210 protein-coding genes, 1 tRNA gene, 2 pseudogenes and 1 riboswitch (1 of these 214 cut by a window edge) are annotated in these 226,767 nt (G+C 64.1%); of the genes and pseudogenes, 117 read left to right on the forward strand and 96 right to left on the reverse strand.

From position 1 onward, the window contains the following. The first annotated feature begins 160 nt into the window (after positions 1-160). Positions 161-1,210, forward strand: coding sequence for a GntR family transcriptional regulator (locus DRF71_RS13215; RefSeq protein ID WP_112310962.1), 1,050 nt, complete (start codon positions 161-163; stop codon positions 1,208-1,210). Next, complete coding sequence (locus DRF71_RS13220) at positions 1,210-2,394, forward strand: ABC transporter substrate-binding protein (RefSeq protein WP_112310963.1); 1,185 nt, start codon at positions 1,210-1,212, stop codon at positions 2,392-2,394. Before DRF71_RS13215 ends, DRF71_RS13220 begins: the two co-directional genes overlap by 1 nt. 25 nt (positions 2,395-2,419) lie before the next feature. On the opposite strand, the gene DRF71_RS13225 is transcribed toward DRF71_RS13220, so the two are convergent. Further along, a complete protein-coding gene (locus tag DRF71_RS13225; RefSeq protein WP_112310964.1) occupies positions 2,420-3,181 on the reverse strand; it encodes a DeoR/GlpR family DNA-binding transcription regulator in 762 nt (253 codons plus the stop codon). Between the two features lie 162 nt (positions 3,182-3,343). On the opposite strand from DRF71_RS13225, the gene DRF71_RS13230 reads away from it, so the two are divergent. From DRF71_RS13230 to eutH, 3 genes are all read left to right on the forward strand, one after another. Beyond that, positions 3,344-4,252: a phosphotransferase gene (locus DRF71_RS13230; RefSeq protein WP_112310965.1), complete on the forward strand. Its 909-nt coding sequence runs from the start codon at positions 3,344-3,346 to the stop codon at positions 4,250-4,252. Beyond that, the gene (locus DRF71_RS13235) at positions 4,252-6,708 is read left to right on the forward strand and encodes a GcvT family protein (protein ID WP_112310966.1); all 2,457 of its coding nucleotides are present in this window, start codon (positions 4,252-4,254) and stop codon (positions 6,706-6,708) included. Before DRF71_RS13230 ends, DRF71_RS13235 begins: the two co-directional genes overlap by 1 nt. A 71-nt stretch (positions 6,709-6,779) precedes the next feature. Next, positions 6,780-7,976 carry an ethanolamine utilization protein EutH gene (gene eutH, locus DRF71_RS13240; protein ID WP_112310967.1) on the forward strand — a complete coding sequence of 399 codons (1,197 nt, stop codon included), beginning with the start codon at positions 6,780-6,782 and terminating at the stop codon, positions 7,974-7,976. 31 nt (positions 7,977-8,007) lie between these two features. Here the strand turns inward: eutH and DRF71_RS13245 are convergent, their stop codons facing one another. After that, the gene (locus tag DRF71_RS13245; RefSeq protein WP_112310968.1) at positions 8,008-9,315 is read right to left on the reverse strand and encodes an NtaA/DmoA family FMN-dependent monooxygenase; all 1,308 of its coding nucleotides are present in this window, start codon (positions 9,313-9,315) and stop codon (positions 8,008-8,010) included. Between the two features lie 68 nt (positions 9,316-9,383). Continuing rightward, entirely contained in the window at positions 9,384-11,465 is a 2,082-nt protein-coding gene (locus DRF71_RS13250) for a TonB-dependent receptor (protein WP_112310969.1), read from the reverse strand. Positions 11,466-11,681: 216 nt separating this feature from the next. On the opposite strand from DRF71_RS13250, the gene DRF71_RS13255 reads away from it, so the two are divergent. Then, positions 11,682-12,482, forward strand: a complete 801-nt coding sequence (locus DRF71_RS13255; RefSeq protein WP_232831491.1) for an IclR family transcriptional regulator — start codon at positions 11,682-11,684, stop codon at positions 12,480-12,482. Here the strand turns inward: DRF71_RS13255 and DRF71_RS13260 are convergent. After that, entirely contained in the window at positions 12,473-13,267 is a 795-nt protein-coding gene (locus DRF71_RS13260; protein ID WP_112311315.1) for an ABC transporter ATP-binding protein, read from the reverse strand. The genes DRF71_RS13255 and DRF71_RS13260 overlap by 10 nt on opposite strands. 194 nt (positions 13,268-13,461) lie before the next feature. On the opposite strand from DRF71_RS13260, the gene DRF71_RS13265 reads away from it, so the two are divergent. The 5 genes and pseudogenes from DRF71_RS13265 to DRF71_RS13285 all read left to right on the forward strand — a co-directional run bounded on the left by DRF71_RS13265 (position 13,462) and on the right by DRF71_RS13285 (position 18,154). Next, on the forward strand, positions 13,462-14,325 hold the full coding sequence (locus tag DRF71_RS13265; RefSeq protein ID WP_198672196.1) for a siderophore-interacting protein: 864 nt from the start codon (positions 13,462-13,464) through the stop codon (positions 14,323-14,325). A 9-nt stretch (positions 14,326-14,334) separates the two neighbouring features. Further along, the gene (fepB, locus tag DRF71_RS13270) at positions 14,335-15,282 is read left to right on the forward strand and encodes a Fe2+-enterobactin ABC transporter substrate-binding protein (RefSeq protein WP_112310971.1); all 948 of its coding nucleotides are present in this window, start codon (positions 14,335-14,337) and stop codon (positions 15,280-15,282) included. Between the two features lie 26 nt (positions 15,283-15,308). Beyond that, the gene (locus tag DRF71_RS13275) at positions 15,309-16,298 is read left to right on the forward strand and encodes a FecCD family ABC transporter permease (protein ID WP_232831492.1); all 990 of its coding nucleotides are present in this window, start codon (positions 15,309-15,311) and stop codon (positions 16,296-16,298) included. Positions 16,299-16,312: 14 nt separating this feature from the next. Continuing rightward, positions 16,313-17,335 carry a FecCD family ABC transporter permease gene (locus tag DRF71_RS13280; RefSeq protein ID WP_232831493.1) on the forward strand — a complete coding sequence of 341 codons (1,023 nt, stop codon included), beginning with the start codon at positions 16,313-16,315 and terminating at the stop codon, positions 17,333-17,335. A 62-nt stretch (positions 17,336-17,397) separates the two neighbouring features. Next, positions 17,398-18,154 (forward strand): annotated as a pseudogene (locus tag DRF71_RS13285) (IS5 family transposase). A gap of 19 nt (positions 18,155-18,173) precedes the next feature. Here the strand turns inward: DRF71_RS13285 and DRF71_RS13290 are convergent. Beyond that, positions 18,174-20,132, reverse strand: coding sequence for an oxidoreductase (locus tag DRF71_RS13290; protein ID WP_112310974.1), 1,959 nt, complete (start codon positions 20,130-20,132; stop codon positions 18,174-18,176). Positions 20,133-20,230: 98 nt separating this feature from the next. Here DRF71_RS13290 and DRF71_RS13295 point away from each other — a divergent pair, with 98 nt between their 5' ends. The 4 genes from DRF71_RS13295 (at position 20,231) to DRF71_RS13310 (ending at position 23,452) form a co-directional block, all read left to right on the forward strand. Further along, the gene (locus tag DRF71_RS13295; RefSeq protein ID WP_198672197.1) at positions 20,231-20,854 is read left to right on the forward strand and encodes a helix-turn-helix domain-containing protein; all 624 of its coding nucleotides are present in this window, start codon (positions 20,231-20,233) and stop codon (positions 20,852-20,854) included. Between the two features lie 277 nt (positions 20,855-21,131). Further along, complete coding sequence (locus DRF71_RS13300) at positions 21,132-22,169, forward strand: LacI family DNA-binding transcriptional regulator (RefSeq protein WP_269814366.1); 1,038 nt, start codon at positions 21,132-21,134, stop codon at positions 22,167-22,169. 328 nt (positions 22,170-22,497) lie between these two features. Further along, entirely contained in the window at positions 22,498-22,683 is a 186-nt protein-coding gene (locus tag DRF71_RS13305; RefSeq protein ID WP_112310976.1) for a hypothetical protein, read from the forward strand. A 244-nt stretch (positions 22,684-22,927) separates the two neighbouring features. Next, positions 22,928-23,452, forward strand: a complete 525-nt coding sequence (locus tag DRF71_RS13310; RefSeq protein WP_112310977.1) for a hypothetical protein — start codon at positions 22,928-22,930, stop codon at positions 23,450-23,452. A gap of 113 nt (positions 23,453-23,565) precedes the next feature. On the opposite strand, the gene DRF71_RS13315 is transcribed toward DRF71_RS13310, so the two are convergent. The 3 genes from DRF71_RS13315 to dapF form a co-directional block, all read right to left on the reverse strand. Beyond that, on the reverse strand, positions 23,566-24,663 hold the full coding sequence (locus DRF71_RS13315; RefSeq protein WP_112310978.1) for a hypothetical protein: 1,098 nt from the start codon (positions 24,661-24,663) through the stop codon (positions 23,566-23,568). Positions 24,664-24,794: 131 nt separating this feature from the next. Then, on the reverse strand, positions 24,795-26,057 hold the full coding sequence (mtaB, locus tag DRF71_RS13320; protein WP_112310979.1) for a tRNA (N(6)-L-threonylcarbamoyladenosine(37)-C(2))-methylthiotransferase MtaB: 1,263 nt from the start codon (positions 26,055-26,057) through the stop codon (positions 24,795-24,797). Then, on the reverse strand, positions 26,054-26,908 hold the full coding sequence (gene dapF, locus DRF71_RS13325; protein WP_112311318.1) for a diaminopimelate epimerase: 855 nt from the start codon (positions 26,906-26,908) through the stop codon (positions 26,054-26,056). The genes mtaB and dapF overlap by 4 nt, the downstream gene beginning before the upstream one ends. A 137-nt stretch (positions 26,909-27,045) precedes the next feature. On the opposite strand from dapF, the gene DRF71_RS13330 reads away from it, so the two are divergent. Continuing rightward, positions 27,046-28,464 carry an amidase gene (locus tag DRF71_RS13330; protein ID WP_112310980.1) on the forward strand — a complete coding sequence of 473 codons (1,419 nt, stop codon included), beginning with the start codon at positions 27,046-27,048 and terminating at the stop codon, positions 28,462-28,464. 183 nt (positions 28,465-28,647) lie between these two features. On the opposite strand, the gene exaC is transcribed toward DRF71_RS13330, so the two are convergent. After that, complete coding sequence (gene exaC / locus DRF71_RS13335) at positions 28,648-30,165, reverse strand: acetaldehyde dehydrogenase ExaC (protein WP_112310981.1); 1,518 nt, start codon at positions 30,163-30,165, stop codon at positions 28,648-28,650. Positions 30,166-30,420: 255 nt separating this feature from the next. After that, complete coding sequence (locus DRF71_RS13340; protein WP_112310982.1) at positions 30,421-31,383, reverse strand: helix-turn-helix domain-containing protein; 963 nt, start codon at positions 31,381-31,383, stop codon at positions 30,421-30,423. Positions 31,384-31,714: 331 nt separating this feature from the next. Between DRF71_RS13340 and DRF71_RS13345 the strand changes: the two genes are divergently transcribed. The 5 genes from DRF71_RS13345 to modC all read left to right on the forward strand — a co-directional run bounded on the left by DRF71_RS13345 (position 31,715) and on the right by modC (position 35,625). Further along, positions 31,715-32,599: a bestrophin family protein gene (locus DRF71_RS13345; RefSeq protein WP_112310983.1), complete on the forward strand. Its 885-nt coding sequence runs from the start codon at positions 31,715-31,717 to the stop codon at positions 32,597-32,599. Between the two features lie 39 nt (positions 32,600-32,638). Next, positions 32,639-33,004 (forward strand): winged helix-turn-helix domain-containing protein, encoded by a 366-nt coding sequence (locus DRF71_RS13350; protein WP_232831494.1) that lies wholly within the window; start codon positions 32,639-32,641, stop codon positions 33,002-33,004. A gap of 66 nt (positions 33,005-33,070) precedes the next feature. After that, positions 33,071-33,838 carry a molybdate ABC transporter substrate-binding protein gene (gene modA, locus DRF71_RS13355; protein ID WP_112310984.1) on the forward strand — a complete coding sequence of 256 codons (768 nt, stop codon included), beginning with the start codon at positions 33,071-33,073 and terminating at the stop codon, positions 33,836-33,838. A gap of 24 nt (positions 33,839-33,862) precedes the next feature. Beyond that, a complete protein-coding gene (gene modB / locus DRF71_RS13360; RefSeq protein WP_112310985.1) occupies positions 33,863-34,561 on the forward strand; it encodes a molybdate ABC transporter permease subunit in 699 nt (232 codons plus the stop codon). Beyond that, a complete protein-coding gene (gene modC, locus DRF71_RS13365) occupies positions 34,558-35,625 on the forward strand; it encodes a molybdenum ABC transporter ATP-binding protein (protein WP_112310986.1) in 1,068 nt (355 codons plus the stop codon). The genes modB and modC overlap by 4 nt, the downstream gene beginning before the upstream one ends. Before the next feature lie 160 nt (positions 35,626-35,785). Here modC and DRF71_RS13370 read toward each other — a convergent pair whose 3' ends face one another. Then, positions 35,786-36,874 carry a helix-turn-helix transcriptional regulator gene (locus DRF71_RS13370; RefSeq protein ID WP_157971073.1) on the reverse strand — a complete coding sequence of 363 codons (1,089 nt, stop codon included), beginning with the start codon at positions 36,872-36,874 and terminating at the stop codon, positions 35,786-35,788. An 84-nt stretch (positions 36,875-36,958) separates the two neighbouring features. Continuing rightward, positions 36,959-37,981: a polyprenyl synthetase family protein gene (locus DRF71_RS13375; protein ID WP_112311320.1), complete on the reverse strand. Its 1,023-nt coding sequence runs from the start codon at positions 37,979-37,981 to the stop codon at positions 36,959-36,961. 107 nt (positions 37,982-38,088) lie between these two features. Between DRF71_RS13375 and DRF71_RS13380 the strand changes: the two genes are divergently transcribed. From DRF71_RS13380 to DRF71_RS13390, 3 genes are all read left to right on the forward strand, one after another. Further along, positions 38,089-38,304 (forward strand): putative signal transducing protein, encoded by a 216-nt coding sequence (locus DRF71_RS13380; RefSeq protein WP_112310988.1) that lies wholly within the window; start codon positions 38,089-38,091, stop codon positions 38,302-38,304. 2 nt (positions 38,305-38,306) lie between these two features. Beyond that, positions 38,307-39,071 carry a tRNA1(Val) (adenine(37)-N6)-methyltransferase gene (locus tag DRF71_RS13385; RefSeq protein ID WP_112310989.1) on the forward strand — a complete coding sequence of 255 codons (765 nt, stop codon included), beginning with the start codon at positions 38,307-38,309 and terminating at the stop codon, positions 39,069-39,071. Positions 39,072-39,180: 109 nt separating this feature from the next. Then, positions 39,181-39,351, forward strand: coding sequence for a YdcH family protein (locus DRF71_RS13390; RefSeq protein WP_112311321.1), 171 nt, complete (start codon positions 39,181-39,183; stop codon positions 39,349-39,351). 36 nt (positions 39,352-39,387) lie between these two features. Here the strand turns inward: DRF71_RS13390 and yddG are convergent, their stop codons facing one another. The 4 genes from yddG to DRF71_RS13410 all read right to left on the reverse strand — a co-directional run bounded on the left by yddG (position 39,388) and on the right by DRF71_RS13410 (position 43,477). Further along, positions 39,388-40,239, reverse strand: a complete 852-nt coding sequence (gene yddG / locus DRF71_RS13395; RefSeq protein WP_112310990.1) for an aromatic amino acid exporter YddG — start codon at positions 40,237-40,239, stop codon at positions 39,388-39,390. 137 nt (positions 40,240-40,376) lie between these two features. Continuing rightward, entirely contained in the window at positions 40,377-41,102 is a 726-nt protein-coding gene (gene phbB, locus DRF71_RS13400; RefSeq protein ID WP_112310991.1) for a beta-ketoacyl-ACP reductase, read from the reverse strand. 207 nt (positions 41,103-41,309) lie between these two features. Beyond that, the gene (locus DRF71_RS13405; protein WP_112311322.1) at positions 41,310-42,485 is read right to left on the reverse strand and encodes an acetyl-CoA C-acetyltransferase; all 1,176 of its coding nucleotides are present in this window, start codon (positions 42,483-42,485) and stop codon (positions 41,310-41,312) included. A gap of 134 nt (positions 42,486-42,619) precedes the next feature. Further along, on the reverse strand, positions 42,620-43,477 hold the full coding sequence (locus DRF71_RS13410; RefSeq protein WP_112310992.1) for an EAL domain-containing protein: 858 nt from the start codon (positions 43,475-43,477) through the stop codon (positions 42,620-42,622). Between the two features lie 102 nt (positions 43,478-43,579). Between DRF71_RS13410 and DRF71_RS13415 the strand changes: the two genes are divergently transcribed. The 4 genes from DRF71_RS13415 to DRF71_RS13430 all read left to right on the forward strand — a co-directional run bounded on the left by DRF71_RS13415 (position 43,580) and on the right by DRF71_RS13430 (position 46,002). Then, a complete protein-coding gene (locus tag DRF71_RS13415) occupies positions 43,580-44,176 on the forward strand; it encodes a DNA-3-methyladenine glycosylase I (RefSeq protein ID WP_112310993.1) in 597 nt (198 codons plus the stop codon). Between the two features lie 65 nt (positions 44,177-44,241). Further along, the gene (locus DRF71_RS13420; protein WP_112310994.1) at positions 44,242-45,159 is read left to right on the forward strand and encodes a thioredoxin family protein; all 918 of its coding nucleotides are present in this window, start codon (positions 44,242-44,244) and stop codon (positions 45,157-45,159) included. A gap of 1 nt (position 45,160) precedes the next feature. Then, on the forward strand, positions 45,161-45,802 hold the full coding sequence (locus DRF71_RS13425) for an LON peptidase substrate-binding domain-containing protein (RefSeq protein WP_112310995.1): 642 nt from the start codon (positions 45,161-45,163) through the stop codon (positions 45,800-45,802). After that, positions 45,799-46,002: a Trm112 family protein gene (locus DRF71_RS13430; protein WP_112310996.1), complete on the forward strand. Its 204-nt coding sequence runs from the start codon at positions 45,799-45,801 to the stop codon at positions 46,000-46,002. Before DRF71_RS13425 ends, DRF71_RS13430 begins: the two co-directional genes overlap by 4 nt. 95 nt (positions 46,003-46,097) lie before the next feature. On the opposite strand, the gene DRF71_RS13435 is transcribed toward DRF71_RS13430, so the two are convergent. Continuing rightward, positions 46,098-47,330, reverse strand: coding sequence for an RsmB/NOP family class I SAM-dependent RNA methyltransferase (locus DRF71_RS13435; protein WP_112311323.1), 1,233 nt, complete (start codon positions 47,328-47,330; stop codon positions 46,098-46,100). Positions 47,331-47,398: 68 nt separating this feature from the next. On the opposite strand from DRF71_RS13435, the gene DRF71_RS13440 reads away from it, so the two are divergent. Further along, complete coding sequence (locus DRF71_RS13440) at positions 47,399-47,587, forward strand: DUF1674 domain-containing protein (protein ID WP_112310997.1); 189 nt, start codon at positions 47,399-47,401, stop codon at positions 47,585-47,587. Between the two features lie 99 nt (positions 47,588-47,686). Here DRF71_RS13440 and dapB read toward each other — a convergent pair whose 3' ends face one another. Continuing rightward, entirely contained in the window at positions 47,687-48,496 is an 810-nt protein-coding gene (gene dapB / locus DRF71_RS13445; protein WP_112311324.1) for a 4-hydroxy-tetrahydrodipicolinate reductase, read from the reverse strand. A 99-nt stretch (positions 48,497-48,595) separates the two neighbouring features. Between dapB and rbfA the strand changes: the two genes are divergently transcribed. The 3 genes from rbfA to truB are packed head-to-tail and all read left to right on the forward strand — an operon-like array spanning position 48,596 to position 50,688. Further along, a complete protein-coding gene (gene rbfA, locus DRF71_RS13450; protein ID WP_232831496.1) occupies positions 48,596-49,024 on the forward strand; it encodes a 30S ribosome-binding factor RbfA in 429 nt (142 codons plus the stop codon). A gap of 32 nt (positions 49,025-49,056) precedes the next feature. Further along, positions 49,057-49,782, forward strand: coding sequence for a phosphodiester glycosidase family protein (locus DRF71_RS13455; protein WP_112311325.1), 726 nt, complete (start codon positions 49,057-49,059; stop codon positions 49,780-49,782). A 3-nt stretch (positions 49,783-49,785) separates the two neighbouring features. Continuing rightward, positions 49,786-50,688 carry a tRNA pseudouridine(55) synthase TruB gene (gene truB / locus DRF71_RS13460; RefSeq protein ID WP_112310999.1) on the forward strand — a complete coding sequence of 301 codons (903 nt, stop codon included), beginning with the start codon at positions 49,786-49,788 and terminating at the stop codon, positions 50,686-50,688. Between the two features lie 113 nt (positions 50,689-50,801). On the opposite strand, the gene DRF71_RS13465 is transcribed toward truB, so the two are convergent. Continuing rightward, entirely contained in the window at positions 50,802-52,061 is a 1,260-nt protein-coding gene (locus DRF71_RS13465) for a calcium-binding protein (RefSeq protein WP_112311000.1), read from the reverse strand. A gap of 367 nt (positions 52,062-52,428) precedes the next feature. On the opposite strand from DRF71_RS13465, the gene rpsO reads away from it, so the two are divergent. The 9 genes from rpsO (at position 52,429) to DRF71_RS13510 (ending at position 59,169) form a co-directional block, all read left to right on the forward strand. Then, on the forward strand, positions 52,429-52,698 hold the full coding sequence (gene rpsO / locus DRF71_RS13470) for a 30S ribosomal protein S15 (RefSeq protein ID WP_112311001.1): 270 nt from the start codon (positions 52,429-52,431) through the stop codon (positions 52,696-52,698). A gap of 240 nt (positions 52,699-52,938) precedes the next feature. Beyond that, complete coding sequence (mbhE, locus tag DRF71_RS13475; RefSeq protein WP_232831498.1) at positions 52,939-55,185, forward strand: hydrogen gas-evolving membrane-bound hydrogenase subunit E; 2,247 nt, start codon at positions 52,939-52,941, stop codon at positions 55,183-55,185. Then, positions 55,182-55,589 (forward strand): MnhB domain-containing protein, encoded by a 408-nt coding sequence (locus DRF71_RS13480; RefSeq protein WP_112311002.1) that lies wholly within the window; start codon positions 55,182-55,184, stop codon positions 55,587-55,589. The genes mbhE and DRF71_RS13480 overlap by 4 nt, the downstream gene beginning before the upstream one ends. Then, positions 55,589-55,999, forward strand: coding sequence for an NADH-quinone oxidoreductase subunit K (locus DRF71_RS13485; protein WP_112311003.1), 411 nt, complete (start codon positions 55,589-55,591; stop codon positions 55,997-55,999). Before DRF71_RS13480 ends, DRF71_RS13485 begins: the two co-directional genes overlap by 1 nt. Beyond that, the gene (locus DRF71_RS13490) at positions 55,996-57,495 is read left to right on the forward strand and encodes a Na+/H+ antiporter subunit D (RefSeq protein WP_112311004.1); all 1,500 of its coding nucleotides are present in this window, start codon (positions 55,996-55,998) and stop codon (positions 57,493-57,495) included. Before DRF71_RS13485 ends, DRF71_RS13490 begins: the two co-directional genes overlap by 4 nt. Continuing rightward, complete coding sequence (locus DRF71_RS13495) at positions 57,492-57,830, forward strand: Na+/H+ antiporter subunit E (protein WP_112311005.1); 339 nt, start codon at positions 57,492-57,494, stop codon at positions 57,828-57,830. The genes DRF71_RS13490 and DRF71_RS13495 overlap by 4 nt, the downstream gene beginning before the upstream one ends. Next, a complete protein-coding gene (locus DRF71_RS13500) occupies positions 57,827-58,123 on the forward strand; it encodes a monovalent cation/H+ antiporter complex subunit F (protein WP_112311006.1) in 297 nt (98 codons plus the stop codon). The genes DRF71_RS13495 and DRF71_RS13500 overlap by 4 nt, the downstream gene beginning before the upstream one ends. Further along, positions 58,116-58,415: a monovalent cation/H(+) antiporter subunit G gene (mnhG, locus tag DRF71_RS13505; RefSeq protein ID WP_112311007.1), complete on the forward strand. Its 300-nt coding sequence runs from the start codon at positions 58,116-58,118 to the stop codon at positions 58,413-58,415. Before DRF71_RS13500 ends, mnhG begins: the two co-directional genes overlap by 8 nt. A gap of 97 nt (positions 58,416-58,512) precedes the next feature. Continuing rightward, positions 58,513-59,169, forward strand: coding sequence for a hypothetical protein (locus DRF71_RS13510; protein ID WP_157971074.1), 657 nt, complete (start codon positions 58,513-58,515; stop codon positions 59,167-59,169). A 48-nt stretch (positions 59,170-59,217) separates the two neighbouring features. On the opposite strand, the gene pnp is transcribed toward DRF71_RS13510, so the two are convergent. After that, positions 59,218-61,356, reverse strand: coding sequence for a polyribonucleotide nucleotidyltransferase (gene pnp, locus DRF71_RS13515; protein WP_112311009.1), 2,139 nt, complete (start codon positions 61,354-61,356; stop codon positions 59,218-59,220). 179 nt (positions 61,357-61,535) lie between these two features. Next, positions 61,536-62,540, reverse strand: coding sequence for a CgeB family protein (locus tag DRF71_RS13520; protein WP_112311010.1), 1,005 nt, complete (start codon positions 62,538-62,540; stop codon positions 61,536-61,538). Positions 62,541-62,824: 284 nt separating this feature from the next. Here DRF71_RS13520 and DRF71_RS13530 point away from each other — a divergent pair. The 7 genes from DRF71_RS13530 (at position 62,825) to DRF71_RS13570 (ending at position 67,610) form a co-directional block, all read left to right on the forward strand. Then, positions 62,825-63,605, forward strand: a protein-coding gene (locus DRF71_RS13530) for an IS5 family transposase (RefSeq protein WP_232831499.1) whose coding sequence is annotated in 2 segments (ribosomal slippage) — positions 62,825-63,162 and positions 63,161-63,605 — 783 coding nt in all. Because the reading frame shifts where the segments join, the coding sequence is not laid out codon by codon here. A gap of 254 nt (positions 63,606-63,859) precedes the next feature. Then, entirely contained in the window at positions 63,860-64,135 is a 276-nt protein-coding gene (locus tag DRF71_RS13540) for a hypothetical protein (RefSeq protein WP_112311013.1), read from the forward strand. After that, the gene (locus DRF71_RS13545) at positions 64,071-64,370 is read left to right on the forward strand and encodes a phage head completion protein (protein ID WP_112311014.1); all 300 of its coding nucleotides are present in this window, start codon (positions 64,071-64,073) and stop codon (positions 64,368-64,370) included. Before DRF71_RS13540 ends, DRF71_RS13545 begins: the two co-directional genes overlap by 65 nt. Next, complete coding sequence (locus DRF71_RS13550) at positions 64,367-64,759, forward strand: phage terminase small subunit P27 family (RefSeq protein WP_112311015.1); 393 nt, start codon at positions 64,367-64,369, stop codon at positions 64,757-64,759. The genes DRF71_RS13545 and DRF71_RS13550 overlap by 4 nt, the downstream gene beginning before the upstream one ends. Positions 64,760-64,915: 156 nt before the next feature. Next, positions 64,916-65,440 carry a tyrosine-type recombinase/integrase gene (locus DRF71_RS13555; protein WP_232831500.1) on the forward strand — a complete coding sequence of 175 codons (525 nt, stop codon included), beginning with the start codon at positions 64,916-64,918 and terminating at the stop codon, positions 65,438-65,440. A gap of 171 nt (positions 65,441-65,611) precedes the next feature. Further along, entirely contained in the window at positions 65,612-65,887 is a 276-nt protein-coding gene (locus DRF71_RS13565) for a hypothetical protein (RefSeq protein WP_112311017.1), read from the forward strand. A 121-nt stretch (positions 65,888-66,008) separates the two neighbouring features. Beyond that, a complete protein-coding gene (locus DRF71_RS13570; protein WP_112311018.1) occupies positions 66,009-67,610 on the forward strand; it encodes a hypothetical protein in 1,602 nt (533 codons plus the stop codon). A gap of 64 nt (positions 67,611-67,674) precedes the next feature. Here the strand turns inward: DRF71_RS13570 and DRF71_RS13575 are convergent, their stop codons facing one another. Continuing rightward, positions 67,675-69,084: a KAP family P-loop NTPase fold protein gene (locus tag DRF71_RS13575; RefSeq protein ID WP_157971075.1), complete on the reverse strand. Its 1,410-nt coding sequence runs from the start codon at positions 69,082-69,084 to the stop codon at positions 67,675-67,677. Positions 69,085-69,296: 212 nt separating this feature from the next. After that, positions 69,297-69,371, reverse strand: a tRNA-Gln gene (locus DRF71_RS13580). A gap of 75 nt (positions 69,372-69,446) precedes the next feature. Here DRF71_RS13580 and DRF71_RS13585 point away from each other — a divergent pair. After that, a complete protein-coding gene (locus tag DRF71_RS13585) occupies positions 69,447-70,634 on the forward strand; it encodes a BaiN/RdsA family NAD(P)/FAD-dependent oxidoreductase (RefSeq protein ID WP_157971076.1) in 1,188 nt (395 codons plus the stop codon). A 75-nt stretch (positions 70,635-70,709) separates the two neighbouring features. Here the strand turns inward: DRF71_RS13585 and DRF71_RS13590 are convergent, their stop codons facing one another. The 3 genes from DRF71_RS13590 to DRF71_RS13600 all read right to left on the reverse strand — a co-directional run bounded on the left by DRF71_RS13590 (position 70,710) and on the right by DRF71_RS13600 (position 74,611). Continuing rightward, complete coding sequence (locus DRF71_RS13590) at positions 70,710-72,488, reverse strand: capsule biosynthesis protein (RefSeq protein WP_112311021.1); 1,779 nt, start codon at positions 72,486-72,488, stop codon at positions 70,710-70,712. Further along, positions 72,475-73,125 carry an ABC transporter ATP-binding protein gene (locus DRF71_RS13595; RefSeq protein WP_112311022.1) on the reverse strand — a complete coding sequence of 217 codons (651 nt, stop codon included), beginning with the start codon at positions 73,123-73,125 and terminating at the stop codon, positions 72,475-72,477. Before DRF71_RS13595 ends, DRF71_RS13590 begins: the two co-directional genes overlap by 14 nt. 256 nt (positions 73,126-73,381) lie before the next feature. Next, positions 73,382-74,611, reverse strand: coding sequence for a Na+/H+ antiporter NhaA (locus DRF71_RS13600; protein ID WP_157971077.1), 1,230 nt, complete (start codon positions 74,609-74,611; stop codon positions 73,382-73,384). Positions 74,612-74,911: 300 nt separating this feature from the next. On the opposite strand from DRF71_RS13600, the gene DRF71_RS13605 reads away from it, so the two are divergent. The 4 genes from DRF71_RS13605 (at position 74,912) to rpsI (ending at position 77,447) form a co-directional block, all read left to right on the forward strand. Next, the gene (locus DRF71_RS13605) at positions 74,912-75,514 is read left to right on the forward strand and encodes a uracil-DNA glycosylase family protein (RefSeq protein WP_112311024.1); all 603 of its coding nucleotides are present in this window, start codon (positions 74,912-74,914) and stop codon (positions 75,512-75,514) included. Beyond that, the gene (locus DRF71_RS13610; RefSeq protein ID WP_112311025.1) at positions 75,511-76,320 is read left to right on the forward strand and encodes an SseB family protein; all 810 of its coding nucleotides are present in this window, start codon (positions 75,511-75,513) and stop codon (positions 76,318-76,320) included. Before DRF71_RS13605 ends, DRF71_RS13610 begins: the two co-directional genes overlap by 4 nt. A gap of 153 nt (positions 76,321-76,473) precedes the next feature. Then, positions 76,474-76,938, forward strand: a complete 465-nt coding sequence (rplM, locus tag DRF71_RS13615; protein WP_112311026.1) for a 50S ribosomal protein L13 — start codon at positions 76,474-76,476, stop codon at positions 76,936-76,938. A 5-nt stretch (positions 76,939-76,943) separates the two neighbouring features. Next, positions 76,944-77,447 carry a 30S ribosomal protein S9 gene (rpsI, locus tag DRF71_RS13620; RefSeq protein WP_112311027.1) on the forward strand — a complete coding sequence of 168 codons (504 nt, stop codon included), beginning with the start codon at positions 76,944-76,946 and terminating at the stop codon, positions 77,445-77,447. Between the two features lie 1,289 nt (positions 77,448-78,736). Here the strand turns inward: rpsI and DRF71_RS13625 are convergent. The 6 genes from DRF71_RS13625 to DRF71_RS13645 all read right to left on the reverse strand — a co-directional run bounded on the left by DRF71_RS13625 (position 78,737) and on the right by DRF71_RS13645 (position 84,991). Beyond that, on the reverse strand, positions 78,737-79,441 hold the full coding sequence (locus DRF71_RS13625; RefSeq protein ID WP_112311327.1) for a M48 family metallopeptidase: 705 nt from the start codon (positions 79,439-79,441) through the stop codon (positions 78,737-78,739). A gap of 41 nt (positions 79,442-79,482) precedes the next feature. Continuing rightward, positions 79,483-80,544, reverse strand: coding sequence for an aromatic ring-hydroxylating oxygenase subunit alpha (locus DRF71_RS13630; protein ID WP_112311028.1), 1,062 nt, complete (start codon positions 80,542-80,544; stop codon positions 79,483-79,485). Positions 80,545-80,610: 66 nt separating this feature from the next. Beyond that, the gene (locus DRF71_RS13635; RefSeq protein WP_112311029.1) at positions 80,611-81,792 is read right to left on the reverse strand and encodes a vWA domain-containing protein; all 1,182 of its coding nucleotides are present in this window, start codon (positions 81,790-81,792) and stop codon (positions 80,611-80,613) included. Positions 81,793-81,810: 18 nt separating this feature from the next. Next, positions 81,811-81,978 carry a hypothetical protein gene (locus DRF71_RS27440; RefSeq protein ID WP_157971078.1) on the reverse strand — a complete coding sequence of 56 codons (168 nt, stop codon included), beginning with the start codon at positions 81,976-81,978 and terminating at the stop codon, positions 81,811-81,813. A 57-nt stretch (positions 81,979-82,035) separates the two neighbouring features. Next, the gene (locus DRF71_RS13640) at positions 82,036-83,412 is read right to left on the reverse strand and encodes a DUF2927 domain-containing protein (protein WP_112311030.1); all 1,377 of its coding nucleotides are present in this window, start codon (positions 83,410-83,412) and stop codon (positions 82,036-82,038) included. Between the two features lie 739 nt (positions 83,413-84,151). Beyond that, complete coding sequence (locus DRF71_RS13645) at positions 84,152-84,991, reverse strand: AAA family ATPase (RefSeq protein ID WP_112311031.1); 840 nt, start codon at positions 84,989-84,991, stop codon at positions 84,152-84,154. A gap of 182 nt (positions 84,992-85,173) precedes the next feature. Between DRF71_RS13645 and dksA the strand changes: the two genes are divergently transcribed. After that, positions 85,174-85,596, forward strand: a complete 423-nt coding sequence (dksA, locus tag DRF71_RS13650; RefSeq protein WP_112311328.1) for an RNA polymerase-binding protein DksA — start codon at positions 85,174-85,176, stop codon at positions 85,594-85,596. Positions 85,597-85,750: 154 nt separating this feature from the next. Continuing rightward, positions 85,751-86,932 carry an FAD-dependent monooxygenase gene (locus DRF71_RS13655; RefSeq protein WP_112311032.1) on the forward strand — a complete coding sequence of 394 codons (1,182 nt, stop codon included), beginning with the start codon at positions 85,751-85,753 and terminating at the stop codon, positions 86,930-86,932. 14 nt (positions 86,933-86,946) lie between these two features. Here the strand turns inward: DRF71_RS13655 and xth are convergent, their stop codons facing one another. Further along, positions 86,947-87,726, reverse strand: a complete 780-nt coding sequence (gene xth, locus DRF71_RS13660; RefSeq protein ID WP_112311033.1) for an exodeoxyribonuclease III — start codon at positions 87,724-87,726, stop codon at positions 86,947-86,949. Between the two features lie 71 nt (positions 87,727-87,797). Beyond that, entirely contained in the window at positions 87,798-90,218 is a 2,421-nt protein-coding gene (pheT, locus tag DRF71_RS13665) for a phenylalanine--tRNA ligase subunit beta (protein ID WP_112311329.1), read from the reverse strand. Positions 90,219-90,510: 292 nt separating this feature from the next. On the opposite strand from pheT, the gene DRF71_RS13670 reads away from it, so the two are divergent. The 3 genes from DRF71_RS13670 (at position 90,511) to DRF71_RS13680 (ending at position 92,462) form a co-directional block, all read left to right on the forward strand. Further along, positions 90,511-91,158 (forward strand): hypothetical protein, encoded by a 648-nt coding sequence (locus DRF71_RS13670; protein WP_157971079.1) that lies wholly within the window; start codon positions 90,511-90,513, stop codon positions 91,156-91,158. Between the two features lie 127 nt (positions 91,159-91,285). Next, on the forward strand, positions 91,286-92,059 hold the full coding sequence (locus DRF71_RS13675) for a DUF6478 family protein (protein WP_112311035.1): 774 nt from the start codon (positions 91,286-91,288) through the stop codon (positions 92,057-92,059). A gap of 10 nt (positions 92,060-92,069) precedes the next feature. Beyond that, positions 92,070-92,462 carry a hypothetical protein gene (locus DRF71_RS13680; RefSeq protein WP_112311036.1) on the forward strand — a complete coding sequence of 131 codons (393 nt, stop codon included), beginning with the start codon at positions 92,070-92,072 and terminating at the stop codon, positions 92,460-92,462. A 153-nt stretch (positions 92,463-92,615) separates the two neighbouring features. Here the strand turns inward: DRF71_RS13680 and DRF71_RS13685 are convergent, their stop codons facing one another. The 3 genes from DRF71_RS13685 to map all read right to left on the reverse strand — a co-directional run bounded on the left by DRF71_RS13685 (position 92,616) and on the right by map (position 95,526). Further along, on the reverse strand, positions 92,616-94,100 hold the full coding sequence (locus DRF71_RS13685; RefSeq protein ID WP_112311037.1) for an acetyl-CoA hydrolase/transferase family protein: 1,485 nt from the start codon (positions 94,098-94,100) through the stop codon (positions 92,616-92,618). Positions 94,101-94,234: 134 nt separating this feature from the next. Then, complete coding sequence (locus tag DRF71_RS13690) at positions 94,235-94,705, reverse strand: aminoacyl-tRNA deacylase (protein ID WP_112311038.1); 471 nt, start codon at positions 94,703-94,705, stop codon at positions 94,235-94,237. Further along, the gene (map, locus tag DRF71_RS13695) at positions 94,705-95,526 is read right to left on the reverse strand and encodes a type I methionyl aminopeptidase (protein WP_112311039.1); all 822 of its coding nucleotides are present in this window, start codon (positions 95,524-95,526) and stop codon (positions 94,705-94,707) included. Before map ends, DRF71_RS13690 begins: the two co-directional genes overlap by 1 nt. A gap of 167 nt (positions 95,527-95,693) precedes the next feature. Between map and DRF71_RS13700 the strand changes: the two genes are divergently transcribed. The 3 genes from DRF71_RS13700 to DRF71_RS13710 all read left to right on the forward strand — a co-directional run bounded on the left by DRF71_RS13700 (position 95,694) and on the right by DRF71_RS13710 (position 98,171). Next, the gene (locus tag DRF71_RS13700; RefSeq protein WP_112311040.1) at positions 95,694-96,413 is read left to right on the forward strand and encodes a competence/damage-inducible protein A; all 720 of its coding nucleotides are present in this window, start codon (positions 95,694-95,696) and stop codon (positions 96,411-96,413) included. After that, the gene (locus tag DRF71_RS13705) at positions 96,410-97,117 is read left to right on the forward strand and encodes a GNAT family N-acetyltransferase (protein ID WP_112311041.1); all 708 of its coding nucleotides are present in this window, start codon (positions 96,410-96,412) and stop codon (positions 97,115-97,117) included. The genes DRF71_RS13700 and DRF71_RS13705 overlap by 4 nt, the downstream gene beginning before the upstream one ends. A 67-nt stretch (positions 97,118-97,184) precedes the next feature. Further along, on the forward strand, positions 97,185-98,171 hold the full coding sequence (locus DRF71_RS13710) for an OmpA family protein (RefSeq protein ID WP_157971080.1): 987 nt from the start codon (positions 97,185-97,187) through the stop codon (positions 98,169-98,171). A gap of 69 nt (positions 98,172-98,240) precedes the next feature. Here the strand turns inward: DRF71_RS13710 and DRF71_RS13715 are convergent, their stop codons facing one another. Beyond that, positions 98,241-99,146, reverse strand: coding sequence for a LysR family transcriptional regulator (locus DRF71_RS13715; protein WP_112311043.1), 906 nt, complete (start codon positions 99,144-99,146; stop codon positions 98,241-98,243). A 451-nt stretch (positions 99,147-99,597) separates the two neighbouring features. Here DRF71_RS13715 and DRF71_RS13720 point away from each other — a divergent pair, with 451 nt between their 5' ends. Beyond that, the gene (locus DRF71_RS13720) at positions 99,598-99,852 is read left to right on the forward strand and encodes a penta-EF hand family protein (protein WP_112311044.1); all 255 of its coding nucleotides are present in this window, start codon (positions 99,598-99,600) and stop codon (positions 99,850-99,852) included. A gap of 57 nt (positions 99,853-99,909) precedes the next feature. On the opposite strand, the gene DRF71_RS13725 is transcribed toward DRF71_RS13720, so the two are convergent. After that, positions 99,910-101,949, reverse strand: a complete 2,040-nt coding sequence (locus DRF71_RS13725; RefSeq protein ID WP_112311045.1) for an FAD-dependent oxidoreductase — start codon at positions 101,947-101,949, stop codon at positions 99,910-99,912. Between the two features lie 313 nt (positions 101,950-102,262). Between DRF71_RS13725 and DRF71_RS27445 the strand changes: the two genes are divergently transcribed. Beyond that, the gene (locus DRF71_RS27445) at positions 102,263-102,694 is read left to right on the forward strand and encodes a c-type cytochrome (RefSeq protein ID WP_157971081.1); all 432 of its coding nucleotides are present in this window, start codon (positions 102,263-102,265) and stop codon (positions 102,692-102,694) included. An 85-nt stretch (positions 102,695-102,779) separates the two neighbouring features. On the opposite strand, the gene DRF71_RS13735 is transcribed toward DRF71_RS27445, so the two are convergent. Genes DRF71_RS13735 through DRF71_RS13745 form a run of 3 tightly spaced genes read right to left on the reverse strand, consistent with a single transcriptional unit; the run spans position 102,780 to position 103,792 of the window. Then, entirely contained in the window at positions 102,780-103,103 is a 324-nt protein-coding gene (locus DRF71_RS13735) for an I78 family peptidase inhibitor (protein ID WP_112311047.1), read from the reverse strand. A 37-nt stretch (positions 103,104-103,140) separates the two neighbouring features. Then, positions 103,141-103,443, reverse strand: coding sequence for an I78 family peptidase inhibitor (locus tag DRF71_RS13740; protein ID WP_112311048.1), 303 nt, complete (start codon positions 103,441-103,443; stop codon positions 103,141-103,143). 28 nt (positions 103,444-103,471) lie between these two features. Further along, positions 103,472-103,792, reverse strand: coding sequence for an I78 family peptidase inhibitor (locus tag DRF71_RS13745; protein ID WP_157971082.1), 321 nt, complete (start codon positions 103,790-103,792; stop codon positions 103,472-103,474). A 73-nt stretch (positions 103,793-103,865) separates the two neighbouring features. On the opposite strand from DRF71_RS13745, the gene DRF71_RS13750 reads away from it, so the two are divergent. After that, complete coding sequence (locus DRF71_RS13750; protein ID WP_112311050.1) at positions 103,866-104,996, forward strand: S-(hydroxymethyl)glutathione dehydrogenase/class III alcohol dehydrogenase; 1,131 nt, start codon at positions 103,866-103,868, stop codon at positions 104,994-104,996. Between the two features lie 182 nt (positions 104,997-105,178). Here the strand turns inward: DRF71_RS13750 and trhO are convergent, their stop codons facing one another. After that, complete coding sequence (gene trhO, locus DRF71_RS13755) at positions 105,179-106,090, reverse strand: oxygen-dependent tRNA uridine(34) hydroxylase TrhO (RefSeq protein WP_112311051.1); 912 nt, start codon at positions 106,088-106,090, stop codon at positions 105,179-105,181. A 97-nt stretch (positions 106,091-106,187) separates the two neighbouring features. Between trhO and pncA the strand changes: the two genes are divergently transcribed. The 3 genes from pncA to DRF71_RS13770 all read left to right on the forward strand — a co-directional run bounded on the left by pncA (position 106,188) and on the right by DRF71_RS13770 (position 108,565). Then, the gene (pncA, locus tag DRF71_RS13760) at positions 106,188-106,802 is read left to right on the forward strand and encodes a bifunctional nicotinamidase/pyrazinamidase (protein WP_112311330.1); all 615 of its coding nucleotides are present in this window, start codon (positions 106,188-106,190) and stop codon (positions 106,800-106,802) included. 91 nt (positions 106,803-106,893) lie between these two features. Next, on the forward strand, positions 106,894-108,186 hold the full coding sequence (gene pncB, locus DRF71_RS13765; protein WP_112311052.1) for a nicotinate phosphoribosyltransferase: 1,293 nt from the start codon (positions 106,894-106,896) through the stop codon (positions 108,184-108,186). Positions 108,187-108,256: 70 nt separating this feature from the next. After that, the gene (locus DRF71_RS13770) at positions 108,257-108,565 is read left to right on the forward strand and encodes a DUF2834 domain-containing protein (RefSeq protein ID WP_232831501.1); all 309 of its coding nucleotides are present in this window, start codon (positions 108,257-108,259) and stop codon (positions 108,563-108,565) included. Between the two features lie 845 nt (positions 108,566-109,410). Here DRF71_RS13770 and DRF71_RS29625 read toward each other — a convergent pair. Beyond that, a pseudogene (locus tag DRF71_RS29625) lies at positions 109,411-109,829 on the reverse strand (transposase); the annotation flags it as partial. On the opposite strand from DRF71_RS29625, the gene DRF71_RS27450 reads away from it, so the two are divergent. After that, positions 109,713-110,090, forward strand: coding sequence for a hypothetical protein (locus DRF71_RS27450; protein WP_157971083.1), 378 nt, complete (start codon positions 109,713-109,715; stop codon positions 110,088-110,090). The pseudogene DRF71_RS29625 and the gene DRF71_RS27450 overlap by 117 nt on opposite strands. 1,495 nt (positions 110,091-111,585) lie before the next feature. Here the strand turns inward: DRF71_RS27450 and arfB are convergent. The 6 genes from arfB to DRF71_RS13825 all read right to left on the reverse strand — a co-directional run bounded on the left by arfB (position 111,586) and on the right by DRF71_RS13825 (position 117,995). Beyond that, positions 111,586-112,008 carry an alternative ribosome rescue aminoacyl-tRNA hydrolase ArfB gene (gene arfB, locus DRF71_RS13790; RefSeq protein WP_112311055.1) on the reverse strand — a complete coding sequence of 141 codons (423 nt, stop codon included), beginning with the start codon at positions 112,006-112,008 and terminating at the stop codon, positions 111,586-111,588. A 252-nt stretch (positions 112,009-112,260) separates the two neighbouring features. Further along, positions 112,261-112,881 (reverse strand): queuosine precursor transporter, encoded by a 621-nt coding sequence (locus DRF71_RS13795; protein WP_112311056.1) that lies wholly within the window; start codon positions 112,879-112,881, stop codon positions 112,261-112,263. 881 nt (positions 112,882-113,762) lie between these two features. After that, a complete protein-coding gene (locus DRF71_RS13805) occupies positions 113,763-114,065 on the reverse strand; it encodes a hypothetical protein (protein ID WP_232831502.1) in 303 nt (100 codons plus the stop codon). 875 nt (positions 114,066-114,940) lie between these two features. Then, positions 114,941-115,861, reverse strand: a complete 921-nt coding sequence (gene mepA, locus DRF71_RS13815) for a penicillin-insensitive murein endopeptidase (protein ID WP_112311060.1) — start codon at positions 115,859-115,861, stop codon at positions 114,941-114,943. Further along, positions 115,858-117,336, reverse strand: a complete 1,479-nt coding sequence (locus DRF71_RS13820; protein WP_112311061.1) for an MFS transporter — start codon at positions 117,334-117,336, stop codon at positions 115,858-115,860. The genes mepA and DRF71_RS13820 overlap by 4 nt, the downstream gene beginning before the upstream one ends. 113 nt (positions 117,337-117,449) lie before the next feature. After that, complete coding sequence (locus DRF71_RS13825) at positions 117,450-117,995, reverse strand: acyl-CoA thioesterase (RefSeq protein ID WP_112311062.1); 546 nt, start codon at positions 117,993-117,995, stop codon at positions 117,450-117,452. Positions 117,996-118,185: 190 nt separating this feature from the next. Here DRF71_RS13825 and DRF71_RS13830 point away from each other — a divergent pair, with 190 nt between their 5' ends. Together DRF71_RS13830 and recQ are read left to right on the forward strand one after the other, a co-directional pair. Then, positions 118,186-118,473 carry a YggT family protein gene (locus tag DRF71_RS13830; RefSeq protein WP_112311063.1) on the forward strand — a complete coding sequence of 96 codons (288 nt, stop codon included), beginning with the start codon at positions 118,186-118,188 and terminating at the stop codon, positions 118,471-118,473. Further along, on the forward strand, positions 118,473-120,533 hold the full coding sequence (gene recQ / locus DRF71_RS13835) for a DNA helicase RecQ (protein ID WP_112311064.1): 2,061 nt from the start codon (positions 118,473-118,475) through the stop codon (positions 120,531-120,533). Before DRF71_RS13830 ends, recQ begins: the two co-directional genes overlap by 1 nt. Positions 120,534-120,561: 28 nt before the next feature. Here recQ and DRF71_RS13840 read toward each other — a convergent pair whose 3' ends face one another. From DRF71_RS13840 to DRF71_RS13865, 5 genes are all read right to left on the reverse strand, one after another. Further along, on the reverse strand, positions 120,562-121,971 hold the full coding sequence (locus DRF71_RS13840; RefSeq protein WP_112311065.1) for a hypothetical protein: 1,410 nt from the start codon (positions 121,969-121,971) through the stop codon (positions 120,562-120,564). After that, a complete protein-coding gene (locus tag DRF71_RS13845) occupies positions 121,968-124,088 on the reverse strand; it encodes a dynamin family protein (protein WP_157971085.1) in 2,121 nt (706 codons plus the stop codon). The genes DRF71_RS13840 and DRF71_RS13845 overlap by 4 nt, the downstream gene beginning before the upstream one ends. A 429-nt stretch (positions 124,089-124,517) precedes the next feature. Continuing rightward, positions 124,518-124,874 carry a hypothetical protein gene (locus DRF71_RS13855; protein ID WP_112311068.1) on the reverse strand — a complete coding sequence of 119 codons (357 nt, stop codon included), beginning with the start codon at positions 124,872-124,874 and terminating at the stop codon, positions 124,518-124,520. Positions 124,875-125,440: 566 nt separating this feature from the next. Next, a complete protein-coding gene (locus tag DRF71_RS13860; RefSeq protein ID WP_112311069.1) occupies positions 125,441-126,070 on the reverse strand; it encodes an aminotransferase class IV in 630 nt (209 codons plus the stop codon). Further along, positions 126,028-127,203: an aminodeoxychorismate synthase component I gene (locus DRF71_RS13865; RefSeq protein WP_112311070.1), complete on the reverse strand. Its 1,176-nt coding sequence runs from the start codon at positions 127,201-127,203 to the stop codon at positions 126,028-126,030. The genes DRF71_RS13860 and DRF71_RS13865 overlap by 43 nt, the downstream gene beginning before the upstream one ends. A gap of 180 nt (positions 127,204-127,383) precedes the next feature. Between DRF71_RS13865 and carB the strand changes: the two genes are divergently transcribed. The 3 genes from carB to DRF71_RS13880 all read left to right on the forward strand — a co-directional run bounded on the left by carB (position 127,384) and on the right by DRF71_RS13880 (position 133,211). Then, entirely contained in the window at positions 127,384-130,713 is a 3,330-nt protein-coding gene (gene carB / locus DRF71_RS13870; RefSeq protein ID WP_112311071.1) for a carbamoyl-phosphate synthase large subunit, read from the forward strand. A 219-nt stretch (positions 130,714-130,932) separates the two neighbouring features. Further along, positions 130,933-131,526 (forward strand): PRC-barrel domain-containing protein, encoded by a 594-nt coding sequence (locus DRF71_RS13875; protein ID WP_157971086.1) that lies wholly within the window; start codon positions 130,933-130,935, stop codon positions 131,524-131,526. Positions 131,527-131,834: 308 nt separating this feature from the next. After that, a complete protein-coding gene (locus DRF71_RS13880; protein WP_112311331.1) occupies positions 131,835-133,211 on the forward strand; it encodes a DEAD/DEAH box helicase in 1,377 nt (458 codons plus the stop codon). Between the two features lie 21 nt (positions 133,212-133,232). Here DRF71_RS13880 and DRF71_RS13885 read toward each other — a convergent pair whose 3' ends face one another. Beyond that, positions 133,233-133,685 carry a hypothetical protein gene (locus DRF71_RS13885; RefSeq protein ID WP_112311073.1) on the reverse strand — a complete coding sequence of 151 codons (453 nt, stop codon included), beginning with the start codon at positions 133,683-133,685 and terminating at the stop codon, positions 133,233-133,235. Positions 133,686-134,150: 465 nt separating this feature from the next. Between DRF71_RS13885 and DRF71_RS13890 the strand changes: the two genes are divergently transcribed. Then, entirely contained in the window at positions 134,151-134,732 is a 582-nt protein-coding gene (locus DRF71_RS13890) for a thymidine kinase (RefSeq protein WP_112311074.1), read from the forward strand. 52 nt (positions 134,733-134,784) lie between these two features. Here the strand turns inward: DRF71_RS13890 and DRF71_RS13895 are convergent, their stop codons facing one another. After that, positions 134,785-135,726 (reverse strand): DMT family transporter, encoded by a 942-nt coding sequence (locus DRF71_RS13895; protein ID WP_112311075.1) that lies wholly within the window; start codon positions 135,724-135,726, stop codon positions 134,785-134,787. A gap of 163 nt (positions 135,727-135,889) precedes the next feature. On the opposite strand from DRF71_RS13895, the gene DRF71_RS13900 reads away from it, so the two are divergent. After that, a complete protein-coding gene (locus tag DRF71_RS13900) occupies positions 135,890-136,960 on the forward strand; it encodes a hypothetical protein (RefSeq protein ID WP_112311076.1) in 1,071 nt (356 codons plus the stop codon). 43 nt (positions 136,961-137,003) lie between these two features. On the opposite strand, the gene DRF71_RS13905 is transcribed toward DRF71_RS13900, so the two are convergent. The 6 genes from DRF71_RS13905 to DRF71_RS13925 all read right to left on the reverse strand — a co-directional run bounded on the left by DRF71_RS13905 (position 137,004) and on the right by DRF71_RS13925 (position 143,043). Next, a complete protein-coding gene (locus DRF71_RS13905; protein ID WP_112311077.1) occupies positions 137,004-138,269 on the reverse strand; it encodes an SPOR domain-containing protein in 1,266 nt (421 codons plus the stop codon). Positions 138,270-138,409: 140 nt separating this feature from the next. Beyond that, positions 138,410-139,042, reverse strand: a complete 633-nt coding sequence (gene upp / locus DRF71_RS28085) for a uracil phosphoribosyltransferase (RefSeq protein WP_198672198.1) — start codon at positions 139,040-139,042, stop codon at positions 138,410-138,412. 3 nt (positions 139,043-139,045) lie between these two features. Beyond that, positions 139,046-140,044 (reverse strand): adenosine deaminase, encoded by a 999-nt coding sequence (locus DRF71_RS28090; protein ID WP_198672199.1) that lies wholly within the window; start codon positions 140,042-140,044, stop codon positions 139,046-139,048. Positions 140,045-140,099: 55 nt separating this feature from the next. Next, a complete protein-coding gene (locus DRF71_RS13915) occupies positions 140,100-141,296 on the reverse strand; it encodes a phosphopentomutase (protein WP_112311078.1) in 1,197 nt (398 codons plus the stop codon). Next, on the reverse strand, positions 141,297-142,637 hold the full coding sequence (locus DRF71_RS13920; protein ID WP_112311079.1) for a thymidine phosphorylase: 1,341 nt from the start codon (positions 142,635-142,637) through the stop codon (positions 141,297-141,299). It lies immediately after the preceding gene. Position 142,638: 1 nt separating this feature from the next. Next, positions 142,639-143,043: a cytidine deaminase gene (locus DRF71_RS13925; RefSeq protein ID WP_112311080.1), complete on the reverse strand. Its 405-nt coding sequence runs from the start codon at positions 143,041-143,043 to the stop codon at positions 142,639-142,641. Positions 143,044-143,207: 164 nt separating this feature from the next. Between DRF71_RS13925 and DRF71_RS13930 the strand changes: the two genes are divergently transcribed. Further along, on the forward strand, positions 143,208-144,080 hold the full coding sequence (locus DRF71_RS13930; RefSeq protein WP_112311081.1) for a 50S ribosomal protein L11 methyltransferase: 873 nt from the start codon (positions 143,208-143,210) through the stop codon (positions 144,078-144,080). A 120-nt stretch (positions 144,081-144,200) separates the two neighbouring features. After that, positions 144,201-144,560: a hypothetical protein gene (locus DRF71_RS13935; RefSeq protein WP_112311082.1), complete on the forward strand. Its 360-nt coding sequence runs from the start codon at positions 144,201-144,203 to the stop codon at positions 144,558-144,560. 240 nt (positions 144,561-144,800) lie between these two features. Here DRF71_RS13935 and DRF71_RS13940 read toward each other — a convergent pair whose 3' ends face one another. Then, positions 144,801-145,004, reverse strand: a complete 204-nt coding sequence (locus DRF71_RS13940; RefSeq protein WP_112311083.1) for a DUF1127 domain-containing protein — start codon at positions 145,002-145,004, stop codon at positions 144,801-144,803. A gap of 324 nt (positions 145,005-145,328) precedes the next feature. On the opposite strand from DRF71_RS13940, the gene ruvC reads away from it, so the two are divergent. The 3 genes from ruvC to htpX all read left to right on the forward strand — a co-directional run bounded on the left by ruvC (position 145,329) and on the right by htpX (position 147,524). Then, a complete protein-coding gene (gene ruvC, locus DRF71_RS13945) occupies positions 145,329-145,841 on the forward strand; it encodes a crossover junction endodeoxyribonuclease RuvC (protein ID WP_112311084.1) in 513 nt (170 codons plus the stop codon). Positions 145,842-145,854: 13 nt separating this feature from the next. Beyond that, positions 145,855-146,532: a Holliday junction branch migration protein RuvA gene (gene ruvA, locus DRF71_RS13950; protein WP_112311085.1), complete on the forward strand. Its 678-nt coding sequence runs from the start codon at positions 145,855-145,857 to the stop codon at positions 146,530-146,532. An 80-nt stretch (positions 146,533-146,612) separates the two neighbouring features. Then, complete coding sequence (gene htpX, locus DRF71_RS13955) at positions 146,613-147,524, forward strand: zinc metalloprotease HtpX (protein ID WP_112311086.1); 912 nt, start codon at positions 146,613-146,615, stop codon at positions 147,522-147,524. Between the two features lie 138 nt (positions 147,525-147,662). On the opposite strand, the gene DRF71_RS29445 is transcribed toward htpX, so the two are convergent. Further along, positions 147,663-148,388 (reverse strand): transposase, encoded by a 726-nt coding sequence (locus tag DRF71_RS29445; protein ID WP_408634533.1) that lies wholly within the window; start codon positions 148,386-148,388, stop codon positions 147,663-147,665. A gap of 30 nt (positions 148,389-148,418) precedes the next feature. Here DRF71_RS29445 and ruvB point away from each other — a divergent pair, with 30 nt between their 5' ends. The 3 genes from ruvB to DRF71_RS13975 all read left to right on the forward strand — a co-directional run bounded on the left by ruvB (position 148,419) and on the right by DRF71_RS13975 (position 150,321). Continuing rightward, positions 148,419-149,450: a Holliday junction branch migration DNA helicase RuvB gene (ruvB, locus tag DRF71_RS13965; protein WP_112311088.1), complete on the forward strand. Its 1,032-nt coding sequence runs from the start codon at positions 148,419-148,421 to the stop codon at positions 149,448-149,450. A 132-nt stretch (positions 149,451-149,582) separates the two neighbouring features. Further along, on the forward strand, positions 149,583-149,768 hold the full coding sequence (locus tag DRF71_RS13970; RefSeq protein ID WP_112311089.1) for a zinc-finger domain-containing protein: 186 nt from the start codon (positions 149,583-149,585) through the stop codon (positions 149,766-149,768). A gap of 136 nt (positions 149,769-149,904) precedes the next feature. Beyond that, entirely contained in the window at positions 149,905-150,321 is a 417-nt protein-coding gene (locus DRF71_RS13975; protein WP_112311090.1) for a hypothetical protein, read from the forward strand. Positions 150,322-150,348: 27 nt separating this feature from the next. Here the strand turns inward: DRF71_RS13975 and polA are convergent, their stop codons facing one another. After that, the gene (polA, locus tag DRF71_RS13980; RefSeq protein ID WP_112311091.1) at positions 150,349-153,162 is read right to left on the reverse strand and encodes a DNA polymerase I; all 2,814 of its coding nucleotides are present in this window, start codon (positions 153,160-153,162) and stop codon (positions 150,349-150,351) included. A 254-nt stretch (positions 153,163-153,416) separates the two neighbouring features. Here polA and DRF71_RS13985 point away from each other — a divergent pair, with 254 nt between their 5' ends. From DRF71_RS13985 to DRF71_RS14045, 12 genes are all read left to right on the forward strand, one after another. After that, entirely contained in the window at positions 153,417-153,827 is a 411-nt protein-coding gene (locus tag DRF71_RS13985; RefSeq protein ID WP_112311092.1) for a metallopeptidase family protein, read from the forward strand. A gap of 174 nt (positions 153,828-154,001) precedes the next feature. Next, complete coding sequence (locus DRF71_RS13990; RefSeq protein WP_112311093.1) at positions 154,002-154,943, forward strand: MBL fold metallo-hydrolase; 942 nt, start codon at positions 154,002-154,004, stop codon at positions 154,941-154,943. 160 nt (positions 154,944-155,103) lie between these two features. Then, the gene (gene gltX, locus DRF71_RS13995; RefSeq protein WP_112311332.1) at positions 155,104-156,435 is read left to right on the forward strand and encodes a glutamate--tRNA ligase; all 1,332 of its coding nucleotides are present in this window, start codon (positions 155,104-155,106) and stop codon (positions 156,433-156,435) included. Between the two features lie 122 nt (positions 156,436-156,557). Then, positions 156,558-157,961, forward strand: coding sequence for an MATE family efflux transporter (locus DRF71_RS14000; protein ID WP_112311094.1), 1,404 nt, complete (start codon positions 156,558-156,560; stop codon positions 157,959-157,961). A gap of 112 nt (positions 157,962-158,073) precedes the next feature. Further along, a riboswitch (glycine riboswitch) is annotated at positions 158,074-158,178 on the forward strand. 158 nt (positions 158,179-158,336) lie between these two features. Then, positions 158,337-159,458 (forward strand): glycine cleavage system aminomethyltransferase GcvT, encoded by a 1,122-nt coding sequence (gene gcvT, locus DRF71_RS14005; RefSeq protein ID WP_112311095.1) that lies wholly within the window; start codon positions 158,337-158,339, stop codon positions 159,456-159,458. Positions 159,459-159,477: 19 nt separating this feature from the next. Further along, positions 159,478-159,837 carry a glycine cleavage system protein GcvH gene (gcvH, locus tag DRF71_RS14010; protein ID WP_112311096.1) on the forward strand — a complete coding sequence of 120 codons (360 nt, stop codon included), beginning with the start codon at positions 159,478-159,480 and terminating at the stop codon, positions 159,835-159,837. Positions 159,838-159,982: 145 nt separating this feature from the next. Continuing rightward, entirely contained in the window at positions 159,983-162,829 is a 2,847-nt protein-coding gene (gcvP, locus tag DRF71_RS14015) for an aminomethyl-transferring glycine dehydrogenase (protein ID WP_112311097.1), read from the forward strand. Positions 162,830-164,266: 1,437 nt separating this feature from the next. Beyond that, a complete protein-coding gene (locus tag DRF71_RS14025) occupies positions 164,267-164,548 on the forward strand; it encodes a hypothetical protein (protein ID WP_112311099.1) in 282 nt (93 codons plus the stop codon). Positions 164,549-164,897: 349 nt separating this feature from the next. After that, complete coding sequence (locus DRF71_RS14030) at positions 164,898-165,269, forward strand: hypothetical protein (RefSeq protein WP_157971088.1); 372 nt, start codon at positions 164,898-164,900, stop codon at positions 165,267-165,269. Between the two features lie 148 nt (positions 165,270-165,417). Then, positions 165,418-166,134, forward strand: coding sequence for an AzlC family ABC transporter permease (locus DRF71_RS14035; RefSeq protein WP_112311101.1), 717 nt, complete (start codon positions 165,418-165,420; stop codon positions 166,132-166,134). Beyond that, a complete protein-coding gene (locus DRF71_RS14040) occupies positions 166,131-166,469 on the forward strand; it encodes an AzlD domain-containing protein (RefSeq protein ID WP_112311102.1) in 339 nt (112 codons plus the stop codon). The genes DRF71_RS14035 and DRF71_RS14040 overlap by 4 nt, the downstream gene beginning before the upstream one ends. A 36-nt stretch (positions 166,470-166,505) precedes the next feature. After that, positions 166,506-166,823, forward strand: a complete 318-nt coding sequence (locus DRF71_RS14045) for a DUF3775 domain-containing protein (RefSeq protein WP_112311103.1) — start codon at positions 166,506-166,508, stop codon at positions 166,821-166,823. Positions 166,824-166,826: 3 nt separating this feature from the next. Here DRF71_RS14045 and xylB read toward each other — a convergent pair whose 3' ends face one another. The 8 genes from xylB to DRF71_RS14085 form a co-directional block, all read right to left on the reverse strand. After that, a complete protein-coding gene (gene xylB / locus DRF71_RS14050) occupies positions 166,827-168,272 on the reverse strand; it encodes a xylulokinase (RefSeq protein WP_112311104.1) in 1,446 nt (481 codons plus the stop codon). Positions 168,273-168,335: 63 nt separating this feature from the next. Beyond that, a complete protein-coding gene (locus DRF71_RS14055) occupies positions 168,336-169,277 on the reverse strand; it encodes an ABC transporter substrate-binding protein (RefSeq protein ID WP_112311105.1) in 942 nt (313 codons plus the stop codon). A gap of 35 nt (positions 169,278-169,312) precedes the next feature. After that, complete coding sequence (locus DRF71_RS14060) at positions 169,313-170,299, reverse strand: ABC transporter permease (RefSeq protein ID WP_112311106.1); 987 nt, start codon at positions 170,297-170,299, stop codon at positions 169,313-169,315. Continuing rightward, a complete protein-coding gene (locus DRF71_RS14065) occupies positions 170,296-171,825 on the reverse strand; it encodes a sugar ABC transporter ATP-binding protein (RefSeq protein WP_112311107.1) in 1,530 nt (509 codons plus the stop codon). Before DRF71_RS14065 ends, DRF71_RS14060 begins: the two co-directional genes overlap by 4 nt. Then, on the reverse strand, positions 171,810-172,943 hold the full coding sequence (locus tag DRF71_RS14070; RefSeq protein WP_198672200.1) for a Gfo/Idh/MocA family protein: 1,134 nt from the start codon (positions 172,941-172,943) through the stop codon (positions 171,810-171,812). Before DRF71_RS14070 ends, DRF71_RS14065 begins: the two co-directional genes overlap by 16 nt. Before the next feature lie 4 nt (positions 172,944-172,947). Then, positions 172,948-174,000: a sugar phosphate isomerase/epimerase family protein gene (locus DRF71_RS14075; RefSeq protein ID WP_112311108.1), complete on the reverse strand. Its 1,053-nt coding sequence runs from the start codon at positions 173,998-174,000 to the stop codon at positions 172,948-172,950. A 13-nt stretch (positions 174,001-174,013) separates the two neighbouring features. Next, complete coding sequence (xylA, locus tag DRF71_RS14080; protein WP_112311109.1) at positions 174,014-175,318, reverse strand: xylose isomerase; 1,305 nt, start codon at positions 175,316-175,318, stop codon at positions 174,014-174,016. Beyond that, positions 175,315-176,403 carry a LacI family DNA-binding transcriptional regulator gene (locus DRF71_RS14085; protein WP_112311110.1) on the reverse strand — a complete coding sequence of 363 codons (1,089 nt, stop codon included), beginning with the start codon at positions 176,401-176,403 and terminating at the stop codon, positions 175,315-175,317. The genes xylA and DRF71_RS14085 overlap by 4 nt, the downstream gene beginning before the upstream one ends. A 214-nt stretch (positions 176,404-176,617) precedes the next feature. On the opposite strand from DRF71_RS14085, the gene DRF71_RS14090 reads away from it, so the two are divergent. The 4 genes from DRF71_RS14090 to DRF71_RS14105 are packed head-to-tail and all read left to right on the forward strand — an operon-like array spanning position 176,618 to position 181,682. After that, on the forward strand, positions 176,618-177,871 hold the full coding sequence (locus DRF71_RS14090) for a sarcosine oxidase subunit beta family protein (protein WP_112311334.1): 1,254 nt from the start codon (positions 176,618-176,620) through the stop codon (positions 177,869-177,871). Positions 177,872-177,881: 10 nt separating this feature from the next. Continuing rightward, positions 177,882-178,169, forward strand: coding sequence for a sarcosine oxidase subunit delta (locus tag DRF71_RS14095; RefSeq protein WP_112311111.1), 288 nt, complete (start codon positions 177,882-177,884; stop codon positions 178,167-178,169). Continuing rightward, on the forward strand, positions 178,166-181,117 hold the full coding sequence (locus DRF71_RS14100; RefSeq protein WP_112311112.1) for a sarcosine oxidase subunit alpha family protein: 2,952 nt from the start codon (positions 178,166-178,168) through the stop codon (positions 181,115-181,117). Before DRF71_RS14095 ends, DRF71_RS14100 begins: the two co-directional genes overlap by 4 nt. Then, on the forward strand, positions 181,110-181,682 hold the full coding sequence (locus DRF71_RS14105) for a sarcosine oxidase subunit gamma (protein WP_112311113.1): 573 nt from the start codon (positions 181,110-181,112) through the stop codon (positions 181,680-181,682). Before DRF71_RS14100 ends, DRF71_RS14105 begins: the two co-directional genes overlap by 8 nt. Before the next feature lie 165 nt (positions 181,683-181,847). On the opposite strand, the gene DRF71_RS14110 is transcribed toward DRF71_RS14105, so the two are convergent. Then, positions 181,848-182,855: a GlxA family transcriptional regulator gene (locus DRF71_RS14110; protein WP_112311114.1), complete on the reverse strand. Its 1,008-nt coding sequence runs from the start codon at positions 182,853-182,855 to the stop codon at positions 181,848-181,850. Between the two features lie 145 nt (positions 182,856-183,000). Between DRF71_RS14110 and DRF71_RS14115 the strand changes: the two genes are divergently transcribed. From DRF71_RS14115 to acs, 5 genes are all read left to right on the forward strand, one after another. Further along, a complete protein-coding gene (locus DRF71_RS14115) occupies positions 183,001-183,663 on the forward strand; it encodes a helix-turn-helix domain-containing protein (protein WP_112311335.1) in 663 nt (220 codons plus the stop codon). 39 nt (positions 183,664-183,702) lie between these two features. Beyond that, entirely contained in the window at positions 183,703-184,683 is a 981-nt protein-coding gene (gene meaB / locus DRF71_RS14120) for a methylmalonyl Co-A mutase-associated GTPase MeaB (RefSeq protein ID WP_112311336.1), read from the forward strand. Positions 184,684-184,860: 177 nt separating this feature from the next. Next, positions 184,861-185,148, forward strand: a complete 288-nt coding sequence (rpmB, locus tag DRF71_RS14125) for a 50S ribosomal protein L28 (protein WP_112311115.1) — start codon at positions 184,861-184,863, stop codon at positions 185,146-185,148. A gap of 164 nt (positions 185,149-185,312) precedes the next feature. Continuing rightward, positions 185,313-185,972: a pyridoxamine 5'-phosphate oxidase family protein gene (locus tag DRF71_RS14130; RefSeq protein ID WP_157971089.1), complete on the forward strand. Its 660-nt coding sequence runs from the start codon at positions 185,313-185,315 to the stop codon at positions 185,970-185,972. A gap of 159 nt (positions 185,973-186,131) precedes the next feature. Further along, on the forward strand, positions 186,132-188,087 hold the full coding sequence (acs, locus tag DRF71_RS14135) for an acetate--CoA ligase (protein ID WP_112311117.1): 1,956 nt from the start codon (positions 186,132-186,134) through the stop codon (positions 188,085-188,087). Positions 188,088-188,132: 45 nt separating this feature from the next. Here acs and DRF71_RS28645 read toward each other — a convergent pair whose 3' ends face one another. Beyond that, entirely contained in the window at positions 188,133-188,348 is a 216-nt protein-coding gene (locus tag DRF71_RS28645) for a plastocyanin/azurin family copper-binding protein (protein WP_232831503.1), read from the reverse strand. 394 nt (positions 188,349-188,742) lie between these two features. Here DRF71_RS28645 and dcm point away from each other — a divergent pair, with 394 nt between their 5' ends. After that, positions 188,743-189,939 carry a DNA (cytosine-5-)-methyltransferase gene (gene dcm / locus DRF71_RS14145; RefSeq protein WP_112311337.1) on the forward strand — a complete coding sequence of 399 codons (1,197 nt, stop codon included), beginning with the start codon at positions 188,743-188,745 and terminating at the stop codon, positions 189,937-189,939. Positions 189,940-189,970: 31 nt separating this feature from the next. Beyond that, positions 189,971-190,444, forward strand: coding sequence for a very short patch repair endonuclease (locus tag DRF71_RS14150; RefSeq protein ID WP_232831504.1), 474 nt, complete (start codon positions 189,971-189,973; stop codon positions 190,442-190,444). Here DRF71_RS14150 and DRF71_RS14155 read toward each other — a convergent pair. Together DRF71_RS14155 and DRF71_RS27455 are read right to left on the reverse strand one after the other, a co-directional pair. Beyond that, complete coding sequence (locus DRF71_RS14155; RefSeq protein WP_112311119.1) at positions 190,378-191,442, reverse strand: 3-deoxy-7-phosphoheptulonate synthase; 1,065 nt, start codon at positions 191,440-191,442, stop codon at positions 190,378-190,380. The genes DRF71_RS14150 and DRF71_RS14155 overlap by 67 nt on opposite strands. A gap of 112 nt (positions 191,443-191,554) precedes the next feature. Continuing rightward, positions 191,555-191,692, reverse strand: a complete 138-nt coding sequence (locus tag DRF71_RS27455) for a hypothetical protein (protein ID WP_157971090.1) — start codon at positions 191,690-191,692, stop codon at positions 191,555-191,557. Positions 191,693-191,772: 80 nt separating this feature from the next. Here DRF71_RS27455 and DRF71_RS14160 point away from each other — a divergent pair, with 80 nt between their 5' ends. Next, positions 191,773-192,069 carry a hypothetical protein gene (locus DRF71_RS14160; protein ID WP_157971091.1) on the forward strand — a complete coding sequence of 99 codons (297 nt, stop codon included), beginning with the start codon at positions 191,773-191,775 and terminating at the stop codon, positions 192,067-192,069. Positions 192,070-192,097: 28 nt separating this feature from the next. Here DRF71_RS14160 and DRF71_RS14165 read toward each other — a convergent pair whose 3' ends face one another. Next, positions 192,098-192,301, reverse strand: coding sequence for a hypothetical protein (locus DRF71_RS14165; protein ID WP_112311121.1), 204 nt, complete (start codon positions 192,299-192,301; stop codon positions 192,098-192,100). Positions 192,302-192,531: 230 nt separating this feature from the next. Here DRF71_RS14165 and DRF71_RS14170 point away from each other — a divergent pair, with 230 nt between their 5' ends. Continuing rightward, positions 192,532-192,789, forward strand: a complete 258-nt coding sequence (locus DRF71_RS14170; protein WP_112311122.1) for a GlsB/YeaQ/YmgE family stress response membrane protein — start codon at positions 192,532-192,534, stop codon at positions 192,787-192,789. A 16-nt stretch (positions 192,790-192,805) separates the two neighbouring features. Here DRF71_RS14170 and DRF71_RS14175 read toward each other — a convergent pair whose 3' ends face one another. Together DRF71_RS14175 and uvrB are read right to left on the reverse strand one after the other, a co-directional pair. Beyond that, a complete protein-coding gene (locus tag DRF71_RS14175) occupies positions 192,806-193,045 on the reverse strand; it encodes a hypothetical protein (protein WP_112311123.1) in 240 nt (79 codons plus the stop codon). 77 nt (positions 193,046-193,122) lie between these two features. After that, entirely contained in the window at positions 193,123-195,312 is a 2,190-nt protein-coding gene (gene uvrB / locus DRF71_RS14180; RefSeq protein WP_112311338.1) for an excinuclease ABC subunit UvrB, read from the reverse strand. A gap of 191 nt (positions 195,313-195,503) precedes the next feature. Here uvrB and DRF71_RS14185 point away from each other — a divergent pair, with 191 nt between their 5' ends. Next, on the forward strand, positions 195,504-195,815 hold the full coding sequence (locus DRF71_RS14185) for an ETC complex I subunit (protein ID WP_112311124.1): 312 nt from the start codon (positions 195,504-195,506) through the stop codon (positions 195,813-195,815). A 984-nt stretch (positions 195,816-196,799) separates the two neighbouring features. Here the strand turns inward: DRF71_RS14185 and DRF71_RS14190 are convergent. Next, a complete protein-coding gene (locus DRF71_RS14190) occupies positions 196,800-197,978 on the reverse strand; it encodes a DegT/DnrJ/EryC1/StrS family aminotransferase (protein WP_112311125.1) in 1,179 nt (392 codons plus the stop codon). A 79-nt stretch (positions 197,979-198,057) separates the two neighbouring features. Between DRF71_RS14190 and DRF71_RS14195 the strand changes: the two genes are divergently transcribed. The 3 genes from DRF71_RS14195 (at position 198,058) to DRF71_RS14205 (ending at position 200,937) form a co-directional block, all read left to right on the forward strand. After that, positions 198,058-198,810: a cephalosporin hydroxylase family protein gene (locus DRF71_RS14195; protein WP_112311126.1), complete on the forward strand. Its 753-nt coding sequence runs from the start codon at positions 198,058-198,060 to the stop codon at positions 198,808-198,810. 138 nt (positions 198,811-198,948) lie between these two features. Continuing rightward, positions 198,949-199,581 (forward strand): DapH/DapD/GlmU-related protein, encoded by a 633-nt coding sequence (locus tag DRF71_RS14200; RefSeq protein ID WP_198672204.1) that lies wholly within the window; start codon positions 198,949-198,951, stop codon positions 199,579-199,581. A 93-nt stretch (positions 199,582-199,674) separates the two neighbouring features. Beyond that, on the forward strand, positions 199,675-200,937 hold the full coding sequence (locus DRF71_RS14205) for a glycosyltransferase family 2 protein (protein ID WP_112311128.1): 1,263 nt from the start codon (positions 199,675-199,677) through the stop codon (positions 200,935-200,937). Between the two features lie 9 nt (positions 200,938-200,946). Here the strand turns inward: DRF71_RS14205 and DRF71_RS27460 are convergent, their stop codons facing one another. Next, positions 200,947-201,852, reverse strand: a complete 906-nt coding sequence (locus tag DRF71_RS27460; protein ID WP_157971092.1) for a glycosyltransferase family 2 protein — start codon at positions 201,850-201,852, stop codon at positions 200,947-200,949. Between the two features lie 186 nt (positions 201,853-202,038). On the opposite strand from DRF71_RS27460, the gene DRF71_RS27465 reads away from it, so the two are divergent. After that, positions 202,039-202,803 carry a hypothetical protein gene (locus DRF71_RS27465; protein ID WP_232831505.1) on the forward strand — a complete coding sequence of 255 codons (765 nt, stop codon included), beginning with the start codon at positions 202,039-202,041 and terminating at the stop codon, positions 202,801-202,803. A 3-nt stretch (positions 202,804-202,806) separates the two neighbouring features. On the opposite strand, the gene DRF71_RS14220 is transcribed toward DRF71_RS27465, so the two are convergent. Genes DRF71_RS14220 through rfbF form a run of 5 tightly spaced genes read right to left on the reverse strand, consistent with a single transcriptional unit; the run spans position 202,807 to position 207,221 of the window. Further along, the gene (locus DRF71_RS14220) at positions 202,807-203,628 is read right to left on the reverse strand and encodes a glycosyltransferase family 25 protein (RefSeq protein WP_112311339.1); all 822 of its coding nucleotides are present in this window, start codon (positions 203,626-203,628) and stop codon (positions 202,807-202,809) included. 17 nt (positions 203,629-203,645) lie between these two features. After that, positions 203,646-204,179, reverse strand: a complete 534-nt coding sequence (locus DRF71_RS14225; protein ID WP_112311131.1) for a dTDP-4-dehydrorhamnose 3,5-epimerase family protein — start codon at positions 204,177-204,179, stop codon at positions 203,646-203,648. Further along, positions 204,176-205,408: a class I SAM-dependent methyltransferase gene (locus DRF71_RS14230; protein ID WP_112311132.1), complete on the reverse strand. Its 1,233-nt coding sequence runs from the start codon at positions 205,406-205,408 to the stop codon at positions 204,176-204,178. Before DRF71_RS14230 ends, DRF71_RS14225 begins: the two co-directional genes overlap by 4 nt. Continuing rightward, the gene (rfbG, locus tag DRF71_RS14235; RefSeq protein ID WP_198672206.1) at positions 205,405-206,454 is read right to left on the reverse strand and encodes a CDP-glucose 4,6-dehydratase; all 1,050 of its coding nucleotides are present in this window, start codon (positions 206,452-206,454) and stop codon (positions 205,405-205,407) included. Before rfbG ends, DRF71_RS14230 begins: the two co-directional genes overlap by 4 nt. Next, positions 206,451-207,221: a glucose-1-phosphate cytidylyltransferase gene (gene rfbF / locus DRF71_RS14240; RefSeq protein ID WP_112311134.1), complete on the reverse strand. Its 771-nt coding sequence runs from the start codon at positions 207,219-207,221 to the stop codon at positions 206,451-206,453. The genes rfbG and rfbF overlap by 4 nt, the downstream gene beginning before the upstream one ends. Positions 207,222-207,396: 175 nt before the next feature. Here rfbF and DRF71_RS14245 point away from each other — a divergent pair, with 175 nt between their 5' ends. Beyond that, positions 207,397-208,782, forward strand: a complete 1,386-nt coding sequence (locus tag DRF71_RS14245; protein ID WP_112311135.1) for an SLC13 family permease — start codon at positions 207,397-207,399, stop codon at positions 208,780-208,782. Between the two features lie 12 nt (positions 208,783-208,794). Next, positions 208,795-209,715, forward strand: coding sequence for a LysR family transcriptional regulator (locus tag DRF71_RS14250; protein WP_112311136.1), 921 nt, complete (start codon positions 208,795-208,797; stop codon positions 209,713-209,715). A gap of 76 nt (positions 209,716-209,791) precedes the next feature. Here DRF71_RS14250 and infB read toward each other — a convergent pair whose 3' ends face one another. From infB to rimP, 4 genes are read right to left on the reverse strand one after another with little or no spacing between them, the layout of a single operon-like run. Continuing rightward, positions 209,792-212,389, reverse strand: a complete 2,598-nt coding sequence (gene infB, locus DRF71_RS14255) for a translation initiation factor IF-2 (protein ID WP_112311137.1) — start codon at positions 212,387-212,389, stop codon at positions 209,792-209,794. A gap of 4 nt (positions 212,390-212,393) precedes the next feature. Then, a complete protein-coding gene (locus DRF71_RS14260) occupies positions 212,394-213,041 on the reverse strand; it encodes an RNA-binding protein (RefSeq protein WP_112311138.1) in 648 nt (215 codons plus the stop codon). Between the two features lie 24 nt (positions 213,042-213,065). Further along, positions 213,066-214,688 (reverse strand): transcription termination factor NusA, encoded by a 1,623-nt coding sequence (gene nusA / locus DRF71_RS14265; protein WP_112311139.1) that lies wholly within the window; start codon positions 214,686-214,688, stop codon positions 213,066-213,068. Between the two features lie 60 nt (positions 214,689-214,748). Further along, on the reverse strand, positions 214,749-215,381 hold the full coding sequence (gene rimP / locus DRF71_RS14270; RefSeq protein ID WP_112311140.1) for a ribosome maturation factor RimP: 633 nt from the start codon (positions 215,379-215,381) through the stop codon (positions 214,749-214,751). Between the two features lie 411 nt (positions 215,382-215,792). On the opposite strand from rimP, the gene DRF71_RS14275 reads away from it, so the two are divergent. Together DRF71_RS14275 and DRF71_RS14280 are read left to right on the forward strand one after the other, a co-directional pair. Further along, a complete protein-coding gene (locus DRF71_RS14275) occupies positions 215,793-217,613 on the forward strand; it encodes an autotransporter assembly complex protein TamA (RefSeq protein WP_232831506.1) in 1,821 nt (606 codons plus the stop codon). Next, a complete protein-coding gene (locus tag DRF71_RS14280) occupies positions 217,613-221,161 on the forward strand; it encodes a translocation/assembly module TamB domain-containing protein (protein WP_112311142.1) in 3,549 nt (1,182 codons plus the stop codon). Before DRF71_RS14275 ends, DRF71_RS14280 begins: the two co-directional genes overlap by 1 nt. A gap of 206 nt (positions 221,162-221,367) precedes the next feature. On the opposite strand, the gene DRF71_RS14285 is transcribed toward DRF71_RS14280, so the two are convergent. The 4 genes from DRF71_RS14285 to DRF71_RS14305 form a co-directional block, all read right to left on the reverse strand. Further along, the gene (locus DRF71_RS14285) at positions 221,368-221,565 is read right to left on the reverse strand and encodes a hypothetical protein (protein ID WP_112311143.1); all 198 of its coding nucleotides are present in this window, start codon (positions 221,563-221,565) and stop codon (positions 221,368-221,370) included. Positions 221,566-222,069: 504 nt separating this feature from the next. After that, a complete protein-coding gene (locus DRF71_RS14295) occupies positions 222,070-222,699 on the reverse strand; it encodes a YjbF family lipoprotein (protein ID WP_157971094.1) in 630 nt (209 codons plus the stop codon). Next, positions 222,690-224,762 (reverse strand): YjbH domain-containing protein, encoded by a 2,073-nt coding sequence (locus DRF71_RS14300; protein WP_112311146.1) that lies wholly within the window; start codon positions 224,760-224,762, stop codon positions 222,690-222,692. Before DRF71_RS14300 ends, DRF71_RS14295 begins: the two co-directional genes overlap by 10 nt. A 180-nt stretch (positions 224,763-224,942) precedes the next feature. Then, positions 224,943-226,767 carry the 3' portion of a polysaccharide biosynthesis protein gene (locus DRF71_RS14305; protein WP_112311147.1) on the reverse strand. Its footprint extends 98 nt past the window's final position, so the window shows 1,825 of its 1,923 coding nt (coding positions 99-1,923); its start codon lies beyond the right edge, outside the window — the gene reads right to left on this strand; its stop codon occupies positions 224,943-224,945.

Below are 226,767 nucleotides of genomic sequence, written 5' to 3' on the forward strand. Positions count from 1 at the left end.
AGGCTTAGGATGCAATGCACAATTTTGTTCTGGAAACAGAAGGCGCATGGTCGCATAATCGCGGATCTGTGCCGGATATGCCTGTTTTGCAGGCAAAATCCGGCGGGGTCTGTCCGGAACTGAGCGGCTATTGTATTCGTTAGACAAGAGGTCGGGGCAAATGCGCGGGACCGCCGCCGAATCCACCCTCATGCAGGCCAGCCCGGATATGCCGGCGCTGGCGGCAGGGTCGCGGCCGGCCTTTCTCTATGTCTCGATTCGTGATCTCCTGGCGCGCAAGATCGGGGCGGGCGAATTCCCGCCCGGCACCGTGCTGAAAGAGGCGCCGGTCGCCGGTCAGCTGGGGGTCAGCCGGGCACCGGTGCGGCGCGCGCTGGCGATGCTGGCCGAGGCGGGGCTGATCCGTGACACTGGCGGCCAGGGCTACAAAGTGGGCCAGGCCGAGCCGCTGCAGCTGCCCTTGCGCCGCCTGCATCAGATTCTGACCGGCGAGCCGGAGGAGATCGACCGCTCGCCGTCATGGGAGCGGATTTTCGAACAGGTACGCGAGGTGATCACCGCCGCCATGCCCTTCGGGTCCTGGCGGATCCAGGAAGAGGCGCTCGGGGGGCATTTCCATGTCAGCCGCACCGTTGCGCGCGAGGTGCTCTGGCGCCTGATGGACCGCCGCCTTGTCGTCAAGGACAGCAAATCGCACTGGATCGTCGGCCAGATGACCGCGCGCGACCTGCGCGAGACGCTGGAAATGCGCGCGCTGATGGAGCCGGCGGCGCTGGTCCTGGCCCTGCCGGCACTGGATCGCGCCTGGCTGGCCGGGCTCGAGGCGCAGGTCGCCGCGCTGATCCGGGCCTTTCCCGCCGTTGATCCGCAGGCGCTGGACGCGCTGGATCAGGCCATGTTCCAGGAAATGTTTCTGGGTCTGAGGAATTCCCGCCTGCTGGCCTCGATCCGCCGCAACCAGATCTCGCTGGTGGTGCCGCATCTCTTCCGGCAGCATTTTCCGCTGACCGATGACCTTGCCGCGTTGCAGGATTACGCGCGGATCCTGCATCATCTGGGCCGGGGCGAGGGCGAGGCCGCCCAGGTCCTGATGCGCAGCCATCTGTTGCGGATCGGGCGGCTGACACTGGCGCGGCTCCGGGTGCTGTCGCTTTTACCGCCACCGCATCAGGTGGCCTGGATGATCCCGGTGCATCAGGGGGGTGCCTGATGGCCGCTGTGCTGCGCGTGATCGGAACGCCTGCGACGCTGACACCCGAGCTTTGCGCCCGTGCGGAGGCCGATCTGCCGTTCCGCATTCAGTTCGAGGTGCTGGACGGGCTGGATTGTCAGCGCCGGGGCGTGATGGCTCCGGACAGTTTCGACGTCTATGATCAGTGGTTCCACTCGCTCGATCTGTTGTGGACAGCCGCCTCGATCCGACCGATCGACACAGCGCGGCTGATCCGCTGGCCAGAGGTGACCATCGCCGGAACGAGGCCGGGGGGCAGCCAGGGGCAGCCAGGCACCTGGCCCGGCAGCCAGCTTTATGTGCAGCCGGATCGCAGCCTTGCCGCGCAGCCACAACCCGGAGGCGCGCCGCAAATATCCATGTTGCCAACCACTTATAACGTAGACAGTTTCGTCTGGACGCCGGAACTCGCTGCTTTGCGCGTGGCGGGAGAGCCCGAAAGCTGGGCCTGGCTGCTGGACGGACGCTGGCATGGTCGCGCCGCTCTGGCTGCCGATCCTGCCGCGAGTGTGGTCGAACTTGCGCTGGCGGCGCGGGCGGCGGGCCTCGTCGATATCGCCGATCCCGGCGACCTGACCATCGAAGAGACCGACGCGCTTTTCGCGGTGTTGATGCCGCTGCGCCGCTCGGGCCATTTCGCGCGTTTCTGGGCGACGTCCGAGGATGCGGTGCGGCTGATGACGCCCTCGGGCAGCGGGGCAGGGCCGGTAATTGCCGCGCTGTGGTCGCCCGCCTTCTATGCGATGCGCGCCATGGGGCGCGACCTGCGCTATGCGGCGCCGTCCGAAGGGTATCGCGGCTGGCATTCCGGGCTTTGCCTTTCCGCCGCGCTGTCGGGCGAGCGGCTCGATATGGCCTATGCCTGGCTTAACTGGTGGCTGGACGGTGTTCCCGGCGCGATCATGGCGCGCCAGGGCTATTACATGTCGGTGGTCGAGCCGCTGCGCGAGACGCTGAGCCCCGCCGAATGGGCTTTCTGGTATGCCGGCGAGGCGGCGGGCGAAGACCTTCCCGGTGGCGGCGGGCAGATCGTGGTTCGCAAGGGCGAGCGCCGTGAGGGTGGCAGCTATCAGGAGCGCGTCGCCCGCATCGCGGTCTGGTCAACCATCATGCCCGAACACAATTACCTCATCCGTCGCTGGCGCGATTTTATTGGCGACTGAGCGGGCTGTCAGGCCCTGACATGGTTCAGTCACCGGCCCGGACGGTCACCTCCGCTGCCGCCAGCGCTGCTGCGAGATCCCCGGGCGGGGGCGTGTCACAGATCACCTCGTCAATCGAGCCGAAGCCACAGACCTGCACCAGCCCCTGGACTCCGAATTTCGTCGCATCCGTCACCACCACCCGCCGGCGCCCGCAGCGCAGCACCGCATGGGCGAATTCCGCCTCCTCCAGATCGTAATCCATCACCCCCGTCAGAGCATCAATCGCCCCGGCCGAGATCACCGCATGATCGACGCTGAACCGGCTGACAAAATCTATCGCCGAGACCCCGAAGGAGGCGCCACTATCGCTCCGCAACCTGCCACCCGCCATATAGACCTGGTTGCCGTTCACCGTCGCCAGTGTGCGGGCAATGTCTGAAGAATTCGTCACCACCGTCAGCTGATGATGCTGCAAAAGCGCGCGGGCCAGCAGGCTGGTCGTCGTGCCACAATCCAGCATCACCGAATCCCCGTCGCGGATCGTCGCGGCGGCGCGGCGCGCCACCACGTCCTTGGCGAGCCGGTTCTCGCGCATCCGCCGGTCATAGGGCGCCTCGCGCAGCGCCGAGGCGAGCCCGACCATGCCATGCATCCGCACGATCTCGCCCCGCGTGGCCAGCAGCTTCACATCGCGCCGGATCGTCTCTGCCGAGACGCAAAGAAGCGTCGCCAGATCGTTGATTCCGACCGTTCCCCGCTGGGAAAGCAGGGTCAGAATATGCGTGTGGCGGGGGGAATGATCCATAAAAGCCCTGACCCTGTGACCGATTGCACATCTTTGGCGGGTGTTTCTGCCCGCTTCCACAGTAATCAGTCAAATTCGGGCATAAATCCACATTTTTGTTGACGCAACCGATCCGACCCCGCCAGTCTTTCCCATCATGCGGCGCAAGACTGCAGGGGGCATATGACCGGAGAGACAAGAATTCCGCCGGAAAAGGCGGCGCTGATCGGGGCGCTGCCATTATGGCAGGGCGAGATCAGCATCGCGCCGCTGCTGGGCGGCATCAGCAATGAAAGCTGGCTGGTGCGGGATGCGGCGGGCGGCCATGTGGTGCGGTTCGGCAAGGATTACACGTTCCACCATGTGATCCGGGAGCGGGAGATTATGACCGCCCGCGCCGCCGAGGCTGCGGGCTTCGCGCCGGCGGTGGAATATGCCGGCCCGGGTGTGATGGTCAGCCGCCACCTGAGCGCGCATACGTTCAACGCCGCTGACGTGCGCGGTACTATCGAAGGCGTCGCGCGGCTGATCGGTGATTTCCACCGCGAGATGGGGCGCCATGTCACGGGGCCGGGTTTCATCTTCTGGCCCTTCCATGTGATCCGCGATTACGCCCGCACCCTGCGCGAAGGAGGCAGCCGCAAGACCGCAGACCTGCCGCGCTATCTGAGCCTTGCCGATGAACTGGAGGCGGCGCAGATCCCGCTGCCGATCATCTTCAGCCATAATGATCTGCTTCCGGCGAATTTCCTCGATGATGGCAGCCGGCTCTGGCTGATTGATTTTGAATATGCCGGGTTCTCGACCGCGATGTTCGATCTGGCCGGTGTCTCGTCGAATGCCGGTTTCAGCGAGGCCGAGACCCGCGTGCTGCTTCGGGCCTATTTCGGCGAAGATCCCTCGCCGGGCCTTTTGCGCGCCATGGCGGCGATGCAATGCGCCAGCCTCTTGCGGGAGGCGATGTGGAGCATGGCGTCAGAGCTGTATCTGAACGCCCCCGGCACCGATTACCCCGCCTATACCGAAGAAAACCTCGCGCGGCTTGAGACCGCGCTGGACCATTACCGCAGCCTTTACGGAAAGATATCCTGATGTCGCAGACCCTGCCCGCACATGCTCAGATCGTGGTGATCGGGGGCGGCATTATCGGCTGCTCGACCGCCTATCACCTGGCGCGCGACCATAAGGCGGATGTGATCCTGCTGGAACAGGGCAAGATCACATCGGGATCGACCTGGCATGCGGCGGGGCTGGTGGGGCAGCTGCGGTCTTCGGCCTCGATCACCAAAGTTCTGAAATATTCCGTTGATCTGTATAAGACCCTTGCCGCCGAGACCGGGCTTGAGACCGGCTGGAAGATGACCGGCTGTCTGCGGCTGGCGACCAATGAGGATCGCTGGACCGAATATCGCCGCCTTGCCACCACCGCGAAAAGCTTTGGTATGGAGATGCATCTCGTCTCGCCGGAAGAGGTGAAACGGATGTGGCCGCTGATGGATGTCTCGGATTTGGTTGGCGCCTCCTGGCTGCCGACCGACGGGCAGGCAAGCCCTTCGGATATCACGCAATCGCTGGCCAAAGGCGCCAGGATGCATGGCGCGAAGCTGGTGGAAAATGTCCGCGTTACCGGCTTTCAGATGGACGGCAACCGCATCACGGCGGTCGAGACTGACCAGGGCGTGATTGCCTGCGAGAAGGTTGTCAATTGCGGCGGCCAATGGGCGCGGCAGATCGGGGCGAAGGCGGGCGTCAACGTGCCGCTGCAACCGGTGAAACACCAATATATCGTGACGGAGAAGATCGAGGGCCTGGCCTCGGATGCGCCGACGCTGCGCGACCCGGACCGGCGCACCTATTTCAAGGAAGAAGTCGGTGGTCTGGTGATGGGCGGCTATGAGCCGAACCCGCAACCTTGGCATACGGGGCTGCCCGGCGGCGATGTGCCGGATCAGTTCGCCTTCCAGCTGTTTGATGATGATTTCGATCATTTTGAACAGCATATGACGCAAGCCATCGCCCGGGTACCGAAGCTTGCCGAAACCGGCCTCAAGCAGATGATCAACGGGCCGGAAAGCTTCACGCCGGACGGGAATTTCATCCTCGGCCTCGCCCCGGAATGCGCCAATATGTTCGTGGGCGCGGGGTTCAATGCCTTTGGCATCGCAAGCGGAGGCGGCGCCGGCTGGGCGCTGGCGGAATGGGTGATGCGGGGCGAGGCGCCGCTGGATCTCTGGTCGGTCGATATCCGCCGCTTCTCGGGGCTGCACCGCGACCGGGCCTGGGTCGAGGAACGCACGCTCGAGGCTTACGGCAAGCATTACACCATCGGCTTCCCGCATGAGGAATACACGAGCGGGCGGCCCCGCATCACCTCGCCGCTGTTTGCGCGGCTGAAAGATCATGGCGGGGTGTTCGGATCGAAACTCGGATGGGAGCGACCGAACTGGTTCGCAGGCCAGGGTGAGGAGCCGCGCGATATCTATTCGATGGGCCGTCAGAACTGGTTCGGGGCCGTGGGCCGCGAGCACCGGCTGGTACGCGAAGGGGTCGGTATTTTCGACCAGTCGTCCTTCGCGAAATATGAGGTGACGGGGGCAGGGGCGGCGGCGGCGCTGGAGCTGATCTGTGCGAATACCGTCGCGAAAGCGCCGGGGCGGCTGACCTATACCCAGATTCTGAATTCGCGCGGCGGTATCGAATGCGATCTGACCGTGGCGCGGCTGGCGGAGGACCGGTTCTATATCGTGACCGGAACGGGGTCCCGCACCCATGACCTCGCCTGGATTGCCGAACATCTGCCTCTGGGCGATGTGGCGATCCGCGATGTCACCGAGGATTATGGCACGCTGTCGCTGATGGGGCCGAAGGCACGCGATGTGCTGGCCTCGGTTACCGGCGCGGATGTGTCGAATGCCGGTTTCCCCTTTGGCGCGGTGCGGCTTTTGGACATTGCCGGCCACCAGGTCCGCGCGCTGCGGGTCACCTATGTGGGCGAGCTGGGATGGGAGCTGCATGTGCCCCTTGCCGGCACCGGCGATGTGTTCGACGCGCTGATGGCGGCGGGCGCGAAGCATGGCATCCGTCCGACCGGTTACCGCGCGATTGAGAGCCTGCGGCTGGAAAAAGGCTACCGTGCCTGGGGCTCGGATATCACCCCGAATGACAATCCGTTCGAGGCGGGTCTGGGCTGGGCGGTCAAGCTGAAATCCGGCACCGATTTCATCGGGCGTGCGGCCTGTGTGACGGCGGCGGCGGCGCCGCTGGTGAAACGGCTGGCGGGCTTCACCACCGACAACCCCGATGTGGTGCTGCTGGGCCGCGAGACCATCCTGAGGGATGGCGTTCCGGTCGGCTATCTGACGAGCGGAGGCTATGGTTACAGCCTGCAAACACCCATCGGCTTTGGCTATGTCCGCAATGATGAGGGCGTCAGCGACGCCTTCCTGCAAACGGGCCGCTATGAGCTGGTCGTCGCCAATGAGACCTGGCCCGCGAAACTGCATCTCGACCCGCTTTACGACCCGGGCTCGTTACGCGTCAAAGCATAAGACCCAAAGGCCGGGCCCGTCGTGGTCCGGCCTTTTATCAATGAAAACAATAATCAACAGGAGGGACAGCAATGGCTTCCATTGGAACATATATTATCTGGCTGATCATGGTCTGCGCCGTTCTCGGTGCGATTGCCGCGATCCACGACCCTGAAAAGGGGCTTGGAAAAGAGTTCACCGAAGGTCTGCATTCCATCGGCCCGATCTTTATTCCCGTGGCCGGCATCATGGCCGCGATCCCCTATCTTTCACATTTTATCGAATTCGCCGCCGGGCCTTTGTTCGCGCTGGTCGGAGCCGACCCGTCGATTGCCGCGACCACGGTGATCGCGGGCGATATGGGCGGCTATCAGCTGGCCGACAGCCTGGCGCAGACGCGTGAGGCCTGGACGATTGCGACCGTGGTGGGCTTCATGTCGGGGGCGACGATCATCTTCTCGATCCCGGTGGGCCTCGCCATGCTGAAAAAGGCGGACCACAAATATATGGCGCTGGGGATCATGTCGGGGATCCTGTCGGTGCCGATCGGGGTGCTGATCTCCTGCACGGTGATTGCGCTGTCGGGTCTGGATATCCGCCCGGATGTCTCGACCGCATCTGATGCCAGCTTCGCCCTGACGCTGGGCTTTGGCGAGATTTTCCGCAACCTGTTGCCGCTGATCATTTTCTGCGTGGCAATTGCCCTGGGGCTGCGCTTTGCGCCGGATGCGATGATCACCGGATTTCTCTGGTTCGGAAAGATCATGTATGCCGGGATCACCCTGGTGCTGGTGGCCTCGATTGTTGAATATTTCACCGGCTTCTTCACCAATGTCTTCGGGTATTGGGGCTTTGACCCGATCATCGCGGATGAGGCCGACCAGTTCCGCGCGCTGGAAGTGGCGGGCTATATCGGCATCATGCTCGCCGGCGCCTTCCCGATGGTCTACCTTTTGACCAAATACCTCGCGAAACCGATGGAGGTGCTGGGCGCGAAGATCGGCGTGGCGCCCGAGGGTGCGGCGGGGTTGCTGGCGGCCTGTGCCAATATCCTTGCGATGTTCCGCCTGGTCGAAAAGATGCGGCCGCGCGACAAGGTTGTGGCGATTGCCTTTGCCGTTTGCGCCGCCTTCACCTTCGGCGATCACCTTGCTTTCACGGCGAATTTCCAGCCGACGCTGATCGCGCCGCTGATCCTTGGCAAACTCCTTGGCGGTGTGGCCGGGTTCATCCTGGCGGTCTGGCTCTCGGTCCCGAAAGCCGAGGCGCTGGCGGCGGCAGAGCGCTGAAACCCGTCCCGTCCGGCCAGGCCGGGCGGGGTCATTCCTCGGTCAGATGCGAGAACAGCGTCTGACCCTGGTAATTCCGGCGGAAGCGGCCATCTTCCACCAGACGCGGCACAAGGTCTTCCAGCGTCAGGCGCAGCGATTCCGGCGCGCCGCCCGGCACGGCTATAAAGCCGTCAATTGCGCCGGCCTCATGCCAGGCGGCGATCTCGATGGCGGCATCTTCGGGCGTGCCGATGATCTGCCAATGCACCGAGGACAGGATCTCGGGCCGCGCCAGCAGCTGCGCAACGGTGGGGCTGTCGGCCTCGACGATATGCCTGAGCAGCGCGCAATGGCTGGGCGAGCGCTGTGAATTATGCGCTTTCGGCAGATCGGCCAGCGTCACCTTACGGTCATCGGGCCAGGTGGAGAGGTCAATGCCGGTCGCCTCCTGCACCCGCTGGATGCGCTGCGCGCGGGTGACGCGGCGGTGATTGGCCTGAAACAAAGCGCGGGCCTCATCGCGTGACTTTCCCAGATAGAGGCTGAGGCCCGGCAAGAGCCGCACATTCTGCGGTGCGCGCCGATGCGCCAGGGCGCGGGCGGAAAGCGCCTCGCGCATCCGGCTGGCCGAGGCCAGATCCGGCGTCATCCCGAACACCATATCGGCGACCTGACCGGCGAAATCGACACCGGTGGCCGAGCCGCCCGCCTGCATCAGCGGCAGGCCAGGGCCGGGAAAGGCGGGCAGGTTCAATGGCCCCTGAACCTCAAACCCCGGGCCGCGATGGTTGATCGGCAGGATCAGATCGGTATCGGCATAGCGCCCGGCGTCGCGGTCGATCAGCAGGGCATCCGCCGGAAAACTGGCCCAGAGCCGGCGCACCACTTCGGTGAATTCGGCCGCGCGGGCATAGCGGGCCTCTGACGAGGGCATCTCGGAGACGCCGAAATTCTCATTGCCCTGCAAGGCGGTAACCACATTCCAGCCGGCGCGGCCCTGGCTCAGCCAATGCAGCGACATCAGTTGACGGGCCGCCAGATAGGGATGGCCGAATGTCGTGGAAATCGTGGTGATCAGCCCGATTTTCGCCGTGTCGCGCGCGATCGAGGTCATCAGCAGCGTCGCGTCCAGGCTGGAAAAGCCGAAGGACTGCTCCATCACCGGCAGCGGCAGAAAGCTCGCATCCGGGCGGAAGACGAAATCGAGATGCGCCGCCTCGGCCGCCCGGGCGGTCGCCAGCGCGAAATCGCTGGAATAGAGCCCCTCGATACCGCTGCCGGGAAGGCGCCAGCCCTCACCCGAAAGCCATGTTGGCGCAAGGGAAATGCCGATGCAGAGTTTCGGTCGGAGCTTCATCGCCCTGCCTGTCTTTCATTGAATGACCGGCCCGGGTCCGGGCCGGTCATGGTGTCTGTGCGCGCGGCTCAGAACGTGCCGCGAATGCCGATGCCGAACATCCGGGGCGAGGTCATCGAGCCTTGCGTGAACAAGACCGTGCCGCGCGCCGGTTCCAGCAAAGTGGGCGTACGCTCGTCAAACAGGTTGTTCACAAAGCCATAGACTTCGAGATTGTCCCGGACCTTATAGCTGGCATGGATATCGACCAGGGTGTAATTGTCCACCTCATAGGCCGGGGTATTGGCGGTATTGGAATAATATCCATCGGTAAACCGCGCCTGGCCGCCCAGCGAGAAGCGGTCGGTCACATCCCATTGGGCCCCCAGCGAAATGGTTTTGCCGGGGGAGCGGGCAAAATCATTGCCCTCCCAGCCCGGGAAGGCCGACATTTCCCTGATCTCGGTTTTCAGCAGCCCGGCGCTTGCCCGCAGCGTCAGCGTGTCGATGGGGCGGTAATCCATCGAAACCTCAAGCCCGTAAGCATTGGCCTTTTCCGCATTCACCGTCTGTACGTGGGTCATGCCGCCAACCAGCTGCGAGATGCTGTGCTGTTGGTTCTTGTAATCCATGTAGAACAGGTTTCCGGTCAGGAAGAGCCGGTCTTCCATCAGGTTCGCGCGGCTGAACAGCTCGTAATTCCACACGGTTTCCGCATCGAATTTGGTCCAGGATTTTGTGCCCTGGAAATCCAGCGAGACGCCGCCCGGGTTATAGCCCTTGGAGATCACCGCGCCGAGCGTCCAGTCCGGAGTTGCCGCATAGGACAGGGCGAGCTTGGGCAGCACTTCCTCGAATGTATGCTCGTAATCGACATCGCTATTGGCAAAGAAGGGCGAAACATCGCCCTGGCGCCGCAGATGGTCGCGCTGATAGCGCAGCCCGCCGGTCAGGGTCCATTGCTGGTCGATGCGCCAGCTGAGTTCGCCGTAAACGCCCAGTTGGTTCTTCTTGTCGTTGAAGGTCGAGATGCCGCCCTGGTTCAGCCATTCATCCTGATCGGCATAGGCGATGTAAAGCCCGGCCACGCCGGAAAGCACATCCTCGGGGGTGCCGAAGGTCAGCTTGCTTTCATTCGAGTAATTGTCGCGCCACATATTCGCGTCGCCGGCGGTCGGCGTGCCGACACGGCGTTCGACCGTCGAGGAAGACATCTCGAATTTGTTGTTCAGCGAGATGCCGTTGCCGAGATCGTAGTCGATATCAATGATGCCGGTATCGGTGACCTGATCCCAGCCCGGCATCCAGATCGTGGTCGAACGCAGATCGCTGTATTCCGGATCCGGTGCGGCACCCTCGGCGCTTGGCCGGGTCACATCGGCACGGCTATAGGTGAGTTTCACCGAGAGCCCGTCGATATCGGCTGGCTCCCAGAGGAATTTCACCCGCCCGGTCAGATTGCTGAAATCCTGGCCGATCTCGTTCTGGGTAAAACGCGGGCTGACATAGTCGATAAAGGTGTCGCGGGCCGAATAGTCCAGCGCGACGCGCACCGCCAGCTGGTCATTGATCGGCCCCGACCAGGCGAATGACGCCCGGCGTTGTTTGTAATTGCCGAATTCCAGCCGGTAGGCGCCTTCGGGCGTCCAGCTCGGGTCTTTGGTGTTGACGATGATCGCGCCGCCAATGGCATTGGCGCCCTGGCTGGTGGTCTGGGGGCCGCGGAAGACCTCGACGCTTTCGACATCCCAGGTGGCGGCGCCGCCGAAATACAGCTCGGCCCAGCTGAGGTAATGGCCGTCGAGATTGATCGTGGCGCGCGGCAGGGCGCCGGCAAAGAAGGCGGTGGCGCCGGTATGCGGGCCCTCGGCATTCTGGCCACGGATCACCGGGGTCGAAACATTGTCGGCATAGGTGACGTTCGGCGTGCCGGCCAGCACGTCATGCACATCATCCTTGCCCGGCTTCTCGCGTGCAAGCTCTTCGGCGGTCAGCAGGGTGACCGAGGAGGCGGTGCCCTTGAGGTCGCGAAGCTGCTTTTCGCCGGTGAGGTAGATGGTGCCCAGCTCGGCGGGTTCTTCCTGCGCATGGGCGGGTGCGGCCGCAAGGGCTGCGATGATGGAAAGCAGGCTGGCCCCTCGCGCCAGCCGGCCGGGATATCTGTTCGGCATGGTGTTCCCCGATCTCTGGTGAAGCACATGCGGAGGCGGGCGAGGGAGCTGGCGGCATATGACTCGTTCCGCATTGCATAACGTGTCATGCAAGTCAATTCAGCTGCGCGGCCATAGCCCTTTACCGCAGGCCGGCTGACGCACTAAGGTCACGCCAGAGCGCGCGGCCCTGACAGCCGGCGGGATACCCGAGGCAGAGGACTCCCCAGGGCGATGATGGAATTCGAGCTGTTCCCCGATGAGGATGCCGGCGGAGGTGACGCAAAGCGCATCACCACGATCCAGTCGATCTCGGTCGCGATGCGCTTTCTGAACATCCTTGCCACGGCCGAGCGCGCCCTGCCGCTGGGGGAGCTGGCGCGGCTGTCGCGCACCGGTCGGTCAACCGCGCATCGCTACATGCAGAGCCTCGTGAAAGAGGGGCTGGCGGTGCAGGATCCGGTTTCCAGCCATTACGACCTGGGCGCAGCGGCTTTGTCGATTGGGATCGCGGCCTTGCGCCGGGTCGATGCGGTCGAGATGGCCGGGATCCAGATGAAGCAGCTTGCGGGCAATCATGCGATCAGCGGTGGCGTGGCGATCTGGACGGAACGCGGCCCCACCCTGGTGCGCTGGTATCGCAGCGCGCTTTTCGCGATCTCTCCGGTGCAGCTGGGCGACGTGTTGCCCATCGACAATTCCGCCTGCGGTCAGGTCTTTCAGGCCTTCCTGCCGCGCGCCACAATCGAGGCTGCGCGCCGCATCCAGCCCCCGGCTTTTGCCGGCGATCCGGTGCCGCGCCCGCAGATCGAGAAGATCCGCCGCGAGGGTTGGGCCGAGCTGAGCAACCACCTTTTGTCCGGCGTGACCGGCCAGGCCGCGCCGGTTCTCGACGCCCAGGGAGAGCTGAGCTGCGTGGTCACAACGGTGACCGATCTGGGCAAGCTGAATGCGCCGGGTGACCGGCTGGCGCTACAGGATGTGGCCCGGCTGATCAACCGCGCAACCGGTGGGCAAAGCGTGCTGGATCAGGTCTGATCCGTCTTGCGCGGATGCGGCACCACCATCGGGCGCCCGGTCAGCGGATCGGGCATCACCAGTGCCGGAAGGTCGAAGACATCGCGCATGAGGTCCGGCGTCACGATCTGATCCGGGGCGCCGGTCGCCACGATCTGCCCCTCGCGCATGGCGATCAGATGAGTGGCGTAGCGGAAGGCGAGGTTCAGCTCATGCAGCACCGCCACCACCGTGCGCCCCTCGCGGTTCAGCCGGGCCAGCAACTCCAGCAGATCGACCTGATGCACGATGTCCAGGAATGTCGTCGGCTCGTCCAGAAGCAGGATCGGCGTCTCTTGCGCCAGTGCCATTGCGATCCAGACCCTTTGCCGCTGCCCGCCCGAAAGCTCCGCCACTGGCCGGTCGGCAAGGTCTTCGGTGCCGGTATCGTGCAGCGCGCGGGCCAGCGCCGCCTCATCCGCCGGTGACCATTGCCTGAGAAAGCTCTGATGCGGGAAGCGCCCCCGTGCCACCAGGTCCGAGACCGTGATGCCATCCGGCGCGATGGGGGATTGCGGCAAGAGACCCAGTCGTCGCGCCACCTCGCGCGAGGGGAGCTCGTGGATCGCCTTGCCATCCAGCACCACCCGCCCGCGCTCTGGCTGCAACAGCCGCGACAGCGCCCTGAGAAGGGTCGATTTCCCGCAGGCATTCGGCCCGACCACCACGGTGAAAGACCGGTCCGGCACGCTGAGCGACAGGTCGCGTGAAATCACCCGCGCCTCGTAGCGCAGCGTGATCTCTTCGGCGCTCAGGCGGTCTGTCATCGCTTTCTCCTGTTCCCGGATCGGCGGCGCGGGGATTTTTGGCCGGCCATCCGTATTGCATTGCAGGACGTGCTCTGCAATATGGGAGGCAGCCATGCCATCCCGGCCAAGCGCCGGCGGCGAGCCATTTCCCGACATGCGATGCGTCCGAAAGGGGCGGCGAGACCCCGTCCGGGACGGCGAAGGAGAGCAGCATGACCGCAAGCAATAGCGAGTCCGTCGAAGACCGCAGCGGGATTCTCGAAGAAGACGACCATATGCGCGGAATGGAGCGCATCGCGATGGAGGTCGTCCGGGTCACTTACCCCTTCGCCTCGGTCGCGCGGGTGACCGGGCGGATCGCGCCGCTGGACCCCGCCCCCTGGATGCCGCCGAACCAGGCCGTGCGCATCGCGGTCGAGGAGCCTGCCGGTCAGCGCCCCGTAGTGCGGGTCTATACGATCCGCAGCTTTGATCCGGTGACGAGCCAGGTTGAAATCGACTTCGTGATCCATGAGGATGACAGCCCCGCCATGCGCTGGCTGCGCGCGGCAAAGCCGGGCACGGTGCTGCCGATGATCGGCCCGCGCCAGCATTTCATCCCGCTGCCCTCGGGCGACAAACGCGCAGCGATCTTTGCCGATGAAACCGCGATTCCGGCCGTTTATGCGATTCTGAAGGCCTGGCCCGCCGGTTTGCAGGGCGAGGCCTGGATCGAGACCCCCGACCACGCCGCGTTTGAGGAACTGCCGCGTCCCGAGGGGGTGAGGCTGCATCTTTTGCTGCGCCCCGCCGGGGTGGCGCCGGGCAGCGGCAAGTACCTGATCGGGGCCGCGAAGGCGCTGCCGGACCCCGCCGGCTGGACCGTCTGGGCCGCCGGCGAGCGGGTCGAGATGCGCGATCTGCGCAACCATCTGCGCGGCGCCGGGGTGGCGCGGGCGGATCTCCAGGTGCTGGGCTACTGGAAAAAGGGCATGAGCAGCTCGGATCTCGACCGGGCGCGGCTGGCGGAATATGAGGCGCTGCGCGCCGAAGGGCTGACGCTGGAAAATGTCGGCGATATCGACCTGCCGGTCTGAGGAGGCCAAATGCTGCGTACTCTGATCCTGGCCGCCTGTTTCCTGCCGTTTCCTGCTTTGGCCGAAGAGGGCTGGCCGCGAACCATCGCACAGCCCGGGAGTGCTTCGGGGGGAGATCTGGTGCTGGACGCGGTGCCGCAGAATATCGCCTCGACCGCGCCCAGCCTGACGGGGATCCTGCTGGCCATCGGCGCGCCGGTGAAAGCGACCTCGACCGCGATGATCGGGCCGCTGACCGATGAGAAGGGCTTTTTCCTGCAATGGGCGGCCGAAGCCGATGCTGCCGGTGTCAGCCTGCTTTACGGCAATCTGACCTTTGACATTGAATCGCTGATCCTCGCCGATCCGGATCTGGTGGTCGCCTCGGCCACTGGTGGCGATTCCATCCTGCCTTTCGTGCCGGAATTGCAGGCCCAGGGCATGAAGGTGCTGGTGATCGACTATTCTTCGGGCGGGTGGGAGGATCTGGCCCGCCAGATCGGTCGCGCCACCGGTCGTGAGGCGGGGGCCGAGGCGGTGATTGCCGATTTCGACCGCAAGGCCGCAGATGTCGCGGCGGGTCTGACCATCCCCGAAGGCAGCGTCAGCATCGTCTCATACAATTTCGGGGGCACCTTCGCGGTCTCGAAACCCACCAGCCCCCAGGCGAAACTGCTGGCGAGCCTTGGCTTCACCGTCACCGGCCTGCCGGAGGTGATGGCGGATCAGACCACCCGCTCGTCGGATTTCGATTTCATCTCGCATGAGAACCTTGCGGCTGCGATCACCGGCCAGGGGGTGTTCCTGCTGAATGGCACCGGGGAAAGCGTCGAGGCCTTTATGGCCGACCCGGTTCTGGCCAATCTGCCGGCGATCAAAACGGGCCAGGTCTGGCCGCTGGGGCCGACCTCGTTCCGGGTCGATTACTATTCCGGCCTCGATATCCTCGCGACGGTCGCGTCCTATTTCACCAAATGACCCGCCGCGGCAGAGGTCAGCGCGGGGTGGCGGGCATCCTGCTGCTTGGGGTGCCGGTCCTTTTGCTGCTGTCGGTGTTGAGCCTTGCCATCGGCTCGCGCGCAGTGCCACCGGTCGAGGCCTGGCGGGCCATTTTTGCCTATGATCCCGGCAATGACCTGCATCTGATCCTGCGCGAGCTGCGGGTGCCGCGCACCCTGCTGGCGCTAAGCGCGGGGGCGGCGCTTGGCCTGGCCGGTGGCGTCATGCAGGCGGTGACGCGCAACCCGCTGGCGGAGCCTGGCCTTCTGGGCGTCAATTCCGGCGCGGCGATGGCCGTGGTGCTGGGGGCATCGGCACTCGGGATGACGCAGATCACCCATTACGTCTGGTTCGGCTTTCTGGGCGCGGGGCTGGCTGGGGTGGCGGTGTTTTTCCTGGGTCGCGCGCATGGTTCGGGGACTGATCCGGTGCGTCTTGTGCTGGCCGGGGCGGGGCTTTCGGTGCTGCTTGGCGCCGCGACCGGCTTTGTCATCCTGAATGCGCGGCTTGAGGTGCTGGATATTTTCCGCAACTGGGGCGCCGGCATGCTGGAGGGGCGCGGGCCGCTGGTTGCGCTGGTGATGCTGATGGCGCTGCTGGCCGGGGGCGGGCTGGCGCTGTTGCTCGCGCGCGATCTGAACGCGCTGGCGATGGGGGTCGAGATGGGCGAGGCGCTCGGGGTGCGGCCGGCCAGGGTCTGGGCGCTGTCCTGCCTCGCGGTGATGATCCTGGCCGGGGCTGCTACCGCCTGCGCGGGGCCGATTGCCTTTATCGGCCTTGTCGCGCCGCATCTGGCGCGGGCGCTGACCGGGCCGGATAATCGCCTGCTTTTGCCGCTGGCCGCGATCTTCGGGGCGGCGATCCTGACCGGGGCGGATATTCTGGGCCGGGTGGTGGCGCCGCCGGCCGAGGTGGGCGCCGGGATCATCGCGGCGCTGCTGGGTGGGCCGTTCTTTATCCATGTCGTGCGCCGTTTCCGGCTGGCGCAGCTATGAGCGCGGCGGGGCCAATGGTCTTGCGGCTGGGTGGCTTCAGCCTGGTCTGGCGGCCGCGTTCGGTGCTTGTCTGCGCGCTTTTGCTGCTGGTCTGCGCCGTGCTTGGCCTTGTGCTTTTGGGCAGCGGCTCGGCCCGGCTGTCCCCGGCCGGGGTCTGGGCGGGGCTTACTGGCAGTGGCGATGAGACCACCAGCCGCCTTGTTGCCCGCATCCGGCTGCCGAGGCTGGTCACCGCCGCCCTGGTCGGCGCCTGTCTTGGCATGGCGGGGGCGGTGTTCCAGTCGCTGTCGCGGAATGCGCTCGGCTCGCCCGATGTGATCGGCTTCACCACCGGAGCCGCCAGCGGCGCCATCGTCCAGATCATCCTCTTCAACGCAGGCGCGCTGCAGACGGCGATTGCGTCGGTGGTATCCGGTGTGATCACGGCGCTGGTGGTGCTGACGCTTTCGCATAGCAGGGCGCAGGGACGCGGTGGCGGCTACCGGCTGATCCTCGTTGGGATCGGGATGGGGGCGCTGCTTTCCGGGCTGAACACGCTGTTGATGGTCAGCGGGGATCTGGAACGCGCGATGTCGGCGCAGATCTGGCTGGCAGGCACGCTGAATGCCAGGAACTGGAGCCATGTCTGGACGGCGCTGATCGGGCTGGCGGTATTCGCGCCGCTGGTCCTGTGGAATGCGCGGCGGCTGATGGTGATGGCGATGGGCGATGATATGGCGCGCCAGCTGGGGGTGAATGTGGGACGGGCGCGGCTGGTTCTGGTGCTGGCCTCGGTCGGGCTGACCTCGGTTGCCACCGCCTGCACCGGGCCGATTGCCTTCATCGCGCTGGCGGGGCCGCAGCTGGCGCGGGGGCTGACGCGGTCGCCGGATGTGCCGGTGGTGGCGGGGGCATTGGCTGGCGCGGTGTTGCTGGTTGGCGCGGATCTGGTCAGCCAGAATGCGCCCTTTGGCCTGGCAATGCCGATCGGGCTGACCACGGGCTTTCTGGGCGGGCTTTATCTGGTGGTGTTGATCCTGACATCCCGCAAGATATAGCCAGGGTCAGGCCCCATTGATTGTTTCTTTGGTGCATCGGAGGGGTTCAGAAGGCCCTGCTGATGCGCAATCTTTTCTGGCTGACGCAGGCGCAGAGGGCACGGCCTGAGCCGTTTTTCTCCAGGAGCCATAGCCGCCACCGCGTCGATGACCACCGCGTTCTCAGCAGAACAATATTAATCAATAACAATGGCTTGTGCTGGTGTGACACGCCCTGCGAATACGGCCCACCGAAGACATTTTGCAACCGATGGAAGCGCCGGAGCAGGATGGGGAGCTCATCCGAATGCTGCATGGCCTGGCGGCTGAGGCTGCCGACGGGCAGACGATCGTGACTGATGGACCTGTCTGTAAGCGCATCGCAGGGCCTCCAGCCTGCGGGTGAAAAAGGGGGAGCCGAAGAGAGGCGAGGCCACCTGATAGGGCGCATCAAGGGCGGTATGAACGCCAAACTCCACGCCGTTGCCGATGTACAGGGCCGCCCGATCCGCCTGTTTGCCACCGCAGGCCCGGTCAGCGATTACAGCGGGGCCGCCGCTTGGCTCGTGCCGCTTTCCTGAGGCGGAGTGGATGCGGGCGGATCAGGGCTACGATGCCGGCTGGCTCAGAGATGCGTTGAAAGACAAGGGGATAAGAGTCTGCATCCCAGGCCGGAAAACGCGCAAGAAAGCCATTCGATACAACAAACGCCGAAACCGCATCGGGATCATGTGCGGAAGGCTCAAGGCCAGGCGGCGTATCGCCACCCGTTACGGCAGATGCCCCATCGTCTTCCCGTCAGCCATCGCTCTCGCCGCAACCGTCCTGTTCTGGTTTTAATGGTGAATGAGCCTGGAGCCTAGAGGGCGCGACCGGCCAGCATTCCCTCATAAACCGCCTCTTCCGCAGTGCGTGGCGTCTCGCAATCGCCAATTGCGTGGCATTCGATCCCCAGGGCGGCTATCTCGCCGCGCAGCCCGTCAAAGGGCAGATGTCCGGTCGAGAGCACCAGCATATCCACGCCCTCAAACGCGATGGGCAGGTCCGAGGCTGTATGCTGCATGAAGACCGTATCGCCAAAGCAGCCGATCAGCCGCGCATAGGGCGTGACCCGCACGCCAAGCCGATGCAGCGAGGCCGCCGTCGCATCGCGGACATAAAACGGCAGCGCTTCGCCCATATAAAGCCCGTTCACGGCCAGATCGACGCCGGCGCCTTCGCGGGCCATCAGCTCCGCCACGCCCGGCCCGATCCAGTCGGACCGCCAGTCGGCAACGACCAGTTTCGAGCCGGGTTTCACCTCGCGCCGCAGGATCTGCCAGGCGGTGGCGATGCGGATTTCTCCATCCGTTTCAAAAGGCGGCAGGTAGGGCGTGGCGCCGGTCGCCAGCACCACCGCATCGGGGGCGATATCGCGCAGCATCGCCGCATCAACGCGGGTGTTTTTGCGGATGGTCACCCCGGCCAGCTCGCATTCGCGGGCAAGATTGGTTGCGATGCCGCCAAATTCGGTGCGATGCGGCAAGAGCTGCGCCAGCAGCGCCTGGCCGCCAAGGCGCGGCGCGGCCTCGAACAGCGTAACCTGATGGCCGCGCTCTGCCGCCACGGCAGCCGCTTTCAGCCCCGCCGGGCCGCCGCCGATCACCATCACCCTGCGCGCCCGCAGGGGTGCGGGATGCGCGCCGAAAACCGTCTCGCGCCCGGTCTCGGGATGCTGGATGCAAGAGATCGGCAGGCCCCGGTGGAAATGGTGGATACAGGCCTGATTGCAGCCGATACAGGCGCGGATATCGTCGAACCGGCCCTGATCGGCCTTGACCGGCATCTCGGGGTCGCAGATCAGCGCGCGGGTCATGCCGCAGCCATCGGCCTCGCCTTTGGCGATGACCTGTTCCGCCTCTTGCGGCTGGTTGATGCGGCCGACGATGAAAACCGGCACCTGCAACGCGGCTTTGAACGCCCGCGCCTCGGGCGCGGCATAGGCGGCCTGGAAATTCATCGGCGGGGCGATATGGACCGCGCCACCCAAAGTCGCCGAAGTACCGATGGTGACGGAAAGATAGTCGATCCGCGCGCCCAGCCCCTTTGCCGCCGCCAGCGTCTCGGCATTGGTCAGGCCGGCCTCGTCTTTCTCGCTGGCCGAGATCCTGAGGCCGATGATGAAATCCTCCGCCGTCGCGGCCCGCATCGCATCCAGAACATCCGCCATGAATTTCAGACGGTTGCCGTCCGAGCCGCCATAGTCATCCTGGCGCCGGTTGACGCGCGGGTTCAGAAACTGTGCCGGCAGATAGCCATGCGAGGCGACCAGCTCCACCCCATCCAGCCCCGCCTGATACATCCGCCGTGCCGCATCGGCATAGCCCCGGGTGATCCCGGCGATCATCGCAGCATCCATCTCACGCGGCATATTGCGGAATCGCTCATTCGGGGTGGCCGAGGCGGAATACGCCACGGCGAGCAGGCCATTCGCGCTTTCCATGATCTCGCGCCCGGGATGAAAGAGCTGCGAGACCACCCGCGCGCCATGGGCGTGGCAGCGGCGCGCCAGTTCCGCATAGCCCGGGATGCAGTCATCCGAAGTCGCCATGATCAGATGCGAGGTATAGCGCGCCGTCTCATGCACGCCGGCCACCTGGGTCACGATCAAGCCGGTGCCGCCTTTGGCGCGGGCCTCCTGATAGGCGATATAGGCCTCGTTTATGAGGCCATGCTCGGGCAGGCAGGTGTCATGCCCGGTCGAGATGATGCGGTTGCGGATTTCGCGTCCCCGGATTGTGAGCGGGCGGAAGAGGTTCGGAAACATCACATCTGTCATGGCTGCCCGGGCTCCTGGGTGGCGGTCGCGGCAGGTTTGACAGCGCGAGTAAAAAAATCAATAGTATTTTTTACCAGCCATAGCGGGGGATCTGCCAGATGAAGCCGGATGAGCCGCGCCTGCGCGCTGTCGCCCCAATGGAAGGCCGTATCGAAGGCCAGATTGCGGGACGGGTCCTGGGTGAGCGGCTGCGCGAATTGCGCAAACGGCGCAAACAGACGCTGGCACAGCTGGCAGCGGGGGCGGGGCTGTCGATCGGCTATCTCAGCCAGATCGAGCGCGATCTGGCCGAGCCCTCGATCAACGCACTGGTCGCCATCGCACAGCATCTGGGCGTGACGGTGCAATGGTTCTTTGCCGGCGACGAACATCCGGTGCCCGAGGCAGAACAGGGCTATGTCATCCGCCGCGCCAACCGCTTGCAGGTCGCCTATGCGGGCGGGGCGGTGGATGAATTGCTGACGCCCCGCATGTCGATGGCGGTCGAGATGATCCGCTCCTGCCTGCCGCCCGGCGCCGAGGCGCAGGATGCCTATAGCCATGACGGCGATGAGGTCGGGCTGGTGCTTTCGGGGCAGCTGGATCTCTGGGTCGGTACACGCCAGTTCCGGCTGGAGGCCGGAGACAGCTTTTCCTTCGCCTCACGCGAGCCGCATCGCTACCGCAATCCCGGCCCCTCGGATACCGAGGTGATCTGGGCGATCAGCCCGCCGGGATATTGACGCGCCGCCTGATCGGTTGCCGAGACGATGTTTCCGGGGAAGAAGATGTGAAGGGGGGTGAATTTGGCCCACCACCCCCCCTCAGGGGTCCGGATCCCTCCTGAGAGAGCTTGCTGGAAGCATCCGGATAACAGTTTTCACTGTTAGCGCTATCATTAGCAAAGGATTACTGCCTGTTCAAGCCCCTCCTGAGGCGCTAACAATCGGAAAAGCGCAGTTGCCAGAAAGCGGCGGGGGCAGGCCTCCAACCGCCAGAGCCCCGCCAGAGGATCATGCATTGACCAGACCGACGCCTCCCGAACCGCACCGCGCCCTGACCCTTCGCGACGTCTCCGAGGCTTCCGGGGTCAGCGAGATGACGGTCAGCCGGGTGCTGCGGAACCGTGGCGATGTGTCCGACGCGACGCGGGAAAAGGTGTTGGAGGCGGCGCGGCGCCTTGGCTATGTGCCCAATAAGATCGCCGGCGCCCTGGCCAGCCAGCGGGTGAACCTGGTTGGCGTGGTGATTCCCTCGCTGTCGAATATGGTCTTCCCCGAGGTGATGACGGGCATTTCAAAGACGCTGGAGGATACCGGGCTGCAACCGGTGGTCGGCGTCTCGAATTACCAGGCCGACCGGGAAGAGCAGGTCATCTACGAGATGCTGTCCTGGCGGCCTTCGGGGCTGATCGTGGCAGGGCTGGAGCACAGCGAGGCCGCGATGGCAATGCTGGCCCAGGCGGGGATCCCCATCGTCGAGATCATGGATATCGACGGCAAGCCGGTCGACAGCATGGTCGGAATCTCGCATCGCCGTGCGGGGCGCAAGATGGCCGAGGCGATTATCGCCGCGGGCTATCGTAAGATCGCCTTTCTCGGCACCCATATGCCCACCAATGACCACCGGGCGCGCAAGCGTCTGGAAGGGTTCGAAGAGGCGCTGGCGGCGGCGGGCCTGTCGCTGGTGGACCGCGAATTCTATTCCGGCGGCTCGGCGCTCGCCAAGGGGCGCGAGATGACCGAGACCCTGCTGAAACGCCGCCCGGATGTCGATTTCCTCTATTACTCCAATGACATGATCGGGGCGGGCGGGCTGCTCTGGTGCCTGGAAAAGGGGCTTGACGTGCCCGGGCAGATCGGGCTTGCCGGGTTCAACGGGGTCGAGCTGCTTGACGGTCTGCCGCGCCGGCTGGCGACGATGGATGCCTGTCGGCTGGAAACCGGCGTGGCGGCGGCCGAGATCATCGCCGGCAAACGCCATAGCGGGGTGATCGGCGGCGAGGTGATCGAGTTCGAGCCGAAGCTCCAGCCCGGCGATACGATCCGCAAGGCGTGAGCTGCGGAAAGCGGGCAGGGGGCGCTGCCCCTGTCTGTGGCAGGTTTCAACAGGGTTGATACTTCGGGAACCGCATGGGTATTCGCCGGCAATTGCGCCATGATGGTTCAATGAAATACTAAATTAAATCAATGAATTATTAGCAGCATTGGGCGTTGAGAGCGTATTTGAGGGACCTGTTCAGGTTCCCTTTTCCGTCAAACATGAGGTGCTGGCTTAACGGTAAGCGGATCCAGCGCCCCCTTCGGGCCTGCCTCCTGATCGCTTTATTGGGCATGGGGATTGTTGGTATAGGGGCTCTCCATGGAGAAGACAGTGGAGGTCCTCCATGTCTGTCTGTCTGCAATTTGCCAATCCTGAACCTGTCTCCGCTGCTCAGCACCTGGTCGTGTTGCGCTTTGCCGGACTCCAGCCGCATGATCTCGGGTATGACAATCGCCGGGGTGGTGATCTGTCCCATGTTGACCCGAATGCTTTTGATCAGAACGAGGTGCTGCTGGCCGGATCCGGCTGACGACAGAAACTGCGCGACGAGGTGACGGACGCGCGCTTCAGGAACCGCAAGAACAGGTCGCGGCGCTGCTGGCGAAGTCGCGGAAAAAGGCGGCGCAGGAGGTGCCTGGCCTCGGCCCGATAGACCCCTGGCAGAAATGCGATGCGTTGCGCGAGGGGGTTTTGACCGTGAACAAGGCCTGGTTCGGGGGCACGGGTCACGCCGGCCGGGATCAGAACAAGCTTGATCTCTTCAGGAAACGGCCGTGGCTTTTCTGGAGGAACATTTCCCGCACGGCCAGCAGCGCTATGCCGGCGGCCAGGGCGACGAGGAAGCCTGGGGCATCCATTTCGTGGTGGCGGTCTGGCGCGAAAGGGGCACGGCAAACCGGGGCAGTCAGATACTTCCGCAGGTCGTGATGAACCCGCTGCTCGCCAGTGACGAACATACCCGGACGCTGGCCGGCGATGCATTCGATGATCCTGGCCTGACGCGCGGAGAGCCCTGCGCGGAAGCACGGCATGCGGCCCGGCGGGCAAGGGTGGATCTGTCCGAGGTGAAGCAACTTGTCGCGCCCTTGAAATGGCGTACCCTGCAGATCGAAGCAGGTGTTCAGGCCAGGAAGGGGGCTGCTGCGTGGGCGGAAGAGGGGGATCGTCACGAAGGCGCAGGGCCAGGCGGGATCCGGAAATCGCGCAAGCGGGTCACCCGCGATTCAAAGGCCCTTAATCATCCCGATCCTAAGGCGGACAGCAATCTCGGGACGATTTTGTGTGACCTGCATATATGACGCAAAGCGGAAGCAATAATCTGCAAATAATTGATTTTAAATTAAAATAATTCACGACTATCGTGAAATATCCCCACCGGAGGCTTCCGCAGCTGCCACCGGCGGGGGGATGCTCATTTCCAGCTTACATGGTCATCTTTTGTGCAGCCGAAGGGGGCGTTCTGGTCTCCGAACCGCTCTTCCAGCTTGCCGCAGGCCCAGAGATTTATGGGCTCCGGCATCATGGCGTTGATTTCCATGCCGAGCGGATCATGCGAGTTCGAGCTGCCTGTCACATACCAGAGCCACCAGCCAAGTGCTGCCAGAACGAAGAAGAGCAGCACACCAAGCCCGGTCAGCAGATTACGCAAGAAACCGCCGCCGGTTTTTTTCGCCGCAGCCTCGCTGTGTTGCGACTGGCCAAATCTCGCGGCCTCCTCGCGGTCCAGCAGTGCCAGCGCGTCACGGCGTTCCTGATCTGTCAGGTCGATCCGCGTCAGGCTCCGGTCGAGCAGGGCCGGCAGCGGTGAGCCGGTGCCCCGCACGCCAAGACCATAGCCATTGCCCTGGTCATCCCAGACCATCAGCGGTTCCTCACCCTTGCGCAGGGTCGTCGTCAGCACCGGTTTCGGCTGGTCCCTGTCATGGTAGCTGATCTGCGTCGCGCCGCGCAGCTTTTGCATATTGGTGATCTGAAGCGGCAGCAGCGTCATGCGCGAAGGCTGTGCCAGCGCGCGTGAGGCCTTGCCTGCCCGCATGCGCTGCCAGAGGATCGCTGCCGCGCCGCCAAAAAACAGCAGCCCGAACGCGGCCAGCATCAGGATACGGTTCCAGATCTTTTCAACACCAAGGCTCAGCGTTGCCAGATGCGGTTTGTCGCCCGAGATCACCACATCGACCCAGTAATCTCCGCTGTGGAAATCGACGAACATCAGCTTGATGTCGGATTCGTAACGCTGGCCTTCGTAGTTATAGGCCACATTGGCCTCGCAATCGGTGAAGATGGCCTTGCGGGTGGTGCATTGGCCATTCTGGATCTCACTGTCCGCGACTGTCACGGGGTTCTGGCTGATCTGCCAGTCGCGCCAGATGTCGGGGGCCTGCCACCAGGTCAGAAAACCGCCGATCACCAGCATGACGAGAACCATGAACAGCGCGGCGCCCGGAGGGGAGATGCTGCCGGGTGTCAGTTTCAGCGGGCGGTCGGGAAGGGTCAGGTCTGTATAAGCCATTGGACTCGTAACTCTGCGTGATTTTTCGGCAAACTGTCACGCAATGGTGACCAGTCCCAGAGGGAAAGTGATTTCATCAGGAAAACCGGACCCTCCGCTGCTGTGCGAGCGGGGTGGTCAGGTCCGGATTGTCAGATCGGGAGGGCGATCAGCCGCGCGCCGTCCTGGTCGGTGATGCGGGCGGGGATAATGCGGCCTTCGGGCTGCGGGAGGGCAAAGGTGACTTCGGTGAACTGGCCGGTGCGGCCAAGATGCGGGCCCTCGGTCAACACCTGATGCACGGCGCCGAGCTGGCTGTTCAGATGGCGCGCCAGCGCGCGCGCGCCCTCGGCGCGCAGCCGCGCGGCGCGTTCGCGGATCAGCGGCCCCTTCACCTGCGGCATGCGGGCGGCCGGAGTGCCCTTGCGGGGGCTGTAGGGAAAGACATGCAGGAAGGTCAGGTCGCAATCGGAAACCAGCCTCAGGCTGTTCTCGAACATCTCTTCCGTCTCGGTCGGAAAGCCCGCGATAATATCGGCGCCGAAGATCAGATCCGGGCGCAGGCGGCGCGCCTCTTCGCAAAAGCGGATCGCATCATCGCGCAGATGGCGGCGCTTCATCCGTTTCAGGATCATGTCATCGCCGGCCTGAAGCGAGAGATGCAGATGCGGCATCAGCCGGCTCTCGGTGGCGATGGCCTGCATCAGGTTCTCATCGGCCTCGATGGAGTCGATCGAAGATATCCTGAGCCGCGCCAGATCCGGCACCAGCCGCAGGATCCGCATCACCAGATCGCCCAGACGCGGTGTCGCCGGCAGGTCGGCGCCCCAGGAGGTGAGGTCAACGCCGGTCAGCACCACCTCGTGAAACCCCTTATCCACCAGACGTTTGATCTGTTCGATCACCACCCCTGCCGGGACCGAGCGCGAATTGCCGCGCCCGTAAGGGATGATGCAAAAGGTGCAACGGTGATCGCAGCCATTCTGAACCTGGACATAGGCGCGGTGGCGGCCGAAGCCGTCGATCAGATGGCCGGCGGTCTCTTTCACCGACATGATGTCATTGACGAGGGTTTTCTCGGTCTCGCCGATCAGGTCGGGCGCGCGCAGCGTCTGCCAGGTCTCCGCCTGCATTTTCTCATGGTTGCCGATCACCTTCGTGACCTCGGGCATTGCCGCGAAAGTCTCGGGTTCGGTCTGGGCCGCGCATCCGGTCACGATCACCTTTGCGCCGGGATTTTCCCTCGCCAGCCGGCGGATTTCCTGCTTGGCCTTGCGGACGGCCTCGGCGGTGACCGCGCAGGTATTCACCACCACCGCGCCATCGACCCCCGCCGCTGCGGCGAGTTCCTTCATCGCTTCGGTCTCATAGGCGTTGAGCCGGCAGCCCAGCGTGGCGAAAACGGGCGCGTTCATGTCAGCGAGGCCAGGAATGCCTGGGGGATGCGCCCCTCGAAGACCAGCGCCACCGGCCCGGCCATCCAGACGCCATCCTCGCGCCAGTCGATCTCCAGCACGCCGCCATCCAGGTCCAGCGTCACATGGCGCCCGGTCAACCCGCGCAGATGTGCCGCCACCGCCGTGGCGCAGGCGCCGGAACCACAGGCGAGCGTGATGCCGGCCCCCCGCTCCCAGACCCGCATACGCAACCGGTCAGGGCTGGTAAGGCTGGCGAATTCGACATTGGTGCGTTCGGGGAAAAGCGGGTTGCGCTCCACCAGCGGGCCGCGCGCGGCGACATCCGTTGTTTCTGCATCGGGAACAAAGAACACGCAATGCGGGTTGCCCATGCCGACCGCCAGCGGATCGCCCTCCAGCGGAAGATGCAGGGTATCGACGGCATGGGAGAGCGGCAGCTCCTCCCAGTTCAGCTGGGGATGCCCCATATTCACAGTGACCCGGCCATCGGCCAGCCGTTCGGCGCGCAGGATCCCGCGTCGGGTGATCAGCGTCACCGTCTCTGTGCCCAGATCACGCATCACATAGTCGGAGACGCAGCGCGTGGCATTGCCGCAGGCCCCGGCGCGGCTGCCATCGGTGTTCCAGAAATCAAGGCTGAAATCGACGCCCGCTTCACTCTCGGGCGCCGGGCGGATCTCGGCCAGCTGGTCAAAGCCCACGCCCCGGTTGCGATCCCCCAAAGCGCGCGCCAGGGCAGCCGTGACCACCGCCTCGCCACGCCCGCGCGAGTCGATCACCACGAAATCATTGCCCGCCCCATGCATCTTGACGAAGGGCAGGCCGCTGAGGTCAGGGCCCTTTTCCATGCGCCCCATATACGCCCGCGCCGCCCCGCAATCCAGAGCGCAATGCAGATACCGGCTTGCCAGTTCTGTGCTGGCTCTTTCGCATCGGAGCGGAGCTCTGCTAGCCTCGTCCCGGCAACTGGCAATACGGACATATCATGGATCTCACCGCGCGCTCCGCCCTTGACCTTTCGCGCCTGATCACGACCCGCGAGGTCAAGCCCTCCGAGGTGATGGCGGCGCATCTGGACCGCATCGCTGCCGTCAATCCGGGCGTCAATGCGGTGGTGTCGCTGCGCGATCCCGACCGGATCATGGAGGAGGCGCTGGCTCTGGATCAGCGCCGGCCCGAGGGTGCGCTTTTCGGCCTGCCGCTGGCGGTCAAGGATCTGCTGAACACGCGTGGTATCCGCACGACCTATGGCTCGCCGCTTTATGCGGATCATGTGCCCGAGGCCGATGACCTGATCGTGGCGCGGATGCGGGCGGCCGGCGCGGTGCTGATCGGCAAGACCAATACGCCGGAATGGGGCCATGGCAGCCACAGCTTCAACCCGGTCCATGGCGTGACGCGGAACCCCTATGACCTCTCGCGTTCTGCGGGAGGGTCTTCGGGCGGTGCGGCGGCGGCACTGGCGGCGCATATGGTGCCGCTGGCCGATGGATCAGACATGATGGGCAGTCTGCGCAACCCGGCAGCCTTTTGTAATGTTTATGGTTTCCGCCCCAGCTGGGGGCTGGTTCCCACCGATGCCGGGGCAGAGACCTTCCTCGACACCATGGCGACCGAAGGCCCGATGGCGCGCGATGTTGCGGATATCGCGCTGCTGCTTGGCGTCCAGGCCGGGGCGAACCCGCTGACCCCCTTCGGCCAGCCGGCTGAGGATTATCTCGCCGCAGTCCAGGCCGCACCCGATGATCTCAGGGGCAAACGCTTCGCCTGGTTTGGCGATTTCGGCGGTCAGCTGCCGTTTGAGCCGGGCATCATCGCCACTTGCGAGGCCGGGCTGAAGACGCTTACCGATCTCGGGGCCGAGGTGGTGCCGGTGCAGCTTCCGGTCCCGGCCGAAGAGCTCTGGCAGGCCTGGATCACGCTGCGCAGCTTCCTCAATTTCGGCTCGAAAGGCCATGAGCGCCGCGATCCCTCCCGCTGGGAGCAGCTCAAACCCGAAACCCGCTGGGAGGTTGAGACCGGCGCTGCCGTCACGCCCGAAGCCCTCTACCGCGCGTCGAAAATCCGCTCGCTCTGGTATGCACGCGCCCATGAGATGCTGGCGGAATTCGACGCGCTGGTGATGCCGGTGGCCCAGGTCTGGCCCTTCCCGGCGGAATGGCGCTACCCCGATATCATCGCGGGCAGGCAGATGGATACCTATCACCGCTGGATGGAGGTGGTGGTGCCGGTCTCGCTGATCGGCCTTCCTGCGCTGGCTGTGCCGGTGGGATCTGGCGAGGATGGCCTGCCGACCGGCATCCAGATCGCGGGCCGTCACGGCGCAGACGCCGCGATTCTCGCCATGGGCGAGGCCTGGCACCGCGCCACCCGCTGGCCTGAAAAATACCCGCCCCGGATTTGAGGGCTGGCCCCAAAGGGCAGCCACCAGGCCAGAGCGGGCCCCGGCACGGGGCCGGTAAGGCCAGAAGACGAACCGGATCAGAACCCGATGCACCCTCCGACAGGGGAGACAAGAGGGGGTCCGGGGGAGAGTACTCTCCCCCGGCCTTGCCCGAAGGCGGTCAGATTTCAGAAGAATGGAACCTCAGAAGAAGCCGAGTTTCTTCGGATTGTAGGACACCAGCAGGTTCTTGGTTTCCTGATAATGGTCCAGCATCATCTTGTGGTTTTCACGCCCGATGCCCGACTGCTTATAGCCCCCGAAGGCCGCGCCGGCCGGGTAGAGGTGGTAGCAATTGGTCCAGACCCGGCCCGCCTCGATGGCACGGCCCGCGCGGTAGGCGGTGTTCGCATTGCGTGACCAGACGCCGGCACCAAGACCGAAGACGGTGTCATTGGCGATCTCGATGGCTTCGTCCTGGGTCTTGAAGGTGGTCACCGAAACGACCGGCCCGAAGATCTCTTCCTGGAAGATCCGCATCTTGTTCGAACCCTCGAACACGGTCGGCTGGATGTAGAAGCCGTTCGAGATATCGCCGTTGAAATGGTTCGCAGAGCCGCCGGTCAGCACTTTCGCGCCTTCCTTCGGGCCCAGCTCCAGGTAAGAGCTGATCTTGTCGAATTGCTGTTTCGAGGCCTGGGCACCGATCATGGTATTCGACTGGCGCGGGTCACCGGCCACGATGGCCTCGACGCGTTTCAGGGCGCGCTCCATGAAGCGGTCATAGATCGATTCCTGGATCAGCGCGCGCGATGGGCAGGTGCAGACCTCACCCTGGTTCAGCGCGAAAAGGGTGAAGCCTTCCAGCGCCTTGTCGAAATAGTCGTCATCCTCGTCCATCACGTCTTCGAAGAAGATGTTCGGCGATTTGCCGCCCAGCTCCAGCGTGATATTGGTCAGGTTGTCGGCAGCCGCGCGCATTATCGACTTGCCCACCGGGGTCGAGCCGGTGAAGGCGATCTTGGCGATCCGCGGGCTCGACGCCAGCGCGGCACCTGCTTCGGCACCGGTGCCATTGACGATGTTCAGCACACCCGGCGGCAGCAGATCTTCGATGAAGGACAGGAGGAACAGGATCGAGGCCGGGGTTTGTTCCGCCGGTTTCAGCACGATGCAATTGCCCGCTGCCAGCGCCGGCGCCAGTTTCCAGGCCGCCATCAGGATCGGGAAATTCCACGGGATGATCTGGCCGACAACGCCCAGCGGCTCGTGGAAGTGATAGGCGACGGTATCGTCGTCGATCTGCCCGATCGAACCTTCCTGAGCGCGGATCGCACCGGCAAAGTAGCGGAAATGGTCGATGGCCAGCGGGATATCGGCCGCCATGGTCTCGCGCAGCGGTTTGCCGTTATCCCAGGTCTCGGCAATCGCGATGGCCTGCAGGTTCTCTTCGATCCGGGCCGCGATTTGAAGCAGGATATTCGAGCGTGCGGTGGTCGAGGTCGCGGCCCAGCCACGGCGGGCAGCATGGGCGGCATCCAGCGCCGCTTCGATATCCGACGCGTCCGAGCGCGCCACTTCGCAGATCACCCCGCCGGTCACTGGCGAGATATTCTCCATATACCGGCCCGCTTTCGGCGCGACCCACTGGCCGCCGATGAAGTTGTCGTACCGGGTTTTGAACGGCGCTGCATTGAGGCCGAATTCTTCATGCTTGGTCATGGTAGCTCCTCCTTTGGCCGCCCTCCCCGGCGGCTGATGGGACCAAGCTGACGGGCTTCGGGGCACAGGTCACCCCCCTGGCAGCGCCGCAACTGCGAAAGCTGTCTCAGTTCTGAGACAGTCCGGCGCCCGAATGCCCTCCTGAATGTGACGCGGGAAGAGAGAGGAACGATGTCAGAGCCAGGGTGATTCCCCCAGGGGCCGCAGATCGCGCCGTGCGTGGTCTGGTCAAACCAGGATGGCTGCGTGACGGTCTTACTCGGGGCGGCCCATCTTGCGGTGCAGCGTGGCGCGGCTGATCCCGAGCGCGCGCGCAGCGGCAGAAATATTGCCGCCGGTTCGGGCGATGGCGCGGGCGATCACCGCGCGCTCGCCGTCTTCGGGGCGCAGATGGCTTGCAATGCCCAGGAGATCGGCAGCCGGAACCGGGTTCTTCGCAAGATCGCCCGACAGGCCCAGATGCTGGCGCGCCATGCGCGTCGCCCCGATCACCAGTTCATCGGCATCAACCGCCAGCAGCGCGCCGGTGCCGCGATCCGCGCCGGGAACCAGCACCATCCGCGCGGTCGCATAGCGGGCCTGGAACAGATCGGCCTCGATCCGCCGGGCGGCTTCATGGACGGAATGGCTCAGGAGGCCCGAGAAACTCTCGGCGATATCGGCGCGCACGGTCGAGACATCGAGCACCGCCACCAGATCACCCGAAGGATCCCAGATCGGTGCCGAGGCGCAGGTCAGCGCGGTATTGGCGGCAAGGTAATGCTGGTCGCGATGGATCACCACCGAACGCCCCTCGGCCAGACAGGTGCCGATCCCGTTGGTTCCCACCGCCGATTCGCTCCAGTCCGAGCCGGCGCTGAGGCCCGCATCCTGGAAATCGCGATCCTCAGAGGCTTTCACCAGCCGCTCGAACGGGATGCCTTCCTCGCTGGCAAGGATCACGCTGGCGCCGAAGCCGCCCACCACCTGGAACAGCCGCTCCAGCGTCGGGCGGGCGGCGCGGGTCACCGGCTCCATCCGTTCGCGCAGCCTGGTCAGGCCCGGACCGTCCAGGCGCTGATCGCGCGGCGCAATGGCCGAGGGCGCCAGCCCATGCCGGGCCGAGCGCGCCCAGGACGCTACAATCGAAGAGCGCGCGGCCTGGCCCTTTTCCAGCGCTGCGGAAACCTGGGCCTCATGGTCGCGGACAGTGCGGCCGGTGGTGATACTGCCTGGCATGGTTCGGCCCCCTCCCTCCACTGCCGAGGCAAGGGCGCCTGGCTGGAATTGCAACCTGATACTGCAGTTCGCTCACCCGGAGCCCCGTCTTCCTGCTAATCTTCCTGCTATGCTCTGACCCGGATCGCCGGCTCACCTCTGGGGTCACCACCATGCCGCTGCCAGCCAAATGGGCATTGCCCACAGAGATGCGTCACTCCGGATGCGACAGAGTAACGCATGTTCTGCTTTCAGGGGCAAGAAATCTTGTGACCTCGTCAGGAGCCTGCGCAACCAGTGCCGAAAACGCCGGGTCCAGAACCCCAATTCCAGTCAGAAGGTCCTGTCCAGGATGATTGTCCGTGACAAACCCACCCCGCTGCAACTCCTGACCGCCACCCGCGGCTCGATCATTTTCCAGGTCGCCCCGCCCGTGCTGTTCGTGGCCTGTTTCGCGCTTGTCGTCGTGCTGCTTGACCATCTGACACCCTGGGTGCCGCATCTGAATGCCGCCGCCTATACGGTGTTCGGGATCGGGCTGTCGCTGTTTCTGGGCTTTCGCAATGCCGCCGCCTATGACCGCTGGTGGGAGGCGCGCAAGCTCTGGGGCGGGCTGCTGGCCGATCTGCGCAGCTTTGCGCGGGAGGTCGAGACCTTCGTGCCTGACCCGGCCCGGCGCGAGCGGATCCTGCGTCTTGCGATCGAATTCATCCATGCCCACCGGATCAATCTGCGCAAACTGCCGCCGCCCGAGACCGGGCCGGGATCGGAGTTCCGCCTGGCCACCCATCCGCCCTGTGCGGCGATGGATGCGATCACCGACATCCTCAGCGACGGCTATCGCAAGGGCGAGATCGACGGCTTCGGGGCGCGGGCGCTGACCACCCGCATGGCAAATCTGGCACTGCAACAGGCCGGCGCCGAGCGGATCGCCAACAGCCCGCTGCCCTATGTCTATTCGCTGCTGATCTATCGCACGACCTGGCTTTACTGCCTGCTTCTGCCACTGGCTCTGGCCGAGACCACCGGCTGGCTCTCGCCGCTTTTCACCGCCATCGTGGCCTATATGTTCCTTGGCCTTGCCGAAGTGACCGAAGAGCTGAGCCATCCTTTCGGCACCAGCCCCAATGGCCTGCCGCTGGACGCGATCTGCCGCGCCTGCGAGATCAGCCTCGCGCCGCATCTGGGCGAGGCGCCGCCGAAACCGCTGGGTCCGGTGGACCATTATCTCAGCTGAGCGCTTGCAAGGGGCGCGCAGGGGAAGGACACTGAGCCGATGAAACGCTTTTTTCTGCGCCTTTACTTTGACAATGCCATGGTCGGCCCCGGCAAGGCTGAACTTCTGGAACATATCCGCGAGACCGGTTCGATCTCGGCCGCCGGTCGCGCCATGGGGATGAGCTATAAGCGCGCCTGGATGCTGGTCGAAGAGCTGAACGCCGCCTTTTCCGGCCCGCTGGTCGCCAGTGCGCGCGGCGGCCCGGGCGGCGGCGGCGCGCATCTGACACCCGAGGGTGATCAGGTGCTGGCGCTGTTTCGCGAGATCGAGCGCAAAGCGCGCGAGGCCGGGGCGGATGAAATTGCGGCGCTTGAGGCGATGCTGGCGCCCGCTGCCATCAGCGATATGGCCGTCAGGAAATAACCCTTGCGCCAGGCTCTCCGGACGGTCTTTATGTCCGCGTAGAAATATCGCACCGGAGGAAACCCGATGTCTCTCGCCCGCCGTTCCGCCATGCTCGCGACCGTCTTCAGCTTTGCGCTGCCCGCCCTGGTCCAGGCCGAAGAGGTGGTCGTCTTTGCCGCCGCCTCGATGAAAAACGCGCTGGATGAGGTTGCTGCGAAATTCGGGGAAGAAACCGGCAATACGGTGGTGATCTCCTATGCCGGCTCGAATGCGCTGGCCAGGCAGATCATCGAAGGCGCCCCGGCCGATATCTTCATCTCGGCCGCCGTGAACTGGATGGATGAGGTCGAAAGGGCCGGTCTGGTGGTCGATGGCGCGCGCGAGGATCTCCTGGGCAATACCCTGGTGCTGGTGGCGCATGGCAAGGATGCCGCGCCGGTCGAAATCGGCGCGGGCTTTGACCTCAGGGCGCTGCTGGGGGATGGAAAACTCGCCATGGCGCTGGTCGATTCAGTGCCCGCCGGCCAATATGGCAAGGCCGCGCTGGAGCATCTGGGCCAATGGTCCGCGGTCGAGGGCTCGGTCGCCCAGGCCGATAATGTCCGCGCCACACTGGCGCTGGTCGCCCAGGGCGAGGCGCCTTATGGCATCGTCTACGCCACCGATGCCGTGGCCGAGGATAATGTCACCGTTGCCGGCACCTTCCCCGCTGACAGCCATAAACCGATCGTCTACCCTGCCGCCCTGCTGAGCGGCGCGGCGGATGCGGCGGATCGCGCTTTCTACGAGGCCCTGTCGGGGGATGAGGCCGATAAGATCTTTGCCGCCGAAGGCTTTGCGATCCTGAACTGAGACGGAAGGAAGGGCCTGCAAGGCGTGGCGGACTGGCTTTCCCCTGACGAATGGAATGCGGTGCTCCTGTCGCTGCGGGTGTCGTTCTGGGCGGTGCTGATCTCGCTCCCGTTCGGGCTGCTGGTGGCCCATGCGCTTGCCCGGTGGGAGTTTCCGGGCAAGCAGGTGCTGAACGGCATCGTGCATCTGCCGCTGATCCTGCCGCCGGTGGTGACGGGCTATCTGCTTTTGATCACCTTCGGGCGCAAAGGTTCGGTGGGGCAATATCTCGACCAGTGGTTCGGGATCGTCTTTGCCTTTCGCTGGACAGGGGCGGTGCTGGCCGCTGCCGTCATGGCCTTTCCGCTGATGGTGCGCGCCATGCGGCTTGCCATCGAGGCGGTCGATCCAAAGCTGGAACAGGCGGGCGCCACGCTGGGCGCCTCGAAACCCTGGGTCTGGCTGACCGTGACGCTGCCGATGATCCTGCCCGGGGTGGTCGCCGGTGCCATTCTCGCCTTTGCCAAGGCGATGGGGGAATTCGGCGCCACCATCACCTTTGTCTCGAACATTCCGGGGCAGACCCGCACCCTGCCAACCGCCATCTATTCCTTCATGCAGGTGCCGGGAGGCGAGGCCCAGGCCGCCCGCCTGGTCTGGGTTGCGATTGCCATCGCGATGGCGGCGCTTTTGCTGTCGGAATGGGTTTCACGCCTGGTTGCGCGCAGGATATCCGGGAAATGACGCTGTCGGTTTCCCTGCGCCACAGCTTTCCCGGCATCACGCTGGATGTGGCTTTCGATGCGCCCCAGGGGGTGACGGCGCTTTTCGGGCGCTCGGGTTCGGGCAAGACCACGGTGGTCAATGCGGTTGCGGGGCTGTTGCGCCCCGATCATGGCCGGATCACCCTTGGTGACCGGGTTCTGCTGGATACGGCGCAGCGGGTCGTGTTGCCGCCGCATAAGCGCCGCATCGGCTATGTGTTTCAGGATGCGCGGCTTTTCCCGCATCTGACGGTGCGCCAGAACCTGCTTTACGGCCGCTGGTTCGCGCCGAAGGGCAAGGCCGGCGCCGAATTTGACCAGGTGGTGGATCTGCTGGGCATCGCGCCTCTGCTTGCGCGGCGTCCCGGCCATCTGTCGGGGGGCGAGAAGAGCCGGGTGGCGCTTGGCCGGGCGCTGTTGTCGGCGCCGGACCTCTTGCTGATGGACGAGCCGCTGGCCGCGCTGGACGAGGCAAGGAAGGCCGAGATCCTGCCCTGGCTTGAACGGCTGCGCGACACTGTCCGCGTCCCGATCCTCTATGTCAGCCATTCCCATGCCGAAGTGGCGCGGCTGGCGATCACGGTGGTGATGCTGGAGGCCGGGCGGGTGACCCGCACCGGCCCGGTGGCCGAGATGCTGGCCGATCCGGTTTCGGCGCGCCGTGAGGCGGGGGCGGTGATGACGGTGCAGGTGGGGCCGACCGAATCCGACGGGCTGACACGGCTGGACAGCGCCGGCGGGCCGCTCTGGCTGGCCTTGTCGGGGATGGCCGAGGGCGCGCGCATCCGCCTGCGCATCCCCGCGCGCGATGTGATGCTGGCACGGCAGCGGCCCGAGGGGATCTCGGCGCTGAATATCCTGGAATGCCGTGTGGGCGAGATCTCGGTCCTGTCGGGGGATGTGATGGTTCGCCTTGCGGTTGGCGACGAGGCGCTGCTGGCGCAGATCACGCCGCGCTCGGCCAGGGGGCTTGGGCTGGAGCCGGGGATGCCAGTTTTTGCGGTGGTCAGGACCATCGCGGTGGCGACCGGCGCGCCGGGTTGAGCGGGCGGAGTGTATCGGGAATGGACGCTTTGTCATTTTCACCCTGCAGGGTGATGAACTGCCCTGCTGCGGGCGGGTATGCTCTGCTCATAGCTCCAGAAATTTTTATTCCCCATTTACCGGGGGGGCATCGCCTTCAAAGGATGATGCGCCCCCGACATTACCTTTGGCCACCCAGCAGCCGCAACAGCGCCAGCTGATTCTCGGCCCCGGTCTTGTGCAAGAGGCTCTTGACCTGGCTGCGGATTGTCTCGGCCGAGCGGTTATGCGCCTCGGCCATCGCCCGGATCGAGAGGCCCTGGGAAATCCCGGTCAGCACCCGCATCTCGGCCGCAGTCAGCGCGTGGCGACGTTGCAAGCCTGCAATATCGGTCGCGCTTGCGCCATGGCATCCCGGCTCGATGATCAGCCCTGCCATCGGGCCGCTGAGCAATTCGGAAACCGGCTCGCGGCTGGCGCGGAACAGGGTCAGGCGGCAGCCATTCTGCTGCCAGATCTGCTCGGTCGGGCCGGTGTAGCCCCGGACCAGCATCTGGCTCAGCGTCTGGCGGGCGGTCTCTTCCGTCAGGCAAAGGCGGCCGGTTGGCGAGAGTGTGAAAAGGCCCGAGCGGCGCGCCTCCTCCTCGGCGGTGGTGGTGATCAGCTTCGGCTTCAGATCGTCGCCGATGATGCACAGCCCATGCCCCAGCACGCCAAGCGCCTCTGTCGCGAAATCGCCTGGCCTGATTTCCTGGCCAAGCCGGCTGTAATGTCTCATCACCCGTTTCAGATGCGGCCGGATCCCTTCGAGGCGCCGGCCCACCATCGAGGCGGTCTCGGGATCGGCATTCGAGAAAATCGTGGCCAGAAACATGGTCTCACCGCCCCGGCGGTTCAGAATCAGCCCTGTCGAACCATGATAGCCCGCCGGCCGCAGGTAATCATTGTAGAACTCGGTCTGATACAGCTTTTCGCGCGGGAGGATCTCGTGGTCGATGATCACGTCATCCTGGCGGCGCAGGATATGATCGGGCAGCCACGGATTCAGCTGGCTGAAATAGACCGTGTAATCGTCGATCTGCTTTTGCGCGACGCCGGTGCTCATCTCGATCCGGCCGGACTTGCCGTTCACGCTGTCGCTTTGCAGCATGAATTGGGCGCCGCCATTGCCCAGATCCGCCGCCAGCAGATGCAGGAATTTCGGCCAGTCCGCTTCACGCAGCAAAATTGCGTAAAGGGCGTCTGTCAGATCCGCCTGCAAATCTCCCACGATCAGCCTCCTGCGCCGAAAAGATCACAGTCAGAATGTGAAAGATAGCGGGCAGAGGTGGGGCCCGGTTTGGTTGACGTAAGGTCAGGCGATGCGCGAGACCACAAAATCCGCGAGATCGCCGAGAATGGTCTTCAGCGGATGATCGGGCAGCGGCGCCAGCGCCCCGCGCGCGGTCGCGGCCCAGGAGAGCGCATCCTCGCGCGCCGCCGCCAGGGCACCATGCCGGTTCATCAGCATCAGCGCCTGTTCCAGATCGCCCTCGCGCTGATCGCCCTTTTCGATGACCCGCGACCAGAAGGCGCGCTCGGTCGCATCGGCTTTGGCAACCGCCTTGATCAGCGGCAAAGTCAGCTTGCGCTCGCGGAAATCATCGCCGGTATTTTTGCCGATCGCCGCCGAGGTGCCACCGTAATCCAGCAGGTCATCGGCAATCTGGAAGGCGATGCCAAGCGCGTCACCATAGGTGAAAAGCGCCTGCACCTGGTCGGGTGCCGCCGCCGCGATCACCGCGCCGGATTCGGTTGCGGCGGAAAACAGCGCCGCGGTCTTGCCGCGCACCACCCGGATATAGGTGTCTTCGGTCGTGGCCAGATCCTGGGCGGCGGTCAGTTGCAACACCTCGCCCTCGGCAATGGTGGCTGAGGCATTGGCGAGGATGTCCAGCACGCGCAGGCTGCCGGGTTCCACCATCAACTGGAAGGCGCGGGCAAAAAGATAATCGCCAACCAGCACCGAGGATTTGTTGTCCCACAAGAGATTGGCGGTCGGCCGGCCCCGGCGTTGCGCGCTTTCATCGACCACATCGTCGTGCAAAAGCGTGGCGGTATGGATGAATTCTACCGTGGCGGCGAGCTTCTGGTGATCTTCGCCCTGCGGGTGGCGGGCCGGGTAGCCGCAGATATGTGCGGCGGCCAGCACCAGCATCGGGCGGATCCGCTTGCCGCCGGCTTCGATCAGATGGGCGGTCACTTCGGGGATGCGCGGCGCATGTTCGCTGGCCATCCGGGCGCGGATGATCGCGTTGACGGCAGCCATATCCGGGGCCAGAGCCTCCGCCAGACGGTCCTGCGGGCCGCGATGCGCGTTGTCAGACCTGCCGTCCATCTTCATCCCCAGTCTTGCGGGCCCAGTCCCACAGGCCAGCCGCAAAGACCAGCCCTGTCAGGCAGGCGCCTCTTGCCCTGGCGGGCCGGGGCGGCTACCCAAAACCTATGAAAGAGCTTTTACGCACGACCGACCCGACGGTGATCGCCTTTGCGACGGCCCTTCTTGAGGGCGAGGGAATAACAGCCTTCGATCTGGACGTCCACATGAGTGTACTTGATGGTTCACTGGGAATTTTGCCGCGCCGCCTGATGGTTGCGGATCGCGATCTCTTCATGGCGCGGGCGATCCTGAAGGATAACGGTGTCGGGGTCTCGCCATGAGCATGAAGCAGTTTGTCGTTGAGGAATTGTCGGATGACAAATTCCTGTGCGGCAGGCTGCAGCTGTGGCAGCCGGTCAAGGGCTATCGGGCGGCGACGGATGCGGTGCTGCTGGCGGCGGCCTGCGGCGCGAAACCGGGCCAAAGCGTGCTGGATCTTGGCTGCGGGGCAGGGGCCGCCTCCTTGTGCCTTGCCACGCGGGTGCCGGATCTCCGGCTGGCCGGGCTGGAATTGCAGCCGGGCTATGCCGGGCTGGCGCGCCGGAACGCGGAGCGCAACGGCATCGCGATGGAGGTGCATGAGGGCGATCTGACCCGGATGCCCGACCCTTTGCGCCGGGATTTCGATCATGTGATCGCCAATCCGCCCTGGTATCCGGCCGGCGGCACCGTCTCGCCGGTGGAGCGGCGTGCGATGGCGATGCAGGTGGTGCTGCCGGTCTCGGAATGGGTGGCGGCGGCGGCGCGGCGGCTGGCACCCGGCGGCTGGCTGACGCTGATCGCCGGGGCGGATTCGGTGCCGGAACTCCTGAGCGCGCTGGCGCCAAAGCTCGGCTCGGCTTCAATCCTGCCGCTGGCGGCACGCGAAGGTCGCGAGGCGCTGCGGGTGATCCTCAGGGCCAGAAAGGGCGGGAGGGCGGCGTTTCGCCTGCTGCCGCCGCTGGTGATCCATGAGGGAGCGGCCCATGACCGGGACCGCGAAAGCTATACAGTCGAGGCAAATGCAATTCTGCGCGATGGGGCAGGGCTCCCGGCACGTTTTGGCTGATTAAAAGAGAATTACTGGCATTATTTGTCGCACTCATATGAAAGAGAGATGACACGACTCGCGTTCCATGATGCAATCCTCCTTACGCGAAAACAAACAGGAGGACGAAATGACGATTTCTTCGCATCTGGCAGAACTTCGCAGGAAGCATGAGGTGCTTTCCGACAAGGTCGAGAAAGGACAGCGCAGTCCGGCGGCGGATGATATCCAGATCGCGGAATGGAAGCGGCAGAAACTCCGGCTTAAAGAGGAAATTACCCGGCTCAGCACCTCCCACTGAAGGCTCCTCCCGGTTATGACCGGGAAAGGTGGCATGTCAGCCGGGTTTGCGGGCCGCGATCAGCGCCCCCCCTGTGATCAGCGCAGCCGCCACCAGGATAAGCCAGCTGGCTTCTGCTTTGCCCGCAATGATCAGGGCCAGGGTTGACAGCAAAGGCGCAGCATAAGAGGCGACACCCAGCAGCTGGATGTCGCCTCTTTTCATGCCGATATCCCAGGTGAAGAACGCCGCACCAACCGGGCCAAGACCCAGCAGCAGAACCGAAATCCAGCCGGCGGTGCTTGCCGGCCAGACGGTCTCCTCCAGCGCCAGATGGGCGATCAGCGACAGCGCCGCCGAGGCAAGGCAGAAGACGGTGACGCTTTCGGTCGGCACATCGCCCAGGCGGCGCGAGATCACGGAATAGGCCGACCAGGTAAGCGCGCAGCCAAAGGCCAGGATCATGCCGATCGTGCTGAAGCCGCTCTCTTTGCCGCCGCCAAGGATGATCAGGGCCGCGCCGGCAAAGGCAATCGCTGCGCCGGTCAGCTGCGGCGCGCGCAGTTTTTCCCCGGGCAGCAGACCGGAAAACAGCACGATGAAAAGCGGCCATAGATAGGCGATCAGTCCGGTTTCCGCGGTTGGCGAGACACGGAAGGCGGTGAAATACAGGAAGTGGTAGCCAAAAAGTCCAATAGTGCCAAAGGCATATACTTTCCATGAGACGGATTTCAGCAGGTGGAACCCCTGACGGCCTGTCCAGACCAGGCCGATGGTTCCGCCAATCGCAAAGCAGATTGCGTTCAGCAGGAAAGGCGGCACAGGCGCGGAACCAATGGTCAACAGAGCCAGCAAGGCCCACATCAGCACCGCTGTGAATCCGACGGCCGTGGCCTTGTTGCGCGACATCTCAACTCTCCTGCCCCCCGTTTCCTGAACAGGAAACGGTCCGGAGTTTTTGAAAACTCCGGGGGGCCTTCTAGTCCGGCGGTGCGAAAAGAGAAAGGCCCGCCAGGGCGGGCCATTCCCGTCAGATGTCGGGCTGGTCAGACGACGAACTGGCCACCATTGGCGGAGATGGTCGAGCCTGTGATGAAGCCGGCATCGTCTGATGCGAGGAAGGCGACGCAGCGCGCGATTTCTTCCGGTTCACCAAGGCGACCAACCGGGATTTGCGGGATGATACGCTCGGCCAGCACTTTTTCGTCAATGGCGCGCACCATTTCGGTGCCGATATAGCCCGGGCAGATCGCATTCACCGTGATACCGGCGCGCGCACCCTCCTGGGCCAGAGCTTTGGTGAAGCCGAGATCTCCGGATTTTGCCGCCGAGTAATTCGCCTGGCCCGCCTGACCTTTTTGCCCGTTGATCGAAGAGATATTGATCACACGGCCAAATTTGCGATCCCGCATTCCCGACCAGAGCGGATGCGTCATATTGAAAAGACCGGTCAGATTGGTGTCGATCACTTCTTTCCACTGACCCGGAGTCATTTTGTGGAACATTGCGTCGCGGGTGATGCCGGCATTATTGACCAGCACATCGACCGGACCCAGATCGGCCTCGACCTTTTTGATGCCTTCGACACAGGCATCATAATCCGCGACCGACCATTTATAGGTCGCAATGCCGGTTTCGGCGGTAAATGCCCTGGCCGCTTCGTCATTTCCTGCGTAATTGGCGGCAACCTTATAGCCGGCCGCTTTCAGGGCGACCGAAATCGCGGCGCCGATGCCGCGTGAACCGCCGGTGACGAGTGCAACTCTGGACATGATTCCTCCTCAGAAAAGCTGTTGCCCTATAGCTAACCGCACTTCTCTATATGCGCAACAATATTGCGAAAATTATTTTGCAAACGCAGCAAAATTTCATTGCGCCTGTGGCTTTATCCTGCAAGCCGGGCAGGAAAAGGGCGCCGCATGGCAGCGGCGCCCCTGGATTTAATCTGCAATTACAACGCTATGATGTCAGGAGCGCAATCAGCCGCGCTCAAGGCACATGGCGACGCCCATACCGCCGCCGATGCAAAGTGTTGCGAGGCCCTTTTTCGCGCCCGAGCGGTTCATCTCAAAGACCAGCGTGTTGAGGATCCGCGCGCCCGAGGCGCCGATCGGGTGGCCGATCGCAATGGCGCCGCCATTGACGTTCACCTTTGAAGTATCCCAGCCCATATCCTTGTTGACCGCGCAGGCCTGGGCCGCGAAGGCTTCGTTTGCCTCGACCAGATCAAGATCGGCGGCTTTCCAGCCGGCCTTGTCCAGCGCCTTGCGCGAGGCATAGATGGGGCCAACGCCCATGATTGCGGGATCAAGCCCGGCGGTGGCGTAAGAGGCGATCCGCGCCAGCACTTTCAGACCGCGCTTCGCTGCTTCTTCCTCGGTCATCAGCAGCACGACGGCTGCGCCGTCATTGATGCCGCTCGCATTAGCGGCGGTGACGGTGCCGTCTTTGGTGAAAGCGGGTTTCAGTTTTTGCATCGCGTCAATCGTGGCGCCATGGCGGATATATTCATCGCTGTCCACGATAATATCGCCCTTGCGGGTCTTCACGGTGAAGGGCGTGATCTCATCCCTGAACTTGCCGGCTTTCTGCGCGGCCTCGGCCTTGTTCTGGCTGGCGACGGCGAATTCATCCTGCTGTTCGCGGCTGATTTGCCATTGCGCGGCGACATTCTCGGCGGTCTGGCCCATGTGATAGCCGTTGAAAGCGTCCCACAGCCCGTCCTTGATCATCGAGTCGATCATCTTCATGTCGCCCATCTTGGTGCCGGCGCGCAGATGCGCGACATGGGGCGAGAGGCTCATGCTTTCCTGGCCGCCTGCGATGACGATGCCCGCCGCGCCGGTCTGGATCTGCTGGGCGCCAAGGGCCACGGTCCGCAGGCCCGAGCCGCAGACCTGGTTGATCGACCAGGCCGAGCTTTCCTTCGGCAGGCCGGCCAGGATATGCGCCTGGCGGGCCGGGTTCTGGCCCTGGCCTCCGGTCAGCACCTGGCCAAGAATGGTCTCGTCGATATCGGCTTTGTCAATGCCGGCGCGGGCGACGACGGCCTCGATCACGGTCGCCCCCAGCTCATGGGCAGGCGTATTGGCAAAGGCCCCGTTGAACGAGCCCACGGCGGTCCGGGCCGCCGAAACGATTACGACATTGGTCATCTGAAGCCTCTCCTCAGGCAGAATAGTCGGGCAGACATCCGGCAGGGTGATCGGGCAGCCCGCCGGGGCACCTTCGGCGAAGAGGGACACAATCAGAAGAAATACGCAAGAATATTGCGCGACAATATGCCGGATCAACCCTGAGCGGTCGCCGGCTGCCTGGCGCGGAGATATTTTGAGAAATCCGGCGCCAGTTCGGGCTTGCCGAACAGATAGCCTTGCAGGCAGCCAACGCCCTGTTCGCGCAGCCAGTTCGCCTCATCATTGGTCTCCACCGCTTCGGCCACAAGAAACATGCCGAATTCCTGCGCCATGGCGATGGCCGCACGCACAATCGGCTGGTTTTCCGGATCCTTGTGACAGTTGCGGATGAAACGGCCATCAAGCTTGGCAATGTCAAAGCCGAATTCATACAGAAGGCCGAGCGAGGTGAAGCTGTCGCCGAAATCATCCAGCGTGAAGGTGATCCCGAATCCCTGCAGCTCATCCATGAAGGGGATCAGGACATCGGGCATCTGCATCGCCGAGGCCTCGTTGATCTCAAGGATCAGCCCTTTGCCGATGCCCGGATATTCGCCCAATACGCGGCGCAAAAGCTGGGTCCAGGGCTTATAGCCCACCGACCTCGCCGACATATTCACCGCGATTCGCACCCCGGGGTTGCGGCGCAGCGTCATCAGACCCAGCCTCAGCGCCGCGACGTCAATCTCGCGCCCGAGTTCGCGGGTTTCCGCTACCGACATGAAATCCCGCGCCGGAATCGTCATCTGCTTTTCGTCGAGCAGCCGGATATAGCCCTCATAAAAGCCGATGATATCGGGATCGGCGGCATAGACGGCCGGCTGGAAGGCAAGCCGCATCCGCTTATGCTCCAGCGCGTCGCGCACCATTTGCAGCACGGCGCGTTCGGCCGAGGATATCGCGATGGCGAAGGGTGAGGCCTCTCTGCCGTCGAGATCAATTTTCGAACGCCGCGCCTGATTGATGCTCATCCCCGTTGCCCTCATTGTGTTCGTGACACTCTGCGCGAAGATGGGTAAACCGGGCCTGAACGTTCTGCGTTTGTTTCAAATTTTTCCTATTCCGGGGGCCATATGTCCAGCGCTGCCATCATCACAGACCCAGCCGCCCGTTGCCCCTGGTGTGGCACTGATCCGCTTTATGTCGCCTATCACGACGAGGAATGGGGGCGTCCTGAACGCGATGCCCGCACCCTGTGGGAAATGCTGATCCTGGAAGGGTTCCAGGCCGGGCTGTCCTGGTACACGATATTGAAAAAGCGGGAAAACTTTCGCGCGGCTTTTCAGGGCTTCCGGCCTGAGATCATCACGACCTGGGGGGATGCCGAGGTGGAACGGCTGTTGCAGGACCCGGGAATCGTGCGCCATCGCGGCAAGATCGAAAGCACCATCCGCTCGGCCCGTGCCTTCCTTGAGATCGAGGCCGGCGAGGGGTTCTCGCACTGGCTCTGGTCTTTCACCGGCGGCGGCGTCTTGCAGACGCGGCTTGGGTCGATGGCGGCGGCCGTCGCCTCGACCCCGGAAAGCACCGCAATGTCGAAGGCGCTGAAAAAACGCGGTTTCAATTTTTGCGGCCCGGCAATCACCTATGCCTTCATGCAGGCCGCCGGGATGGTGAACGACCATCTGACCTCCTGCCCGCAACATGCGGAATGCGCAGGCCTGGCCTGACTCACCCCTTGGCGACTGCGACGTCAGCGCGCATATAGGGGCAAACCCGCGAAAGTGAGGACAGCATGTTCGGTCTTGATGAGACACAATCCCCCGCCGCCGGTCAGAGCGCCGATCTGATCAAAGACGGTTCCGACGCGACCTTCATGGAAGATGTCGTCGAGGCCTCGCGCCAGGTGCCGGTGATCGTCGATTTCTGGGCAACCTGGTGCGGCCCCTGCAAACAGCTTGGCCCGGCGCTTGAGGCGGCGGTGACGGCGGCAAAGGGCAAGGTGCGGCTGGTCAAGATTGATGTGGATCAGAATCAGATGGTTGCGGGGCAGCTGCGGGTGCAGTCGATCCCGACCGTTTACGCCTTCTGGCAGGGCCAGCCGGTCGATGGTTTCCAGGGCGCGCTGCCCGGATCCGAGGTGAAGAAATTCATCGAAAAGCTGGTGGCGCTTGGCGGTGATGATGGTGGTCTGGCCGATGCGCTGGCGGCGGCGGAAGAGATGCTGACCAATGGCGATCATGCCGATGCGGTCGAGACTTTCGCGGCGATCCTTGGCGAGGAACCTGAAAACGCGGCGGCCTTTGGCGGGCTGGCGCGCAGCCATATCGCGGCTGGCGATTTCGATGCGGCAGAGACACTTTTGCAGGCCGCTCCTCCGGCCATTTCCGGAGCGCAGGAGGTCGAGGCAGCGCGGGCTCAGCTTGAACTGGCGAAACAGGCGGCCAATGCCGGGCCGGAAGCAGAATTGCGCGCGGCTGTCGGGGCCGATCCCGTCAATCACCAGGCGCGGTTCGATCTCGCCGTGGCGCTGAATGCCAGCGGCAAGGTCGAGGAAGCAGTGGATCAGCTGCTGGAGCTGTTCCGGCGTGACCGCGAATGGAATGATGGCGCGGCGCGGGCGCAGCTTTTCACCATTTTCGACGCGCTGAAACCGCAGGATCCGATCGTGCTGAAGGGGCGGCGCAAACTCTCTTCGATGATCTTCGCCTGAGATGTTCCCGTTGCGGCCTTCGCTTGCGGATCTGCCGGGCACGATCCCGGTCTTCCCGCTGCCCGGTGCATTGCTTTTGCCCCGGGCGCGGCTGCCTTTGCATATTTTCGAGCCGCGCTACCTCGCGATGATCGACGATTGCCTGAAACACCCGCACCGGCTGATCGGCATGGTCTGCCCGCTGGGCGAGGACCGGCTTTCGTCCATCGGCTGCGCCGGTCGGCTGGTGCAGCTCGCCGAGACCGAGGATCGCCGCTATATGATCACGCTGTCCGGCCTCGTGCGGTTCCGGTTGGGGGGGGAGGTCGAGGGCTTTACCCCTTACCGCCGCTTCAATGTCGACTGGTCGTCCTTCGGGCGCGATCTGGGCGGCCAGGAAGAGGATCCGGGTCTCGACCGGCCCTCGCTTTTCTCGCTCGTCTCGCGCTATCTGGCGGGACGGGATCTGGCGGCCGACTGGAAGGGGCTGGAGGCGGCGCCGGATGAGGTGCTGATCAACGCGCTTTCGATGCTGGTGCCGCTTTCCCCCGAGGACCGCCAGGCCCTGCTGGAATCCCCCGATCTGGCGACCCGGCGCGAAACCCTGGTGACCCTTGTGGAATTCGCGCTCCGGGGTGGCAATGGCGATGAGGTGCTGCAATGAGCGAGACCGAAAATGACGGACCGAAACCGGCGTGCTTTGACCGGCGGATGCTGGAGGCGCTGGTCTGCCCCGTCACTCATGGGGCGCTGATCTGGGACAGCGAGAAGCAGGAGCTGATCTCGAAATCGGCGAAACTGGCTTTCCCGGTGCGGGGCGGTGTGCCGGTTATGCTGGTCTCCGAGGCCCGTGAACTCGGATAAAGGCGCCAGTACCGCCCCAGGGCGCAACCCCGGAATTTTCAAAATTCCGGGCAAATTTCTTTGAAGAAATTTGCGTCCCGCCGGGGGCGACCGTGTTACGGGCGACGCAGGCGCATGATGAAGAAGCCGTCCATGCCGCCCAGAGGTGCCAGATAATCCGGGCGCAGGCGCAGGCCTCCCTGCCCGGTCCACCAGCCGGGGCTGATACCGTCCAGATCGACCCGCTCGACCTTCAGATCCGGGTTGCGTTCGAGCGCCGCCTTCAGTTGCAATTCTCCCTCTCCGGGCAAAAGCGAGCAGGTCGCGAAGACCAGCCTGCCGCCAGGCCGTAGCCAGGTCAGCGCCCTGTCGATCATCTGCGATTGCAGCGCGGCAAGGCCGGCGATCTCGCTGCCATCCTTCACGAAGGGCAGATCGGGGTGACGGCGGATCGTGCCGCTGGCGGAGCAGGGCGCATCCAGCAGGATCGCATCGAACGCCCCCTCCGGTTGCCAGTGCAGCGCATCCGCGGTGATCAGCTGCGCCTCCAGCCCGGTACGGGCGAGGTTTTCTGCCACGCGCCGCATCCGGGCCGGGGAGATATCCAGCGCGGTGACGCTGGCGCCGGTGGCTGCCAGCTGCATTGTCTTGCCACCCGGCGCCGCGCAGAGGTCGAGCACCTTCTCACCCGGCTGGGCCTGCAGGAGTTTCGCCGGGATCGAGGCAGCCAGATCCTGCACCCACCAACTGCCGCTTTCATAGCCCGGCAGCGCGCTGATCCGTCCGGGATCGCGCAGGCGCAGGCTGCCGTCGGGCATCGGTTCCCCCGCCGGATGCCCGCCGCTGCCGCGCAGTGTCAGGTCAAGCGGCGGGCTTTCGGCAAAGACCGTCTCCATAAGCTGGACCGCCTCGCGACCGTAAGCATGGACCAGCGGCTGGCGCAGCCAGCGCGGCAGTTTCTGCACGGGCAGGGCGGCCAGCGCGGTCGGGTCGATGCCGCGCAGCACGGCATTCACGAGGCCCGACATATGCTGGGTCTTCCGGCCCTGACGGGCCAGCTGTACTGACGCGTTCACCACGCCGTAAGGCGCCGCCCCGAGCGCCATCTCCACCAGCCCCAGCCGCAGGATATTGCGCAGCGCCAGTGGCGGCGCCTTGCGCAGCCTCATATCCAGCAGCCGGTCGGCCGGTTCCACGCGCCGCAGCACATCCTCGGTCAGTCGTTTCGCCCGCGCGCGCTCGGAGGGTGGCAGGTCGGGCTCGGGCAGTTCGGCAAGCATCTGTCCCTCGCCGCAGACCGCATTCAGCGCTGCCAGTGCCGCCGCCCTTGCCGCAATGCCGTCTGCCATCATCCGCCCCTTTGCACCTGTTCGCCGGGGGCTGTATCACAGAGGAGGATGAAAGAGGAACCGCTGCCATGACGGATAATAACCCCGAGGAGAAGCGTGACCTGCCGCCGGCAGCGCTCAGGGCGCTGGCCGAAGCCGAGGCGCGCCGCAAGGCCGCCGGCGAGACGGAGGTGCCGAAGGAATATGGCGGGCGTGACGGGCTGGAGCCGGTGCGCTATGGCGACTGGGAGAAAAAGGGGCTTGCCGTAGATTTCTGAGGCGGTCGATATCCGGGCGCGGGCGTCTCCGGCTGATTGCGGGAGCGCTCCGCGCGGGAGTATTTAAGTCAAGAGGAAGCAGCCGGAACTGTTCCCGGATCAGAGGCCGAGCACATCCGCCATGTCATATTGGCCTGGCTTTCTGCCCTGACCCCAGAGCACGGCGCGCAGCGCGCCGCGTGCGAAGATCGAGCGGTCGGTGGCGAGGTGGCGCAGCACGATGCGTTCTCCGTCAGACGCGAAGATCACGTCATGTTCGCCGACGATATCGCCGCCCCGGATGGCGGAAAAGCCAATGGAGCCGCGGGTGCGGGCGCCGGTGATGCCTTCGCGGGCAGGGGTGCGCAGCTCTTTGAGGCTTTTGCCGCGCCCTTCGGCAGCGGCCTCGCCCAGCATCAGCGCGGTGCCCGAAGGGGCATCGACCTTGTGGCGGTGATGCGCCTCGACCACCTCGATATCCCAGTCCTCATCCAGCGCGGCGGCGACCTTGCGCGCGAGCCCGGTCAGCAGATTGACGCCGAGGCTCATATTGCCGGCGCGGATGATCACCGCATGACGGGCGGCGGTCTCCAGTTTGGCGAGGTCTTCGTCGCCGAGGCCGGTGGTGCCGATCACATGCACCGCCCGCGCCTGGGCTGCGAGGCCGGCAAAGGCCACGGTCGCGGCGGGTGACGTGAAGTCGATCACGCCCTGGGCTTTCGCGAAGGCCTCGACCGGGTCATCGGTCACGATGACACCATTCGCCTGACCGCCCATGCATTCGCCAAGATCGCGCCCGACCCAGGCGTTGCCCTCACGCTCGACCCCGGCCACCAGCCGCGCCTTGCCACTGGACTGGATGGTTTTCACCAGCATCTGCCCCATCCGGCCCGAGACACCCGTGACGACAATACCCGGCAGATCACCCATGACATCCTCCAGCGGTTTCATGCCGTGGTTTAGCGCCCTGTGCGGGCGGTTGAAACCCTGCCCGTTGCGGGGCGGGCGGAAAGAGCTTAGATGCGGGTTATGGCCGCAAAACGTACCCCCACCGGTCAGGGCCCGTCCCAGCGTCAGCTGCGTGTCGGCGAACTGATCCGACGCACCCTTTCCGATGTTCTCAACCGGGGCGAGATCCACGACCCGGAGCTGAATGCCATGCCGATCACCGTGGGCGAGGTTTCGTGCTCGCCCGATCTCAAGGTGGCGACGGTTTATGTCATGCCGCTTCTGGGCACGGCGCCCGTTGAAGAGGCGGTGAAGCTGCTGGCGAAACACCGGGGCGAGCTGCGCCACCGGGTCGCGGCCGGGCTGACGCTGAAATATGCGCCCGATCTGCGTTTTCGCCCCGATGAGACCTATGACCGCCTTGATGAGACGCGGCGGCTGTTTGCGGATCCGCAGGTGCAGCGCGATATTGAGGGCGAGAATGGGGGAGCCGGGGAGGAAGAGGAGTGATCCGCTTCTTTGCTGCCCGGACGCTGGCCGTTATGGCCCTGCTGCTGGCGAGTGGCGCCGGCGCGACGGCCTCGACCTGCCGCCAGGAGGTGTTTGAAGAGGTGCCCTACAGCCTCTGTGAGGTGACGGCTGCGGATGATCTGCGGCTGTTTCTGAACGGGCCGAACGGGAATTACGGCTCTTTCCGCGCGATTGAATCGGCGCTGGCGGCCGGGGGCAAGGCGCTTGGTTTCGCGATGAATGCCGGCATGTATCACCGCGACCGCTCGCCGGTCGGGCTTTATATCGAGGATGGCGAAGAGAAGCACGGCATCGTCACCGCCGAGGGGCCGGGGAATTTCGGCCTGCTGCCGAATGGTGTATTTTGCTGGGCCGATGGCAGTTTCTATATCACTGACAGCCGGAAATTCGAACCGCTGCGCGGCAATTGCCGCTATGCGACGCAGTCGGGCCCGATGCTGGTGATCAAGGGCAAGCTGCATCCGAGCTTTCTGAAAAGCAGCGAATCGGCCTATATCCGCAATGGCGTCGGCGTCGACAAAGCCGGCACGAAGGCGGTTTTCGTGATGAGCGACCGGGCGGTGAATTTCCATCAATTCGCGCGGTTTTTCCGCGACCATCTCGGCCTGAGCGACGCGCTATACTTCGATGGCAATATTTCGCGGCTTTACGCGCCCGAGCTGGGGCGCCATGACGGCGGCTTTGCGATGGGGCCGATTGTCGGCACCGTGATCGATTCTGGTCAGGCACAGGAATAAGCAATGGCGAAAACGCGCAAAGGCCGCCCGGTTTCTGGCTGGGTGATCGTCGACAAGCCTGCGGGCATAGGCTCGACCGATGTGGTCAATAAGGTGAAATGGGCGTTCCAGGCGCAAAAGGCGGGCCATGCCGGCACGCTGGATCCGGATGCGACCGGGGTGCTGGCGGTGGCGCTTGGCGAGGCCACCAAATGCGTGCCGGTGGTGGCGGATGCGCTGAAATGCTACCGGTTCCGGGTGACCTTTGGTGCGGCTACCGCGACGGATGACGCGAGTGGCGCGGTGATCGCGACCTCTGCGCTGCGCCCCGAGGATGCTGCGATCGAGGCGGCGCTGGTGCCGTTTCGCGGTGAGATCATGCAGGTGCCCCCCCAGGTCTCGGCGGTGAAGGTCGAGGGTGAGCGCGCCTATGACCTCGCCCGTGAAGGGGTCGGGATGGATCTGGCGGCGCGGCCCTTATGGGTTGAGAGCCTTGTCATGCTGGGCCGGCCCGATGCCGATCATGTCGATCTGGAAATGGTTTGCGGCAAGGGGGGCTATGTGCGCTCGATTGCGCGCGATCTGGGCCGGGCGCTTGGTTGTCTGGGGCATGTGGCATGGCTGCGGCGGGAATGGTCGGGACCGTTTGAGGCCTCTTCTGGGGTGAGCATGGCGCAGATCGAGGAGTTGGCGCGGCAGGAGGGTATCGACGCTTTGCTGGCGCCACTGGAGCTGGCTCTGGCCGATCTGCCAGAGCTGCAGGCGACACCAGAAGGGGCGGTGCGGCTGAGAAACGGAAATCCGGGCCAGGTTCTGGGACATATTGATTATGGTGACGAGGCCTGGGCGAGCTTTGGCGGCCGCGCGCTGGCGCTTGGCCGCTATATGGGCGGCGAACTGCACCCGTCCCGCGTGTTCAATCTGTAGAAACCCGGTTCCCTCATTCCGGGGGGGACCGGTCAGCCTCAAAAAGGCGGCCGATTGGCCGCCTTTTTGATGTCGGTATCGCGCCCCGTCTTATCGCGCCGGCCTGGACCGGCTCAGGCTGCGAGCAGCCTGATTTCCGAAAGATCGACCTGGCCATTCACCTCTGCCACAACGAAACCGTCGATGCTGATCAGGGAATTGCCGCCGGTCTCGCTTTGCGTCACCGACACTTCCGGCGAAACATGGGTGGCGGGGTCATAGACCAGCACGATTTCATCATCCTGCGGATTGTAATCGGTGATGGTCGCGAAACCGCCCTCTCCCAGCCACTGGGTCAGGACGAAACTGTCCGAACCCTCGCCGCCATTGCCGTAATCGCCGGCGCCAAGATGCAGGATGTCGTCGCCATCGCCACCATTGAGGAAGTCGATTTCCCCGTCATCTCCCTCGGGGAAGGCGCCCCAGAGCGTGTCATTGCCGGCGCCGCCATCCAGCGTGTCAGAGCCGGTGCCGCCGGTCATCTGGTCATCGCCCTCGCCGCCCCAGAGCCAGTCATCGCCTTCATCACCGTAAAGGCTGTCATCGCCCTGACCGGCCAGCAACGTGTCATTGCCGGCGCCGCCCTGGAGAAGGTCGTCGCCCTCATGGCCCATCAGCTGGTCATCGCCCTCACCGCCGTAGAGCGTGTCATCGCCCGCGTCACCATGCAGCTGATCATCGCCCTCGCCGCCATAGGCGAGGTCATTGCCGCCCCCGGCGCTGATGATGTCATTGCCATCACCGCCAAGCAGCGTGTCATCACCGGCGCGCGCATTGATCTGATCATCGCCATTGCCGGCTTCGACAAGATCGGCACCGTCGCTGCCATCCAGCAAATCGTCGCCGGTGGTGCCGGTGACCCGGGCCGGTTCCGGCTCGGGCAGGGTTCCGGAATCGTCCGGATTGCCGGTTGCGGCATCATCGTCGTCACCGGTATCCGGGATCACATCGGCGATGGGGCGCCCGCCATCGGGCCTCGGGCCATCCCCGGGCGTGCCGGTTCCCGTATCAATGCCCGTATCATCGCCGGGCCCAGGCCCGGTATCGAGACCGGTATCCATGCCCGTATCGGCTGCGCCGCCGCCGGTATCGGCGATAATACCCTCCCAGCCACCGCTATGGGTGCCGCCTGACCGGAATGGGTTCAGCCCGTGGAACGGGTCATCCGCAGGGGAATCGTCGGGATCATCCAGCAGATTGCCCTGATCGACCGGGCCATCGGCCTGATTGTCCTGGTTCTCGGACTCATCCTCTTCGTCCGTGCTGCGGCCGGCAACACCCTCAATCACGGCTCCGGCGAAAACCGCCCCCAGCAATCCCAACAGGCCCAGCATCGTCTCACCTCACATGGTCGATCCGGCCGGGGCCGTTAACCATTTTTCGCGTTAACCATTTGATGGATATGAAAACTTCGTGATCAATTCATACCACGTCAGGCTGTATCCTCATAGGAGATGTTTTGGTTAAGTTGTGAAAAATCTGATGAGATCCGTTTCCGGATCCGCTTCAGATCCGCGCCTTTCGCCCGGTGCCCGGTGGCATTGCCAGCCCGGTCGCCGAGGCGAAGAGGGCTTCCCTTTTGCCGCGATTCCCCTTATAGGCGCGCATCCCCTGTGACGGTTCTCCGCCCGGGGATACAAGGGCCCTGCTGGACGACATCCCGGCTTGTGCCGTCTCACGCAAACCCGAAAGGAGCATCCGATGTCGATCACTGTCGAAGAAAAAGCCCGCCTGATCAAGGAATACGCGACCAAGGCCGGCGATACCGGCTCGCCCGAAGTGCAGGTTGCGATCCTGTCCTCGCGCATCGCCACCCTGACCGAGCATTTCAAGTCGCATAAGAAAGACAACCACTCGCGTCGTGGTCTTCTCATGCTTGTCGCGCAGCGCCGCAAGCTGCTGGACTATCTGAAAGCCAAAGACGAAGCGCGCTACGGCTCGCTGATCTCGCGTCTCGGCCTGCGTCGCTAAGCCGGCGCGGCTGATCCGGCGCCTTGCGCCGGCCTGGCCGGGGACGAATCTGCTTTGGAAATGCCCACACCGAGAGGTGTGGGCATTTTTCTTTGGCATCACTGCCATTTAATAGTCTGTGACTATAAGTAGGGGCGGGCATTTCTATTTCTGAATCCGGTTTCTCCGCTGTATCGACAGCAGAAGAGACAGAGCGGCGCCTGTTCCCGATCCGGGCGGGTGCTGCATCAAGGGGTCAGCATGGCGCAGCAGGAAAGCGGGCAGGGGGGCGTTTCGCCGGCCAGGATGGCGGGCTATCTGGCCGCTGCCATCGCCTTCGCAGTCTTCGGGCTGGTGCTGGCGCAGCTGGAGCGGGTGAGCGGGAGTGCCATTCTCTTTGATCTGGACTGGGCGCCTTCGCTCGGGATCGGGTTCTCCTTCCTGCTGGATCCGCTGGCGCTGGTCTTCGCGGCGCTGATCAGCGGCATTGGCGGGCTGATCTTCATCTATGCCACCGGCTATATGGGCGGGCATCCGCAATTCGGGCGCTTTGTGCTGTTTCTGTTTCTCTTCATGCTTTCGATGCTGGGTCTGGTGCTGGCGCGCGATCTGATCACGCTTTTCGTGTTCTGGGAGCTGACCTCGCTGACCTCATATCTGCTGATCGGCTTTGCCCATGACGACCCGCGCGCGCGCCGCAATGCGCTGCAGGCGATGCTGGTTACGGCGAGTGGCGGGCTTGCCTTGCTGGCGGGGTTCATCCTGATCGGCACAGCAGCGGGGAGCTATGATCTGGCGGTGATCCTGCAGGGCGGCGGTCTGCAGCAAAGCCCGCTTTACGGCGCGATCCTCGTGCTGGTGCTCTTGGGCGCTTTCACAAAATCGGCGCAGATCCCGTTCCATTTCTGGCTGCCCAATGCGATGGCGGCACCGACCCCGGTTTCGGCCTATCTGCATTCGGCGACCATGGTGAAGGCCGGGGTCTATCTGCTGGCGCGGCTGCATCCGCTCTTGTCGGGGACGGACGGCTGGGAGGTCTCGCTGACCCTGGCCGGGGGAGTGACGGCGCTTTTCGCCTCGGTCATTGCGCTCAGGCAGCGGGATCTGAAACAAATGCTGGCCTGGACGACGCTGATGGCGCTTGGGGTGCTGGTGCTGATGCTGGCGCAGGACACGGCGGCAGCGCTGACGGCGGCCATCGCTTTCCTGATCATACATGCTTTGTATAAAGCGGCGCTGTTCATGGTGGTGGGGGCGGTCGATCACGCCACCGGCACGCGCGATGTGAGAGCCTTGCGCGGGCTGAGGCGGGGAATGCCGCTGACCGCGGTTCTGGCGCTTCTGGCTGCGGGGTCGATGGCGGGCCTGCCGCCCTTTTCTGGCTGGATCGGGAAAGAGCTGCTTTACACCGGCGCGATACCGCTGCTGGTGCCGCTGCTGCTGGTGTCGAATGCGCTGATCTTTGCGGTGGCGGGGGGGGTGGCGCTGCGGCCGTTCTTCGGGCCGCCGCCAGGAGATTTGCCGTCCGGAGCCTTGCCATCGGGGGCCTTGCCACATGAGCCTGGCTGGCAGCTTTTGCTGGGGCCGCTGCTGCTGGGGGGTGCGGGGCTTCTATTCGGGCTGATGCCCGGGCTGTTGCAGCCGCTGCTGGATGCGGTGCTGCGGGGCTTTGGCCTGGATCATGCGGCGGGGCTGCATCTCTGGGCCGGGGGCAGCCTGCCGCTGGTGCTGAGCCTTGCGACTTTCGCGCTTGGCAGTCTTTTGTTCCTTGCCGCGCCCCGGCTGCGGGCGCAGGGTGAGGGGCCTCGGCTTGCTGACCGCCTCTGGGACCGGCTGTTGGAGGTCTTTGCCGCAATCGCGGCCTGGCAAACCAGGGTGATCCAGAGCGGCAGGCTGAGCCGCTATCTCGTGATCAGCTTTACGACCCTGGCGCTGGTGCTGGGGGTGACGCTTGCGGCCAGGCGCCCGGCTCTGGCGATACAGCCGGACGCGCCACTCTCGCTCTGGCTGATCGCTGCCTTCACCATCGGCGGCGCCGGCCTCGCGCTGACCCCGCATTCGCGCATCGCGAATATTGCGGGCATCGGCACGGTCGGGATCGGCGTCGCGCTGATCTTCCTGATCTTCGGCGCCCCGGATGTGGCGATGACGCAACTGATGGTCGAAAGCCTTGCCGCCGTGCTGTTCGGCATCGCGCTTTTGCGCCTGCCGGGGCTGAGCGAGCGCCGCAGTCCGGGGCGCCGCGCGCTGCACTGGCTGATCTCCGGCGCGGCGGGGCTTGCTGTCACGCTTCTTTTGCTGGCGATCACCGCCCATCCGCCGGACCGTCAGCTCGCGACCTGGTTTGAGGAAAACGCCTTCACCCGCGCGCATGGGCTGAACATCGTGAATGTCATCCTGGTGGATTTCCGCGCCTTTGACACCTTTGGAGAGCTGACCGTGGTGCTGCTGGCCGCCATCGGCGCTTCGGCGCTGCTGAAGCGCCGTATCGGAGGAGCGCGCCGATGAGATCGCCGATCCTTGGCCTCGGCGCGCGGTTCTTGCTGCCGCTTTTCCTGATCTCTTCGCTCTATATCCTGCTCCGGGGCCATAATGCGCCCGGCGGCGGTTTCATCGGCGGGCTGATCGCGGCGCTTGGCTTTGCCATCCTGATCTTTGCCGAGGGCACTGCCGCCGCGCGCCGCGCGCTGAAGATCGAGCCGCGCAATCTGGGCGGCATTGGCCTTCTCTGCGCCCTGCTTGCGGGTTTCGGCGCTGCGCCGAGCGGCGGCGCGCCCTTCCAGGGCCTCTGGCTCGCTCTGCCGGTTCTGCCGCTGTCCACAGTGCTTTTATTCGATATCGGCGTTTATTTCGCGGTGCTGGGCGGCGTGCTGACGCTGATCTTCGCGCTGGAAGAAGGGGGAGACGCCTGATGGAAACCCTCATAGCCCTCCTTGCCGGAGCACTGACCACGGCGGGCATCTGGCTGATGCTGTCAGGCCATCTGCTGCGGTTCCTGTTCGGGCTGATGCTGATCTCGAACGCGGTCAATCTGGCGATTTTCACCGCTGGCCGCCTGAGCATGGGCCGCCCGCCGCTGCTGGAGCCGGGCGGCGCCCCGGCACCGGAGATGGCCAATGCGCTGCCCCAGGCGCTTTTGCTGACCGCAATCGTGATCGGCTTTGGCCTGTTCGCCTTTGCCCTGGCGCTGACCATCCGGGCCTTTCGCGCCTTTGGCCATCTGGAGGTCGACCGGATGCGCCTTGCGGAACCTGAACCGGCGGAACCTGAACTGGCCGGGCCTGAACTGGCGCGACCCGAAAAACCGGCAGGTGCGATGTGAGCTGGATCGTTGCGCTTCCCATTCTGACCCCGTTCATCGGTGCGGCGGCCTGCCTTTTCCTGCGAAACCGCAGGGGCTCTGGCTGGATCTCGGTTCTGACCGCGCTGGTCTCGCTGGGTCTGGCGCTGCGGCTGCTGGTCACCGTGATGGAAAACGGCGTGATTGCCGGTCAGGTCAGTGCCTGGCCCGCGCCGTTCGGCATCACACTGGTTGCGGATTACCTTTCTGCCGCGATGGTGCTGATCACCGCGATCATCGGGCTGGCGACTGCGCTCTGGGCCATGGCCGAGATCGGACCGACCTCGGCGCGGCTGGGCTGGTTCGTGCTGTTCCAGACGCTGCTTGGCGGCGTGACGGGGGCGTTCCTGACCGGAGACCTCTTCAACCTCTATGTCTGGTTCGAGGTGCTGCTGATCTCATCCTTTGGCCTCCTGGCAATCGGAGGCAGCCGCAAGGCGACGGATGGCGCGGTGAAATATGTGACGCTGAACCTGATCGCGACGGCGTTTTTCCTTTCTGCCGCTGGTCTGACCTATGGCGCCACCGGCACGCTGAACATGGCCGATCTGCACCGGGCGGTGGCTGAGCACCCGGATCAGGGGCTGATGACCGTGATCGCGATGCTGTTCATGCTGGCGTTCGGGATGAAGGCGGCGGTCTTTCCGCTGTTTTTCTGGCTGCCCGCCTCTTACCACACGCCGCATTACGCGGTTTCGGCGCTGTTTGCCGGGCTTTTGACCAAGGTGGGCGTCTATGCGCTGATCCGGGTCTTCACGCTGATCTTCACGCATGACCAGGGCTGGACGCATGAGATCCTCTTGTGGTGCGCCTGCCTGACCATGCTGACCGGCGTGCTGGGGGCTGCCGCGCAGAGCGATTTCCGCAAGATCCTCTCGTTCCACATTGTCAGCCAGATCGGCTATATGGTGCTGGGCCTTGCGCTGATGACGCCTTTGGCGCTGACGGGGGCGGTGTTCTACATCCTCCATCATATCATCGTGAAGGCGAATCTCTTCCTCGTCGCGGGTGTCTCGCGCCGCCTGACCGGCGGGTCAGAGCTGGCGCAGATCGGCGGGCTTTACCGCGCCGCGCCCTTCCTTGCGCTGCTGTTCCTGATCCCGGCCTTTTCGCTGGCGGGGTTCCCGCCGCTTTCAGGGTTCTGGGCGAAGTTCCTGCTGGTGAAGGCCTCGCTTGACGCGCAGGAATGGCTGGTCGCCGGCATCGCGCTGGTGGTGGGCCTTTTGACCATCTTCTCGATGACCAAGATCTGGGCGGCGGCGTTCTGGAAACCGCATCCCGGGGGCTATGAGCCGGTGCTGACACAGCTGAGCCTGCGCGCGCGGGCGCTGATGCTGGGGCCGATGGCGGCGCTGGCGCTGATGACACTGGTGATCGGGCTGATGCCGCAACCCTTCCTTAGCTTTGCCACCAGGGCGGCCGGGCAGCTGCTGGACCCCGCCGCCTATATCCATGCTGTGCTGGGGGATAAACAATGAGTCTTGCGCGCCGCATCGCTGCGGGGGCCATTCTCCTGCCCTGGTTCCTGAAAGAGCTGGTGAAATCCTGCCTCCAGGTCGCGCGCGACTGCATCCGCCCCCGCCTCGCTTTGTCGCCGGCGATCATCCGGCTGCCGCTGCGGCCCGGCATTTCGGATGCGGAGATCTTCCTGTTGTCGGGCCTGATCACCCTGACCCCGGGCACGCTGACGCTGGATGTCGCCGATGACCGCAGCTTTCTTCTGATCCATAGCCTGCATGGTGGCGAGCCGGAGTCTCTGGTGCTGGAGCTGGAACAGGGCATGGCGCATCGGGTCAGCGGGGTGTTCAGATGACTGCGGCCACTTTCCTCGAACTCTGTCTGCGCGCCGGCATGGCGCTGATGGTCCTTGCGGTGCTTTTGGGGCTGGTGCGGCTGTGGAAGGGGCCCTCGCTTGGGGACCGGGTGGTGGCGCTGGATATGATGTCGGTGGCGGTGATCGGCTTTTGCGCGCTTTTCGCGCTGCAATCGGGGGTTCAGGCCTATCTGGATATCGTGGTGGCGGTGGCGCTGGTGAGTTTCGTGCCGGTCGTCGCGCTGGCACGTTATGCCGAACGGCTGGCCCGCAGGGAGGGCGCCGATGACTGAGGTGATCACAGGGCTGCTGGCACTGGCCGCCGGTATTTTCGCGGTGATCGCGGCGATTGGTGTGCTGCGCTTCCCCGATGTGCTGACCCGGATGCATGCGGCGTCAAAGGTCGGCTCTTTCGCCGGGGGGCTTGCGCTGCTGGCGGCGGCGGTGGGATTTGCGACGACCGGCGCGGTGGTAAAGGCGGTTTTCGCGATCCTCTTTCTCTTTCTGACCGCGCCCATCGCCGCCCATCTGATCGGTCGCGCCTCGGCCTGGCGCAATGGCGCGATGCGGCGGGGGCGGCGCTGAGCTGACCGCTGGCCGGATTGTGAAGCGGCGGGCTTTTGCGCTTTCGCGCGCCGCATTATATGCTGACGGGCGAAAGCAGCCGCATAAGAGACAAGAAATGTCCCGTTTCCTTCCCGGCGCCGTGTTGGCCCTGATGCTTGCCGCCGGCGCGGTTCAGGCCAATGTCTGTGACTATCGCCTCAGCGAGATGATCGCGGTCCGGGCGCCGAAACTGGCCGCAGCGGCGGCGGATGCGGCGGTGATGGGGCGGTTCGATCCGCAGGCGCCTGACTTCCTGACGCTGGTGGATGGCAATACCGGCTTTTCCGCCGTTGGTGCCGTGGTGGCCGGCGCCCAGGCTGCAAAGGCGCTTGGCGGCGCCGAGGCGGCGCTTGGCGCGGGTGGCACGGTGCTGGCCAGCCCCGTGCTTGGCGTGGCGGCAGGGGCGGCGGTGCTGGGCATTGCCGGGCTGGAAGGTGTCTGCCATTTCAAAGCCGAGCGCATCACCGATTACTACGAGGTTCTCGCCGTGCTGGCCGCCGTGGCCGAGACCGCCGACCGCGATTTCTTTCAGCTGCAACTGGGCCCACCGCGCAAGAAGGGCGCCGTGGTCGAGATCTGGGACACAGCCAGCGGGGTGCGCAAGCAATACGCTGTGGCCGAACTCTACTTCGCCAATGGCGAGCTGAAATACCGTCGCTGGGGCTTCAACAAGAATCTCGGAATGCTGATGCAGTTCGAGGGGGGTATCCCCAAAGTCGAACAGAAGGAATAAGAAAGGCCCCGGATCGCTCCGGGGCCTTTTTCAGGGAGGCAGCGGGGCTCAGCCCTCGGCTTCTTCTTTCTTCTCGGTGATTTCCGCACCGGTTTCCTGGTCAACCATCTTCATGCCCAGACGGACCTTGCCGCGATCATCAAAGCCAAGGAGTTTCACCTTAACTTCCTGACCTTCTTTCAGGATCTCATTCGGGTGGTTCAGACGCTTGTTCGCGATCTGCGACACATGGACGAGGCCGTCCCGCTTGCCGAAGAAGTTCACAAACGCGCCGAAATCGACCAGCTTGACGACTTTGCCGGTATAAACCTGGCCCTCTTCCGGCTCTGCCACGATCGACCAGATCATGTCATAGGCCTTCTTGATGGCATTGGCGTCATTCGAAGCGATCTTGATCACGCCGTCATCATTGATGTCGACTTTCGCGCCCGAGACTTCGACGATCTCGCGGATCACCTTGCCGCCCGAACCGATCACTTCACGGATCTTATCGGTCGGGATCGACATGGTTTCGATTTTTGGTGCGTAAGCCGAGAAGCCCTGCGGCGCCGAAAGCGCGGCATTCATCTCGCCCAGGATATGCAGGCGACCGTCTTTGGCCTGAGCCAGCGCCTGTTCCATGATCTCCGGGGTGATGCCGGCCACCTTGATGTCCATCTGCATCGTGGTGATGCCGTTGGCGGTGCCCGCAACCTTGAAGTCCATATCGCCGAGGTGGTCTTCGTCGCCGAGGATGTCGGTCAGAACCGCCCAGCGGCCATCATCTTCCAGGATCAGACCCATCGCGACGCCAGCGACCGGCGATTTCAGCGGAACGCCCGCATCCATCATCGAAAGCGAGCCGCCGCAGACCGAAGCCATCGAGGACGACCCGTTCGATTCGGTGATCTCGGACACGACGCGGATCGTGTAGGGGAAGTCGGTCGCAGCCGGCAGAACCGCCTGCAGCGCGCGCCATGCCAGTTTCCCGTGACCGATCTCACGACGGCCGGGCGAACCCACGCGGCCAACTTCGCCAACCGAATAGGGCGGGAAGTTGTAATGCAAGAGGAAGTTCGAGCGGTAATTGCCGTTCAGCGCGTCGATGATCTGCTCATCCTCGCCGGTGCCCAGGGTGGTGACAACCAACCCCTGGGTTTCCCCACGGGTGAACAAAGCCGAGCCATGCGCGCGCGGCAGGATGCCGTTTTCGCAGAAGATCGGGCGGACGGTTTTGTTGTCGCGGCCGTCGATCCGGGCGCCACCATTGATGATGTCACCGCGCAGAATGCCCGATTCCAGCTTTTTGATCGCCGAGCCGAGATTCTTGTCGGCGAGGTCTTCTTCCGACAGCGCCTCTTTGATCGCCTTGACGGCGGCCGAAATCGCATTGGTGCGGTCTTGCTTGTCGCGGATCGCGAAGGCGGCGCGCATCTGGGTTTCGCCAGCGGCTGCAACACGGGTGTAGAGCCCGGAATAATCCGGCGCCTGGAAGTCGAAGGGCTCGTTGGCGGCTTCTTCTGCGAGGTCGATGATCAGGTCGATCACCGGCTGCATCGCGGCATGGCCGAACTTGACCGCGCCAAGCATTTCCTCTTCGGTCAGCTCGTAAGCCTCGGATTCCACCATCATAACGGCGTCTTTGGTGCCGGCGATGACAAGGTCCAGGCGTTGGTCCGGGTTGTTCTTCAGCTGAGTCATGTCGTCCATCGACGGATTCAGCACATATTCACCACCCGAGAAGCCAACGCGGGCGGCCCCGATCGGTCCCATGAACGGCACGCCCGAGATGGTCAGCGCGGCCGAAACGGCGATCATCGCAACCACATCGGGGTCATTCACGAGGTCGCAGGACAGCACGGTCGCCATCACGAGAACTTCGTTCCTGAAGCCTTCGACGAAAAGCGGGCGGCAGGGACGGTCGATCAGACGCGAGGTCAGCGTCTCTTTTTCCGACGGGCGCGCCTCACGCTTGAAGAAGCCGCCAGGCACTTTTCCGGCGGCGTAATATTTTTCCTGGTAGTGAACGGTCAGCGGGAAGAAATCCTGGCCTTCCTTGGCGGTTTTGGCGAAGGTCACATTGGCCATGACCTGGGTTTCGCCCAGCGTCGCGATGACAGAGCCATCGGCCTGGCGCGCAACTTTACCGGTCTCCAGCGTGAGCGTCTCATCGCCCCACTGAATCGATTTCTTAACAATTTTGAACATGCATTTTCCTCTTGGGAGCACTCCGGCCCCTGCCGGTCTCCCGTTATATGGCGACCCCATTGTCGCCGCCCCAATCCTCACGCATGTGCCCGGGGCCAGGGGCGTCACGTCTCAGATGGCGCGGGCCATACAGGAAAATCGGCGCTTTGGGAAGCCTGATCGGGTGATCCGGGGTGGTCTCAGCCTTTGACCGCCGCCCGGAGCCGTTGCATTTCGGCAGCCAGTGCCGGTGTGGACAGGCCAAGCCGGGTGGCAAGCGTCGCGATGCGGTTACGCCAGTCGAAGCGGGCCAGCGCCTCCTGGTGATTGCGGCGCGCGATCCCGGGCGTCCAGGCCGCGACGGCCTCGGCGATGCGGTCGAGATTGCGGTCGAGGTCGATCTCTTCCGTCTCCAGCAAGGAATCCGGCCAGCTGACCAGAGGCAGATCCCCTTCGGGCTGGCGACCGGCGATGCTGGCGCCCGCGGCCAGCGCATCGGTCCAGCGCGCGGTGATATAGGCGCGGGTCGGATGGGTATAGGGGGCGGGGGCGGCGATATTCGAATGGGCGATGACGAATTTCGCGCGGCCATACCAGTCGCGCATCAGCCCGGTCTGCTGGGTTTCGGGGCTGGTAGGGAAGGGGGGGCGGCCATGGAAGGTCAGGCCCCGGGCGGCACAGGCGGCGGCGGTCCGCACATCATCATCCCATGCGGCCGGCTGGCGCCCGACGCGCAGGATGTCGATCGGCCGGTCGGCCGCGTCGCTGCCCAGATCCAGCACATCCGCCCCCCAGCCAAGGAACATCGCCCGCCCCGGGGCCAGCGCCTCGTAATCTGCCGCATCGTCACGGCGGGTATAGGCCACGAGGTCGAAATGCGACAGCAGCCGGGCGGCGGGGCGCGGCCAGGTCTCCGTCCAGAAACTGTCGATCACCCAGAGCGCGCGGAAGGCGCGCCGCTCGCGCCAGAGCGGATGGGCCAGCGCCCGCGTCAGCTCGGACGGGGAGCGCAAGAGGAAGATATCCCCACCCGCGCCGCCTTTCGGAGGGGCGGTAAGGGTGGTGGCAATGCGGCGGGGCAGGGACAGCCGGCAGGGTGCCAGATCGCAAGGCCCGGCATCCAGAAGCCGCATCATCAGCCCCGCCAGATGGTTGACCGGCATCCAGCCCGCATCGGAATTTCCGAAATAAAACAGCCTTGTCATGGCACCGGCCTCCGGCAACTGATCAGGGGCCACTGGCCACGATAGCGGCAGCGATAGCAGAAAACCCCAGGGCGCGAAATAGCGGGACACCTGCCGAAAACGTTGTGGACACCCGGAAGTGGTTCGTGACCCAGTGCGAGCGAGCTGGTGTCCCGGAGCATTTCACCGCGTCCATTGTCGGGCATCAGTCGGCAAGGTCGGAGAATCGCATGACCTAGGTCGTGTTGACAAAAGGGATTCCGCTGGCATTCGTCCTATGATTCAAGCTCATCTCTACGTGGGAGATGAACTTGGCACGCAACCTGATATCCGACGACGAGTGGACCTTCTTCGAGGGCTTCATTCGTGCCGTCCGGCACCCTAACGGGCGGAAACCTGCGGACCATCGTCTTGTTCTCGATGGAGTTTTCTGGATCGCAAGGACTGGTGCGCCATGGCGTGATCTGCCCGAAGAGTTTGGCAAGTGGTCCTCGGTCTACCGTCAGTTCCGCCGGTGGACTTTGGCGGGACTGTGGGAGGATATCCTGGATGCGCTGAACCACGCTGGGATCGCGCCAGACAAGCTCCAGATGGTCGACAGCACTGTGATCCGCGCTCATCATCATGCTGCGGGCGCAAAAGGGGGACTCCGAAAGAGGCTCTTGGCGTTCGAGAGGTGGCTTCTCGACCAAGATCCATCTCCGCGTCAATGGCGCAGGCCTCCCGATGAGGACTGAGATCACGCCGGGGCAGGTTTCCGACTACACCGGCTATGATCTGGTGATGGCCGACAACCTGCCGCAGCCAGCAGTTCTGGTCGCCGACAGGGGCTATGACTCTGATAAAATTCGGGAAGACATCGAGAACCGCAACGCCCTGCCCATGATACCGATGCGAAAGAACCGAAGGGTGCGCAAGGCTGTCGACATGACCATCTACACCCTGCGCAACATGGTCGAGCGCTGCTTCAACAAGCTGAAAAACAGCCGTCGGTTGGCAACCCGCTACGACAAAACCGCAGACAGTTTCCTCGGCTTCGTAGACGTTGCCTGCATCAGGCTATGGCTTCGCCATTTGTCAACATGACCTACGGCATCTATTCCGCCGGGATCAGCGATGAGCAAAAGCGGGAGATCGTGGAGCGGGTGGGGCTTCCGCCATGCCATTGATTCCCGACATTGATGCTTTCGAGGAAAGGGCCGCTATCATGCAATATGATGGCGGTCTTTCTCGTTCTATGGCTGAGGATCACGCTGCGCAGGCACAGGGCTTCCGGGATGCGGCACATTTCCGGGAGGTTCTGGCCGAGTATGTCCTGAATCGCAGACTGGGGGGCGGGCATGACTGAACCCTATCCTCTGGTGCAGCGAGATGGGCGCTGGTGGTTGCCCTATGGCCTGGAGGTTGATGGCGAACAGTTGGCAGGCCTCTGGATGTCCGACGGCGACGTGGTGTTCCTTGGCCCGGAGGGCGGCAGCTTTGCCTATCGGGTGGATGAGAACGGGGCAGAGCAGGTCAGGCTCGACTACGGGGTCTGGCGGGCAATCCCTGATGATCTGGCAGACTGGCAACAGGAGGTTTTCCGGCTGGTCCGGGACGCGCTCGATAACATGTGATCAACCCTCGGCGGCTTCGGTCGGCGGCAAGGCTGAACTGCGCCAAGCCGGCGTGTCCGAGTTTCTGACCACCTTTGGCGAGGGCGTGAGCAACAATGCGGTGTTTCTGCTGCGGTGGGTGCCGGGCGTTGCCGTTGCCGACCGGATTATTCACGGCGGCAAGGTCTGGAACATTGTCGCTATTGCCGAGATCGGGCGCAGGAAGGGCATCGAATTGCGGGCGGTGGCGGCATGAGCAAGCACCTTCGCGGCGTGAAGCCGGGCCTTGCTGCGGATGCCGAGGCGCTGACCAGAGCACCAGCCGCGCCCGCTTGGCTGACCAGCCATGCCAAGGCCGAGTGGCGGCGCATCATGCCGCAACTGATCGCCCGGCAGGTTATCACAAAGGCCGATCTGGCGGGCATCGAGAACTATTGTGTGGCGGCGGGCGCAGTTCGCCAGATCGCGGATATTCTTGCGCTGAACCCGATCCCCGACCTGAAACTGGCGGGGCTTCAAATCCGCTATGCGCAGACCGCCCGCCAGCTTGCCGCCGAATACGGGCTGACCCCGACCAGCCGGGCGAGGATTGGTTCTGCGCCGGAACCCGAGGATGACACCGACAACCCGCTGGCGGTGGCGTGATGACTGGCAGCACCTTCCCGGCGTGGATTTATGACGGATCACCGATCCCTGACCCTCTCGGGCATGGGGAACGCGCTGTCACCTTCCTGCGCCGCTTGAAGCATCCGAACAGCACGGCACCACGCCGGGGCTTCCAGCTTCACGGCTGGCAGGGTCTTGCTGGCGCAGGATGATCCCCGCATTGGCGATGTCCTGACCTTCTGCCTGCTGACCGGGATGCGGGCCGGTGAGGCGGTGGGTCTGGTCCGGGGTGATCTGGTTTGGAAGGGCAATCTCGGCTGGTTCGCCTGGATACGTCCCAACGAGGTCCGGTCTCTGAAGACGGATGCGGCGGAACGGTTTATTCCGCTGCACTCGGCTCTTAGCCCTCTGCTCGCCCGACTGCCTGGACAGGGGCGGTTGTTCCCTGACCTGACCGTGTCGATAGTCACCAAGCGGTTTGCATCGCTGCGGGCCACTCTGGGGCTGTCCCGTCCCGGCGTCGTCTTCCATTCGACCCGGAAGTGGTTCGTGACCCAGTGTGAACGGGCGGGTGTCCCGGAGCATTTCACCGCATCGATTGTCGGCCACCAGTCAGCAAGGTCGGAGAATCGCATGACCTATGGCATCTATTCCGCCGGGATCAGCGACGAGCAGAAGCGGGAGATTGTGGAGCGGGTGGGGCTGCCACCATGCCATTGATTCCTGACATTGATGCTTTCGAGGAAAGGGCCGCTATCATGCAATATGATGGCGGTCTTTCTCGTTCAGTCGCTGAGGATCGGGCAGCACAGGCGCAGGGCTTCCAGGATGCGGCACATTTCCGGGAGGTTCTGGCGGAGTATGTCCTGAATCGCAGGTTGGGGGGCGGGCATGATTGAACCCTACCCTCTGGTTCAGCGAGACGGGCGCTGGTGGCTGCCCTATGGCCTGGAGGTCGATGCCGAACAACTGGCTGGCCTCTGGATGTGCGACAGCGACGTCGTGTTCCTTGGCCCGGAGGGCGGCAGCTTTGCCTACCGGGTGGACGAGGACGGGGCAGAGCAGGTCAGGCTCAACTATGGAGTCTGGAAGGCAGTCCCCGATGTTCTGGCGGACTGGCAGCAGGAGGTTTTCCGGCTGGTCCGGAAGGCGCTCGACAATATGTGATCAACCCTCGGCGGCTTCGGTCGCCGGGGAACCCCTTTTCTCTCTTTTTCTGCTTGGGGCGGGGGGAGGTAGTACCCATCTAAGGGGCCTCGGTAACAGCTACGGAGGTTAGGTATAGGTAATGATAGATAAGGGTGGATGGGACCACAGGATACCCAGCCCACACGACGATTGGGAACCCTCGTCCTCGGGGACACCCAGAGAAGACAGCCTGGAGGAGGTTGTCCAGGAGAAGAAAGAGAAGGCAATCGCCAACCCGTGGTTCTCAAGGCCGCTGGATGTGCATCGGTGGTCGGATCACGCGGAACTTGTCGCGGTGGTTGATCAGGTCTGGAACGAGCACTGCAGCGACTTTGATCGGTCACGCGGGGGTGGACCCAAGCCGAAATGTGCTTTCCGGGGCCAGTTGAGGATCCTGCTGTTGGACCTTTACGTTGCCTGGCTGGAAAACCCGAACCTGTCGATCGGCGTGGCAATGTCACAGAACAGCTGGGATGCCTGGTCCCGCTACAATAAGCTGGGCATCTCGAAGAAGATCGTCCAGTTGATCCACCGGCTGGTGGAGAGGGGACTGATTGACGAGGCCAAGGGTAGCTACAGCGGGCCTTATGCTCCGGGCAACAGAACAACGAGGATCAGGGCTGCGGAACCGTTACGGGCGATGTTCCGGGAGTTACAGACGAGCCGGAACGACGTGCATCAGGTCGTCGGGCAGGAATGTATCATCCTGAAGGCGGGTGATGGCGAGGAAGCGAAGTATCAGGAATACGATGATACCGAAGAAACCCTGCGGATGCGGGCGGAGCTGGAAGCCTATAACACGCTGATCGCGGATAGTTTCATCGACATTCCCACCCTCTCCGACCCCTGGATCACCCGGAGCGACAAGTTCGGCAAAGAGGCCAGAGTCCCGATAAACCATCATCACCAATTCACCCGTCGGATTTTCAGCCGGGGGTCATGGAAGCTGAACGGGCGGTTCTATGGTCCGTGGTGGCAGCAGGTTGGCAAGGAACTCCGGGAGCGTATCTTCATCAACAACCGGCCCACGGTAGAGGTCGACTTCAAGGGGCTGCACCTTGCGATAATTGCGGCAAAACAGGGGGTCAGGGTTGTCGATGACCCCTATGAACTGCCGTCGAGAACTGTGCCTGACGTTGACAAGAGGCAGCAGCGGGAGATCGTGAAGCAGCTGGTCCTGACAGCCCTTAACGCCCGGACGGAGAAGGCGGCCTTCAGCAGCTTCCGCGATGGCTGGCCCGCCGGTCACAGGGCTAAGGGGCTGACCAACAAAGAGCTTTCTTGTCTTCTTTCTCTCTTTTCCGAGAAGAACCCTTGGGCCAAATCCTCTCTTGGGGCTGACGTGGGGATCGGCCTGATGAACCTCGACTCACAGATTGCGGAACGAGTGCTGGGTCACTTCACCCGGAAAGGAATACCTGTTCTTTGTATCCATGACAGCTTCATCATCGACTATGGTTATGCCGGTGAGTTGCGGGCGGTCATGGCGGAGGCCTCTGAGGCCGTGGTGGGTAAGCCTTTGGCCTTAGATGGGAAAGCGGGGCTGGACGACTATCTTTCTGACAGTCCTCGGTACATCGTTCGTGACTATGTTGGCTACAAACGTAGGGGCTGTTGCGAGGCCTATAGAGACCGTCGCAGGGCGTGGGAGGCTCTTAAGGGAAGAAGGGTGGGGGCGAGGAGGAGGAACGAGGTGTCCTGACTTCCTGTTCTTTCTTCTTCTCCATTACCTATACCAAACCAAAGACATATCCAGTACAGAGACTTTAATCCGCCAGAATACTCTGGACACCGTCGAGCATCGCTCGGTGTGAGGGGATGTAGGTCGGACCTAGACCTTTAAGGACTTTGTACCATTCATGGGAACTACGCTGCCCAGCTTGTGGTGAAAGCTGATACATCTCCTCCGCTAAGTCGACAAGTTCTGGGCATGCATCTCCTACAAAGGATCGGCATCGTTCAAATGCCTCACCAAGTTGTTGCCTGTCAAAGCCGCTCTGAGCGAACTCAAAGCCATCCATCAGTCTTTTAGCCCCTTCGGGTGTAAGGCTCGATCGTTTCAAAAGTGCGGATGGCAGAGACAAATGCTTGCGTGTACGCTCGGGCGCCACATCTGAAAATGCCATAAGCACAAGTAATGACGGATCAATTGGCACTCCTCTGTAGATCCTTGCCACCAAGTCTACCCTCTCAATGGTCCGCTTGATCTGCCGGAAGGAAAAGCCGCTTTGCTTTACTATTTCCTTGGAAAGCGTGGCTGCGGCTTCAACAGAGAAGTGCTCACTCTGCCCGAAAGAAATAGCAATCGGGATCTGCCGAACCAACTCTGCGGTGGCGAGCCCTTGTATCTCCGGGCTGGTTCGCAATGCGAGACGAAGGTCGACGAACTTATCAAGATATAACTCATCTCCCTCTCTGGGTCCAAAGCGATGCCTGGCGATGTTCTCAAGGTAGTGAGGATTGACCATGAGGCAGAAGACGAATCCATTGCGCCCAAAGACAAGTTTCATCGCTTCAAGCAGGGCGATTGCGTATTCCGGGTGACAGCGGTCAAGCTCATCAACGATAATGATGATCCGGTCAGATGCCGCGCCTTCGGTGAGTGCGTCGCGCAGCTTGTCGATCTGGATTGGCAGCTCCTCGATGCGAGCGGTCTCTGCTGCGAGGTGTGTAGCGATCAGTTGGTATGCGACTTTCGACATACCTGTCTCAAGTTCTTCGACTGCTTTGTCCAGGCCACCGATGTCAGGTGTTTGCTCCTGAACCCAGTCTGAGACAGCCCCCAAAACCACATCAGCACCACTGCGAAGAACAGCACGGGTAAGTGAGCGGGCTGCAATTCCGGCAATCTTCAGGGAGCCGTCTTTCAGGGTCTTCGCCAGTGGCTTGCCCGATACTGGCTGAGCTTTCAGGAGCGCGCCCATGAAGGTGATAATTGGATCGTCTGTGCGGTCTGACTGCTGCGCGTCAATCTCAATGACCAACTCACCTGAGGCGCGGAGCTGTTGAGCCCAGGCGCGACGGAAGAAGGTTTTACCGTGCCCAAACCCCGCCTCGATCGAAATGACCTTTGAGTCGTCGATGGATTTGATCAGGCTGGTAAACGTGTCCCCGATCGCGGCATAGCCGAGACCGTCGTCTTTCCAAGGGGACACAGCGCCTTCAAGGTCTTTCATCTGCTCTGCTCCTGTCAGTCCAAAGACAACCTTAGGTGTCATCAGGATTTTCGCAAGCAGAGGACAAGCGGATATCTTCTAGCGATGGCTTCCCCGGTGGGGCATTCCCTGGGGCAGTCCGGCCCCACTGCCCCAACCCGTCAACAGCCCAACCCCTTGCCCGCATTCGGTTTCCCGCTTGCGGCTGGTCTGCTCAACTGTCAGAGGAAGATTGGCTGGGGCGCCAGGATTCGAACCTGGGAATGGCGGTACCAAAAACCGCTGCCTTACCACTTGGCGACGCCCCAACCGTGAGCGGGTGTTTAGCGAAGCCTCTTGCAGGCTGCAAGAGGGGTTATGAAGGAAATTTGGCGGGAGTTATCATGGCCGGGACATGGGATGTCATCGTGCTCGGGGCCGGTGCTGCGGGAATGTTTGCGGCCATCGAGGCGGGGCGGCGTGGCCGGCGGGTGCTGGTGGTCGAACATGCGGCAAATCCGGGTGAGAAGATCCGCATCTCGGGCGGCGGGCGCTGCAATTTCACCAATACCGGTATCGGGATTGAGAATTATCTCGGGCAGAATCCGCGATTTGCGCTTTCGGCGCTGAAACGGTTCACGCAATGGGATCTGGTGGCGCGCCTTGATCAGGCGGGCATTGCCTGGCATGAAAAGACGCTGGGGCAGTTGTTCTGCGATGGCTCGGCAAAGCAGGTTGTCGCCTGGCTGGCTGGCGAAATGCGGGCGGCGGGGGTGGAGCTCTGGCTCTCAACCGAGCCGGGTGAGGTTACGCGCGCGGGCGGCGGGTTCCGCGTTGCGACGCCGCGCGGGGTTCAGGAGGCGCGGGCGCTGGTGCTGGCGACCGGCGGCAAGTCGATTCCGAAAATGGGAGCGAGCCCCTGGGGTTACCGGGTGGCGGAGAGTCTTGGGCTGAGCGTGACCGCGACGCGGCCGGCGCTGGTGCCGCTGACTTTCGCCGAACAGGAACTGGTCTGGATCGCGCCGCTGGCCGGGGTCTCGGCGCCGGTGCGGGTCAGGTGTGGGGTGGGGCGGTTCGATGAGGCGATGCTCTTCACCCATCGCGGGCTGTCGGGGCCGGCCATCCTGCAGATCTCCAGCTATTGGCGCGAGGGAGAGCGGATCTCGGTCGATCTGATGCCGGGCGCGGAGAGTGCCGCCGGGTTTGCGGCGCTGCTGAAGGCTGCCAAGCGCAAGGGCGGGCGGATTTCCCTGGCGCAAGCACTGGCCGGGGCGCTGCCGGAGCGGCTGGCGAAACATCTGGGCCAGGCCGTGCCGGGACCGCTGGCCGAGATGTCGGATGCAAAGCTCGACCAGCTGGCGGCGGGCCTGCATGACTGGCAGCTGATGCCGGTCGGCTCGGAAGGCTATCGCACCGCCGAGGTGACGCTGGGCGGCGTCGATACTGGCGGGCTGGACGCCAGGACGATGGAGGCGAAAACGGTCCCGGGCCTTTATGTGGTGGGGGAGCTGGTGGATATCACCGGCTGGCTTGGCGGCTATAACTTCCAATGGGCCTGGTCTTCGGGCTGGGCGGCGGGGCAGGTGGCCTGAACGCCGCTGCGGCAAAGCAAAAGGGCGGCCCCGCAAGGCCGCCCTTTTAATCTGCGCGGGTATTCTGTTCGGGCCTCAGGAAGAGACCTGTTCCCGCAGGATTGCCACCGTCATCGAGATCATCAGATAGATGCCGATCAGGATCAGCAGCGTCACAAGCGTATTTTCGAACACGCGCGGATAGGTCGGCACATCGGGCGGCACCGGTTCGACCGAGATCGACAGATAGCGGGTCTGGCTGTTCGCGGCCATCCGTGCGGTCTCCTTGGCCTGGAGCGATTGCGCCAGCATCATCTGCCGCGTCTCGACATCGGCCTGGGCCAGGCGCAGCTGACCCTGGATCTGCGCGAGCGAGATCTCTCCGCCCTGGCCTTCGGTCAGTTTGGTGCGCAGCATTGCGATTTCGGCTTCAAGCGTGGCGATGCGACGCTTGACCGGCTCCAGCCGGGCGGCATTGGGATTGGCATTCGCCTCCATCTGCGCCAGCGCCAGCCGTTCCTGGATCAGCTGGCTGTCCAGCGTGCCGATCTGGCTGGTCAGAAGCGTCAGCTCGGTCTCGGAATTGAGGACCTTGAACTGTTCCTGCAGCGTGATGACCTTTTCCTGCGCCGCCAGCAGCGCGGTCTCGGCATCCTGATAGCTCTCATCCGCACCCGCCATCGCATCCTCGCGCAGGCGGTAGGTCAGCTGGTCGACCTGTTCTTCGGCATAGCCGATCAGCTGTTTCGACCAGTCGACCGAAAGCTGCGCATCGGGCGAGATCGCCTCCATCCGGATGATGCCCTCGGACGGATCGTAGGAGATCAGGATATGCGATTTGTAAAGCTTATAGGCGTCTTCCAGCGAGGCCTCGGGGGGCAGGCGCAGGATCGGGTCGATCGCATCACCCATGAAGGCCGCGCGGAAGCCGATATCGTCTTCCAGCCGCATCATCGCCTCACGCGATTGCAGATAGCCCTGCACCGCGATGGAATCCTGCGAGGTGGCCAGCGATGTGCCCTGCAACATGCCGCCAAGCGCGCCGCCGGCCTGCGGGCTTTCCGCCTTATGCACCGCGAATTCCGATTTGGTGCCATATTGCCTTGTGGCGACCGACGAGAAATACCAGCCCGCGATCAGCGTCGGCAGCAGCACGAAGATGAACATCCGCACGAACAAGAGCGCCAGCTTGCGGCGGCGGCGCTTCGCGATGTCCTGCTGCATGCGCAGGATCTCGGCGGCATGGTTCACCTCGACCCTTTGTTCGGTCGAGGGAACCTGGATAGGCTTGACCGTCTGCGGCAGTTTCACCCCATCGCCCGGCAGCGGCGACAAAGCGCGCCCGGTTCCCGCTTTGCCGCCACCACCACCGCCATCGGCGGCAGTGGCGAGGCCCGTGCCTGTACCCGTGCCGGGCTCGGCCGCGACCAGATCCAGCATCGAGCCGCGCTCGAACGGGTTGATTCCGGCGGCACGCAGCAGCCGCACCGCGTCATAATCCGAGGTTGCCGGCATATTATGGCTTTGCGCCAGGCGGCGGGCGGTGCGCAATTGCCGCCCCGTCAGCCCCTCTTTGCGGATCGCGGCCAGTTCCTTCGCGACCGGATCATTCTCGTCGACACCGGCATCGCCGCCCTCCGCATCGGCGGGCCGTTTCGCTGCGCCGCTGTCGGCAATGGCGCTTTTCAGCGCGGCACTGCCCACCGGGCCGCCTGCGGTTTCAAATTTCTGATCGCCGAAACCGTCTTCGGGATTGTCGAACAGCATCTCGCCCGGCGCCGGTTTGGGAACGAGAACAGGCCCCGGGCGGGGTGCTGCTGCGGCGGGGATGTCTTGGCGGCGGATGTTGAACCGCGCGGCCTTAAGCATAGTCATAGAGGCGTTTCGCTTCTTCGAGTGTGTCGAACATATAGAGCTGGCCATTGCGCAGCACCGCGGCCTGGCGGCAGAATTTCTCCAGCGTTTGCGCCGAATGCGAGACGATGACAACCGTTGCATTCTTCAGCCGCTCGCGCAGGATGCCGCCCGCCTTGCGGTTGAATTCAACATCGCCGGTCGAGGGCATGCCCTCGTCGATCAGGTAGATGTCGAATTCCAGCGCCAGCATCAGCGCAAAGTTGAAGCGCGATTTCATGCCCGAGGAATAGGTCGCATAGGGCATCCGGAAGTAATCGCCCAGATCACAGACCCAGCGACAAAAGCTTTCGACATAATCCGGATCCAGCCCATAGAGCCTGGCGATATAGCGGCTGTTTTCCAGCGCCGACATCTTGCCCGATACGCCGCCCATAAAGCCCAGCGGAAACGAGACCCGGCTGGTCTTGGTGATGCGGCCGTCATCGGGTTTTTCCAGACCGGCCATCATCTGGATCAGCGTGGTCTTGCCGGTGCCATTGGGGGCGAGAATGCCCAGCGAGCGCCCCGGCTCGACCCGGAAAGAGGCGCGGTCAAGGATGACCTTGCGCCTTGTGCCGGTCCAGAAGGATTTGGAAACACTGTCGAACTCGATCATCTTGCAACCTGCTCCGGCCTGACGGGCCCATTTCCTTCTGCGTCTTCGCCGCTTGCGCCATTGCGGGGCACAGGCGGGCATCTGACCCGGTTATCCACAGCATACGCGCAGAGTCCGGCCTAATCGTTAACGCGTCCTGTGCGCAGTATCCTCCTGGATTCTGGCTGTATTATGTCTGAGGCGGGGGTGGTGTGACAAACATTTGTGAGACCGGCGGAGGATTTGCCCTGTCGGTCTCTGTATTCGGGCCGGCGGGTCAGCTGCCCGCCCCCTGGGCGCGGCGCAGCACCAGGCGTGACAGCAGCACCGCCAGCGGGCCTGCAAGCAGGCTGATCGCCATACCCATCCTCGCGGCCTCCCGCATGGCACCGCCGGGCAGGCTTGCTTCGATCGCGACGGCGGGTACGGTGAAGCCGATGGAAAGCAACAGGACCGAGAGCACCAGATCGCGCGCCCGGAGCCCGCGCGGCAGGCGTGAGCCGAAAATCGCGGCCAGCGCCAGAACCACAAGCGCCATGCCGACCGGCCGACCGATCCACAGCGCCCCCAGCATCACCAGCGTGGTCGGCGCAAAGGCGGCAAGATCCACCCCGCCCCGGATCAGCCCGAACAGGAAAAGCACCAGCACCACCGGCCAGACCAGCAGCCGGATCAGCCGGTTCAGCGGATCATGCAGGAAGTTCTCGGCCTCGGCGAAAAGGCCGAAGCTGCGATCCGCATGGGCAATGGCGGGCAAAAGCGGCAAAAGCCCCAGCGTCGCCGGCAGCCCGGCCGCCGCTACGCCGAACCAGCAAAAGGCACCGGCAACCGCATAGGGCCAGAGCGCGCCGGCGGCGCGCCGCTCGCGCTCGCTGGCGCCTTTGCCGGGGCTGCGTCCGAAGAATCGATGCACAGCCAGCGCCGAGGCAAGCGTGACCAGGAGCCACAAAAGACGCGGCGACAGCGCGAGATTGCTGATGCCAAGGATGACCAGCGCCATGATATCGGTGGCAATCGCCAGCAGCATCACCAGATGCAGCGCCGGACGCCGCCCGAAAACCATCCGGCCGAACAGGCAGACCAGCAAAGTGTCGCTGCCCAAAGGCGCCTGCCAGCCGCCGCCCGCCACAGCCTCCTGCGCGGTCTCGATCAGCGAGGAAAAGATCAGCCAGGCCAGCCCGGCCCCGATCAGCCCGCCCGCAGTCATGCCCAGCGGCAGGATCGCGCGGCGCCCCGAAAGCGAGCCGCGCTCCAGCGTCATCGCCTCCCAAAGCTCCTTGCCGATCAGGAAGAAGAACAGCGCCATCAGGATATCGGCGACGATCATAAACGGGGTGAGGCTGACCGAACCGGCCCAGACCCAGTCCGGCATCGCCAGATCCGCCATCCGCCATTCGATGAAATCGTAATAGCTGCCCGGATCGAGATTGACCCAAAGCGTCGCCAGCCCGGCTCCGGCCAGCAGCGCCAGGGCAAATATGCGGATATGGGGCGAGATTCGATACATTTCGGGCGCAGTCCGGGGCAGGTACTCCAATCGGCTTAGACATGGCGGCGAGGGGCTGCAACCGCCCACCCCGGATGAATCGGACCCTGTTGCAGCGCTGCCCGCCCCGGCGGCAACCAGGCGCCTGGCGGCCGAGTGCGGATGCATCCGGCGGGGATATTTAGAGACAGATGAAAACCAGCCGCTGCTCTGATTTCATCTGTCTCTAAATATCCCGGGGGTGAGGCTCCGCAGGAGCCGAGGGGGCTGGCCCCCTCGACCCGGCTGGAAATATATGCGAGCGGCACCTATTCTCACCCTATGGAACTGATCGGGGAAATCCGGGCCTGCCGCCTTTGCGAGGCGCGTTTTCAGGCGACCGCAACGGCGCATGAACCGCGGCCGGTGGTCTGGTTCCGGCCCGCTCCTTCGGGGCAGGGGCCGCGCCTGCTGATCGCCGGTCAGGCGCCGGGGGCGAGGGTGCATCTTTCCGGGCGCCCTTTCACCGATCCCAGTGGTGACCGGCTCAGGCAATGGACCGGCCTGAATGAGGGCCAGTTCTACGAGCTCTCACGCATCGCGATCGTGCCGATGGCGTTCTGCTTCCCGGGCTATGACGCAAAGGGATCAGACCTGCCTCCGCCTCCGCTTTGCGCCCGCACCTGGCGGGACCGGGTCATTGCCGGCCTGCCCGATCTGCGGCTGACCCTTCTCGTTGGAGGTGCTGCGATCCGCTGGCATCTGGGGGCAAAGGATGTCACCGCCACCGTCCGGGCCTGGCGCGATTTCCTGCCCCGGGGGATCTTTCCCTTGCCCCATCCCTCCTGGCGCAATACGGGATGGCTGAAACGCAACCCCTGGTTCGGGGACGAGCTGCTGCCGGAGCTGCGCGCCCGGATCCGCAGCGTGATGGAGATGCCATGAGCGAGACCACGCCTCCCAGCCTGCTTGACGAGGCCCATGCGGCGCTCTCTGCCGATCCGGGCAATGAGGCGGCGCTTTTGCGGTTCTACGACCGGCTGGCGGATGGCGAACTCTACCTTCTGCTTGAACGCGAGGCGGTGGGGGAGACCCTTGATCCGAAAGTCTTCGATCTTGAATCCGGCCCGGTGGTGCTGGTCTTCGACCGCGAAGAGCGGCTGGCGGATTTCACCGGCGGGATCGCCCCCTGGGCGGCGCTGCCCGGGCGGGTGATTGCGGGTTTTTTGCGCGGCCAGGGGATCGGGCTGGGCGTCAATCTCGGCGTCGCGCCCTCGGAAATGCTGTTGCCGCCCGAAGCGATGGACTGGCTCTCAGACGCGCTGGAGCCGGCGCCGGAAGAGGCGATGGGGCGGCCCGTGCGGTTCTTCGCGCCCTTGGTCCCGGCGGGGCTGAGCCTGGCGTTGCAGGACAAATTCGCCTCGGCCCGTGGGCTGGCCAGTGCCGCGCTGCTGGCAGGGGTCGAATATGATGATGGCAGGCGCGGCCATATGCTGGCCTTTATCGGCGCAAATACCGGGGCGGAACCTGCGCTGGCGCGGGCGGTGCAGGAGGCGCTGATTTTCTCGGGTCTCGATGCTGCCGCGCTGGACGTCGCTTTCTTTGGCCCGCAAGACCGGGCCCTGGCCGGGATCGGAGAAAAGGCGTTGCGCTTTGATCTGCCCGAACCCGAGGCCCCGCCGGCGGCAGAGGCCAGGCCGGTATCGCCCGGGCCCGGAATGAACCCGGAAAAGCCGCCTTACCTGCGCTGAATATGGGGTATTATTTAACCACATATATCAGCACATTGTTTTTGCTGTATTTTTTGTAATTTCTGGCGCTTGACCGCCATCGCACCATCTGCGACAAGCCCCCATCTGAATTCGCGCGGGGATTCCCCGCCTCTATCCTTGATGGAACCACCGATGAAAACCTTCTCTGCTACCCCAGCGGATATCGAGAAGAAGTGGATCCTGATCGACGCCGAGGGCGTTGTTCTGGGTCGCCTCGCCACGATCGTCGCCAATATCCTGCGCGGCAAGAACAAGCCGACCTATACCCCGCATATGGACATGGGTGACAATGTCATCGTGATCAATGCCGACAAGGTTCAGTTGACCGGCAACAAGCGCGAAGACAAGCGTTACTACTGGCATACCGGCCACCCGGGCGGCATCAAGTCGCGCACCGTGCGCGAAGTGCTGGAAGGCAACCACCCCGAGCGCGTCGTGATCAAAGCTGTCGAGCGTATGATCACCCGCAACAGCCTGGGCCGTCAGCAAATGTCGAACCTGCGCGTCTATGCCGGCGCCGAACATGCCCATGAAGCTCAGCAGCCCACCGTCCTCGACGTCAAGCCGCTGAACCCGAAGAACACCCGGAGCGCGTGATTTAAATGGCCGATATCAAGTCTCTCGACGATCTGAAGGCCGCTGTGGGCACTGCTGCTCCGGCCGCCGCTGCCGAGGCTGCTCCGCGCGCCCCGGTCCGTGACAAGCTGAACCGTTCGTACGCGACCGGCAAGCGTAAGGATGCGGTTGCCCGCGTCTGGGTCAAGCCGGGTTCGGGCAAGTTCTTGATCCGCAACAACAAAGGCGAGTATGTCGATTATACCGCCTATTTCGCGCGTCCGGTGCTGCAGATGATCCTGCGTCAGCCCTTCCAGGTCGCGAATGTCGAAGGTCAGTATGACGTGATGGCGACTGTCGCCGGCGGCGGCCTCTCGGGCCAGGCTGGTGCGGTCAAGCACGGCATCTCGAAAGCGCTGCAACTGTTCGAGCCGTCGCTCCGTGGCGCTCTGAAAGCCGCTGGTTTCCTGACCCGCGACAGCCGCGTTGTGGAACGGAAGAAATACGGCAAGGCCAAAGCCCGCCGTTCCTTCCAGTTCTCGAAGCGCTGATCCGCTTCACAGTATCCGAAAGGCGCGGGGGGAAACCTCCGCGTCTTTTGCATTGGCGGGGCCGGCTGTGGCGGAGTGCCGTGACCTCCGGCGGCGAGATCAGGGCGTATTCATTCTGAAACAGCCAGCGGATCCTGCCCCCGGCGGTTGGACGGATTGCCGCTGGATTCCAGCGGGGAATCCACTCTGTTGCCATCCGGCCCTTGCCCGCCCGATACCGCCTGGAGAACCGGCTGCCATGCCGCAAAGAATGCTGGCTATGCCGCTCTGCGCCGGTTGGTCATGCAGAGGCTGGACACGCGCGGCTCCCGGTCGTTGGGGGGGGGGCGGGCATTCTGCGATGCAGCCATCCGGATTTGCCGGGGGGGGAAGGCTTGTCATCATCTGGGCGTGACTGGCAGTAGCCCCCCGGCAGCCCCGCTTGCGGAGCCCGATGGCCGAGAGCACGGCGACCTGATCATGTGACGGGGCATGGCTCTCGGGCAGATCTGATACAGCGCAGGCCGGAATCGCGAGACTCGCGCGATAAATACGGCCGTCGGCGATATACGTGCGGCAGAGCTGACCCCGGGCGGCAAGGGTGACAGCCCGACCCGCCCCACCTTCCGGACCAGGACCCGCCCGAAGGGCCTGGTCGTACCGTGACCTGCGACGACGCGGAGCTACTCTGCGCCCTGGGCATGTTGGTCCGGATATCGCCCAATCCGGTTAGGCGCAAGAAACGTCCATCCAGGGGCGGTCAGATGGCGGATAGTGTCATATGCCTGCCAGGCCCGACTGCAGGGGGCACGCATTGCGGTGCCCTTCGCCACGCAATCAAGGTCAGTATCAGGGGCGTCGGGGGATCCCCGCCATCCGCTTCGATGTCCGGCCTTTCACCGGGATCCGATGTGTTCGAACCGGAATGGACATAATCCGCCGCGCGAAGGGGATACCCCCTGAACGGTGATGCCCGGGCGCATAGCCATCCGTTCATTCCGGGCCTGCGCTATGATCCCCATGCCCGCCAATCCCGAAGATGCTGATCCGACCGATGCGATCAGGCGCTTCCCGGGCAATGGACGCAGCCAGTCAAACCCCTCGCCGAATGACGGCCCAATCTCGCCCCACCCGAAGGCGCGCGCCCTTAAGGCTATGGCCCGGCTGGGCCGTCGCATCACCGGGACAGCCAGCCCCCCACGGTCAGGGGTGCAGAAAACTCCTGGCTGACTTCATCTGTCCTTAAATATCCCGGGGTGAGCGGCGTATGCCGCGAGGGGCAGCGCCCCTCAGCGTGGCTGGCCCGGGCATCACAATGGCCCGCTCAGGGCAGGGCGCTGCCAGCGTGCCTCATTCGCCTCAATCGCGGCGATGCGCTCTTCGGCTTTCGGATGGCTGCGCAGCCAGACCGGAATTTCCCCACCGCCAGTGCCGGTCAGGCCGGCGAGCTTGCGGAACAGGCTGATCTGCGGCGCCGTGCCATAGCCCGCCCGGATCATCAGCGCGGTGGCCCAGGCATCGGCCTCGAACTCATCGCGCCTCGAGAGTTTCGCCATCAGCATCCGCGAGATCATATTGGCGATCATGCCACCAATGCCGGGGACAAAGCGGTTCAGAATGCCGGCAAGCAGGATCCCCACCGCATTCTGCCCGGTGAAGTCGATCATCCGCCGCCGCGTATGGCCATGCGCCACATGGCCCAGCTCATGCGCGATCACCGAGGCCAGCTCTTCGGGGGAGACATGGCCCTCGGCCTTTTTCTTCAGAAAGCCGCGTGTCAGGAAGATGCGCCCGTCATACGCGGCGAGGCCATTGACGGGCTCGATCTCCAGCACATTGACCCTGACCTCGGGCAGATCCAGTGCCGCCGCCAGCCGCACGGCCACCGCCTGGATCTCGGGATCGTCCAGCGGGCGCGATTGCTCATCCAGCATCCGTTTCGAGCGCCAGACCGAAAAGCGCATCATCAGGAAGCCATAGGCGATCAGGATCAGAAAGGGCATAAGGCGCAGGATCATACCCTGAATATAGGGCGCCTGCGCGGCTTGAACAGCCCTCAGACATCAAGCGCCCGCGCCACCCGCTCCTGGAAATACTGCACGCCGCGTTCGTGCCTGCCGGAGAGCGGCCCCGATGTATAGGCGCCGGCTGCGTAATTGCGATGGGTCTCGACGCAGACCTGATAATCCTCGCGTACGACTGCGAGCGTTCCCTGCACCGATTTCTGCCGCGCCTCTTCGCCATCCGGCGCGGTATCTGCGAAAAAGAAATGGTAGTGCTGATCGGTATGGCCCACCGAGGTCGGGTTGATCCGGCTGACATTCATGCCGCCATCGAACAGCGAAAGCGTCCAGTTCGGCCACATCCAGAGCCATTTGCCGCGATAGAACAGCCCGTCCTTCGGCGGTGCGGTCATCTTCACATAGCCCTTATGCGCGGTGGTGGCGAAAGCCTCGAAATCAATCGCCGCGAAGAAGGCAGGATGGGTGCCGGGGATATGGTAGCCCTCGACGAAATTGTCGGTATAGACCTTCCAGTTGGCGTCGAAACTGACGGTGGCGGTATCGGTGGCGGTGTAGCGCTCCATCGGCTCATCGGCCAGCTCATCGGGCAGATCGCCCAGCTGATCCATCAGGCTTTCCACCGGGTCGATGGCGGCAAACAAGAGCCCGCGCCATTCCGCCAGCGAGACCGGCTCCAGCGGCCAGTCCTCGGGGATGATGGCCGGGTCCTTGCCATACCAGGGCGCCTGGACCAGCCTTCCGGTATCGGCAAAGGACCATTTGTGATAGGGGCAGACGATCAGCCCGCATTTCCCCGTCCCATCCGCCAGGAGTTTCGCGCCGCGATGGCGGCAGACGTTCTTGAAGCCCCGGAGTGCCCCATCCCGCCCCCGGATCGCAAAGACCGGAATACCGGCTATGTCGATGGCGAGATAGCGCCCGCTCTCTGCCAGATCCGCGACCGGCCCCATCAGCTGCCATGAGCGGTTGAAGATCCTGGCGCGCTCCTCCTGAAAGATCTCGGGCCGGATATAGAGGCCTGGGTCGAGATTCAGATATTGCTGGCCCGGATGGATCTGGGGATGGGCCTCTTCATGGCGGCTATCGGCTGGCATCTGCTCGCTCCATTCGATTTTGTACGAATGTGCCAGACTCGTCCCGCCTCTGGCAAGGCCCAGGCTTCAGCGCAGTGCTTTGACGCCCCTCGCAATGCCTTCCAGCGTCATCGGCACCATACGGCCTTCGAAAATCGCGTCGATCAGCCTTGTGGACTGGCTGTAGCCCCACTGCGCTTCGGCCACCGGATTGATCCAGAGGTGATGCGGCCATTGTTCCACCGCCCGGGTCAGCCAGGTCTGGCCGGATTCGCGGTTCCAGTGCTCATTGGCGCCGCCGGGATGGGTGATCTCATAGGGCGACATCGCGGCATCGCCGACAAAGATCGCGCGCCAGTCGGGGCCGTGGCTGCGCAGAATGTCCCAGGTCGCGGTCTGCCCGGTCCAGCGGCGCTGATTGTCTTTCCAGACGCCCTCATAAAGGCAGTTGTGGAAATACCAGGTCTCCAGATGGCGGAATTCGGAACGCGCGGCGGAGAACAGTTCTTCCAGAACCTTCACATGCGGATCCATCGAGCCGCCAATGTCCAGAAACAACAAGACCTTGATCGCATTCCTGCGCTCTGGCCGGGTCTGCACATCCAGCCAGCCCTGTTTCGCGGTGGCGCGGATGGTGCCGGCAAGATCCAGCTCTTCGGTGGCACCGTCGCGCGCCCAGCGGCGCAGCGCCCGGAGCGCGAGCTTGATATTCCTGGACCCGATCTCGGCCCTGTCATCGAGGTTCCTGAATTCGCGCCTGTCCCAGACCTTGACCGCACGCCTGTGGCGGCTTTCCTGCTGGCCGATGCGGATGCCCTCGGGATTGTAGCCATAGGCGCCAAAGGGCGAGGTGCCGGCGGTGCCGATCCATTTATTGCCGCCCTGGTGGCGGCCTTTCTGGTCTTCCAGCCGCTGGCGCAGCGTCTCCATCAGCGTGTCAAAGCCGCCAAGCGCCTTGATCCCGGCCTTTTCTTCCTCGCTCAGGAATTTCTCGGCCAGCTTTTCCAGCCAGTCGCCCGGCAGGTCCAGCGCCTCGATGACAGAGCTGTCGGGGATCTGGTCCAGCCCGGCAAAGGCTGCGGCAAAGGCGCGGTCATAGCGGTCTAGATGGCGCTCATCCTTGACCAGGGTAAGCCGGCCCAGATGGTAGAAACCCTCGCTGTCATTGGTGGCGAGCCCGGCCTCAAGCGCCTCAAGAAAAGCGAGGAATTCGCGCGGGCTGACCGGCACACCTTCGCGACGCAGCGTCTCGAAAAAGGGCAGGAACATCGCGCCGCCCCCCCGGTATCAGCTGAGAAAGCGCAGGAGGATGATCTGGATGAAAAGCCCGGTCACCCCCAGAAGCAGCCCGATTCCAAAGGCATATTGCGCCATGTCAGGCGCTTTGCCGCCAAGGCTCCGGGCACGGAACACACCGATCACCGCCCCCAGAACGAAGCCACCGATTGCCAGCATTGCTTTGCTCCCGTCCTGCCTGCTCAGGGCCGGCCGGAGGCTCTCTGGCCCGACGGATCAGCCGCGGAAGAGGCCGCTCAGCCCGAGCGCGCCAATCTCGCGCGTGCGGGCCCGGATATTGGCCTCAGAGCCGAAGCCATAGCGCGCCAGCGGCTGACTGTCCACTCGCAGCCGGTCTGCCTCGGCCTTGCGGCCCAGCATGTCCAGCGCCTCGGCCCGGATCAGCTGCGTCGTGGCCAGCAGCCCGTGATTTTCGGCGCCGCGGATCACCGGGATCGCGCGATCGGTAAAGCGCAGCACCTGGTCGGGCTGACCATTGGTCAGCGCCAGCGCGGCAAGCTGCATGTCGATATGGGCGACGTAAAGCGCGCCGCCGGGCTGGGTGCGCCAGATCGACGAGGCCTTGGAGAACTCGGCCACCGCCGCCACCCGGTCCGAGCCGACCAGCAGGCGGGCATTTGCAAAATAGGCAAAGGCGAGGCGGCTGTCCTTCCAGCCCTGGGCATGGGCCATGGTGATCGCGCGCTCGACCGCGGCCTTGCGCCGCGCAGTGCCGTAGCCGGGGTTCAGCGCGACCGCGATCAGGTCTTTCCAGGCCGGCGGCGTGATCGAGATGTCCTGGTTGAGCGGGCCACCGGTTCCGAAAATCCCCGCCATCTGGGCGGCGACCTCAGGCTTCGACATCCCCGAGCGCAGTTTGGGCGAATACCAGGCGCGCAGGATCTTCATGTCGAAATCGGTCAGCACGGTCTGGAAATTGTCGTCATTGAAGACCGAATCGGTCAGGCGATACATGTCGTTCAAGGGCCCCATCGCCTGGGCCAGCTCTTCATGCAGGCAGTCGCGCACCTCTTGCGGGCTGGCATCCGAGGGCGCGAAGATGCCAACGGTCTTCCGCTCGCGCACCTGGGTCCAGTCGACACGGTAGGTGCCGCGATTGCCCTGATATTCCGCGAGGCTGGAGACATTCGGGACGACGAAACAGGCGGCATTCGGGGCCGCGCGGCTGAGTTCGCGGCGCGTGCTGAATTCGATGGTTACCGAGGCAGCTTCACCGGGGCTGACGCGGCGGACATTGATCCCCGCCTCATTGCGGAAGCGCTGCAGCAAGCGGTCCAGATCGGCACCGGCGGTGGCTGGCACATTGCCGGTCAGCGCCACGGTTATCGGCCCCTCAAAGCGGCTGAAATACGGAAGCTCGCGACCGCTTTCCAGCCGGAAGCCAAGCCCCATAAAGGCCGCCGTCAGATCGGCCGGGCTATGGCGCACCGAGGCGACAGGCGCGAGGCCGGCAACCGGATCGAGGAAGGCGGCAGCAGGCGCCGCCGGTTCCGTGACCGGGATCGGCCGGCTCTTGGTTACTTCGGCGTTCGGGGCCGGCGTGCAGGCGGTAATGGCCGCCAGGGAGGCGGCAAGCAGCGGGATGTTTCGCATTGAGTGGCAGCTCGATCTTTGCGTGCGGGAGTTTGCCCCCGGCAGTTACATTGTCCTCCGGCCCGGCCAGCATGCGATGCCCCCGCATCGCATGCTGGCCAGAACCGGCGGTGGTCCGTGACGGGCGCATCCGACGGCGCGGTAACGGGGGGGCGAGCAGACATTGAGGTGCCCCCCGGAACCGCGTCGTTCAAAGCCGTCCCGGGGACCTTCCGGGTGGCGATGCGCGAAATCTCTGACGGCAGGACGCTCCGGGCAGGGAGACGCGGGCGGTCAGAGAATGCTGTTGAAGACGGATGGAGCGCGGCAGATCCGGCCGTTCGGCACCGGCAAGGCCAGGCATTGCCCCGGCCGCCGGGGAACCCGGTAGCCGTCTGAACGATGCCCATTGTTGCCGACATGAGGGTGAGGCTCCATCACCAAAGCTTCTGTGCTGGTATTCAACACAATGCCTTTGTCGTGATCGCGACCCGGATGTGTCAATTGCGCGGAATCTCGGTGTTTACGAAGTTACTAGCCATCGCGGTCTCTGATGGCTCAGGGACCAGATATGCCCCTAAATTATCACGCAATATTTCATATTGTTTCAAAAACTGTAATCGCGTGATTAGATTGTGGCAAGATCGTGGCCTAACCTGGGCAGGGTCGCCCGATTCGTCCTTCCGGCCTGCCTTAATGGCGCGGCAGGATTCGGGCGGAGGCAATTCCAGGTTGATCCCTTTCCGGGCGAGCGGGGGTCTCAGCGATTCTCGCGTGACATGAAGGCGAGCCGTTCGAAAAGCTGGACATCCTGCTCGCTCTTCAACAGCGCGCCATGCAGCCTGGGCAGCAGATGCCGGGCATCACGGGCAAGGTCTTCGGGCGCCAGATCCTCGGCGAGGATCAGCTTGAGCCAGTCCAGCACTTCCGAGGTCGAGGGCTTCTTCTTCAACCCCGGCGTCTCGCGGATGGCAAAGAACCCGGTCAGTGCCGCCGCAAGCAGTTTTTCCTTAATTTCCGGGAAATGCACCCGGATGATCGCCGCAAGGGTGTCGGCATCCGGGAAGCGTATATAGTGAAAGAAGCAGCGGCGCAGAAAGGCGTCGGGCAGCTCTTTTTCATTGTTCGAGGTGATGATCACCACCGGGCGTTGCCGGGCCTTCACCGTCTCGCCGGTTTCATAGACATGGAACTCCATCCGGTCGAGTTCCTGAAGCAGGTCATTGGGAAACTCGATATCGGCCTTGTCGATCTCGTCGATCAGCAGCACGACCCGCTCGGGCGCGTCAAAGGCCTGCCACAGTTTCCCGCGCCGGATGTAATTCTGTACGTCGTGGACGCGGGCCTCGCCCAGCTGACTGTCCCTCAGCCGGCTGACCGCGTCATATTCATAAAGCCCCTGTTGCGCGCGGGTGGTGGATTTCACATGCCATTCGATCAGCTCCATCCCGAGGCTGGCGGATACCTGGCGCGCAAGCTCGGTCTTGCCGGTGCCGGGCTCGCCTTTGACCAGCAAAGGCCGGCCCAGAACCACCGCCGCATTCACCGCTACGGCGAGGTCGGGCGCTGCGATATAGCCTGTGGTTGACCGGAATTTCATGTCAGCGCGCGCCTTTGCCGGATTGGGTGCCTTACGGGCCTGCGGACCCTATCGAGGCCGGGAAATTATCGCAACTGCTAGTGACATTGCTGACCGCATGGGCTACATGCCGCGCCAACAGGAGTGCGCATATGACAGAAGCCCACCTGTCGGCGCCCGCCGGCGACAAGGAGAGATCTGCGATGAAGGCCGAAGTTTTCCTGCCCGACGATTATCGTCCCGCCGAGGACGAACCCTTTATGAATGACCGTCAGCTGGAATATTTCCGCCGCAAGCTGATCATCTGGAAACAAGAGCTGCTTGGCCAGTCGGCCGAGACCCTTGGCAACCTGACCGAAAGCGGCCGCAACGTTCCCGACCTTGCCGACCGCGCCTCTGAAGAGACCGACCGCGCGCTTGAGCTGCGCACCCGCGACCGCCAGCGCAAGCTGATCTCCAAGATCGACTCGGCTTTGCGCCGCATCGAGAATGGCGAATACGGCTATTGCGAGATGACCGGCGAGCCGATCAGCCTGAAACGGCTGGATGCGCGCCCGATCGCCACCATGACGCTGGAAGCGCAGGAAAAGCATGAGCGGCGTGAAAAGGTGCATCGCGACGACTGAGCCGTGCCAAAACCCTGCTGGTCCCGTCCGGCAGGGAATGCAAGGCTTGCAACCGCGTCGCCGACACTGGAAAAGGAAGCCGGGCTCTTGCCCGGCTTTGTCATTGCCGGCAGCCGGCACAGGACCAGAGACCCGGGTTCAGGATCAGGACAGAATGGCGCTAAAAGACCAGTCGGTGACCATAATCGGGGCGGGCGTGGCCGGTCTCGCACTGGCGCGGGCGCTGGCGCTGAAAGGCGCGCGGGTTCTGGTGATGGAACAGGCCGATGCCATTCGCGAGGTCGGCGCCGGCCTCCAGATCAGCCCGAACGGGGCGCAGGTGCTGCGCGCGCTTGGCCTCGGCGAGGCGCTTGAGGCCGCCTCCTGCCGCGCGGAGGCCGTCGAGCTGCGCGACGGCTTTGACGGCGATCTGGTGACGCGGCTTGATGTGGCGCGGCTCAGGCCCGATCAGGGCTGGCATTTCCTCCACCGCGCCGATCTGGTCGGCCTGCTGCTGGAGGGCGCCAAAGCCGCCGGAGCCGAGCTGCGGCTTTTGCAAAAGCTGCGCCGTGTCGATCTGTCGGGCCCGCAGCCGGTGATCGAGACCTGCACCGGCGCGCAGGAGCCGGCGCCGCTGTTGATCGGGGCCGACGGGCTGCACTCGCATACCCGCATCGCGCTGAATGGCGAGGCGAAGCCGTTTTTCACCAATCAGGTCGCCTGGCGCGCTCTGGTCCCCTGCGACCCGGCAGAGCCGAATGTGGCCGAGGTTCATATGGGGCCGGGCCGCCACCTGGTCAGCTATCCGCTGCGGGGCGGCACTTTGCGCAATATTGTGGCCGTTGAGGAGCGCCGCCGCTGGACCGAAGAGGGCTGGGCGCTGCGCGACGACCCGATGGAGTTGCGGCTGGCCTTCGAGGCTTTCAGCCCGCGGGTGCGTGGCTGGCTCGACCAGGTCGAGGATGCCTGGCTCTGGGGTCTCTTCCGCCATCCGGTCGCGAAGACCTGGTATCGTGTCTTGCCCGAAGGCGCGGTGGCGATCCTCGGCGATGCCGCGCATCCGACGCTGCCCTTCCTGGCCCAGGGCGCCAATATGGCGCTGGAGGATGTCTGGACCCTCGCCAGCATGCTGGATCGTCATGGCACTGCCGGGCTGGTTGCCTATCAGGTGGCGCGGGCGCGGCGCTCGGCCCGGATCGTGACGGCGGCCAACCGCAATGCGCGGCTCTATCACCTCGGGGGGCCGCTGCGCAGCATCGCACATCTCGGGCTGAAGCTCGGTGGCCGCATCGCGCCGGGGGCGGCGCTGTCGCGGTTCAACTGGCTTTACGATTACGACGTGACAAAGCTCGGCTGAGCCTCGCCCTCTTTTCAGGCCGCCAGCCGCACCCAGACCGGGACGTGATCGGATGGCTTGTCACCGGCGCGCACATCCTTGTCGATGCCGGTCTCTTCCAGCAGATCGGCGGCCTGGGGCGTCAGCAGCACATGGTCGATGCGGATGCCGTTGCCGCGCTCCCATGAATTGGCCTGATAGTCCCAGAAGGTGTAAACCCCCGGGCGCGGGTCGCGGGTGCGGATCGCCTCGGTCAGGCCAAGATTCAGCAGGCGCCGGAACGCGGCGCGGCTTTGGGGCAGGAACAGCGCGTCCTCAAGCCAGGCCCCGGGCTTTGCGGCATCCTCGGCCTGGGGGATGACGTTGTAATCACCAAGGAACAGGGTCGGTTCTTCCAGCGCCATGAGCGCGCGGGCGCGGGCTTCCAGCCGTTCCATCCAGGCAAGCTTATAGTCATATTTCGGCCCCGGCGCCGGGTTGCCGTTGGGCAGATAGAGCCCGCAGACCCGGACCACGCGCGGCCCTTCGACCGTGGCCTCGATCCAGCGCGCCTGTTCGTCGCTCGCGTCACCCGGCAGACCGCGCGTCACATCCGAGAGCGGGTATTTCGACAGGATCGCGACGCCGTTGAAGCTTTTCTGCCCATGGGTTTCGACCTGATAGCCCATCTCCTCGAACAGCTCGCGCGGGAAGCCCTCGTCGACGGATTTGATCTCCTGGAGGCAGACCACATCCGGCTCTGCCGCCTTCAGCCAGCGCGGCAGCGCCTCGATCCTTGCCTTGATGCCGTTGATGTTGAAGGTGGCGATCTTCATGGCAGTCTCCCGGAAGGGCTGTCGGCGCGAAGGGGACGGCGACGCGAGGCCGGACCCCGCGCCGGAGTGGATCAGGCGCGCAGGCTGCCGCCGGTCGCTTTCGAGACCTTTTCGATGATCTTTTGCGACACGGCCTCGATTTCGGCCTCGGTCAGGGTGGCGGTGGTCGGTTGCAGCCGCACGCTCAGCGCAATCGACTTCTTGCCAGCGCCCATCTGGGCCTCAGCCTTCTCGCCGGTGAACTGATCGAACACACGCACCTGGTCGATCAGTGCCTTATCGGCGCCCAGGGCGGCGTTGACCGCCAGCAGCGCCTCGACTTTCGCGTCGACCACAAAGGCGAAATCGCGCTCGACCGCCTGGAGGTCGCTGACCGCCAGCGCGGGCCGGGTCGGTGTCTTCACCTTCGGCGCCGGGATATTGGCGATCTGCACCGTGAAGCCGACGGCCGGCCCCTTGACCCCCATCGCCGCCAGCACGCGGGGATGGATCTCGCCAAATGTCGCCAGCGCATTCGGCCCAAGGCCGATCACGCCCGAGCGGCCGGGATGCCACCAGGCATCGGCCTTGCGGGTGATCTGCACCTTGGCGGGCGCGCCGAGGATGGCAAGCACCGCCTCGACATCGGCCTTGGCCTCGAACACATCCACCGGGCGTCGCGAGCCCCAGGGGTCACGGGGCGCCGTCGATCCGACCAGCAGGCCCGAGGCCAGCAGCACCTGTTCTCCGGGCTCGCCGCCACTGAACACCGGGCCGACCTCGAAAAGCGCCATATCCTGGAAACCGCGCGCCTGGTTCCGCGCCGCTGCCGCCAGCAGGCCCGGCAGCAGATCGGGGCGCAGATGGCTCATCTCGGAGGAGATCGGGTTGTCGACGCGGACCGCATCGGTGCCGCCCCCGAACAGGGCCGCAGACGGCCCGTCGATGAAGCTATAGGTCACGCATTCATTATAGCCGAGCCCGGCGATCTGGCGCCGCGCGGCCTTCTCGCGCTGCTGCATCGGCGTCAGGATCGGCTTCGGCACGCCGGGCAGGCTGCGCCGCATCGGCGCGCCGACGAGTTTCGTCAGGCTGGCGATGCGGGCAACCTCTTCGACCAGATCGGCCTCGCCCTGGACATCGGGGCGCCAGGAGGGGGGGGCGGCCATCAGCCCGTCCAGACGGAAGCCAAGCGCCTCAAGCGTGCGGATCTGTTCGGGCTCGGGGATCTCCATGCCGACAAGGCTGATCAGCCGCGCCGGGTCCAGGAGGTAGGCGCGGGTGGTGTCGATGGCGGCGCCGTCGGTGACCACATGGCTGGCCTCGCCGCCGCAAAGATCCAGCACCATCTGCGTTGCCAGTTCCAGCCCGGGAAGCGTGAAGGCGGGATCGACGCCGCGCTCAAACCGGTAGCGGGCATCAGAGTTGATCTTCAGCGCGCGGCCCGTGGCGGCCACGGTGATCGGATCCCAGAAGGCGGATTCCAGAAAGACAGTGGTGGTGTCATCGGTGCAGCCCGACTCTTCGCCGCCCATGATACCGGCGAGGCTTTCCGGCCCGCGCGCGTCGGCGATCACCATGTCACTGGCGCGCAGAGCGTAGGTCTTGCCGTCGAGCGCCAGCAGGGTTTCGCCCGCCGCAGCGGGGCGGATATGCAGTTCCGAACCCTGCATCCGGTCTACGTCGAACACATGCAGCGGGCGGTTCAGCGCGAAGGTGAAGTAATTGGTGATATCGACCAGCGCCGAGATCGGGCGCAATCCGATCGCCTTCAGCCGGTTCGAAAGCCAGGCCGGAGAAGGCCCGTTCTTCACGCCCCGGATCACCCGCCCCGCGAAATGCGGCGCGGCCTTTGCCTTCAGTGCGGGCTCGATCCGCACAGTGACCGGGCTGTCGAACCTCCCCGGCACCGCCGCGATTTCCAGCGGTTTCAGCTTGCCCAGACCCCGCGCGGCCAGATCGCGCGCCACGCCCCGGATCCCCAGGGCATCGGGGCGGTTCGGGGTGATCTTGATCTCGATCACCGGGTCATTGACACCCTTATAGTCGATGTAACGCGCGCCCAGCGGCGCATCCGCAGGCAGCTCGATAATGCCGTCATGGTCGTCAGAGAGCTCCAGCTCACGCTCGGAACACAGCATCCCGTTCGAGTCGACGCCGCGGATATTGCCGGGTTTCAGATCGACGCCGGTGCCGGGCACATGGGTGCCCACGGGCGCGAACACCCCCACAAGCCCGGTCTTTGCATTGGGCGCCCCGCAGACCACCTGCACCTCGACCGGCTCAGACCCAGGCCCGGCCGGATATGTCGCGACGCGGCAAACGCGCAGCCGGTCGGCATTGGGGTGCTGCACCGCCTCGATCACCCGGCAGATGCGGAAGGCGCCCAAGCGCGCCGCCGGGTCTTCGATCTCCTCGACCTCAAGCCCCAGATCGGTCAGCGCATCGGCGATTTCCGTAACGGAAGCGTCGGTTTCCAGATGGTCTTTAAGCCAGGAGAGGGTGAATTTCATCGTCAGCTTCCGCAAGGGCGAGGCTGCAGCGCAGCCGGTTGGGCAAAGGCGGGCCATTGTCACGGGCCAGGCAATCGCAAAGGGGATTAGCGCAAAGGCGGTCAAAGGGAAAGGCGCCAGCAGTATTTCCACCGCCCCCGGGAGAGCGGCGTCCCCGTGTCTCTGCACCCCGGCCTGGCGCCAGTGAGCGCTTGCCGCCACCCGCAGGGCGATTTAACCATCTTGTGATCGTCACTTGCGATGCTGCGGGCCCGAATGCTGCGGGCCTGAATGCTGCAGGAAGGAAACCTCTTTGTCTGATGCGCCTCCATTTTCCGCTTTTCCGGCAGTCCTGACCTGTCCATGGCCCTGGCGAAAAGGGGCGGCGGCGATCCTGGGCCTCGCCTTGCTGGCCGGCTGTGTCGCGCCGAAGGGCGGCTCGGGTGCAATGGGCTTCGTCGGCGACGATATCCGCGTCAGCCCCCCCGCCGGCTATTGCGTCAACCAGGCGGCCAGCAGCGATTCGCAGACCGGGGCGGTGATCCTGATCGGCGAATGCAGCCGAAAGGCCGATGTGGTGCCGGCGGTGATCAGCATCACGGTGGGCGATGAGGGATCGGCGGAAATCCTGAAATCCGGGGCGAAGGCGCTGTCGGATTACTTCACCTCGCCTGCCGGGCGGGCGGCTCTGGCGCGGGACGGCGATCCCGGCTCGGTCGCCGTGCGCGAGACCGCGCTCTCGGGGGGCGCGCTGGTGATGCGGATGTTTGACCGCCAGGTCGGCGAATACTGGCGGGCGGTGCTGGGGCTCCGGGGGCGGCTGGTTTCGGTCTCGGTGATGGCGCCCGAAACAAGCAGCCTTTCGCCCGAACAAAGCCGCGCGCTGCTTGGGCAAACCATCACCGCGATCCGCGCCGCCAATGGCTCGGCGGTGAAAGCGGCGGGTGGCGCGGCGCCGTAAGGGGTTTGCACGCGAAACAGCAATGTTTTCTGCTGCAACACCCGGCCGGGCCTGCTAACCAGGGATCGGGCAGGAAACCGGCAGGCGGCTTTGAGGACGTGAGCCGGAAAAATCGGAACAGGAAGCAATGGCAGGGCGACTGAGAGAGAAACTTGACCGTCTGCTCCTGCGCCGGGCGCTGGCGCGCTGGTCGGCAAATGCCGGCGAGGCCACCACCGTCACGCTTGATCGCCTGCGCAACCTGCGCGGCCTTGCCCGCCAGACCCGCCGCGAGGTCGACCGCGTGCTGTTCGAGGCCGAATACCGCCTTACCCTGCCGCTGATCGGTGCAGGCTCGTTCCGCCGCCTGCCCGGCACCGACTGGGCCTGGCGCCCCGATCTGTGGAAAGGCCCGATCCCGGTCCCGGGGATGACGGCGGTAGAGGGCAAATCGCTGATTTGCGAGGGCACCACCCTGTTCCACGACTGCCGCCGCTCGGAACTGACGGTGCGGCAGCTGCGCAATTCGCGCGAAAAGGATGTGGCCCCTTTCGGCTTCCGCATGGATGTCTTCCGCTTCGACGGCAGCTTTCTGTCACTGGTGCTTGATCTGCCGGAGTCTGCGGCCCAGGGGCTGCGCCTGCGGCATCTGATCCGGCTCGACGCCATTGTCGAGACCGAGAAGCCGCTGGAGGTTTTTGCGCGGCTCAATATCCGCCACGGGCCGAATGTCGAGCAGGTGGTGCGTGAATTGCCGCTGGACGGCGAGGAGGTCTTTGTCGAATTCGACCTCGCCTATACGCGGGTCAATGAGAAACGCATCGAAAAGCTCTGGATCGACCTGATTTTCGAAGGGCCCGAAATGAACCAGGTGACGCTGCGCGATCTGACGATCAGCCGGCGCCCCAGGGCTGAACTGTAAGGAATACGCCATGCCGGACGCTGTGACCCTGACCCGCACCCGCATCCGCGCCGGAACCTGGGAGGGCATCCTTTCAGGCGGCGGCGAGACTGCTCCGATGCTTGAGGTCACCCTTGACGGCGCGCTGCAACCCGGGGTCACCGTCACCGCGATCCCGGGCCGCGCCGGTGATTTCGCGGTCAGGATCCCGGTTCGTGCCGAGGTTCTGTCCGAAGGCGTGCAGACCTTCCTGATCCGCCGCAAAGGCGGGCCGGCAGAGCCGGTGCTGGCGCATTTCACCATCATCACCGGCGTTGCGATGGAAGACGATCTGCGCGCCGAATTCGACCTCCTGCGCGCCGAGCTCGACATGCTCAAACGCGCCTTCCGCCGCCATTGCCTGGAAACCGCCGGGCAAAGCTGAACGCCCGCAGACCAGTTGTTGATCGCGCGAACCGGTACGGAACCGGGCCGCAGACGCCCTGTTCAACGCCCTGTGCCCGGCTCCCGCTCTTCCTCTTGACCTAAATACTCCCCCCGCCGGGAGGCGCTTCGCCCGCTTCCGGCGGGCGAAATCCTACATCCGCCCGGTTTTCCGCAGCCGGACATGCCAGGACAAAGCCTCTTCCAGAATGTGTGGCGTATGGCCGCCAAAACTCAGCGCCCGCTCATAATAATCCGCAAGGCTTGCCCGCCAGTCGGGATGGGCGCAACTGGCGATGATCCTGACCGCGCGCTCACGCGGTGCCAGCCCGCGCAGATCCGCAAGCCCCTGTTCCGTCACCAGAATATCCACATCATGCTCGGTGTGATCGACATGGCTGACCATCGGGACGACGGATGAAATCGCGCCATTCTTCGCAATCGACTTGGTGACAAACACCGACAGCATCGAATTTCTCGCAAAATCACCCGAGCCGCCAATGCCGTTCATCATATTCGTCCCCATCACATGGGTCGAATTGACATTGCCGTAAATATCGAACTCCAGCGCCGTATTGATCGCGATCAGCCCCAGCCGCCGCACCACTTCCGGATGGTTGGAAATCTCCTGCGGGCGCAGGATCAGCTTTGACTTATAGCGCTCGAAATGCGCCATCACCCGCGCATTGCAGTCTGCGGAAAGTGTGATCGACGAGCCCGAGGCGAAACTCAGCTTCCCGGCATCCATCAGATCGAAAGTGCTGTCCTGCAGCACCTCGGAATACATCCGCATATCCTCGAACGGGCTGTCGATCAGCCCATGCAGCACCGCATTGGCAATCGTGCCGATCCCGGCCTGCAACGGCGCGAGCCGCTTCGTCAGCCGCCCCGCCGCCATTTCACCTTCGAAAAACCGGATCAGATGGCCGGCAATCGCGCGGGTCTCAGCGTCAGGCGCCGAAATCGCCGCCGCCGAATCCTGCTTCTCGGTGATCACAATCGCCGCGATCTTCCCGGGTGGAATTGCGATCCAGGGCGTACCGATCCGGCTGTCGACCGTCACCACCGGAATGGGCATCCGGTTCGGCGCATAGGTCGGAATGAAGACATCATGCAGCCCCTCGAAAGCCAGCGGCTGCGAAAGGTTGATCTCGACAATCACCTTATCGGCCAGGATCGCAAAAGAGGCGGAATTGCCGATGGACGTCGTCGGAATGATGCCGCCATCCGAGGTGATCGCCACCGCCTCGATCACCGCTACATCGACGCCCGGGATCTGGCCGCGCCGGAGCTGCTCGACCGTTTCCGACAGATGCTGGTCGATGAACATCACCTCGCCGGCATTGATCGCGCGCCTGAGCCCGGGGTCAGACTGGAATGGCATCCGTCGCGCCGTCACCTTTGCCTCGGCGAGGATCTTGTCGAGGTCATGGCCAAGGCTCGCGCCGGTCATCAGGGTGATCTTCAGCGGGTCGGTCTTCGCCCGCTCGGCCAGGGCCAGCGGCACCGCCATCGCCTCACCGGCACGGGTAAAGCCCGACATGCCGACCACCATCCCGTCCCGGATCAGGCTGGCGGCCTCTGCGGCAGAGACCACTTTCCCGCGCAGGGCCTCGTGACGGATGCGGTCCTCATGCATGGCAGTCCTCCTCTGACACTACGGCTGGCCGATCCCTGCTAGGATGCAAGCGCCCGTCACGCAACTTTTGTATGCGAAAGTATGCGAAGACCTGATATGCAAAAAGCACATAAATCATCCAGAAAATGCATGGCTTATGCGATCAGCGCCGCAGCCTTGCCGCCGCTTGCCGCCAGGGCATCCCCCGGCGCGATCCCCAGCAAAAGACCCCGCTGCCCGGCATTGATCCAGACCTTTTCCGCCCCCGCCACACTGGCCTCCAGCGCGGTCGGCACAGGTCTGCGCTGTCCGAAAGGAGAGATGCCGCCGGTGTGATAGCCGGTCAGCTTCTCTGCCTTTGCCGGCGGCATCATCGCCGCCTGTTTGCCGCCAAAAGCCGCCGCCACCTTCTTCATCGAGAGGCTGGCATCCGAGGGGATCACGCAGCAGGCCGGTTTGCCATCCACCTCGACCATCAGGCATTTCAGTGCCAGATGCGGGTCAAGCGACAAGGCGGCCGCCGCCGCGATGCCGATCTTTTCCGCCCCCGGATCATAGTCATAGGGATGCAGCGTGAAGGCCACACCCGCCCGGGTCAGCTGATCGGTGCCCCGCGTCGCAGCCATTATTCTGCCGTCTGTTCCCAGGTCCTGAAAAACCTGCCCGCCGGAGACAGCGTAAAGATCTCGCAGCCGGTCGCCGTCACCCCGATGGAATGCTCATATTGCGCCGAAAGCGATTTGTCGCGCGTCACCGCAGTCCAGTCATCGGCCAGCGTCTTGGTCTCGGGGCGACCGAGATTGACCATCGGCTCGATGGTGAAGAACATCCCCTCTTCGAGGATCAGCCGGTCGGCATTGCGGGTGTGGTAATGCAGCACATTGGGCGGCGCGTGGAAGACAAGCCCCAGCCCATGGCCGCAAAAATCGCGCACCACCGACATGCGCTGAGCCTCTACATAAGTCTGGATCGCGCGGCCGATATCACCAAAAGTCGCGCCGGGCTTCACCTCGGCAATGCCGCGCATCAGGCTTTCATGGGTGACCTCGATCAGCCGCTCGGCCTTTCGCGGCAGCTTCCCCGCCACATACATCCGGCTGGAATCGCCATACCAGCCATCGGCGATCACCGTCACATCGACATTGGTGATATCGCCATCCTGCAGCGCTTTCGGGCCGGGAATGCCGTGGCAGACGACATGATTGATCGAAATACACGAGGCGTGCTGATAGCCCTTATAGCCGATGGTGGCCGAAATCAGCCCGCGCCGCCGGATCTCTTCGCGGATGAAATCGTCGATCTGCGCCGTGGTCACCCCGGGCTGCACCAGCGGTGCCACCAGATCAAGGATCTCTGCAACCTGCCGCCCCGCCGCGCGCATCCCCGCAAAATCCGCCTCTTCATAGATGCGAATACCGTCTTTCGTGATCCGTCCGCGCGTATCCATCGCCCCTCGCTTTCTGCCGCCTTAAATAGGCGCCCACGCAACAAAACACCAGAGCCAGGGCCGGCTTCCGCTTTTCATCTGTCCTTAAATATCCTCCGGGGGTGTGGGGGTGGAAAACCCCCACCGCGCGGCTATACCTATAGCGCAACGCATCTGATGAGGCGCCTATGGCCAATCCCAAAGCCGCAATGCTGGTGATCGGAGACGAGATCCTCTCGGGCCGCACCCGCGATTCCAATCTCTGGCATCTGGCGGGCGAACTGACCCGCACCGGCATCGACCTGACCGAGGCGCGGGTGGTCGGCGATGACCATGCGGCGATTGTCGGGGCGGTCCGGGCGCTCTCGGCCTCGCATGATTATGTGTTCACCTCGGGCGGCATCGGGCCGACCCATGACGATATCACCGCTGATGCGGTTGCGGATGCAATGGGCGCGGCCATCTCCCACCGCGCCGATGCGATGACACTTCTCAAGGCGCATTACGACCGCCAGAGCCTGCCCTTCAACGAGGCGCGCCAGCGCATGGCCCGCATCCCCGATGGCGCGGCGCTGATCGACAACCCGATCTCGGTGGCACCGGGCTTCATCCTCGGAAATGTCCATGTGATGGCGGGAGTGCCGAATATCTTTGAATCCATGCTGGCCTCGATAATCCCGCGCCTGACCGGCGGCGCGCCGCTTTTGTCGCAAAACCTGCGCGTCATGCGCGGCGAGGGCGAGATTGCCGGCGAATTCGGCCGCCTCGCCGCCGACTTCCCCGATCTCAGCATGGGCTCTTACCCGTTCCAGCAAAACGGCGCTTTCGGCACCAATCTGGTGATCCGCGGCACCGATCCGGGGCGGCTGGATCAGGCAATGATGCGTCTTGTGGGGTTGTTCGGATGAGCTGGCCGGCGAAGCTGATTTCTGCGGTGATGGAGGCCACCTGGCCGCCGCTTACAAGCAGTGACCTCGGGCCATTCCGGCTGCGAGACGGGGCAGGGGGCGGGAAAAGGGTCTCGGCAGCCTCGGTGATTGCGCCCTGGGATGCGGCGGCTCTGGATGCAGCCGAGGCTGCGATGGCGGAACCCCTCTTCACCCTTTCCGAGGGCGACGAGGCGCTGGACAGCACGCTTGCCGCGCGCGGCTATCGCGTGATCGACCCGGTGGTGATCTATGCCGGCCAGGTCGCGGATCTGGCGCGCGACTTACCGCCCCTCGCTGCTTTCGCCCATTGGCCGCCTTTGGAGACTGCCCGCGAGATCTGGGCCGAAGGCGGTATCGGCCCGGCCCGTATCCGCGTGATGGAGCGGGTGGCCAGCGCAAAGACCGCACTGCTGGCCCGCCATGGCGACCGCCCGGCAGGGGTGGCTTTCGTGGCGCTTTCCGGCAGTCATGCCATGATCCATGCGATCGAGGTTGCGCCCGGGATGCGCCGCCAGGGCGTCGGCGCCACTTTGCTGGCGGCGGCCGCGAACTGGGCGATCGAAGAGGGGGGGCATTCGCTCGGCCTCGCGGTGACAGAGCAGAACACCGCCGCCCGCGCGCTTTATGATCGCGCCGGCATGTCGATTGTGGGAAAATACCATTACCGGATCCGGACGGCCTGAACCCTAGGCGTCCGGCCCGGCACAAAGCCCTTTGCCCGTTCCAGGTCGTACAGGATTTCCGATTACCGTGACGCTCCGCCTGCCTTTGCTCGCCCTGATCTGCGCGCTTGTTCCGGCGCTGCCTTTGTATGCGGCCGACCCGTTCCAGCCGGTCTTCCCCTTTCCGGTCAGCGGTGCCACTGCGCAGCCTTCGGTCTATGACAGCTATGATCTGCCCATCGCGCCCTGGCGGGATGATGCTCTGCCGGTCGCGCGTTTCGAGGGCCAGGTCGACCGCCGTGCCTGGCAGCTTGAGACCGGGGGAGCCTCGCTGCTGGAGGTGCTGGCGCCTTTGCGCGATCAGCTGGAGGCGCTTGGCTATGAAATCGTGCTGGATTGCGAGGCGCGCAGCTGCGGCGGCTTCGATTTCCGTTTCGCGACCGAGGTGCTGCCGGAACCCGGGATGCATGTCGATCTGAACGAATTCCGCTTTCTCTCGGCCCGGCGGGGCGGCGAGGCGGTGGGGCTGATGATCAGCCGCTCGGCCAGTGCGGGCTTTGTGCAGATCATCACCGTCGGGCAAGAGGCGCTGCCGGCGCCGGTGCCGGGCCAGAGGCCGGGGGCCGGAGAGGACCCGCCGGCGACTGCGCTGATTCCGCTGGCAAAGCCCGTCACCCTGCCGTCAGAGCCGCTTGCTGCTGGCGATGCGCTGGCTTTGCTGGATGCGGGCCTGCCCTTCGCGCTGGATGATCTGGTGTTCGAGACCGGCTCTGCCGCGCTCAGCCATCGCGATTATCCCTCGCTGGCGCTGGTGGCCGAATGGTTGCGGGCCGATGAGGCCCGGCGCCTGATCCTCGTGGGGCATACCGATCTGTCCGGCTCGCTTGATGCCAATATCGCTTTGTCGAAACGCCGCGCCGAAGCGGTGCGCGCCGCCCTGATCGCCGATTTCGGCATTTCTGCCGCCCGGATCAGCGCCGAAGGCGCCGGCCCGCTGGCGCCGCGCGCGACCAATGCGAGTGATGAGGGGCGCCAGAAAAACAGAAGGGTCGAGGCCATTCCGGCCTCGACCTGAGTTAGGCTTTCCCGCAAGGCGTGAACAGGAAAGTCGAGGGATTTCAGTCTCGTATCGCCGTCTGGCGGGTCACCACCTGTCGGGCCCCTTGTCGATGAAGCGGCGGGCGAGGAAGTCGATGAAGGCGCGGACCTTCGGCTGGGTGAACCGGCCCGGCGGGTAGACGGCATAGATGCCCAGAACCTCGGTGGGCAGGCCCGGAATGGCCTCTTCGACCTGGCCCTGACGCATCGCATCGGCATAGAGGAACGAGGGCAGATAGGCAATGCCCAGCCCCGCCAGCGCGGCATTCAAGAGGCTTTGACCGTCATTCACCGTCAGCCAGCCATTCGAGCGCACCTGGCGGCGCTCGCCCGAGGGGGCGGTGATTTTCCACACATTGCCATTGGCCTGGTTGGAATAATGCAAGAGTTTGTGTTCGTTCAGATCGTCGATCTTCAGCGGGCGGCCATAGCGCTGGAAATAACCCGGCGAGGCGATCATGCGCTTGGTGGTCTCGGTCAGCTTGCGGGCGCGAAGGCTGCTGTCTTCCAGCTCGCCCACCCGGATCGCCATATCGAACCCTTCCGAGATCAGTTCCACATAGCGGTTGTTCAGCACCATGTTGACGGTGATATCGGGATATTCCAGCAGGAAATCGCCAAGGATCGGCGAGAGCAGGTTCACCCCGAAATCGGTCGCGACCGAGATCCGGAGCAGCCCCGAAGGCGCCGATTGCATCGAGGTGACCAGCGCATCGGCCTCTCCCGCATCATTCAGCACCCGCCGCGCCCTGTCGTAATAGGCGAGGCCGATCTCGGTCGGCGAGACCCGGCGCGTGGTGCGGTTCAGAAGCCTTGCGCCGAGCCGCGCCTCCAGCGATGAGACATGTTTCGAGACGGCAGATTTCGAAATACCCATCTTCTTGGCCGCATCTGTGAATCCGCCCTGATCCACAACGGTGGCAAAAGCTTCCATTTCGGTCAGTCGATCCATCGGGTTCCTCGGCAGCAGAATTGAGGGCAGGTATTAAACGGTGGCAGCAGTCGAAGGCGGCGGGTCCGGTCCTGCGGGGCTGAAGAGACAGCCTGGCAGAGAGGTTCCAGATCCTGGGCCTTTCCCTTCTTTGACCCCCAATTCGGGCGGGATCGGGGCAGAGGCGCGTCCTATCCGGGGAATTACCGGGGATCGTTGAAGGCACGGAAACGCAAATCGCGCGTCCCCGCGCCTGGCAGCGCCGCGCGCAAAGCCGCCCGGGGCGTCGGCGGAAAAAGGCCCGATACGGCCTCCTGGCGGGGAAAACCCGCTTTGGCCGGCACTTTCGGCGGGCGATCCCCGCCGGTCCGGTCCGCCCCTTTACGCCGCCGCCTTCCTGCCCAGATTGGAGACGGGCGCCGCAAATGCCGGTTGCCCTCTGACTGAAACGGATAACCGAAAGGAACACCCGATGAAACGCATGGCTCTCTTCGCAATGCCCTTTGGCCTCTTCGCCGCCGCGGCCGTCGCGCAGACCGCGCTGCCGATGATCGAGGACCTGGACGCCAGCGGGGACTGGTCGCAGGCTGAGCTGCAATCGGTCTGGCCGGATCTGACGGCCGAAGGCTTTGCCGCAATCGACACCGATGCGAATGGGGCGGTCTCGCCCGAGGAATTGCAGGCGGCGGTCGATAACGGCCTGGTGCAGCTGCCCACCCAGCAATAAGCGGGCGGCTCAAAGGGGAGCAGGGGGCGGCTGTCCGGGTCGCCCCCAACCTTTGACCTAAAGCTGCGCCGCCAGCCGCATGGCCTGGTCAATGGCGCGTTTAGCATCCAGTTCTGATGCGACATCCGCGCCGCCGATCAGGTGGTGGCCGATGCCCAGATCCTCAAGCTGTGCGGACAGCCCGCCCCCTGACCTGCCGCCCGGCTCCTGACCTGCGCAAAGGACCACCGTATCGGCGGGGATCAGCTGCGGTTCGGTCGCGGTTCCGGGCCCTTCCGGCCTGAGGTCGATTTCCAGCCCCCCGGCCCGGATCTGCCGATAGCTGACCCCGCCGATCATCTGCACCCCTTTCGCGGCCAGCGTCGCGCGATGGATCCAGCCCGTGGTCTTGCCAAGGGTCTTGCCGGGCTTGCCGGGCTTGCGCTGCAACAGCCAGACCTCGCGCGCAGGGCGGGCGGGTTCGGGCCGCACCAGTCCACCACGCGCCTCCCAGGCCGGGGCCACGCCCCATTCGTGCCGCCACAGATCGCGGTTCATGGCCGGGCTTTCGCCCGCCTCCACCAGATATTCCGCCACATCGAACCCGATCCCGCCGGCGCCGATCACCGCCACCCTTGGCCCGACGGCGGCGCCCTTCAGCACGTCGATATAGCTTAACACATGGGCGCCCGGCTCAGAAGGGATGCCGGGATCGCGCGGCAATACGCCAATGGCCAGGATCACCTCGTCAAAGCCCGCGAGATCCGCAGCCTCGGCCCGCTCCCCTTCGCGCAAGCTGATGCCGGGATGGTCCAGCATGGTGCGAAACCAGGCGATCAGCCCATGGAATTCCTCTTTCCCCGGCACCTGTTTCGCAAGGTTCAGCTGGCCGCCGACCTCGCCCGCCTCCCAAAGCGTGACCTGATGCCCGCGTTCCGCCAGCGTCACCGCCGCCGTCATCCCCGCCGGCCCGGCACCGACCACCGCCACCCGTTTCGGGCGGGCTGCGGGGGTGATGACCAGCCCGGTCTCATGGCAGGCGCGCGGATTGACAAGGCAAGAGGTCAGCCTGCCGGAAAAAGTATGGTCCAGACAGGCCTGGTTGCAGGCGATACAGGGCGCGATCCGCGCCGCCTGGCCGCTGGCGGCCTTTGCGATGAAATCGGCATCGGCCAGCCAGGGCCGCGCCATCGAGACCATATCCGCCTGGCCCGAGGCGAGGATCTCCTCCGCCACCTCGGGCCGGTTGATCCGGTTCGAGGCGATCACCGGCAGCGAGACCTCGCGCCTGAGCTGCGCCGTCAGATCGGCAAATCCCGCGCGGGGCACCGAGGTGGCAATGGTCGGCACCCGCGCCTCATGCCAGCCGATGCCGGTATTCAGCACATCGGCCCCGGCCGCCTCGACCGCGCGGGCAAGCGCCGCCACCTCTTCCCAGGTCGAGCCGCCCGGGATCAGGTCGATCAGCGAGATGCGGAAGATCAGGATCTTTGAGGGCCCAAGTACTGCGCGCACCTGGGTGACCACCTCCAGCGGCAGCCGCATGCGGTTTTCATAAGCCCCGCCCCAGCGATCCTCGCGCTTATTGGTATGGGTCACCAGAAACTGGTTGAGGAAATAGCCCTCGGACCCCATCACCTCGACCCCGTCATAACCGGCTTCAACGGCGCGGGCGGCGGCACTGGCGATGTCGGCGATCTGCTTTTCGATCCCCTCTTCATCCAGCGCGCGGGGCGGGAATGGCGATATCGGCGATTTCACCGCCGAGGGTGCCACGCAATCCGGCCCGTAAGCATAGCGACCGGCATGCAGGATCTGCATCGCGATATGGCCGCCTTCGGCATGGACAGCGTCGGTCACCAGCCGGTGCTTTGCGATATCCTTGTCCGAGAACAGGCCCGAGGCACCGGGAAACACACCGCCCTCGCGGTTCGGCGCCATGCCGCCGGTGACGATCAGCCCGGCGCCGCCGCGCGCCCGCGCCGCGTAAAAGGCCGCTACCCGCGCCTGGTCGCCGGTCTCTTCCAGCCCGGTATGCATCGACCCCATCAGCGCGCGGTTCCTGAGCCGGATCCCGGCAAGCTCCAGCGGCTCCAGGAGATGGCGAAATTCAGTCATGGCTGGCCTCCCTCAGACAGCGCGATACTGCCGCGCCGCGCGCGCAGGGTCACCCGAAACGCAGCGTCATCCCGAGGTCCGGGTGGCTTTCATCCTGGCAATACCACGCCTGCCGGAGGCATCCGCCGCCCGCCCCAGGTTCCCGGACTACGGGTTCCCTGCTCTGTCTTCCCCGACCCGCGCGTGCCGGCCCGGCATCTGCTCACGTTTCTGTGAAGACGCCCTCGTATGGCCCGCTATCGCCGCCGCCGGCGACATGCTTAACTTCGCCTATCCATGTCCAGCAAACCAAGTCCAGCACCGGAGCCAGACCATGAGACCCGTTACCGCCGCCCTGATCACCTCGATGATGCTTGCCGGCGCCGCTTTTGCCGCCGATCCGACCCAGCCCGAGGCAATAGCCCGCGCCACCCTGATGCAAGAGGTCGGTCGCAATTCAAAGATCCTCGGTGATATGGCCGGCGGAAAATCCGGCTATGACGCCGCTGCGGCCGAGGCCGCCAGGGCCGCGCTGATCAAGGCTGCAGGTGAGATCGACACGGTTTTCGCGACCGAAGGCGCCCCGGATGATGTGTCCGAAGCCCTGCCTGCGATCTGGACCAGCTGGGGTGATTTCACCACGAAATCCGCCGCTTTCGCCCAGGCCGCCGCAGGGCTCGACACTGGCTCGGCCGAGACGATCAAGGTGGGGATGGGGGCGATCGGCGGCAGCTGCAAGGGCTGCCATTCGGTTTACCGCGAGTAATCCCGTTGTCACCTGCCCCCTGAAAGAAAAGCCGCGCCGGGTCTGATCCGGCGCGGCTTTCTGGTTTCGGTTGCGCAGTTCAGGTTCAGCCGCAGCTCAGGCGGATGATCTTTCCGGCGGCATCCAGCTCCACATTCAGGCGGGTTTGCAGGTAATCCATCGTCATCGGCTGACCCGGCGAGAGCACGCGGATCGGGTCTCGCCGATTGGCAAGCGCCGAAAGCGCGGCCGCGTCCTTGCCGATCACATGGCTCGATTCCCGGGCAGCGCAGGTGTCATTGGCCGGTTCGGGTACAATCGGCCGGGTATCCGCCGGTGGGGTCGTGGGGACGCAGGCGCTCAGCAGCAGGCCGGCGCTCAGCGCAAGACCGGCGTAAAGCGGCAGCGGATTTTGACGGGAGAGGGTCATTTCAGTCTTCCTTATGATCGGCAGAGTGTCCGGCAGTTTACCCGCAGGTCAGGCTGATGATGTGATCCTGCGCGTTCAGCGTAACGTTCAGCCGCGCGGGGTTGAAATCCTCGGTGACCATATCGCCGGGGCGGATCAGCCGCAGCGGCCCGTTCACCTCATCGCCGGGCAGCGCAGTTGCCGGTCCGCCGGTCAGATGCGCCATACGGTCGGCACCGCAAAGGGCCGGATCGGCCACCTGGCGCGGCGCCGGAACGTCACCGCTGCCACCTCCCGCACAGCCCGCAAGGCCGGCCAGCGCCAGTATCAGCAGTCCAGTTCCAAAGGCGCGGCTTTGCATCGTTTTCCTCCCGGGGTTGTTCACGGATTTAACCACATTCCAGCCGGGTTATGATCCCCTGATCATCAATATACGCGTTGATCCGCTGAGGGATGTAATCCGTCTGATCGACGATGCCGCCGGGCGGAATGATGCGCGAGACGCCCGCGAGGCGGACGGTGCGCAGATTGCCGGCGGGCTGGCCCTGCAGCGCGCTCAGCGCGGCCAGGCGGCAGGTGTCGGGGGTGCGCTCGGTCAGCGCCGGGCGGGTGGAGGCGGGAACAGCGACCGGTCGGGGAGCCACCGCCGGCGGGGAACAGGCCGCCAGTATCAGGGCAAGGGCGGCAAACCGGGAAACAAGGGCAAACATATCTCTTCCTGCGTTGCTTTCCGCGCCAGTCTGGCCCAGGTTACGCGCGATTGTTAAGGGAGAAACATAAGCCATGCGTACCCGTGCCGCCGTAGCTCTTGCCGCAGGCAAACCGCTGGAAATCATGGAAGTGAACCTTGAAGGCCCGAAGCGGGGCGAGGTTCTGGTCGAGATAAAGGCGACGGGCCTGTGCCATACCGATGAATTCACCCGCTCGGGCGCGGATCCGGAGGGGATCTTCCCCTGTATTCTGGGCCATGAGGGCGCCGGGGTGGTGATCGAGGTCGGCGAGGATGTCACGACGCTGAAACCGGGCGATCATGTGATCCCGCTTTACACGCCGGAATGCCGCGAATGCCCGTCTTGTCTCTCGGGCAAGACCAATCTCTGCACCGCGATCCGCAACACGCAGGGCCAGGGGCTGATGCCCGATGGGACGACGCGGTTCTCGCTTTTGGATGGCACGCCGGTCTATCATTACATGGGCTGCTCGACTTTCGCGAACCATACGGTGATGCCGGAGATTGCGCTGGCCAAGGTCCGCGATGACGCGCCGTTCGACAAGATCTGCTATATCGGCTGCGGGGTTACGACCGGGATCGGGGCGGTGATCAATACGGCGGGGGTCGAGATCGGCGCGACGGCGGCGGTGTTCGGCCTTGGCGGTATCGGTCTGAACGTGATCCAGGGCCTCAGGATGGCGGGTGCAGATATGATCATCGGCGTCGATCTGAATGACGACAAGGCCGAGATGGCGAAGAAATTCGGCATGACCCATTTCGTCAACCCCTCGAAGATCGAGGGCAGCGTGGTGCAGGAGATCGTGAACCTCACCAAACGCGGCGCGGATCAGATCGGCGGCGTCGATTACTCGTTTGACGCGACCGGCAATGTCAAAGTGATGCGCGACGCGCTGGAATGTTCGCATCGCGGCTGGGGCGTTTCCGTGATCATCGGCGTGGCGCCCGCCGGGGCCGAGATCTCGACGCGGCCGTTCCAGCTGGTGACGGGGCGGGTCTGGAAGGGGACGGCGTTCGGGGGCGCGAAGGGGCGGCGGGACGTTCCGAAATTCGTCGACTGGTACATGGACGGCAAGATCGAGATCGACCCGATGATCACCCATCAGCTGAAGCTGGAAGAGATCAATCACGGCTTTGACCTGATGCATGAGGGAAAGTCGATCAGGGCCGTCGTGGTGTACTGAGCGCCTGGGGGATCTGCGGGGCGCCTCTGGCAGATGCCGGGGGCGCTTCGCCCCCCGGACCCCCCGAGGATATTTAAGGACAGATGAAAGGCACCCTCGGGCTATTTTCATCTGTCCTTAAATATCCCACGGGGGTGCGGGGGTGTGAAACCCCCGCTCCTGCGCCGGCAACCAGTGCATCCTCAGCCGGAATTCGCGCCCAGATGCTTTTCTCCGCGAGCCTGTGAAAGCCGCATCTGCTTTTCTCTTTCGCGGAAGCGGGCGCGATCCTCCGCCGGGTATTCCCCGACGCAGGCCGGGCAGCAGACACCCTCTTCGTAATCCGGGTGCAGGCGGTCATCGGAAGAGACAGGACGGCGGCAGGCGCCGCAGCTGTGATAATCACCCGGAACCAGGCCGTGCCCGACAGAGACGCGACCGTCGAAGACATAGCATTCGCCCTGCCAGAGTGAGGCCTCTTCCGACGTCTCTTCCAGATATTTCAGGATGCCGCCTTTCAGATGGAAGACATCCTCGATCCCCTGGGAGATCAGGTAATTGGTCGATTTCTCGCAGCGGATGCCGCCGGTGCAGAACATCGCGATGCGCTTGTTGTGAAAGCGCTCGCGATTGGCTTCCCACCAGGCGGGGAAGTCGCGAAAGCTTTTGGTGCCGGGATCGACCGCGCCTTTGAAGGTGCCGATCCCCACTTCGTAATCGTTGCGGGTGTCGATCACCGCCACATCCGGGGCCGAGATCAGCGCGTTCCATTCGGCGGGCGTGACGTAATGCCCGACCGAGGCACGCGGATCGACACCTTCGATGCCCATGGTGACGATCTCGCGCTTCAGCTTCACCTTCATGCGGCCGAAAGGCATCTCTGCTGCTTCGGCCTCTTTCCAGTCCAGATCGGCGCAGCCGGGCAGGGCGCGCAGATGGGCCAGCACCGCGTCAATACCCTCGCGCGGGCCTGCAATAGTGCCGTTCACGCCTTCATCCGCCAGCAAGAGCGACCCTTTCACCCCCTTGTCAAGGCACAGCGCCATCAGGGGGGCGCGCAAAGCGGCCGGATCGGGAAAGCGGGTGAAGTGATACAGCGCGGCGATGATGATCATGGGCGCGAAATGGACCCGCGCGGGTCTGAAATCAAGCGGATTGGTTGACGCAGCCGCAGGCCCGCGAGAGGGTGGGGCGAAAGCGGAGGGGAACAGGATGCGCGAGACCGATACGGCCCTGATCGTGATTGATGTGCAGAATGATTTCTGCCCGGGCGGCGCGCTGGCGGTTGCGGGCGGCGATGAGATCGTCCCCGGCATCAATGCGCTGATGGCGGAGTTTTCCTGTATCGTGCTGACCCAGGACTGGCATCCGGCGGATCACAGCTCTTTCGCCGACAACCACCCCGGCGCAGCGCCTTTCTCGGTGACCGAGATGCCTTACGGCGCGCAAGTCCTCTGGCCGCGCCATTGCGTGATCGGAAGCGCGGGGGCGGCGTTTCACCCCGGGCTCAACACCGACCCGGCGCAGCTGATCCTGAGGAAGGGCTTTCGCCCCGGCATCGACAGCTATTCGGCATTTTTCGAAAATGACCGCGAGACCGCGACCGGGCTGGAGGCCTGGCTGCACGCGCGTGGCATCACCACGCTGGTAATTGTGGGCCTCGCCACCGATTACTGCGTCGCTTATTCGGCGCTGGATGCGGTGCGCCTGGGCTTCCGGGTCGAGTTGCGCGAGCATCTGTCCCGCGCCATCGACCTTGACGGCTCGCTTGAAGAGGCCATGGCGCAGATGGAGGATGCCGGCGTCGTCATGGTCAATATGCCCTGAGATGCTTTGCATCCGGATTTCCTGACAGGAATACTGGACACTTCGCCGCCCGGTTGCTTTAACCGCTCTATCCGCCCCGCAGGAGGCCTGAATGGTCGATATCGCAACCCGCGTTCACAACCATAACTGGAAGATCGACCCGATCGTCCGGTCTCTGCTGGATACCGATTTTTACAAGCTGTTGATGTGTCAGTCGATTTTCCGCAACCGGCCGGATACCAATGTGACCTTCTCGCTGATCAACCGCACGAAATCGGTGCGGCTGGCCGATCTGATCGACGAAGGCGAATTGCGAGAACAGCTGGATCATGTGCGCTCGCTGTCTTTGCGGCGCGGCGAAAGCACCTGGCTCAGGGGCAATACTTTTTACGGCAAGCGCCAGATGTTCCGCCCCGATTTCATGGAATGGTTCGAGGGGCTGAAACTGCCGCCTTACTATCTGGAAAAGCGGGACGGCCAGTATGAGCTGACTTTCGAGGGCAAATGGCCCGAGGTCATGCTGTGGGAGATCCCGGCGCTGGCGGTGATCATGGAGCTGCGCTCGCGGGCCGTGCTGAAGGACATGCACAAATTCGAGCTTCAGGTGCTTTATGCCCGCGCCATGACCCGGCTTTGGGAAAAGGTCGAAAGGCTGCGCCAGATCCCGGGGCTGAAAATGGCCGATTTCGGCACGCGCCGCCGGCACAGCTATCTCTGGCAGGACTGGTGTGTGCAGGCACTGCAAGAGGGGCTGGGAGAGGCCTTTACAGGCACCTCGAACTGCCTGATCGCGATGAAGCGCGATATCGAGGCGATCGGCACCAACGCCCATGAGCTGCCCATGGTTTATGCGGCACTGGCAAAGACCGATGCCGAACTGGCCCAGGCGCCCTATCAGGTTCTCGCCGACTGGCATGATGAACATGATGGCAATCTTCGGATGATCCTGCCCGATACATTCGGGACCGAAGGCTTCCTGAAACGCGCGCCGGACTGGCTGGCGGGCTGGACCGGCATTCGTATCGACAGCGGCGATCCGGCGGCGGCGGCAGAGATGGCGATCCGCTGGTGGAAGGAACGCGGCGAGGATCCGCGCGAAAAGCTGGTGATTTTTTCGGACGGGCTGGATGTGGCGATGATCGAAAAACTGCATGCGCAATTCCAGCGGCGGGTGAAGGTCTCCTTCGGCTGGGGCACCAATCTGACCAATGATTTCCGGGGCTTCGTCCCGAATGACGCGCTGGCGCCGTTCAGCCTGGTGTGCAAGGCGGTCTCGGCCGATGGGCGTCCGACGGTAAAGCTGTCGGACAACCCGAACAAGGCGATGGGTCCGGCATCCGAGATCGAGCGCTACAAGCGCGTCTTCGCGGTGGGCGAGCAGCAGGCGCAGGAGGTGCTGGTCTGAGAGGGCCAGTCCTGAGAGCGCCGGCTTGGGCGGGCGCTGCCGCAACACGGGGCGCGAAGAGGAAACACCTGTGCAATTCCGGCATTTCTACCTGGCAATGGCGGTCATCGGAACGCTGCTGCCCTGGTTTTTCTTCGGCTCGTTCTTTGCTCTGAACGGCCTCGATATCCCGCTCTTCCTGCAATCGCTGTTCGTAAACGGGGCGGCGGCCGGTTTCGCTGTCGATGTGCTTTTGTCGATCCTCGTTTTCCTGATCTGGTCCTGGCGGGACTCCGCGCAGAATAATATCCGGCATTGGTGGCTGGTGCTGCCCGCAAGCTGCACCGTCGGCCTTTCCCTGTCCTTGCCGCTCTATCTGTGGTTGCGCGAGCGGGTGTAAGCCCCCGAGGCCCATAACGCCTCAGTCTGGCCCTGCCCGCCGGGGTCAGTGTCGGAACACAGAACCTCATAATTCCGGGTCAGAGCGCGCATCCTGCACCGCAGACCTTCACCAATGCAACATGTGGAGTTGGGTGACAGCCGGGTGGCCAGGGGTGATTGTGCTTTTGATTATGATGCGCGGCACCGCTGGTATCAGACTGGCCATCAAATTATCTGCGATCTGGGTCATATGCGCGTTCACAATGATCAGGATGCAGGGCTGGAATGCGGCTCCGATCTTGTGTGACCCTCATGGTGGCACTTCTTGTGTCTCTGGAAATTGTCCGTAACCGGAGCGAAATCAGCTTCTCCTCAGAAGACACCAGAGTACATTCCTTCCCCGAAGGAGTGCGGCAGGCAGGCGTGGTTCTTTTGCGGGGTACATGGTTCTGTCAGTCTTCTTTATAGCGCCGGTCTTTCCCGCGATTTTTGCGACTGACAGCTTCCATATGGCACCAGCAGTAATCTTTACCAGCATGTCGGGTCGTGCGGCGTTCCTGTCGGACTGTGCCTTGGCCTGGCCCGGCAGGGGCAGGGAAGACGAAACGCTCGGTAACCTGCACCTCCGCTGAGGTGCCGTTTTTAATACTGTCCGTTGCGCGGGGCTTGGGCGTGGGATGGCGTTGGGAACGCTCGCGGGGGTGCCGCTGCGGGGTCCTGGCGTTGCCTTTGGGGAATGGGCGCTGACGGTGGGGCGGCCATAAGGACTGGTAAGGGCCGGAGGTGCGATTGTGGTGCAGGCCGGGAGGTTGTGGCCGGGAATTGTGATATGCGGGCGGTTCCATCATAGTGGAGCCTGGCCATTTACAGGTGCTCGTGCCGCCCTGGACAAGCGCCGGCACGCCGGAATCTCGGAATCTGAACGGGGGCGGGTTGACGGAGATGACGGGGCTTCATCATGCGGCCCGCCCCGTGGCGATGCTCCCGTGCCGGTGCGCGCGATTGCGGCTTTTGCCCGGGCGGGATGAGAGCGCGGGCCTCTGCGATGGTCTGTGGGGCGGTCTCAGGGTCTGTGACCTGGAGGAGGTTGCGGAACTTCGCCATATTGGCCTTGCGGGTGGCGCCGGCGAGCAAGCCGTAGTGACGGATTCAATGAAAGCCAGGACATGGATCTGGAAGCGGTGGATGAACGCAGCGGTGGACAGCCGCATGATCTTTTGCCGATCATCCTGCCTGATGCGGTACTCTTTCCGGTGGAAGGCCACCGCCCGGGCGCACGCAGATTTCCTGCCGCTGACCGGTTGGCTCCGGGCGCCTGCGGCGAACCGGTTCTGCCGCTGCGACGCAGGCGCATTGCTGCGGCAGCCGTGAAGGGCGGCTTTGAAACAGGGAATTCAGCGTTCCGGGCTGCTGAGCCGCTGAAAAGGGCCGGTCGGCTGAACCCGATCCCGGCATGTTGCTGCAAGCCTGCCCCTCCGGACAGCGTCCGCACGCCTTCAGAGCCGATGCCGGGATATCGGACAGTGCTGTCGATCTTAGTGTGACCAGGCAAAAGCGGAACGGCCCGCAGGTTGCCGGTCGGCTTGCCGATCTGCGCAACCTTCGATCAGCGCATCGGGTGGGGCCTGTAGCGCTCGGCCTGGGCCCTGTTGATGTGATCCAGGCTGCAGGATGCGGGCATATCGGGGCGTCGAGAGATGCACATTCTGGTGGATACAGCGGGGCCACAGATAGCCACATGCCTGACCCAGGCCCTCGGCCGGCAGGCTGCTGGCGCCGGCATCACCGCGCGCCGGGTCAGGCTGACATGGCCGGCATTGGCCTGCTGCGAGGCAGGGCCATGGGCGCGAAAGCTGTCAGCCAGGTCCGGCTCTGCCGGGGCAGCGCGCGCGCCGGGACTATCGCGGCTGTCCTGGCCCGTTCTGGCCTTGCAGCGTCGGGAGCGCTTCGAAAGCGCTGACGGTGTTGCGGATCGTCCTGGTGGCACCAGGGGTGTATCGGGCCGTGGTGCCGGGTCCCGGCCATGCCCCGGCAGCCGCTGGATCACGCGGATATCGGGGTTCGGCTCCGGAAGATGCGTCCGCGATCCTGTGGCGCAGGGCGTGCAACCTGGCGGCCTTCTGTCCCCGCCAGAGCCATGACCCAGCCAGAACCATCGCACCGCCAGAACCATCGCGCCGTCACAGCCATGACCCCGGCGAAAGCACGGCCCGGATGTCGTGGGGGATCGGATTGACCCGGGCGTGCCAGCGCGCGCGGCCTGCCCTCGTGCCGGGGGCGCGGCCTGCCCTTGTGTCGCGCCTCGCGCCAGAAGAGGCACAGCAGATCCGGGCCGGGCCGGGCGGCAGCATGACCCTGTGGTCCTTCGGGCCCTTGCCCTGCCCGACCCTTTGCCCTGCCCGACACGAATCGGCATCCGATCCCTGTCGATGGTGCCGATCCCGGGAGTGCAGCCCCCGGTCGCCCGCAGTCCTGAAGTCCCGCAGTCCCGCAGCAGAGGTGATGCCGGGCGCAGCCCGATCCGTCAGCCCCGGCCCCGGCGCGGCCATCAGGAGGCCGGAAACCGCCTCCAGGCTGAAAACCACGGGCCGCCAGGCGCGGCCGGACCGAAACGGCATGAACCGCTGCATGTCTTCGCGCCCGCAGGTCATTCTGAAAAGAACCGCAGCGCCGCAGGGTGTCGGAGGCCGGGGCGTGATACCCGCATCGGCCATATGGGGCGGCCAGGCCCGGGGCTCCTCCGGCCTGGCCGTATCGGGAGGCTCCGGGAAAGAGGCGAAGCCCCGGATGACACGGATGCGTAACTGCCGGGCCTTCTTCCCCATACCCCGGATGCACATGGCTTGATCCTGGGCCGGCGCAGCGGGGCAGTGCCCGCCCCGGTCATGGACCCCTCCCGCCCGATGAAGCCCCCCGAGCGTCAGACAGAAATCCCCGCAGCCAAAGGCACCGCGCCCACATCACCCATGGACGCCCAAAAATCTACCAATGCAGACAGCCGCATCGGCAAGGAGACCATTTGGCCGTGACGCCATCCGCTCACTCCTCGTCACCGATCCGGCCCCGCATCGCCTTGACCTCGCCGCGCGCGGATTTTGACGCGAGCCGGCGTTGCTGGCTGCCCCAGGTCGCCTTGGTGGCGATGCGGCGTTTGGGGGTGACCAGCGCCTGGCGGATCAGCTCGACCAGCCGTTCGCGGGCGATCTCGCGGTTGCGGGCCTGGCTGCGGGTCTCGTCGACCTGGATGATCAGCGCACCTTCCAGCGTCCATTTCCGCCCCGCAAGGCGTTTCAGCCGCGTCTTTACCGGCGCGCTCAGATTCGGTGAGCGTTCGGCCTCGAATCGCAGCTCAACCGCGGTCGAGACCTTGTTGACATTCTGCCCCCCCGGCCCCGAGGCGCGCATGAAGCTTTCGGAAAGCTCCCAATCGGCGATGGCGATGGAATCGGTGACATGCAGCATGGCGCAAAGGGGGGGCAAAGAAGAGAAAGGGCCGCCTTGTCGGCGACCCCTTCCGAGTTCCAAGGAGATGGGCCAGTTAGGAATTGAAGGCCCAATCAGTCGTTCGTCTTACTGAGGGGCTGCCCTCAGAAAACACCCCTCCTGACTGTCTTGACACCTCTCTCCAATATCACTCTAGACACTGGATCACCTCCTTTCGAAATGTTTCCGATAGGGTGATGCTGGCACAGATTTGGTATCGATCAAGTAAATTTACGCAAATCTTGCGGTCACTTTGCCGATTATGATGCGGAAAGGCACCAGTGCGATCAGGGCCAGCGCAATTTTTACGCACCAGTCACCAATGGCGAGCGAGATCCAGAAAGGTGCTGCCGGCCCAAAACCCAGAAGGGGGGTTGGCTGGGCGGCCCAGGACACATCAACGGCGGGTTCCAGGAAGGTGAAAAGGGCGGCGAAGGCCACCGAAAAGAAGATCACCGTGTCGATGGTCGAAGAGATCAGCGTCGAGATCAGCGGCGCCTGCCACCAGGGCCGGTTGCGCAAAGCGGTAAAGATCGAGACATCGCTCATCTGTGCGACAAGATAGGCGAGGCCCGAGCCGATGGCGACGCGCAGCGTCACGAGCGGGCCGAATTCGCCCATGATCTGCGTGCCGATCAGCGAACAGACAAGGCCGGTCAGAAACCCCGCCAATACGACGATCCGCGCGGCGCGCGGGCCCTGGATGCGGTTGACAAGGTCACCGACCAGGAAGGCGAAAGGATAGGTGAAAGCGCCCCAGGTCAGCCAGGCCCCGAAGGGAAACTGAACCAGGATATTCGAGGCCAGCACAATGGCGGCCATGGCAATGATGCCGGGCAGAAGGCGGGTCATGGATGTATTTTCCGTTTTGACAAGGTAGCGGAGACTTGGCCCCCGCCTGCGCGGGGAGACGGCGCTCATTACGCCTGTCGCGTCGGGGCGTCAACCGCGCCCATGCCCGGGTCCCGGGTGCAAACTATGTGTAACTGCTTATACCGCTGAGCCACCATTTGGGTCGCAATGACGGAAGTGGCCGGCGGCCAGACCAGCGGCATCATCCGGTATCAATACCGTTTCCGGCGATCCTGCCCTGGGTTTCGCGCCACCATTCCCGGATGGCTGGTTGCGAGGGCCGCGAAAAGCCGTCCTTCCGGCAGAACCGCCGGGTCCGCTTGCGGTTCAGCCATGGCCGTCCCGGCGAAAGATCACATGCAGGCGGCGATGGCCGAACCGCGGATGCGTCCCCGCTCGGCACCTCGCGGCCAACCGCATCGACGTCCAGAGCCGGTCGCGAAAGCCATTGGTCACTTTGCGAACCAGCGCGGGGTTCCTATTGACCGGGCCAGAGCTGATCCGGACAGCCCAGGCTTCATTCGGGAACATGTGGCGTTTTTGCCGGTCTCTGGATCCTCGAATTTCGGCAGGCCGCGATGGGGCTCGTTGTTGTATGCCTAGATCATCGCTCAGGCAGCGGCGACAAACTCTTCCCAGCTGGGGAGATGGCGGGACTTGCCGAATTCCTTCAGCTCGCGGTGGGTGATCTTGTGGATCTTCTGCCCGACCTCTTTGTCCATCTTCGCGCCGATATAGGTCGGGAAGCGCTCAGCCGGGCGATCCCAGACCGTGGCATTCGGGCGCTCGATCCGGCCCTTGGCCTGCGTCCATAGGGCGCGGCATGCATCTTCGTGATGCCGGGGCGGCCCATCAGACCGCTGACACCGGCGTCCATCGCATCATTGCGATAGCCCGGCCCCCCGGTCGGTGTAGAAGATGGTGCAGATCCCATGCGAGATGCAGGAATTGCGCAGGGCCTCCGCGACCGGGTGCTGGTTTTCAGAGCGGGCCAGCGAGATGCCGACGATCTTGCGCGTCACGATATCCAGAACCGTGGTGATCTCGGGGCGGATCGGGCGATCTGTATGCGGGTCCGCGATCTCGGCCGCGAAGGTCTTGCCGTCCGAGGTGTAGATCAAACCTGGCAGCATGTCGTCGGTGGTGCGGGTGACATATTTGCCGTCGAAGGGAACTGCCAACACCTGAGCCCTTCACCGCAAAATCCATCGCAGGGGACGTGATGACCAAACGGTTGATCGACCACGGGTACGGCCACACCGCTCTCGGGCTGACGAAGCACAGCCATGATCTGCGGTTCCGTGAAACGGCTCTTTCTCATTCGAATCTCCTCAGCTCACGCTACGAGAAACCCCTACTTATGTAGCCCCTTAGCCCTGGGCAGAAGTACCGAACTGCCGGGGGAGAGGTCAAAGCCAGTCGCACTCGCGCTGAGCAACCCCCGCCAGTAAGCGCGATCAAACCCTGGCTCCGGCACCTCGTGGCCCTTTCGTCGTCAACGGTTTCTGCACGGCCCCCCCCCCGGCGCGAACAGAGCCGCAAGACGGTCGGGGTCACGGGAAGCGAATTGACCTCTGTGAGCCAGCGTATTGACTATCCCAAAGCCGCTGATGATGCCTTCTGCTTCGTCGGCCCGAACAGGTTGCACCCTTTCCGCAAGGTCTTTGCGAGGCGGAAAGGGCGAACCGGTTCCGGCACCCGCATGACCGCCAGCTCTGTCAGAAGGATTGCGCTCTTTGCTGCCGGTGAGGGTGAAGCCTTCTCAACCGGGATATAAAGCAATCACTTGCTTTACAGATCGAAGTCACTTTTTGCGCCGCAACGGCTCTGATATCTCCAGGCGAGATAAACGACACATCCCTGACAGCCCGGTCTCGCGCTCTGCCGCCTTACTGCGATACAATTCGTTGTGCGCCATGCGCGCGCGGCCCCCCGTCTCCTGCGAAGCCCCGGGGATATTCAGAAACAGATAAAAGAAGGCGCGCTTTTCATCTGTCCTTAAATACCCCCGCCGGAGGCACTCCCGGAGCCGCTTGCGGCTTCGGGACGGTCTTTTGCTTCAATTGGCGTCCAGAACGCCCTGACACTGGCGCGGCAGGTCGGCCATGGTGAACTGGCGCGGGTGCTTTTTCTTAGGCGGATCCTCTTCGTCGGGATCCTTTTTGCCCGGCTGCTTCTTGGGTGGGTTGAGGTAATCGGTCACCCACCAGTCCAGCGTCTCATCGCAGCCATTGCCGCCTTTCGACAGCTCCGCGACGGTCGGTGTCTGGGTCTCGCAGGCACCGGCGCCGGCCGGACATTTCAGCCGTACATGGAAATGCGTGTCATGCCCCGCCACCGGGCGCAGCTTTTGCAGCCAGGCGGTGTCCGACTTCTTCGCGGCCTTGCAGATCTCCAGCTTGATCGCGGCGGCGACGAAAATCCGGTCCACCCGCGGGTCAGAGGCCGCCGTCTTCAGCAGGTTCCGCGCCGTCGGCCCCCAGGCGCCGGTCACCGATTTCTGATCGGCCGAGCGCATCGGGATCGACGAGAGGCTTTCCCGTTCCGCCACCGACAGATCCAGCCGCTTCGGCGCCAGCCACCAGAGATCCACATCCAGCCCGATCTGATGGCTGGCATGGCCGGTGATCATCGGCCCGCCCCTCGGCTGGCTGATATCGCCGATGTAAAGCCCCTTGCCCCAGCCGATCTGGCTGGCGCTATAAGAGAGGTCCATCAGGAACTCGACCATCACCGGCTGCCCCCAGTTGCGGTTTCTCGACAGCCGCATCGACTGCCAGGTCGGGCCGTTTTCAGGCATTTTCAGCAGCCCGGCCGCGCAGCCTTTGGCATAGGAGCCTATCGGCATCGGATCCTGTTTCGAGGGTGTCTTCCAGGCGCCGAACAGATCCTTGGCAAGCTGCTGCGCGGCGGCGGGCAGCGGCGCGCTCAGCGCCACGCAAAAGGCTGCCAGAAAAAGCGGGGCACGCAGGTTGATCATGGCTGTTCACCTTTGGGATTGACGAAGGCCAGCATCACCAGCCCCAGGAGGAAAAGCACGATCAGCGGCAGGCCGATACCAATCCGGTCCGACCCCGAGATCGCGGCAACCAGCGCGATGGCCGAAGGGGCGATGAAGCTTGCCACCTTGCCCGAAAGCGCGAAGAGACCAAAGGCCTCGGAGGCGCGCTCGGGTGTGGTGTGGCGCAGCATCATGGTCCGCGAGGCGGCCTGGACCACGCCGCCGGCGCCGCCGATCAGCGCGCCGCAGATCATAAAGATGCGGTCGGATTCGCTGGAGGCCGAGTCCAATGCGATGCCCCAGACCTGTTCGCGCGTCAGACCCAGTAGGACCACGCAAACAAGCGTCAGCACGACGATGGCAAAGGCGATCACCGGTTTCGGGCCGAGGGCGCGGTCTGCCCGCCCGCCGATCCAGGCGCAGATCACCGCCGCGAGAGCGCCAACGATGCCGAAAATGCCGATCTGCCCGACGCTCCAGCCCAGCACATTCGATGCATAGATGCCGCCAAAGGCATAAAGCGCGTTCAGCGCGTCGCGATAAAGCAGCGAGGACCCGAGATAGGCGCTGAGGCTTTTGCGAAACCTGAGCGAGGCCAGCAGCGCGCGCAATTCCCCGAGCGCACGGCCCAGCTGCAGCGGCCGGCTGACGGTCTTCGGCTCTTTGACCCAAAGGAAGAAGGGGATCATAAAGACGATGAACCAGATCGCGACAAAGGGGCCGACGATGCGGGTGCCGATCATCGTTTCGCTGTCATCGCCCAGGATCGGCGGGATGCCGAGATAGGTGCGGGGTCCCGCATCACGGGTTTCTGCTGCATCAGTTTCGGGGCCGGCAAGCGTGTCATCCTCGACCAGCGGCTGGCCGGTCTCGCCCATCATGCCGGCCATCTCTCCGCCATTGGATTGCGGTGCGGTGATAAACAGGCCCAGCATCAGCAACAGCGCAATCAGGCCGCCCAGATAGCCAAAGGCGAAACCATAGCCGGAAATCGCGCCAAGATCCTCGTGATCCGACAGCGATGGCATCAGCGAATTGGTGAAGATGGTGGCGAATTCCATGCCCACGAAGCCAAGGCCGAAGAACACGACCGCCCACCACAGGATGGCGGCCTCTCCGCCCGGAGCCACCCACCACAAGGCCCAGGCCCCGACCACATAAAAGGCCGAGAAGATCCAGACCCAGATCAGCCGCCTGCCGGTGGAATCCGCGATGGCGCCAAGGATCGGGGCAAGCACGGCGATGATCACCGATGTCGCGGCGATACCCCAGCCCCAGAAGCTGGTTGCGGCGGCTTTTGCGGCCTCTTCATCAAGGCCCGTGCCCATGTAATAGCCGCGCGCGACCTCGGCGAAATAGGGGACGAAGATGAAGGTCATCAGCAATGTGCTGTAGGGCTGGCTGGCCCAGTCAAAGAAATACCAGCCCCAGATCCGTTTCTTCGCACTGACCATTGCACACCCTCTGTTTCGATTATCAGTGAATCGCGAAACGGTGCCGGGCGCAAGCGCTACGGTTCAGGCAGTCGGGTCAGGGCGGTCAGATGCGGGCGGTCAGGTCCAGGCAGTCAGGCCGGATCAGACTGCATCGGCGGCCAGGGCCGGCCGGCATCGGCATCGGACCAGGCGCTGACCCAGGCGGGCAGCGGCGGGCTTTCCGGCGCCAGCCCAAGCGCCACCGCCATTTCGGATGGCGCCACGATGCCGCGCGCACCCCGGGTGATCGCCGAGCGGATCAGCACATGCGAGGTGCATTCGCCCTGCCGCCACATGCTTTGCTCAAGATAGACGAAACGGCTGTCCCAGCCCACCATGCGAGACCGCATCTCAAAGCGCTGAAACGCCCGCACCCGCCGGCGATAGCGGACCGAAGCGCCGGCAACCGCCATGCCCCAGCGTTTTTCCTTTGCCACCCGATGCAGCCCGGTGCGTTCCCCCAATGGCAGGCGGCCGAGATCGTAAAGCGTCAGCGTGCGGCCATTGTTCAGCTCCCTCCAGGGGTCGATATCCCAGGGCAGGCAGAGATGGCTGGCGATATGGGTGCCGAACGGGTCAAGCGCCGGCTGCCGCCGCGCCTTTGCGATCACGAGGATCATGCGAAACCAGGGATACATCGCGTTCTCCGTGCGGTTCCGGCTCTGCCTGGCCAAAGCATTTGCAAAGGTCAAGGCTGACCCGGCGTTCAGACGGGCCCCGTTAACCGCGGCTTCACCAGCTGCCCGATAGTGTGGCGGCATTCTGCTTTGGCTTGCCCTGAGACCCGGCTCGCGCTACCTGTTCCAAAGCGCTCGTTATGGGGGAAAGATGAAGTCCGTTTACGATATCCTGATGCTTCTCCTTGGCGTGGCGCAATTTGTGGTGCTTGCCCATGTCATTCTCAGCTGGCTGATCAATTTCCAGGTGCTGAATATCCGCCAGCCTCTGGTGGCCCAGATCTGGTACAGTCTGAACCGCCTGCTGGAGCCGGTTTACAACCGCGTCCGCAGTTTCCTGCCTTCGATGCAGGGCATTGATTTCGCGCCGCTGGTGGTGCTGCTGGTGATCATTGGGCTTCGGATGATCCTCTTCAACAACCAATACGCCTTCCTCTGATGCGCGATACCGGCCAGCCGTCTCCCGCCGCGCTGCTGGCGGAGATTTTCGGATTCCAGGGTTTCCGCCCTGGTCAGGCCGAGATTGTCGAGGCGGTGACCCTGGGGCAGAACACGCTGGCGATCATGCCGACCGGCGGCGGCAAATCGCTTTGCTTCCAGCTGCCCGCCTTGTGCCGTGAGGGTGTCACAGTGGTGATCTCGCCGCTGATCGCGCTGATGCGCGACCAGGTGCGGGGGCTGCGTGAGGCAGGGGTTGAGGCGGGGGCGCTGACCTCCGGCAATACCGATGAGGAAACAGAAGAGGTCTTTCAGGCGCTGGATGAAGGGCGGCTGAAGCTGTTATATATGGCGCCTGAGCGGCTGGCTGCGGGGGCGACCATGGCGCTTTTGCGCCGGATCGGTGTTTCGCTGATCGCGGTCGATGAGGCGCATTGCGTCAGCCAGTGGGGCCATGATTTCCGCCCCGATTACCTCCGCATTGGCGAGCTGAAACGGGCGCTGAACGTGCCGCTCGCGGCCTTTACCGCCACCGCGGATGAGGAAACCCGGGCCGAGATCGTGCAGCGCCTGTTCGACGGCCAGCCGCCCGCGACCTTCCTGCGCGGCTTTGACCGTCCGAATATCCATCTCAGTTTCGCCGCCAAGGATGGCCCGCGCGAGCAGATCCTCGCCTATGCGGCGGCGCGGCGCGGGCAGTCGGGCATCGTCTATTGCGGCACCCGCGCCAAGACCGAGACGCTGGCCCAGGCTTTGCGCGAGGCGGGGCATACCGCGCTGCATTACCATGGCGGCATGGACCCCCAGGACCGCCGCGATGTCGAGACCCGCTTCCAGCGCGATGACGGGCTGATCGTGGTGGCGACGGTGGCTTTCGGCATGGGAATCGACAAGCCCGATATCCGCTGGGTCGCCCATGCCGATCTGCCGAAATCCATCGAATCCTATTACCAGGAGATCGGCCGTGCCGGTCGCGATGGGGCGCCGGCCGAGGCGCTGACGCTTTATGGCGCCGATGATATCCGCTACCGCCGCACCCAGATCGACGAAGGCGCCGCACCACCCGAGCGCAAGGCCGCCGATCACGGGCGGCTGAATGCGCTGCTCGGTCTGGCCGAAGCGCTGGCCTGTCGCCGCCAGGTGTTGCTGTCTTACTTTGGTGAGGAAAGCGGGCCTTGCGGCAATTGCGACCTCTGCGCCGCGCCGCCTGCGGTGTTTGACGGGACAGAATCCGTTCGCAAGGCGCTTTCCGCCGTGTTGCGCACCGGGGAAAGCTATGGCGCCGGCCATCTGATCGACATCCTGACCGGCACCACGACCGAAAAGGTCCGCGCGCGCAGCCATCAGGACCTGCCGACCTTTGGCGTCGGGCGGGACCTGTCGAAACAGGCCTGGGGGTCGGTTTTCCTGCAGATGATGGGGCGCGACCTTCTGCGCCCGGATTTTGAACGGCACGGCGCGCTTCGGATGACCGATTCCGCGCGTCCCGTTCTGCGCGGTGAGGTGGAAATCCGGCTGCGCCGCCCCGATATCCGCGCCCCGAAAGCGGTGGTAAAGACGCTGGTGGCCGAGGAGGACGCACCGCTTCTGTCCGCGCTGAAGGCGAAACGCCGCGCGCTGGCCGAGGCGGCGGGCGTGCCGGCCTATGTGATTTTCGCGGATCGCACCCTGATCGAGATGGCCGAGAAACGGCCGGAAACGCTGGATCAGATGGCAGGGATCAACGGGGTCGGCGCGAAGAAGCTGGACAGCTATGGCCGGGCGTTTTTGCAGGTGATCGCCGGGGCGGTGCAGGCGCCGCATCCGGCGCGGGCCGCGCTGGCGGGGCAGGCGGCGGGCGTGGTCTATGACCTGCTGGCCGAGGCGCAGCTGCGGCTGGTGCGGGGCGAAGACGGGATCGGCAAACACCTCTCCTGCACCGCCACGACGCTGCGCCAGATCGCGGAACGCCGGCCGTCAAACCTGGACGAGCTGGAGCGCGTCCAGGGCATGGGCGCGCAAAAGGCCGAGCGTTTCGGCCCGGCCTTTCTGGAAATCCTGCAAGGCGTTCCCCGCCGCTGAGCCCCCCCCCCGCCGCTGAGCGGTCACCTCAGCCGGTCACCCGCTTATCGGCGCAAAGCTGGCCGATCGCCATCTGCGCCATGCCCTGGTTCATCACCTGAGCATCCGCGAGCAGGAAGACCATGCCCTTGCCGCTGACGATCTGGAACAGCACACGCCGCCTGCCGGTGGCGAGGCTGAAGAAACTGACCGGCCCGCCGCTGGTGGTCAGCCGCTCATCTTCCAGCTGCGTCAGCATGGTTGAGCAGAAACCGGCAAGCTGCGCGACGGTCGCTTCATCCCCTGCAAGCGTGGTGAGGCCCGCATCGTTTTCAGGCAGCAGCCCGGCCTGCAACAGCCCCGGCAGGACGGGGGCGGGTTTCGCGGCTTCCGGCCCGGGTTCGGGCACAGGTTCCGCTTCCGGTTCCGCAGCGGCCTCCGTCGGCTCGGCAACGGCTTCCCCGGCTTCGGCTTCTTCCACGATCTCCGGGCCGGTGTTTTCGTCGGCGGTGTCTTCGCCGGCGATGTCTTCGTCCTGGATCTCCTCCGCACCCGCTTGCGCTCTGGCAGCCGCCTGAGCCTCATTTACAATCTCTTCGGCCTGTGCCTCCGGTTCAAAGGCGATATCTGCCGTTTCCTCCGGCTCCGCCTCCGCTTCCCCGGCAGGGGCCAGATCATCCTCTGCCGCCGGCTCATCCGCTTCCGGCCAGTCGCGCCGGGCCTCGCCCTCATAGACCGTCCGTTCCGGTCTGGTGGCGAAAGTGCTCAGCAGGGCGGCAAGTCCGGCGCCTCCGCTTTCTTCCCATTCGGCATCCGAGTCCGCCGAGGCTGCGATCCGGCGACGCTCGCCATAGAGGTACATCCGATGCGCGAAAAGCGCATTGGTCTCGCGCTCCATCCGCTCCATCAGCCGGCCGCGATCCTTGTCCGAGCGCAGCTTGTCCCCGCGCGACACCACCAGGATCGAGCGATCCGGCCTTGCATCGCCCAGGGCCTCGACAATGGCCTTTTCGGTCAGCCGCCAGGCTTGCGAGCCAATGGTGACCCAGATCATCACATCGGCCGAATTCACCAGGGCGATCTGCTCGTCGGTCAGTTCCTCGGCCTTGGTCATCGGCAATTCGATCAGCTCAATCCCCGCGAGATGCGGCTGATCCAGCCAGAGCCGGACGAATTCCGTCTGATGGAACAGTGCCGGAGTGCCGGGCAGCGCCGCGCGCATCTCATGCCCGTGGCGGCCGACCGCCTCGATCCCGGGGATATCGCGCCAGCCCGCGACCAGCACCGGGCGTTCGCTGCGGCCGATATTGTCGGGCAGCAGATGGCTGCGCATCAGCGCATTCATCACGGTGGATTTGCCGGCGCTGACTTCGCCGCAGATCACCACGCGCAGCGGCGTATCGCTGCCGGCGGCCTTGCGTTTTTCGTGCAGGAGGGCGGTCAGATCTGTCATTTTCATGCCGCAGCCCCAAGATCGGTTCGCTTCAGCCCGGTCTCAAGGCCGGCCAGCGCGGTCAGACGGCGCTCCAGCGCCTCCACCTTGCTTTGCAGGCGCTGCACGACTGCTTTCTGGGCATCCGGGTTCAGCGCAATGCGTTCCATATCGATCTTGTCCTGTTTCAGGCGTTGTGCGTTTTCCGACAGGATCGAGTCGAACATCCGCAGCATCACGCGGATGCGCGACATGCCGGCGCTGGCACGATCCAGCTGGGCCTCGTTATAGGCCGCAAGGATCTTCTCGACCGAGGGACGCAGTTCTTCGGTGGTCAGTGTGCGCAGCGCGCCCAGCGATTTGCCCACATTCAGCGTGGGGCGGCGCCAGAAGGCCCAGCTGCGATCGACAATCATGCCGACGCGGAGGCTGCGTTTCGCGAAAGTCAGCGTCGAGGTGAAGCTGTCATAGGGCAGACCCTCCAGCGTGATCTCGGCGGTCGGGTCCTGGAATTTGGTGCCGATGGTCTGGCGGCAGGCCTGGATGCAGCTTTCCAGCGCCGCATCGGTGCCACTGCGCGAGCCGGTATAACAGTCGCGCACCTCGGCTTCGAGCGCGGCCTGCAAGGGCAGCATGTCGAAATCCAGCACCGCGCCGGCATCGCCGCGCTGACCGTCGCCGAAGAGACGCTCTTCGAATGTGTCCTTATGGCCATCGACAAAGGTTTCGATGGCCGCAATCAGCCGTGCCTCAAGCCCGGACCAGGATTTCGACACCACCCGCTCGATCTGCGCATCCGCTGTATCGACCAGGCTCTCCAGCCGGTTGCGCAGATCGCGGATGCCGGTGATCTCGCTTGCCACATCGCGGGCGGCGGTTTTGGCGATATCGCTGCGCAGGCTCTCCATCTGCACCTGGAGCGCGTCGCGCTCGCGGCGGCCGACGAATTGCGCCGCGTTCAGCTCGGCCCGGATATCGCCGCGCAGCTGGTTGAGCTGCTGGCTGCCGACACCGCTGTCAAGCGTGTCTGAGAGGGTGTTTTTCAGGCTGGTCAGCCCCGAGGCCAGCAAGAGCCGGTCATTGCGGTCGCGCGGAAGGCGGCCAAAGGTCTGGCGGATATAGAGTGCCAGCTCGTCGCTGTCGGCGGCCTCGCGCAGCGTCCCGGCCTCGTCATCCTCGCGCAAAGCGAGATCGGCAAGCCAGGCCGACCCGGCGACGATGCGGAAATCGATGCCCGGGATCGCGGCCCGCAGGCGCTGTTCGACATCGGCGATCACGCGCGGCACATTCGTGCTGTAATCATCCAGCTCGTCGATGCGGTTGATAAAGACCATCACATCCTTTTCGTCCTGATTGGCAAGGATGCGGATCAGCGCGAGGTCTACATCGGTCAGCGGCTGATGCGCCGAAAGGACCATCACGAAGACATCGGATTTGTCGAGGCTGCGGCAGGTCAGCTCATCGCGGACAAGGAAGGGGTCATTCACGCCTGGCGTATCGGTGATGATGGCCGGCACCTCGAATTCGGGCAGGCGCATGTAGATGCTGGCGCTTTTGGTCAGCGCGGCATAGCGGCCAAGCGCCTCGCGGTCGAGGCCGTCATCGCTGCCCGGCCCGGCGCAGACATAGCGTTTCAGCAGATCGGCCGAGAGGAATTCATGGTCATGTTTGCTGCCCAGCAGCGCATGGTAATGGCGCCCCAGCCGGCGCTGCGCACGGTCGCGCATCTCTTCGCTCTGGCGGCGCAGCACTTCGCTGTCGAAACCGGGCAGCAATTCCTCGGTCAGCTGGCGGATGGCCGAGCCGCTGCCGGTGATCTCCTGCCAGTCGGATTCGTCAAAGAATTCGAAACGCGCGCCCGAGATCGGGTCGGTCGGGATATTGACGCGGATATTGGTGACCACCGACGTCCAGGGATTGATATCCGAGGGCAGGAAATCATGTTGATGCAGGAAGGCGTTCAGGAAGGTCGATTTGCCGGCCTTGACCTGGCCGATCACCGCGACTTTCGCGGTCCAGCTGTCCAGCCTGTTGCGCAGCGGCGCGAAATTTGGCCTGGTCTTTTCGTCCACCAGGCGGTCGATGCTGTCGAGCCCGTCGCGCAGAAAGGCGAGCTCCTGCCGCAGTTGCGGAGCGATTTTCACGACGGTCTCCTTTCGGCCGGGATTCCGGCCACCTTGACTGGGAAAGCGGGGCGTGCGGGCCTGGTGCCCCGCCTCCGCTGACATTCACCGCTGACATTCCGGCACCCCTGAACCCGGTGTGTCGTACCGGGAAGGGGCAGTTTCACTGGCAAGGCCGGCAGCATCCGGCCCTGTCCGCAGGCTGATCACCCTGCCCGCAGCCAGATGGCCCGGCAGGGGGGACAAGTTTACTCGTTACGGCTGTCCACCCGGCGACTCAGCGATCCGGGCAGGCAGAACACAAAGGCCCCATCTTCATGTCTTTTTTTGGTCTGGCCGGCCGGGGAAGGCGTCGGGCCCTCCCCGGCCAGGCAGTCCGGGTCTTTCCCGGCCCGGGGCGCGGCCCCGGTCAGCCCGGAAGCAGCCGCTACCATGCCGGGCGCGGTCGGATCAGACCTTCAGTTTGCCTTCGACGTTTTTCACGGCGATCCGGGCGAGGCCCAGGTTGGCGTTCGAACGGTCCAGGGCGACATAGACGAAGACCGCCGGGTTCGAGGTCAGCGGGCGGATCAGGTGCAGCTGGGTGCCGAGCGTGATCAGGATGTCTTCGATATGGTCGTCAAGGCCCAGAGCGACCATGGCGGCGTTCTTGGCACGCACCACCTCGGTATTCGCGGCACCGGCAGCTTCGAGGTCAAATTTGATGCCGCTCGACTCGCTTGCCAGCATCAGGCCGGTTTCGGAGTCAACGAGGCAGGCGCCGATGAAGCCGGCGATTTTTTTCAGTTCGATGATGTTGGTCGACATTTGGGATGGGTTCCTGTGATTGCACGATGCCCTATTCCTGCATTCAACATTTGTTTTAATGTGGACCTGATTAGCGCCATTTTGCGGAAAATATGCCGTCGATTTGGGCGCAAAGATGGCGAAGGTCGATGTTTTTAATCGAATTTTTCAATAATAAATTATATTAATCATGTGGTTATGTGTATATTTATCTCTTTGATTGAGTTGTTGTATTCAGTGAAACTCAAAGTTGTAGATGCCGATTTTTGGTATGTGTGTGGGGTGTGACTGCGCCGGTCCGGCAATGAAAGTGGATGAAATAGGAATCGGTTAATGCCGTCGGTATGGGCGGGGTTTTCCGGATGAAGGTGACGAAAATGGAATTGGGTATGCCGAATCTTATAAGGCAATTGTTTGTGAATTGAAGCTGAAATTCAATTAAAGATCAGATTGAATGATGGGAATTTCAATCATTGCGAGAATTAAGCAACCATAGATTGCATGATTGTTGTGCAGGATTAAACAACCAGCGGAACGCGATGCCCGGATTATCTGCCGCATAAGGCCGGATTGTCGGGCGAGGCGGTTCAGGCGGGTGCGGCGCCGGGTTCTGCGAGGCGGGCGGGGATCAGGCCGCGCAGGGCATTGCCAACCCAGAGCCGTACGCAAGCCAGATCGTGCAGCAGCAGTACCTCTTCCGGGCAGGCCAGTTCGCGGCGCAAGACCCCTGGCAGCAAGCCGCAGGCCAAAGGCGGCGTACGCATCCCCTCGCCGCGGTCAAAGAAGAGCGTGGTGATGCTGCCCTCGCAAAGTTCACCGCGCTCATTGAGGAAAAGCGCCTCATCCACCCCATCGGGCAATGCGGCGCGGGCCCTGTCATGCAGCGCGCGGTGGGTGGACTTCAGCGAAAGCCATGGATCGTCCGAAAGAAGCCGCTCTGTAGCAAGGCACAGGGTCCAAAGCGGCTTTGCCGCCGGCAGCGGGTGCTGTTCCCAGACCATCCGCCCGGCACCGTCCAGTGTCAGCCGCAGCCGGGCGGCCCCGGCCGGGCCTGCGGGCGGTGGGGGCAGGGGGGGCGCCCAGCCAAGCGCCACCGCACTGCGCTGCAACCGCTCCAGATGCAAAGGCCAGCGCGGCGCCAAGGCGCCGTCCCACAGCACCGTCTCGATCAGCTTCAGCCCCGGCTCACCGCCGCATTGACGAAGCGCGCTTTCCATAGCGCCTCCTCCCATTCGCCCTCTTCGGTCGAGCCATGCACGATGCCGCCGCCGACATTCATCCGGATCTCGCCCGGGTTCTCACCGTCCTCTTCGCCCACCGCAAGCGTGCGGATCGCGACCGAGAAATCCGCGCTGCCATCCGGGGCCATCCAGCCGATGGCGCCACAATAGACATCACGGGCGAAGGGCTCGACCTCGCGGATGACCTCCATCGCGCGGATCTTCGGCGCCCCGGTGACCGAGCCGCAGGGGAACAGCGCCTGGACCAGATCGGGAAGGCTGGCCGGGCGCGAGAGCTGGCCCTGCACCTCTGAGACCATCTGATGCACGGTGGCGTAATGTTCGACGGTGTAGAGTTCGGGGACCTTCACGCTGCCGATTTCGGTGATGCGGCTGATATCGTTTCTGAGCAGATCGACGATCATCAGATTCTCGGCCCGGTCCTTGGGGCTGGTGCGCAGCTCGGTCGCCAGGGCCGCATCGCGGGCGGGGTCGGCATCGCGCGGGCGGGTGCCCTTCATCGGGCGGGTGGTGATGCGCCCCTCTGCATCGGTGCGGAAGAACAGCTCTGGGCTGCGCGAGACCAGCGCCGGCTCACCCGCCAGATTGACAAAAGCTCCGTGCCCGACCGGACCCGAGCGGCGCAGCCGGCCATATAGCCCCTCTGGCGTGCCGGACAGCAGGCGAGACAGCATCGGGAAGGTCAGATTGGCCTGGTAGATATCGCCCGCCGCGATCAGTTCCTGCACACGGGCGATGGCGCTGTTATAGTCGTCGCGCGAGATCAGCGGCTCTGGCGCGGCGATGCGGGTCGCCCCGGCCTCCTCTGCCATCCTGGCCAGCATTGGCCCGGGATCCCCGGGGCCGATGAATGTCGCCAGATGCACCAGCGGCAGGCGGCGGTCGGGATGTATCAGCGGGCGCAGCCGGTCTTCAAACGCATATCCCGCCTCATAAGAGATATAGCCCGCGACCCAGGCGCCGAAGCGGCGGATGCGGTCGGCATCTTCCAGCACATCCAGCACCTGCTCGGGCGTGCGTGCGATTTTCACCGTCAGCGCGTCATCAAACAGCGCCGGACGTCCGCCGGGGCCGTGTTCAAAAAAGATCTGGCGTCTGCTGCTGCTCATAATGCCGAGAATGAATAGGGGCTGGCGGATGCCTGCGCCAGCCGGAATAACGGGTGGGATTTCCCCGGCCCTGCGCCAGACCCGCTGGCAAGCGTCGGTTTACCCCTTGCGCCCCTGTCGCCCGGCTCTATAACCCCGGACGATTTAGCGACAGCCAGCCCAAAAACCGAGGTTCCCGACATGCCGAAGCGGACAGATATCCACTCGATCATGATTATCGGTGCGGGGCCTATCGTGATTGGCCAGGCCTGCGAATTCGACTATTCCGGCGCCCAGGCCTGTAAGGCTTTGCGCGAAGAGGGCTACCGCGTCATCCTCGTGAACTCGAACCCGGCGACGATTATGACCGATCCGGGTCTGGCCGATGCCACCTATATCGAGCCGATCACGCCGGAAGTGGTGGCCAAGATCATCGAGAAAGAGCGCCCCGATGCGATTCTGCCGACCATGGGCGGGCAGACCGGTCTGAACACCGCGCTGGCGCTGGCCGATATGGGCGTGCTGGACAAGTTCAACGTTGAACTGATCGGCGCCAAACGCGAAGCCATTGAAATGGCCGAAGACCGCAAGCTCTTCCGTGAGGCGATGGACCGGCTGGGGATCGAGAACCCCAAGGCGACCATCGTTGCCGCGCCGAAACTCGCGAACGGCAAATACGACATCGCGGCGGGCGTGGCCAAGGCGATGGGCGATCTTGAACATATCGGCCTGCCCGCGATTATCCGCCCGGCCTTTACCCTTGGCGGCACCGGCGGCGGCGTGGCCTATAACCGCGACGACTATGAGGCCATCGTGAAATCGGGGCTTGAGGCCTCGCCGATGGCGCAGGTTCTGGTCGACGAATCGCTGCTCGGCTGGAAGGAATACGAGATGGAGGTGGTCCGCGACAAAGCGGATAACGCCATCATCGTCTGCTCGATCGAGAATATCGACCCGATGGGTGTTCACACGGGCGATTCGATCACCGTGGCGCCGGCGCTGACGCTGACCGACAAGGAATACCAGATCATGCGCAACGGCTCGATCGCCGTTTTGCGTGAGATCGGGGTGGAGACCGGCGGCTCCAATGTGCAATGGGCGATCAACCCGGTCGATGGCCGCATGGTCGTGATCGAGATGAACCCCCGCGTGAGCCGTTCGTCGGCGCTGGCCTCCAAGGCCACCGGCTTCCCGATTGCGAAAATCGCGGCGAAACTGGCGGTCGGCTATACGCTGGATGAGCTGGATAACGACATCACCAAGGTGACGCCGGCCTCGTTCGAGCCGACCATCGACTATGTTGTGACCAAGATCCCGCGGTTTGCCTTCGAGAAATTCCCCGGCTCGCAGCCACTGCTGACCACCGCGATGAAATCGGTGGGCGAGGCGATGGCGATTGGCCGTACCATCCATGAATCGATGCAGAAGGCGCTGGCCAGCCTTGAGACCGGCCTGACCGGCTTTGACGAGATCGCGATTGAAGGCGCCCCCGACCGCGCCGCAATTTCCAAGGCGCTGAGCGTCGCAACCCCTGACCGGCTGCGCGTGATCGCCCAGGCGATGCGTGAGGGGCTCTCGAATGACGAGATCCAGGCCATCACCGCTTTCGACCCCTGGTTCCTTGCCCGGATCCGTGAAATCATTGATGCGGAACATGAAATCCGTACTCATGGCCTGCCCTCGACGGCCGAAGGGCTGCGCGGGCTCAAGATCATGGGCTTTACCGATGCGCGTCTCGCCAAGCTGACCGGCCAGGACGAAACCTCGGTGCGCCGCGCGCGGCGGGGCCTTGGCGTTACCGCCGTCTTCAAGCGGATCGACACCTGCGCGGCGGAATTCGAGGCGCAGACGCCTTACATGTATTCCACCTATGAGATGCCCGCGATGGGCGATGTGGAATGCGAATCGCGTCCCTCGGCTGCGAAGAAAGTCGTCATCCTTGGCGGTGGTCCGAACCGGATCGGCCAGGGGATCGAGTTCGACTATTGCTGCTGCCATGCCTGTTTCGCGCTGACCGAGGCCGGCTATGAGACCATCATGGTCAACTGCAATCCCGAGACCGTTTCGACGGATTACGACACCTCGGACCGGCTTTATTTCGAGCCGCTGACGCTGGAACATGTGCTGGAAATCCTGCGGGTCGAGCAGGATAACGGCACGCTTCATGGTGTGATCGTGCAGTTTGGTGGCCAGACGCCGCTGAAACTGGCGCAGGCGCTGAAGGATGAGGGCATCCCGATCCTTGGAACCACGCCCGACGCTATCGACCTCGCCGAAGACCGCGAGCGTTTCCAGGCGCTGCTGAATGATCTGGGCCTGAAACAGCCGGTCAACGGCATCGCCCATTCGCGCGAAGAGGCTTTCGATATCGCCGCCCGCGTGGGATACCCGCTGGTGATCCGTCCGTCCTATGTGCTCGGCGGCCGCGCGATGGAGATCGTGCGCGACGATGCCCAGCTGGAGCGCTACATCAACACCGCCGTGCAGGTTTCCGGCACAAGCCCGGTGCTGCTGGACAGCTATCTGTCGGGCGCGGTCGAGGTGGATGTCGATGCGCTGTCGGATGGCGAAGCGGTCCATGTTGCCGGTATCATGGAACATATCGAAGAGGCGGGGGTCCATTCGGGCGATTCTGCCTGCTGCCTGCCGCCGCACCAGCTCTCGGCTGAGACGGTGGCCGAACTGAAAAAGCAGACCGTGCAGATGGCGATTGCGCTGCAGGTCGTCGGGCTGATGAATGTGCAATTCGCGATCAAGGACGGGGTGATCTACGTTCTGGAAGTCAACCCGCGCGCCTCGCGCACGGTGCCCTTTGTGGCGAAAGCCACCGACTCGGCGATTGCCTCGATCGCGGCGCGGCTGATGGCGGGCGAGAAGCTTTCGGCCTTCCCCGAGCGCGCGCCTTACGATGCCGGCGTTGGCCCCGACAGCCCGTTGCCGCTGGCGGATGCGATGACGCTCGCCGATCCGATCACGCCCTGGTATTCGGTGAAAGAGGCGGTGCTGCCCTTCGCCCGCTTCCCTGGTGTCGACCCGCTGCTCGGGCCGGAAATGCGCTCGACCGGCGAGGTGATGGGCTGGGATCGCAGCTTCGCGCTGGCCTTCCTCAAGGCGCAGATGGGCGCCGGCATGGTGCTGCCCGAGGCGGGCCGCGTCTTCCTTTCGGTGAAGGATGCCGACAAGTCGGAGGCACTGGCCTCGGCGGCGCGCGACCTGATCGCAATGGGCTTCACCATCACCGCGACACGCGGCACCGCTGCCTGGCTGAAAGCCGAAGGAGTCGTGGCGGAATCGGTGGCCAAGGTCTATGAGGGCCGCCCTAATATCGTCGACCGGCTGAAAAACGAAGACATCGCTCTGGTGATGAACACGACCGAGGGCACCCAGTCCATCGCCGACAGCCGCGACATCCGCCGCGTGGCGCTGATGGACCGCATCCCCTATTTCACCACCGCCGCCGCAAGCGTGGCCGCCGTCGCTGCGATGAAAGCACGCGGCGAGGGCTATGGGGTGCGGACGCTTCAGGGCTGAGCCCCGGTCGAAGCCCACAGATCCGGAAAAGCCGTCCTCAGGGACGGCTTTTCGCTGTGATTTCCCGACATTTTCGTGAAGAGGCGGTTTCCCCCGGCCGTGCCGTCGTGATTCCGGCGGGGCTTCGCCACCCGGTCGCGGAGGTCGGACCCAAATCGCGCCTGGCCCGTTAGCTCCCTGTCCGCTGGACGTGAGGCTAACGAACCAAAGGAGTGAACCATGAAACGGATCCCCCCCTTCGCCGCCCCGCCGGTTATCGCACTTGCTGCGTCTCTGATGCTTGGCACCGCCGCTCTGGCGCAGGAAACCACCACCGATCCGGTAAAGATTCCGGAAGCCGGGGCCGTGGATGAGACAGGCGCCCCCGCCGATCCGCTGATCGAGGGGCAGCCCGAGGCCACCCCGGCCGCGCCCGATCCGGCCACCGCCGATGTCCCGCCATCGCCCGAGGCGAGCGAGGCGAGCGAGGCCCCGGCCGCACTGCCCGCAACCGATGTTTTCGCGGTGCCCGAAGGCTATAGCGAGGTCACCGACTGGACCGCTGTGACCGCCGATCAGCTGATCGGGGCCACGCTTTACGCATCGGATGGCTCGAATATGGGGTCGGTCACCGATCTGGTGCTCAGCACCGAAGGGCCGGTCCAGGGCATCGTCGCCGATGTCGGCGGCTTTATCGGCATCGGCACGCATCGGGTCAATCTGGGCCATGACCAGGTCACGCTTTACCGCGATGAAGGCGGCACGGTGATCGCGGCGACCACCCTTGGCGCCGAGGCCCTGAAAGCGCTGCCTGCCTGGGAACCGGCACAATAAGCCCGGCCATGACGCGCTGATCATCCCTCAGGCGGGCTCAGGGCCTGGCGGATGGCAAACCGGGACAAATATTCCCAGCCCATTGTCCCGGTTCGGGGCGGCCCGCAGTCAGCTGCGGGCCGATCCTGCTTGACTTTTGGGCGCGACACGCCCATTTCAGGCCAGTCCGACAGCCCGTGCCGCGTGAGCATTGACCCGGCCCGGACAACAAGGTTCCCACCATCACGCAGGGGCGCCGACGGCGCGCACGGTTTCCGGTAATCTCCGGGGGCGAGGGCGTGTTGTCATCCTCGACGTATGGAATGACCATGACGACTTTTGCAGAACTCGGCCTTTCGCCGAAAATCCTTGCCGCGCTGGAAAAGACCCAGCTGAAGGCGCCGACCCCGATCCAGGCCCAATCCATCCCGCATATCATGGCCGGCAAAGACCTGATGGGCCTTGCCCAGACCGGCACCGGCAAGACCGCCGCTTTCGGCCTGCCGCTGCTCCACCGTATCCTGGATCTCGGCCATCCGCCGGGGCCGAAGAACATCCGCGCCCTGATCCTGGTGCCGACGCGCGAGCTGGCGACGCAGATCAAAGACAACCTCTCGATGTTCACGCAAGGGACGGCGGTGAAGGTGGTGATGGTCGTGGGCGGTGCCTCGATCAACAAACAGGCCCAGGCGCTGGTGCGCGGTGCCGATGTGCTGGTGGCGACGCCGGGCCGGCTGATCGACCTGATCGGGCGCGGCGATGTCAGCCTTGAGAAATGCGGCTATCTGGTGCTGGATGAGGCCGACCATATGCTGGATATGGGCTTTATCCATTCGCTGCGGCAGATCGCGAAACATATCCCGCAGCGGCGCCAGACCATGATGTTCTCGGCGACGATGCCCAAGGATATCAATGAGATCGCCGATACCTATCTGCGCGATCCGGTCAAGGTGCAGGTGGCGCCTCCGGGGAAACCTGCCGAGAAGGTGACGCAGGGCGTCCATTACATCCCCAATGGCGACAAGGCGAAGCTGCTTGAGGACTATCTGAAAAAGCACCCGGGCGAGCAGGCTCTGGTCTTTTCCCGCACCAAACATGGCGCCGACAAGCTGGCCAAGGTTCTGGGGCAATGGGGCTTCCGCGTGGGTGCGATTCACGGCAATCGCAGCCAGAATCAGCGCGACCGCATCCTGACCGAGTTCAAATCGGGCGAGGTCGATGTGCTGGTCGCGACCGATGTGGCCGCGCGCGGCATCGACATTCCGACCGTGCGCCATGTCTATAATTACGACATGCCGAATGTGCCGGATAACTATGTTCACCGCATTGGCCGCACCGCGCGGGCGGGGGCAAGCGGGTCTTCGATCAGCTTCTGTTCGCCGGCCGAGATGGGCGAGCTGCAGGCGATTGAGAAGCTTTTGAAAAAAGCGCTGCCGGTGATCGGGGGCGCGCCCTGGGCAGCGGATGCGATCGCGGCGGCGCCGAAGCCGGGCCAGAATCGCGGGCAGAACCAGGCGCGGGGCCAGAACCGGGGCGGGCAGAAGCCCGGCTCGAAACCGCCGGCGCCGAAAGCCGCCCGGCCCGGGGCGGCGAAGCCCGCTTCCGCGCGGCCGCAGGGCGGGCGCCCCGGCGGCGCGAAGCCGGCGGCGGCCCGGCCGCAAGGCGGTGCCCAGGCCCCGTCGCGGCGGCCCAAAGCGCGCGGCTGATACCGTCAGGCACGAGGCGGCTCAGGTCGCCTCGTCTTCCAGATTGAGCTTCATCTGCAACAGCACATGCTGGATCGCGATGGTCTCTCGCAAGAGCCGTTTCGATTCGTTGATGCTGATCTTGCCGTCGGCAATGGCGGAATTGTACTCGCTCATCAGCATGGCAAAACGCTGGGCCAGCGCCACCACATCCTGGTTGATCCCCGAGGTCTCGGGGTCCTTACGGTCATTGTCATAGGCCAGCGTGATGCCGCGCAGATCGGCCAGTGCCGAGGTCACATGCGGAAAGCGCGAGGCGGCCTCAAGCTGTGCCACCACATCGACCGGCATGAAACGGTCTTCATGCTCGTCGCTGTCGGAATAGTAGCGGCCGAGCGTGGCCTTGGATTTGCCGGTCAGCGCACAGGCGGCCTCGATCCCGACATCCTTGACCAGGGTTTCGGTGTGTTTTTTCAGATAACTCGCCACAGACATGGCCAACCTCATTCAGATCCGGGATGCGGCGCAGGGCATTCTGGGGGGCGAACCGGAGCAGCGGCGCGAAATCATTCAATCTTTTCCCATTAATCTGCCTGCAAGGCTTTGTCACCGATAAAGGAGTGGCCGGGGAACCGGGGTATTAGCGAGTGTCCGGAACGCCGCAGGGCTTCGGTGTATCTCCGGTGTGGGTGGGGGCTGTCTGGGTCCCGGGGGGGCAGACAGATGCGGGTGGCAGCCCGCAGGCCGGGCAGGATGTAACGCGTGCAGCAGGCCCTCGCCTGCGGGTAAATGGTGGCTGAACGGTCCTCCGGCTTCACGCCGGGCGCGCAAAGCGCCTGCGGGAATTGTCCGCTCACCCTGCCGGCGGGAACCGGGCAGGGCTATCGCGGGGCCGCAGCCAAAACCGCTCGGGGACCATGCGGCCTTGACAGAAATCGGGTGGGGGGCCAGGGCAGGCCCATGGCCAAGCTCTATTTTCATTACTCGACGATGAATGCGGGGAAATCGACCCTGCTGTTGCAGGCAGCTTATAATTACCAGGAGGGCGGCATGTCCCCCTATCTGATCACCGCGCGGATGGATGGTCGCGCCGGTGAGGGGCGGATCGCCAGCCGGATCGGCATCGGGATGGATGCGGATATGTTCGGGCCGGATGATGATCTCTTTGCGATGATCGCGGCGCGGCAGGGGCGGGGGCCGGTCGATTGCGTCTTTATCGACGAGGCGCAGTTCCTGTCCCAGGCGCAGGTCTGGCGGCTGGCCCAGGCGGTGGATGATCTGGGCGTGCCGGTGATGTGCTACGGGCTCAGGGTGGATTTTCGCGGAGATCTGTTCCCTGGCTCGGCGGCGCTGCTGGCCTGGGCCGACGAGATGCGCGAGGTGCGCACGATCTGCCATTGCGGGCGCAAGGCGACGATGGTGGTTCGCAAAGGGCCGGATGGCCGGGTGATGACCGATGGCGACCAGGTGGTGATCGGCGGCAATGAGACCTATCAGAGCCTCTGCCGCCGCCATTGGCGTGAGGCGGTCAACGACCGCTGAGCGCAAAAATTCTTGCAAGAATTTTTCGACAAATTCCTTGCAAGGAATTTGATCAGCGCTCCTGTTCCTGGGCGCGCAGGGCGATGATCGCACCGGCAAGGACGATCAGCGCGATACCATACCAGGCCAGAGCGCCGAGACTGTCGCCCCAGATCACCTGGCCCCAGAAGGCGGATGAGGGCAGGACCATATATTCCAGCACACTGACCCTGCCGGCATTGGCCATCAGATAGGCCCTGGTGCAAAGCCCGACTCCGACCGCAGAAAAGCTGGCATGCAGCAGCATCCAGGCCAGGTATTCGCCATCCGGCCAGACGAAACCGCGCAGAAGGAAGCCTCCGGATCCCGCCGGCACCGGCTGCGGCCAGAACGACAGCACCGCAAGACCCAGGAGCCCGATCAGGCCAAGGCTGACAAAGAACCCCGCCAGCAAGGTGCCGGCGCTTTCCTCCGCGCACCAGCGCCGCGTCGCGATATTGGCCATGGCATAGACCGCCCCCGCCAGCGCCGGCACCAGGGCTGTGATCCCCGCTCCGGCCAAAGCGCGCGGCCCCAGAACCAGCACCACCCCCAGAAAGCCCAGCATCACCGCGATCAGCCGCGCCGGACCGATCCGTTCGCCATAGACCAGCCGCGAGATCAGCAGCACGAAGACCGGCGCGGTGAACAGCCCTGCCGCTGCCACAGCAACCGGCATGAAGGCCAGCGCGCCGAAATAGATCATAATCGCAATGCCTTGCAGCAGCGCCCGCGCCGCCACCGCCCGTATATTGCGCGGCCTCAGCTGCAGCCCGAGAAAGGGGGCCGCCAGCCCCATCATCGCCAGCGCGAGAAAACTGCGCGTCGCATGGAACTGCCAGAGCCCGGTATCATCCGCCACCGCCCGCACATAATTATCGCTGAAGCCGACCATCGCGGCATAGATCAATGTCAGCCCAACCGCCATCAGCGTACGGTCAGGCGACAGCCCCTGGACAGTCGTAGGCGCAGTCATCGGCTTCCTCTTCCCACTCCACTCCCTGTGAAGCCCGCGCGCGCAACCTCTGCGCGTCTGAATGCGACATTCGCTGCCTGCCGCGCGCGGCACAGGCTCATCCACCCGCCTGGCAGCCCTGCGGGGCGTTGTGGCGCGGGCGCGGGGCGGCTAAGGTCGGGCCATGAAAAGACGAACGGGCAGTTCTGCGGCATCAGGATCGGGCACCGCGCTGAGCAAATATCAGCGCCTGGAATCGCTTGGTCTCTGGCGCGATACCGGGGATGGCCAGCGCCGGGAAGTGGTGGTGCTGATGGGCGAGGCGACGCTGGTGCTCAGCGATCCGCGCTCGGGTTCGGCGCTGAGCCATTGGTCGTTGCCGGCGGTCCGGCGGCTCAATCCGGGCCAGCAGCCCGCGGTATTCTCCCCTGGTGAGGACAGTCCGGAATCGGTCGAGATCGATGACGAGACCATGCTCGCCGCGCTGAAAATGGTGAATTCGGCGGTCAGGGCGGATTCACCCCATCCCGGCCGGCTGCGCTTCGCACTGATCGGCGGCGCGGTGGTCGGGTTCCTTGGCCTCGTGACGCTGGTGCTGCCGAGGATCCTGATCTCCCATACCGTGGCGGTGGTGCCGCCCTCGAAACAGGTCGAGATCGGAATGCGGGCGCTGGATGATGTGATCCGGCTGACCGGCGCACCCTGTTCGGGAGAGCTGGGCCTGCCGGCGCTGGCGGCGCTGTCGGATCGGGTTTTCGGCGAGGCGAATACGCCGATCCTCTATGTGCTGCCCGAGGGCCTGTCGCGCCCGGCGCATCTGCCGGGCGGGGTGATCCTGCTGCCGGGGTCTCTGATTGATCAGGATGCCCCCGATGCGCTTGCGGGCGCAGCGCTGACCGAGGGGATCAAGGCCGGGCTGGCCGATCCGATGCGCGCCATTCTCGACCATGCCGGGCTGAAGCCGACCTTTGACCTCTTGGTATCGGGCGAATTGCCGGCGGCGGCGCTGGAGGGTTTCGGCGAGGCTTTCATCCGCGAAGAGCATGATTTGCCGCCGCTTCCCCGGCTTCAATCCGCGTTCGAGGCGGCCCAGGTGCCGCTGACCCCCTATGCCAACTGGCTGGCGGCAAGCGGCGCGATTTCGGCGACCGAAGCGGCGGAACTGGTTGCCGCCGACCCGTTCCAGGGCCGGATTTCAAGCCCTTTGCTGCCCGATGATGACTGGATCGCGCTGCAATCGGTCTGCAACGGCTGATCCGGCGGCGAAGGCCGGGGCGCATGGCTCCCGGCCCTGGCTATTACTGCACCATCACCGCATCGCCAAAGCCTGCGCTGCGCACCTTCGACAGCGCCGCCTGCGCCTCACCGACCGAGGCGAAGGGGCCGGCATAGACCACCTGCAACGCGCCGCCTTTGAGTGTCGAGCGCGAGACCGGCAGGCCCAGCCCTTGCAGCCGCCCCGCCGTGCCCTCGGCATTGGCTGCAACGCCAAACGTGCCCACCTGGACAAAGAGCCGCCCCGCCGCCTTGTTGTCACCCGCCTTGCTTTCTGCAGCAATCACCGGCGCCGCTTCCACCGCTTTCGCCGTGGATTTCGACGATTTCGATACGCCGCTATCGGAGCGCAGCTTCACCGACTGGCTGCCATCGGCGGCGGTGACCAGGATGCCGGGCTCCATGCTGGTGCTGCCATCGCTGCGGCGCACCCTGACCATCACCTCGCGGCTGCCACCCTCATGCAGCTCCGCCGGCGTGGTGCGGGTCCAGAGCCTGTCCTGATCGGCGACGCCCTGCTGGGTCTGCAATCCGCGACGGGGGTTCAGGCGGTCATCCTCCCAGGCCAGCTTATAGCCTGGCGGCGGGGTCGGGATTGCTGTGCTGCCGCCCTTGCGGGTGGTGACGGTGACGCTTTTCCCGGTTGCGACCGCAGTGGCGGTGCCGGTCCAGCTGTCGCTGCCCCCGGTCTGAAGGCGCGGGAAGCTGGCGCCGTCAAGCGTGCCATCGCCTTTGGTGCATAATGTGCGGGTGCCGCCGCCCTCGACACGGAATTTCTGCGCGACCGGGGCCGTGGCGGGGCAGGTGAGCCGGTAGCCGTCAGAGCTGGTGACTGCGGCAGCTGCGGCGGTCTTTTTCGGCGCAGCCGCGACAGGCGCGCTGCCGGCGGCGTCAAAGGCGCTTTGCATCGGAGCGGGCAGCGGCAGCGGTGCGCCCGGCTTTGTGTTGATCGAGGGGATTTTGGTCCCCGTTGTCTTCGGAGTGCTGCCCGCTGCGGCCTTCGCTGCCAGCGCCGGATCAGCCACAGTGGGCGCCGCTTCGGCGGTTACGACAGCCCGCCCCGAAGGCGCATAGCCGCAAAGCTGCTTGCGGTCATGTGAGATGCGCGGCACCCAGGTCTCGCGCCCGCCATAGCCCGCGCGCAGAAAGACGCAGCCGCGACTGTCCACATATTGTTGACCTTTGAACCCCGCCGGCGGCATTTCTGCCGGTCCGCGCAGATCGGCATAAGCGGTTGCAGCAAAGCACACCGCCGCGAAGGCGGCGACGGACAGGATTTTTCCGGACATTGGTAACTCCCAGGGCAGCGGAAGGGACAGCTTAACCGAATTTTAAGGGATTCTGCGGGTGAGTAAAGCTGTGCCCGCTCCCGGCAGCAGGCCGCCGCCGCCCGGTCCGGTCATTTTTCGGCCCGCCCGTGCGGGCCGGGTCACTTCGTGCCGAACATCCGGTCGCCGGCATCGCCCAGCCCCGGCACGATATAGCCGTGATCGTTCAGATGGCTGTCGACCGCTGCGGTGACAATCGGCACATCGGGATGCGCCTCTTTCATCTTCGCGATCCCTTCGGGCGAGGCCAGCAGGCACAGGAAACGAATATTCTTCGCCCCCGATTGTTTCAGCAAGTCGACTGCCGCCGCCGAGGAATTGCCGGTTGCCAGCATCGGATCGACCACGATGGAGATGCGCTCTTCCAGATGTTCCGGCAGCTTGCAGTAATATTGCACCGGCTGCAGCGTCTCGGGGTCGCGATACATGCCGATGAAGCCGACCCGAGCCGCCGGGATCAACTCAAGGATGCCGTCAAGCAGCCCATTCCCCGCCCGCAGGATCGAGATCAGCGCCAGCTTCTTGCCTTCGATCGCCGGGGCATCCATCGGCTCGATCGGCGTCTCGATGCGGCGTGTCGTCATCGGCAGACCGCGCGTCACCTCATAGGCCAGCAAAAGGCTGATCTCGCGCAACAGCTTGCGGAAACTCGCGGTCGAGGTTTCCTTATCGCGCATGATTGTCAGTTTGTGCTGAACCAGCGGATGGGTAACGACTGTCAGATGGTCCGACATGGTTCAGGCCTCCAGCTTCTTTGCTATCTTCTTCTTCGTATCCGCATCGCAGAAGGCCGCGTCAAGCGCCTGCACCGCGAGTTTGCGGAACTGCCCCTCATCCCAGTCGAAAGCGCGGTGCAATTCCTCATATTCGCGCGCCATCGTGCTGCGGAAGAAGGGCGGGTCATCTGTCGAGATGGTCACTTTCACCCCGCGCCGGTCCAGTTCGCCCGCCGGATGGCAGCGCATATCGGGGTAAAGGCCAAGCGCGATATTCGAGACCGGACAAAGCTCCAGCACCACGCCGCTTTCCGCCAGCTCATCGACCAGCGCCAGATCCTCGATGGCCCGCACCCCATGCCCCAGCCGTTCGGGGCCGAGCGCGCGCAGCGTATCGCGGATCGCGTCAGGCCCCCGCCATTCCCCGGCATGGGCGGTCAGCCGCAACCCGGCCTCACGCGCGCAGTCGAAACCCCATGCGAAATCGGCCGGCTCCAGCACATTCTCATCCCCCGCCATGCCGAAACCGGTCAGAAAATCCCCCGCCGACTCCGCTGCCGCCAGAGCGGCCCGCCGCGCCCGCTCAGGCCCGAAATGGCGGATCGAAGTGGCGATGGCGCGAAAGGTGATGCCACAGGTCGCCTCGGCCACCACCGCCGCCTCGCGGATCGCGGCGATATAATCGGCAAAAGCCGAAGCATCGCCGCCACCGCAGAGATCGGGCGAGAGAAAGACCTCGCTATAGATCACACCCGAGGCCGCGCTTTCCTCAGCCACCGCCAGCATCAGCCGGTGATAATCGCGCGGGCTGCGCAAGACCGAGGCCGCTGCCTCATAAACCTTCAGGAAATGTGGAAAATCCCGCCAGGCATAGCCCCCATCCGCAGCGAAAATGCCCGAAATATCCTCCCGCTTCTCCGCCGCCATCCCCCGAATGAACGAGGCCGGCGCCGCCCCTTCCAGATGCAGATGCAACTCCACCTTGGGCAGATCCGTAAATTCACTCACAGGCGGCCTCATTTCCTCTTGATACAAATACTCCGGGGGTCCGGGGGCTGGCCCCCGGTCCGGCATTTCACAAAAACGACCGCCCCGGCCCGGGCTGCGCCACCCCCAGATGCGCCGCCACACTCGCCCCGACATCGGCAAAGGCGCGAATGCCAACGCCCCGCGCCCCGGCGCCAAAGCCCAGCACCGGCACCCTTTCGCGCGTATGTTCGGTGCCGTCCCATGTCGGGTCATTGCCATGATCGGCAGTAAATATCGCCAGATCCCCAGGACCCAGCCGCTCCAGAAACCGCGGCAGGGCGGCGTCGAACCATTCCAGCGCCCGTGCATAGCCCGCCACATCGCGGGTATGGCCGTAAAGCGTGTCGAATTCGACGAAGTTCGCGAAGACCAGCGCGCCCTCTTCGGCCTCGCCCCCCAGCCGGATCAGATGGTCAAAGAGATCGGCATCCGACTGGCCCTTCCACAGCGTGCCAATGCCGCGCATCGAGAAGATATCGCCGATCTTGCCGATCCCATGCACCATGCCGCCGGCCTTGGTCACATGTTCCGGCAAAGTCGGCGCCGGCGGCAGATGCGCATAATCGCGCCGATGGGCGGTGCGCCGGAAATCAGCGCAATCGCCAATAAACGGCCGCGCGATCACCCGACCCACCCGCCGCTCATGCAGCCAGGGCGCCAGCCCCTCGCATAGGGCCAGCAGCCGCTCCAGTCCGAACCATTCCTCATGCGCCGCGATCTGGAACACGCTGTCGGCGGAAGTATAGCAGATCGGCCAGCCGGTCCGCCTGTGTTCGTCGCAAAAGCGCCGGATCACCGGCATCCCTGAGGCATGGCAATTCCCGAGGATACCTTCGGTCCCCGCCAGCCGGCAGACCTCGGCCACCAGATCGGGCGGGAAGGCGGGGCTGGTATCGGGGAAGAGGGTCCAGTTCCAGGGCACCGGCACGCCGGCCAGTTCCCAATGGCCCGAAGGCGTGTCCTTGCCGTTCGAGACTTCCTGCGCCACCCCCCAAAGGCCATCGGGCTCTGTCACAAGTCCCGGTGCCGCCGCGCCCGAGGCCAGCCGGATCGCCGCCCCCAGCCCCAGACGGTCAAGATTGGGAAGCGACAGCGGCCCCTCGCGGCCCTGATCCGCCTGGCCTGCGGCGCAGGCCCGCGCGATGTGCAAAAGCGTATTCGCGCCTTCGTCGCCAAAAGCCGCCGCATCGGGCGCGCCGCCGCAGCCGACGGAATCCATCACGATCAGAAAGGCGCGGGGCATTCAGCCGATCCTTTTCAACACCAGCGGCCCATCGCCTGGCGTGCTGTCTTCCGGCAGGCCGGCCCAGTCGCCGATCCGATAGGCGCGCTGTACGGCGGCGATGGCGGCCTCGGCGCTTTCTATACTGGCGGCATGGATCATGGCCAGCGGCGCGCCGCCCGCCACATCTTCACCCGGAGCGGCGAGATCGGACAGGCCAACCGAGGGGTTGATCCGCGCCCCCTCCCGCGCTCTGCCACCGCCAAGCGCCAGCACCACATGACCAAGCGCCTCGCCGTCGATCGCGGTGATGATGCCGCCTTCGGGGCTGACTGCCGGGGCCGGCACCTCGACCACCACGGGGGCCGCCGGCAGGCGGTCGGGCCAGCGCTCGACGAAATCCGAAGGTCCGCCCTGGGCTGCCACCATCCGGCCGAAGATCTCGGCCGCCCGGCCGGAATCCAGCGCGGCAAGGATCTTTGCCGCCCCTTCCTGTGCATCCTGCGCAAGGCCCGCCAGCGCCAGCGCCTCGCCGCCCAGATCGCCGGTCAACAGCCGCAGGTCGGAATTGACCGAAGTGCCGGTCAGCGTCTCCATCACCTCGATCACCTCAAGCGCATTGCCGGCGGCGGTGGCCAGCGGCTGATCCATGTCGGTGATCAGCGCCCGGGCTGCGCAGCCGGCGCCTTTCGCGACCGTCACCAGCGCCCGGGCCAGCGTCTCGGCCTGGGGCAGCTTCTTCATAAACGCGCCCGAGCCGCATTTGACATCCAGCACCAGCGACCCCACCCCGGCGGCAAGCTTTTTCGACAGGATCGAGGCGGTGATCAGATCGACGCTTTCCACCGTGCCCGAGACGTCGCGGATCGCGTAAAGCCGGCGGTCGGCCGGGGCCAGCGCCTCGCCCGCCGCCACGATGGCGCAGCCGATCCGGGCGACCTGGAGCTGCATCTCTGCCTCTGGCTGCGCGGTGCGAAAGCCCGGGATCGCCTCCAGCTTGTCCAGTGTGCCGCCGGTGAAACCCAGCCCGCGCCCCGAGATCATCGGCACATAAGCGCCGCAGGCCGCCAGCGCGGGCGCCAGCAAAAGCGAGATGCAATCGCCGATGCCGCCGGTTGAATGTTTGTCGACCACCGGGCCTGGCAGCGACCAGCCGAGCCGGCGCCCGCTGTCGCGCATCCCTTCGGTCAGCGCAACGCGCCCCTCATCACCCAGCCCGCGCAGCAGGACCGCCATCGCGAAGGCACCGGCCTGGGCATCCGAAACCTCGCCCGAGGCGAGCGCGCCCGCGAACCAGCGCAAATCTGCCGCGCCAGGCGGTATGCCGTCCCGGATCGCGGTGATGATGCGGGCCGCTTCCATCTCAGCCGGCCCGCACCATATGGGCCGCGCCAAAGGCGCCGGGCAGCAGCTCGGCCACGGTCATGTTGAGGGTCTTGCCTTCGGTTGTGGCCAGCGTCACCACCACATCGGCACCGGCGAATTCGGCGATCTTCTGGCGACAGCCGCCGCAGCAGGGGACAGGCTCGGGGCTGTCGGCGATAACGAAAACACCGGCGATGCGGCGCTCTCCGGCGGCGCACATCGCGGCTATGGCGCCGGCCTCGGCACAGGTGCCCTCGGGATAGGCGATATTCTCGACATTGACGCCGGTAAAGACCGCGCCGCTTTCCGTGCGCAGCGCCACGCCGACCCTGAACCCGGAATAGGGGGCATAGGCCTGCTCGCGGATGCGGGTTGCGGGCTCGCGCAGGCTCTCATTCGGCATCGGTCCCTCCAGGCTGTGCCGCCCAACTCTGGCGCGAAGGGAGGCGCGCCGCAAGCGGGCTGTATGGGCGCGCTGAATGGGGCGCTCCGACGGGGGCAGCACGGCTTGACCCCGGCAGGGTCGCGTGTCAGGACCTTTCGCAACCCCCGATCCGGAGAAAAGACATGCCCACCTGGTCCGCCCTGACGACGCTTACCGGCGAAGAGGCCGCCCGCGCGCTTGGTGAGGCGCTGGAAGATCAGGACCTGGAACCTTACGGCGTCGGTGTCTTCGAGGTCGAGGACGGGTCGGGCCTCTGGGAGGTCGGCGCCTATTACCTGGAGGCGCCCGATGATATCGTGCTTGACCTTCTGGCGGCCGCTTACGGCGCGAAGAGCTTCCTGATTTCCGAACTGCCCGAGACCGACTGGGTCGCCAAAGTGCAGCGCGAGCTGCATCCGGTCGATGCGGGGCGTTTCTTTGTCTATGGCAGCCATGATGCCGATAAAGTGCCCGCAGGCCGCGTTGCGCTGCAGATCGAGGCCACCATGGCCTTTGGCACCGGCCATCACGGCACCACGCTGGGCTGCCTGCTGGCCTTCGACAAGCTTTATGAAGAGGGCTTCCGCCCCGCCAAAGTCGCCGATATCGGCGCCGGCACGGCGGTGCTGGCGATGGCGGCGGCAAAGATGCTGCCCGATGCGCTGGTGATCGCCTCGGATATCGACCCGGTGGCGGTGGATGTCGCCAAAGCCAATGTGGCGATCAATGATCTGGAGGGCCGGATCGAGTGCCTGGAAGCCGCCGGTTTCGATCATCGCCACCTGAAGACCGGGGCGCCCTGGGATCTCGTCTTTGCCAATATCCTCAAGGGCCCGCTGGTCGAACTGGCGCCGGCCATGTCGAAAATGACCAGGCCCGGCTCGAAGGTGATTCTGTCCGGTCTGCTGGTGGTGCAGGCCGAAACCATCATTGAGAGTTACGTTGCGTCACAGTTCCGTTTGCAGGACAGAAACGATCTCGGGGAATGGTCGGCATTGATCATGGAGCGTGTGTAAATACATGAAAACGCACAGAAAACCTGTGCCATTTTCAGAGTAATCTGCCCCGATGCCCCATTTCTGCCACATTTCCACCTCATCTATTCCTTATGGCGGGGGCCATGGGAGTAGCTGGTGATGACTTTGGCTGACTCGAATTATAAAGAATTCTCCGGGCGTCTGCGCCGGATCGAGAAAGCTCATCGTAAGGGCTATGGTTTCGAGGCCAAAGGCACCATGGGCCGGTCCTCGACCTGGCGTCGTGAACGCTCGATCGGCAAGACGCTGCGTGCCCTGCTGGTCATGGTCCTGATCGGCTGGATTATGAAAGGCGCCATCTATTTCTATGTCGGTGATGCCGTCTACGAACAGCGCGTCGCGAATATGGCCATTGGCAGCGATTTCGATCCGATTGCGGCGAATATCATGTCCGCCGATCCGGTGACGAAGCTGGTCGCGTCTTTCCTGGGCGAGGTCTTCCCGCAGAAACGCCAGTAAGGCACCCGCCCTTTTCGGTGGGTCCGACCCCAGAATGCAACCGCCCCGGCAGATGCCGAGAGGCGGTTCTTTCATGCGCGGGTCACACCCTGGCCCGGGACGGCAGCCGGAGAAGATATTTCAGGGGATAGTGCGAAAAACCAGGACCAGAAAAGCAGAAGGACCGCCTGCGGCTTCTGCCGCGAGACGGTCCTTTACTTGTCCTGTGACCCGTTCGGTCAGGGCAGTTGAGGGATACCCTCAGCGGCCCAGCATCTCGATGTCACCGCGGCACAGGCCGATATCGTCAAGCTCGCGATCCGAGAGCTTCGACAGGGCCTTCCGGGTGACGCGTGCGTCGTTCCAGGCTTTGAGGGTAGCGAAGATGCCACCCACGCCGTTAACAGCGCGATACGTCGTGATGGCGCCGAACGGCGCAGGGCGGCTCGTTTCGATGGCGGCCATGGGACTGTTTCCTTTTGTTTTCAAACTGCGTAATTTGCGGGCTTCTTTCGCCTCGTGCAGCTAAATAAACATGCTGCATGTGCAAAGCAAGCCACGACCAGGCAAGCCCGCAATGCAGCCATTGCATGCCTCAGGACACAAATTTGCCATGATCTGCCAGCGTCTGATGCTGCAATTGCAGCATTCTGTCGGCGACACAGCGCAGAGTGTCGCTTTCAGCCCGGAGACCGGATCCGGGCGCAAACGGAGGCAAGCGGAAAGAACGCGATTGGCGCATGTTCTCTTTTCGTGCTAATACAGGGCAAAAGCAAAAAGAGGGCAGGCATGCGCGTAATCGGCATTGATCCGGGGCTTCGAAACCTCGGCTGGGGGGTCATCGACGTGGCCGGCGCCCGCATCACCCATGTGGCGAATGGAATCTGCCATTCGGATCAGGAGACCGGAGACCTCGCCCGCCGCCTTGCTTCGCTGCATTTCCAGCTGACGCAGGTGTTTCAGGACTGGCAGCCGGAAACTGCGGCGGTCGAGCATACTTTCGTCAACAAGGATGCGGTGGCGACGCTGAAACTTGGCCAGGCGCGGGGGATCGCCTTGCTGGTTCCGGCGCAATTCGGGCTGGATGTCGGAGAATATGCACCAAATGCGGTGAAAAAAACCGTGGTCGGGGTTGGCCATGCCGCTAAACAACAGGTGGACCATATGGTGCGGCTGCATCTGCCGGGGGCGAAGGTTGCGGGGCCGGATGCGGCGGATGCGCTTGCCATCGCGATCTGCCACGCCCATCACATGCAAAGCGCGGGCCGGTTGCAGGCGGCGCTGAAGAGGGCGGCCGGCTGAAAGGATTAGCGGGATGATCGGCAAGATTTCGGGACGGCTGGACTGGAAGGGGCTCGACACGGTGCTGATCGACTGCCGTGGTGTGGGCTATATCGTCCATGTCTCGGACCGGACGCTGGCCGGGTTGCCGCCGGTGGGCGAGATGGTGGCGCTTTATACCGATCTCCTGGTGCGTGAGGATCTGCTGCAGCTGTTCGGCTTTCCGACCATGCTGGAAAAGGAATGGCACAAGCTGCTGACGACGGTGCAGGGGGTCGGGGCCAAGGCCTCGATGGCGATCCTCGGTGCGCTTGGGGCCGAAGGGGCGGCGCGGGCGATCACGCTGGGCGATGCGCGGGCGGTGCAGGCGGCGCCGGGCGTCGGGCCGAAACTGGCGCAACGGGTGATCCTTGAGCTGAAATCGAAAGCGCCCTCGCTGATGGCCCGGGGCGCCGGGCTGGCCCATGGCGATGCGCCGGTTTTTGAGGAGGCAGAACCCGCACCCGTTCCGCGCAAAACGGCAAAGCCGAAACCCCCGTCAGAAGGTGCCATGCGGGCCAGCTACACCGCCGATGCGCTCTCGGCTCTGGCCAATCTCGGCTATGGGGCAGGGGATGCGGCCGAGGCCGTGGCGGTGGTTTCCGGCGAGAACCCGGATGCCGATACCGCAGCCCTGATCCGGCTGGCGCTGAAACGGCTGGCCCCCCGCTGATCGTTCTGCCGATCTTGCCGCCGATCTTGCCGGGGTGCGGTTTCTCTCCATATCATTGACAGAGAAGGAGGCTGCAAAGCATGGGCAATATCCGGACTTTCGTGTTGATGACGGCATTGACGGCGCTGTTCATGGGGCTGGGTGCGCTGCTTGGTGGCATGACCGGCGCTGTGATTGCGCTGGTGGTGGCTGCGGGCATGAACCTCTTCACATACTGGAATTCGGATAAGGCGGTCTTGCGGATGACCGGCGCGCGGGCGGTGGATGAGCGCTCGGCCCCGGATCTGGTCGGGATGGTGAATCAGCTGGCCGATGCTGCCTCGATGCCGCGCCCGAAGGTCTATATCATGGAGACCGACCAGCCCAACGCATTCGCCACCGGCCGCAACCCGGCCAATGCCGCCGTGGCCGCGACGACGGGCCTGTTGGGCAGCCTCTCGCGCGAGGAAATCGCGGCGGTGATGGCACATGAGCTGGCCCATATCAAAAACCGCGATACGCTGACGATGACGGTGACGGCGACCTTTGCCGGTGCCATTGCGGTGCTGGCGAATTTCGGCATGTTCTTTGGCAGTTCTGGCCGCGACCGCCCTGGCGGCATGATCGGGACGCTGGCGCTGATGATCCTTGCTCCGATGGCGGCCGGGATCGTGCAGATGGCGATTTCCCGCTCGCGCGAATATGAGGCCGACCGGATCGGCGCCGAAATCTGCGGTCGCCCCGACTGGCTCGCATCCGCGCTGCGCAAGATCGAGGGGCTGGCGCGCGGGCGGATGAATGTCCAGGCCGAAAAGGACCCGGCTCTGGCGCATATGTTCATCATCAACCCGCTGAACGGGCGCGGCGCGGATAACCTGTTCTCGACCCATCCCTCGACCGATAATCGCATCGCCGCGCTGATGAAAATGCAACCCGGTCGCGAAGGCGGCACTCTCGCCCGCAGTTCTGTGCCCAGAACCGGGCGCGGCATCCGCCAGGACCCCTGGGGCTGAGCGCCTGCCTCTGGCTGGCGAAGTTTGAGTATTTGGATCAAGAGGAAATGAGCGTCCTCCAGGATCTGTCTCCGCACGACGGAACCATGGCTTTGCGCATGCAGGAGGAGCAAAGCCATGGATGCGTTTATGGCCTTCTCACGGCTGAGGGCGATCCTTGTATGGCTTTCGGCCGATCTGTGGAGGGATCGCGCGGCCGGGTTCAGCCCTGATCTGCGCATTGGCCCTGAGAGTGTCAGTGATGCATGCGCGTCGCGGTGCAGCCTCACAAGCGGCATTGGCCTGCGGACAATCGCCATAGTTTGCATGAATGCGATTGGCAAACCGAAGGCATAAGCGGCAGCATGTCGTTTTGTCGTCAACCCGTAGCGTGAACGACCGATGCGGCTGGCTTCGACCCCCTTTTGCACCGGACGCAGCGGCGTGCATTTTTTGAAATTTTGCTGTCGATCTGCACTCTTCGAAATCCGGCATGCCGGCCAGGGCATGGTGGAGCCTTTCCCACATGTCCGCATGTGACCGGCGGCGAAAGCCTGCATGCAGTGCGGTCTGTTTGCCGAACAGCTCTGGCCGGTCGCGCCGATGTGCTGCGTTTCCCGCCATCCCTGAAAACGCATCGACGACCAAGCGGGCATCTACCCGATTGCGTCCTGGTAAACCAGGCCCGCCGGGGCGGTGCTCTGCAATCCGGCACCATTGCGCATCCGTCAGGGTTCGTCCGCCGAAAGCTGTGCCCCTTGAACGTTTGGAATCAGGGTTAACAAACAAAGGGCATATCTGACTGCAGGCGGGAACCAGACGCAAACATTTCCGCCGGAAGTATCGCGCCGCAGGGCGCGACAGCCTGTTCGGGCCGGCTTGCAAAGCGCGCCTCGTTCGGGGATTGTTCCCGCCATGACCCAGCCCGACCCCTCGCTGCGCCCCGAGCGCCTGCCCGAAGACAGTGACCGCGCGCTGCGCCCTCAGGCGCTGGAGGATTTCGTCGGCCAGGCCGAGGCGCGCGCCAATCTGCGGATCTTCATCGAAAGCGCGAAAATGCGCGGCGAGGCGATGGATCACACCCTGTTCCACGGGCCGCCCGGCCTCGGCAAGACCACGCTGGCGCAGATCATGGCGCGCGAACTCGGCGTCGGTTTCCGCATGACATCGGGCCCGGTTCTGGCGCGGCCGGGTGACCTTGCGGCGATCCTGACCAATTTAGAGCCGCGCGATGTGCTGTTTATCGACGAGATCCACCGCCTTTCCCCGGTGGTCGAAGAGGTGCTCTACCCGGCGATGGAGGATTTCGCGCTGGATCTGGTGATCGGCGAAGGCCCGGCCGCACGCACCGTCCGCATCGACCTGCAACCTTTCACCCTGGTTGGCGCCACCACCCGCCTTGGCTTGCTGACCACGCCCCTGCGCGACCGCTTCGGCATCCCGACCAGGCTGCAATTCTACACCGAGGATGAGCTGTTCCGCATCGTCTCACGGGGGGCAGGTCTGCTTGGCGTCGAGGCCGATGAGGCCGGTTGCCGCGAGATTGCGCGGCGCGCGCGCGGCACCCCCCGGATCGCCGGGCGTCTGTTGCGCCGCGTGGTCGATTTCGCCCTGGTCGAAGCCGGAGGCCAGATCAGCCGCGCGCTTGCCGACCGCGCTTTGACCCGGCTGGGCGTTGACACGATCGGCCTCGACGGCGCCGACCGCCGCTACCTCTCGCTGCTGGCGGAAAACTATGGCGGCGGTCCGGTGGGGGTCGAAACCATCGCCGCCGCGCTGTCCGAGCCCCGCGATGCGCTGGAAGAGGTGATCGAGCCCTATCTTCTGCAACAGGGGCTGATTCAGCGCACCCCGCGCGGGCGCATGCTGGCGGCCAAAGCCTGGCGCCATCTGGGGCTTGAGGCGCCGCGCCCGCCCCAGGGGCAAAATGACCTCTTCCAGGACTGACCCATTCACCCTGTCCAGAATACGCAAAAGGTGGCAGTCGGCCCCTGGCCCCGCAGGGGCCTCTCTTGCGCCTCCTGGACCCTGCGCTATGATGGGGGCATAGCCCGTCAGCCCTTCCGAAGGACGCCTGCCATGACCCTCCCCGCGCCGGATACCAAGATCGTCACCACCTGGAAGGTGGCCTGCGACGGGGGCGAGGGTGCTCTGGGCCATCCGCGTGTCTGGCTCTCGATCCCGCAGGATACCGGCTTTGTCGAATGCGGCTATTGCGACCGGCGCTTCGAGATCGACCGCGCCCATGCGCATGATGATCACTGACAAAACCTGTCACAGCGCGTAACACGGGGCGCGCCCCGCGGCGGAGGATCTCCCGACCTTTCCCCTCTCTCCCGCCCATGCCAAAGTCGCGGCATGGCGCGTTTTGGCGTGCGTGAAAGCGTGAAATGGAATTCCGATGCCTCTTCTGACCAGAAGCCTGCCCTTTGTTCTTGCCAGCCTCGCAAGCCCCGTCTTCGCCGAGGGCAAGCTCTGCCTGACCGGCGATTTCGACGCTTTCCTCGCGCGTTTTGGCCATGAGATCACCGTGCAGGAGGCCGCGACCGCCGATCCGCTGATCATCGACGTGATCGACCCGACCGCCGAGGCAGAGCCCTATTACAACCGCATCACGGAACCACTTTCCGAGGTGCTCTGGCCGGTGATTCCCGACACGACCAGCCTGGACGGGCGCGGGCTGGAGATGCAGATCTCCGACCATGAGGGCGGCAAGGCGGTGCTTTTGCGCGGCATGAACAATGGCGAGCGCACCACTTACTATTTCAGCGAACAGCCCTGCTGGACGCTGACGGGTATCCTTGACGAGTCGATGTAGGCCAGGCGGAGCGCTGCGGGGCCGGGCTTAATGCGCCTCGGCCCAGTTCCTGCCGGTGCCGGCCTCGACCACAAGGCGCACATCCAGCCGCACCGCCGGGTCCGAGGCGTTTTCCATCACCTCTTTCGCGACCTGGATCAGGCGGTCGGCCTGATCCTCGGCCACTTCGAACAACAATTCGTCATGCACCTGGAGCAGCATCTTCGCGTCGATGCCCTGGATCGCCGCCGGCATCCGGATCATCGCGCGGCGGATCACATCGGCCGCCGTGCCCTGGATCGGCGCATTGATGGCGGCGCGTTTGGCAAAGCCGGCGCCCGGGCCTTTGGCGTTGATCTGCGGCGTGTTGATGCGGCGCCCGAACAGGGTTTTTACGCATTCATGCTGTTTCGCGAAGGCGATGGTGTCATCCATATAGGCGCGGATGCCGGGGAAACGCTCGAAATAGCGGTCGATGAAGCCCTGCGCCTCGGCGCGCGGGATCCGCAGGTTGCGGGCAAGGCCAAAGCCGGAAATGCCGTAGATCACCCCGAAATTGATCGCTTTCGCCTGGCGCCGGATCATCGGATCCATGCCTTCGACCGGCACGCCGAACATCTCTGACGCGGTCATGGCGTGGATGTCGAGCCCGTCTTTGAACGCCTGTTTCAGCGCCGGGATATCGGCGATATGCGCCAAAATCCGCAGCTCGATCTGGCTATAGTCCAGCGAGACCAGCACGCGGCCCCCGGGCGCCACGAAAGCCTCGCGGATGCGGCGACCTTCCTCGGTCCGGACCGGGATGTTTTGCAGATTCGGATCGGTCGAGGCCAGCCGCCCGGTATTCGCGCCCGCGATGGAGTATGACGTATGCACGCGGCCCGTTTCCGGGTTGATCGCCTGCTGCAGCGCATCGGTATAGGTCGATTTCAGCTTGGCGATCTGGCGCCAGTCGAGGATTTTCGCCGCGAGCTTCGCACCCTGCGGATGGGTGTCTTCCAGCGTGGTGATGTCTTCGAGAATATCGGCGCCGGTGCCATAGGCGCCGGTCTTGCCCTTCTCGCCTCCCGGCACGCCGAGCCGGTCAAACAGAACCTCACCCAACTGTTTCGGAGAGCCGGGGTTGAACTTTTCCCCTGCAACCTCAACGATTTCGTCTTCATACTGCGCGAGCTTTTGTGCAAAGGCGTTCGACATCCGCGCCAGCGTGTCACGGTCAACCTTGACCCCCGCCATTTCCATTTCCGCCAGCACTGTGACCAGCGGGCGCTCCAGCGTCTCATAGACGGTGGTGACCTTTTCGCGGTGGAGGCGCGGTTTGAACTCCTGCCAGAAGCGCAGCGTCACATCGGCATCTTCCGCCGCATAGGCGGTGGCGGCGGCAATATCGACCTTGTCAAAGGTCACCTGCGACTTGCCGGAGCCGATCAGATCCTTGATCGGTTTGGTCTGATGGCCAAGATACAGCTCCGACAGCTCGTCCATGCCGTGATTATGCCTGCCCGCGAACATCGCATAGCTCATCAGCATGGTGTCGTCGAAAGGCGCGACGCGGATGGGCGGGTGCTGGCGCGCGAAAATCTTCCAGTCATATTTGATATTCTGGCCGATTTTCAGGATCGCAGCGTCTTCCAGCACGGGTTTCAGCTTTGCCAGCACCTCGCCTGGATCCATCTGCCCCTCGACCCGTTCAGCGGCGCCAAAGAGGTCATCGCCACCCTTCACATGCGCCAGCGGAATATAGGCCGCTTTGCCGGTATCGACCGACAGCGAGATCCCCACCAGCTCCGCCTGCATCTCATCAAGCGAGGTGGTTTCAGTATCGACCGCAACATGACCGATCTCGCGGATGCGGGCGATCCAGGCGTCCAGCGTGGCATGATCGGTGATCGCGATATAGCCCGCCGCATCAATCGCGGGCTTCTCGACAAGCGTGACCGGGGCCGCAGGCTTCGCCGCCTCGATCACCGGCGCCTCGACCTTCAGCTTTTCGGCCACCCGGCGCGAGAGGCCGCGGAATTCCATCGCGGTCAGGAAGGCCAGCAGCTTTTCGGCATCGGGTTTCAGCACTTCCAGCTGATCCAGCGTCACCTCAAGCGGCACCTCTGCATCCAGCGACACAAGCTGTTTCGAGGTCAGGATCTGGGCGCGATTGTCGATCAGCGTCTCGCGCCGTTTGGGCTGTCTGATCTCTCCCGCGCGCTCCAGCAGCGCTTCGAGCGAGCCATATTCGTTGATCAGCAAAGCCGCCGTTTTCAGCCCGATTCCCGGCGCGCCAGGGACGTTATCGACCGCGTCTCCGGCCAAAGCCTGAACATCGACGACGCGATCCGGTCCGACGCCGAATTTCTCGAACACCTCATCCGGGCCGATCTGGCGGTTCTTCATCGGCTCCAGAATATCGACGCCGGGGCGCACCAGCTGCATCAGATCCTTGTCGGATGAGATGATGGTGGCAGAGCCTCCGGCCTCCACCGCCAGCCGCGCCAGCGTCGCGATGATGTCATCGGCCTCAAAGCCGGGCTGCTCGATACAGGCGACGTTGAAGGCCCGCGTCGCCTCGCGCGTCAGCGGAAATTGCGGGCGCAGATCCTCGGGCGGCGGCGGGCGGTTGGCCTTGTAATCCGGGTAGATATCGTTGCGGAAGGTCTTAGAGGAGTGGTCGAACACCACAGCGATATGGGTGGCGGCACCTGACGCCCTCTCCTTCGTGATCTCGCCCCAGAGGATGTTGGAAAACCCCTGGACAGCGCCCACCGGCGTGCCATCGGATTTGGTCAGCGGCGGCAGCGCGTGATAGGCCCTGAAAATATAGGCCGAGCCGTCGATCAGATGCAGATGGTGGCCTTTGCCGAAGGTCATGTCGCGCTCTCCCGTCTGCCTTTGGCCGCGACTCTCTGTCTGCGGCCCCGAAGTGGTGACCCCGAACTGGCGGCCCCGACCTGGCGGTCAGTAATGGCAGAGAGTGGCGGCGCGGTCCAGCCGGGCCACCCCGTCATCCCTGGCTGCCAGACTATGCTGCCAGACTATGCTGCCAGACGTTGCTGCCAGACCTGGCTGCCGGACGTTGCGGTCAGATCTTTCCCCGCCGGTCGCAGCGGGCTATCCTCGACCCCATGACAAATCCATCCCCCGACGCCATCGCGCCCTCGCTTGATCTGATCGAACGCCTTGCCCGCGAGGCGATTTCGACCCTGCCGGAACCCTGGCGGCTGCCGGCCACCCATGTCGTGCTGAGGATCGAGGATTTCCCCACTGACGAGATGCTGGAGGCGATGGATCTGAGCGATCCGTTCGAGTTGACCGGCCTTTACGAGGGTATTCCCCTGACCGAGAAATCGGTCGCCGACCAGGTGCTGCATCCGGATATGGTCTGGCTGTTCCGCCGTCCGATCCTTGATGAATGGGCCGAGCGCGGCAATGTCTCGCTGCAAGAACTGGTCGGCCATGTGGTGATCCACGAACTGGCGCATCATTTCGGCTGGTCGGATGAGGAAATTTCCGAGGTTGATCGCTGGTGGGAGTGATCTTGCCGAAGCGGCCTGCCTGACAGGACTGTGATGTGCCTCTGTCACATGCAGGGGCTATCTGTGGGGCAGAGCCCGCCGGCTGGCCGCATGGCCGCTGCGGGCTCTGCCTTCCGCCCGATATGCCCAGCCTGCTGAAATGCTCAGCCTGCTGATATGCCCAGAGGAACCCGAATGTCCGGACTGACCCGCCGCCACGCCTTGTTCGCCACCGCCGCCCTGCCTTTTGCCGCCGCCGTCACCACCGGCCTGCCGCAAAAGGCCAGCGCCCAGGCCGAGCTGCAAGGCGCGGGCGGGGGCCTTTTCCGCCGCTTCCGCCATGGCGCTTTCGAGGTGACGACACTGCTGGCCGGAACCGGGGAAAATGCCAATCCGAAGGGCACGTTCGGCCTCAATGTCCCGGATGCCGATTTCGTCGCCGCCTCCGAGGCCGCCCTCATCCCCGCCGACCGGGCGGTGAATTTTTTCACCCCGGTTCTGGTCAATACCGGCAAGGAGCTGGTCCTGTTCGACACCGGCATGGCGGCCGAAGGCGTGCTGGCCGCGCTTGGCCAGGCGGGGATCTCGCCGCAGCAGATTGATGTCGTGGTCCTCACCCATATGCATGCCGACCATATCGGCGGGCTGACTACCTCGGACGGCGCTACGCCGGTATTTCCCCGCGCCCGCTACGTCACCTCGCAGATCGAATTCGACTATTGGGCCGGGCAGGAGAATGAGGGTTTCGAGAAAAAGGTCCGCCCGCTGCGCGAGCTGACGAAATTCGTGACCGATGGCGGCGAGGCGGCAAGCGGTATCACCGCCCTTGCCGCTTATGGCCACACTCCCGGCCATATGGCCTGGATGGTGGAAAGCGAGGGTAAGCTGTTGGTGCTGACCGCCGACACCGCCAATCACTATGTCTGGTCGCTGGAAAACCCCGACTGGGAGGTCCGGTTCGACCTCGACAAGACCGAGGCCGCCGCCACCCGCAAACGCATCTTCGGCATGATCGCCGCCGACCGCCTTCCCTTCATCGGCTACCATATGCCCTTCCCGGCCCTCGGCTATGCCGAACCGAAAGGCACGGGCTTCCGCTTCATCCCCCACAGCTACCAGCTCGCTTTCGGACCCTGAACCGTTTTCATCTGTCCATAAATATCCCGGGGGTGAGCCCGGAACGGGCGAGGGGGCTGGCCCCCTCTCTTCTTTGCCCCCTGAAAACTGGACAAAACCGGGCAGCTGTGACAGAGGAAAGGCTTTGCAGGCCCGGTCGCGCCTGCCCGAGGATCCGCTCATGTCGAAACCTGTCGTCACCCGCTTCGCCCCGTCGCCCACCGGCTATATCCATGTCGGCAATCTGCGCACCGCGCTGATGAATTACCTGATCGCCCGCAAGGCCGGCGGCACCTTCATCCTGCGACTCGACGATACCGACCAGGAGCGCTCGAAACAGGAATATATCGACGGGCTGAAACAGGATCTCGACTGGCTCGGTCTGCATTGGGACCGCATCGAGCGGCAATCGGCGCGCTATGACCGCTATCACGAAGCCGCCGACAGGCTGCGCGCCAATGGCCGCTTTTACGAGGCGTTTGAAAGCCCGACCGAGCTGGACCTCAAGCGCAAGAAACAGCTGAATATGGGCCGCCCGCCGGTCTATGACCGGGCATCACTGGGGCTGACGGACGAGCAGAAATCCGCCTTCCGCGCCGAGGGTAAGGTGGGCTACTGGCGCTTTCTGCTCAATCAGAGCCGCATCGAATGGCATGACGGGATCATCGGCGATATCTCCATCGACGCAGCTTCGGTGTCGGATCCGGTGCTGATCCGGGCTGATGGCCAGGTTCTGTATACCTTTGCATCCTCAGTCGATGACGTGGAAATGGGCGTGACGCATATCGTGCGCGGTGCCGACCATGTGACCAATACTGCGACGCAGATCCAGATCATGGAAGCAATGGGCGGCACGCCGCCGGCTTTCGCACATCATTCGCTCTTGTCGGGCCCGAAAGGCGAAGAGCTGTCGAAACGTCTCGGCGCGCTTTCCTTGCGTGACCTGCGCGCCCAGGGCGTCGAGCCGATGGCGCTCCTGTCGCTGATGGCGCGGCTTGGGTCTTCGAAACCGGTGGAGCCGGCTTCCTCGATCGACGAGCTGGCCGACGGTTTCGACATTGAAAGCTTCGGCGCGGCGCCGACGAAATTCGACCCGGCAGACCTTTTCCCGCTGACCCGCCATTATGTCCAGGCCTGGCCCTTCGATCAGGTGAAGGATCGCATCCTGGCGCTTGGCGTCCCTGCTGATCAGGCCGAGCAGTTCTGGACTGTCGCCAGGGCCAATATCACCGTGCCATCGGATCTGGGGGGGTGGTGGACGCTTTTCTCGGAAGGCGCCGAGCCGGTGATTGAGGAGGCCGACCGCGATTTCGTCCGCGAGGCTTTCGCGCTTATGCCGGCAAAGCCCTGGACGAAAGAGACCTGGGGGCAGTGGACCGCTGAGGTCAGGACCGCGACGGGCCGCAAGGGCAAGGATCTGTTCATGCCGCTGAGGAAGGCCCTGACCGGCCAGGCGCATGGACCGGATATGTCGGATCTGCTGCCGCTTTTGCAACGTGTTCCCGCGCTTTGACACCGACAGCGGGGGGCTGCCTGCCCCCCGGTCGCAGGCTTTGCCTGCGCCTCCCCCCGGGAGTATTTTTGTCAAAGGGAAGAGGGGGCGGGCTGCGCCCCTTTGTCTTACCGGAGTGAGGCATGGCTGAGGCGAGATTCGTTCAGGGCAGTCTTTTCCGCCATATCGTGGTGATGTCGCTGACCTCCTCGGTCGGGCTGATGGCGGTGTTTGTCGTCGACCTGATCAATATGGCCTATATTTCCTGGCTGGGCCGATCCGAGCTGGCGGCGGCGGTGGGCTATGCGGGCGCGGTTCTGTTCTTCACCACGTCTTTCGGGATCGGGCTGTCGATTGCGGTCTCGGCTTTGGTGAGCCGCGCCATCGGGCAGGGGGATCTGGCGCTCGCGCGTGAGAAGGCGACGACCGGCATGATGCTGGGGCTGATATTCGGGGTGCCCTTTGCGGCTCTGGTCTGGCTTTTACTGTCGCCGATGCTGCGGCTTTTGGGGGCGGAGGGCGCAACCCATGATCTGGCGGTGCATTTCCTGCAGATCGTGACCCTTGGCCAGCCGATGCTGATGCTGGGGATGATCGGATCTGCGGTTTTGCGCGCCCATGGCGATGCCCGGGCTGCGATGATGGCGACGGTCTGGGGCGCGGTGGTGACTGCCCTGCTGGATCCGGTGCTGATCTTCGGTCTCGGGATGGATCTGACCGGGGCTGCGCTGGCGGGACTGGTGAGCCGGGCGGTCATTCTGACCATGGCGATCCGCCCGATTGTGAGGCGTTATGGCGGCTTTGACCGGCCCTCGCTGCGCCAGGTGTGGCGCGATATGGCGCCGGTCTGGGCGATTGGGGTCCCGGCGATCCTTACCCAGGTGGCGACCCCGGTGGGGCAGGCCTTTGTGACCCGCGCGGCCTCGGGCTTTGGCGAGGCGGCAGTGGCGGGGATGGCGATTGCCGGGCGGCTGACGCCGGTGGCCTTTGGCGTGATTTTCGCACTGGCCGGCGCCATCGGGCCGATCATCGGCCAGAATATCGGGGCGGGGCGGATGGACCGGGTCCGGCAGACCTTTCGCGATGCGCTGATCTTTACCGGCCTCGTGATCCTGGTCGTTTCGGGGCTTTTATTCCTGCTGCGTGCGCCGATTGCGGATCTGTTCAATGCGCAGGGGCTGACGCGGGAGATTGTTTACCTGTTCTGCGGGCCTCTGGCGCTGATGTGGTTCTTCAACGGGGTGATCTTTGCCGGCAATGCGGTGTGCAACAATCTCGGCCGGCCTTTCTGGTCGACCGTGGTGAACTGGGGGCGCCATACCGTCGGCACCATACCGCTGGCGGTCTGGTTCGGGCAGATATGGGGCGCGCAGGGGGTGCTGATCGGGCAATCTCTGGGGGGAGTGGTCTTTGCGCTCCTGGCGGTGATCTTTGCCCGGATGGCGATTGCGCGGCCGAATCTGCCGCCGGGCCGTGGGGTGCCGATGGCCGCGCCGCTCAGCCAGCCGGAGGCGGAGCCTGCGGCGCCCGGTGAGAGACGCGCCTGAACGACGCGCCTGAAACGCCGGCGAAAGGCGCCGGTCAATGTCGCCTGAAGGGCGGATACCGTCGCATACAGAATTTCACTTGCCTGACAGGGTGGCCCCGGGTTAGTCAGAACGGGCAGGATCGGGAGAATCCGGGCAGCCCCTGACAGGGCGGGTCCGGTGCCGAAGGAGCAACCGCCCCGGTAAACTCTCAGGCGCAAGGGACCGTTTCTGCACAGGAAGACTCTGGAGAGTGGCGCGTGAGGCGCCCGCCGAAGGGATAACGATCTCAGGCGCCCCGAATTGCGGGCAGGGACAGAGGGGGCACCGGGCGGCAGGGGTACTGCCGTGAGCGGTGCCGGATATTTTCGGCCGAGGATTAAGGGGAGAGGCGGTTTGACCGACCTTTTGCGCCTTCCGTTGCATGAGTTCCATCAGGAGCTTGGCGGGAAAATGGTGCCCTTCGCGGGCTATGAGATGCCGGTTCAATATCCGGCCGGGGTGATGGCGGAACATCTGCATGTTCGCGCGGCAGCGGGGCTGTTCGACGTCTCGCATATGGGCCAGGTGGTGCTGCGCCCGAAAGGCTCGATGGAGGAGCTGGGCCTGGCGCTGGAGCGGCTGATGCCGGTCGATGTGCTGGGTCTGGCCGAGGGGCGGCAGCGCTATGGACTTTTCACCAGCGAGACGGGCGGCATTCTTGACGATCTGATGTTTGCCAATCGCGGCAGCGATTATCTGCTGGTGGTGAATGCCGCGCGCAAGGCACATGATTTCGCGCATCTGGGCGCGCATCTGGGCGATGTGGCCGAAATCGACATCCAGACCGGGCGAGCGCTCCTGGCGCTGCAGGGGCCGCAGGCCGGGGCGGCCCTTGCCGTATTGGTGCCCGATGTGACGGCGATGCGGTTCATGGATGTGGCCTCGGTCGATACGGTGTTCGGGCAGGTCTGGATCTCGCGTTCGGGCTATACCGGCGAGGATGGGTTCGAGATTTCGGTGCCGGTCGGGGGCGCGCAGGATCTGGCGCGGGCACTGCTGGTGCTGGAGGGGGTGGCGCCGATCGGTCTGGGTGCGCGCGACAGCCTGCGGCTGGAGGCCGGGCTTTGCCTTTACGGCCATGATATCGATGAGACGACGAGCCCGGTCGAAGCCGATCTGACCTGGGCGATCCAGAAGGCGCGCCGCGCCGGTGGTGCGCGGGCAGGTGGGTTCCCGGGTGAGGCCCGTATCCTGGCTGAGCTTGCCGATGGTCCGTCGCGCAAACGGGTTGGTCTGCGCCCCGAGGGCCGCGCGCCGATGCGCGAAGGGGTGGCGCTTTTTGCCACCGATGGTACGCCGCTGGGCGCAATCACCTCGGGCGGCTTTGGCCCTTCGGTCCAGGCGCCCATTGCGATGGGCTATGTCGCAAACGCCTTTGCTACAGACGGCACCGCGCTGGAGGCAGAGCTGCGCGGCAAGAAGCTTCCGGTTGTGGTTGCGGCCACGCCTTTCCATCCAACCCGTTATAAACGTTAAGTCCCAGGGGATCTGAGAAATGAAATTCACCAAGGAACATGAATGGCTGCGCGTCGAGGGCGACCTGATCGTGGTCGGAATCACCGAACATGCGGCCGAGGCATTGGGCGATGTGGTGTTTGTCGAATTGCCCGAGGCCGGGACGCAGGTGGCGGCCGGGGATGAGGTCTCGGTGATCGAGAGTGTCAAGGCGGCATCGGATATCCTTGCCCCGGTTGAGGGCGAGATTGTCGCGGTGAATGAGGCGCTGTCGGACAATCCGGGGCTGGTGAATGAGGATCCGCTGGGCGCGGCCTGGTTCTTCAGGCTGAAGGTCGATGATCTGACCGTGGTGGATCAGTTCATGGATGAGGACGAGTATAAGGACTTCATCGGCTGAGGCCGGTGCGGGTTTTCTGAGGGCCGGGGGGCAGTCCCCCCGGACCGAACTGAACGCCGGGGGACCAGTCCCCCGGACCCCCTGGGATATTTAAGGACAGATGAAGAGGGGGCCGGGGGCTTCCTTTGCTGTCCGGAGGTGCGCGATGAGTTTCACTCCGACCGACTATAACCCCTATGATTTTGCGAATCGTCGCCATATCGGGCCGTCTCCGGCCGAGATGGCGGAGATGCTGAAGGCGGTGGGCGCGGCCTCGCTGGAGGCGCTGATTGCCGAGACGGTGCCGGCTTCGATCCGGCAGGCGGATGCACTGTCCTGGGCGCCGCTGGCCGAGCATGAGCTGCTTTTGAGGATGAAGGAGGTCGCGGCGAAGAACCGGGTGATGACCTCGCTGATCGGGCAGGGCTATTACGGCACCGTCACGCCGCCGGCGATCCAGCGCAATATTCTGGAAAACCCGGCCTGGTATACCGCCTATACGCCTTACCAGCCCGAGATCGCCCAGGGCCGCCTTGAGGCATTGTTGAATTACCAGACCATGATCTGCGATCTGACCGGCCTCGACGTTGCCAATGCGAGCCTGCTGGATGAGGCGACCGCGGCGGCCGAGGCGATGGCGATTGCCGAGCGTTCGGCCAAGTCGAAGGCGAAGGCCTTCTTTGTAGACCGCTTCTGCCATCCGCAGACCATCGCGGTGATCCGCACCCGGGCCGAGCCTTTGGGGATCGAGATCATCGAGGGCGATGTCGGTTTGCTGGATCCTTCGGGCGTGTTTGGCGCCATCTTCCAGTATCCGGGGTCTTACGGGCATGTGACGGATTTCACCGCGAAAATCGGCCATCTGCATGCGCATAAAGCGCTGGCGATTGTGGCGACCGATCTGCTGGCTTTGTGCATGTTGAAAGAGCCGGGTGCGATGGGGGCGGATATTGCGATTGGCTCGTCGCAGCGCTTTGGCGTGCCGATGGGCTATGGTGGCCCGCATGCGGCCTTTATGGCGTGTCGCGATGAGCTGAAGCGCAATATGCCGGGGCGGATTGTTGGTGTCTCGATCGACAGCCATGGGACGCGGGCTTACCGGCTGTCCCTGCAGACCCGCGAGCAGCATATCCGGCGCGAAAAGGCGACGTCGAATGTCTGCACGGCGCAGGCATTGCTGGCGGTGATGGCTTCGATGTATGCGGTGTTCCACGGGCCGAAAGGCCTCAGGGCGATTGCCGAGCGGGTGCATTTCCTGACCCAGCGTCTGGCCAGGGCGCTGAAGGCCGCCGGGGCGAAAGTGGCGCCGAAGGCGTTTTTCGATACGATCACGGTTGAGGTCGGCGTGGGCCAGGCCGGGATATTGGCGGCGGCCCGCAATGAGGGGCTGAACTTCCGCAAAATCGGCAATGACCGGATCGGGATCAGCCTGGATGAGACCACCTCGGAAGAGGTGCTCAGCCGTGTTCTGCGGGCCTTCGGGATCGAAGGCGTGCCGCCGCATCGGGCGGGGCTGGGCTTTCCGGAAGAGATGCTCCGGACCAGCGACTATCTCACCCATCCGGTCTTCCATATGAACCGGGCCGAGAGCGAGATGATGCGCTATATGCGGCGCCTGTCGGATCGCGATCTGGCGCTGGACCGGGCGATGATCCCGCTGGGATCGTGCACGATGAAGCTGAATGCGGCGGCCGAGATGATGCCCATCACCTGGCCTGAATTCGGCTCGTTGCACCCGTTTGTGCCGAAGGATCAGGCGGCGGGCTATCAGGAGGCGATTGCTGATCTGACCGCGAAACTCTGCGAGATCACCGGCTATGAGGCCTTTTCGATGCAGCCGAATTCCGGTGCGCAGGGTGAATATGCCGGGCTGCTGACGATCCTTGCCTATCACAAGGCGCGCGGAGAGCATGACCGGCGGATCTGCCTGATCCCGGTATCGGCGCATGGCACCAATCCGGCTTCGGCGCAGATGGCGGGGATGGAGGTCGTGGTGGTGAAGGCCTCGCCGAATGGCGATGTCGATCTGGATGACTTCCGCGACAAGGCGGCAAAAGCCGGCGACCGGCTTGCAGCCTGTATGATCACCTATCCCTCGACCCATGGCGTGTTCGAGGAGACCGTGCGCGAGGTCTGCAAGATCACCCATGATCATGGCGGTCAGGTCTATATCGACGGCGCCAATATGAATGCGATGGTGGGGCTGGTGAAACCGGGTGAGATTGGCGGCGATGTGAGCCACCTGAACCTGCACAAGACCTTTGCCATTCCGCATGGCGGCGGCGGGCCCGGCATGGGGCCGATCGGGGTGCGTGCGCATCTGGCGCCGCATCTGCCGGGGGATCCGGCGGGGGTCAGCGAGACGGATGCAGGGCCGGTCTCGGCGGCGCCTTATGGCTCGGCCTCGATCCTGCTGATCTCCTGGGCCTATTGTCTGATGATGGGCGGCGAAGGCCTGACGCAGGCGACGCGGGTGGCTATTCTGAACGCGAACTATATCGCGGCGCGGCTGAAAGGAGCCTATGAGGTCCTTTACATGGGCAATCGCGGCCGGGTGGCGCATGAGTGCATTCTGGACACGCGGCCCTTTGCCGATCATGGCGTCACGGTGGATGACATCGCCAAGCGTCTGATCGACAATGGTTTCCACGCGCCGACCATGTCCTGGCCGGTCTCGGGGACGCTGATGGTGGAGCCGACCGAGAGCGAGACCAAAGCCGAGATCGACCGTTTCATCACCGCGCTGCTGGCGATCCGCCAGGAGATCCGGGCGGTGGAGGCAGGCGAGATTTCGGCGGAAGACAGCCCGCTGCGCTTTGCCCCCCATACGGTGCAGGATCTGGTGGCGGACTGGGATCGCAAATACTCGCGTGAGCAGGGCTGTTTCCCACCCGCCGCCTTCCGGGTCGATAAATACTGGCCGCCGGTGGGGCGGATCGACAATGTCTATGGTGATCGGAACCTTGTCTGCACCTGCCCGCCGCTGGAGAGCTATCTCGACGCGGCGGAGTGAGGGCCGATCAGGTGCGGCGGGCTGTCGACCGGTCCGGTTGAAAAAGGCGGGGGGCTGTCTGCCCCCCGGGAAGCGGCTGGCGCCGCTTCCTCCCCCCGAGGATATTTGAGGACAGATGAAAGTGAAGCGCGACTAATTGATCGGCAATTTGCGCCAATCGGATGTTGCGCGTAAAGCCTATATATTTCAGCTGGTTATGCAACTTTATCGTGGCGTAATTGGTTGTGCTGCCGCGATCTGTAAGTTATTGATTTTGTTGACGGTATTATGCCTCGGCGCAGCGATTGACGCAACTATGCCTCGGACGCGAAAAACTCATCGTAAGCAATCAGATTCATGCACCGGAGCGCGCTGGTCATCGTCTCTTCTGCCAGGCGGGCAGTGATATCTGGCCATGCCCGCCTGGCAGCTACGGCCCTGTATCCACTTAGTTGGCTACGCTTCGAGAGAAATGCGCGGTAGTTGGTGATTTCTGTCTCAGGCCCCTTGATTAGTCGCAGAAGAGCCAAGTTGACGGCGGCATGATCTACTTCTGTCCAAGTTTCATCCGTAAAGTCCGGCATGAAGCCTGCCTGGCCCTGAGCCAGAGCCTCATAACGCGCGGGCATGGCTCCGCGAAGCCGCCAACTTGTCACAGTGCTTCGCCCTCAGCGAAGCGCCTCAGCCAGCCCTTGATCTGTCGAAGCAGAGAACCGTTGCTTCAAAAGTTCGATCTTTTCGGTCACGTCACTCGACATGATGGGTCCGCCTTGGCATGTTGCAATGCGCCCAATTCAAGGCGCAAAATGCCACGCCATGTTACACATTGATACAGCCTCTGATGAGCTATTGAAGGCCGTGCGAGCGCATTTGGTGCAGCGCGGGACTTCGTTGGCCAGGTTCTGCAACGAGCACAGTTTTGTGCGTCAATCGGTTACGCTTGCGCTATCCGGTGCGAGGAATGGGCCACGGGCGAGGGTGTTGGCGGCGTGTTTTCTGGCAGAGGCCAGAACAACAGTATGACGACCGCCACACCCTCCTCATTACCCCAACCGAGTTTGCATCCCGCATCGGAATAGGCCTGCGGGCGGCACAGACCGCCTTTCACAAAGCCGCTGAAGCCCGGAATTGGTGCGGTTTGCGCCTGCCAGTTTCACAGAGTCCCGGTCAGCGCGGTGGCGCAAATGGGAATGTGTGGGCGCTTGACGTTCGGCTTCGCGATTCTTCCTTGCGCGAGCTTCCTGGCCTCTCTGCAACCCTGCCTTCAACGACCATTGAAGAGCGCCTTAAAGGCCGTGCCGAGCCCTGGCAGATTGCCGTTGCCGCCGACAAATACCGGGTCATCTCACCTGTGCTTCGGATGCGGCCGGGTTCTCCCGAACGGCACAAGCGTTCCGCGATCTGGCGGCGCGGCCCGCGCACCAGATTGGCAGCAGCTGGACCCAGGTGAAACAGCGGATGCTTTATGACTGGCGCAACGCGGCGGAGGGTGATGTTTCCGGCGTGGTTCCCGGCTCTCGCAGTGATCGTGGGCAGCGGCGGGTGCGGATCAGCCGCGCGCGGGACACGGGATGCGGCCCTCCAGAAGATGTGCAGGATCAGATTGCTGGCAAACTGGCCGGGGTCGTGCGTGGCCTTCTGGCGAAGGGTCGCTCCAAGCGGAATGTGCGCATTCTCTGTGCGGTCGCGCGTCAGACGCTGACGGTGGAGGCCGGGGTCGAACTGCCCAATCATCCCTGACTGCGCGAGAGAAGATGATGGCCCTGATCCCTATCACGGGCAGCGCGCAGGGGGCTATGTCCGCCGATCAAAGTTGATTGGCAAGTTGCCCGGGGAAAACCGGGGGAAACTCTGGCACTGTCTGCGACAGCCATCACCTGGGCGCTTCAGGGGAGAATGCAACGATTGGAGAATGTTTTGACGCCGACAGGTTCAATCTTATCCGGCCTGGCGGCAGGCCACAGGAACGGTTTTTCTCATTGACCTGGGCGCCTGATACCTTCTCCCACATGATTGCAGAGGTTCAGTCGCTTTGCGCAGCTCCTCCTGAGTGGGACGCACTGTTGCTGGACACAAGGCCCTGCTGCCAATGACAAAGGGTTTTGCCGTGGCTTGTCGTCTGTCCAAAATGGCACAGGAGGTCGCCGCAGATATCGGACGGGCGCAGAACAACAGGACAGCGCTTTCAGCCGTGCCTCAGGGTCAGTTTAAATCCATTTTAAACAATGGTTTAAATCCAGCCGAATGGCGGGCGCAGCACCGCAGCGGGCACCCACCCGGAAGCGAAGCTGACCCGGAACTCAGGGCCTTCATCCTCGACCGGATCGACAGCCAGACCTATGATCAGATCGTGAGCGCAGTTCGCGCCTCATTTCCCGCCGAGCGTCGGGTCTCGCGGTCCTCCATCGGCAGGTGGTGGCAGCGCTTCAACCACGCCACAGCGCAGCCCTCAACCGCCTGATCCTGGCTTACACCAGCAAATCCCGGAAATAGCCGCCTTCAGCCAGCCATTGCGGCCTCATTGGTAACACTGCGGGTTAATTGGTTACACAACAAAAGGGCGGGCGGGTTTTGACTTTGGCCGCGTGGCGGGATAGCGGTTTGCGGCCATGAGTGAGAAAACAGCCTCTTTTCGCGGCGGCCTGCTGGCTGCCTTGCCCATTGTTATGGGCTATTTTCCGATTGCCTTTTCTTTTGGGGTCGCTGCGACCCGGGCGGGGCTGGGGCAGGCCGAGGCGGTGATGCTGTCGCTGGTGATCTATGCGGGTGCCTCGCAGTTTCTGGCGCTGAGCCTTGTTGCCGGCGGAGCACCGGTGCTGGTGGCGGCTTTCACCCTGATCGCGATGAATGTGCGGCATGTGCTTTATGGACCCGCGCTGATGAAGGAGGCGGGTCAGGACGGCTCTCGCCGATATGCCTGGGCCTGGGCCTGGGGGTTGACGGATGAGGTTTTCGGCCAGGCGCTTGGGGCGCTGGCGCGGGGACAGCGTTTCTCGGAAGGATATATGTTCGGGCTCGGGCTGGCCGCCTATATCTCCTGGGTTGCGGGCACGGCGGTTGGGGCATTTGCCGGTGGCGGCGCGCTGGATGGCTGGCCTGCGGTGAGCGCGGGGCTGGATTTCATGCTCTCGGCGCTGTTTCTGGCGCTTTTGCTGTCGATCCTGTCGAGGGCGGCTTTGCCGGCGATTGTGATCGCTGTGGTGGCGACGGTTCTCGGCACGGTCTTCTGGTCGGGGACGGTCGGGATCCTCGCGGGGATGATCTGCGGCGCGCTGGCCGGCATGGCGGGCGGGCTTTTGGGCGGGCTGTTCAGGGGGCGCGGATGAACCCGGATCTGATTTTGATGGCGGTGCTGGCGGGGCTGGCCAATTGGGGCTTTCGCGCGTTGCCGATCCTGTTGATGCGGGGCGAGGCACGGCCTGGGGGGCTGATGGCGGGGTTCCTGGCCTCGACCGGGCCAGCGGCGATTGCGACGCTGTTTGTCGCCTCGGCTTTGCCGCGTCTGTGGCCGGAGCAGACCGACCTGGTGCCGCTGGCGATGGGCGTTCTGATCACGGTGCTGGCCTTCCTGCCACGCCGTTCGGTGGTGGTGGCGACGCTGGCAGGCTCGCTGGCTTATGGCATCGCCTTCGCACTGATGCATCCGGCGCTTGCAACCTGAAGGTCAAAGCGGGATCATACCTGCAGGAGGTGTCCCATGATCGAAATCTCTCCCAGCAAGGTGGTGCAGGTGATCTTCCTGTCGCGCGAAGGCCCGGCGGGCGAGGCGCAGCTTTACGCCTTTATCGACGGCTTGAATGATGAGGAAAAGGCGCATCTGACCGCCATTGCCTGGGTCGGGCGCGGCGCTTTCGAGACCGAAGACTACGCCGAGGCGCTGCGCACCGCCTATACCGAGGCGACCACCCCCACCGCAGATTACCTGATGGGGATGCCGCATCTGCCGGAAAACCTTGAATCCGGGCTTGAGGCGTTGGGCGTGGATGTTTCGGGCGAGGAAGAGGACCTCTTGTAACCCTTACCCCGCCAGCGCGGGGTAGAGGCTGCGATAGCGCGCCCAGGCATCCTCGAACGCGGCGGTGAGGCCGGCTTCGGGAGCGATACTGGCTTTGGTTTCGGGGGCGGTGCAAACCCTTTCGGGGCTTTCCCCGGTTGCCGCCATCAGGCCAAGCCGCGCCGCGCCGAAAGCGGCGCCGAAATCGCCACCGACCGGCAGATCGACCGGCACGCCCAAAGTGGTCGCGATCACCTTCAGCCAATAGGCGGAATTCGAGCCGCCGCCGACCGCCGTGACCCGGTCGATCCGGGCGCCGGCCTGGCGCAGCGCAGTCAGGTTGTCTTTCAGCGCGAAGGCGACGCCCTCCATCACCGCCCGGGTCAGGGCCTTGCGGTCAGATTCGTGCCCGAGCCCGGTAAAGGCGCCCCGGATCTTTGCGTCATTATGCGGTGTGCGCTCGCCCGAGAGATAGGGAAGGAAGGTGGCCGAACCCGGGACCACCAGGTCGTCGCCCAGTTCCCGCGAGAGATCGGCGGCACTGGCGCCGGTGATGCCGGCATACCAGTTCAGCGCGTCGGTGGCGGAAAGGATCACGCCCATCTGATGCCAGCGGTTTGGCAGCGCATGGCAAAAGGCATGAACAGCGCTTTCCGCCAGCGGGCGGAAGGCGTCATTCGCCGCAAAGATCACGCCGGAAGTGCCCAGCGAGACGAAGGCCTGGCCTTCGCGGATGGTGCCCATACCGATGGCCGAGGCGGCATTGTCACCGGCGCCGCCTGCGACGATCACCGGGCCGGTCAGGCCCCATTCGGCCAGCAATTCTGCCCGCAGCGCGCCACCAGGGGCCGAACCCTCGACAAGGCGGGGCATCTGGTCGCGCGTCAGCCCGGTCGCCGCCAGCAGGTCATCCGACCAGTCGCGCGCCGCGCAATCGAGCCAGCTCGTGCCGGCGGCATCCGACATTTCGGAAATATGCTCACCCGTCAGCCAGAGACGCAGCGCGTCTTTCGGCAGGAGAACCATCGCCGTGCGGGCGAAAATCCCGGGCTCGTGTTTCGCGACCCAGGCCAGTTTCGGCGCCGTAAAGCCCGGAAAGACGATATTGCCGGTCACCTGGCGGAACTGTGGGTCGGTATCCATCGCGGTGGCCTCGACGCTTGCGCGGGTGTCGTTCCACAGGATCGAGGGGCGCAGCGCCTGGTCGGCGCGGTCGAAGAGTGTGGCGCCATGCATATGACCCGACAGGCCGATGCCGCGAATGGCGGCGAATTCTGCCGGATGGGCTGCGCGCAGTGCCGCCACGGCCTCCTGGCAGGCGCCGGTCCAGAGCGCGGGATCCTGTTCCGACCAGCCCGGATGCGGGCGCGAAACCGGCGTCGAAGCGCTGGCAGATCCGATGATCCGCTGCCCCGCATCCATCAAAAGCGCCCGAATGCCCGAAGTGCCAAGGTCCAGTCCGAGATACATATCCGCCTCGCTGCAAAAGGATACCCCGGCCGCAATACGGCCGGGGCAGGGGTCAGTTCAAGCTCAGAACGGGCTGTCGGGATAGTAGTAGGTTGCCGCATTCTCCGGGGTGACCAGCACCGAGCCGATGATGAAATCGCCTGAGACCGGCGCCTGCGACACGAGGCCGACGGCGGTGATCTCGATGGCGGTGGCGATCATTGCCGGCGGGTAGGTGACGTTTGCCGGAATCATCGCATCGCCGTCCATGGTGCGCTTGACCATCTCTTTCATGCCGGCGCCGCCAAGCACGAATTTGATGTCCTTGCGGCCAGCCGCCTCGATCGCGGCCAGCGCGCCAAGTGCCATATCGTCATCCGAGGCCCAGACCGCGTCGATTTCCGGATATTTCGACAGGAAGTCCTGCATCACGGTGAAGGAGTTGTCGCGGTTCCAGTTGCCATGCTCGGCGGCCAGAACTTCGATCCCCGATCCTTCGATGGCCTTCTGGAAGCCTTCGAGACGCTCATTGTCGATGGTCGTGGGGATGCCGCGCAGCACGACGATTTTGCCGCCATCGGGCATGTTGGACTTCATAAACTCGCCCGCGACGCGGCCAAAGCCGGGATTGTCGCCTGCGACATAGAGATCTTCGATGCCCTCGACCGCAAGACCGCGATCCACCACCGTGACCCAGGCACCCGAGGCTTTGACATTCTGCACCGGGCCGGTCAGCGGCTCGGATTCAAAGGGCAGCACCACGAGCGCATTGATCTTGCGGGTGGCCAGCATGTCCTCGATGTCATTGACCTGTTTGGCCGGATCGGATGCGGTGGCGAGCACGAAATCCAGCTCGGGATAGGCCGCTTCCAGCCGGTCAACAGTGACCTGGGCGAAGTAGTTCATGCCGCCCGCCCAGCCATGGGTTGCCGCCGGGATCGACACGCCGATCACCTTGGTGTCCTGAGCCAGCGCGGGGCCACCCATGGCCACGGCCAGCGCAAGTGCCGATACGAAATGTTTCATAGTCTCTCCTCCCTTGAGATGATGGTGGCCAGGGGTCACTGGCCCGCTTTGCTTCCACGCTGCAAGACGACAGCGAGAACGATGATCGCGCCCTGGATTGCTCCGTTCAGATAGGGCGAGACGTAATCCGTCAGGTTCAGCAGATTGCCGATCAGCACGAGGATCAGCACACCCACAACCGTGCCCCAGACGCGGCCGAAACCGCCCTTGAGGGCCGTGCCGCCGATGATGACGGCGGCAATCGCCTCCAGCTCCCACAAAAGGCCGGTGGCGGATGAGGCCGAGCCGAGGCGCGGCACATACATGATGACCGCGACGCCAACCAGGGCGCCGAGCATCACATAGGTCAGAAGCCGCACGCGCCCGACGCGCACGGAGGAATATTTCGCCACCTGGTCATTCGAGCCAATGGCGGCGCAATGGCGGCCAAAGGCGGTGGAGCGCATCAGCATCTCGCCCATGATCACCACCAGGGCAAAGACGATGATCGGCCAGGTCACGCCGAAGATGCCGCCGTAATAAACCGGCTGATAAAAGGTCCGGAGGCCGAAATCGAGGCTCAGCGTGCCGCCATCGGCAAGCCAGGTGACGAGGCTGCGATAGATCCCCATCGAGCCCAGCGTGACGATGAAAGCCTCGATCCCGAGGCGGGTGATCAACAGCCCGTTGATCAGCCCCGCCACGATCCCCGCAAGCAGCGCCACCCCCATGCCGACCAGCACGATGGGCACGCCCACCCCCATCGAGGGCAGGAGCTTGTTCATCACAAGGATCATCAGCCCGGCGATAAACGCCGCCATCGAGCCCACCGACAGATCGAGCCCCCCCGAGGTGATCACAAAGGTCATCCCCACCGCGATGATGCCGATAAAGGCAGACCGCGCCAGAACATTGGTGATATTGTCGAGGCCAAGGAAATTCGGGTTCATCAAGGCGCCCGCGATCACCAGGATCACCAGAGCCAGAACCGGGCCGATCACGCTCATCTGCACTTTGCGCGGTGAGGCAGCGGCAGTACTCATTCCGTCAACTCCTTTGCGAGGGCGACCGGCTTTGGTTCTCCGACCCCCATGGCGAGGCGCACGATGGCATCCTCGGTGATTGTGTCTGTGGTCAGCTCGCCCGCGATCCGGCCCTGGCGCATCACCAGAACGCGGTCGGCAAGGCCGATGACCTCCTGCATTTCCGATGAGATCACCACGATGGCGCGGCCTTCGCGGGCGAGGCCTCGGATGAACTCATACATCTGTTGTTTGGTGCCGATGTCGATGCCACGGGTCGGTTCGTCGATCACGATGATCTGCGGGTCCGAGAGCATGGTTTTCGCGAAGAGGAGTTTCTGCTGATTGCCGCCCGAGAGATGCCCGACCGTCACCTCGCGCGAGCCGCGAATGTCGAAATCGCGGATCGCGCGGTCCAGCGCGGCCTCTTCGGCGCGGGTGTCGAGCAGCCCGTGGCTGAAGCGGTGCAAAGCCTGCAGCGTCAGGTTCTCGCGCATACCCTTTTGCAGCAAGAGCCCCCGCGTCTTGCGGTCTTCGGTCAGGTAGCACAGGCCCAGATCCAGCGCTTCCCAGTTGTGGCGGATGGTGACGGGGCGGCCCTTGATCCGCACCGCGCCACTCGCCGGGCGCAGGCCGGCCAGCCCCTCGAAGGTCTCGGTCCGTCCCGACCCGATCAGCCCGGCAATGCCGAGGATCTCGCCCGCGCGCAGGGTGAAGCTGATATCTTCGGCATAGCCCGGCACAGTCAGGCCCGAGACATCCAGCACCACCTCGCCGGGCGAGCCGTCTTTGGCGGGGTAAAGCTGCGACATCTCGCGCCCGACCATGGCCTCGGCCATGCCATGTTCGTCCAGTTCCGAGGCCGGGCCGGACCAGACCACCGCACCATCGCGCATGATGGTCAGATCATCGGCGATCTCTTTCACCTCATCCAGCTTGTGCGAGGTGAAAAGAACGGCCGTCCCCGCCGCCCGCAAGGCCCGGACCTGTTCCATCAGGATACTGGTTTCTGCCCTGGTCAGCACGGCGGTCGGCTCATCCATGATCAGCACGCGGGTCTCGCGTGAGAGTGCCCTGGCGATCTCGACCATCTGCTTGTCGGAATTCGACAGATCCGAGATCGGACGATCCGTTGCCACCCGACATTGCAGCCGGTCGAGAAGGGCCCGCGATTGCGCCCGCATCGCCGCCTTGTCGAGGAAAAGCCCGCGTTTCAGCTCTCGCCCGAGGAAGATGTTCTCCTCGACCGTCAGCTGTTCCGCGAGGTTGAATTCCTGATGGATCATCGAGATCCCCAGCCTCTCGGCCTCGCCCATCGAGGCGAAAGCGACCGGCCTTCCATCCAGCAGCACATCGCCCGACGAGGGCGGCTGATATCCTGCGAGGATCTTCATCGTGGTCGATTTCCCGGCGCCATTCTCGCCGATCAGCGCATGAACCCGGCCAGGTGCCAGCGCGAGAGAGATGCCATGCAGCACCTCGATCGGGCCAAAGCTGCGGCTGACCCCGGACAGCGAGAGGACGGGTTCCGTCACAGCGCCACCCATGCGGCATTCTCTTGCGAGGAGCGGATCGCGGCGGTGATGAACCGCATCCCGTCGATCCCGGCGCTGATCCCGGGCAAAAGCGCGGTATCGGGCGTTTCGCCGGCATCTGCGGCGCGGATGGCGCGGGCGGCGCCGGCATAGATATTGGCAAAGCCCTCAAGGTAGCCCTCGGGATGGCCGCCAGGCGTCCGGCTGACCGCATTCGCCGCTGCATTCGCCCCGGCACCGCGCCGGGTCAGCAGCCGTTTCGCCTGACCGAAGGGGGTGAACCAGAGGTAATTCGGATCCTCCTGCGCCCATTCCAGCCCGCCTTTCTCGCCGAAGACCCGGAGCCGCAGCGCATTCTCGCAGCCCGGCGCCACCTGGCTGCACCAAAGGACGCCGCGCGCGCCACCCTGCATCCTGAGAAGGATATTGGCATTGTCATCGACCCGGCGCCCCGGCACGAAGCTTTGCAGATCGGCGGCGAGGCTTTCGACCGCAAGCCCGGTCACGAAACAGGCAAGATTGTGGGCGTGGGTGCCAATGTCACCAATCGCGCCGCCCGCACCCGAACGCGCCGGATCGGTGCGCCAGTCGGCCTGTTTGTTATCAGCGCCGGCCTCTTCGGTCAGCCAGTCCTGGGCATATTCAACCTGAACGACGCGGATCTTTCCCAGCTCTCCGCTCGCCACCATGTCGCGGGCCTGGCGGATCATCGGATAGCCGGTGTAATTATGGGTCAGGATGAACAGCGCTTTTGACGCCTTCGCCGCCGCTTCCAGCGCCAGCGCGTCTTCCATCGTGGCGGTCAGCGGCTTGTCGCAGATGACATGAATGCCGCGTTTGAGGAATTCAATCGCCGGGCCGGCATGCATATGGTTTGGCGTGACGATGGAAACCGCGCGGATCCCGTCGGGGCGGGCGGCCTCTTTCTCCGCCATTTCCTCATAGCTGCCATAAGAGCGCGCCGGGTCCAGCCCAAGCGCCGCGCCGCTTTCGCGCGCGCGCGCGGGCGTCGAGGACAATGCGCCGGCCACCAGGTCATAATCACCGTCGATCCGCGCCGCGATGCGGTGAACGGCGCCGATAAAGGCATCCTTGCCGCCGCCGACCATGCCGAGTCTGATCTTTGCCATTGTTTCAGATCCCCAGCATGCGGCGATTGGCGGCCTCATCGGTGCCACCATCCGCGAAATCATCAAAAGCCTTGTCGGTGACGCGGATGATGTGGTGTTTCACAAACTCCGCCCCCTCGCGCGCGCCGTCTTCGGGGTGTTTCAGCGCGCATTCCCATTCGACAACCGCCCAGCCGTCGAAATCATTGGCGGCCATTTTGGAAAACACCGCACCGAAATCGACCTGGCCATCGCCGAGGCTGCGGAACCGACCCGCCCGGTTCACCCAGGACTGGAAGCCGCCATAGACGCCCTGCCGCCCGGTCGGGTTGAACTCGGCATCCTTGACATGGAACATCCGGATGCGGTCGCGGTAAATGTCGATATTGTCGAGGTAATCCAGGCATTGCAGCACATAATGCGAGGGGTCGTAGAGCATGCAGGCGCGGGGATGGTTGCCGGTGCGCTCCCAGAACATCTCATAGGTGATGCCGTCATGCAGATCTTCGCCCGGATGGATCTCGTAGCAGATATCGACGCCGCACCCGTCGGCATGGTCGAGGATCGGCTTCCAGCGCCGCGCCAGTTCGTCAAAGGCGGTTTCCACCAGGCCCGCCGGGCGCTGCGGCCAGGGATAGACATAGGGCCAGGCCAGTGCGCCGGAAAACGCCGCCTGCGCCGTCAGGCCCATGTTTTTGCTGGCGGTCAGGGCATTTTTGACCTGAGTTACCGCCCATTCCTGCCGCGCCTTCGGATTGCCGCGCACATGCGGCGCCGCAAAGCCGTCAAAGCCTTCATCATAGGCCGGATGCACGGCGACCAGCTGGCCCTGGAGATGGGTGGAAAGCTCGGTCACCTCGACGCCGTTCGCACGCGCCACGCCGAGGAAATCGTCGCAGTAATCCTTGCTTGAGGCCGCTTTGTCGAGGTCGATGAAGCGCGCATCCCAGCTGGGCACCTGGACGCCTTTATAGCCGATTTCGGCGGCCCATTTCGTGATGCTGTCCCAGGAGTTGAACGGTGCCGCATCGCCCGCGAATTGCGCGAGGAAGAGGCCCGGCCCTTTGATGGTTTTCATGGCTTCCCCTCTCTCAGACGTAGCGATTGACAAGGTTTTCAAGCACTTCCTGGCGGCCAGAGACTGGCTGCGGGTCAAGCCCGGCGGCCTCGGCATGATCGGCGATGCCGGCCAGGGTGGCTTCGGGAGCCAGCATCGCCTGGGCCTCCGGCCGCTGCCAGCCGGCATAGCGTGCGGCGCGTGCGGCCTCCAGCCGACCCTCTTCCAGCATTTTTGCCGCCGCTTTCAACCCGCGGGCGCAGACATCCATTGCGCCGACATGGGCGGCGACCAGGTCTTCCGCATCCAGCGACTGGCGCCTGACTTTTGCGTCGAAATTGGTGCCGCCGGTGGTGAAGCCGCCCGCTTTCAGCACCTCATAATAGGCCAGCGCGGTTTCGGGCACATTGTTCGGGAACTGATCGGTATCCCAGCCGGACTGGTAGTCGTTCCGGTTCATGTCGATGGAGCCGAGAAGGCCCAGCGTCCGCGCCAGCGCCAGCTCATGTTCGAAACTGTGGCCGGCGAGGATCGCATGCCCCTGTTCGATATTCAGTTTGACCTCGTTTTCAAGGCCGTAGCGTTTCAGGAAACCGTAGCAGGTGGCGACGTCGAAATCATATTGATGCTTGGTCGGCTCTTGCGGTTTCGGCTCCAGCAGGATGGTGCCTTTGAAGCCGATCTTGTGCTTATGCTCGACAACGAGGTTCAGAAAGCGACCCATATGGTCGAGTTCCTGGCCGAGATCGGTGTTCAGGAGCGTCTCATACCCCTCGCGCCCGCCCCAGAGGACGTAGTTCTCACCGCCCAGACGATGGGTCACCTCCATCACACCGCGCACGATGGATGCGGAATAGGCGAAGATATCGGGATCGGGATTTGAGGCCGCGCCCGACATAAAGCGGTGATTGGTAAAGAGGTTCGCGGTGCCCCAGAGCAGCTTCGGTCCGCCGGCCTCCATCTTCGCCTGGAAATAATCGGCGATCTCTTCCAGCCGGGCGCGGCTTTCGCGCAAGGAACTGCCTTCTGGGCGCACATCATGGTCGTGGAAACAGTAGTAGGGCACGCCGAGGATGCGGAAGAGATCAAAAGCCTCATCGGCGCGCAGCCGGGCAAGCTCCATCGTATCGGCGGGGAACCAGGGGCGCTCAAAGGTGCGGCCGCCGAACGGGTCACCACCCTCCCAGGCGAAGGAATGCCAGTAAGCGACCGCGAAACGGAGATGATCCTCCATCCGTTTGCCCAGAACCACCTCATCGGGGTTGTAGTGACGGTAGGCGAGGCCCTCCGCATCGGGGGTGAATTTCACCGGGGCGATGGTGTCGAAATAACCGCTCAACGGGTCTCTCCTATGGGCAAATGTTCAGATAGGGCGGCCAGCGGCGCCGCATTCGGGGCGGCCGGCAGATTGTCTTTCAGAAAGATGGTCGGTGTGATGTCGCGGCTGGGGTCGGGCAGGCCGCGCCCATCCGAGAGCGCCTTCATCACATCCACCGTCAGCGCGACCTCCTGCGCCGGTTTCTGGTCGATCACCGCATCGACAAGGCCGGATTCAAGGCCATAACGGGTGGTGGGGGTCAGGTCATGCATGATGGTGAAGGGGCGCGCATCCGGTCGCTGCGCCAGGATCTCGATCAGCCCGCGATTGCCGGCGCCGATGGAATAGATGCCGGTGATGCCGGGGTTTTGTTGCAGCGCATCCGACACGCGGGCGCGCATCAGGTCATGGCGGTCATCCACCGCAACGGGGGGCAAAAGCTGCGGCCCGCCGTCAAGGACCGCCCGCGCACCCTCCAGCCGGTCGCGGTGGTCGCGGGCACTGAGTGCCCCGATCACCGGCAGGATCAGCCCGGGCGCCGAGGCGGGCCGTGCGATATGGGCCAGACGGATCAGCCGTCCGGCGGTGCGCCCGGCCATTATATTGTCGATGCCGACATAGGCCGCCCGCAGATCGGGTGCCGCGTCTCCCACCAGTGTCACCACCGGGATCCGCGCCGCGCTGAGCGCGCCGATGGCATCGGCGATGCGCGGCGTCTCGGTCGCCACCACGGCCACCGCGTCGCAGTCGCGCGGCAGCCGCTCCAGCGCAGCGGCCAGTGCATCGGAATCGAGCGTCGGCACCTCGGTCAGCGAAAAACGGATGCGATCGGCGCGGCGCACGGTGCTCTCGGCCTCGACCGCCTGGCGCAGGCTGCGAAAGAAGCTCTGATCGCCGCCGGGCAGCAGGAAACGGAAGTGATAGATCCGACCGCGCGAGAGGTTCGCGGCATGCAGATCGCGCTCGTAGCCGAGCGTCTCGATGGCTTGCAGGACACGGCGCGTGGACTTTTCCGCGACATTGCCGCGCTCGTTAAGAACCCGGTCTGCCGTCGCATAGCTCACACCCGCAGCCCGCGCCACATCCTGCAGCGTCGGCTTGCGCATTCGATTCTCCTCCCTGGTACAAGAGAGATGAGGGAATGATATACGTCAATCATTTTTTGATATACGTCTGTCATTCTGACTTGTCGGGCGTGTTGCGGGGCAGGGCGCAAGAATTTCGTTACATGTCCGAAATGAAAGGGTCACTGTCTGAAACAAGAGGGTTGCGGGCGCCGAAAATCCTGAAACTGGGGGGAAGTTTCGGCGCGGGGATATGATGCGATACTCTGGCTTTAAAGTGATCAAAGAGGCCCTGACCGGCCATAAAGGCTGGACGCCCGCCTGGCGCGACCACGAGCCTAAGAAACACTATGATATCATCATCATAGGGGGCGGCGGCCATGGTCTTGCGACCGCCTATTACCTCGCGAAGATCTTCGGCAAGGCCAATGTCGCCGTGCTGGAAAAGGGCTGGATCGGCGGCGGCAATGTGGGGCGCAATACCACGATCATCCGTTCGAACTATCTGCTGGATGGCAATGAGCCGTTCTATGAGTTTTCCATGAAGCTGTGGGAAAATCTGGAGCAGGATTTCAACTACAACGCCATGGTCAGCCAGCGCGGCGTCTTGAACCTGTGCCACACCGATGCGCAGCGCGATGCCTTCCGTCGGCGCGGCAATGGGATGCGACTGAACGGGGTTGATGCGGAACTGCTCGACCGCGAAGGCGTGCGCAAGCTCGCGCCTTTCCTCAATTTCGACAATGCGCGCTTCCCGATCAAGGGCGGGCTGTTGCAGCCGAGAGGCGGCACGGTGCGCCATGACGCGGTCGCCTGGGGCTATGCGCGCGGCGCCGATCAGCGCGGCGTCGACATCATCCAGAATTGCGAAGTCACCGGGTTCAAAATCGAGAATGGCAAGGTGCTTGGCGTCGAAACCACCCGTGGTTTCATCGGCGCCAACAAGATCGGCTGCGCGGTGGCCGGATCGTCGGGTAAGGTCATGGCCCAGGCCGGCATCCACCGCCTGCCGATTGAAAGCCATGTGCTTCAGGCCTTTGTCTCCGAGGGGTTGAAGCCCGTGATCCCGGGCGTCATCACTTACGGCGCGGGCCATTTCTATGTCAGCCAGTCCGACAAGGGCGGTCTGGTCTTCGGAGGTGATATCGACGGCTACAACACCTATGCGCAGCGCGGCAATCTGCCGGTGGTCGAGGATGTCTGCGAGGGCGGCATGTCCCTGATGCCGATGATCGGCCGCGCGCGTCTGCTGCGCATCTGGGGCGGTATCATGGATATGTCGATGGATGGCTCGCCCATCATCGACAAGACGGATATTGACGGCCTCTATTTCAACGGCGGCTGGTGCTATGGCGGCTTCAAGGCCACGCCGGCAAGCGGCTGGTGCTTTGCGCATCTGCTCGCGAATGACCAACCGCATTCCGTGGCGACCGCCTATCGGTTCGACCGGTTCCGCAAGGGGCTGATGATCGACGAAAAGGGCATGGGCGCCCAACCGAACCTGCATTGAGGACGCTGAGATGATCATCAATCACCCCCTGCTGGGGCCACGCGACTCGCAGGAATTCGTCTATCTGGGCGACGCGAATCTGATCGACCGCCCCGACTGGGCCGCCGAGGGCGCGGTCGATACCTTCCATGACTATCTCTATCAGCGCACGAACCCGGCGGGCCTGCATCAGGAGCTGTGGTTCCACGAACAGGGCGACCGCTCCTGGCTTGTGGTCACCCGCAACACGCTTACCCATGAAATCACAAAAGTTGAACTGGCCCGCGATGTGGCCCGCAGCCGGGGGCGGTCGAAATGAGCCAGAAGAACCGTCTTTCCGGTGGTCAGCTGAACCGCTCCAAACCGCTGAACTTCACCTTCGATGGTGCCAGCTATCAGGGCTATGAGGGCGACACGCTCGCCTCGGCGCTCCTCGCCAATGGCGTGCGGCTGATGGGCCGGTCGTTCAAATATCACCGCCCGCGCGGCCCGATTTCCTCGGGCTCGGAAGAGCCGAACGCGATTGTGGAATTGCGGGGGGGCGCGCGGCAGGAGCCGAACACCCGAGCGACCATCGCCGAGCTGTTCGAGGGTCTGTCGGCGAAAAGCCAGAACCATGTCGGATCGCTGAAATTCGACTTCCTCGCGATCAATGACCGGCTGTCCTCGTTCTTCGCGGCGGGGTTCTACTACAAGACCTTCATGTGGCCGAAGGCGTTCTGGGAAAAGCTTTACGAGCCGATGATCCGCCGCGCCGCCGGCCTCGGCAGCCTCTCGATGCAGGACGACCCGGATCACTACGACAAGGGTTTCCTGCATTGTGACCTGCTGGTGATCGGGGCGGGCCCGTCAGGTCTGGCGGCGGCGCTGACGGCGGCGCGGTCCGGCGCGCGGGTGATCCTCGCCGATGAGGATTTCACCCCGGGTGGGCGGCTGAACGCTGAGACCTTTACCCTGGGCGATGCCTCGGGTGCCGACTGGGCGAAAGCAGCGATTGCCGAACTGGCGAGCCTGCCGAATGTCCGCATCCTGACCCGGACCGTGGTGATCGGTGCGTTCGATCACGGCATCTATGGCGCGCTGGAGCGGGTTTCCGACCATATCGCGACGCCGGCTTCCGGCAAGCCGCGCCAGATCCTTTGGCGGATCTACTCGCAGCGTGCCGTGCTGGCTGCAGGCGCGACCGAGCGCCCGATTGCGTTTAAAAACAACGACCGCCCCGGTGTGATGCTGGCCGGTGCGATGCGCGCCTATGCCAATCGCTGGGCGGCCACGCCGGGCCAGATGGTCGCGGTTTTCACCAATAACGACGATGGTTTGCGCACGGCCTCTGACCTGCTGGCGAAAGGCGTCAGGGTTGCTGCTGTGATCGACAGCCGCAGTGATGGCCCCGCCTTCCAGGGGGCTGAACATCTGCGCGGCGCGGTGGTGACGGATGCGCTTGGCCGCCTTGGCCTGTCGTCGATCAAGGTGAAACTGGCCTCCGGCGAGACCCGCCAGATTGCAGCCGAGGCTCTGGGTGTCTCGGGCGGCTGGAACCCGAATGTGCATCTGACCTGCCATCAGCGCGGCCTGCCGGTCTGGAACGCAGAGCTCGCGGCCTTTGTCCCTGGCACGCTGCCGGTGGGTATGGTGGTGGCGGGTGCGGCCAATGGCCAGCTTTCGACCTCAGGCGCGCTGGCCTCCGGCGCGGCAGCAGCGGCCCAGGCGCTTGAAGGTATTGGTATCACTGCGAAATCCGTAGATCTGCCGCAGGCTGAGGATGCGCCTGTGCGTGTGACCCCGCTCTGGTATGTGCCCCATAAGGGCCGCGCCTGGCTTGACCAGCAAAACGACGTGACGGTGAAAGACGTCAAACTGGCGCATCAGGAAGGCTTCCGCTCGGTCGAGCATCTGAAGCGCTACACCACGATGGGCATGGCGACCGATCAGGGCAAGACCTCGAACATCTCAGGCCTCGCGGTGATGGCCGAGATGACCGGCAAGTCGATCCCCGAGACCGGCACCACGATCTACCGCCCGCCCTATACACCAGTGCCGATTGCGGCCTTCGCGGGCCGCTCGGCTGGCGCCGATTTCCGCCCGAAACGCCTGACGCCGTCCCACAAATGGGCAAGCGAGCAGGGCGCGGTCTTTGTCGAGGTCGGCATGTGGCTGCGCGCCCAATGGCTGCCTCGCGCGGGGGAAACCACCTGGAGGCAATCGGTCGACCGCGAAGTGCTGGCGACGCGCGGCTCGGTCGGCATCTGCGATGTGACGACGCTCGGCAAGATCGACGTGCAAGGGCCGGATGCGGCAGAGTTCCTGAACCGCATCTATTGCAACCCCTTTGCAAAACTTCCCGTCGGCAAGGTCCGCTACGGCCTCATGCTGCGCGAAGACGGTATGGCGATGGATGACGGCACGACGGCGCGTCTGGCCGAGGACCACTTTGTCACCACCACCACCACCGCGAACGCGGTCGGCGTCTACCGCCATATGGAATTCGCCCGCCAATGCCTATGGCCCGATCTCGACGTCCAGATCATCTCGACCACCGAGGCCTGGGCGCAATTCTCTGTTGCCGGTCCGAATGCGCGCGCGCTGCTGGAGAAGATCGTCGACCCGGAACATGACATCTCGAACGAGGCCTTCCCCTATATGGGCTGCGGCGAGATCACGGTCTGCGGCGGGCTTCGCGCGCGCCTCTTCCGGATCTCCTTCTCGGGTGAGCTCGCCTATGAAATCGCGGTACCCACGCGCTACGGCGATGGGCTTGTCCGCGCGATGATGGAGGCCGGGCGTGCGTTCAACGCGCTGGTTTACGGCACCGAGGCGCTTGGCGTCATGCGGATCGAGAAGGGCCATGCGGCGGGGAATGAGCTGAACGGCACCACATCGGCGCTGAACCTTGGCATGGGCGGCATGGTCAACAAGAAGAAGGACTCGATCGGCTCGACGCTTTCGGAACGCGAAGGGATGAACCGCGCGGATGCCTATAATCTCGTCGGCTTCCAGCCGGTGGATGCGTCGAAACCCCTGCTTGGCGGTATGCATTTCATCAACCAGGGTGCGCCGGCCGATGCAAAGAATGACCAGGGCTATATGACCTCGGTGGCGTTCTCGCCAAGCCTTGGCCATTCCATTGGTCTTGGCTATCTGAAAAACGGCGCCGCCCGCAAAGGCGAGACCCTGCGCGCCGTGAACCCGCTGGCGGGCGAAGAGGTGATGGTCAAAGTCGTCTCCGCCCATTTTGTCGACCCGGAAGGAGAACGTCTCCGTGGCTGAACATCGTCTCAAACCGATCACCCAGCTGGGGGGCGATGCGCCCCGCAGGGACAGCTTCCCCGGCCTCACCATCACCGAGCGCACCGATACCGCGCTGGCCTCGCTGTCGGCGCGGCAGTCGAAGCCGGCAGAATTCCAGACGGCGGCCAAAGTGTTTTTCGGCTTTGATCTGCCCGGGCCAGCGCGCAGTGCCTCGGGCGGTGACTATACCGCGATCTGGACCGGGCCCGAGCAGTGGTTCATCGAGGCACCTTTCGCCACGCATGAAGACATTGCGCCGATCCTGAAACGGGGCTTTGGCGACAGCGCGTCGATCACGGAACAGACCGATGGCTGGGCTGGGTTCGATCTGGAAGGCGAAAGAGCGCTTTCTGTGTTCGAGATCCTGTCGAATCTTGATCTGGGCAAATTGCCGACAGGCGGCGCGAGCCGCACCGTGATCGAGCATCTCGGCTGTATCCTCGTCTGCCGCGTCGCCGGGCGTCATTATACGGTTTACGGGGGGCGCTCTTCGGCCGCTTCGCTGCATCATGCATTGGTGACGGCAGCAAAGTCGGCGCTCTGAGCGGGCCCTGGAGAGGTGGAAATGTCGGAGAGGGGGCGCTGCCCCCTCGCGGCTTTGCCGCTCTCCCCCGGGATATTTAGAGACAGATGAAAAGGGGTAAGCTGATTTCATCTGTCTCTTAAATATCCCCGCCGGAGGCTTCCGCAACCAGCCAGGGGCGGGCGGTCAGACAGCGGGCAGCGGTGCGTTTTCCTTCACCCGGAACTGATTGGCCTGTTTGCGGTCCTCTTGCGGGGTGAGGCCGAAAGCCTGTTGGTAATGGCGCACCAGCGGCGTGGTGCTGGCATAGCCCACCGCCAGTGCGATTTCGGTGATCGTGTCGTTGGAATAAAGCGCCATCTGCCGTGCCTTCTTCAGCCTGAGCAGCCGATAATATTTCAGCGGGCTCTGGCCGGTGGAGCGCTTGAACGACCGGTCGAACTGGCGCGACGACAGATCCACCGCCTCGGCCACTTCGGCGATCTGGATCGGGTCTTCAATATGTTCGGCAAACAGCCGGATCGCGCGGGCGACCGGGGCGGGGAGCATATCCTCGGTGCGGTCCGAGCGCAGTGTCGGCGTTTTTTGTTCGACCTCTTCGCCGCGCACAAAAGGGTGCTGGAACCAGCAGGCCACTTCGGTCATTGCCTCGGGCCCGAGTTGCTCGTCGATCAGCCGCAGCATCAGATCGAAGACCGCCGTAGCGCCTGCCGCCGTCAGCCGGTCGCGGTCTATGGTGATCACCTTTTCTGAGGCGATCACGCCGGGGAATTCTGCCTTGAACGCCGCCTCGTAGCACCAGTGCACCGATGTCTTGTGGCCATCCAGCAGGCCCGAACGCGCCAGGGGGAAGATGCCGCCGGAAAAGGCGCCGATCCCTGTGCCATGCCGCGCCAGCCGCCGCAGCACCGCGTTCGAGCCGCGGGCATTGGCAAAGCGCCCCGCAGGACCGGAGAGGATATAGAGCTGATCGAACCCCAGGGCATCGGCCAGCGCCAGATCGGGGTCGAAACCCACCTCGGCCGAAGACACGACCCGGCTGGCGGTTTCCCCCACCACGCTCCAGCGGAAGGCGCGTTTGCCGGTGATCTCATTCGCCGCGCGCAAGGGCTCGATGGCCGAGGTCAGGCAGGCCATCGGGAAGCCCGGGAAGATCAGAAAGCCCAGATGCAGGCAGCTTTCATCTTGGTTCATGTTTCTTATTCTCTCAGGAAACATTTCTCGCTAGGATAGCCATATTTTGCTGGGATGATACAAGCACCGTCAGCGGGCGGGCCGGCCGGAAACCCGACGCCGCCCTGCGTGAGTGACGGTAAACAGAGTGACACAGAGGGAATTGATGACCAGCCGACCGAAGAAAGCAGAGCCCGCCAAGCCACTTCGATCCCTCTCCCAGGACCCGCATCGGGTATCCGAGCCGCGTGAGAAAGTGCTGGAGGTTGCCATCGGTCGCGCCGTGCGCAGCTTCCGGAGGCAAAAGGGGATGACGGTCGCTGATCTCTCGAAACAGACGGGGCTGTCGATCGGCATGGTCTCGAAGATCGAGAACGGCATCACCTCGCCCTCGCTGACCACGCTGCAGGTGCTGGCCCATGCGCTTTCCGTGCCGCTGACCTCGTTCTTCCGCCGCTATGAGGAAAACCGCCAGGTCATGCATGTGAAATCCGGCGAGGCGGTGATCATGGAACGCGCCGGCACCCGTGCAGGCCATCAATACAGCCTTTTGGGCCATATCGGCGAAAACGCATCGGGCGTGATCGTCGAGCCCTATCTGATCACGCTGAACGAGCAATCCGACATCTTCCCGACTTTCCAGCATGACGGGATCGAGCTGCTTTACATGCTGGAAGGCGAAGTGGTTTACCGCCATGGCGAGCAGACCTTCCTGATGCAGCCCGGCGACAGCCTGTTTTTCGACGCCGATGCGCCGCATGGGCCAGAGCAGCTGAACAAACTCCCGGCGCGTTACCTCTCGGTCATTTCCTATCCGCAGGCGAATTGAGACGGGCCGATGGGAGAGGCATTCGGACAGGGGCGGTCGATGGATATCGGTGCGATGGCTGCGGCGATCTCGTCGGGCGACAGGCGGGCACTGGCGCGGGGGATCACGCTGATCGAAAGCGCGCGGCCCGATCACCGCGAACAGGCGGTCGAGCTGATATCGGCCCTGCGCGGTGTCGGACGTCAGTCGCTGCGGCTGGGGCTTTCCGGCACGCCCGGGGTGGGAAAATCGACTTTTATTGAGGCCTTCGGCATGAAGCTGGCCGATGGCGGCAAGAAGATCGCGGTGCTGGCGGTCGATCCGTCCTCGGCGCGTTCGGGGGGCTCAATCCTTGGCGACAAGACCCGGATGGAGCAGCTCTCGCGCCATCCTAATGCCTATATCCGCCCCTCGCCCAGCCAGGCCCATATGGGCGGTGTTGCGCGGCGCACCCGCGAGGCGGTGGCTTTGTGCGAGGCGGCGGGGTTTGACCTCGTGCTGATCGAGACGGTCGGCGTCGGTCAGTCCGAGACCATGGTGGCCGAGATCTGCGATATCTTCCTGTTGCTGATGGCCCCGGCGGGCGGTGATGAGCTGCAGGGCGTCAAGCGCGGCATCATGGAAATGGCCGATATGATTCTGGTGAACAAGGCCGATGGTGATCTGCTGGCCACCGCGACCCGCACCGTGGCTGACTATGCCGGCGCGCTGCGTCTGTTGCGCAAGCGGGTGCAGGATCCCGAGGGCTTTCCTAGGGCGATGCCGGTTTCCGCCTATAGCGGCTCGGGCCTGGATAAGGCCTGGGAAGAGATAACCCGGCTTGCCGCCTGGCGGCAGGAACAGGGGCACTGGGGGCGCAGGCGCTCGGATCAGGCGGCGCATTGGTTCGGCGAAGAGGTGCGGTACGGGCTGTTATCGGTGCTGGAGCGTGAACCGGCAAAGGGTATTCTGGCGCGGCTGGCGGCCCAGGTGGCGACCGGCGAGGCCACGCCCGAGGCTGCCGCGCGGCAGATGCTGACCGCGCTTGGCCGTCAGGCCTGAATCTGCATTCACCGCCCCCGCCGGGGTGGTGAATCGCTTGACGCCGGAGCGAATTCCCCGTATTTGCCCCGGGATCGAATTCGGACAGCGGGGGGATTCCCTCGGGTTTGTCCTTTGAACATGCAGCGCAAGCTGAGCCAATACAGCGAAAGCTGAACAGACCTGAAGGATACCGCAATGTCGCGCGTTTGCGAACTGACGGGCAAAGGCCCGATGACCGGCAACACGGTCAGCCATGCGAATAACAAGAATCGCCGCCGCTTTCTGCCGAACCTGAACGAGGTTTCGCTGGCATCCGACGTGCTGGGCAAGACCTACACGCTGCGCATCTCGGCCGCTGCCCTGCGGACCGTGGATCACCGCGGTGGCCTCGATGCCTTCCTGGCCCGTGCCAAGGATGCGGAACTCTCGACCGATGCGCTGAAAATCAAGCGCGAGATCGAAAAAGCGCAAGCCGCCGCCTGAGCCGCCGCCGGCGCCCGGGCGCCGCAATCAGATTGAAGCCCCGTCCGGCGCACCGGGCGGGGTTTTCTGCTGTCGGTCCCGGACCGGATCCTGGCTGAAACGGGCGGGACGGGGCCCCGGCACCAGGAAAGACTGGCGGCCATATGAGGCCAGCAGGAGCCAGCATGTCCGGACATAAACCGCCTTCGACCCTGAGCCGCGCCCGCCGCCAGCACGGCCTTGCCAGCTATGATCCCGGGGTGATCCGCGATCTGCTTGACCGCATCCCGCTGGCGCATATCGGCCATCTGATCGACGGTCAGCCGGTGGTGACAGCAACCCTGCAATGGCGGATGGGAGAGCGGATTTACTGGCACGGCTCCTCTGCCAGCCGGATGATGAAAGCGGCCGCCGGGGCAAAGGTCTGCGTCACAGTGACGGCGGTGGACGGGATGGTGCTGGCGCGGTCCGGGCTGGAGCATTCGACGCAATACCGTTCGGTCATGGTGTTCGGCGAGGCGGTGGCGCTGCGCGACCCGGGCGAGAAAGAGGCCGCGCTGAAGGCGATGATGGAGCGGCTGTTCCCCGGTCGCTGGGATGCCCTGCGCCCGATGACGGCGCAGGAACTGAAGGCAACGGCAGTGCTGTCGCTGCCGATTTCCGAGGCCTCGGCCAAGATCAGCGCCTGTGACCCGACTGACCCGCCCGAGGATGCCACCTGGCCGGTCTGGGCCGGGGTACTGCCGATGCAGATGGTGACCGGCCCGGCGCGGCCGGCGCCCGATCTGGCGCCCGGACTCGCGGCAGAAGCGCCCGCCTATTTGCGTGATTTCACCTTCGGTTGAGCAGGATCACACCTTCGGCTTATTGACCTTTCTCCGCCCTGGGTTCCCTATCGCATTATGGGGGGCGGCATGGGATCGCCCCTGTCCAGCGATTCAGGGCGGGAGCGGGACCATATTCATGGCCCCGGGGGAAACCGCCCCGGCAAGGGAGGAAATGTCATGTCAGCTCCGGTAGTAAGCCGCGCGCCGTCATCGGAATTTGCGCTGGGAGCGCATGTTGATGCGGCGGGTTACGCGCGTCTTTATGGGGAATCGGTTGTCTCGCCCGAGGGGTTCTGGGGTCGTGAGGGTCTTCGTCTGGACTGGATCGCGCCTTACACGGTGGTGAAGGAGACGAGCTTCGCGCCCGGGAATATCTCGATCCGCTGGTTCGGCGACGGCTCGCTGAATGTGGCGGCGAATTGCATCGACCGCCATCTGATCGACCGCGCGGACCAGGTCGCGATCATCTGGGAGCCGGATGATCCCGCCACCGATGCCGCCCGCCACATCACTTACCGCGAGCTGCTGGAGCAGGTCTCGCGCATGGCCAATGTGCTGAAGGCGCATGGCGTCAAAAAGGGCGACCGGGTTGTTCTTTACCTGCCGATGATCCCCGAGGCGGCCTATGCGATGCTGGCCTGCGCCCGGATCGGCGCGGTGCATTCCGTTGTTTTCGGTGGCTTTTCTCCAGATGCTCTGGCGAACCGCATCAATGATTCCGAGGCGAAGCTTGTCATCACCGCCGACTGGGCGCCGCGCGCCGGCAAGAAGACCGGGCTCAAGGACAATACCGACAAGGCGCTTTTGCACTGTTCGGACCGCGTCAAATGTCTGGTCGTCAAGCGCACCGGCGAGCAGACCTCCTGGGTCTCGGGGCGCGATTTCGATCTGCTGGCCGAGATGGCCGAGGCCCGTCCCTATTGCCCCTATGTCGAGGTGGGCGCCGAGGATCCGCTGTTCATCCTCTACACCTCCGGCTCGACCGGCAAGCCGAAGGGGGTCGTTCATACCTCGGGCGGCTACCTCGTCTATGCCGCGATGACGCATCAATATACGTTCGATTACCATGATGGCGATGTCTATTGGTGCACGGCGGATGTCGGCTGGGTCACCGGCCACTCCTATATCGTCTATGGGCCGCTGGCGAATGGCGGCACCACGCTGATGTTCGAAGGTGTTCCGACCTTCCCCGATGCCGGCCGTTTCTGGGAGGTCTGCGCCAAACACAAGGTCAACCAGTTCTACACCGCGCCGACCGCGATCCGGTCGCTGATGGGGATGGGGCCGGATTTCGTCGAGAAGCATGATCTGAGCAGCCTGAAGCTGCTTGGTTCGGTTGGTGAACCTATCAACCCCGAAGCATGGGCCTGGTACGACAAATATGTTGGAAAAGGGAAACTGCCGATCGTCGACACCTTCTGGCAGACCGAGACCGGCGGCCATATGCTGACGCCCCTGCCGGGGGCTACGGCGACGAAGCCGGGCTCGGCGACCTTCCCCTTCTTCGGGGTGAAGCCGGTGGTGCTGGACCCGCAAACGGCGGCCGTTCAGGAAGAGACCGAATGCGAGGGCGTGCTGTGTATCGCCGACAGCTGGCCGGGTCAGATGCGCACCCTCTGGGGCGATCATGCGCGGTTCGAAGAGGCCTATTTCAGCCAGTATAAGGGCTATTATTTCACCGGCGACGGCTGCCGCCGCGACGCGGATGGCTATTACTGGATCACCGGCCGGGTCGATGACGTGATCAATGTTTCGGGCCATAGGATGGGCACGGCCGAGGTCGAATCTGCCCTGGTCGCGCATGAGAAAGTCGCCGAGGCGGCGGTGGTGGGCTATCCGCATGACCTGAAAGGCCAGGGCATCTACGCCTATGTCACGCTGATGAACGGCGTCCAGCCCTCGCCGGAATTGCGCAAGGAGCTGGAGGCCTGGGTCCGCACCGAGATCGGCCCGATCGCCAAACCCGACCTGATCCAGTTCGCCCCCGGCCTCCCGAAAACCCGCTCCGGCAAGATCATGCGCCGCATCCTCAGAAAAATCGCCGAAAACGACTTCGCAGCCCTCGGTGACACCTCAACCCTCGCTGACCCAACCGTCGTCGATGACATCATCCAAAACAGGATGAATAAGTAAGGGGAGGCGCCGCCCGGCCCGGGATCCGGGCGGCGCCTGGCCAGCTTACGTCACCTGATCCAGCGCCGCATCCATCCGCTCGCGCGCGTTCTTCGGCATTTTCATCGCCTTGAGTGTCTCGATCTGCGCCGACAGGTCCGCGGGCGCCTCGCCGATCTGGATCACCATTTCCATCGCGAAATGCGGCGTGCATTTGACGCCGTAAATGCCGGGTTCGGTGATGGTCACGTCGAGATCTTCGTTGATCTTGCCTTTGAACACCGCCGCGCCGGCGCGGCAGCATATCCTTGATCGCCTAGACAGTATGGCTCTTGTCGGTCGGGCGGAATTTGATCACGTCCCCCCGGCTCGGACACCATGGTGCCGGCGGCGCCTTTGTTAAGCATATGCATCTCGAATTCGGCGGCCAGCCCTGGCGAGGCGAGGCGAGGCGAGGCCGCAGGCGATCAGGCGGCGAGTAGGATGCGGGATTTCATGGACAGATCCGGTGTCACGGCAAAGACCGGCACGCGGCCTTTGCGACCCGATAGGCCGCGTGCCCGCGCCCGATCTTGAGCGAGGCCAAATCAGCCCTGGGCGGGGCGCCGCAACCCTGGTTGCCGCGGGATGGAAATCGCCCTAATGTCAGAAAAATTCCCAGATGCTGAAAGCCCCGATGCAGACTGAATTCGACAGGCTCCTGGCCCAGGCGGGCTGGTCCGTTCCTGATGCGGCGAAACGGCTTGGCTATTCCGAGGGTCATATCTACCGCTGGAAGCGCGGCGAGGAAGCCCCGCGTGAGGCGGTGCTGACCGTGCTGCGCGCCGAGGCAGGGCGGCATCCGGCATCCGAGGGCTCGTTCACCTTTATCGACCTTTTCGCCGGCATCGGGGGCTTGCGCCGCGCCATGGAAGCAGCGGGCGGGCGCTGCGTCTTTACCTCGGAATGGGATCAGTTCGCGCAGAAGACCTATCACGCCAATTACCCTGATAACCGCCCGATTGCCGGCGATATCCGCCAGGTGGCCGAGGCGGATGTGCCCGGGCATGACGTGCTGGTCGCGGGCTTTCCCTGTCAGCCGTTTTCCATCGCCGGAGTGTCGAAGAAAAACGCGCTTGGCCGCTCGCATGGCTTTGCTGATGAAACCCAGGGTACGTTGTTTTTTGACGTGGCACGGCTGATAAAACACCATCGTCCGGTGGCGTTTCTGTTGGAAAATGTCAAGAACCTGCAAAGCCATGACAAGGGCAACACCTTTGCTGTGATCCATCGGGTGCTGACCCAAGACCTCGGCTACCAGCTGTTTACGAAGGTAATTGATGCCGGCCATTTCGTGCCGCAGCATCGCGAGCGGATCGTGATGGTGGGCTTTCGCGAGGCCAGCCCTTTCAGCTGGGATGATCTTGAGCTGCCCTCCTATGGCACCCGCCGGCTGGGCACTATCCTGCATCCCGAGAACGGCACCGAGCGGCCCGAGGGCCATTTCACCACCGGCCCCGATGCGGTTGTCAGCGAGAAATATACGCTGACCGACAAGCTCTGGCGCTATCTCCAGGATTATGCGGCCAAGCACCGGGCAAAGGGCAATGGCTTTGGTTTCGGCCTGTTCGGCGAGGGGGATATCGCCCGCACCCTCTCGGCGCGCTATTACAAGGATGGCTCGGAAATCCTGATCCGCCAGCGTGAGGGCGAGAATCCGCGCCGGCTGACGCCCAGGGAATGCGCGCGGCTGATGGGCTATGATGACAGCTTCCGCATCCCGGTTTCCGATACCCAGGCGTATCGGCAATTCGGCAATTCGGTTGCGGTGCCGGTTTTTGCCGAGGTGGCGCAGAAGATGCGGCCGCATATCCTGTCGCTGATCCATGGCTGACGTGCATCCGCCTGCCGCGAGGCGGCGTAATATGCAGGCGATCCGGGGGGCCGATACCGGACCCGAGATGCTGCTGCGCCGTGGGCTGCATGGGCTGGGGTTTCGCTATCGGCTTCAGGCGCGCGATCTGCCCGGGCGGCCTGATCTGGTGCTGCCAAAGCACCGGGTGGTTATCTTTGCCAATGGCTGTTTCTGGCACGGCCATGGCTGCGCTCTCTTCCGCTGGCCCGCCACGCGCGAGGCGTTCTGGCGCACCAAGATTGGCGGCAATGTTGCCCGCGATGCCCGAAATCTTGCGGCGCTGGAGGCGCAGGGCTGGCGCATCGCCATCATCTGGGAATGCGCGCTGAAAGGGCGCGGTCGCCTGCCCGAGGGCGCGGCTGTGGCGCGGCTGGCCGCCTGGATCACCGAAGGCGGCCAGCGTATCGAGATCGCGGCTCAGGCGGCGACCATGTCTCCGGCCTTGACCGCATCGGCCAGCCCGTCCAGCAGCTCGACCGTCTGATCCCAGGAGATGCAGCCGTCGGTGATCGACTGGCCATAGACAAGCGGCTGACCCGGAACGACTTTTTGCGCACCGGCGACCAGATTGCTCTCGACCATCAGCGCGCGGATGCGGCGCTCGCCTGCACGGATGCGGTCGGCGATATCCGCGACGACACCGGGCTGGCGGGCCGGGTCCTTGCCGCTGTTCGCGTGGCTCGCGTCGATCATAATGCCCGGATCAATGCCGGCTTTTGCGGCCGCGAGCGCCACCGCATCGACATCGGCCGCGCTGTAATTCGGCCCTTTCGAGCCGCCGCGCAGCACGACATGGCAATCCTGATTGCCGAGCGTCCGGGCAATCGCCGCCCGCCCGTCTGCGGTGATCGCCGGGAAACTGTGCTGCCCGCGCGCCGAGAGGATCGCATCCAGCGCCATCTGGACCGAGCCATCGGTGCCGTTCTTGAACCCCACCGGACAGGACAGCCCCGAGGCCAGCTGGCGATGGATCTGGCTTTCCGTGGTGCGCGCGCCGATGGCGCCCCAGGCGATCAGATCGGCGAAATATTGCGGCATGATCGGGTCAAGGAATTCGGTCGAAGCCGGCAGGCCCATGCGGTTGATGTCGAGGAGCAGCTTCCGCGCCAGCGGCAGCCCGTCTTCGATCCGGTCGGAGCCGTCGAGATGCGGGTCGTTGATCAGGCCCTTCCAGCCAACCGTGGTGCGCGGCTTTTCGAAATAGACCCGCATCACGATTTCCAGCTTGTCCTGGTGGCGTTTGCGCTCGGCCGCGAGGCGGCGGGCGTAATCCATCGCGGCCTCGGGGTCATGGATCGAACAGGGGCCGATCACCAGCAGCAGGCGCTCATCGCGCCCGGCCAGGATCTCGCGGATGGCGCTCCGGCTTTGCGCCACGGTCTCGGAGACGGCGGCATCACGGGGGATCGCGACCGCCAGCTCCAGCGGCGAGGGCAGGGGGCGCAACTCCTGGATACGCAGATTATTGGTCTCGGTCGGCATTTCGGTCTTCCTGTTCTTTGTGCCCCAGGTTCTGACCGGCCCCCCCGAAAACGGAAAGCCGCCGGTCGGACCAGCGGCTTGAGGGTTCTTGGTGAGTATCGCCTGTCTCGCGTTACACAGCCGCCCGCATCCGCTGGCATGAGCGGAAGTAATAAAACCAGACGGGGGCGCAGGACATCGACATGCCGGAAAAGCTAAGCGTGAAAATCCGCTTTGTCACCCGGAAAATATCGCGGAATTTCAGGATCATGGGAAAATACTGGAGGCTCTTCCGCTGGTGTTCAGGCATATATTCAGAGTTTGTTAACCCTGTTCGCCGAAGGTTGGGCCATGCGTATGCCCTTCATCCTTCCCCTCTTTCTTGCCGCCTGCGGCGCCCAGCCCGCGCCGCATATGTTCGGCGCCGAGCGGTTTGAGGCCAGCCGCGGTGGCCATGATTATGTGGTCTTTCTGAAAGGCGGCAGTGTCGAGGTGATCCGCCTCGGCTATGCGCGGCGCGGTGAACACCAGGAGATCCGTGCCACCATGATCGAACTGGTCCCGGAGCTTACCGGCTGCACACTGCGCGAAAGCTCGTTACAGGGCGATTCGGGTGAGATGCGGGGGCTGGTCAGCTGCCCGCGTTAACCTTTCGTCCCGCTAATCCTTTGCCCGGTTAATTCTTTGTCCCGGGTCCCTTCGGCCTGATGATGAACAGCATATAGCCGATGTAAAGCCCCGCCGCGAGGAAGGCGAACCCCCAGAGCGGCGCCTGGAAGACAAAGAACTCCAGCCCTGACCACAGGATCGGCAGGATCGTGCACAATAACCGCGAGACTGGGCGTTCGAACATCGGGTGGTGCGGGTCGAGAAGTTGCATGGGCCGGGTCCGGGTTGCATTGCGGGGAGGCCCAGCATCGGTGCATGCGCGGTCGAGGTCAATCATCCTCCTGATCCGCCGGGGGCCTTGCAGCACCGGCGAGGGAACCAGAAGCGCCCTGCTGCGTTAACCCTGCGGCCCCCGAGGCCCTGCAACCGAACCGCCATGCCAGTCGTAAGTGGCACTTCGCTCCGGACGCTGGCGGCGTTTCGCTAAAGTGAGGGAAAGAAATGGGTATCGAAAGCATTCTGATCCTGCTGATCATCGGCGCGATCGCCGGCTGGCTGGCTGGCCAGCTGGTCAAAGGTTACGGATTTGGTCTTGTCGGCAATATCGTGGTAGGGATTGTCGGTGCCTTTATCGCCGGGCTGATCCTGCCCTATACCGGCCTGACTTTCGGCGGTAATGCGATCATCGCCGCGATCATCCATGCGACGATCGGTGCCGTGATCCTGCTTTTGCTGATCCGCCTCGTGCGGACGGCGTAAATCCTGGCGGGCGGGGTCAGCTGTCGCAGCCGATCCCGTCGCCATCGCGGTCCAGGTCGTAAATGTCTGACCCGACCACCCTGACCGGGCCCTCGACATAAGCGGGGCCGTTGCCGCTGCCACCGGCGCAATCCACATCGGATGCGACCGGGACGCAGGCGCCTGAGTAGTTCTGATCGCATTCGCTGGCGGCGGCTGCTTCGGGCAGAAGGGCGCAAAGCGGCGCGAGAACGGCAAAAACCTTGTAAAATGTCACGATACTCAACCCTTCCGTTAAGGAAGGTTAACAGAGTTAGCCACTGTCAGGAATACCCTTTGGCGCCGCTTGCTCTTCTAGCGCCGCTTGCTCTTCTTATTGCCGCCGCGTTGCCCCGCGCGCCCGGCGGTCGAGCGGCCCGAGGCTTTCACCGCCTCTTCGACCGCCTCATCCACCGCAGATTGCCGCGCCAGCGGGTCATCGGCAACGGCAAGCTCCACCGCTTCCAGCCGTTTCACCTCATCGCGCAGCCGCGCGGCCTCTTCGAATTCGAGATTCTCCGCCGCCTTGCGCATCGCTGTCCTGAGCGCGTCGAGATGCGCGGCGAGGTTCTGCCCCACCGCCGGGCGCTCGATCTTTGCTGTCACCCGGCTCTGATCGGTATCGCCGGACCACAGCCCCGCCAGCACATCATCGACATTCTTCTTCACCGTCTGCGGCGTGATCCCATGTTCGCGGTTATAGGCCTTTTGCTTCTCGCGCCGCCGGTCCGTCTCGGCCATGGCGCGGGTCATCGAGCCGGTGATCTTGTCGGCATACATGATCACCCGGCCCTCGGCATTCCGGGCCGCCCGGCCGATGGTCTGGATCAGCGAGGTTTCCGAGCGCAGGAACCCTTCTTTATCGGCATCAAGAATCGCCACCAGGCCGCATTCCGGAATATCCAGCCCCTCGCGCAACAGGTTGATGCCCACCAGCACGTCAAACGCGCCCAGCCGCAGGTCGCGCAGGATCTCGATCCGCTCGATGGTGTCGATATCGGAATGCATATAGCGGATGCGGATGCCCTGTTCATGCATGTATTCGGTCAGGTCTTCGGCCATGCGTTTCGTCAGCGTGGTGACCAGCACCCGCAGCCCCCGTGCCGCAACCCGCCGCACCTCATCAAGCAGATCATCGACCTGCATCTCGACCGGGCGGATTTCGACCACCGGATCGAGAAGGCCGGTCGGGCGGATCACCTGTTCGGTGAAAACACCGCCCGCCTGTTCCATCTCCCAGGCCGCCGGGGTGGCCGAGACAAAGACCGATTGCGGCCGCATCGCATCCCATTCCTCGAATTTCAGCGGCCGGTTATCCATGCAGGACGGCAGGCGGAACCCATGTTCCGCCAGCACCGATTTCCTGCGGAAGTCGCCCCGGTACATACCGCCGATCTGCGGTACCGAGACGTGGGATTCATCTGCAAAAACAATGGCATTATCAGGGATGAATTCGAAAAGCGTCGGCGGCGGCTCGCCAGGGGCGCGGCCTGTCAGATAGCGCGAGTAATTCTCGATCCCGTTGCAGACGCCGGTGGCCTCCAGCATCTCAAGGTCGAACCGGGTGCGCTGTTCCAGCCTTTGCGCCTCCAGCAGCTTCCCCTCATCGTTGAAGCGTTTCAGCTGCTGATGCAGCTCCGCCCTGATGCCCTGGATCGCCTGGGCCATGGTCGGGCGCGGCGTCACATAATGGCTGTTCGCATAGATGCGAATCTGGTTGTAGCTGCCGCTTTTTGCCCCGGTCAGCGGGTCGAATTCGGTGATACTCTCCAGCTCTTCACCGAAGAACGAAAACCGCCAGGCGCGGTCTTCAAGGTGGGCGGGCCAGAGCTCGATCACATCACCGCGCACGCGGAAGCCGCCACGCTGGAACCCGACATCCGAGCGGCGATATTGCTGTGCCACCAGCTCGGCAATGAATTTGCGCTGATCGTAGAACTGGCCCTGGACCATGTCCTGGGTCATCGCAGAATAGGTTTCGACCGAGCCGATGCCGTAGATGCACGACACCGAGGCGACGATGATCACATCATCCCGCTCCAGCAGGGCGCGGGTGGCCGAATGGCGCATCCGGTCGATGGCCTCGTTGATCTGGCTTTCCTTTTCGATAAAGGTGTCGGTGCGCGCGACATAGGCCTCCGGCTGGTAATAATCGTAGTAGCTTACGAAATACTCAACGGCGTTATCAGGGAAGAAGCCTTTGAATTCCCCGTATAATTGCGCAGCCAGCGTTTTGTTCGGCGCGAGAATGATCGCCGGGCGCTGCGTCTCCTCGATCACTTTCGCCATGGTAAAGGTCTTGCCGGTGCCCGTCGCCCCCAGCAGCACCTGATCATGCTCTCCCGCCTTCACCCCCCCGGTAAGCTCGGCAATGGCGGCGGGCTGGTCGCCTGCCGCCGTGAAGGGCGTCTGCATGACAAAGCGCTGCCCGCCTTCCAGCTTTTCGCGCCGGGTGGGCTGGATATGGGAAATGTCAGGCAGCTGGTCGGGCGCGTTGTTATGCATATCGGGCCTCGGGAGGGGCAGGGGGCAGATCGGACAGGTCTCCGCTAATTTGATCTGTTTTTGTTCCAGTTCAACCCCGGTTGCACGCTTGCCTGTGGGATGGTTCGGCGCAATGGTCTGGAGTGCCGGCATCGCTTGCACTTTCACGGCATTTCCGCCAGAACGGACCTGCACATCCGGAGGTCAGCCCTATGCGAGCCCGCATCTACCAGCCCAGCCGCAATGCCATGCAATCCGGCATGGGGAAAACCCATCAATGGCTGCTGGAATTCGCGCAGGACTCGGCGCGCGAGGTGGACCCGCTGATGGGCTGGACCTCGTCTTCCGACACCCAGACCCAGGTGCGGCTGCGCTTTGAATCCCGCGAAGAGGCCGAGGCCTATGCGCAACAGCACGGCATCGCCTATACCGTGGTCGAGCCGACGCCCCGCAAAGCCAATATCCGCCTGCGCGGCTATGGCGAGAATTTCGCCACCGACCGCCGCAGCCCCTGGACGCATTAAGTGTTTGTAAATCGGGATCAATTTGGGGCGGAATCGGAGTCAAGATCCGGCGAGGCACCTCCAGGGATCAACGTGTAGGGCTTCGATCGGGCGCCATCTCTACATTTTGATTTGCGCCGCAGCGGTGCTCGCAGAGTTCGCCAGCTACCGCGGCGAAGTCAGGCAACTCAAACATTCTTGGTCTCGGCGCCGGGATATGTGCCCAGATACCAAACCAATTTGCCGCATTTCGGCTCTTAGGCCCTATGGCCGCCGCCCCCAGCCATGAGGCAGCCGAAAGCGACAACCACAAAGAGGCCCTATCGTCGAACCCGGCCCTTTGCTGCCCTTCGAGCGATCACGAATGCCGCATGCAGCTTCTCCGAAGCGGACGTTCGACGGGTGCCGCAGCAAACCCTGAGCAGATATGGTAGCGATGCGGAAGAAGCTGCCGCTCGTTACCGTGGAAACGATTGTCTGCTTTTGGCAGGATTCCTTCCCGACCGCTTTTGGGTTCCGATGTTGCGAAATCAGCCATTCAAATACCGCTCTTCTTCGACTGCAATGCCCTTAATCCAGGTCGTTCCGGTGACGCTCGACAGTAAGCCGACGTTACTCGAGATGATGAGCCCAGGGTTCATCCTGGAAGTCTGCATGCGGCTGCGCAAAAGCGCAGCCCCTCGCTTCTCTCCCCGCTCGGCACAGCGGCGCCTCGCTGAAGGGTAGAGAGCAGTGGCAGGTGTCCCCCGCGCTTGCCCGGCAGAGCGGATTTCCGGGCATCGAGGGATAGAAACAGATCGTCCGCGCCTGCGATGTCTGAGCGCTTCATTGTCTCCGGCCCGGTTACGGGCCTTCTAAGCCGGTGGGGATGATCTGCAGATACCAGCCAGCTAAAAGTCGGATTCCAAAACTGAATCCACCATGACCATATGTTGACAAAGCCCTTCTGGCCCAATCCTCCACATGCCTCGCGGCTTGCCATATCAGGTGCGTCGACCCACCGGCTCAGCGCTTTTTGCAGCCTTGCAGGTTCCCCGCGAAAGTCTCGCAAATATAGGCGACGCTTGCCTCATCCAGCCCATAGCCCGAGGGGAGATTGATCCCCGCATGGATGATGCGCGCGGTTTCAGGGCGGGGTGTGGCCAGCTTGCGGCAGTCGGTTTCCGCATAGGCCTTCAGCGCGGAGAGGCTGGAGAAGAACGGCCGGGAATCGATCCCGTGATCCGAAAGCGCGCTTTGCAGCGCGAATTTATCGGTCTCGTAACGCGCATCGGGGATGGCGGTGACCATCCAGAACGAGTTCTTCACCTGCTGCGGCTCGGCATTGAGGCTCAGCCCCGGCACATCGCGCAGCCGGTCCGCATACCAGCCGAACAGCTGGCGCTTGTAACGGATCAGATCATCGACCCGCTCCATCTGCGCAATGCCAAGCGCGGCCTGGACGGCGCTCATCTTATATTTGAACGCCACTTCGTCATTGAGGAAAAAGCGGTCTCCCGGCGGGCGGCCGTGATCGCGTAGTTTCTGCACCCTGGCGTGCAAGCCCGGATTATTGGTCACCAGCGCGCCACCCTCGCCGGTGGTGATGGTTTTCGAGCCGTGGAAGGAAAACACCGCCACATCGCCGAGGCTGCCGGCAGGCCGGTCGCAATAGGTCGAGCCAAGCGCCTCGGCCGCATCCTCGATCAGCGCGAGCCCGTGGCGGTCGGCAATGGCGCGCAGCGCCTCCCAGTCGCACATCGAGCCATAGAGATCGACGCCGATGATCGCTTTGGTCCGGGGCGTGATCGCCGCCTCGACCGCCGCCGGATCAAGGCACCAGGTATCGGGCAGGATATCGACGAAAACCGGCACCGCGCCCATGTAAGAGACCGGCGCCATCGAGGCGATCCAGGTCACATCCGGCCCGATCACCTCATCGCCAGGCCTGATCCCCAGAGCCGCCAGCGCCAGATGCAGACCAGAGGTCGCATGGGGCAGGCTGACCGCATGGGCGACACCGCAATGGGCGGCCAGCATTTCCTCGAACTGGCGGTTGTAGCGGTAGTGATCCGCGCCCCAGGCATTCAGCGCCGCCTCGCGCGCGAGTTCGCCCTCGCGTTCGGTGATCGAGGGGGCAGCGACGGGAATCCTCAGGCTGGGTTTTCCGGCGGGAACGCGGCGTGACGGCCGATCAGATGTCATTCGACTTTTCTCCCTGGCCGCTTTCCTCTAGACCGGAGCTGATCCCAGATAAACTGATCCCAGTCGTGCCGAGGCCAAAGTGACCACACAAGACGACCGTTTAGAGTTCGAAGCCCATAAACGCAAGCAAGCGCTGGCGCTTGGAGAGGATAAGGCGGTTTTCACCCAATCGCTTGAGATGCTCACCGCGCTGGACCGTTATGACTATTCTTATCTCTGGAGCTGGATGGGCGTGCCGATCATCCAGATGCCGGCCGATATCATGGCCACGCAAGAGGTGATCTGGGCGACGAAGCCCGATGTGATCATCGAGACCGGCGTGGCACGGGGGGGCTCGGTGCTGTTCATGGCCTCGCTGCTTGAGGTGATGGGCAAGGGCAAGGTGATCGGGGTCGATATCGACATCCGCGCCCATAACCGCGACGCGATCGAGAGCCATCCGATGTCGAAACGGGTGGTGCTGATCGAGGGCGGCTCGGCCGATGCGGACACGCTGGCGAAGGTGCGCGCCGAGATCCCGCCGGGCGCGCGGGTGATGGTGGTGCTCGACAGCGACCATTCGCGCGATCATGTGCTGGCGGAATGCCGCGCCTATGCCGATCTGGTGACCGAAGGCTGCTATCTGGTGGTCGCGGATACGGTGATCGGCTTTATGACGCCGGATCAGACACCGAAGAAACGGTCGCATGTTTGGCTTGCCGGCGATGAGCCGCTGAGTGCGGTCAGGGATTTTCTGGCCGGGACCGAGAGATTCGAGCCGGATCCGGTCATAAATGGCAAATTGCAGCTCGCCTCGTCTCCGGGCGGTTATCTGCGTTGTGTGAAGGGGTGATGGCAGACAGGCCTCAGCGCTGGCAGAAAGGATCCCCTGTTGCTGTCGGTCGCGGCAGGGAATACCAGATCCGATAAGGTATGGAGGACCGTTGTGAAGCTTTGTTTTCTTGGTGCATCCAACCCCGAGACGATACGCATGCTGCGCGCCCTTGAACGCGCAGGCCAGGGCTGCGATGTGCTGGGGTTCATCGACAATGACCCCGCCCGGCAGGGCAGTGATTTCTACGGCTATCCAGTGCTGGGCGGCTCGGACATGGTGGCCGGGCTGGCGGCGCAGGGCGTGTATTTTGTGAACCTGATCACCGGCAGTGCAGTGACGCGCTATGAGACCAGCCGCGAGATCATCCGGCTCGGTGGCAGGCTGGCGAATTTCCTGCACCCCTCCGTCGATCTGGACATGGTCAGCCTTGGCTGCGGGAATTACATCCAGGAGGCTGTGATCTTGCAGGCCGGTGTTGTCATCGGGGACAATTCAAGTCTGCATATGGGCGCGAAAGTCGGGCATGAGACCGTGATCGGCTCTTCGACCTTCATCGCGCATGAGGTCAGCGTCTCGGGTTGCTGCAGCATCGGGGATGGTGTTTTTGTCGGCACCAATGCGACCGTTCTGCCCCGGGTGCGGATTGGCAATTTCGTGATGATCGGGGCCGGGGCGGTGGTAACGAAAGACGTGCCCGATGGGGCGGTCGTGGTCGGCAATCCGGGGCGGGTGCTGCGGATCGACGAGGGGAACGCTGCGCGTCAGCATGATCTGGGTTTGCTGGATTAGATCGGTTATTACGGCCCGGATCGCATCGCGAGGAAATGGCAGGGCCGCGAGAATTTCAAAGGCGCGTAAGTGCCACAACTGCCCGGAACGCGTATGACCGTGAAAATCAGCCTCATCATCCCGACCCGGGAGCGCCTCGACTATCTGCCTTGTGCGCTGAACTCGGCGCAGTTGGCTGCAGATCGCGCCGGGGCAGAGGTCGAGATCCTGGTGGCCGACAACGCCTCTGCCGATGGCACTGCCGATTGGCTTGCAACGCAGCGCGACCCGCGCCTGAAAGTGATCCGCAGCGAGCGGCGGCTTTCCATGCGTGAGAATTTCCAGTTCGCGCTGGAGAATTCCACCGGCTCGCATCTGATCTATATCGGCGATGATGACGCCGTGCTGCCGCATGGCCTTGCGCTGGCGCGGCGGATGATCGACGCGGCGGATGTCGATATTTTCAAATGGCGGGTCGAGAATTACCACTGGCCCGATCCGGCCAGCGGAGCCGGGGGCTGGGTCAAGATCCGGCCGCAGCATCTGGATGGTCAGCGACAGATGATTGATCCGGGCGCTGTGCTCGACAGCTTTTGCAAGGCCAGCTTCCGCACCTATCACGATGGTGGCATGATCTATCATGGCATGATCAGCCGCCGCCTGATCGATCGTGTGGTAGCGCGGACGGGCGGGCCCTATTTCCGGGGGTCATCACCGGATCTCTACACCTCGATGCAGGCGCTGGTGATGTCGGATCGCCCGATTATGAAGGTCAGCCTGCCTTTGACCATGGGAGGTACTTCACCGCGCTCGAACGGCGCGGCGGCGCAGCGGCATGCGAAGGTCGCCAGCAGCGCAGAACTGCCGGAATTCGCGAAATTCATCCGTGAAAGCGCCGAAGACCCCCACCAGTGCCGGTTGCCGGCCCGGGCCGGATCGCTGAACCTTGTGACGCTGGACGGGTTGACCGAGGCGGCACGGGTCTGCGGACACAAGCTGGATCTGGATATGACTGCCTGGCGGGCTCGGGTCGCTGGCGAGATTTCAGGATTCATCGAACCGGACCGTTCCGATTGCATTGAGCTGGCGCGGATTTTCTTCGGGCCGGATTTCGACATCCCGCCGGCGGATCTGTCGCCTCAGCCAGAGGCACCGCCCGGGAAAGACAGGATGCGCCGCAGCAATGCGCCGGGCCGGATCAGGGCGGTTGGCGGGCCTGCGATGCGCGACGCGCTGGCGGCGGCGGATTTCCTTGACCGTCTGACCCGGCTGGAGGTCACCGCCGCGCGGCCGGCGGGGCGGCTGACCGGTTTTGCGCGGATGCTGCGGATGCATGGCGCGGCGGCGCGGCTTTTCGACAGCCCGCCCCGTTTCTGACCCGGAAATTCAGCCCCTGCGGGATTTCGACGCCATAAGCTTCACCGCGCCAAAGATCCGGAAGGCGAGGGCCATGCTCAGGGGGCTTGCCCCGGCGGTGAAATCCCGGATGCGGGACCTGGCCCCCAGCTTTGCCGCCCGGCGCAGATAGCGCGCGCCGAGGAACCAGCGCGCCTCGGACCTGGGCGGGAAACTGGCCTGATGGCGGGTCCATGTTCTCAGGTAGCACTCAAGCACCAGTTCCGGGTTCGAGCCTTGCGTCAGCTGTGCCCCCGCCGCATCGGCGGCGCTGTGGAGGATATGGATGCGCATGCCGGGTTCCGCCTCATACCAGGGCAGGCTGCCGCTTGCGACCAGGGCGCAGCAAAGGCTGGTATCCTCATCGACCCGCTGCGCGGGATCGAGCCCGCCAAGCGCCAGAAACCGATCACGGCGGATCCAGAAACCGGTGCCGAGCCCGGCGATCTTGTGGCGCAGCGCCGATTTTGCCGGTACCGTTCCGGTCGCGAAACGGCGGGAGATCTGCTCTTCCCGCCCCGAGGCATCGCGCCGCAGCACCGCGCTGAAACCGTAAGCAACCGCTTCGCGGGCGGCGACCTCCAGCACACGCGCCGCATATCCCGGCAAAACTTCGTCATCATCATCGAGGAAAAGAATGACCGCGCCCCGCGCCTGGGCGGCCCCGAAATTCCGCGCCCCGGCTGCGCCGCGCGGACCTTCATTGCGCAAGACCCTGAGCCGGTCCTCCATCCCCGCCAGCAGCTCTGCCGCCGGGATGCTGGAGGCATCGTCGATCACCAGCACCTCCGCCGACCGGGGCAGATCCGCCAGCGCCGAGGCAACCGCGCGCTGCAACAGCTCTGGCCGGTTATGGGTCGGGATCAGCACCGTCAGCGCCGCCTCTGTTGCCGTCATGCTCCCCCCTGGCCCAATCTCTGGTCCAACCCCTGGTTCAGCGCCCATCCTTAGCGCAAGGCGCGGCGGATGGCGAGGTGGCGGCTCCTCTGGCAGGCCTGGCGAAATGGTGACACTATGACAGCCGAACAGAGATCCGAGGCGAATATGGTCCCCCATCCGAAAAGCGGCCCAGAAGACCGCGTTGTGCTGAGTATGAAATGGGGCAAGCTTTATCCCGCCAGCTATGTGAATGTGCTTTACAATGCCTGTCGCCGCAACATCACCGGCGATTTCCGTTTTGTCTGCCTGACCGATGATGCGGCCGGGCTTGGCCCCGATATCGAGGCCTGTCCGATCCCCGATCTGGGCCTGACACCAGGCATGTGGAAAAGCGGCGCCTGGGCCAAGCTGGGCGTGTTCGCGCAGGATCTTTACGGGATCCGGGGGCGGGCGCTGTTCATCGACCTGGATATGGTGATCTGTGGCTCGCTGGATCCGTTTTTCGATCACCCTTCCGCCTTTCTCACAACCGATATGGGCGAGGGCTGGGGGCGGCCTTCCCGCGCCTCGGCCCCGCGCGAGGCGGGGACCTGTATCTTTGCCTTCACCCTGGGCGCCGAAGGCCAGATCGTCGACCGCTTTACCGCTGACCGCGAAAAGGCTGTGCGCGACCACGTCATCGAGCAGAACTGGGTCGGCGCCGAGGCCAGTGCGATGGATTACTGGCCGGATGGCTGGGTGATCAGCTTCAAACGGCATCTGCGCCGGCCAATCGGGCTGGATCTGTTCCTCGCTCCCAAAGCGCCGCCCGCTTCGGCCAAGGTGCTGGCCTTCCACGGCACGCCGCGCCCGATTGACCTTTTGCGCCCGGGCAACCGGCTATGGGACAGGCTACCGCATATGGGCCATGGCCAGGTGCGCTGGATGGTGGATTACTGGCTGGAAAACGGCGGCGACCTGCCGGGCTGAGCCTCAGTCTCCCCCTTTGGTGCCGGCTCCCCCTTTGGTGCCGGGCGCCGGAAAGCGCCCTTTGCGGGTCAGATAGACCAGCTTGCCGATCATATTGCGAAAGCGCAGGCCATAAAGCGGCAGCCGCCGATACCAGGGGAATTTCCGCACATCGGAAAAGGCCTGGCCGGTAATGGTGCTTTTGCTGCCGTCATCGACATGGCTGGGGAAGGGCTCCAGCCCGTAATGGCGAAAATCGTGGATATGGACGCGGTCAAGCTCGTGGTCGATGGGGCGGGTGACCGGCAACATCGCAGGCAAGAGCCGCGCCGCCAGATCACGGCGGATCAGATAGGCGCCAAGCCCCGTCGCGGGGCCGAGATAGGCGTTCAGATCCCATTGCCCAAGCCGCCTTTGCCTCAGCGGCTGTTTGGCGCGGATCTTGTTGAGCTTGAGGAAATCCCAACCGGTTTTCGCCGCCAGCGCGGTTTGCAGCGCGGCGCGGAATTCGGGGTGGAAGACGACATCATCCTCCATCACCAGCGCCACATCCTTGCCTGAGGCCAGAAATTCCTGCCAGACCGCGATATGGGAATGGTAGCAACCGATCTCTCCGGGCAGTTCGTCGCGCCCGGTATTGCGGCGGAAGGCCGACAGATCGACATTTTGCACCAGCCGGTCCCATTCGGCGCGACCGTCGGTGGCCTGATGCAGGATGTAAGGCAGGTTCAGCGCGGAAAGCTGCGCCTCCATCGCCGCGCGGCGCTGTTCTGATCGCGGCAGGTTGATCAGCCAGGCGCCGAAATCCGGCAGAGCTTGCAGGTCCTGTCCGGTTTCTGCTGTCATGGTCGCTCCTGTCATGGTCAGGTCAGGCTGGCAAAGGGCGGCAGGGCGGCATCCGTGTCAGAGATCACCGCCGGGCGCGCGGGCCAGGTGATGGCAAGATCGGGGTCATCCCAGGCGATGCCGCGCCCATGGCCGGGAATATAGGCGGGCGCCATCATATATTGAACCACTGCGCCAGGGGTCAGGCTGAGAAAGCCATGCGCAAAGCCCCTGGGGATATAGATGCCGTTCATCCGCTCTGCATCCAGCTCGACTGCATGCCATTTTCCGCGCATCGGGCCGGGGCGCAGATCGACCGCCACGTCCCAGACCCGTCCGGCGACGCAGCGCACGAGTTTCTCCTCGGCGAAGTCACCCGCCTGGTAATGCAGGCCCCGCAGCGTATGGGCATGGATATTGGTCGAGAGATTGACCTGAACCGGCTGAAAATCCACCCCCGCCGTCAGAAAGCTGTCCCGGCAGAACACCCGCGCAAACTGGCCGCGCGCATCCTGATGCGGTTGGGCCCCGACCTCGATCAGGCCGGGCAGCGGGGTGGGGCTCAGCCTCATCCGATGGTCAGCGAAGGGATGGCGGTCACGAATTCGCCGCCCCAGTCGCGGATCTGTGCCTGTTGCGCGCGCACTTCGGCCGCGATGTTCCAGGGCAGGATCACCAGGTAATCCGGGCGGCGCGCGGCGATTTCCCCGGGGGCGAAGACCGGGATATGGCTGCCGGGCAGCAGGGTCGCCTGTTTCTCGGGGTTGCGGTCGACGACGAAAGCGATGTCATCCGCGCCGATGCCGGCCACATTGAGGAAGGTGTTCCCCTTGGCCGCCGCGCCATAGCCGGCGATGGTCTTGCCCCCGGCCCGCGCTTTCGCGACGAAGGCGCGGAAGGCGGTGGTGATTGCCGCGACTTTGCCGGCAAGATCGCCGTAACCCGCTGCCTGATCCAGCTTCAGCGCCGCCTCTTCCGCCGCAACATCCGCGAGGCCCGGCCCGGGCTGATGCGCGCCCTTATGGCCGACAAAGACCCTGAGCGAGCCGCCATGGGTCGGCAGGCGTTCAACATCAAAGACCTCAAGCCCGGCCTCATCCATCAGCCGGCGCACGAAGGTCAGCGAGAGGTAGGAGTAATGTTCGTGATAGATGGTATCGAACTGCACCTGTTCGATCAGCCGCGCCAGATGCGGGAATTCAAACGTGGCGACGCCTGCGGGGTTCAGAAGCTCGCGGAAACCGGCGGCGAAGTCGCGGATATCGGGCACATGGGCCAACACGTTATTCGCGGCCATCAGGTCGGCGCCATGGCCGTCCTTGCGCAGCTGCCGGGCGGTCTCCTCGCCAAAAAACGCGACCAGGCTGGGGACACCTTTGGCCTCGGCAAGGCTTGCGGCATGGCCGGCGGGTTCGACACCCCGCACCGGAATGCCGTCGGCGACGAAATGCTGCAGCAGATAGCCGTCATTCGAGGCGATCTCGACCACTTTCGACTGCGGGCCAAGCCCGAACCGCGCCGTCACTGCGGTGGCATAGCGGCGCGCGTGATCGACCCAGCCCTGGGAAAACGAGGAAAGATAGGCATAGCCATGCGAGAAAATCGCATCCGCAGGCACGGTTTCGGTGGTTTGGGCCAGCCAGCAGCCGTTGCAGACCATGACATGCAGCGGAAAGCGCCGTTCGGCAGCCAGGGCGCCCGCGTCACCTGCGGGAAGATAGCTGTTTGCAAGCGGGGTTGCGCCCAGATCAACCAGGGTCTGGGTCAGGGGCGCGTTGCAATAGCGGCAGGAGCGGGTCACGGGTGGATATCCTCGTAAAGGGCAATCTGGTGATCGGTGACGGCGGCCATATCCTGGCCGCGCGCCCAGGCGGCATACCAGTCGGCGGTGAGGCCGATGGTCTGGCCGGCATCAAGGCGGGGCTGCCAGCCCAGCACATCGCGCGCCAGCTCTGAGCTGATACCAAGCAACGCCATCTCATGCGGGCCGGTCTCTGTTCCTTTGGCAAAGGCGGGCGTGCGGCCCATGGCAGAGAGCAGGCAATTGGTCAGAGTACCGACCGAAACCGGCTCTGCGCCCTCGGCAGGGCCGAAATTCAGCGCATCGGGCAGCGGGGTATCGCCCGCCATCGCCTGCAAAAGCGTCAGATAGCCGTCAAGGCATTCCAGCACATGCTGCCAGGGCCGGGTCGAGGCTGGGTTGCGCAGGACAGGCAGCTCACCCGCAGTCAGCGCGCGGATGATATCGGGGATCAGCCGGTCTTTGGACCAGTCGCCGCCGCCGATCACATTGCCGCCCCGCGCGGTCATCAGCCGGGGGATCCCGTCTGCGCAGAAAGACCGCCGCCAGGAGGCAACCGCGATCTCGGTCGCGGCCTTTGACGCCGAATAGGGATCATGCCCGCCCAGCCGGTCGCCCTCGGTATAGGCGCGGCCGGAGCCGTCATTCTCATAGACCTTGTCGGAGGTGATCACGAGCACCGCCCGGGGCCGGGCCAGCCGCTGCAAAGCATCCAGCAGATGCAGCGTGCCCATCACATTGGTGGCGAAAGTCGCGACCGGCTCGGCGTAAGACCGGCGCACCAGCGGCTGCGCGGCCATATGCAGCACGAATTCCGGCTCTGCCGCTGCCACCACCCTATCCACCGCCAACGGGTCGCGCAGATCGGCCAGATGCGAGGTCAGATGCGCCTCACCCAGCAGCATCGAGAGGTTCGGCCCCGGCTCGGGCGGCAGCGCAAGGCCGGTCACCAGGGCGCCGCGCTGCGCCAGCCAGCGCGCGGCCCAGGCGCCCTTGAACCCGGTATGGCCGGTCAGGAGGACGCGTTTTCCGGTCCAGAAGCTCACGACCAGATTTTCCAGGGCGCCGCGCCACCGGCCCAGAGCCTTTCAAGATGGTTGCGGTCGCGCAAAGTGTCCATCGCATGCCAGAAGCCGGGATGGCGCCAGGCCACCAGCTCGCCGTCGCGGGCAAGGCCCTCCAGCGGATCGCCCTCGAACGGGGTCGGATCACCCTCGATCCGGTCCAGCACCTCACGCTCCAGCACGAAAAAGCCGCCATTGATGCGACCCTCATCGCCGGGGGGCTTTTCGATGAACCGCTCCACCTGGCCGGTATCAGAAATCTCCAGCGCGCCGTAGCGGCCCGGAGGCGTCACCGCCGCGATGGTGGCAAGCTTGCCATGGGTACGGTGAAAGGCGAGTTCGGCGGCGATGTCGATATCGGAAACCCCGTCGCCATAGGTCATGCAGAAGGTCTGTTCCAGCCAGGGCTTCGCCCGTTTCAGCCGGCCGCCGGTCATCGAATTCTCGCCGGTGTCGATAAGGGTGATGCGCCATGGCTCGGCGACCGAATTGTGATAGGTGATCTCTCCGGTCCGGGCATCGACCGTCATGTCAGAGCTGTGCATCACATAATTCGCGAAATATTCCTTGATCATATGGCCGCGATAGCCAAGGCAGATCACGAAATCGGTGATGCCGTGATGGGCATAGAGCTTCATTATGTGCCACAGGATCGGGCGGCCGCCGATTTCGATCATCGGCTTGGGTTTGAGATGGCTCTCTTCAGAGATCCGGGTGCCAAAGCCCCCCGCCAGGATAACAGCCTGCATGTCCACCCTCATGTCGGATACCCGTTTCGGGCATCCCGGTGTTTACCGTATCGCGGGCAGGGATGACAACCTCCCGCCCTGTCCTCAGCTTTCCTGAGGGCGGTGCCCGGGTCTTTCGATTGGTAAGCCCTGGCAGATCGGTGCAAAAGGGGCGGGCAGGACAGCGGAGGATCGCATGGCGGGGGCAGGGAAGCAGGGGGTTGCCGGGCTGATAGCGCTGCTTGCCCTTGCGCTGGCGGTGCTGCTGACGCCCTGGCAGCCCTGGGCGATTGCCGGCACGGCGGGCCTCGGTCTTTTTTGCATCCTGATGTGGGCCAGCGGCGCAGTGCCCGAGCATCTGACCGGGCTGATCTTTTTTGCGGTCGCGATCCTTGGCGGGCTGGCGGCGCCCGAAGTGGTGCTGGGGGGATTCCAGTCCTCGACCTTCTGGCTGTTGTTCGGGGGGATGGTGATGGCGGCGGCGATCCGCTTTACCGGGCTGGGGCGGCGACTGGCGCCGCTGCTGGCGCGGCTGACCGGGCAAAGCTATGCCGGGGTGATCGGTGCCATTGTGGCGGTGGGCGTGGCACTTTCCTTCGTGCTGCCCTCCTCCATGGGGCGGATCGCGCTGTTGCTGCCGGTGGTGGCGGCGCTGGCCGATCATCTCGGATATGGGCCGGGGCGACCGGGGCGGATCGGCATGCTGATGGCTTCGGCCTTTGGCGCCTGCCTGCCGGCCTATGCGATCCTGCCCGCCAATCTGCCCAATATGATCCTTGCGGGCAGTGCCGGGAGCCTCTGGCAGTATCATATCGGCTATTTTGCCTATCTCTGGCTGCATTTCCCGGTGCTGGGGGCGCTGAAGGCGGTGCTGCTGGTCATTGTGATCCTGCGCCTTTACCCCGATCAGCCGCCGGTGCGGCCCGAGGTCCAGGCGCTGCCGGCCGCGATGAGCCGGGCCGAGATCGCGCTGATGCTGATCATCCTTGCCATGCTGGGCTTCTGGCTGACCGATGCGCTGCACCATATCTCGCCGGGCTGGATCGCGTTGGCGGGGGCGATCATCTGCCTCTGGCCCGGTGCCGGGCTGACCGGGCCAGGATGCCTGAACGAGGAAATCGGCTATGGCACGCTGTTCTTCGTGGCGGCGATCATGGGGCTTGCGGCGGTGATTTCCGAGAGCGGACTGGGCGGGATGATTGTCGATCAGGCGGCGGCGCTGGCCGGGCTGACCCCGGGGCAGCCTTTGCGCAACACGCTGGCGCTTGGCGGTATCGCGACGCTGGTGGCGCTGGTCACCAATCAGCCCGGCGTGCCGGCGGTGATGACGCCTGGCGCCGGGCAACTCGCGCAGATGACCGGCCTGCCGCTGGCCACGGTCCTGATGACCCAGGTGCTGGCTTTCTCCAATGTGATGCTGCCCTTTCAGGCGCCGCCTCTGGTCATGGCGGCGCAGACCGGCAACCTGGCCATGCGCGACATGACCCGCATCTGCCTGATCATGTTCGGGCTTTCGCTGTTCATCCTGTTGCCACTTGACCTTGTCTGGTGGTGGCTTCTGGATATGTTTCCGGTGTCGTGACCGGAACCCGCCATGGAAATCCACCAGCTGCGCAGCTTTGTCGCCGTGGCGCGCGAGGGCAGCATCACCCGCGCCTCGGAGCGGCTTTGCCTGAGCCAGCCGGCGGTCAGCGCCCATATCCGGGCGATCGAAGAGCGGCTGGGGCTGGTGCTGTTCCACCGCCTGCCGCGCGGCATGGTGCTGACCGGCGAGGGAGCGCTGCTGCTGGACGAGGCCGAGGCGGTGCTTATGGCGCAGCGCGCCTTTCTGACTGCCGCGCAGCGGCTGAGCGGGAGGCCTGGCGGCAGGCTGCGAATCGGCGGTGGCGGCAATTCACCGCTGGCGGCGCCGGGGCGGCTTTTGCAGGCGCTGACGGGACAGTATCCGGAAATCGAGGTCACATTGCAGGATGCCGATTCCGGCGCGGTGCTGGCCGGGCTGCGCGATGGCAGCCTCGATGCCGGGTTTCTGAACGAATCGGGCCAGGACCGGGCGGATCTTGACTGCCTTGTCGTGGCGCGGTTCCGCATCTGGCTTGCCGCGCCGAAAGGGATGATCGAGCGGCCCGGGGATCCCGACTGGCAGACTTTGGCCGGTCTGCCCTGGATCCTGCCGGGCAAGGCTCCTTCCTGCTGCGGTCACGCGGCCGAAAACCTGTTCCTGCGGCATCAGTTCCGCCCGCGCCAGCGGGTTGCCATCGACCGCGAATCCGCCACCCGCGCGCTGATCGCCGGCGGGACTGGGCTGGGGCTGCTGCATGAGTGGACCGCCTTTGACGCGCGCGACCGGGGCGAGGTGGAGCTGATCTGCGAGGCGGGGCAGGCCGTCGATGTGCTGTTCGCCACTCTGGCCAGCCGCGCGGATGAGCCGCTGATCGCCATCGCCCGCGATCTCTGTGCCGGCCTCACAGCCCCCGAGTTCACAGTTCCGGGCCTCACAGATCCCGAAAACTGAGAAAAACGAAAAAAGGCCGGGACACTGTCCCGGCCTTTCCGAATTTCATCTGGCGGGCGCAGAGGCGCCCGTCGTCTCAGAGGCTGCGCTGGACTTCTTCGCGCTCGAAGATCTCGATCACGTCGCCCTGACGGATATCCTCGTAACGCTCGAAAGCCATACCGCATTCGGTGCCGGACTGGACTTCTTTGACCTCGTCCTTGTGGCGCTTCAGCGTCTTCAGCGTGCCTTCGTGGATCACCACATTGTCACGCAGCAGGCGCACGCCAGCCGAGCGGCGGGCCACGCCTTCGGTGACCAGACAGCCCGCGACATTGCCGGTGCCGGTGATGCGGAAGACTTCGAGGATCTTCGCATAGCCGATGAAATGCTCGCGGATCTCGGCCTTGAGCATACCCGAGGCCGCCTGTTTCATGTCGTCCAGCAGATCGTAGATGATCGAGTAATACCGGATCTCCACGCCTTTTTGCTGGGCCGAAGCCCGGGCGGTCGCATTGGGACGCACGTTGAACGCGAGGATCGGCGCGCCCGAGGCATCGGCCAGACCCACATCCGAATCGGTGATGGCACCGACGCCGTAATGCAGGATCCGCACGCGGACCTCATCATTGCCGATCTTTTCAAGCGCCTGGACGATTGCCTCGGCCGAGCCCTGAACGTCTGCCTTCACGATCACCGGCAGCACGGCCACATCCTTGTCAGCCTTGGCTTTCGCCATCAGCTGTTCCAGCGTGGTCGCGGCACCAGCGGCCGCACGTTTGTCCTTGGTCGCTTTCTCGCGGTAATCGGCAATCTCGCGGGCCTGTGCTTCCGAGCTGACGACGTCGAGCGTGTCACCCGCCGAAGGTGTGCCATCAAGGCCAAGCACCTCGACCGGAACCGACGGGCCGGCCTCGGTGATGGTCTCGCCCTTGTCATTCACAAGCGCGCGGACCTTACCCCATTTCTCGCCGACGACGAAGATATCGCCCTTCTTCAGCGTGCCGTTCTGCACGAGGACGGTGGCAACCGGGCCACGGCCGACATCCAGCTTTGCCTCGACCACGGCCGCACGGGCGGCACGGTTCGGGTTGGCCTTCAGGTCAAGCACTTCGGCCTGGATCGCGATGGCTTCGAGCAGATCGTCAATGCCCTGGCCGGTATGGGCCGAGACCTCGACATCCTGCACGTCGCCTGACATCGCCTCGACGACGATCTCGTGCTGCAGAAGATCGGTGCGCACCTTGGTCGGGTTCGCCGAATGCTTGTCGATCTTGTTGATCGCCACGATGATCGGGACACCCGCCGCTTTCGCGTGGGAGATTGCCTCGATCGTCTGCGGCATGACCGCATCATCCGCCGCGACCACCAGCACCACGATATCCGTGACCTGAGCACCGCGCGCCCGCATCGACGTGAACGCGGCGTGGCCGGGCGTGTCGAGGAAGGTGATCAGCTGGCCCGAAGGGGCTTTGACCTGATAGGCGCCGATATGCTGCGTGATGCCGCCGGCTTCGCCGCTTGCCACGGTGGCCTTGCGGATCTTGTCCAGCAGCGAGGTCTTGCCGTGGTCGACATGGCCCATGATCGTCACAACCGGCGGGCGGGTGATCAGGTCTTCGGCCTTGTCCTCGACAGTGTCGATCGACTGTTCAACATCGGCATCCGAGACGCGGACCGCACGGTGGCCGAATTCCTCGATCACCAGTTCCGCCGTATCGGCGTCGATCACCTGGTTCATGGTGACCATCATGCCCATTTTCATCAGCGATTTGACGACATCGGCGGCACGTTCGGCCATCCGGTTCGCCAGTTCAGAGACGACAATGGTTTCCGGCAGTTGCACATCGCGCACCTGCTTTTCGGCCTTCTGACCGAAGCCGAGCGCTTTCTGACGCGCTTTTTCCTGCTTGCGCTTCATCGCAGCAAGGCTGCGCTGGCGTCCGCCTTCCTCGTTGGTGGCGGCCGAAAGCGTCAGCTTGCCGGCACGGCGGTCGCCCTCTCCACGGCGCGCGGCGCCGCGGTCGGTGTCGCGATTCTCGCGCTCGCGTTCGGTTTTGCGCGGCGTGGTGGCCGGGCGCGGGCCGGTGGCATCGGTTGCACCCGGACGCGGACGGCTCTGGCCGGCGCCGCGATCAGCGGGCACACCCGGATCGGCTTCGGCGGCGGTTTTCGCCGGGGCTTCGGGCGCAGCCGGCTGGCGGCGCTGCGTGCCCAGCACATCGGCCTTGCGGGCGGCGGCTTTCGCCTTCGCCTCTTCCTCGGCCTCGCGCTTGACGCGCTCTTCCTCTTCGGCCTTCGCCCGGAGCGCGGCCTCGCGCTGGCGATCCTCGCGCTCTTTCGCCTCGATCTCCTCGCGGCGGCGCTGGCGTTCCTCTTCGCGTTCTTTCTCTACGGCCGCGCGTTTGGCAGCCTCTTCCTGCTCGCGCGCTTTCGCAAGGCGCAGAGCGTCGAGGCGGCGCTGCATTTCGGCATCGGTGATGCCGGCGGGCCGTTTCGACGGGTCACCAAGATGCGAGGCGCCGGTCCCGCCGGCAGCCGCACCCGGCTTTGCCTGGGCAGGCACCACAACGCGCTTGCGCTTGGTCTCAACGACCACCGCATGGGTCCGTCCGTGCGAGAAGCTTTGCTTCACCGAACCGGAACGGGGGCCAGCTCCAAGCCCGAGGGGTTTCTTGCCGTCAGTATCGCTCATCCGTCTACATATCCTTCCCGGCGGATATTCCGCCGACCTGCTCACCGTCCGGTTCGCCCATTTGCGCCCTGAAGCCGGAAAGCCTTGCCGCTTCCTCTACAATGCGCGGACTGAGTCCACCAGCGGCAAGCGCCGCGTGTATTGCACGTTCACGACCGAATGCCAAACCCAATTCCCCGGCAGAAAGCCAGGAAATCAGGGTGTTTTTGCCTTCGGGGGGGCGCAGCTTGCTTTTGCCGCGTTCCGAGCCGTCTTCTGCCTGGATCAGCACGCGTGCCGTGCCCTTCACCAGCCATTCTTTTACCTTCTCATAGCCGGTCACCGCATCGCCGGATTTCCGGGCCAGCGAGATCAGCTCGATCACCCGTCGCGCCAGCAGGGCCTGGACCGTATCGGCCAGATCTTCCGGCGCTTTGACCGGCATCCGCGCGGCCCGGGCAAACAGCCCCTTCTTTGCCGCCTTCGTCACCAGATCCCGGTCGGCCGAGACCCAGATCCCCCGCCCGGGCAGGCGCTCCAGAATATCCGGAACGATCTGCCCGTCAGGCCCGACGACGAAACGGACGAGGCCGCATTTCGGCCCCGCCTCACCAGAGGCAATGCATTTGCGCTCTGGCTCGTCTCTTGATTTGTCCCGGCCGCCGCGCGTCATCGCGGGATCCCCCGAGGCCTGAGATCAGGCCCCGGCCTCCTCTTCGCCGGCGTCTTCCTCTTCGGCTTCGTCCTCAGCCGGCATCATTTCGGTCGGATCGACCCAGCCCAGCATGACGCGCGCGGTCATAATCAGGTTCTGCGCTTCATCCAGTGACATGCCGAATTTTTCCAGCAGCCCGTCATCCTTCTTGCGCTGGCCGTTTTCCGTGGTCCAGCCGCCGGCCAGTTCCCAATCGGCGCAGGTGGCGAAATCTTCCAGCGTCTTCACGCCGTCTTTGCCCAGCACTTCCAGCATCTGGGGAGTGAGTCCCTCGAATTCAATGAGGCTTTCCTCGACACCCATGGCGCGGGCCGCTTCGAGAGCCTTTTTCGCCTGCTCTTCGAGATAATCGCGGGCGCGGGCCTGCAATTCATCTGCGGTGCCTTCGTCGAAGCCGTCGATGGACAGAAGTTCGTCCTGATCGACGTAAGCGACTTCTTCCAGATTGGTGAAGCCTTCGGCCACCAGCAGCTGCGCCATCATCTCGTCCACATCCAGCGTCTCCATGAAGAGCGCGGTGCGGGCGGCGAATTCGGCCTGGCGGCGGGTCGATTCTTCGGCCTCGGTCAGGATGTCGATATCCAGAGCCGTCAGCTGCGAGGCGAGACGGACGTTCTGACCGCGGCGGCCAATGGCGAGCGAGAGTTGCTCATCGGGCACCACGACCTCGATCTTGCCGCCCTCTTCGTCGAACACGACTTTCGACACCTGGGCCGGTTGCAACGCGTTCACGAGGAAGGTCGCCTGGTCCTGGTTCCACGGAATGATGTCGATCTTCTCGCCTTGCAGCTCGTTCACCACTGCCTGGACGCGGCTGCCGCGCATGCCGACGCAGGCGCCGACCGGGTCGATGGAATTGTCATAGGAGATGACGGCGATCTTGGCGCGCGAGCCGGGGTCACGGGCCACGGCCTTGATCTCGATGATGCCATCATAGATTTCCGGCACTTCCATCTTGAAGAGTTCGGCCATGAATTGCGGGTCGGTGCGCGACAGGAAAACCTGCGGGCCCCTGACTTCGCGGCGCACATCCTTGATATAGCAGCGGATGCGGTCGCCGATGCGATAGGCTTCGCGGCCGATCTTCTCGTTGCGGCGGAGAATGCCTTCGCCACGGCCGATATCGACGATGACGTTGCCATATTCCTCGCGTTTGACGGCGCCGTTGATGATGGTGCCCTTGCGGTCCTTGAATTCGTCGAACTGACGGTCGCGCTCGGCCTCACGGACCTTTTGCAGGATCACCTGTTTCGCCGATTGTGCGGCGATGCGGCCCAGATCAACGGGGGGGACCTCGTCAACGATCTCATCGCCGATTTGTGGGTCTTTCAGATAGTCTTTCGCCTGTTTGACAGTCAGTTCGGCGTGGTAATTCTCGACGGCATCATCCTCGACCACGGTGCGGACGCGGGTGAAAGACGCCCGGCCGGTTTTGCGGTCGATGGCAACGCGGATGTCCATATCGGCGCCGTAGCGCGACTTGGCCGCGCGGGCGAGGCTGTCTTCCATCGCCTGGATCACCAGATCCGGATCAATCATCTTCTCGCGCGCAACGGCCTCTGCGGTCTGCAAAAGCTCAAGCTGGTTGGCCGAGGTAATCGCCATTGGGGTCTCTCCCGCTTTGTGTCCGGTGGTGTTTGGGCCGGTCTTAACCGGATAAAGGGTTCAGTGTTTCGTTTCGGGCGTATTGCCGGAGTCTTCCCCGTCGGAATCCTCCTCGTCGCCCTCAAGTTCTTCGATCTCGTCAAAGCCGCCCTCTTCGGGCAGCGCGACCTTGCGCTGGCGCAGCATCTCGGCAATCAGCTCATCGGTCAGGACCAGTTTCGCATCGGCCAGCCAGTCGAATTGCAGGCCGATGATCACAGGCGCGCCATGCTGGTCGATCTCGATCAGGATCTCGCCATCCTCGACGCCTTTCAGCTCCCCCTTGAAGCGGCGCTGGCCCTCGATCAGTTCCGAGGTTTCGATCCGCGCCTCCCAGCCGGCCCAGGCATCAAAGTCTTTCAGCCGGGTCAGCGGGCGGTCGATGCCGGGGGAGGATACCTCCAGCGTGTAGTTGTCCTCGATCGGGTCTTCCACATCGAGCACTGCCGAAACGGCGGTGGAAATCTTCGAGCAATCCTCGACCCCGATGCCGCCTTCGGGGCGGTCGGCCATGATCTGCAGCGTCTTTTGCACCTTGCCATGGCCACCCATCAGGCGGATGCGCACCAGCTCATAGCCGAGCCCCTCGATCACCGGGGCGGTGATTTCCGCAAGGCGGCGGTCAATGGCGGTTTTTGCGATCAGATCGGACATGGCGGGCTCGGACGTGCCTTTCGGGCAATAGGGCTTTGCGGCGAGGGGAAGGGGCGCGAAACAAAAAAGCGGGCTCAGCGGCCCGCTCATCCATCCGGTAGCCCCGGGTTTGGACCCCGACGCAGCTGTTGGACCCTTATATAGGCCTCTGCGCGGCTTCATGCAAGCGCTGTGTTTCGGGGTGGTGGAAGGGGTCGGCGGGGCAGTAAAGTCAGGGCCTTAGCGGATCCCTCCCGCGCGCCGGTCGCGCGCCGGGTCCGGACGAATCGATGCGCCGCCGGCCCGGGCTGGCCCCGGGGCAAATGGGAACAGATTGGGGAAAGCCCGCCGAGACACGCTAAATCTGTGGTTCTGCGGTTGCTCTTAACCGGAAATTTGCGGATAGTTGCACGGCTGGCAATGGGTGGTGTTTTGCGCAGGTTTCTTCCAGTTTTTACCGGGCGCCGGCTGGCGCATGTCACGCTGATCGCGGGGGCGATGAGTTTCATCGCCTTGCAGCCCGGCCAGGCGCTGGACGCAGTCGCCTTTGATGTGGTGGGTGAGGATAAGGATCTCACCAAAACCCTGCGGCAATCCTCGCTGCTGGTGGCCCAGGTCGCGGAAAAGCAAACCGAGGCCGAGGATATGGTTACCGCCGCGCGCGCCGATTACGGTCGCATCCTTGCGGCGCTTTATGCCGAGGGGTATTATTCGGCGGTGATCCGCATCACCATCGACGGGCGCGAAGTGGCGAATATTCCGCCGCTTGATGCGCCCTCGGCCGTGGGTGCGATCCGGGTCTGGGTCGATCCGGGGCCAAGATTTGAATTCGCCGACACGGTGATCGACCCGCTGGCCAGCGACACCGTCCTGCCCGAGGGCTTTGCCCGTGGCGAGGTGGCGCGTGCCGGTGTGGTCGAAGAGGCGGTCGCGGCCTCGATCCTGCAATGGCGCGAGCGCAGCTATGCAAAGGCAAAGGTTGATCGCGAGGATATCACCGCCGATCACCGCAACAACACGCTCTCGGCGCGGATCGGCATCCTGCCCGGCCCGTCATTGCGATTCGGCACCGTCACCGTCAAAGGCGCCGAGCGGATGCGGGTGCAACGCATCCTGAAAATCGCGGGCCTGCGCGAGGGCGAGAAATTCAGCCAGTCCGAGCTGGACCGCGCCGCCAACCGGCTGCGCCGCTCGGGCGTTTTCTCCTCGGTGACGCTGACCGAGGGCGAGGCGCTGCAAAATGGTGGTCTCCTGCCCATCGAGATCTCGGTGACCGAACAGAAGACCCGCCGCTATTCCGTCGGGGCCGAACTCTCCTCGGTCGATGGCGTCTCGCTGACCGGCAGCTGGATGCACAGGAACCTGATGGGCGGCGGAGAGCGGCTGAAGATCGAGGGCTCGATCAGCAATATCGGGGCCGGCGACAGTGGGGTGGATTACGAGCTGGGGGTGAGCATTGATCGCCCCGCCACGCTGACACCCGACACCACCGCCGGGCTGATGGCAAAGGTCGGCCATCTCGATGAGGTGGATTATTACGCCGATTACGCCGAATTCGGTCTGACCTTCACCCAGTATTTCTCGGAACAGGTGACCTTCCGGGGCGGGCTGTCTTACGAATATGTCCAGGGCGCCGACCCGACCGGCGATTTCCGCTACCGCAACCTCGCGCTGCCGCTGGGCGTGACCTGGGATCGCCGCGACAGCAGTACGGATGCGAAAAAGGGCTTCTATATCGACGCCACCGCCAAGCCGTTTTACGGGTTGGGCACCACAGGATCGGGGGTGCGGATGACCGCCGATCTGCGCGGCTATCGCAGCTTTTCCGATAAGAAATACACCATTGCCGCGCGCATCCAGGGCGGCGCGATTGTCGGCAGCGACTTGCTGGAAACGCCGCGTGACGATCTGTTCTTCTCGGGTGGCGGCGGCACGGTGCGCGGTCAGCCCTATCGCTCGCTCGGGGTTGATATCCCCGACGGCTCGGGCGGCACCTATCTGATCGGCGGCACCGAATTCGCGGCGGCCTCGCTGGAGCTGCGCGCGCGCTTTGGCGAAAGCTGGGGCGGCGTGGCTTTCATTGATGCGGGCTATGTCGGAGCCGATGGCGACAGCGAATCCCATGCCGGCGCCGGGATCGGGGTGCGTTATGAGACGGGCTTCGGCCCGATCCGCTTTGACATAGCGGCGCCGGTCAGCGGCAAGAGCGGCGACGGCGTGCAGATTTACATCGGTCTCGGGCAGGCATTCTGATGCGCTATATTCCTCTGATCCTTCCGGTCGTTGCCTTCACGGTGCTGCCGGGGACACCGATTCACGCGCAGGACAGCGCCGAGGATGATCGCGGCTGGCTGACCGCCATGCTGGAGGACAGTCTCTCGGGTGCCGGGCGCAAGGTCACGGTGACCGGTTTCGCCGGCGCGCTGTCGTCGCGCGCGACGATCCAGAAGCTGACCATCGCCGATGATGACGGGGTCTGGCTGACCATCGACAATGCCGCGCTGGACTGGAGCCGCACCGCGCTTTTGTCGGGCGAGGTGATCGTCAACGAGCTGTCCGCCACCTCGATCGTGCTGGAACGCATCCCGGCGGGTGACCCCGAGGCGGTCTCGCCCGAGGCGGGAACCTTTGACTTCGCGCTGCCCGACCTGCCGGTCTCGATTGATATCGGCAAGGTCCAGGCGGATTCCATCGTGCTGGGCGAAAGCGTGCTGGGGCAGCCTCTGAGCGGTACGCTCTCGGCCGAGCTGCATCTGGCAGGGGGCGCCGGGACCGCCGATTTCCTGATCGAGCGTACCGATGACGGACCCGAGGCGAAGATCGCGCTGAATGGCAGCTATTCGAATGAGACGAAACAGCTGGTGCTGGATCTGGACGCCCAGGAAGGCGCCGGCGGGCTGGTGGCCACGGCGCTGGACCTGCCCGGGAAACCCGCCGCTGGGCTGAGCATCAAGGGGCAGGGCACATTCGACGATTTCGCCGCCGATTTCCGGCTGGAAAGCGATGGCGAGGAACGTCTGGCCGGTCCGGTCACGGTGAAGACCGTCGAGACCGGAACCGGGTTCGAGGCGCGGCTGACCGGCAATCCGGCACCGCTTTTCCTGCCGGAATATGCCGAATTCCTCGGCAATACGCTGTCTTTGGATGTGGCGGGCACCAGTCTGACGGGGGGCGGGCTGCAGCTGGACGAGATGGCGCTGAAGGCGCGCTCGCTTGATCTCAGCGGCAGGCTGACACTGGCCCCGGGCGGGATGCCCGCGCTGATCAATGTCACCGGCACTCTGGCCAGCCCCGATGGTGCGCCGGTCCTGTTGCCGATCTCGGGCCCGGTGCCGACGCGGGTGCAGGATGCCGCGCTCGGGCTGCAATTCGATGCCGCGCAAGGCTCTGGCTGGACCATGCAGCTGAGCATGACCGGCCTCGACCGTTCCGACCTCACGCTCACGCGCACCGGGCTGATCGGCGGCGGTACGCTGGACCGCCAGGGCGGCAAGCCGGGGATCGAAGGCACGCTGCTCTTTGACGCCGAAGGGTTCGGCAGGCTTGATCCGGCGCTGATCGCGGCGCTTGGCCCGAAGGTCACCGGGCGCACTTCTTTTACTTGGCGCGAGGGCGACAAGGCGTTCAGCCTGCCCGAAATCACCCTGAACGGTGCCGATTACGGGCTGACCGGCGCGGTTGATATTGCCGGGATCGGCGAGGCGCTGCTGACCAGGCTGGACATGACGGTGAAGGCTGCCGATCTGGGGCGCTTCTCGGGTCTTGCCGGGCGGCCGCTGGCCGGGGTGGCGGAGGTCGGGCTGAAAGGCACGGTGACGCCGCTGACCGGCGCCTTTGATCTTGACCTGAACGTGTTGGGCCAGGGGCTGAAATCGGGGATCGCCGAGGCCGACCGGCTTCTGGCGGGGCGCTCGGTCATCACCGCATCCGCGCTGCGCGACACCACCGGCACCACCTTGCGCAGCTTCTCGGCGCAGGCGGCGACGCTGAATGTCACCGGATCGGGCAAGCTGACCAGCCAGGGCGCTGATATCAAAGCCGATATCGACTGGAAAAATCTCGCCGATATCGGCGCGAATTACGCGGGAGCGTTGCTGCTGAGCGGCACTTTCACCGGCGATGCGGCCAATGGCACCGCGCAGTTCGGCGGCCAGAGCCAGGGTCTCAGGATCGGCCAGGCCGAGGTGGACCGGCTGATCTCGGGCCGCTCGGATCTGAGGGCGACGGTGGCGCTGGTCGGGGGCGCACCGGTTCTCAGGGCGCTGAACCTGGCCTCGCCCTATGTCACCGCCGAAGTGGTGGGTGAGGGCGATCAGGGCGCGATGCGGGTCTCGGGCCGGCTGAGCGATCTGGGCCTGCTGGTCTCGGAATTTCCTGGGCCGGTGACCCTGTCGGGGCGGCTGACGCCTGCGGGCGGCGCGGATTTCGACACCGATCTGCGGGTCCAGGGCCCGGCGGGCATTGACGCGCGGCTGAGCGGACGCATCGGTGCGGTGCCCGATCTGACCGTCACCGGCAGCGGCGAGGCGGCGGTGGCGAACCCGTTCACCGACCCTGTCACCGTGGCGGGGCGGCTGGGCTATGATATCCGCCTCTCGGGCGGCTGGGCGCCGGCCAATGCCTCGGGGCGGGTGACGCTGGCCAATGGCCAGCTGGCGGTGCCGGCACGGGGGATCTCATTCGAGCGGATGGCGGCGACGGCGGATCTTGCGGGCGGCTCGGTGCGGCTTGCCTTTACCGCCGATGTGACGCGGGGCGGCCGGATCCGGGTGGATGGGCCGCTTTCCATCGCCGCGCCCTTCAACGCCGATCTGACCATCCAGGCCGACCGTGTTCATCTGCGCGATGCCGAGCTTTATGACACCACCCTTGATGCGGCGCTGGCGCTGAACGGGCCGCTGATGGGGGCGGCGCGGCTTTCCGGCACCGTGCGGATCGGCGAGACCGAGCTGCGCGTGCCCTCGACCGGCTTCGCCTCGGCCGCCGATATGGAGAAGATCCAGCATGTCGGTGACAGCAGCGCGGTGCGGGCTACCCGGGCCAAAGCGGGGCTTGGCGCGGTGCCGCCGGGCGGCGCTGCGGCCGAGGCCAGCCCGGGCATGCCGCCCTGGGCGCTTGATCTGCTGATCCAGGCGCCGAACCGCATCTTCGTGCGCGGCCGTGGCCTTGATGCCGAGCTGGGCGGAGAGCTGCGAGTCGGGGGCACGCTGAACAATATCGTGCCCGCCGGCAGTTTCGATCTGATCCGGGGGCGGCTGGATATCCTCGGCAAGCGGCTCGTGCTGGATGTGGCGAGCCTGACGATGGAGGGGAGCCTTATCCCCTCGATCAACTTCCAGGCCAGCAATGTCTCGGATGAGGTGACCAGCACCGTCACGGTCTCGGGGCCGGCCAATGACCCGGAGGTGACCTTCTCCTCGGACCCGGAGAAGCCGCAGGAAGAGGTGCTGGCCTGGCTGTTGTTCGGGCGTGGCCTTGATACGATCTCGGCCTTCCAGGCGGCGCAGCTGGCCAATGCGGTGGCGACGCTGGCCGGACGCGGCGGCGAGGGGATCGTCAACAAATTGCGGCGAGGCTTCGGCTTTGATGATCTGGATGTTTCGACCTCTGCCGACGGCAATACCTCGGTCAGCGCCGGGAAATATATTTCCGAGAAGGTTTATACCGAGGTCGGCGTTGATCAGTCCGGCAATACGCGGGTCAATCTCAACCTGAACCTCAAGCCCGGCGTCACCGTCAAGGGCCGGGTCGACAGCGATGGCAGCAGCGGCATCGGTATTTTCATGGAACGTGATTACTGAGGGCGCCAGTCTTTTCGGCAGTCTTGTTCGCCTGCCTGATGCGGCGCGGAGAAAAGAGAAAAGGGCCGCCCCGCCGGGGTGGCCCTTTTTCGGTCTGTCACGGCCCGCAGGGGGGCTGACAGGGGGGCTGACATGGGGGCAGAAACGGAAAAGGGCCAGCCCGAAAGCTGACCCCTTTGAGTATATACGCGTGATGCGTAGCTGGCTCAGCTGTCGCTGCCGCAAGCAACGGCGCAGAGAACTGCAGCGCCGATGAGCAGCGGAACGAGAACGCCACCGGTGCTCGAGGTGCGCTCGGTGACAACAACCGGGTCAGCTTCGTCGACGACGACAACCGGACCACCAGCGAAAGCAGCCGAGCCCACGAGGGACAGAGCGACTGCAGCAGTCATAACTTTCTTCATTGGAAACCTCCAGAACGACTCCAACTCCCGGATAGCATTTTTCTGTTCAGGACAAAAGCGAAACTCACTCGGTGAGCGGAAACTGTGGCAGGGACGCAATAAATTCGCTTCGCACGTGCAGAAATTGGGAAATCCTGTCGGCACTGACACAGAAAATGACGCTTTTTGCAGCCAGATCGCGATGCCTGCCGCAGGGTTTCAGCAAAAACCGGCATCCTGGCGGCCTATCAGCCCGGCGGCGCATCGGAAAAGCAGCGGATTTATGCCTGGTTTTCCAGGGCCGAGCCGGTGGTGGCCGCCTGGTTCGCGGCGCCTGGATGCTGCGGATGCATGGTTTTGTCCGGTGGCGAGTCAGGCAGGGCGGAATTCCTTACCCGGGAATAACAGCCCCGGCGTGTGGCAGGGAAGCCTTCAAAGCGCCAAGCAGACTCAGCCGGGTAACTCCGGTCGAATGTCCTTGCCGACAAGCCTCGCCGTTACAGTTGCATCGCAATGCGGCAGGGCTCAGTCGACCACGCGTTCGAATTCGATCTGGCCGATGCCCGGGCTGACCCATTCGCGGGATTTGCGGACCTTGCCGCCTTCCAGCCAGTAATGGTTGGTAAGCCGGCCGCCCTCGCGTTCACAGGTCTCGCTGATCTTGCGGGTATTGTGACCGCGCCCGTAGATCGTCACCGTTTCCGACCCGTCGGTGCTGGTGACGCAGGTATAATCCCGCCGCCCGGTCTGATCATCGGCATCCATGAAGAAATAGGACCGCCGGTAGCCACCGCCCGAGGCGATCTGGCCCGCCTGCGGCGCTGCCGAGGACATCAGATCGGCACCAAGGCCGCGTGTCTCGATCAGCACGTCACCGCGGAACGAGAACAGCATCCCATCGGCCGAGAACCATTGCACAACATCGCCGCGACGGTCGCGGATGGTGAGGAAGGTCTCGATCCCGCGCGAGGGGACGCGCAGCTTCATCACCGGCTCGTTCGATTTCTCGATATCGGCGCGGCTGACATTGCCGATCGGAGCCAGCTGGCCACCGGCCTGGCCGCCGCTGAGCTGCGGCACCAGCTTTTCCAGCTTTGCGCAGCCCGCAAGCGTGGCCAGCAGCACGAGCAGGGCAGAGGTGGTTTTCAACGCCATACGCGGCTCCATTGGTCATCGACCCGGTCGGTGTGATAGTCGCGGATCGTGTCATAGAGCCGGCCTTCGACATCGACACGCGCGCCGCCATCGCGTTGCAGCGGGCGAATGGTCTGGTTGATCTCTTGCCGGGTCGGGTTGCTCAGCATCCAGTTCATCGGGATGGTGATGCGGATGCCTTTGTCGAACCGGCCCTCGCCGACCTCTGCGGCGCTGGCATCGGTCAGGGTGGCGAAGGCCCCCACTTTCCAGCCATTGGCGAATTCGCGGTCCAGTGTCAGCGTCGCGCCGACATCGCCCGCGAGGTAGCGCCCGACATCCAGCTGGCCCAGATAGCCATTGCCGAAATCGTAATAGGCCGACAGATAGCCGGTCGTGATGGCATAATCATACTCGCCAAAGCCGAACATGCCATCGGTGTCGCGCTGTTTGGTGTAGTTCACCTCGACGCCCAGAGCGAGCGGGCTGTCGGCCGGTTTCCACAGCACCTCGCCCGAGACGCCGCCATGCATCCGCTCCAGATATCCGACGGTGACGCGGCTGTAGACGTTCGGGGCAGGGCGGGCATACCAGGCAAGCGTTGCACGTTCAAAGGCGAAATCCGAGCCCTCGTTATACTCGCGCGTGTCCGAGCGGACATGGGGCAGGGTGCCGCCCTTGTCGACCAGTTTCGCCTTTTCGGAATTGCCGGCGATCTTCTGGTAGACCGTGCCCGAGGCGATCCAGCCCGGGGCGAAATCATAGCTGGCCGAGGCGCGGATACCGATATCGCCGCGCGCCGGCGCGGTGACACGGAAGCCGGGCAGGATGCGCCAGCGGAATTTCTGATAAAGCCCCTCTTCGGGGCCGAGGCCCCCCGGAATCATCGCCCCGGCATCGGACCAGGTGACACGCTCACGCAAAGTGGCGGCATTGTTGGGCGTATGTTCCAGCCGTTCGAGATCCGAGCGGCGGATGGTGACTTTCGAGACGCCCATCCCCTTGACCACCGGCACGATGTCGAAAAATTCGACCGAAGCCGGCATCACGATGGAAAGTGCGCGCGCGGTGCGGCCGATGGCCTGGGCCGGCGCGTCGATCTTGTCATTGCGGATGCGGATCTGCACACGATCGGCCGTATAGGCGAAATCCTCGATCCGGATGCCGTCTTTTTCCAGATAGCGCGTCAGGTTCTTGCGCAGGACCGCATTGGCATCGGCCTGGGTGACCCAGCCGCCATCATAAGCATCCGGGTCCGAGGCGCGCGACGGCCGCGTGACCACCGGAACCGGGCCCGAACCCAGCACGCCGATGGTGCCGGGGCGGTTTTTCGGATCCATGACCAGATGGAAGGACAGCCCGAATTCCGAGCCGTAAAGCGAATAGGCGCCGACGCGGACATTGTCGCCCCAGGCATATTCGACGCCGATATTATAGGGGTTCTTCCGCTCGAACACCTTCTTGTTGCCGGCTTCCAGATCGTAATTATCGCTGGAATATTCGGCCTTCACCGTCCATTTGTCGTTGATCTTGTACTCAAACCCGCCAAAGAGCGAGGCCGGGCCGCGAAACCAGTTGCCCGCGTTCAGCTCTGACCCGAGGCCCGATGGGTCCCAGGTGTCGCGTATGCCGCTGAACGGGTTGCCAAAGGACTGATAGCTGCCATAGCGGCCCCAGCCGATGCCGGCGGTGACTTTCAGCCGGTCGTTGAAGGTCTTGGTTGCGACCAGATATTCCGCCGAATTGAAGCCGGTGCCGAGGAAATCCTGCAGGCCAAGGGTGACGGCGGGCATCCAGATGCCCTCTTCCGCCAGGCGGAAGCGCAGGTCAAAACTGCGGTCATTATAGGTCGTATAGGGTTCGTTCGGCAGCGCGGGCTGAAGATCGGTGTTGTTGTCCCATTTGCCGGTGCTTTGCAGCCGGAAGCTCGCCGCCATCCAGGAGGTGATCTGGAAGCTGATCGTCGCGCGCGCGACCTCGCCGAATTTCGACACTGACAGGTTGAAGGTGCCATCCGGCATCGTATCGCCCGAGGGCATGTCGATAAGGCCGGGCACGCCGCTGAAGCTCAGCGTCGGTTTCATTTCCGCATTCGACCGATCTGCAAGGGAAACCGTGATTACCGATGCACAAACCGTCGCAAGCAGCAGGCTACGAGTCTTGCTTGCCAAAACTGACCCTCCGTTCGCCCCATCTATGCGAAAGCCCGCAGAGAACGGCAAGCCCCGGAGTGCAGCAAGCCCCAATCATGCGCGGGAACCGCGTCACTGCGACATCACTGCCGCTTTGGATGCAAGCTCTGGCTGGCCATTGCCGCAGGCGATTCCGATGGCGAGTTCGCGGGCCTCTTCCGCATCGCCCGAAGCGGCAATCCGCCCAAGCCGTTGCAGCAAAAGCGGAATTTCCAGCCGGGTTTCATCTTCCTCGCTGGCGCGCAGGATTTTCGGATGCGGCGTGCGCAAAAGCCCGTCGCCGATCAGCAATTCCTCATGCATTTTTTCGCCGGGGCGCAGCCCGATAACGGTGATTTCAATATCGCCCGAGGGGTTGTCCTCATCGCGCAAAGTATAGCCAGCAGCCTCGATCAGCTGGGTGGCGAGGTCGCGGATCCGGACCGGCTTGCCCATATCCAGCACGAAGACATTGGCGCGGCCTTTGCTTGAGGCATCCTCGAAAGACCCGGCCAGCAGCACCAGCCGCGTCGCCTCGGAAATGGTCATAAAGTAGCGGGTGACATCCTCATGGGTCAGCGTGACCGGCCCGCCGCGGGCGATCTGCTCTTTGAACAGCGGGATCACCGAACCCGAGGAACCCAGCACATTGCCAAAGCGCACGATCGAGAAATGGGTGCCCGGATGGCGGTGGGCCATGTCCTGGATCACCAGTTCCGCCAGCCGTTTCGAGGCCCCCATCACATTGGTGGGCCGCACCGCCTTGTCGGTCGAGACCAGCAGGAAGCGCGTCACCCCGGCCTCGACACAGGCATCGGCCAGCGTCCGTGTCCCCAGCACATTGTTGACCAGGCCCGAGATCGGATTGGCCTCGACCAGCGGCACATGTTTATAGGCGGCGGCATGCAGCACCACCTCGACGCCGTTTTCCTGGATGGTGCGCCGCAAAGAGCGGGCATCGGTCACCGAACCCAGCACCGGCTCGATCCGGATGCCGCGCGCGGCTGGCAGGGCGGCCAGCTCGCGCTCGATGGTGTAAAGCGCCAGTTCCGACATCTCGAACAGCACCAGCCGCTGTGGCGCGCAGGCGATCAGCTGGCGGCAGAGCTCTGACCCGACCGAGCCGCCGGCGCCGGAGACCATGACGACACGCCCGTGATAGGCATCCGATCCGTCGGGCAGGCTGACATCCAGCCGGTCACGGTTGAGAAAATGGCCGGGCGAGACCGATTTCAGCGTGTCGACCCGCATCTCGGCGCCGGCAAGCTGCTCGAACGAGGGCAGCACCTGCACCTCAAGCCCAAGCGCCTGCATCCGTCGCCCGATCCGCATCTGTTTCGGCGCCGAAAGCGAGGGAATCGCGAGGATCACGCGGTTGATCTCGTGATTGCGGGCAATATCTTCGATCCGATCGGGGGAATGGATGCGCAGCCCGGCAATGCGCTGGCTGGACAGGTTCGGATCATCGTCAAGGAAAGCGACGACGCGGATCGTCTCATGCGCCTTCAGCGCCGAGGCGAGGCGCAGCCCGGTGGTGCCGGCGCCATAGATCAGCACCCTGACCGGCACCTTGTTGTAGCGCAGCGCCGACAGGTAGATCTGCAGCAGGAACACGCGCGAACCGATGGCGGCCAGAAACAGGATCAGCGTGAAGGCCAGAGTGCCCACGGCGGGGAAATACAGCCCCGGCAGATTGGTGACGAAGAAGGCCCCCGCCGCCACCACCGCCGCATAGGGGAAGATGCCGATGGTGCCAAAGGTCTGATAGCTTTTCAGCTTGACCCGCATCAGCCCGAAGGCAACCGAGGCAAAGCCGCCAAACACCGCCAGCAGCGGAAAGACCAGCCCCAGCCGCGAGATCTGCCCCGCCGGCCAGAGCGAATTATAGGTGAACATGCAGGCCAGCAGAAAGCTGAGC

It is taken from the genome of Pseudogemmobacter bohemicus, assembly GCF_003290025.1.
Classification (GTDB): Bacteria; Pseudomonadota; Alphaproteobacteria; order Rhodobacterales; family Rhodobacteraceae; genus Pseudogemmobacter; species Pseudogemmobacter bohemicus.

Bases quoted from the DNA above. Each gene is read 5' to 3' on its own strand.
- uvrB (WP_112311338.1), bottom strand. From the start codon at position 195,312: ATGCATAACAACGCGCCCGACCAGCTGCCTGACATTTCCCATATCCAG.
- DRF71_RS13705 (WP_112311041.1), top strand. From the start codon at position 96,410: ATGAGCTGGCCGGCGAAGCTGATTTCTGCGGTGATGGAGGCCACCTGG.
- DRF71_RS14200 (WP_198672204.1), top strand. From the start codon at position 198,949: ATGCTGCGCGCCCTTGAACGCGCAGGCCAGGGCTGCGATGTGCTGGGG.
- infB (WP_112311137.1), bottom strand. From the start codon at position 212,389: ATGAGCGATACTGACGGCAAGAAACCCCTCGGGCTTGGAGCTGGCCCC.
- DRF71_RS13715 (WP_112311043.1), bottom strand. From the start codon at position 99,146: ATGGATCGACTGACCGAAATGGAAGCTTTTGCCACCGTTGTGGATCAG.
- DRF71_RS13895 (WP_112311075.1), bottom strand. From the start codon at position 135,726: ATGACTGCGCCTACGACTGTCCAGGGGCTGTCGCCTGACCGTACGCTG.
- DRF71_RS13640 (WP_112311030.1), bottom strand. From the start codon at position 83,412: ATGCGAAACATCCCGCTGCTTGCCGCCTCCCTGGCGGCCATTACCGCC.
- DRF71_RS14045 (WP_112311103.1), top strand. From the start codon at position 166,506: ATGATCGAAATCTCTCCCAGCAAGGTGGTGCAGGTGATCTTCCTGTCG.
- DRF71_RS13600 (WP_157971077.1), bottom strand. From the start codon at position 74,611: ATGTATCGAATCTCGCCCCATATCCGCATATTTGCCCTGGCGCTGCTG.
- DRF71_RS13630 (WP_112311028.1), bottom strand. From the start codon at position 80,544: ATGCCAGCCGATAGCCGCCATGAAGAGGCCCATCCCCAGATCCATCCG.
- DRF71_RS13750 (WP_112311050.1), top strand. From the start codon at position 103,866: ATGCGTACCCGTGCCGCCGTAGCTCTTGCCGCAGGCAAACCGCTGGAA.
- DRF71_RS13315 (WP_112310978.1), bottom strand. From the start codon at position 24,663: ATGGCTTATACAGACCTGACCCTTCCCGACCGCCCGCTGAAACTGACA.
- DRF71_RS14280 (WP_112311142.1), top strand. From the start codon at position 217,613: ATGCGCTATATTCCTCTGATCCTTCCGGTCGTTGCCTTCACGGTGCTG.
- rbfA (WP_232831496.1), top strand. From the start codon at position 48,596: ATGGCCGCAAAACGTACCCCCACCGGTCAGGGCCCGTCCCAGCGTCAG.
- DRF71_RS14205 (WP_112311128.1), top strand. From the start codon at position 199,675: ATGACCGTGAAAATCAGCCTCATCATCCCGACCCGGGAGCGCCTCGAC.
- DRF71_RS13380 (WP_112310988.1), top strand. From the start codon at position 38,089: ATGAAAGAGCTTTTACGCACGACCGACCCGACGGTGATCGCCTTTGCG.
- DRF71_RS13690 (WP_112311038.1), bottom strand. From the start codon at position 94,705: ATGGCTGCGACGCGGGGCACCGATCAGCTGACCCGGGCGGGTGTGGCC.
- DRF71_RS13500 (WP_112311006.1), top strand. From the start codon at position 57,827: ATGACTGCGGCCACTTTCCTCGAACTCTGTCTGCGCGCCGGCATGGCG.
- ruvB (WP_112311088.1), top strand. From the start codon at position 148,419: ATGACCCAGCCCGACCCCTCGCTGCGCCCCGAGCGCCTGCCCGAAGAC.
- DRF71_RS27450 (WP_157971083.1), top strand. From the start codon at position 109,713: ATGGATCTGGAAGCGGTGGATGAACGCAGCGGTGGACAGCCGCATGAT.
- DRF71_RS14170 (WP_112311122.1), top strand. From the start codon at position 192,532: ATGGGTATCGAAAGCATTCTGATCCTGCTGATCATCGGCGCGATCGCC.
- pncB (WP_112311052.1), top strand. From the start codon at position 106,894: ATGGTCGATATCGCAACCCGCGTTCACAACCATAACTGGAAGATCGAC.
- DRF71_RS13265 (WP_198672196.1), top strand. From the start codon at position 13,462: ATGACCGCAAGCAATAGCGAGTCCGTCGAAGACCGCAGCGGGATTCTC.
- DRF71_RS13540 (WP_112311013.1), top strand. From the start codon at position 63,860: ATGACTGAACCCTATCCTCTGGTGCAGCGAGATGGGCGCTGGTGGTTG.
- DRF71_RS13510 (WP_157971074.1), top strand. From the start codon at position 58,513: ATGTCCCGTTTCCTTCCCGGCGCCGTGTTGGCCCTGATGCTTGCCGCC.
- DRF71_RS13990 (WP_112311093.1), top strand. From the start codon at position 154,002: ATGTCCGGACTGACCCGCCGCCACGCCTTGTTCGCCACCGCCGCCCTG.
- DRF71_RS14260 (WP_112311138.1), bottom strand. From the start codon at position 213,041: ATGACGCGCGGCGGCCGGGACAAATCAAGAGACGAGCCAGAGCGCAAA.
- DRF71_RS13225 (WP_112310964.1), bottom strand. From the start codon at position 3,181: ATGGATCATTCCCCCCGCCACACGCATATTCTGACCCTGCTTTCCCAG.
- DRF71_RS13340 (WP_112310982.1), bottom strand. From the start codon at position 31,383: ATGCCAGGCAGTATCACCACCGGCCGCACTGTCCGCGACCATGAGGCC.
- DRF71_RS13720 (WP_112311044.1), top strand. From the start codon at position 99,598: ATGAAACGCATGGCTCTCTTCGCAATGCCCTTTGGCCTCTTCGCCGCC.
- DRF71_RS13485 (WP_112311003.1), top strand. From the start codon at position 55,589: ATGGAAACCCTCATAGCCCTCCTTGCCGGAGCACTGACCACGGCGGGC.
- DRF71_RS14035 (WP_112311101.1), top strand. From the start codon at position 165,418: ATGAGTGAGAAAACAGCCTCTTTTCGCGGCGGCCTGCTGGCTGCCTTG.
- map (WP_112311039.1), bottom strand. From the start codon at position 95,526: ATGGATACGCGCGGACGGATCACGAAAGACGGTATTCGCATCTATGAA.
- DRF71_RS13685 (WP_112311037.1), bottom strand. From the start codon at position 94,100: ATGCATGAGGACCGCATCCGTCACGAGGCCCTGCGCGGGAAAGTGGTC.
- gltX (WP_112311332.1), top strand. From the start codon at position 155,104: ATGTCGAAACCTGTCGTCACCCGCTTCGCCCCGTCGCCCACCGGCTAT.
- DRF71_RS13610 (WP_112311025.1), top strand. From the start codon at position 75,511: ATGAGCGAGACCACGCCTCCCAGCCTGCTTGACGAGGCCCATGCGGCG.
- modC (WP_112310986.1), top strand. From the start codon at position 34,558: ATGACGCTGTCGGTTTCCCTGCGCCACAGCTTTCCCGGCATCACGCTG.
- DRF71_RS14085 (WP_112311110.1), bottom strand. From the start codon at position 176,403: ATGCGCAAGCCGACGCTGCAGGATGTGGCGCGGGCTGCGGGTGTGAGC.
- pheT (WP_112311329.1), bottom strand. From the start codon at position 90,218: ATGAAATTCACCCTCTCCTGGCTTAAAGACCATCTGGAAACCGACGCT.
- DRF71_RS14295 (WP_157971094.1), bottom strand. From the start codon at position 222,699: ATGGCGTTGAAAACCACCTCTGCCCTGCTCGTGCTGCTGGCCACGCTT.
- DRF71_RS13570 (WP_112311018.1), top strand. From the start codon at position 66,009: ATGATAGATAAGGGTGGATGGGACCACAGGATACCCAGCCCACACGAC.
- DRF71_RS27445 (WP_157971081.1), top strand. From the start codon at position 102,263: ATGAGACCCGTTACCGCCGCCCTGATCACCTCGATGATGCTTGCCGGC.
- DRF71_RS13900 (WP_112311076.1), top strand. From the start codon at position 135,890: ATGAAAAGACGAACGGGCAGTTCTGCGGCATCAGGATCGGGCACCGCG.
- DRF71_RS14075 (WP_112311108.1), bottom strand. From the start codon at position 174,000: ATGAAAACCATCAAAGGGCCGGGCCTCTTCCTCGCGCAATTCGCGGGC.
- DRF71_RS14190 (WP_112311125.1), bottom strand. From the start codon at position 197,978: ATGACATCTGATCGGCCGTCACGCCGCGTTCCCGCCGGAAAACCCAGC.
- acs (WP_112311117.1), top strand. From the start codon at position 186,132: ATGTCAGCTCCGGTAGTAAGCCGCGCGCCGTCATCGGAATTTGCGCTG.
- mepA (WP_112311060.1), bottom strand. From the start codon at position 115,861: ATGATCAACCTGCGTGCCCCGCTTTTTCTGGCAGCCTTTTGCGTGGCG.
- exaC (WP_112310981.1), bottom strand. From the start codon at position 30,165: ATGACCAAGCATGAAGAATTCGGCCTCAATGCAGCGCCGTTCAAAACC.
- DRF71_RS13795 (WP_112311056.1), bottom strand. From the start codon at position 112,881: ATGACCCGCCTTCTGCCCGGCATCATTGCCATGGCCGCCATTGTGCTG.
- DRF71_RS13830 (WP_112311063.1), top strand. From the start codon at position 118,186: ATGAAGTCCGTTTACGATATCCTGATGCTTCTCCTTGGCGTGGCGCAA.
- pncA (WP_112311330.1), top strand. From the start codon at position 106,188: ATGCGCGAGACCGATACGGCCCTGATCGTGATTGATGTGCAGAATGAT.
- DRF71_RS13245 (WP_112310968.1), bottom strand. From the start codon at position 9,315: ATGAAGCTCCGACCGAAACTCTGCATCGGCATTTCCCTTGCGCCAACA.
- DRF71_RS13725 (WP_112311045.1), bottom strand. From the start codon at position 101,949: ATGACTGAATTTCGCCATCTCCTGGAGCCGCTGGAGCTTGCCGGGATC.
- carB (WP_112311071.1), top strand. From the start codon at position 127,384: ATGCCGAAGCGGACAGATATCCACTCGATCATGATTATCGGTGCGGGG.
- DRF71_RS13405 (WP_112311322.1), bottom strand. From the start codon at position 42,485: ATGACCAATGTCGTAATCGTTTCGGCGGCCCGGACCGCCGTGGGCTCG.
- DRF71_RS14225 (WP_112311131.1), bottom strand. From the start codon at position 204,179: ATGAGGCTGAGCCCCACCCCGCTGCCCGGCCTGATCGAGGTCGGGGCC.
- DRF71_RS13550 (WP_112311015.1), top strand. From the start codon at position 64,367: ATGAGCAAGCACCTTCGCGGCGTGAAGCCGGGCCTTGCTGCGGATGCC.
- DRF71_RS13645 (WP_112311031.1), bottom strand. From the start codon at position 84,991: ATGAAATTCCGGTCAACCACAGGCTATATCGCAGCGCCCGACCTCGCC.
- gcvP (WP_112311097.1), top strand. From the start codon at position 159,983: ATGAGTTTCACTCCGACCGACTATAACCCCTATGATTTTGCGAATCGT.
- rpsO (WP_112311001.1), top strand. From the start codon at position 52,429: ATGTCGATCACTGTCGAAGAAAAAGCCCGCCTGATCAAGGAATACGCG.
- DRF71_RS13590 (WP_112311021.1), bottom strand. From the start codon at position 72,488: ATGACTATGCTTAAGGCCGCGCGGTTCAACATCCGCCGCCAAGACATC.
- DRF71_RS14095 (WP_112311111.1), top strand. From the start codon at position 177,882: ATGATCATCAATCACCCCCTGCTGGGGCCACGCGACTCGCAGGAATTC.
- DRF71_RS13880 (WP_112311331.1), top strand. From the start codon at position 131,835: ATGACGACTTTTGCAGAACTCGGCCTTTCGCCGAAAATCCTTGCCGCG.
- DRF71_RS14040 (WP_112311102.1), top strand. From the start codon at position 166,131: ATGAACCCGGATCTGATTTTGATGGCGGTGCTGGCGGGGCTGGCCAAT.
- DRF71_RS13255 (WP_232831491.1), top strand. From the start codon at position 11,682: ATGGAATTCGAGCTGTTCCCCGATGAGGATGCCGGCGGAGGTGACGCA.
- DRF71_RS13985 (WP_112311092.1), top strand. From the start codon at position 153,417: ATGACAAATCCATCCCCCGACGCCATCGCGCCCTCGCTTGATCTGATC.
- DRF71_RS13860 (WP_112311069.1), bottom strand. From the start codon at position 126,070: ATGGAAAGCGCGCTTCGTCAATGCGGCGGTGAGCCGGGGCTGAAGCTG.
- DRF71_RS13480 (WP_112311002.1), top strand. From the start codon at position 55,182: ATGAGATCGCCGATCCTTGGCCTCGGCGCGCGGTTCTTGCTGCCGCTT.
- DRF71_RS13675 (WP_112311035.1), top strand. From the start codon at position 91,286: ATGGCAGGGCGACTGAGAGAGAAACTTGACCGTCTGCTCCTGCGCCGG.
- DRF71_RS13745 (WP_157971082.1), bottom strand. From the start codon at position 103,792: ATGTTTGCCCTTGTTTCCCGGTTTGCCGCCCTTGCCCTGATACTGGCG.
- DRF71_RS13345 (WP_112310983.1), top strand. From the start codon at position 31,715: ATGATTGTCCGTGACAAACCCACCCCGCTGCAACTCCTGACCGCCACC.
- DRF71_RS14220 (WP_112311339.1), bottom strand. From the start codon at position 203,628: ATGACAGCAGAAACCGGACAGGACCTGCAAGCTCTGCCGGATTTCGGC.
- DRF71_RS13290 (WP_112310974.1), bottom strand. From the start codon at position 20,132: ATGACAGATGTGATGTTTCCGAACCTCTTCCGCCCGCTCACAATCCGG.
- DRF71_RS13655 (WP_112311032.1), top strand. From the start codon at position 85,751: ATGGCGCTAAAAGACCAGTCGGTGACCATAATCGGGGCGGGCGTGGCC.
- truB (WP_112310999.1), top strand. From the start codon at position 49,786: ATGGCGAAAACGCGCAAAGGCCGCCCGGTTTCTGGCTGGGTGATCGTC.
- DRF71_RS13885 (WP_112311073.1), bottom strand. From the start codon at position 133,685: ATGTCTGTGGCGAGTTATCTGAAAAAACACACCGAAACCCTGGTCAAG.
- DRF71_RS13875 (WP_157971086.1), top strand. From the start codon at position 130,933: ATGAAACGGATCCCCCCCTTCGCCGCCCCGCCGGTTATCGCACTTGCT.
- DRF71_RS13545 (WP_112311014.1), top strand. From the start codon at position 64,071: ATGATCTGGCAGACTGGCAACAGGAGGTTTTCCGGCTGGTCCGGGACG.
- pnp (WP_112311009.1), bottom strand. From the start codon at position 61,356: ATGTTCAAAATTGTTAAGAAATCGATTCAGTGGGGCGATGAGACGCTC.
- DRF71_RS14030 (WP_157971088.1), top strand. From the start codon at position 164,898: ATGACAAAGGGTTTTGCCGTGGCTTGTCGTCTGTCCAAAATGGCACAG.
- DRF71_RS13820 (WP_112311061.1), bottom strand. From the start codon at position 117,336: ATGGTCAGTGCGAAGAAACGGATCTGGGGCTGGTATTTCTTTGACTGG.
- DRF71_RS14300 (WP_112311146.1), bottom strand. From the start codon at position 224,762: ATGAAACCGACGCTGAGCTTCAGCGGCGTGCCCGGCCTTATCGACATG.
- DRF71_RS13440 (WP_112310997.1), top strand. From the start codon at position 47,399: ATGACGGATAATAACCCCGAGGAGAAGCGTGACCTGCCGCCGGCAGCG.
- trhO (WP_112311051.1), bottom strand. From the start codon at position 106,090: ATGATCATCATCGCCGCGCTGTATCACTTCACCCGCTTTCCCGATCCG.
- DRF71_RS13390 (WP_112311321.1), top strand. From the start codon at position 39,181: ATGACGATTTCTTCGCATCTGGCAGAACTTCGCAGGAAGCATGAGGTG.
- DRF71_RS14115 (WP_112311335.1), top strand. From the start codon at position 183,001: ATGACCAGCCGACCGAAGAAAGCAGAGCCCGCCAAGCCACTTCGATCC.
- DRF71_RS14245 (WP_112311135.1), top strand. From the start codon at position 207,397: ATGGCGGGGGCAGGGAAGCAGGGGGTTGCCGGGCTGATAGCGCTGCTT.
- dapF (WP_112311318.1), bottom strand. From the start codon at position 26,908: ATGGAAAAGGGCCCTGACCTCAGCGGCCTGCCCTTCGTCAAGATGCAT.
- DRF71_RS14160 (WP_157971091.1), top strand. From the start codon at position 191,773: ATGCGTATGCCCTTCATCCTTCCCCTCTTTCTTGCCGCCTGCGGCGCC.
- DRF71_RS14250 (WP_112311136.1), top strand. From the start codon at position 208,795: ATGGAAATCCACCAGCTGCGCAGCTTTGTCGCCGTGGCGCGCGAGGGC.
- rpmB (WP_112311115.1), top strand. From the start codon at position 184,861: ATGTCGCGCGTTTGCGAACTGACGGGCAAAGGCCCGATGACCGGCAAC.
- DRF71_RS14070 (WP_198672200.1), bottom strand. From the start codon at position 172,943: ATGGCAAAGATCAGACTCGGCATGGTCGGCGGCGGCAAGGATGCCTTT.
- DRF71_RS14130 (WP_157971089.1), top strand. From the start codon at position 185,313: ATGTCCGGACATAAACCGCCTTCGACCCTGAGCCGCGCCCGCCGCCAG.
- DRF71_RS13435 (WP_112311323.1), bottom strand. From the start codon at position 47,330: ATGGCAGACGGCATTGCGGCAAGGGCGGCGGCACTGGCAGCGCTGAAT.
- DRF71_RS13595 (WP_112311022.1), bottom strand. From the start codon at position 73,125: ATGATCGAGTTCGACAGTGTTTCCAAATCCTTCTGGACCGGCACAAGG.
- dcm (WP_112311337.1), top strand. From the start codon at position 188,743: ATGCAGACTGAATTCGACAGGCTCCTGGCCCAGGCGGGCTGGTCCGTT.
- DRF71_RS13260 (WP_112311315.1), bottom strand. From the start codon at position 13,267: ATGACAGACCGCCTGAGCGCCGAAGAGATCACGCTGCGCTACGAGGCG.
- DRF71_RS14185 (WP_112311124.1), top strand. From the start codon at position 195,504: ATGCGAGCCCGCATCTACCAGCCCAGCCGCAATGCCATGCAATCCGGC.
- DRF71_RS13430 (WP_112310996.1), top strand. From the start codon at position 45,799: ATGAGCGAGACCGAAAATGACGGACCGAAACCGGCGTGCTTTGACCGG.
- upp (WP_198672198.1), bottom strand. From the start codon at position 139,042: ATGTCGGACCATCTGACAGTCGTTACCCATCCGCTGGTTCAGCACAAA.
- gcvH (WP_112311096.1), top strand. From the start codon at position 159,478: ATGAAATTCACCAAGGAACATGAATGGCTGCGCGTCGAGGGCGACCTG.
- DRF71_RS14065 (WP_112311107.1), bottom strand. From the start codon at position 171,825: ATGGGTGGCGCTGTGACGGAACCCGTCCTCTCGCTGTCCGGGGTCAGC.
- DRF71_RS13280 (WP_232831493.1), top strand. From the start codon at position 16,313: ATGGTCTTGCGGCTGGGTGGCTTCAGCCTGGTCTGGCGGCCGCGTTCG.
- DRF71_RS13915 (WP_112311078.1), bottom strand. From the start codon at position 141,296: ATGCCCCGCGCCTTTCTGATCGTGATGGATTCCGTCGGCTGCGGCGGC.
- DRF71_RS28090 (WP_198672199.1), bottom strand. From the start codon at position 140,044: ATGAGGCCGCCTGTGAGTGAATTTACGGATCTGCCCAAGGTGGAGTTG.
- DRF71_RS13605 (WP_112311024.1), top strand. From the start codon at position 74,912: ATGGAACTGATCGGGGAAATCCGGGCCTGCCGCCTTTGCGAGGCGCGT.
- DRF71_RS13410 (WP_112310992.1), bottom strand. From the start codon at position 43,477: ATGAGCATCAATCAGGCGCGGCGTTCGAAAATTGATCTCGACGGCAGA.
- rplM (WP_112311026.1), top strand. From the start codon at position 76,474: ATGAAAACCTTCTCTGCTACCCCAGCGGATATCGAGAAGAAGTGGATC.
- DRF71_RS13975 (WP_112311090.1), top strand. From the start codon at position 149,905: ATGCCTCTTCTGACCAGAAGCCTGCCCTTTGTTCTTGCCAGCCTCGCA.
- DRF71_RS14025 (WP_112311099.1), top strand. From the start codon at position 164,267: ATGCTTTATGACTGGCGCAACGCGGCGGAGGGTGATGTTTCCGGCGTG.
- arfB (WP_112311055.1), bottom strand. From the start codon at position 112,008: ATGCTGCATGTCACCGATTCCATCGCCATCGCCGATTGGGAGCTTTCC.
- DRF71_RS13890 (WP_112311074.1), top strand. From the start codon at position 134,151: ATGGCCAAGCTCTATTTTCATTACTCGACGATGAATGCGGGGAAATCG.
- fepB (WP_112310971.1), top strand. From the start codon at position 14,335: ATGCTGCGTACTCTGATCCTGGCCGCCTGTTTCCTGCCGTTTCCTGCT.
- mtaB (WP_112310979.1), bottom strand. From the start codon at position 26,057: ATGAACGCGCCCGTTTTCGCCACGCTGGGCTGCCGGCTCAACGCCTAT.
- DRF71_RS13920 (WP_112311079.1), bottom strand. From the start codon at position 142,637: ATGGAAGCGGCCCGCATCATCACCGCGATCCGGGACGGCATACCGCCT.
- DRF71_RS13935 (WP_112311082.1), top strand. From the start codon at position 144,201: ATGACTTTGGCTGACTCGAATTATAAAGAATTCTCCGGGCGTCTGCGC.
- DRF71_RS14060 (WP_112311106.1), bottom strand. From the start codon at position 170,299: ATGAGTACTGCCGCTGCCTCACCGCGCAAAGTGCAGATGAGCGTGATC.
- DRF71_RS13295 (WP_198672197.1), top strand. From the start codon at position 20,231: ATGAAGCCGGATGAGCCGCGCCTGCGCGCTGTCGCCCCAATGGAAGGC.
- DRF71_RS13865 (WP_112311070.1), bottom strand. From the start codon at position 127,203: ATGAGCAGCAGCAGACGCCAGATCTTTTTTGAACACGGCCCCGGCGGA.
- DRF71_RS13840 (WP_112311065.1), bottom strand. From the start codon at position 121,971: ATGAAAATGACAGATCTGACCGCCCTCCTGCACGAAAAACGCAAGGCC.
- DRF71_RS13350 (WP_232831494.1), top strand. From the start codon at position 32,639: ATGAAACGCTTTTTTCTGCGCCTTTACTTTGACAATGCCATGGTCGGC.
- phbB (WP_112310991.1), bottom strand. From the start codon at position 41,102: ATGTCCAGAGTTGCACTCGTCACCGGCGGTTCACGCGGCATCGGCGCC.
- DRF71_RS13465 (WP_112311000.1), bottom strand. From the start codon at position 52,061: ATGCTGGGCCTGTTGGGATTGCTGGGGGCGGTTTTCGCCGGAGCCGTG.
- recQ (WP_112311064.1), top strand. From the start codon at position 118,473: ATGCGCGATACCGGCCAGCCGTCTCCCGCCGCGCTGCTGGCGGAGATT.
- DRF71_RS13330 (WP_112310980.1), top strand. From the start codon at position 27,046: ATGGATCTCACCGCGCGCTCCGCCCTTGACCTTTCGCGCCTGATCACG.
- DRF71_RS13385 (WP_112310989.1), top strand. From the start codon at position 38,307: ATGAAGCAGTTTGTCGTTGAGGAATTGTCGGATGACAAATTCCTGTGC.
- DRF71_RS13825 (WP_112311062.1), bottom strand. From the start codon at position 117,995: ATGTATCCCTGGTTTCGCATGATCCTCGTGATCGCAAAGGCGCGGCGG.
- eutH (WP_112310967.1), top strand. From the start codon at position 6,780: ATGGCTTCCATTGGAACATATATTATCTGGCTGATCATGGTCTGCGCC.
- DRF71_RS14165 (WP_112311121.1), bottom strand. From the start codon at position 192,301: ATGCAACTTCTCGACCCGCACCACCCGATGTTCGAACGCCCAGTCTCG.
- DRF71_RS13575 (WP_157971075.1), bottom strand. From the start codon at position 69,084: ATGAAAGACCTTGAAGGCGCTGTGTCCCCTTGGAAAGACGACGGTCTC.
- rpsI (WP_112311027.1), top strand. From the start codon at position 76,944: ATGGCCGATATCAAGTCTCTCGACGATCTGAAGGCCGCTGTGGGCACT.
- DRF71_RS14055 (WP_112311105.1), bottom strand. From the start codon at position 169,277: ATGAAACATTTCGTATCGGCACTTGCGCTGGCCGTGGCCATGGGTGGC.
- DRF71_RS13925 (WP_112311080.1), bottom strand. From the start codon at position 143,043: ATGCCGAATGAGAGCCTGCGCGAGCCCGCAACCCGCATCCGCGAGCAG.
- DRF71_RS13940 (WP_112311083.1), bottom strand. From the start codon at position 145,004: ATGGCCGCCATCGAAACGAGCCGCCCTGCGCCGTTCGGCGCCATCACG.
- htpX (WP_112311086.1), top strand. From the start codon at position 146,613: ATGGGCAATATCCGGACTTTCGTGTTGATGACGGCATTGACGGCGCTG.
- mbhE (WP_232831498.1), top strand. From the start codon at position 52,939: ATGGCGCAGCAGGAAAGCGGGCAGGGGGGCGTTTCGCCGGCCAGGATG.
- DRF71_RS13305 (WP_112310976.1), top strand. From the start codon at position 22,498: ATGTCTGTCTGTCTGCAATTTGCCAATCCTGAACCTGTCTCCGCTGCT.
- DRF71_RS13230 (WP_112310965.1), top strand. From the start codon at position 3,344: ATGACCGGAGAGACAAGAATTCCGCCGGAAAAGGCGGCGCTGATCGGG.
- DRF71_RS13375 (WP_112311320.1), bottom strand. From the start codon at position 37,981: ATGGACGGCAGGTCTGACAACGCGCATCGCGGCCCGCAGGACCGTCTG.
- modA (WP_112310984.1), top strand. From the start codon at position 33,071: ATGTCTCTCGCCCGCCGTTCCGCCATGCTCGCGACCGTCTTCAGCTTT.
- DRF71_RS14100 (WP_112311112.1), top strand. From the start codon at position 178,166: ATGAGCCAGAAGAACCGTCTTTCCGGTGGTCAGCTGAACCGCTCCAAA.
- DRF71_RS14000 (WP_112311094.1), top strand. From the start codon at position 156,558: ATGGCTGAGGCGAGATTCGTTCAGGGCAGTCTTTTCCGCCATATCGTG.
- dapB (WP_112311324.1), bottom strand. From the start codon at position 48,496: ATGGGTGATCTGCCGGGTATTGTCGTCACGGGTGTCTCGGGCCGGATG.
- nusA (WP_112311139.1), bottom strand. From the start codon at position 214,688: ATGGCGATTACCTCGGCCAACCAGCTTGAGCTTTTGCAGACCGCAGAG.
- dksA (WP_112311328.1), top strand. From the start codon at position 85,174: ATGAAGGCCGAAGTTTTCCTGCCCGACGATTATCGTCCCGCCGAGGAC.
- meaB (WP_112311336.1), top strand. From the start codon at position 183,703: ATGGATATCGGTGCGATGGCTGCGGCGATCTCGTCGGGCGACAGGCGG.
- DRF71_RS14090 (WP_112311334.1), top strand. From the start codon at position 176,618: ATGCGATACTCTGGCTTTAAAGTGATCAAAGAGGCCCTGACCGGCCAT.
- DRF71_RS13250 (WP_112310969.1), bottom strand. From the start codon at position 11,465: ATGCCGAACAGATATCCCGGCCGGCTGGCGCGAGGGGCCAGCCTGCTT.
- DRF71_RS13680 (WP_112311036.1), top strand. From the start codon at position 92,070: ATGCCGGACGCTGTGACCCTGACCCGCACCCGCATCCGCGCCGGAACC.
- DRF71_RS13855 (WP_112311068.1), bottom strand. From the start codon at position 124,874: ATGTCGACCAACATCATCGAACTGAAAAAAATCGCCGGCTTCATCGGC.
- DRF71_RS13970 (WP_112311089.1), top strand. From the start codon at position 149,583: ATGACCCTCCCCGCGCCGGATACCAAGATCGTCACCACCTGGAAGGTG.
- DRF71_RS13740 (WP_112311048.1), bottom strand. From the start codon at position 103,443: ATGCAAAGCCGCGCCTTTGGAACTGGACTGCTGATACTGGCGCTGGCC.
- DRF71_RS14155 (WP_112311119.1), bottom strand. From the start codon at position 191,442: ATGCCGACCGAGACCAATAATCTGCGTATCCAGGAGTTGCGCCCCCTG.
- DRF71_RS14150 (WP_232831504.1), top strand. From the start codon at position 189,971: ATGCAGGCGATCCGGGGGGCCGATACCGGACCCGAGATGCTGCTGCGC.
- DRF71_RS27460 (WP_157971092.1), bottom strand. From the start codon at position 201,852: ATGACGGCAACAGAGGCGGCGCTGACGGTGCTGATCCCGACCCATAAC.
- mnhG (WP_112311007.1), top strand. From the start codon at position 58,116: ATGACTGAGGTGATCACAGGGCTGCTGGCACTGGCCGCCGGTATTTTC.
- DRF71_RS13930 (WP_112311081.1), top strand. From the start codon at position 143,208: ATGCCCACCTGGTCCGCCCTGACGACGCTTACCGGCGAAGAGGCCGCC.
- xth (WP_112311033.1), bottom strand. From the start codon at position 87,726: ATGAAGATCGCCACCTTCAACATCAACGGCATCAAGGCAAGGATCGAG.
- ruvA (WP_112311085.1), top strand. From the start codon at position 145,855: ATGATCGGCAAGATTTCGGGACGGCTGGACTGGAAGGGGCTCGACACG.
- DRF71_RS13235 (WP_112310966.1), top strand. From the start codon at position 4,252: ATGTCGCAGACCCTGCCCGCACATGCTCAGATCGTGGTGATCGGGGGC.
- rfbF (WP_112311134.1), bottom strand. From the start codon at position 207,221: ATGCAGGCTGTTATCCTGGCGGGGGGCTTTGGCACCCGGATCTCTGAA.
- DRF71_RS13415 (WP_112310993.1), top strand. From the start codon at position 43,580: ATGTCCAGCGCTGCCATCATCACAGACCCAGCCGCCCGTTGCCCCTGG.
- DRF71_RS13700 (WP_112311040.1), top strand. From the start codon at position 95,694: ATGGCCAATCCCAAAGCCGCAATGCTGGTGATCGGAGACGAGATCCTC.
- DRF71_RS13735 (WP_112311047.1), bottom strand. From the start codon at position 103,103: ATGACCCTCTCCCGTCAAAATCCGCTGCCGCTTTACGCCGGTCTTGCG.
- DRF71_RS13905 (WP_112311077.1), bottom strand. From the start codon at position 138,269: ATGTCCGGAAAAATCCTGTCCGTCGCCGCCTTCGCGGCGGTGTGCTTT.
- DRF71_RS13425 (WP_112310995.1), top strand. From the start codon at position 45,161: ATGTTCCCGTTGCGGCCTTCGCTTGCGGATCTGCCGGGCACGATCCCG.
- DRF71_RS27455 (WP_157971090.1), bottom strand. From the start codon at position 191,692: ATGATCCTGAAATTCCGCGATATTTTCCGGGTGACAAAGCGGATTTTC.
- polA (WP_112311091.1), bottom strand. From the start codon at position 153,162: ATGACCTTCGGCAAAGGCCACCATCTGCATCTGATCGACGGCTCGGCC.
- rimP (WP_112311140.1), bottom strand. From the start codon at position 215,381: ATGTCCGATCTGATCGCAAAAACCGCCATTGACCGCCGCCTTGCGGAA.
- DRF71_RS13495 (WP_112311005.1), top strand. From the start codon at position 57,492: ATGAGTCTTGCGCGCCGCATCGCTGCGGGGGCCATTCTCCTGCCCTGG.
- DRF71_RS13565 (WP_112311017.1), top strand. From the start codon at position 65,612: ATGATTGAACCCTACCCTCTGGTTCAGCGAGACGGGCGCTGGTGGCTG.
- DRF71_RS13220 (WP_112310963.1), top strand. From the start codon at position 1,210: ATGGCCGCTGTGCTGCGCGTGATCGGAACGCCTGCGACGCTGACACCC.
- DRF71_RS13520 (WP_112311010.1), bottom strand. From the start codon at position 62,540: ATGACAAGGCTGTTTTATTTCGGAAATTCCGATGCGGGCTGGATGCCG.
- ruvC (WP_112311084.1), top strand. From the start codon at position 145,329: ATGCGCGTAATCGGCATTGATCCGGGGCTTCGAAACCTCGGCTGGGGG.
- DRF71_RS14110 (WP_112311114.1), bottom strand. From the start codon at position 182,855: ATGAACCAAGATGAAAGCTGCCTGCATCTGGGCTTTCTGATCTTCCCG.
- DRF71_RS27440 (WP_157971078.1), bottom strand. From the start codon at position 81,978: ATGCTGGCAATCGGTGGCTTCGTTCTGGGGGCGGTGATCGGTGTGTTC.
- DRF71_RS13455 (WP_112311325.1), top strand. From the start codon at position 49,057: ATGGCCCTGCTGCTGGCGAGTGGCGCCGGCGCGACGGCCTCGACCTGC.
- DRF71_RS14285 (WP_112311143.1), bottom strand. From the start codon at position 221,565: ATGAAGAAAGTTATGACTGCTGCAGTCGCTCTGTCCCTCGTGGGCTCG.
- xylB (WP_112311104.1), bottom strand. From the start codon at position 168,272: ATGTATCTCGGACTGGACCTTGGCACTTCGGGCATTCGGGCGCTTTTG.
- DRF71_RS13420 (WP_112310994.1), top strand. From the start codon at position 44,242: ATGTTCGGTCTTGATGAGACACAATCCCCCGCCGCCGGTCAGAGCGCC.
- DRF71_RS13635 (WP_112311029.1), bottom strand. From the start codon at position 81,792: ATGTTCCTGCCCTTTTTCGAGACGCTGCGTCGCGAAGGTGTGCCGGTC.
- DRF71_RS13215 (WP_112310962.1), top strand. From the start codon at position 161: ATGCGCGGGACCGCCGCCGAATCCACCCTCATGCAGGCCAGCCCGGAT.
- DRF71_RS13585 (WP_157971076.1), top strand. From the start codon at position 69,447: ATGGCCGGGACATGGGATGTCATCGTGCTCGGGGCCGGTGCTGCGGGA.
- yddG (WP_112310990.1), bottom strand. From the start codon at position 40,239: ATGTCGCGCAACAAGGCCACGGCCGTCGGATTCACAGCGGTGCTGATG.